At 72.1% G+C, this 194,851-nt stretch carries 178 protein-coding genes and 7 pseudogenes; 99 read left to right on the top strand and 86 right to left on the bottom strand.

Annotated features, from left to right (window positions below; all coding sequences use genetic code 11):
* Positions 1-567: 567 nt before the first annotated feature.
* Positions 568-1,633: pseudogene (locus ACFVVO_RS31995) on the top strand (helix-turn-helix domain-containing protein).
* Between the two features lie 16 nt (positions 1,634-1,649).
* Here the strand turns inward: ACFVVO_RS31995 and ACFVVO_RS31990 are convergent.
* Positions 1,650-2,021 carry a cupin domain-containing protein gene (locus tag ACFVVO_RS31990; protein WP_390059608.1) on the bottom strand — a complete coding sequence of 124 codons (372 nt, stop codon included), beginning with the start codon at positions 2,019-2,021 and terminating at the stop codon, positions 1,650-1,652.
* Positions 2,022-2,776: 755 nt separating this feature from the next.
* Here ACFVVO_RS31990 and ACFVVO_RS31985 point away from each other — a divergent pair.
* The 6 genes from ACFVVO_RS31985 to ACFVVO_RS31960 all read left to right on the top strand — a co-directional run bounded on the left by ACFVVO_RS31985 (position 2,777) and on the right by ACFVVO_RS31960 (position 11,955).
* The gene (locus ACFVVO_RS31985) at positions 2,777-3,793 is read left to right on the top strand and encodes a GlxA family transcriptional regulator (RefSeq protein WP_390059606.1); all 1,017 of its coding nucleotides are present in this window, start codon (positions 2,777-2,779) and stop codon (positions 3,791-3,793) included.
* Positions 3,790-5,568, top strand: a complete 1,779-nt coding sequence (locus ACFVVO_RS31980; RefSeq protein WP_390059604.1) for a thiamine pyrophosphate-binding protein — start codon at positions 3,790-3,792, stop codon at positions 5,566-5,568. Before ACFVVO_RS31985 ends, ACFVVO_RS31980 begins: the two co-directional genes overlap by 4 nt.
* On the top strand, positions 5,540-6,193 hold the full coding sequence (locus ACFVVO_RS31975) for an SRPBCC family protein (RefSeq protein WP_390059602.1): 654 nt from the start codon (positions 5,540-5,542) through the stop codon (positions 6,191-6,193). Before ACFVVO_RS31980 ends, ACFVVO_RS31975 begins: the two co-directional genes overlap by 29 nt.
* Positions 6,190-7,209 carry a 3-oxoacyl-ACP synthase III family protein gene (locus ACFVVO_RS31970; protein WP_390059600.1) on the top strand — a complete coding sequence of 340 codons (1,020 nt, stop codon included), beginning with the start codon at positions 6,190-6,192 and terminating at the stop codon, positions 7,207-7,209. Before ACFVVO_RS31975 ends, ACFVVO_RS31970 begins: the two co-directional genes overlap by 4 nt.
* Before the next feature lie 3 nt (positions 7,210-7,212).
* A complete protein-coding gene (locus ACFVVO_RS31965) occupies positions 7,213-8,232 on the top strand; it encodes a histidinol-phosphate transaminase (protein ID WP_390059598.1) in 1,020 nt (339 codons plus the stop codon).
* A gap of 654 nt (positions 8,233-8,886) precedes the next feature.
* Complete coding sequence (locus ACFVVO_RS31960; protein ID WP_390059597.1) at positions 8,887-11,955, top strand: NACHT domain-containing protein; 3,069 nt, start codon at positions 8,887-8,889, stop codon at positions 11,953-11,955.
* A 160-nt stretch (positions 11,956-12,115) separates the two neighbouring features.
* Here the strand turns inward: ACFVVO_RS31960 and ACFVVO_RS31955 are convergent, their stop codons facing one another.
* From ACFVVO_RS31955 to ACFVVO_RS31945, 3 genes are all read right to left on the bottom strand, one after another.
* Positions 12,116-12,190: a 50S ribosomal protein bL37 gene (locus tag ACFVVO_RS31955; protein ID WP_101896790.1), complete on the bottom strand. Its 75-nt coding sequence runs from the start codon at positions 12,188-12,190 to the stop codon at positions 12,116-12,118.
* Between the two features lie 689 nt (positions 12,191-12,879).
* Positions 12,880-13,329 (bottom strand): ATP-binding protein, encoded by a 450-nt coding sequence (locus tag ACFVVO_RS31950; protein WP_390059595.1) that lies wholly within the window; start codon positions 13,327-13,329, stop codon positions 12,880-12,882.
* Positions 13,330-13,509: 180 nt separating this feature from the next.
* On the bottom strand, positions 13,510-13,683 hold the full coding sequence (locus tag ACFVVO_RS31945; protein WP_390059593.1) for a CsbD family protein: 174 nt from the start codon (positions 13,681-13,683) through the stop codon (positions 13,510-13,512).
* 239 nt (positions 13,684-13,922) lie between these two features.
* On the opposite strand from ACFVVO_RS31945, the gene ACFVVO_RS31940 reads away from it, so the two are divergent.
* Positions 13,923-15,110 carry an ANTAR domain-containing protein gene (locus ACFVVO_RS31940; RefSeq protein ID WP_390059591.1) on the top strand — a complete coding sequence of 396 codons (1,188 nt, stop codon included), beginning with the start codon at positions 13,923-13,925 and terminating at the stop codon, positions 15,108-15,110.
* A 34-nt stretch (positions 15,111-15,144) separates the two neighbouring features.
* Here the strand turns inward: ACFVVO_RS31940 and ACFVVO_RS31935 are convergent, their stop codons facing one another.
* The 4 genes from ACFVVO_RS31935 to mgrA form a co-directional block, all read right to left on the bottom strand.
* Positions 15,145-16,407, bottom strand: a complete 1,263-nt coding sequence (locus ACFVVO_RS31935) for a cation:proton antiporter (protein ID WP_390059589.1) — start codon at positions 16,405-16,407, stop codon at positions 15,145-15,147.
* Between the two features lie 5 nt (positions 16,408-16,412).
* A complete protein-coding gene (locus ACFVVO_RS31930) occupies positions 16,413-16,898 on the bottom strand; it encodes a cation:proton antiporter regulatory subunit (RefSeq protein ID WP_390059588.1) in 486 nt (161 codons plus the stop codon).
* A 112-nt stretch (positions 16,899-17,010) separates the two neighbouring features.
* Positions 17,011-17,193 (bottom strand): hypothetical protein, encoded by a 183-nt coding sequence (locus tag ACFVVO_RS31925; RefSeq protein WP_390059586.1) that lies wholly within the window; start codon positions 17,191-17,193, stop codon positions 17,011-17,013.
* 102 nt (positions 17,194-17,295) lie between these two features.
* On the bottom strand, positions 17,296-18,339 hold the full coding sequence (gene mgrA, locus ACFVVO_RS31920; RefSeq protein ID WP_390059585.1) for an L-glyceraldehyde 3-phosphate reductase: 1,044 nt from the start codon (positions 18,337-18,339) through the stop codon (positions 17,296-17,298).
* A gap of 278 nt (positions 18,340-18,617) precedes the next feature.
* Between mgrA and ACFVVO_RS31915 the strand changes: the two genes are divergently transcribed.
* Complete coding sequence (locus ACFVVO_RS31915) at positions 18,618-20,162, top strand: MFS transporter (RefSeq protein ID WP_390059584.1); 1,545 nt, start codon at positions 18,618-18,620, stop codon at positions 20,160-20,162.
* A gap of 149 nt (positions 20,163-20,311) precedes the next feature.
* Complete coding sequence (locus ACFVVO_RS31910) at positions 20,312-21,154, top strand: chitosanase (RefSeq protein ID WP_390059582.1); 843 nt, start codon at positions 20,312-20,314, stop codon at positions 21,152-21,154.
* An 18-nt stretch (positions 21,155-21,172) separates the two neighbouring features.
* Here ACFVVO_RS31910 and ACFVVO_RS31905 read toward each other — a convergent pair whose 3' ends face one another.
* Positions 21,173-21,790 (bottom strand): DUF4328 domain-containing protein, encoded by a 618-nt coding sequence (locus ACFVVO_RS31905; protein WP_390059580.1) that lies wholly within the window; start codon positions 21,788-21,790, stop codon positions 21,173-21,175.
* A gap of 188 nt (positions 21,791-21,978) precedes the next feature.
* On the opposite strand from ACFVVO_RS31905, the gene pgm reads away from it, so the two are divergent.
* Positions 21,979-23,619 (top strand): phosphoglucomutase (alpha-D-glucose-1,6-bisphosphate-dependent), encoded by a 1,641-nt coding sequence (pgm, locus tag ACFVVO_RS31900; RefSeq protein ID WP_390059579.1) that lies wholly within the window; start codon positions 21,979-21,981, stop codon positions 23,617-23,619.
* A gap of 60 nt (positions 23,620-23,679) precedes the next feature.
* Here the strand turns inward: pgm and ACFVVO_RS31895 are convergent, their stop codons facing one another.
* Together ACFVVO_RS31895 and ACFVVO_RS31890 are read right to left on the bottom strand one after the other, a co-directional pair.
* Positions 23,680-24,597: an SGNH/GDSL hydrolase family protein gene (locus ACFVVO_RS31895; RefSeq protein WP_390059577.1), complete on the bottom strand. Its 918-nt coding sequence runs from the start codon at positions 24,595-24,597 to the stop codon at positions 23,680-23,682.
* A gap of 170 nt (positions 24,598-24,767) precedes the next feature.
* Positions 24,768-25,115: a DUF5133 domain-containing protein gene (locus ACFVVO_RS31890; RefSeq protein ID WP_390059576.1), complete on the bottom strand. Its 348-nt coding sequence runs from the start codon at positions 25,113-25,115 to the stop codon at positions 24,768-24,770.
* A gap of 194 nt (positions 25,116-25,309) precedes the next feature.
* Between ACFVVO_RS31890 and ACFVVO_RS31885 the strand changes: the two genes are divergently transcribed.
* Together ACFVVO_RS31885 and ACFVVO_RS31880 are read left to right on the top strand one after the other, a co-directional pair.
* Positions 25,310-25,963, top strand: a complete 654-nt coding sequence (locus ACFVVO_RS31885; protein ID WP_390059574.1) for a 1,4-alpha-glucan branching protein — start codon at positions 25,310-25,312, stop codon at positions 25,961-25,963.
* Between the two features lie 86 nt (positions 25,964-26,049).
* A complete protein-coding gene (locus ACFVVO_RS31880; protein WP_390059572.1) occupies positions 26,050-26,901 on the top strand; it encodes a lysozyme in 852 nt (283 codons plus the stop codon).
* A gap of 44 nt (positions 26,902-26,945) precedes the next feature.
* Here ACFVVO_RS31880 and ACFVVO_RS31875 read toward each other — a convergent pair whose 3' ends face one another.
* Both ACFVVO_RS31875 and ACFVVO_RS31870 read right to left on the bottom strand, forming a co-directional pair.
* Positions 26,946-28,070 carry an aromatic acid exporter family protein gene (locus ACFVVO_RS31875; RefSeq protein ID WP_390059570.1) on the bottom strand — a complete coding sequence of 375 codons (1,125 nt, stop codon included), beginning with the start codon at positions 28,068-28,070 and terminating at the stop codon, positions 26,946-26,948.
* 71 nt (positions 28,071-28,141) lie between these two features.
* On the bottom strand, positions 28,142-29,173 hold the full coding sequence (locus tag ACFVVO_RS31870) for an AI-2E family transporter (RefSeq protein ID WP_390059568.1): 1,032 nt from the start codon (positions 29,171-29,173) through the stop codon (positions 28,142-28,144).
* Positions 29,174-29,529: 356 nt separating this feature from the next.
* On the opposite strand from ACFVVO_RS31870, the gene ACFVVO_RS31865 reads away from it, so the two are divergent.
* Positions 29,530-29,691 (top strand): hypothetical protein, encoded by a 162-nt coding sequence (locus ACFVVO_RS31865; protein WP_390059566.1) that lies wholly within the window; start codon positions 29,530-29,532, stop codon positions 29,689-29,691.
* 32 nt (positions 29,692-29,723) lie between these two features.
* On the opposite strand, the gene ACFVVO_RS31860 is transcribed toward ACFVVO_RS31865, so the two are convergent.
* Positions 29,724-30,149, bottom strand: coding sequence for a DUF2267 domain-containing protein (locus tag ACFVVO_RS31860; RefSeq protein ID WP_390059564.1), 426 nt, complete (start codon positions 30,147-30,149; stop codon positions 29,724-29,726).
* A gap of 55 nt (positions 30,150-30,204) precedes the next feature.
* Positions 30,205-30,696, bottom strand: a complete 492-nt coding sequence (locus ACFVVO_RS31855) for a DUF1360 domain-containing protein (protein ID WP_390059562.1) — start codon at positions 30,694-30,696, stop codon at positions 30,205-30,207.
* A gap of 197 nt (positions 30,697-30,893) precedes the next feature.
* Between ACFVVO_RS31855 and ACFVVO_RS31850 the strand changes: the two genes are divergently transcribed.
* The 8 genes from ACFVVO_RS31850 to hypE all read left to right on the top strand — a co-directional run bounded on the left by ACFVVO_RS31850 (position 30,894) and on the right by hypE (position 39,659).
* Complete coding sequence (locus tag ACFVVO_RS31850; RefSeq protein WP_390059560.1) at positions 30,894-31,421, top strand: hypothetical protein; 528 nt, start codon at positions 30,894-30,896, stop codon at positions 31,419-31,421.
* Positions 31,422-31,675: 254 nt separating this feature from the next.
* Positions 31,676-33,394: an enoyl-CoA hydratase-related protein gene (locus tag ACFVVO_RS31845; protein ID WP_390059558.1), complete on the top strand. Its 1,719-nt coding sequence runs from the start codon at positions 31,676-31,678 to the stop codon at positions 33,392-33,394.
* The gene (locus ACFVVO_RS31840) at positions 33,391-33,981 is read left to right on the top strand and encodes a hydrogenase maturation protease (protein WP_390059556.1); all 591 of its coding nucleotides are present in this window, start codon (positions 33,391-33,393) and stop codon (positions 33,979-33,981) included. Before ACFVVO_RS31845 ends, ACFVVO_RS31840 begins: the two co-directional genes overlap by 4 nt.
* 63 nt (positions 33,982-34,044) lie before the next feature.
* Positions 34,045-34,770, top strand: a complete 726-nt coding sequence (gene hypB / locus ACFVVO_RS31835) for a hydrogenase nickel incorporation protein HypB (RefSeq protein ID WP_390059555.1) — start codon at positions 34,045-34,047, stop codon at positions 34,768-34,770.
* On the top strand, positions 34,767-37,115 hold the full coding sequence (gene hypF / locus ACFVVO_RS31830; RefSeq protein ID WP_390059554.1) for a carbamoyltransferase HypF: 2,349 nt from the start codon (positions 34,767-34,769) through the stop codon (positions 37,113-37,115). Before hypB ends, hypF begins: the two co-directional genes overlap by 4 nt.
* A 3-nt stretch (positions 37,116-37,118) precedes the next feature.
* Positions 37,119-37,409, top strand: coding sequence for a HypC/HybG/HupF family hydrogenase formation chaperone (locus ACFVVO_RS31825; RefSeq protein WP_359555742.1), 291 nt, complete (start codon positions 37,119-37,121; stop codon positions 37,407-37,409).
* Positions 37,406-38,551, top strand: coding sequence for a hydrogenase formation protein HypD (gene hypD / locus ACFVVO_RS31820; RefSeq protein WP_390059553.1), 1,146 nt, complete (start codon positions 37,406-37,408; stop codon positions 38,549-38,551). The genes ACFVVO_RS31825 and hypD overlap by 4 nt, the downstream gene beginning before the upstream one ends.
* Positions 38,552-38,669: 118 nt before the next feature.
* Positions 38,670-39,659 (top strand): hydrogenase expression/formation protein HypE, encoded by a 990-nt coding sequence (gene hypE / locus ACFVVO_RS31815; protein WP_390059620.1) that lies wholly within the window; start codon positions 38,670-38,672, stop codon positions 39,657-39,659.
* 30 nt (positions 39,660-39,689) lie between these two features.
* Here hypE and hypA read toward each other — a convergent pair whose 3' ends face one another.
* From hypA to ACFVVO_RS31775, 8 genes are all read right to left on the bottom strand, one after another.
* Positions 39,690-40,046 (bottom strand): hydrogenase maturation nickel metallochaperone HypA, encoded by a 357-nt coding sequence (gene hypA / locus ACFVVO_RS31810; protein WP_390059552.1) that lies wholly within the window; start codon positions 40,044-40,046, stop codon positions 39,690-39,692.
* A 9-nt stretch (positions 40,047-40,055) separates the two neighbouring features.
* On the bottom strand, positions 40,056-40,250 hold the full coding sequence (locus ACFVVO_RS31805) for a hypothetical protein (RefSeq protein WP_390059551.1): 195 nt from the start codon (positions 40,248-40,250) through the stop codon (positions 40,056-40,058).
* A gap of 11 nt (positions 40,251-40,261) precedes the next feature.
* The gene (locus ACFVVO_RS31800) at positions 40,262-40,468 is read right to left on the bottom strand and encodes a hypothetical protein (protein ID WP_390059550.1); all 207 of its coding nucleotides are present in this window, start codon (positions 40,466-40,468) and stop codon (positions 40,262-40,264) included.
* A 20-nt stretch (positions 40,469-40,488) separates the two neighbouring features.
* A complete protein-coding gene (locus tag ACFVVO_RS31795) occupies positions 40,489-41,085 on the bottom strand; it encodes a DUF5947 family protein (RefSeq protein WP_390059549.1) in 597 nt (198 codons plus the stop codon).
* The gene (locus tag ACFVVO_RS31790) at positions 41,082-41,648 is read right to left on the bottom strand and encodes a NifU family protein (protein ID WP_390059548.1); all 567 of its coding nucleotides are present in this window, start codon (positions 41,646-41,648) and stop codon (positions 41,082-41,084) included. Before ACFVVO_RS31790 ends, ACFVVO_RS31795 begins: the two co-directional genes overlap by 4 nt.
* Positions 41,641-43,434, bottom strand: a complete 1,794-nt coding sequence (locus ACFVVO_RS31785) for a nickel-dependent hydrogenase large subunit (protein WP_390059547.1) — start codon at positions 43,432-43,434, stop codon at positions 41,641-41,643. The genes ACFVVO_RS31790 and ACFVVO_RS31785 overlap by 8 nt, the downstream gene beginning before the upstream one ends.
* A 63-nt stretch (positions 43,435-43,497) precedes the next feature.
* Positions 43,498-44,586 (bottom strand): hydrogenase expression protein HypE, encoded by a 1,089-nt coding sequence (locus ACFVVO_RS31780; RefSeq protein ID WP_390059546.1) that lies wholly within the window; start codon positions 44,584-44,586, stop codon positions 43,498-43,500.
* On the bottom strand, positions 44,583-46,217 hold the full coding sequence (locus ACFVVO_RS31775) for a hypothetical protein (protein WP_390059545.1): 1,635 nt from the start codon (positions 46,215-46,217) through the stop codon (positions 44,583-44,585). Before ACFVVO_RS31775 ends, ACFVVO_RS31780 begins: the two co-directional genes overlap by 4 nt.
* Positions 46,218-46,568: 351 nt before the next feature.
* On the opposite strand from ACFVVO_RS31775, the gene ACFVVO_RS31770 reads away from it, so the two are divergent.
* Together ACFVVO_RS31770 and ACFVVO_RS31765 are read left to right on the top strand one after the other, a co-directional pair.
* Positions 46,569-47,564, top strand: coding sequence for a glycoside hydrolase family 11 protein (locus ACFVVO_RS31770; protein ID WP_390059544.1), 996 nt, complete (start codon positions 46,569-46,571; stop codon positions 47,562-47,564).
* A gap of 43 nt (positions 47,565-47,607) precedes the next feature.
* Positions 47,608-48,321 carry a polysaccharide deacetylase family protein gene (locus ACFVVO_RS31765; protein WP_390059543.1) on the top strand — a complete coding sequence of 238 codons (714 nt, stop codon included), beginning with the start codon at positions 47,608-47,610 and terminating at the stop codon, positions 48,319-48,321.
* 250 nt (positions 48,322-48,571) lie between these two features.
* On the opposite strand, the gene ACFVVO_RS31760 is transcribed toward ACFVVO_RS31765, so the two are convergent.
* Entirely contained in the window at positions 48,572-49,222 is a 651-nt protein-coding gene (locus tag ACFVVO_RS31760) for a DedA family protein (protein ID WP_390059618.1), read from the bottom strand.
* A 249-nt stretch (positions 49,223-49,471) separates the two neighbouring features.
* Here ACFVVO_RS31760 and ACFVVO_RS31755 point away from each other — a divergent pair, with 249 nt between their 5' ends.
* The 17 genes from ACFVVO_RS31755 (at position 49,472) to ACFVVO_RS31675 (ending at position 71,040) form a co-directional block, all read left to right on the top strand.
* A complete protein-coding gene (locus ACFVVO_RS31755) occupies positions 49,472-50,653 on the top strand; it encodes an ROK family protein (protein WP_390059542.1) in 1,182 nt (393 codons plus the stop codon).
* A 331-nt stretch (positions 50,654-50,984) separates the two neighbouring features.
* A complete protein-coding gene (locus tag ACFVVO_RS31750) occupies positions 50,985-52,502 on the top strand; it encodes a sugar ABC transporter ATP-binding protein (protein WP_390059541.1) in 1,518 nt (505 codons plus the stop codon).
* Positions 52,499-53,518 (top strand): ABC transporter permease, encoded by a 1,020-nt coding sequence (locus ACFVVO_RS31745; RefSeq protein ID WP_390059540.1) that lies wholly within the window; start codon positions 52,499-52,501, stop codon positions 53,516-53,518. The genes ACFVVO_RS31750 and ACFVVO_RS31745 overlap by 4 nt, the downstream gene beginning before the upstream one ends.
* Positions 53,519-53,534: 16 nt before the next feature.
* Positions 53,535-54,599 (top strand): substrate-binding domain-containing protein, encoded by a 1,065-nt coding sequence (locus tag ACFVVO_RS31740; protein ID WP_390059539.1) that lies wholly within the window; start codon positions 53,535-53,537, stop codon positions 54,597-54,599.
* 65 nt (positions 54,600-54,664) lie between these two features.
* Positions 54,665-55,894 (top strand): Gfo/Idh/MocA family protein, encoded by a 1,230-nt coding sequence (locus ACFVVO_RS31735; RefSeq protein ID WP_390059538.1) that lies wholly within the window; start codon positions 54,665-54,667, stop codon positions 55,892-55,894.
* A 12-nt stretch (positions 55,895-55,906) separates the two neighbouring features.
* Complete coding sequence (locus ACFVVO_RS31730; protein WP_390059536.1) at positions 55,907-56,905, top strand: sugar phosphate isomerase/epimerase family protein; 999 nt, start codon at positions 55,907-55,909, stop codon at positions 56,903-56,905.
* Positions 56,906-56,998: 93 nt separating this feature from the next.
* Positions 56,999-59,485: a PQQ-dependent sugar dehydrogenase gene (locus tag ACFVVO_RS31725; protein WP_390059534.1), complete on the top strand. Its 2,487-nt coding sequence runs from the start codon at positions 56,999-57,001 to the stop codon at positions 59,483-59,485.
* A gap of 14 nt (positions 59,486-59,499) precedes the next feature.
* Positions 59,500-60,834, top strand: a complete 1,335-nt coding sequence (locus tag ACFVVO_RS31720; RefSeq protein WP_390059532.1) for a ThuA domain-containing protein — start codon at positions 59,500-59,502, stop codon at positions 60,832-60,834.
* A 95-nt stretch (positions 60,835-60,929) separates the two neighbouring features.
* A complete protein-coding gene (locus tag ACFVVO_RS31715) occupies positions 60,930-62,054 on the top strand; it encodes an inositol-3-phosphate synthase (protein WP_390059531.1) in 1,125 nt (374 codons plus the stop codon).
* 182 nt (positions 62,055-62,236) lie between these two features.
* Positions 62,237-63,142 (top strand): SCO3242 family prenyltransferase, encoded by a 906-nt coding sequence (locus tag ACFVVO_RS31710; protein WP_390059529.1) that lies wholly within the window; start codon positions 62,237-62,239, stop codon positions 63,140-63,142.
* 67 nt (positions 63,143-63,209) lie between these two features.
* Positions 63,210-64,106, top strand: coding sequence for a sugar phosphate isomerase/epimerase family protein (locus ACFVVO_RS31705; RefSeq protein ID WP_390059528.1), 897 nt, complete (start codon positions 63,210-63,212; stop codon positions 64,104-64,106).
* On the top strand, positions 64,103-64,738 hold the full coding sequence (locus ACFVVO_RS31700; RefSeq protein WP_390059527.1) for an EboA domain-containing protein: 636 nt from the start codon (positions 64,103-64,105) through the stop codon (positions 64,736-64,738). The genes ACFVVO_RS31705 and ACFVVO_RS31700 overlap by 4 nt, the downstream gene beginning before the upstream one ends.
* Complete coding sequence (locus ACFVVO_RS31695; protein ID WP_390059525.1) at positions 64,738-65,586, top strand: TatD family hydrolase; 849 nt, start codon at positions 64,738-64,740, stop codon at positions 65,584-65,586. Before ACFVVO_RS31700 ends, ACFVVO_RS31695 begins: the two co-directional genes overlap by 1 nt.
* Before the next feature lie 5 nt (positions 65,587-65,591).
* Positions 65,592-66,761, top strand: a complete 1,170-nt coding sequence (gene eboE / locus ACFVVO_RS31690) for a metabolite traffic protein EboE (protein ID WP_390059523.1) — start codon at positions 65,592-65,594, stop codon at positions 66,759-66,761.
* The gene (locus ACFVVO_RS31685) at positions 66,758-68,161 is read left to right on the top strand and encodes an alkaline phosphatase family protein (protein ID WP_390059521.1); all 1,404 of its coding nucleotides are present in this window, start codon (positions 66,758-66,760) and stop codon (positions 68,159-68,161) included. Before eboE ends, ACFVVO_RS31685 begins: the two co-directional genes overlap by 4 nt.
* An 11-nt stretch (positions 68,162-68,172) precedes the next feature.
* Complete coding sequence (locus ACFVVO_RS31680) at positions 68,173-69,312, top strand: sugar phosphate isomerase/epimerase family protein (protein ID WP_390059520.1); 1,140 nt, start codon at positions 68,173-68,175, stop codon at positions 69,310-69,312.
* A gap of 153 nt (positions 69,313-69,465) precedes the next feature.
* On the top strand, positions 69,466-71,040 hold the full coding sequence (locus tag ACFVVO_RS31675; protein ID WP_390059519.1) for a hypothetical protein: 1,575 nt from the start codon (positions 69,466-69,468) through the stop codon (positions 71,038-71,040).
* Between the two features lie 41 nt (positions 71,041-71,081).
* On the opposite strand, the gene ACFVVO_RS31670 is transcribed toward ACFVVO_RS31675, so the two are convergent.
* The 3 genes from ACFVVO_RS31670 to ACFVVO_RS31660 form a co-directional block, all read right to left on the bottom strand.
* Positions 71,082-72,350 carry a hypothetical protein gene (locus ACFVVO_RS31670; RefSeq protein WP_390059517.1) on the bottom strand — a complete coding sequence of 423 codons (1,269 nt, stop codon included), beginning with the start codon at positions 72,348-72,350 and terminating at the stop codon, positions 71,082-71,084.
* 132 nt (positions 72,351-72,482) lie between these two features.
* Positions 72,483-73,331: an alpha/beta fold hydrolase gene (locus ACFVVO_RS31665; protein ID WP_390059516.1), complete on the bottom strand. Its 849-nt coding sequence runs from the start codon at positions 73,329-73,331 to the stop codon at positions 72,483-72,485.
* 80 nt (positions 73,332-73,411) lie between these two features.
* Positions 73,412-74,383, bottom strand: a complete 972-nt coding sequence (locus ACFVVO_RS31660) for a LysR family transcriptional regulator (protein ID WP_390059515.1) — start codon at positions 74,381-74,383, stop codon at positions 73,412-73,414.
* 185 nt (positions 74,384-74,568) lie between these two features.
* Between ACFVVO_RS31660 and snpA the strand changes: the two genes are divergently transcribed.
* Entirely contained in the window at positions 74,569-75,252 is a 684-nt protein-coding gene (snpA, locus tag ACFVVO_RS31655; protein ID WP_390059514.1) for a snapalysin, read from the top strand.
* 105 nt (positions 75,253-75,357) lie between these two features.
* On the opposite strand, the gene ACFVVO_RS31650 is transcribed toward snpA, so the two are convergent.
* The 13 genes from ACFVVO_RS31650 to ACFVVO_RS31590 form a co-directional block, all read right to left on the bottom strand.
* The gene (locus ACFVVO_RS31650) at positions 75,358-76,161 is read right to left on the bottom strand and encodes an enoyl-CoA hydratase/isomerase family protein (RefSeq protein ID WP_390059513.1); all 804 of its coding nucleotides are present in this window, start codon (positions 76,159-76,161) and stop codon (positions 75,358-75,360) included.
* Positions 76,158-77,447: a cytochrome P450 gene (locus ACFVVO_RS31645; protein ID WP_390059511.1), complete on the bottom strand. Its 1,290-nt coding sequence runs from the start codon at positions 77,445-77,447 to the stop codon at positions 76,158-76,160. The genes ACFVVO_RS31650 and ACFVVO_RS31645 overlap by 4 nt, the downstream gene beginning before the upstream one ends.
* A 56-nt stretch (positions 77,448-77,503) precedes the next feature.
* On the bottom strand, positions 77,504-78,862 hold the full coding sequence (locus ACFVVO_RS31640; protein WP_390059509.1) for a cytochrome P450: 1,359 nt from the start codon (positions 78,860-78,862) through the stop codon (positions 77,504-77,506).
* A gap of 13 nt (positions 78,863-78,875) precedes the next feature.
* Positions 78,876-79,436: an ATP/GTP-binding protein gene (locus ACFVVO_RS31635; RefSeq protein WP_143634278.1), complete on the bottom strand. Its 561-nt coding sequence runs from the start codon at positions 79,434-79,436 to the stop codon at positions 78,876-78,878.
* Positions 79,437-79,439: 3 nt separating this feature from the next.
* Positions 79,440-79,823, bottom strand: a complete 384-nt coding sequence (locus ACFVVO_RS31630; RefSeq protein WP_390059508.1) for a DUF742 domain-containing protein — start codon at positions 79,821-79,823, stop codon at positions 79,440-79,442.
* The gene (locus ACFVVO_RS31625) at positions 79,820-80,659 is read right to left on the bottom strand and encodes a roadblock/LC7 domain-containing protein (protein WP_390059506.1); all 840 of its coding nucleotides are present in this window, start codon (positions 80,657-80,659) and stop codon (positions 79,820-79,822) included. The genes ACFVVO_RS31630 and ACFVVO_RS31625 overlap by 4 nt, the downstream gene beginning before the upstream one ends.
* Complete coding sequence (locus ACFVVO_RS31620; RefSeq protein ID WP_390059505.1) at positions 80,656-81,837, bottom strand: ATP-binding protein; 1,182 nt, start codon at positions 81,835-81,837, stop codon at positions 80,656-80,658. Before ACFVVO_RS31620 ends, ACFVVO_RS31625 begins: the two co-directional genes overlap by 4 nt.
* Before the next feature lie 802 nt (positions 81,838-82,639).
* On the bottom strand, positions 82,640-83,185 hold the full coding sequence (locus ACFVVO_RS31615) for a hypothetical protein (protein ID WP_390059504.1): 546 nt from the start codon (positions 83,183-83,185) through the stop codon (positions 82,640-82,642).
* Positions 83,186-83,200: 15 nt separating this feature from the next.
* Positions 83,201-83,458 carry a hypothetical protein gene (locus tag ACFVVO_RS31610; protein WP_390059503.1) on the bottom strand — a complete coding sequence of 86 codons (258 nt, stop codon included), beginning with the start codon at positions 83,456-83,458 and terminating at the stop codon, positions 83,201-83,203.
* 135 nt (positions 83,459-83,593) lie between these two features.
* Positions 83,594-84,409, bottom strand: a complete 816-nt coding sequence (locus ACFVVO_RS31605; RefSeq protein ID WP_390059501.1) for an ABC transporter permease — start codon at positions 84,407-84,409, stop codon at positions 83,594-83,596.
* Between the two features lie 12 nt (positions 84,410-84,421).
* Positions 84,422-85,315, bottom strand: a complete 894-nt coding sequence (locus ACFVVO_RS31600; protein WP_390059500.1) for an ABC transporter permease — start codon at positions 85,313-85,315, stop codon at positions 84,422-84,424.
* Between the two features lie 3 nt (positions 85,316-85,318).
* The gene (locus tag ACFVVO_RS31595) at positions 85,319-86,515 is read right to left on the bottom strand and encodes an ABC transporter substrate-binding protein (protein ID WP_390059499.1); all 1,197 of its coding nucleotides are present in this window, start codon (positions 86,513-86,515) and stop codon (positions 85,319-85,321) included.
* Positions 86,516-86,604: 89 nt separating this feature from the next.
* Positions 86,605-87,636, bottom strand: a complete 1,032-nt coding sequence (locus ACFVVO_RS31590) for an ABC transporter ATP-binding protein (protein ID WP_390059497.1) — start codon at positions 87,634-87,636, stop codon at positions 86,605-86,607.
* 92 nt (positions 87,637-87,728) lie between these two features.
* Between ACFVVO_RS31590 and ACFVVO_RS31585 the strand changes: the two genes are divergently transcribed.
* From ACFVVO_RS31585 to ACFVVO_RS31575, 3 genes are all read left to right on the top strand, one after another.
* Positions 87,729-88,487: a FadR/GntR family transcriptional regulator gene (locus tag ACFVVO_RS31585; protein WP_390059496.1), complete on the top strand. Its 759-nt coding sequence runs from the start codon at positions 87,729-87,731 to the stop codon at positions 88,485-88,487.
* Between the two features lie 37 nt (positions 88,488-88,524).
* On the top strand, positions 88,525-89,307 hold the full coding sequence (locus ACFVVO_RS31580; RefSeq protein WP_390059495.1) for a cache domain-containing protein: 783 nt from the start codon (positions 88,525-88,527) through the stop codon (positions 89,305-89,307).
* 106 nt (positions 89,308-89,413) lie between these two features.
* Positions 89,414-90,175, top strand: a complete 762-nt coding sequence (locus ACFVVO_RS31575) for a beta-glucanase (RefSeq protein WP_390059494.1) — start codon at positions 89,414-89,416, stop codon at positions 90,173-90,175.
* A gap of 90 nt (positions 90,176-90,265) precedes the next feature.
* Here ACFVVO_RS31575 and ACFVVO_RS31570 read toward each other — a convergent pair whose 3' ends face one another.
* The 3 genes from ACFVVO_RS31570 to ACFVVO_RS31560 all read right to left on the bottom strand — a co-directional run bounded on the left by ACFVVO_RS31570 (position 90,266) and on the right by ACFVVO_RS31560 (position 96,723).
* On the bottom strand, positions 90,266-91,744 hold the full coding sequence (locus ACFVVO_RS31570) for a glutamate-cysteine ligase family protein (protein ID WP_390059492.1): 1,479 nt from the start codon (positions 91,742-91,744) through the stop codon (positions 90,266-90,268).
* A 109-nt stretch (positions 91,745-91,853) separates the two neighbouring features.
* Positions 91,854-93,917, bottom strand: a complete 2,064-nt coding sequence (locus ACFVVO_RS31565) for a SpoIIE family protein phosphatase (protein WP_390059490.1) — start codon at positions 93,915-93,917, stop codon at positions 91,854-91,856.
* 928 nt (positions 93,918-94,845) lie between these two features.
* On the bottom strand, positions 94,846-96,723 hold the full coding sequence (locus tag ACFVVO_RS31560; RefSeq protein WP_390059488.1) for an acyl-CoA dehydrogenase: 1,878 nt from the start codon (positions 96,721-96,723) through the stop codon (positions 94,846-94,848).
* Between the two features lie 387 nt (positions 96,724-97,110).
* On the opposite strand from ACFVVO_RS31560, the gene ACFVVO_RS31555 reads away from it, so the two are divergent.
* The 7 genes from ACFVVO_RS31555 (at position 97,111) to ACFVVO_RS31525 (ending at position 103,634) form a co-directional block, all read left to right on the top strand.
* Positions 97,111-97,794, top strand: a complete 684-nt coding sequence (locus tag ACFVVO_RS31555; protein WP_359551275.1) for a ScbR family autoregulator-binding transcription factor — start codon at positions 97,111-97,113, stop codon at positions 97,792-97,794.
* A gap of 121 nt (positions 97,795-97,915) precedes the next feature.
* Complete coding sequence (locus ACFVVO_RS31550; protein ID WP_390059486.1) at positions 97,916-99,154, top strand: cytochrome P450; 1,239 nt, start codon at positions 97,916-97,918, stop codon at positions 99,152-99,154.
* A gap of 267 nt (positions 99,155-99,421) precedes the next feature.
* Positions 99,422-100,078: a ScbR family autoregulator-binding transcription factor gene (locus tag ACFVVO_RS31545; protein ID WP_390059485.1), complete on the top strand. Its 657-nt coding sequence runs from the start codon at positions 99,422-99,424 to the stop codon at positions 100,076-100,078.
* 89 nt (positions 100,079-100,167) lie between these two features.
* A complete protein-coding gene (locus tag ACFVVO_RS31540; protein ID WP_390059484.1) occupies positions 100,168-100,902 on the top strand; it encodes a hypothetical protein in 735 nt (244 codons plus the stop codon).
* Between the two features lie 166 nt (positions 100,903-101,068).
* Positions 101,069-101,656 carry a sigma-70 family RNA polymerase sigma factor gene (locus tag ACFVVO_RS31535; RefSeq protein WP_390059483.1) on the top strand — a complete coding sequence of 196 codons (588 nt, stop codon included), beginning with the start codon at positions 101,069-101,071 and terminating at the stop codon, positions 101,654-101,656.
* A 63-nt stretch (positions 101,657-101,719) separates the two neighbouring features.
* A complete protein-coding gene (locus ACFVVO_RS31530) occupies positions 101,720-102,784 on the top strand; it encodes a YihY/virulence factor BrkB family protein (protein ID WP_390059482.1) in 1,065 nt (354 codons plus the stop codon).
* Positions 102,785-102,839: 55 nt separating this feature from the next.
* Positions 102,840-103,634: an SDR family NAD(P)-dependent oxidoreductase gene (locus tag ACFVVO_RS31525; RefSeq protein ID WP_390059481.1), complete on the top strand. Its 795-nt coding sequence runs from the start codon at positions 102,840-102,842 to the stop codon at positions 103,632-103,634.
* Between the two features lie 12 nt (positions 103,635-103,646).
* On the opposite strand, the gene ACFVVO_RS31520 is transcribed toward ACFVVO_RS31525, so the two are convergent.
* A complete protein-coding gene (locus ACFVVO_RS31520; RefSeq protein ID WP_390059479.1) occupies positions 103,647-104,873 on the bottom strand; it encodes a cytochrome P450 in 1,227 nt (408 codons plus the stop codon).
* Between the two features lie 532 nt (positions 104,874-105,405).
* On the opposite strand from ACFVVO_RS31520, the gene ACFVVO_RS31515 reads away from it, so the two are divergent.
* A complete protein-coding gene (locus ACFVVO_RS31515; RefSeq protein ID WP_390059478.1) occupies positions 105,406-106,779 on the top strand; it encodes a tannase/feruloyl esterase family alpha/beta hydrolase in 1,374 nt (457 codons plus the stop codon).
* 279 nt (positions 106,780-107,058) lie between these two features.
* On the opposite strand, the gene ACFVVO_RS31510 is transcribed toward ACFVVO_RS31515, so the two are convergent.
* On the bottom strand, positions 107,059-108,642 hold the full coding sequence (locus tag ACFVVO_RS31510; RefSeq protein ID WP_390059477.1) for a glycerol-3-phosphate dehydrogenase/oxidase: 1,584 nt from the start codon (positions 108,640-108,642) through the stop codon (positions 107,059-107,061).
* Positions 108,639-109,238, bottom strand: a complete 600-nt coding sequence (locus ACFVVO_RS31505) for a TetR/AcrR family transcriptional regulator (protein WP_390059476.1) — start codon at positions 109,236-109,238, stop codon at positions 108,639-108,641. Before ACFVVO_RS31505 ends, ACFVVO_RS31510 begins: the two co-directional genes overlap by 4 nt.
* Positions 109,239-109,321: 83 nt before the next feature.
* Here ACFVVO_RS31505 and ACFVVO_RS31500 point away from each other — a divergent pair, with 83 nt between their 5' ends.
* Entirely contained in the window at positions 109,322-110,914 is a 1,593-nt protein-coding gene (locus ACFVVO_RS31500; protein ID WP_390059475.1) for an FAD-binding oxidoreductase, read from the top strand.
* A gap of 53 nt (positions 110,915-110,967) precedes the next feature.
* The gene (locus ACFVVO_RS31495; protein WP_390059474.1) at positions 110,968-111,870 is read left to right on the top strand and encodes a YegS/Rv2252/BmrU family lipid kinase; all 903 of its coding nucleotides are present in this window, start codon (positions 110,968-110,970) and stop codon (positions 111,868-111,870) included.
* A 41-nt stretch (positions 111,871-111,911) separates the two neighbouring features.
* Here ACFVVO_RS31495 and ACFVVO_RS31490 read toward each other — a convergent pair whose 3' ends face one another.
* The gene (locus tag ACFVVO_RS31490; RefSeq protein WP_390059473.1) at positions 111,912-112,322 is read right to left on the bottom strand and encodes an ATP-binding protein; all 411 of its coding nucleotides are present in this window, start codon (positions 112,320-112,322) and stop codon (positions 111,912-111,914) included.
* A 140-nt stretch (positions 112,323-112,462) separates the two neighbouring features.
* A complete protein-coding gene (locus ACFVVO_RS31485) occupies positions 112,463-112,687 on the bottom strand; it encodes a hypothetical protein (RefSeq protein ID WP_390059471.1) in 225 nt (74 codons plus the stop codon).
* A gap of 120 nt (positions 112,688-112,807) precedes the next feature.
* On the opposite strand from ACFVVO_RS31485, the gene ACFVVO_RS31480 reads away from it, so the two are divergent.
* The 12 genes from ACFVVO_RS31480 to ACFVVO_RS31425 all read left to right on the top strand — a co-directional run bounded on the left by ACFVVO_RS31480 (position 112,808) and on the right by ACFVVO_RS31425 (position 122,218).
* Positions 112,808-113,317, top strand: a complete 510-nt coding sequence (locus ACFVVO_RS31480; protein WP_390059469.1) for an SRPBCC family protein — start codon at positions 112,808-112,810, stop codon at positions 113,315-113,317.
* Positions 113,310-114,929, top strand: coding sequence for a phytoene desaturase family protein (locus ACFVVO_RS31475; protein ID WP_390059467.1), 1,620 nt, complete (start codon positions 113,310-113,312; stop codon positions 114,927-114,929). Before ACFVVO_RS31480 ends, ACFVVO_RS31475 begins: the two co-directional genes overlap by 8 nt.
* Positions 114,930-114,964: 35 nt before the next feature.
* Entirely contained in the window at positions 114,965-115,417 is a 453-nt protein-coding gene (locus tag ACFVVO_RS31470) for a hypothetical protein (protein WP_390059465.1), read from the top strand.
* Entirely contained in the window at positions 115,414-116,316 is a 903-nt protein-coding gene (locus ACFVVO_RS31465; RefSeq protein ID WP_390059464.1) for an SDR family oxidoreductase, read from the top strand. Before ACFVVO_RS31470 ends, ACFVVO_RS31465 begins: the two co-directional genes overlap by 4 nt.
* Before the next feature lie 37 nt (positions 116,317-116,353).
* The gene (locus ACFVVO_RS31460; protein ID WP_390059462.1) at positions 116,354-116,587 is read left to right on the top strand and encodes a DUF2945 domain-containing protein; all 234 of its coding nucleotides are present in this window, start codon (positions 116,354-116,356) and stop codon (positions 116,585-116,587) included.
* A gap of 34 nt (positions 116,588-116,621) precedes the next feature.
* On the top strand, positions 116,622-117,110 hold the full coding sequence (locus ACFVVO_RS31455) for an MSMEG_6728 family protein (RefSeq protein ID WP_390059460.1): 489 nt from the start codon (positions 116,622-116,624) through the stop codon (positions 117,108-117,110).
* A 64-nt stretch (positions 117,111-117,174) separates the two neighbouring features.
* Complete coding sequence (locus ACFVVO_RS31450) at positions 117,175-117,996, top strand: oxygenase MpaB family protein (protein ID WP_390059616.1); 822 nt, start codon at positions 117,175-117,177, stop codon at positions 117,994-117,996.
* A gap of 107 nt (positions 117,997-118,103) precedes the next feature.
* On the top strand, positions 118,104-119,786 hold the full coding sequence (locus tag ACFVVO_RS31445; protein WP_390059459.1) for a PP2C family protein-serine/threonine phosphatase: 1,683 nt from the start codon (positions 118,104-118,106) through the stop codon (positions 119,784-119,786).
* Positions 119,783-120,877 carry a B12-binding domain-containing protein gene (locus ACFVVO_RS31440; protein ID WP_390059457.1) on the top strand — a complete coding sequence of 365 codons (1,095 nt, stop codon included), beginning with the start codon at positions 119,783-119,785 and terminating at the stop codon, positions 120,875-120,877. The genes ACFVVO_RS31445 and ACFVVO_RS31440 overlap by 4 nt, the downstream gene beginning before the upstream one ends.
* The gene (locus ACFVVO_RS31435; RefSeq protein ID WP_390059455.1) at positions 120,874-121,266 is read left to right on the top strand and encodes an STAS domain-containing protein; all 393 of its coding nucleotides are present in this window, start codon (positions 120,874-120,876) and stop codon (positions 121,264-121,266) included. Before ACFVVO_RS31440 ends, ACFVVO_RS31435 begins: the two co-directional genes overlap by 4 nt.
* Before the next feature lie 44 nt (positions 121,267-121,310).
* Positions 121,311-121,670 carry an STAS domain-containing protein gene (locus tag ACFVVO_RS31430; protein ID WP_390059454.1) on the top strand — a complete coding sequence of 120 codons (360 nt, stop codon included), beginning with the start codon at positions 121,311-121,313 and terminating at the stop codon, positions 121,668-121,670.
* 59 nt (positions 121,671-121,729) lie between these two features.
* Positions 121,730-122,218: an ATP-binding protein gene (locus ACFVVO_RS31425; RefSeq protein ID WP_390059452.1), complete on the top strand. Its 489-nt coding sequence runs from the start codon at positions 121,730-121,732 to the stop codon at positions 122,216-122,218.
* A gap of 27 nt (positions 122,219-122,245) precedes the next feature.
* On the opposite strand, the gene ACFVVO_RS31420 is transcribed toward ACFVVO_RS31425, so the two are convergent.
* From ACFVVO_RS31420 to ACFVVO_RS31410, 3 genes are all read right to left on the bottom strand, one after another.
* Complete coding sequence (locus ACFVVO_RS31420; protein WP_390059451.1) at positions 122,246-123,085, bottom strand: DUF1206 domain-containing protein; 840 nt, start codon at positions 123,083-123,085, stop codon at positions 122,246-122,248.
* Between the two features lie 107 nt (positions 123,086-123,192).
* On the bottom strand, positions 123,193-124,413 hold the full coding sequence (locus ACFVVO_RS31415; RefSeq protein ID WP_390059449.1) for a phosphatidylserine/phosphatidylglycerophosphate/cardiolipin synthase family protein: 1,221 nt from the start codon (positions 124,411-124,413) through the stop codon (positions 123,193-123,195).
* A 284-nt stretch (positions 124,414-124,697) separates the two neighbouring features.
* Complete coding sequence (locus tag ACFVVO_RS31410; RefSeq protein WP_390059447.1) at positions 124,698-125,111, bottom strand: SRPBCC family protein; 414 nt, start codon at positions 125,109-125,111, stop codon at positions 124,698-124,700.
* Between the two features lie 259 nt (positions 125,112-125,370).
* Here ACFVVO_RS31410 and ACFVVO_RS31405 point away from each other — a divergent pair, with 259 nt between their 5' ends.
* The gene (locus ACFVVO_RS31405) at positions 125,371-127,101 is read left to right on the top strand and encodes an LCP family protein (protein ID WP_390059446.1); all 1,731 of its coding nucleotides are present in this window, start codon (positions 125,371-125,373) and stop codon (positions 127,099-127,101) included.
* Positions 127,102-127,219: 118 nt separating this feature from the next.
* Entirely contained in the window at positions 127,220-127,912 is a 693-nt protein-coding gene (locus tag ACFVVO_RS31400; protein WP_390059444.1) for a GAF and ANTAR domain-containing protein, read from the top strand.
* Here ACFVVO_RS31400 and ACFVVO_RS31395 read toward each other — a convergent pair.
* The 4 genes from ACFVVO_RS31395 to ACFVVO_RS31380 all read right to left on the bottom strand — a co-directional run bounded on the left by ACFVVO_RS31395 (position 127,857) and on the right by ACFVVO_RS31380 (position 131,656).
* Positions 127,857-128,516, bottom strand: coding sequence for an ATP-binding protein (locus ACFVVO_RS31395; RefSeq protein WP_390059443.1), 660 nt, complete (start codon positions 128,514-128,516; stop codon positions 127,857-127,859). The genes ACFVVO_RS31400 and ACFVVO_RS31395 overlap by 56 nt on opposite strands.
* A 125-nt stretch (positions 128,517-128,641) precedes the next feature.
* On the bottom strand, positions 128,642-129,523 hold the full coding sequence (locus tag ACFVVO_RS31390; RefSeq protein WP_390059442.1) for a CAP domain-containing protein: 882 nt from the start codon (positions 129,521-129,523) through the stop codon (positions 128,642-128,644).
* 452 nt (positions 129,524-129,975) lie between these two features.
* The gene (locus tag ACFVVO_RS31385; protein WP_390059440.1) at positions 129,976-130,263 is read right to left on the bottom strand and encodes a DUF1905 domain-containing protein; all 288 of its coding nucleotides are present in this window, start codon (positions 130,261-130,263) and stop codon (positions 129,976-129,978) included.
* A gap of 88 nt (positions 130,264-130,351) precedes the next feature.
* A complete protein-coding gene (locus ACFVVO_RS31380; protein ID WP_390059439.1) occupies positions 130,352-131,656 on the bottom strand; it encodes an MFS transporter in 1,305 nt (434 codons plus the stop codon).
* A 57-nt stretch (positions 131,657-131,713) separates the two neighbouring features.
* On the opposite strand from ACFVVO_RS31380, the gene ACFVVO_RS31375 reads away from it, so the two are divergent.
* Complete coding sequence (locus tag ACFVVO_RS31375) at positions 131,714-132,697, top strand: ArsR family transcriptional regulator (RefSeq protein WP_390059438.1); 984 nt, start codon at positions 131,714-131,716, stop codon at positions 132,695-132,697.
* Positions 132,698-132,725: 28 nt separating this feature from the next.
* Here the strand turns inward: ACFVVO_RS31375 and gap are convergent, their stop codons facing one another.
* From gap to ACFVVO_RS31360, 3 genes are all read right to left on the bottom strand, one after another.
* Entirely contained in the window at positions 132,726-133,724 is a 999-nt protein-coding gene (gene gap / locus ACFVVO_RS31370) for a type I glyceraldehyde-3-phosphate dehydrogenase (protein WP_390059437.1), read from the bottom strand.
* Between the two features lie 102 nt (positions 133,725-133,826).
* The gene (locus ACFVVO_RS31365; RefSeq protein ID WP_390059435.1) at positions 133,827-134,789 is read right to left on the bottom strand and encodes a GlxA family transcriptional regulator; all 963 of its coding nucleotides are present in this window, start codon (positions 134,787-134,789) and stop codon (positions 133,827-133,829) included.
* 103 nt (positions 134,790-134,892) lie between these two features.
* On the bottom strand, positions 134,893-135,048 hold the full coding sequence (locus ACFVVO_RS31360; protein WP_199209266.1) for a DUF6131 family protein: 156 nt from the start codon (positions 135,046-135,048) through the stop codon (positions 134,893-134,895).
* A gap of 355 nt (positions 135,049-135,403) precedes the next feature.
* Here ACFVVO_RS31360 and ACFVVO_RS31355 point away from each other — a divergent pair, with 355 nt between their 5' ends.
* The 4 genes from ACFVVO_RS31355 (at position 135,404) to ACFVVO_RS31340 (ending at position 141,035) form a co-directional block, all read left to right on the top strand.
* Positions 135,404-137,218, top strand: coding sequence for an arabinofuranosidase catalytic domain-containing protein (locus tag ACFVVO_RS31355; protein WP_390059432.1), 1,815 nt, complete (start codon positions 135,404-135,406; stop codon positions 137,216-137,218).
* Between the two features lie 341 nt (positions 137,219-137,559).
* On the top strand, positions 137,560-138,690 hold the full coding sequence (locus tag ACFVVO_RS31350; protein ID WP_390059614.1) for a S8 family peptidase: 1,131 nt from the start codon (positions 137,560-137,562) through the stop codon (positions 138,688-138,690).
* 295 nt (positions 138,691-138,985) lie between these two features.
* Positions 138,986-139,702: a lamin tail domain-containing protein gene (locus ACFVVO_RS31345; protein WP_390059430.1), complete on the top strand. Its 717-nt coding sequence runs from the start codon at positions 138,986-138,988 to the stop codon at positions 139,700-139,702.
* A 148-nt stretch (positions 139,703-139,850) separates the two neighbouring features.
* The gene (locus ACFVVO_RS31340; RefSeq protein WP_390059429.1) at positions 139,851-141,035 is read left to right on the top strand and encodes a hypothetical protein; all 1,185 of its coding nucleotides are present in this window, start codon (positions 139,851-139,853) and stop codon (positions 141,033-141,035) included.
* Positions 141,036-141,088: 53 nt separating this feature from the next.
* Here the strand turns inward: ACFVVO_RS31340 and ACFVVO_RS31335 are convergent, their stop codons facing one another.
* Entirely contained in the window at positions 141,089-142,243 is a 1,155-nt protein-coding gene (locus tag ACFVVO_RS31335) for a glutathione-independent formaldehyde dehydrogenase (RefSeq protein WP_390059428.1), read from the bottom strand.
* Between the two features lie 325 nt (positions 142,244-142,568).
* On the opposite strand from ACFVVO_RS31335, the gene ACFVVO_RS31330 reads away from it, so the two are divergent.
* Together ACFVVO_RS31330 and ACFVVO_RS31325 are read left to right on the top strand one after the other, a co-directional pair.
* On the top strand, positions 142,569-143,258 hold the full coding sequence (locus ACFVVO_RS31330; RefSeq protein WP_390059427.1) for a DUF4352 domain-containing protein: 690 nt from the start codon (positions 142,569-142,571) through the stop codon (positions 143,256-143,258).
* A 173-nt stretch (positions 143,259-143,431) separates the two neighbouring features.
* Complete coding sequence (locus ACFVVO_RS31325) at positions 143,432-144,358, top strand: restriction endonuclease (protein ID WP_390059426.1); 927 nt, start codon at positions 143,432-143,434, stop codon at positions 144,356-144,358.
* A 42-nt stretch (positions 144,359-144,400) separates the two neighbouring features.
* Here ACFVVO_RS31325 and ACFVVO_RS31320 read toward each other — a convergent pair whose 3' ends face one another.
* Together ACFVVO_RS31320 and helR are read right to left on the bottom strand one after the other, a co-directional pair.
* The gene (locus ACFVVO_RS31320) at positions 144,401-144,616 is read right to left on the bottom strand and encodes a hypothetical protein (RefSeq protein ID WP_390059425.1); all 216 of its coding nucleotides are present in this window, start codon (positions 144,614-144,616) and stop codon (positions 144,401-144,403) included.
* A gap of 165 nt (positions 144,617-144,781) precedes the next feature.
* Entirely contained in the window at positions 144,782-146,929 is a 2,148-nt protein-coding gene (helR, locus tag ACFVVO_RS31315; RefSeq protein WP_390059612.1) for an RNA polymerase recycling motor ATPase HelR, read from the bottom strand.
* 334 nt (positions 146,930-147,263) lie between these two features.
* On the opposite strand from helR, the gene ACFVVO_RS31310 reads away from it, so the two are divergent.
* Both ACFVVO_RS31310 and lpdA read left to right on the top strand, forming a co-directional pair.
* On the top strand, positions 147,264-149,474 hold the full coding sequence (locus ACFVVO_RS31310; RefSeq protein WP_390059424.1) for an FUSC family protein: 2,211 nt from the start codon (positions 147,264-147,266) through the stop codon (positions 149,472-149,474).
* 308 nt (positions 149,475-149,782) lie between these two features.
* Positions 149,783-151,195, top strand: coding sequence for a dihydrolipoyl dehydrogenase (gene lpdA / locus ACFVVO_RS31305; protein WP_390059422.1), 1,413 nt, complete (start codon positions 149,783-149,785; stop codon positions 151,193-151,195).
* A 53-nt stretch (positions 151,196-151,248) separates the two neighbouring features.
* On the opposite strand, the gene ACFVVO_RS31300 is transcribed toward lpdA, so the two are convergent.
* Positions 151,249-153,597, bottom strand: coding sequence for a GH92 family glycosyl hydrolase (locus ACFVVO_RS31300; protein ID WP_390059420.1), 2,349 nt, complete (start codon positions 153,595-153,597; stop codon positions 151,249-151,251).
* A gap of 291 nt (positions 153,598-153,888) precedes the next feature.
* Here ACFVVO_RS31300 and rox point away from each other — a divergent pair, with 291 nt between their 5' ends.
* A complete protein-coding gene (gene rox / locus ACFVVO_RS31295) occupies positions 153,889-155,316 on the top strand; it encodes a rifampin monooxygenase (protein ID WP_390059611.1) in 1,428 nt (475 codons plus the stop codon).
* A 191-nt stretch (positions 155,317-155,507) separates the two neighbouring features.
* On the opposite strand, the gene ACFVVO_RS31290 is transcribed toward rox, so the two are convergent.
* Complete coding sequence (locus ACFVVO_RS31290; RefSeq protein ID WP_390059419.1) at positions 155,508-156,431, bottom strand: YihY/virulence factor BrkB family protein; 924 nt, start codon at positions 156,429-156,431, stop codon at positions 155,508-155,510.
* Positions 156,432-156,766: 335 nt separating this feature from the next.
* Here ACFVVO_RS31290 and ctaD point away from each other — a divergent pair, with 335 nt between their 5' ends.
* From ctaD to ACFVVO_RS31275, 3 genes are all read left to right on the top strand, one after another.
* The gene (gene ctaD / locus ACFVVO_RS31285; protein WP_390059417.1) at positions 156,767-158,497 is read left to right on the top strand and encodes a cytochrome c oxidase subunit I; all 1,731 of its coding nucleotides are present in this window, start codon (positions 156,767-156,769) and stop codon (positions 158,495-158,497) included.
* Positions 158,494-158,871, top strand: a complete 378-nt coding sequence (locus ACFVVO_RS31280; protein WP_390059415.1) for a hypothetical protein — start codon at positions 158,494-158,496, stop codon at positions 158,869-158,871. The genes ctaD and ACFVVO_RS31280 overlap by 4 nt, the downstream gene beginning before the upstream one ends.
* Positions 158,872-159,230: 359 nt before the next feature.
* On the top strand, positions 159,231-160,061 hold the full coding sequence (locus ACFVVO_RS31275; protein WP_390059413.1) for an MBL fold metallo-hydrolase: 831 nt from the start codon (positions 159,231-159,233) through the stop codon (positions 160,059-160,061).
* Between the two features lie 46 nt (positions 160,062-160,107).
* On the opposite strand, the gene ACFVVO_RS31270 is transcribed toward ACFVVO_RS31275, so the two are convergent.
* The 4 genes from ACFVVO_RS31270 to ACFVVO_RS31255 all read right to left on the bottom strand — a co-directional run bounded on the left by ACFVVO_RS31270 (position 160,108) and on the right by ACFVVO_RS31255 (position 164,558).
* Positions 160,108-161,562, bottom strand: coding sequence for an FAD-dependent oxidoreductase (locus ACFVVO_RS31270; RefSeq protein ID WP_390059411.1), 1,455 nt, complete (start codon positions 161,560-161,562; stop codon positions 160,108-160,110).
* A gap of 32 nt (positions 161,563-161,594) precedes the next feature.
* Entirely contained in the window at positions 161,595-162,749 is a 1,155-nt protein-coding gene (locus ACFVVO_RS31265) for an MAB_1171c family putative transporter (protein ID WP_390059409.1), read from the bottom strand.
* Between the two features lie 76 nt (positions 162,750-162,825).
* Entirely contained in the window at positions 162,826-164,001 is a 1,176-nt protein-coding gene (locus ACFVVO_RS31260) for a hypothetical protein (protein WP_390059408.1), read from the bottom strand.
* Positions 163,998-164,558, bottom strand: coding sequence for a toxin (locus tag ACFVVO_RS31255; RefSeq protein WP_390059407.1), 561 nt, complete (start codon positions 164,556-164,558; stop codon positions 163,998-164,000). The genes ACFVVO_RS31260 and ACFVVO_RS31255 overlap by 4 nt, the downstream gene beginning before the upstream one ends.
* Positions 164,559-165,258: 700 nt before the next feature.
* On the opposite strand from ACFVVO_RS31255, the gene ACFVVO_RS31250 reads away from it, so the two are divergent.
* Positions 165,259-166,527 (top strand): phosphatase PAP2 family protein, encoded by a 1,269-nt coding sequence (locus ACFVVO_RS31250; protein ID WP_390059406.1) that lies wholly within the window; start codon positions 165,259-165,261, stop codon positions 166,525-166,527.
* Positions 166,528-166,673: 146 nt separating this feature from the next.
* Positions 166,674-166,844: a hydrophobic protein gene (locus ACFVVO_RS31245; protein ID WP_199209256.1), complete on the top strand. Its 171-nt coding sequence runs from the start codon at positions 166,674-166,676 to the stop codon at positions 166,842-166,844.
* 168 nt (positions 166,845-167,012) lie between these two features.
* Here the strand turns inward: ACFVVO_RS31245 and ACFVVO_RS31240 are convergent, their stop codons facing one another.
* Positions 167,013-167,645: a glyoxalase gene (locus ACFVVO_RS31240; RefSeq protein WP_390059405.1), complete on the bottom strand. Its 633-nt coding sequence runs from the start codon at positions 167,643-167,645 to the stop codon at positions 167,013-167,015.
* A gap of 68 nt (positions 167,646-167,713) precedes the next feature.
* Between ACFVVO_RS31240 and ACFVVO_RS31235 the strand changes: the two are divergent.
* Positions 167,714-168,034, top strand: a pseudogene (locus ACFVVO_RS31235) (FAD-dependent oxidoreductase); the annotation flags it as partial.
* 14 nt (positions 168,035-168,048) lie between these two features.
* On the opposite strand, the gene ACFVVO_RS31230 reads toward ACFVVO_RS31235, so the two are convergent.
* A complete protein-coding gene (locus ACFVVO_RS31230) occupies positions 168,049-169,545 on the bottom strand; it encodes a cryptochrome/photolyase family protein (protein WP_390059403.1) in 1,497 nt (498 codons plus the stop codon).
* 221 nt (positions 169,546-169,766) lie between these two features.
* On the opposite strand from ACFVVO_RS31230, the gene ACFVVO_RS31225 reads away from it, so the two are divergent.
* Entirely contained in the window at positions 169,767-169,913 is a 147-nt protein-coding gene (locus tag ACFVVO_RS31225; protein WP_390059402.1) for a hypothetical protein, read from the top strand.
* 333 nt (positions 169,914-170,246) lie between these two features.
* Here the strand turns inward: ACFVVO_RS31225 and ACFVVO_RS31220 are convergent, their stop codons facing one another.
* On the bottom strand, positions 170,247-170,663 hold the full coding sequence (locus tag ACFVVO_RS31220) for a hypothetical protein (RefSeq protein ID WP_390059401.1): 417 nt from the start codon (positions 170,661-170,663) through the stop codon (positions 170,247-170,249).
* A 281-nt stretch (positions 170,664-170,944) separates the two neighbouring features.
* Here ACFVVO_RS31220 and ACFVVO_RS31215 point away from each other — a divergent pair, with 281 nt between their 5' ends.
* Positions 170,945-171,790 (top strand): RNA polymerase sigma factor SigF, encoded by an 846-nt coding sequence (locus tag ACFVVO_RS31215; protein ID WP_390059400.1) that lies wholly within the window; start codon positions 170,945-170,947, stop codon positions 171,788-171,790.
* An 84-nt stretch (positions 171,791-171,874) separates the two neighbouring features.
* On the opposite strand, the pseudogene ACFVVO_RS31210 reads toward ACFVVO_RS31215, so the two are convergent.
* The 3 genes and pseudogenes from ACFVVO_RS31210 to ACFVVO_RS31200 all read right to left on the bottom strand — a co-directional run bounded on the left by ACFVVO_RS31210 (position 171,875) and on the right by ACFVVO_RS31200 (position 173,368).
* Positions 171,875-171,971: pseudogene (locus tag ACFVVO_RS31210) on the bottom strand.
* A 139-nt stretch (positions 171,972-172,110) separates the two neighbouring features.
* Positions 172,111-172,524, bottom strand: coding sequence for a cytidine deaminase (locus ACFVVO_RS31205; protein ID WP_390059399.1), 414 nt, complete (start codon positions 172,522-172,524; stop codon positions 172,111-172,113).
* A 112-nt stretch (positions 172,525-172,636) separates the two neighbouring features.
* Positions 172,637-173,368 (bottom strand): dienelactone hydrolase family protein, encoded by a 732-nt coding sequence (locus ACFVVO_RS31200; RefSeq protein ID WP_390059398.1) that lies wholly within the window; start codon positions 173,366-173,368, stop codon positions 172,637-172,639.
* Between the two features lie 586 nt (positions 173,369-173,954).
* On the opposite strand from ACFVVO_RS31200, the gene ACFVVO_RS31195 reads away from it, so the two are divergent.
* Together ACFVVO_RS31195 and ACFVVO_RS31190 are read left to right on the top strand one after the other, a co-directional pair.
* Positions 173,955-174,362 (top strand): YciI family protein, encoded by a 408-nt coding sequence (locus ACFVVO_RS31195; RefSeq protein WP_390059397.1) that lies wholly within the window; start codon positions 173,955-173,957, stop codon positions 174,360-174,362.
* Positions 174,363-174,370: 8 nt separating this feature from the next.
* A complete protein-coding gene (locus tag ACFVVO_RS31190) occupies positions 174,371-175,516 on the top strand; it encodes an RNA polymerase sigma factor (protein ID WP_390059396.1) in 1,146 nt (381 codons plus the stop codon).
* A gap of 76 nt (positions 175,517-175,592) precedes the next feature.
* Here ACFVVO_RS31190 and ACFVVO_RS31185 read toward each other — a convergent pair whose 3' ends face one another.
* Entirely contained in the window at positions 175,593-175,979 is a 387-nt protein-coding gene (locus ACFVVO_RS31185; protein ID WP_390059395.1) for a VOC family protein, read from the bottom strand.
* Between the two features lie 71 nt (positions 175,980-176,050).
* Between ACFVVO_RS31185 and ACFVVO_RS31180 the strand changes: the two genes are divergently transcribed.
* Positions 176,051-177,001 carry a helix-turn-helix transcriptional regulator gene (locus tag ACFVVO_RS31180; protein ID WP_390059394.1) on the top strand — a complete coding sequence of 317 codons (951 nt, stop codon included), beginning with the start codon at positions 176,051-176,053 and terminating at the stop codon, positions 176,999-177,001.
* A gap of 66 nt (positions 177,002-177,067) precedes the next feature.
* On the opposite strand, the pseudogene ACFVVO_RS31175 reads toward ACFVVO_RS31180, so the two are convergent.
* From ACFVVO_RS31175 to ACFVVO_RS31145, 7 genes and pseudogenes are all read right to left on the bottom strand, one after another.
* Positions 177,068-177,684 (bottom strand): annotated as a pseudogene (locus tag ACFVVO_RS31175) (B3/4 domain-containing protein); the annotation flags it as partial.
* Positions 177,684-177,905 (bottom strand): annotated as a pseudogene (locus ACFVVO_RS31170) (EamA family transporter); the annotation flags it as partial. The pseudogenes ACFVVO_RS31175 and ACFVVO_RS31170, both read right to left, overlap by 1 nt.
* Positions 177,906-177,965: 60 nt before the next feature.
* Complete coding sequence (locus ACFVVO_RS31165; RefSeq protein ID WP_390059393.1) at positions 177,966-179,177, bottom strand: PP2C family protein-serine/threonine phosphatase; 1,212 nt, start codon at positions 179,175-179,177, stop codon at positions 177,966-177,968.
* Positions 179,178-179,281: 104 nt separating this feature from the next.
* Entirely contained in the window at positions 179,282-180,403 is a 1,122-nt protein-coding gene (locus tag ACFVVO_RS31160; protein ID WP_390059392.1) for an aminotransferase class V-fold PLP-dependent enzyme, read from the bottom strand.
* Positions 180,404-180,613: 210 nt separating this feature from the next.
* Positions 180,614-182,350 (bottom strand): SpoIIE family protein phosphatase, encoded by a 1,737-nt coding sequence (locus ACFVVO_RS31155; RefSeq protein WP_390059390.1) that lies wholly within the window; start codon positions 182,348-182,350, stop codon positions 180,614-180,616.
* A 192-nt stretch (positions 182,351-182,542) separates the two neighbouring features.
* Positions 182,543-183,379 (bottom strand): hypothetical protein, encoded by an 837-nt coding sequence (locus tag ACFVVO_RS31150; protein WP_390059388.1) that lies wholly within the window; start codon positions 183,377-183,379, stop codon positions 182,543-182,545.
* A gap of 248 nt (positions 183,380-183,627) precedes the next feature.
* Positions 183,628-184,665 carry a GlxA family transcriptional regulator gene (locus ACFVVO_RS31145; RefSeq protein ID WP_390059609.1) on the bottom strand — a complete coding sequence of 346 codons (1,038 nt, stop codon included), beginning with the start codon at positions 184,663-184,665 and terminating at the stop codon, positions 183,628-183,630.
* 139 nt (positions 184,666-184,804) lie between these two features.
* Here ACFVVO_RS31145 and ACFVVO_RS31140 point away from each other — a divergent pair.
* A pseudogene (locus ACFVVO_RS31140) lies at positions 184,805-185,722 on the top strand (NADP-dependent oxidoreductase); the annotation flags it as partial.
* 52 nt (positions 185,723-185,774) lie between these two features.
* Here ACFVVO_RS31140 and ACFVVO_RS31135 read toward each other — a convergent pair.
* Positions 185,775-185,873 (bottom strand): annotated as a pseudogene (locus ACFVVO_RS31135).
* 233 nt (positions 185,874-186,106) lie between these two features.
* Here ACFVVO_RS31135 and denD point away from each other — a divergent pair.
* The 6 genes from denD (at position 186,107) to ACFVVO_RS31105 (ending at position 190,238) form a co-directional block, all read left to right on the top strand.
* On the top strand, positions 186,107-187,111 hold the full coding sequence (denD, locus tag ACFVVO_RS31130; RefSeq protein WP_390059386.1) for a D-erythronate dehydrogenase: 1,005 nt from the start codon (positions 186,107-186,109) through the stop codon (positions 187,109-187,111).
* Positions 187,112-187,201: 90 nt separating this feature from the next.
* On the top strand, positions 187,202-187,759 hold the full coding sequence (locus ACFVVO_RS31125; protein ID WP_390059385.1) for a DinB family protein: 558 nt from the start codon (positions 187,202-187,204) through the stop codon (positions 187,757-187,759).
* A 94-nt stretch (positions 187,760-187,853) separates the two neighbouring features.
* Positions 187,854-188,357: a DUF1877 family protein gene (locus ACFVVO_RS31120; protein WP_390059383.1), complete on the top strand. Its 504-nt coding sequence runs from the start codon at positions 187,854-187,856 to the stop codon at positions 188,355-188,357.
* Positions 188,358-188,772: 415 nt separating this feature from the next.
* Positions 188,773-189,294 (top strand): transglycosylase SLT domain-containing protein, encoded by a 522-nt coding sequence (locus ACFVVO_RS31115; protein WP_390059381.1) that lies wholly within the window; start codon positions 188,773-188,775, stop codon positions 189,292-189,294.
* 151 nt (positions 189,295-189,445) lie between these two features.
* On the top strand, positions 189,446-189,829 hold the full coding sequence (locus tag ACFVVO_RS31110; RefSeq protein ID WP_390059379.1) for a VOC family protein: 384 nt from the start codon (positions 189,446-189,448) through the stop codon (positions 189,827-189,829).
* Between the two features lie 4 nt (positions 189,830-189,833).
* Positions 189,834-190,238: a ricin-type beta-trefoil lectin domain protein gene (locus ACFVVO_RS31105; RefSeq protein WP_390059377.1), complete on the top strand. Its 405-nt coding sequence runs from the start codon at positions 189,834-189,836 to the stop codon at positions 190,236-190,238.
* On the opposite strand, the gene ACFVVO_RS31100 is transcribed toward ACFVVO_RS31105, so the two are convergent.
* The gene (locus ACFVVO_RS31100) at positions 190,225-191,073 is read right to left on the bottom strand and encodes a maleylpyruvate isomerase family mycothiol-dependent enzyme (RefSeq protein WP_390059376.1); all 849 of its coding nucleotides are present in this window, start codon (positions 191,071-191,073) and stop codon (positions 190,225-190,227) included. The two genes, ACFVVO_RS31105 and ACFVVO_RS31100, sit on opposite strands and share 14 nt — an antisense overlap.
* A gap of 172 nt (positions 191,074-191,245) precedes the next feature.
* Here ACFVVO_RS31100 and ACFVVO_RS31095 point away from each other — a divergent pair, with 172 nt between their 5' ends.
* Positions 191,246-191,800, top strand: coding sequence for a GNAT family N-acetyltransferase (locus ACFVVO_RS31095; RefSeq protein WP_390059374.1), 555 nt, complete (start codon positions 191,246-191,248; stop codon positions 191,798-191,800).
* A 315-nt stretch (positions 191,801-192,115) separates the two neighbouring features.
* Here ACFVVO_RS31095 and ACFVVO_RS31090 read toward each other — a convergent pair whose 3' ends face one another.
* The 3 genes from ACFVVO_RS31090 to ACFVVO_RS31080 form a co-directional block, all read right to left on the bottom strand.
* Positions 192,116-192,661: a GNAT family N-acetyltransferase gene (locus ACFVVO_RS31090; RefSeq protein ID WP_390059372.1), complete on the bottom strand. Its 546-nt coding sequence runs from the start codon at positions 192,659-192,661 to the stop codon at positions 192,116-192,118.
* 86 nt (positions 192,662-192,747) lie between these two features.
* Positions 192,748-193,788: a vWA domain-containing protein gene (locus ACFVVO_RS31085; RefSeq protein WP_390059370.1), complete on the bottom strand. Its 1,041-nt coding sequence runs from the start codon at positions 193,786-193,788 to the stop codon at positions 192,748-192,750.
* A 424-nt stretch (positions 193,789-194,212) separates the two neighbouring features.
* On the bottom strand, positions 194,213-194,572 hold the full coding sequence (locus tag ACFVVO_RS31080) for a thiol-disulfide oxidoreductase DCC family protein (RefSeq protein WP_390059368.1): 360 nt from the start codon (positions 194,570-194,572) through the stop codon (positions 194,213-194,215).
* Between ACFVVO_RS31080 and ACFVVO_RS31075 the strand changes: the two genes are divergently transcribed.
* Positions 194,571-194,851: helix-turn-helix domain-containing protein (locus ACFVVO_RS31075; RefSeq protein ID WP_390059366.1), on the top strand; the 281-nt coding region annotated here is incomplete at its 3' end. The genes ACFVVO_RS31080 and ACFVVO_RS31075 overlap by 2 nt on opposite strands.

Below are 194,851 nucleotides of genomic sequence, written 5' to 3'. Positions count from 1 at the left end.
CAAGCCGCTTGACGCGTTACCTGCGTGGGATGTCTCAGTAGCTGTTCGCGGCACCAGCTCGTCCCACGGGCCTCGGTCCCTGCGGGAGCTCGGGCGGCTCGGGCTTCACAAGAGGTCACCATGGAGCGGGCTCGCACCACCAACACCAACGAGTGATCAAGCGGGGGGTGTTGACGCCCGGCGGCGCTGGACGGCGCCGATCTTTCGGTAGGCCTCGCGTGCCAGGAGGGACGTCAAACGTCCGTCCAGCATCAGCGGGCGCCAACACCAGCTGGACGGTGACGGGTGCACGGGCGCCGGCGCCGCCGATCTATCCTTGGGCATCGAGGCCGGGGAACCAATAGGCGTTCGTCCGACGCCCACGCAACTGCCACCATGAGTATGAGGACCGCGCGCCGCTCTATGCGGAGGTCTCAGCAGACCCGGTTCGCCGCAGGCATCGCAGCCCTCTACTCGAGCATTCCCACACTCCATTGGGACGCCCTTATCTACGGATTAGGTTCGCCGGGCTGGAGGTTGGGGCGGTTGGATGGGCGGTGACGTCCGTTCCGACCGCTGGGAGGTCGGGTGGCCGAGCCTGTGCGGGTACGCAGACTGACTGACCAGGAGGGTCAGCGGCTGCAGCAAATCGTGCGCCGCGGCAGCACGAGTTCGGTGCGCTACCGGCGCGCGATGATGCTGCTAGCCTCGGCCGGCGGAAACCGCGTGCCGGTGATCGCCCAGCTGGTGCAGGCCGACGAGGACACTGTCCGGGATGTGATCCACCGGTTCAACGAGATCGGCCTGGCCTGCCTGGACCCTCGGTGGGCGGGAGGCCGTCCCCGCCTGCTCAGCCCTGACGATGAGGACTTCGTCATCGAGACGGCCATCACCCGCCCGACCAAACTCGGACAGCCCTTCACCCGCTGGTCGCTGCGCAAACTGGTCACCTACCTTCGGAAAGTGCACGGCAGGGTCATTCGTATCGGCCGCGAGGCGTTACGTTGCCTGCTCGCGCGCCGCGGCGTCACCTTCCAGCGCACCAAGACCTGGAAGGACTCCCCGGATCCGGAGCGCGAGACGAAGCTGGACCGGATCGAGGAAGTCCTGCACCGTTTCCCGGACCGGGTCTTCGCGTTCGACGAGTTCGGCCCGCTCGGGATCAGCCCACCGCGGGCTCAGGTGCTGGGCCAGGCAGGGGCACCCCGACCGGCTGCCCGCCACCTATCACCGCACCCACGGGGTCCGGTACTTCCACGGCTGCTATTCGGTCGGCGACGAGACCCAGATCCGCGCCGCCCGGCCCGACGGCGCACCGATCTACGTGATCATGGACAACCTGTCCGCCCACAAAGGCGCCGAAATCCGCCGCTGGGCGAACAAGCACCGGGTCGAGCTGTGCTTCACCCCGACCTACGCGTCCTGGGCCAACCCGATCGAGGCCCACTTCGGGCCACTGCGGCAGTTCACCATCGCCAACTCCCACCACCCCGACCACATCGGGCAGACCCGGGCACTGCATGCCTACCTGCGCTGGCGCAACGCCAACGCCCGCCACCGAGACGTCCTGGCCGCCGAACGCCGCGAACGCGCCCGGATCCGCAGTGAGAAGGGCATCCGCTGGGGCCGGCGCCCCCTCAGGGCTGCAGCCTGACACCACGCCCTGCACGTCACCCGAGAATCTCGGCCGCCTTGGTCATCGGTCCTCCTGCGTCACCGGTGTTGAGCGTTTCCGCCGGTTCGAACAACAGGATGGCGGTCTCCTCGTCTGCCATGGGGCAGTGCTCGACTCCACGGGGAACCACGAACAACTCGCCAGGTTCCAGCACCACATCGGCATCCCTGAGCTGGATGGTGAGCCGCCCGCTGATGACCAGGAACAGTTCATCGGTGTCCTCATGGGTGTGCCAGACGAATTCCCCCTTCAATTTGGCCAGCTTGACCTCGTAGTCGTTGAGCACGGCCACTTTCTTCTGCGACCACAGCTCGCTGAACTGCGACAGCTTGTCGGCGAGGTTGACAGGAACAACAGATTCGGACATACGGCATCCTTATTCAGGGCCGGGCAACCAGGAGCGACCTCTCAGGCCCTCCAGACCGGCGTCACGAGCCTGCCGCGCACGGACTCCGCCGGTCTTGTACGTTCCTGGCATGGCCTCAGACCGACCCCGTACGTCCATCAGCGCCTGGAGGCCCTCAGTCCCAATGTGCCGAGTTGTTTGTCAGTGGCTGGTGCTGGCGTGGGTGTGGAGGTGTTCCAAGGCGTCGAGGACGACGGTGCGCCGGTACCAGGAGCGCCAGGCGGCGAGGTCGGCGGTGAGGCTTTCCAGTGCTGTGTACTGGGCGTTGGATGACGAATGCCCGAATGATGTGGACCGAGGAGATCATCCTTATCCGTCGCTTCTCCCGGGTCGCAGTCGGCTTCCCGACATCTTCTGATCCGGCAGGTCAGCGAGCGGCGGCGCGTACGCGAATCTGACCCTCGTGAACAGGCCAGGGTGAGGCCGCGCGTCCCCCACTCCTAACCGCCCGCCCACTCGAAGCGCGGACCGCCGCCCCTGGCATGGGGCCGTCGACCCGAAGTTGTACGAGACGGGCGCTGGCGGCATCCACCTCCTGACCGGGCCGACAGGCCACCGCACCGCCGCACCTTGTGAGCTGCCTCACCCGACGCACCCCACTCTGCGCGCGAAGTGCCTCGCCAGCGCGTTGGCCGCGTGTGCGGCGGAGCTTGGTGGCCGGATACGTCAGTAATCTGTCATTGCAGCCAGTGCGGCGACCGATACAGGCTGTGACCGTGTTGGAGCGACGTGTTGTTGTGGTGGTGTACGCGGGTGCGATGGCCCTGGACGTCACCGGACCGATCGAAGTGTTCGATACGGCGAACCGGCTTATGGGCCCCACGGGCACCCCCTACCGGACCGACTTCGTCTCCGCCGACGCACCACTGGTGCGCATGAGTTCAGGGGTGGTGGTGCATGCCTCGCCGCTGGCGGCGGGTGAGGGCCCGGTCGACACGCTTCTGGTGCCGGGGGGCTGGAGTCTCGACAACGCGCTCCGCGACCGGGAACTCGTCTCCTGGATCGGCCGTGCCGCGGCCCGGTCGCGCAGAGTCGCCTCCGTGTGCGGCGGATCATTTCTGCTGGCCGAGGCGGGCCTTCTCGACGGCAGACGCGCCACCACGCACTGGGCATACAGCGAGGCGATGGCGTGCCGCTATCCGCAGGTGACGGTGGACGCGGAGCCGATCTTCGTCTGGGACGGCCCCTTCGTGACGTCCGCGGGCGTGTCGACGGGGATCGACATGGCGCTTGCCCTGGTGGAGGCCGACCACGGGTCGGCGCTGGCACTGGAGACGGCGCGGTTCCTGGTGCTGTTCCTCAAGCGGCACGGAGGACAGTCCCAGTACAGCGCCGTCCTCGACGCCCAGTTGGCCGACCATCCGCCGATCCGGGCGGCACAGGAGTGGATCCAGCACAACCTGGACGGCCCGCTGCCCGTGGCCGAGATCGCGCGGCGGGCCAACATGAGCCAGCGCAACTTCGCGCGGGTCTTCCGGCGCGAAGTCGGCATGACACCCGGCCAGTACGTCGAGCGCACGCGTATCGCCCGGGCCCGTGAACTGCTGGAGAGCACGGACCTGACGATCGGCCAGATAGCCGGCCGCTGCGGATTCCCCGCCACCGAGACGTTCTTCCGCTCCTTCGGACGAACCCTGGGGCTCACCCCCAAGGAGTACCGGCTGCGCTTCCAGGTCATCTCGCCGTCCGGCCTCATCGACCGGCACCACGAAACGGAGGGAAGCCCCGTATGACCACCACGGCTCCAGGACCGCGCGAAGGAGCGGAATCGGTACGCCTAGTCGACTTTCTCGCCAGGGAACTCGCCAGGGCCGGCGTCACCCACATGTTCGGCGTCGGCGGCGCGAACATCGAGGACCTGTACGACGCGGTGCACCGCGTCGGCACCGTCCGCGGCGTCGTCGCCAAACACGAGTTCTCCGCCGTCACCATGGCCGACGGGTACGCGCGCACCACCGGGCGCCTCGGCGTGGTCGCCGCTACCTCGGGCGGTGGGGCGATGAACCTGGTACCGGGGCTGGCGGAGGCCCATGCCTCCCGGGTGCCCGTGCTGGCCCTGGTGGGGCAGCCGCCGACCGGCCAGGAAGGGCAGGGGGCGTTCCAGGATTCCAGCGGCAAGGCGGGCTCCTTCGACGCGCGGGACGTCTTCGCCCCTGTGTCGCGGTTCTGCGCCCGCGTCGACGACCCGGATTCGTTCGCGGAGTTACTGCCCAGGGCACTCGCTGCGGCACAGTCCACTCCCCGCGGTCCGGCCGTGCTGCTGCTGCCCAAGGACGTGCAGCAGGCCCGAATCCCGGTGCCGGCCCACGGTGAGGCGCAGATGCCGGACGACCTCGCGGCGGCATCCGCGGCACCGCCCGGCGCGGCCGCCGTCGCCGCCGTGTCGGACGCCCTCCGCAAGGCCAGCCGCGTCCTCGTCGTCGCCGGTGAGGAGGTGGCCGCCACCGGCGCGCGTGAGGATCTCGCCGCACTGGCCCGGCGCCTGGGGGCCTGGGTGGCGGTCACCCCGGACGCCAAGGACGTCTTCGACAACCGTGATCCGCGATTCGCGGGCGTGGCCGGGGTGATGGGCCACGCCAACGTCGAGGACTGCTTACGGCGGGCAGACCTGTGCCTGCTCGTCGGTACCAGGTTGCCGCTCCTGGCACGTGGCGGCCTTGACCGGGCCCTGACCGCCACCGACATCGTCTGCCTCGGCTCCGAGCCACCGTTCGTGGCAGGCAGCACGCTCGGCGGGAACCTGCGGGACGCGCTGCGCGCGGTGGCCGCCCGGCTGCCGTCCGACCCACGCCCCTGCCCACCGCACGCCGGCCCGGTGCCCGCACCGATGCCCTCTCGCCGGGCACGGGAGGGAACCGTCCCCCTCGCCCGGGCGGTCGCCGCGGTGGAGGCGGCCCTTCCCCAGGACGCGCACGTCTTCGTGGACGCCGGCAACGCGGGTGCGTGCGCGATCCATCTCCTCCCGGCACCGCGCCACGGCCGCTTCGTGGTGGCGGTCGGCATGGGCGGCATGGGCTACACCTTCGGCGCCGGCATCGGCGCCGCGCTCGCCACCGGCCGGCGCACCTACGTCCTCGCCGGCGACGGGTCCTTCTTCATGCACGGCATGGAGGTGCACACCGCCGTGGAGTACGGCGCACCCGTGACGTTCGTGATCCTCAACAACAACGCGCACGCCATGTGCGCGCTGCGGGAGCGGTTCCTCCAGGGCCGGGCCCGCGACGACGACCTGTTCGCACCCACCGACCTCGCCGCCGGAGCGGCCGCCGCCTTCCCGTCGCTGCCGGCCACGGAGGCCACCGACGCGGCGCAGCTGCGCGGGGCACTGCTGCGCGGCAACGCGGGCGACGGCCCGGCGCTGGTCTCGGTGGCCTGCGACCCGCTGGAGATCCCCCCGTTCCTTCCCTTCCGGTCCTTCGCCGCCGAAGGCACCCGAACCACCGAAACCGCCGAAGCCACCAAGAGCAAGGAGGGTTCACATGAGCGAAAAGCCGTCCACGTTGGCTGACATCCCCGGTCTGGTCCGCATCGAGAACGCCGGAAAGGAGGAACTGACCGCCCACTGCATGGAGCTGACCCACGCGGTGTACCCGCACCACCAGGTCCACGGGCAGTACTGCACCATCCACGAGTACGTCGACTGCCCGCCGGAGCAGGCGTACGACTACCTGCGCCAGGGACACCACCTGGAGGAGTGGACCTGCAGCCTGCGGGACTTCGCTCCCACCGGCACGCCGGGGCTGTGGGCCGGCAGGGACCGGCTGGAGGACGACACCACGATCTACTGCAGCGTGCTCGCCAACCGTGAGGCCATGACCGTGGACTACCACTGCTCCTGGGACCAGGGCGACAAGCTGTGGATGATCTACCTGATGCGTGTCGTACCGGCCCGGCTGGTACTCGACAGGCCCGGCTCGGTGATCACGTGGACCAACTGCCGGCACCCCTACTACGACGACAACCCGCACCCCGAGCTGGCACCCCGCCCGGAGCGGCCCTGGGTGGGCGACTACTGGGACCTCTTCTACGCGGGGCACACCCTGGAGATGCGCAACCTCAAGGCCATCCTGGAGCACCGCCACCGCAACGGTCTGCCGATCGGTTCGGCGCCGGCGAGGGCGGTGGCGCGGTGACCACGGTCAGCCTCACCGACGTCGCGAGCTATCTACCCGGCGAGCCAGTCCCCGCGGAGTTCTACACGGAGTACCCCGGAGCGGAGGACAAGCTCCGCCACCATCCCATGTTCCGGGTCCCGCCGGCACGGCACCACGTGGCCCGGGACGAGACCAACGCGGAGATGGTGGAGCGGGCCGTACAGCCGCTGATCGAACGGCACGGCCGCGCCGAGATTCGGAACGTCGACGTGCTGCTGGTGCACAGCCAGTTGCCCGATCTGCCGTTCGTGGGTGCCGGAACCGAGGTGGCGCGCCGACTCGGCCTGAACCCCGAGTGGCTCGTCGACGTGGCCAACGCAGGCTGCGCGTCCTTCGTGTACATGCTGAAGCTGTCGCGGCAGATCCTCGGCACCACCGACGCGAAGACGGCGCTGATCTGCAACGCGCAGAGCGCCGCCGGGCAGTGGTTCACCCAGTCCGAGGTGCGCAGGCTCGCCCAGGCGGCGATCCCAGGCGACGGGTGCGGTGTGGGGTACGTAACGACGTCGGCCGGGTCACCGGTCCTCGACGTGGAGACGCGGCACATCGGCGAGTACGCCGGTGACATGACGGTGGCGGTCGACGACGGCCGCAAGTACTGGGAGCCGGGAGAGTCCCAGCTGCGGATCGGATTCTCCGACGCAAGCGTGGCCAAGGTCCTGGCGCGGGGCAACCGCCTCGTGCCCGAGGTGGTCACGGACCTGTGCCGACGGCTCGGCGTAGCCAGCACCGACATCGACGTGCTCATCACCAACCAGCCCAACCGCACCTTCCTGCGGAACTGGCGCGAGGCGCTGCTTCTGCCGGCCGAACGGCACCTGCACACCTTCGACGAGTGCGGGAACCTGTTCGGAGCGGCGATCCCGGTCACCCTGGACCGGGCGATCGGCTCCGGGCAGGTGGCAAACGGCGATCTGGTGGTGCTCGCGGGCTTCGCCCACGCGGGCGACTTCGCCGGTGCCGTCGCCGTTCGCTGGCACGGCGGAGGGAACTGAGCCGTGGACGTCCCCGTGCTGCACCGGCTCGCCCTGAACGAGAGTCCGTATCCTCCGCTGCCCTCGGTGCGCGAGGCGATGCGGCGGGCCGTGGCGCAGGCCCACCGCTATCCGCAGTTCCACCCCGACGACCTCACCGAGCGGATCGCCGCGTGGTGTCGGGTGCCTCCCGACCGGGTCGCCGTGGGCAGCGGATCGGTCGGCGTGGCGCTGCAGTTGTTCCGGGCGGTGGTGCAGCCCGGCGACACGGTGGCCCACGCCTGGCGCACGTTCGACGCGTATCCCCTGCTGGCCGCCATGGCCGGCGCTCGGTCCGTCCCCGTACCGCTGTCGCCGGACGGACACCAGGATCTGGGCGCCCTGCTCGCGGCGCTCGACCACCGCACGCGGGTCGTGGTGCTGTGCAATCCCCACAACCCCACCGGCAGCCTCATCGGCGCCGAGGCCCTGTCGGCATTCCTGCGCCGGGTTCCCCGGCACGTCACCGTGCTCCTCGACGAGGCGTACGTGGAGTTCGCCCGCGGCGCCGACCTACCAGACTCGCCGGCACTCGTGGGCGCGTACACCAACCTGCTGGTCCTGCGCACCTTCTCCAAGGCGTACGGTCTCGCGGCGCTGCGGGTCGGCTACGGGCTGGGCGCCCCCTGCCTGGTAGAGCGGATCCGCGGGCAGCAGCTGCCCTTTGGGGTTAACGCGGTGGCAGCGGCCGCGGTGAAGGCCTCGCTGCCGGCCGAGAGCGAGCTGCGCCAGCGCGTGGACACCGTCGTCGCCGAACGCGAGCGGCTCCGCGGCGAGCTCGTGTCTCTCGGCTGGCGGGTCCGGGCCGGCCACGCCAACTCCGTCTGGCTCGCGGCGCCCGATCCGGTCGGAGAGGGCGCCGCGGCGCTCGCCGGCGCCGGTGTCCAGGTGCGCCACTACCCCGGCGAGGGCCTGCGGCTCACCGTAGGCGACCGGAAGGCCAGCGACGCCGTGCTGACCGCGCTGGCCGGACTGCGCGGACAGCGGGGGGCGTCGCACGCGTGAAGCACCCGGACCGGTTCATGCCGTCGGCAGGAGGGGCCGGAGCCCCCTGGCTTGACGGGGCCGGCGTCTTCCTCCGAACCGAGTCGCATCGAGGCCGGACCAAGGTCTTCCCGGAGCCGGTCGGGAGTTCCAGGGCGACGTCCGACTTGTTCAAGAGTGAGGGCGAGGCGTAGGAGCGCAGCATGGCGGCCTGATGCGACCACAGAGCGCCGTGGCTGGTGGTCGTTCGCGGGAGGACCCCGAACAGTGCCTCCGGCGTCGGCGGCGCGGTCACCTGCTTCGCGCGCTGCCGGAACCGGACCGGCTGCTTGCTGTCGTCCACGCTGACCCCCTCAACGCCGGATGGCCGACGCACATGTACTGCTCGACACAGTGATCGTAGTCCCGTATCCCTCGGCTACCGGTCATACGTCGCATCGGACAGTCAGTTGACGGCGCATCGAGACGTGGCGTCCATGCTTGTCTTCGACACCGCAGCCGTGGTGCTTGTCTGCGGCGGGGGCTGAGAGCAAAGCCGGACGCTCAACCCGCCCGGAGCCGCCTTCGCGCCGAATCCCTCGCTCGGCAGGGAAGTTGGTGATCCGCTGACCCCGCCGGGGTCGCCGTGACACGATGCCGACCTTGGGTGCGCGGGCGATCACGGGGGGTGCGGCGGTGTCGCGCAGGCTGCTTTCGTTCGGGGACGCGCTGGTGCTCCTCGGGCAGGATCCCCCCGCGACGGCCACCGTGGACCGGGCGGTCGGTGGCGCGCTGAACCTGGCCACGGGCGGCCTGAGCGGCGAGGTGCTCGGCATGCTGGGCGAACGCGGACGCATCCTGGGGCTGGGCCGTGCGGCGGCCCGGAGCCTGGGGGACCGCCTGCGCGGCGCCGACGGTCGCGCGGCGCGCACCCGGCTGCTGGAGGCGGCCCACACGGTCATCGTCGTGCTGGCGTTCTTCGAAGTGCTCCAGGAGGCGGAACTCCCCTTCTCCTGGGACGATGTACGCCTCACTCCCCGGGAACAGATGCGGCTCGTGGCCGGCCGGCCGCCCGCACCGGAGGGGCTGGCGCAGACTCTGGCCCAGGTCGACGCACCCTGTCCGGCCCCGCACCTCCCCTACGAGGACAGCCTCGTCGCGCTCGGGCAGTGGTACGAGTCCCTGGGCGGCCGCATCACGCGCTTCCTGGAGGGACTCGACCTGTGGGCCCGGCTGCCGAGCCGTGAAAGGCAGGCGGCCACGGACACCGTGCACCGGACCCTGCCGCGCCGTGCGGTGGAGCGGTACGAGGAGCTGTACCGCCGACTTGTCCAGGAGGCCCCGGAGTTCCTCTACTGGACCGGTCAGCTGGAGCACCAGGCGACGAGGGCCGAGCTGCGCCGGGCGCTCGCGCAACTGGAACGGGCCCTGGCGTCCTCCGCTGCTCTGAGCCACCCCCCGGCGCATGCGGCACGGGCACTGGCACGCGCCCACGAGGCGGCGCTCGGCCGCCGCATCCTCGCCGCCGACTCGCCTCCCGAAGGTATGCGCATGCCCACCCTGGACGAGGTCTACCTGGACCCCGACTTCAAGGTGCGCGCCGTCGGCGACCACGACAACCCCGCCGACGAGGAGTGGTGGGCCGGGGTACCGGTGCGCAGCGACCTGACGGACTACCTGGCCGGCGCCCTCACCTCACCGGGTCTCTGGGACGTTCCGCTGCTGGTGCTCGGGCAGCCGGGCGCGGGCAAGTCCGTCCTCACCATGATCCTCGCGGCCCGGCTGCCCGCCACGGGGTTCCTGCCCGTCCGGGTGGCGCTGCGCGACGTGCGGGCCGACCACGACCTCCAGGACCAACTGGAGCAGGCCGTGCGCGACGCGACGGGGGAGCGGGTCGGCTGGCCGGAACTGGTCCGTTCGGCCGGTACGGCGGTCCCCGTCCTGCTGCTGGACGGCTTCGACGAACTCCTGCAGACCACCGGAGTGCGGCAGAGCGACTTCCTCACACGCGTCGCCCGCTTCCAGGAGAGGGAGCGCGAACAGGGCAGGCCCGTACTGGCGTTGGTGACCAGCAGGACCGCGGTCGCGGACCGGGCCCAGCATCCGCCCGGCACGGTCGCCCTCCGGCTCGAACCCTTCCAGCCGGACCAGATCAGGGTGTGGATCCAGCAGTGGAACAACCGCAACGCCCGCAGCCTCGTCGCCCGTGGACTGTCCACCCTGAGCTGGGAGTTGCTGGCACCGCACCGCAGACTGGCCGAACAGCCCCTGCTGCTGACCATGCTCGCCCTCTTCCACGGCGCCGGAAACGACTTCCAAGGCGAGGACGGCCGCCCCCTGGACGAGGCCGAACTCTACGAGGCACTGCTGATCTCGTTCGCGCGGCGAGAGGTGCGCAAGAGCGCTGGGGACGCCCTGTGGGACAGCCAGGTCGACGAGCGCGTCGAGAGCGAGTTGCAGCGGCTGTCGATCGTGGCCTTCTCTATGCTCAACCGCAGGCGCCAATGGGTGGCCAGCAAGGAACTGGAGGACGACCTCGGAGCCATCTACGGACAGTCCGAGGAGCAGTCGCACAGCTTCCGCAAGCCGCTGGACCAGGCCGAGGCCGCGCTCGGCCGGTTCTTCTTCGTCCAGCGGGCCCAGTCCATCCGGGACGGGGAGCGGCTGTCCAGCTACGAGTTCCTGCACGCCACGTTCGGCGAGTACCTCGCCGTGCGCCTGGCGGTCCAGCAACTGGTACGGCTACTCGGCCACCGGCCCGCCCTGCTGCGGAGCGCGGAGCCCCTGGACGACGACCTCCTCTATGCCCTGGTGTCGTTCGCGCCCCTGTTCTCACGGCAGATGTTGAGATTCGCGCGGGCGTGCGTCGCCCGGCTCTCGGCGGAGGAGCGGGAGCGGATCGCCGACCTGGTGGTGCGGGTGCACTGGGAGCGGAGCCGGGAGGAGCGCGGGGACAAGCGGTCGTACCCGACATACAGCCCGCGCCGCATGCGTGTCTCATCGCGGCACGGCATCTACAGCGCGAACCTCGTCATGCTGGTCGTCCTGTTGACCGGCGAAACGACGGCGGCAACCCTGTTCCCCGCCGAGGACGACCCCGGTGAGGCCTGGCACGCCCACACACTGCTGTGGCGCGCCTCGCTCCCGGAAGCGGAGTGGGCGGACTTCGCCCTGGCCCTGAACGTCAGTCACGTCAGGGACGCCGCGGGCCGGGACCTGCACATTCGCCTGCGGCAGGAGGACGACGCCGCACGCCCCGAAGTCGTCGACGCCCACTGGATGTACCAGGTGACGCCGCGCGAGGCAGGGCACGTGACCTGGCATGTTGCCTACTGGGACGACATGTGGCACAAGGCCCGTCTCGCCGCCGGGACGACCGAGGGCGTGCTGCTCCAGGTCGCCCAGCCGCTGCTGGAGTCGCTGGGGCCGCTGGTGACCACCTTCAACGGTGGCGGGGGCCGCCCCGCGACCTCCGTCGTGCATGACCTGCTGCGGCTGTGGCTGGACGCCGGGTCGGCACTACCGCACGAGGAAGTCAGGCAGTTGTACGCGCGCGTCGCCGCCGGACTCGACACCGCCGGGCCGGACGTCACGGTGGGTCGGCGCCTGCTGCCCCTGCTGTGCGACCTGGTCGACCGGGACCGCGACCGGCTAGGGTCGCACGCCCGCCCGATCGTGGAGGCCCTGGTCTCCTGCCTTCCCGCGGAATTGAGGGAGCACATGAACAGGCACCACGCCGACCTGTTCGGCCTTCCCTCCGGATGAGCCGTGACCACGGCGGGGCCGGCCGCACGGACCGCGCCCCGGACTCCCGCGCACCCGTAAGAACGGCCGCACCTGGGCGTGGCCGGGGACATGGATGCCGCGGCAGCCGACCGGGCATAGGCTGCGCAGGAGCGGACCCCAGCCGCCCGATCAGGTTGGCTCAGGCGTTGGGGCGCTTGCCGTGATTCGCCTTCTTCTTCTTACGGCTGCGTCGCTTATTCCCTCGCTTAGCCATGGTGCATATCTCCCTGATTGGGGACTTTTGACGCCTTCGTCAGTCTAGATTCAACCCTGGATGCCTGCATCAGCGATTAGCAGGCGATCGCAAGAGAGATCCACTCCTGACCAAACTCGCTGGTCAGGGGCGGATGGGCCCTAGTGCGGTGGCACTGCGGCTCGGACCTGAGAAGGCTGGGCCGGCAGATTTACAGACCGCGCATCAGCCAGAACATGACCAGGGTCAGCAACCCGTCACTCCCCACGGGTACCCCACCGGCTTTCTCAGGGATCAGGTACGGACCGCCGGTTGGCGAGCCGGGCCGAGCGGCGGCGCGCCGCGAACAGCACGCCTGCGGGTCACCGCCGTGATCGCGATGGGAACGCTGACCCTCGCCGCGATTAAGACGGGGGAGCACGGTTGCACCACTCCCGTGGTGTGGACCGCGGCCGGGCTCACCCTGGTCGCCGCGCTGGTGTTCGTGCGGGCGCAGGCCCGCGGACGGTCAGGTCGGCGTCACCCTGGAGGCGGGCATCGACCCGGCCTCGCGCCAGGCCGGCAGTTGCGGCTCACTATGCCCACATCCTCGGCCGCCCCGACGACGCTGAGCTGAGCAGGAGGGTATCGCCGTCGGGGAAGGCGGTGGCGGCTTCCGGCCGGGGGCTGGGTTCGAAGGCGGCGTCCAGCGGCGGATCGGCCGCCGTGTGTCACCAGCCGGTGCCGGCGTGCAGCGCGACGGTGGCGGTGACGCGCTTGCCGCGCGGCAGCGGGGTGACCTCCAGGCCGCCGCTGAGCATGTTCACCAGGAGCAGCCCGTGGCCGCCCACCCGACCCGGGTCGGGCGGGGGCTGCCGGGGCCGGTCCGGCGACGTGTCGACGACCGTGATGCTCAGCGTGGTGGCGTCGGGCGCCAGCTCCAGCCGGAGCGTGCACGGGCCGGGAGCGTGTTTGACGGCATTGGTGACGAGCTCGCTGGCGACCAGCTGGGCATCCTGGACCGCGCGCCGGCCCGGTGCGGGCCGCGCCCGTGCCAGGAGGGCGCCGACCGCGTCCCTCGCCTCGGCGATGCAGGGAGCGCCGGAATCCCAGGTGCGGCTGTGCCGCAGGGGCCCGGGGCGGGCCCGTGTGGCCGTGTGAGTCGACAGGTGGATGTCCATGCCTCGTTGCCCTCTTCCTCCGGGGTCGGGGTCCCTTCCTGATCGAGGAGGCTCGTGCCGTCCTTGTGGCGGATACCCACTGGGGGGTCGATCAAGTACACGCGAACCGGGGCAGGCCGTGGAAATCGGGTCGTTCGATCTCCCGGCCTGCCCCGGCAGGCTGTTCCGGTTCAGTGCCGGTCAGTGCTTGAAGGCGTCCTTGCCCTTCTCCTTGGCCTCCCGGGCGTCCCCACGCGCGCCCTCCATGCGGCCCTCCGCCTCCATGCGCTCGTTGCCGACGGCGCGGCCCATGGTCTCCTTGGCCTTGCCCTTGGCCTGCTCCGCCTTGGCCTTTGCCTTCTGGTTGCCAGCCATGGGTGGTCACATCCCAACGTCGTTCCGGTGTGCGGTCGACATCCGGTTTGCCGTTCTGTCCCGGTCCAAACCCGCCCCTTTCCGCCGCGCGGTCCGACGGCCCCGCCGTCCCCGTCTCCGCTTGCCTTTTCACGACGGCCGGGAACAAGGTGGAGAAGGAGCCGGTGGGGAGCGGACGGAGGTCCGCACCGACCGGGTCGTGACATGTACGTGCACGTGAATCCCGCGGGTGGCGCGCCGTGACGGCGGGCGCCTCGCTGGCTGTGCTGCCGGTGGCCGACCGGGTGGTGGTACTGACCCTGTCGGGGACCCTGGACCGGTACGGCGCCGGCGCGCTCGGCCGCGAACTGGACCTGCGGCTGGCGCGCGCCGACCGGCGCGGGCTGCGCCTGGTCCTGGACGTCTCGGGGGTCAGCCGGATGAGCACCGAGGTCCGGGACGCCCTGGACGCCCGCACCCGGCACCTCGCGACCGGGCCGGTTCTGGTCAGCGGCGCCTGTCCCGAGGTGCGCGCCGTGCTCACGGCCGCCGAACTGCCGGGCGTCCTGCTGTGTCCCACCCTGGAGGAGGCCCTGGCGGCCGTGTGCCGCGCGGCAGCCGCCGGGCCGCGGCCCGGAGCGCCGGAAGCACCGCCGGAGGATGTGCGCAGCGAGGTGTTCGGGCTGCGGGCGAAGGCGCGCACCAGCGGGCTCATCGGGATCGCCCAGGGCATCCTGCTGGCCCGCTACCGCCTGCCCGGCCCCGAGGAGGCGTTCGCCCTGCTCCGGGACGGCTCCCAGCACCACAACGTGCCGCTGCGGGTGCTGGCCGCGGCGGTGGTGAGCGCGCCGGCGCCGCACGCGCCGGGGGAGTGGTTCCCCGGACGCCGGCACCTGCTGCCGCCCGTCCTCGCGCTGCCCGACCCGGTGGACGTACGCGACCGCCGACAGGTACTCAAGGCGGCTGTTTTCGCGGCGGTGACCCTGACGGACGCGGACGCGGCGGAGATCCACCTGCCCGACCACACCCGCGAGGAGACCCTCGTCCTGGAGGCCCACCACGCGCTGGACGCCGCCTACCGAGACTGTCTCGCCCTGGTCTGCGGTCCGCCCGCGGTGTGCGCCCGGGCCCGGGCGGCCGGCAGGCCGGTGACCGTGGCCGACGTGGCCGCGGATCCCGAGCTGGCCGGGCACCCCGTCGGCCGGGCCACGCTGGCCGCGGGCAGCCGTGCCGTGCACAGCACTCCGATGATGACCGCCGAGGGGGACTGCAAGGGGGTGCTCTCCGTGCACCGGGCGGACCCGGGCGCCTGGCTGGACCGGGGGCAGGAGGCCGCCCTCGACGAGCTGGCCGCCGACCTGGCCGCCTGGCGCTCGTGGTACCGCCGCACCGTGGTGCTGGACGCCCTGGAGTACCTGCACGCACGGGGCGGTGAGTGGGGCGGCTGAGGGGTACGGGCCCTCGTGCCTCCCGGTGCTCGGGTCAGGAGCGGCCGACCGTGTCCTGGTCGCGCCGTACGGGCTCGGCGTCCTCGGCGAGTGACGCGTCGCCCGCGGCCGGCCCGGCGGCCGGTGCCGTACGGCGGCTGCCCAGGGCGGCCAGCCGGCGGGCGACCGGTTCCGTGTAGCGGGCGGTGAGGGGTCCGAGGACCACCAGGATGAGGACGTACGCCGTGGCCAGCGGGCCGAGGTCGGAGCCGATGCCCGCGGTCACCGCGAGACCGGCGATGACGATGGAGAACTCACCGCGGGCCACCAGGGTGCCGCCGGCCCGCCATCTGCCCTTCGCCGAGATGCCCGCCCGGCGCGCCGCCCAGTAGCCCGTCGCGATCTTCGTGAGCGTCGTGACGACCGCCAGGGCGAGGGCGGGCAGCAGTACCGGCGGGATGCTGGCCGGGTCGGTGTGCAGGCCGAAGAAGACGAAGAACACCGCAGCGAAGAGGTCCCGCAACGGCGCGAGCAGGTTGTGCGCGCCCTCGGCGACCTCGCCGGAGAGCGCGATGCCGACCAGGAACGCGCCGACCGCCGCCGAGACCTGCAGTTGCTGGGCGACGCCGGCCACCAGCAGGGTCAGTCCCAGCACGACGAGCAGCAGCTTCTCCGGATCGTCGCTGGAGACGAAGCGGGAGATGTGCCGCCCGAACCGCACCGCCACCAGCAGGACCAGCCCGGCGACGCCGAGGGCCACGGCCAGTGTGACGCTGCCCGCCGCGAGACCGGTCCCGGCCAGCAGCGCGGTGACGACCGGCAGGTAGACCGCCATCGACAGGTCCTCCAGCACCAGGATGCTGAGGATCACTGGCGTCTCCCGGTTGCCTATCCGGCCGAGGTCGCCGAGGACCTTGGCGATGACACCGGAGGAGGAGATCCAGGTGATGCCGGCGAGGACGACGGCGGCGATCGGACCCCAGCCGAGCAGCAGCGCCATGACGGCACCGGGCAGGGCGTTGAGGGTGGCGTCGACGATCCCGGCCGGGTACTGGGTTCTGAGGTTCGAGACCAGGTCACTGGCGGTGTACTCCAGGCCCAGCATGAGCAGCAGCAGGACGACACCGATCTCGGCGCCGATCGCCACGAACTCCTCGCTCGCGCCGAGCGGCAGCAGCCCGCCCTCGCCGAAGGCCAGCCCGGCCAGCAGGTACAGGGGGATGGGGGAGAAGCTCAGGCGCGCGGCGAGCCGGCCCAGCAGCCCGAGGCCGAGGATGATCGCGCCGAACTCGATGAGGAAGACCGCGGAGGAGTGCATCCGCGTCACTCCCGGCCGAGGATGACGGCGGCCGCGTCGACGCCCTCGCGGGTGCCGATCACGATCAGCGTGTCCCCGCCGGCCAGCCGGAATCCGGGGCCGGGCGAGGGGATCGCCTCGGCGCGCCGCAGCACGGCCACGATGGAGACCCCGGTCTCGGTGCGCATCCGGGTGTCGCCGAGCAGCCGGCCGTTCCAGTGGGAGGCCGCGGACAGCTCGATCCGCTCGGCCACCAGGCCCAGCTCCGTGGTGGAGAGCAGGTTCGGGCTGTGGTGCGTCGCCTGGAGGGCCTCGGCCAGCGCCTGTGCCTCTGCGCCGGTGAGCCGCGCGGACAGGGCGCAGGCGTCGGGATCGTCGCCCTGGTACGCGCTGAGTGTTCTCGCGCCGTCACGGTGGGCCACCACCGACAGGCGCTGCCGCTCCCGCGTCGCCAGGTCGTACCGCACACCGATTCCCGGCAACGGCGTACTGCTGGTGCGCGCTGCGGCCATGACCGCCCCCCTGCTCGATTTGAAGGTTTCTTGGGGAAACCATTGCCGGGATCTTAACCCTTCGCGGCGCACGGCCGTGCGGGGCCCCGGTCGAGCGGGGGGAGGGTGGCAGCTAGAAGGCGGAGCCGAGGCCGCTCTCGCCGCCGTACGGGTCGGGCTGACAGGTGCGGCACAGTTCGTGCTCGCCGTCGCGGGTGACGACGGTTCCCCAGCCGAGGCAGTGCTCGCAGTGACGGGCGAGGCCGAGGTCGGGGTGGGGCGGCGGGAAGGGGCTTTGGTGGGCTCCGTAAGCCATACGGGGAGCGGCTCCTCGAGTCGCGGTCGCGGGTCCGGATGACTTCCATTATGTCCGACTTTTTCCTTATGTCTACGGGTCTGTGTCACTCAGTGCCAGACATCACCCGAGGGTTCCCTGGCGCGCCTCCCGCCACAGGTCCACGCCGCCGTCGGTGGCGTACTTGTCGATCTCGGCCAGTTCCTCGGCGCTGAACTCGAGGTTCTCCAGCGCGGCGACGTTCTGCTCCAGCTGCTCGGTGCGCGAGGCGCCGATGACCAGCGAGGTGACCCGCTCGTCGCGCAGCGCCCAGGCCAGCGCCAGCTGCGCGAGGCTCTGCCCGCGGCGCGCGGCGATGTCGTTCAGGGCGCGCAGCCGGTTCCGCATGTCCTCGGTCAGCCAGGCCGGGTCGAAGGACTTGCCGGCCGCGGCCCGCGAGTCCTGGGGCACGCCGTCCAGGTAGCGGCCGGTGAGCAGCCCCTGGGCGAGCGCCGTGAAGCCGATGACGCCGAACCCCTCCTCCTCGGCCGTGTCCAGCAGGCCGTCGGTCTCGATCCAGCGGTTCAGCATGCTGTAGGACGGCTGGTGGATCAGCAGCGGCGTGCCCAGCTCGCGCAGGATCGCGGCGGCCTGCCGGGTGCGCTCGGCGTCGTAGGAGGAAATGCCGACGTACAGGGCCTTGCCCTGGCGGACGGCGGTGTCCAGCGCGCCCATCGTCTCCTCGAGCGGCGTGGTCGCGTCCAGCCGGTGCGAGTAGAAGACGTCCACGTAGTCCACGCCCATGCGCTTGAGCGACTGGTCCAGCGAGGCCAGCACGTACTTGCGGGAGCCGCCGCCCTGACCGTAGGGGCCGGGCCACATGTCCCAGCCCGCCTTCGTGGAGATCACCAGCTCGTCCCGGTACGGCGCGAGGTCCCGCCGCAGCAACCGGCCGAAGTTGATCTCGGCGGCGCCGTACGGCGGGCCGTAGTTGTTGGCCAGGTCGTGGTGGGTGATCCCGAGATCGAAGGCGCGCAGCGCGATCTCGCGCTGGGCCTCGAAGGGGCGGTCGTCGCCGAAGTTGTGCCAGTAGCCCAGGGACAGGAGCGGGAGGTCCAGTCCCGAGCGGCCGGTGCGCCGGTAGCGCATGGTGCCGTCGTAGCGAGCGGGGTCCGCGACGTGGTTCATCGGGTCGTCTCCGGGTGGTGCCGTAGGGGGGTGCCCGTCGTGTGCGAGGGGGCATGTCCACCCTGCGCCTCCATGATTCGTAAGTCCAACCGCCGCCCGCCATGGCATTGAGCGGTCCGGTTTCTGAATCGGGGCACGGTGCGGCACCCGGTGACCGGTGGGGGCGCGATCACTTTGCTGTGTGGCGGGTGCGAAGCGGGGCAGACGAACGAGGCCCGCGGTGAGAAGGGCCGGCCGATCGGGGGCCGGGCCGGCGGGCAGTGGGAAGGGAGGCGCCCATGAGCGAGGTGACGCCTGAGGGCGAACGCCGGGCCGGGGCGAGGCCGAGGACTCCGGAGGCCGTCGCGGAACTGCCGCGCCAGGTCCGCGAAGAGCTGGCCCGCAGGCTCCGCCGCAACCGGCGGGCCTTCCGCAAGGACGACGTCCAGGTCGTCGAACCGCCGCTGCTCAGGCGCGCGGTCGGCGCCTCCGCGCTCGGCAACTGCATGGAGTGGTTCGACTTCGGCGTCTACAGCTACCTCGCCGCCACCATCGGCAAGGTGTTCTTCCCCGGCGCCTCCCCGGCGGCCCAGGTGATCTCCTCCTTCGCGACCTTCGCCGCCGCGTTCGTCGTACGGCCCCTCGGCGGCCTGGTCTTCGGGCCGCTCGGCGACCGCATAGGCCGGCAGAAGGTGCTCGCCACCACCATGATCATGATGGCGGTGGGAACCTTCGCCATCGGAATCATCCCCGGCTACGCCACCATCGGCATCGCCGCTCCGGTGCTGCTCCTGCTGGCCCGTATGGTGCAGGGGTTCTCCACCGGCGGCGAGTACGGCGGCGCCACCACGTTCGTCGCCGAGTACTCGCCGGACCGCAGGCGCGGATTCCTCTCCAGCTGGCTCGACTTCGGCACCTTCGTCGGCTACGCCCTCGGCTCGGCCCTGGTGACCGCGCTGAACCTGATGCTGACCGACGCCCAGATGCTCTCCTGGGGCTGGCGGGTCCCCTTCCTGATCGCCGGGCCGCTCGGCGTCATCGGCCTCTACATGCGACTCAAGCTGGAGGAGTCCCCGGCCTTCCAGCAGCAACTGGACGAGCACGAGAAGAGCCTGGCGCAGGAGTCGGCGGGCGGCGAGCTCAAGGACATCGTGAAGAACCACCGGCCCGCCCTGCTCATCTGCATGGGCCTGGTGCTGCTCTACAACGTCACCAACTACATGGTCACCGGCTATCTGCCGACCTATCAGACCGAGACGCTGCACCGCTCCAGCGCTTCCGCCGACGTCCTGGTGCTGATCGGCATGGTCTGGATCGTCCTGCTGATCACCTTCCTCGGCCGGCTCAGCGACCGCTTCGGCCGGCGTCCGCTGTACGCGGTCGCCGCGGCAGCCATGATCCTGCTGGCCGTTCCCGCGTTCCTGCTGATCAAGGCGGAGGGGACCTGGCCGCCGATCCTCGGCGTGCTGCTGCTGTCCACCCTGCTGGCCTGCTTCGCCGCGCCCAGTGCGGCCACACTGCCCGCGCTCTTCCCGACCGCCGTCCGCTACGCGGCCATGGGTATCGGCTTCAACATCGCCGTCGCCGCGTTCGGCGGCACCACGCCGCTGGTCACCGCCGCGCTGGTCGGCGCCACCGGCGACGACCTGATGCCGGCCTACTACCTGATGCTGGCCGGCGCGATCGGCCTGCTGACGGTGAAGTTCCTGCCGGAGAGCGCCCAGGTGCCGCTCAGCGGATCGCAGCCGATGGTGGGTTCGCAGGAGGAGCGGCGGGAGCTGATCACCACCTCGAACGAGCTGTACGCCGTCGCGCGGGAGCGGGCCGGGACGCCGCACGGGTGAGCCCGCCCGGCGGCGGCCCCGGGGAGCGCACTGTTCGATCCTACGAACTTCGCGCGGGACGGGTTACGGGTCCCCGCACACGATAGGAAACTTTCCTATCAGTTCGGCACGGACCAACTCGCAGCCCCCCACCTCCCCTTGGAGCCCCTGTGGCACATACAGACCGCAAGCCGACAGCCCACGCCCGTCTCTCCCGTCGCACCGCCGTCGTCCTGCTGGGCGCCGCCGCCACCGGCACCCTGCTCGCCGGCGGCCCGGGGGCCGCACGGGCCTCGGCCGCCGCGCCCGGCCTCGACGACCCGGCGAAGAAGGAGATCGCCATGCGGCTCGTCTCCAGCGCGGAGAACTCCTCGCTCGACTGGAAGGCCCAGTACAAGTACATCGAGGACATCGGCGACGGACGCGGCTACACCGCCGGCATCATCGGCTTCTGCTCCGGCACCGGCGACATGCTCGACCTCGTCCAGCTCTACACCGACCGCGGGCCCGGCAACGCCCTGGCCCGGTACCTGCCCGCCCTGCGCCGGGTCGACGGCACCGACTCGCACGACGGCCTGGACCCCGACTACCCCCGGGACTGGCGCAGGGCCGCCCAGGACCCGGCCTTCCAGCAGGCGCAGAACGACGAACGCGACCGGGTCTACTTCGACCCCGCCGTCGCCCAGGGCAAGGCGGACGGGCTGCGCGCCCTCGGCCAGTTCGCCTATTACGACGCCATCGTCATGCACGGCGACGGCGACGATCCCACCAGCTTCCGCAACATCCGCCGCCGTGCCCTGCGCAGCGCCAGGCCGCCGGCGCAGGGCGGCGGCGAGACGGCGTACCTGAACGCCTTCCTCGACGCGCGGGTGTGGGCCATGAAGCAGGAGGAGGCCCACAGTGACACCAGCAGGGTCGACACCGCGCAGCGGGTCTTCCTGCGCAAGGGCAACCTCGACCTGAACACGCCGCTGGACTGGAAGGTGTACGGCGACAGCTACCACATCGGCTGAAGGCCCACGGGCGAAACGCTACGACAGACGCGGCAGGCGCGCGGCGCCCGGGACCGGGAGCGCCGATCCCAGCGCGGCGGCCTGCCGCGCCGTGACCCGCTGGATCACGGCGATCGCCAGGGCGCCCGCGGCCAGTTCCAGACCTTCGGCCACCAGGAGCAGGGCGAGCGACGTCCCCTGCCCCCGGACGCCGCTCACGGCGGCGACCAGCGCGTGCCCGATCCACGTCGCCCACCAGACGTTCACCAGCACCCGGTCGCGCCGCCCGGCCGCGCCGGGACCGTGCGCGCGGAGGACGTCGAGGACAAGCCCCCGCGGCACCCACATGTTGATCACCGGGATCAGCCAGGAGAGCACGGCCCACGGGGCCGAGCCCGGGAGGGGGCTGGGGCACAGCGACTGCGCGATGCGCCGGCAGCGGGTGAACCAGACCAGGAACAGCACGGTCGCGACCATCATCAGGTTCACGTACACCTGGGACGCGTGCCCCGTCACGCTCACGGGCGTGTCCCGCGGATGGAGGTCGTGCGCGCGCACGGTCACGGCCCGGAAGACGTCCGCCACGGCCGCCGCGGCCACGGCGGCCTGAGCGAAACGGGCGAGCAGCCAGGGAGCCTTGACGGTGGGTCCGGGCACGGGCGGTTACCTGCCTGACGTAGGGGCACACGGGAGCGTGGCTGAAGATGATCGTCGGAGAAGCGGATCATAGGGCAGTCCGGAGTGCGGTGCGGCCCGATCGGCGCGGGCGCACTCGCACGCCGGGGCCCCGACGGGGAAAGATGGGCCCCGAGCGATCGATCACACCGATGCGGAGGAGCGGACTCATGCCGCACGAGCGAGCGGGACGGCCGGCCGGTCCCGAGGACCTCATCGACGTGGCCCGACTGGTCACGGCGTACTACGCGCTGCGTCCCGACCCGGCCGACCCCGGCCAGCGGGTGGCGTTCGGCACGTCGGGACATCGGGGTTCGTCCCTGGCGAGTGCCTTCAACGAGGACCACATCGCCGCCACCAGCCAGGCCATCTGCGAGTACCGCACGGCACAGGGCGTGGACGGCCCGCTGTTCCTCGGCGCCGACACGCACGCCCTGTCGGAGCCCGCCAGGGTCACCGCGTTGGAGGTGTTCGCGGCCAACGACGTGACCGTGCTCATCGACAGCGCGGACGGCTACACCCCGACCCCGGCCGTCTCGCACGCCATCCTCACCCACAACCGGGGCCGAGACAGCGGTCTCGCCGACGGCGTCGTCGTGACCCCGTCGCACAACCCGCCCGCCGACGGCGGCTTCAAGTACAACCCGCCCAGCGGCGGTCCGGCGGCCTCGGACGCGACGTCCTGGATCCAGGACCGCGCCAACCAGATCATCACGGGCGGCCTGAAGGAGGTACGGCGGCTGCCGTACTCCCGCGCGCTCGCCGCCGGCACCACTCAGCGCTACGACTTCCTCGGCGCCTACGTCGGCGACCTGCCGAGCGTCCTGGACCTCGACGCGATCCGCGCGGCCGGGGTGCGCATCGGCGCCGACCCGCTCGGCGGTGCCTCCGTCGCCTACTGGGGCCGGATCGCGGAGCAGCACCGCCTCGACCTGACCGTGGTCAATCCGAACACCGACCCCACCTGGCGGTTCATGACGCTGGACTGGGACGGCAAGATCCGCATGGACTGCTCGTCGCCGTACGCCATGGCCTCGCTGATCGAGCAGCGCGACCGGTTCCGTATCGCCACCGGCAACGACGCCGACGCCGACCGGCACGGCATCGTCACCCCGGACGCGGGCCTGATGAACCCCAACCACTACCTCGCCGTCGCCATCTCCTACCTCTTCCGGCACCGCGAGCGGTGGCCCGCCGGCACCGGCATCGGCAAGACCCTGGTCTCCTCCACGATGATCGACCGGGTCGCCGCCGACCTGGACCGGCAACTGGTCGAGGTGCCGGTCGGGTTCAAGTGGTTCGTGGACGGGCTCGCCGGCGGCACCATCGGCTTCGGCGGCGAGGAGTCGGCCGGGGCGTCCTTCCTGCGCCGGGACGGCTCGGTGTGGACCACCGACAAGGACGGCATCCTGCTGGCCCTGCTCGCCTCCGAGATCACGGCGGTCACCGACCGGACCCCGTCGGAGCACTACGCCGGCCTGACCGCCCGCTTCGGCGAACCCGCCTACGCCCGCATCGACGCCCCGGCGACCCGTGAGCAGAAGGCGCTGCTCGCCAAGCTGTCCCCGGCCCAGGTCACCGCCGACACCCTGGCGGGTGAGGCGGTCACCGGCGTCCTCACCGAGGCGCCCGGCAACGGCGCCGCCATCGGCGGGATCAAGGTCACCACCGCCAACGCCTGGTTCGCGGCCCGCCCTTCGGGCACCGAGGACGTCTACAAGGTCTACGCCGAGTCCTTCCTCGGTCCCGACCACCTCGCCCGGGTGCAGGAGGAGGCCAAGGGCGTGGTCCAGGCCGCGCTCGGCGGCTGAGCCCCGCGGACCGTACGACGGCCTCGGCGCGCCCGCGCCGGGGCCGTCGCCGCGCGGTGCTCAGCCGCGCCCGTGTCCGTGGTCCAGCCGGTCCAGCACGGTCCGCGCCATGGCGTCCTCGCCCCGCGCGTTGGGATGTGCGGGGGCCGCGGGCGCGGCCGGCCGCAGCGGCTCGATCCAGCGGTCGGCGGGCGCCTTGCACATGTCGTGGTCCACCGTGGGCCCGTAGGTGTCGACGTACTCGACCCGGTTCCACGCGGCGACCGTGCGCAGCATCAGGTTCAGCCGCTTCTCGGTGTCCCGGAGGTAGGGGAAGTCCTTCGCCGCGAACGGCACCGCCGGGAAGCAGCCGACGCCGTCGTCGGGGAGCAGGTCCGGGTAGCCGACGAGGAGGACCCGCGCGTGCGGTGCGCGCCGGTGCACGGCCCGCAGCACCTGGTCGATCTTCGGCGCGGTCCGCAGGACGGCGAGCGCCAACTGGTCGTACCCGGCGGCCTTGTACGAGCGTTCGCAGGGATTGCCGGCCGGTTCCTGGGCGCCGAGACGGGCGCAGGTGCCGATGATCGAGCCGAACCCGACGTCGTTGCCGCCGATCTGGACCGTCACCAGGTCGGTGTTCCGGTCCAGCGCGTCGAGCTGTGCCGCGTTGCTCCCCTGCGCCTGCCACATCTCGTTCGTCGTGGCCCCGGCGCAGCTCACGTCCTCGAACGTGCTCGCCCCACGCCACGAGGCCAGCAGCGAGGGGTAGTTGTGGTCGGAGCGGGCGCAGTCGGCGTTCACCTGCCGCGGGATGAGCGGGCCCGAGGTGTAGGAGTCCCCGAGGGAGACATACGTGAGCTCGTGGCCGTGTCCGACGGGGTGGGCGGCGGCGGGCACCGTGGCGGCGACGACGAGGGCGCAGCCCCCGAGTGCCGTCCCCAGTACGGTGGTCCGCCGCCGGCCTCTCGCCCCGTCGGCCGCGCGCGTGTCGTTCGCCATGGTTCCTCCCCCAGAGGCCGGGCACACGGCCCGCCCCAGCGGCGGTCCGCGTTTCAACTGGGCCTGTATACCGCCCAGTAGGTCGCGCGGGCCATAAGCGGGAAGGAACATTCGCGGCCGCCGGGGGAGGGGCGGGCGCGACTGCGCGCGCCGCGCCGGCAGCCGTACCGTCAGACCCCGGACGCCGGTTCCGCCACGGCGGCGGGGTCCGTCATGGCGGCGGGGTCCGTCATGGCGGCGGGGTCCGTCATGGCGGCCCGGTCCATCAGGGGAGCCGTGTCCAGCACGGCGGTGGGCCCCAGCAGCGAGTCGTCCTCGGGGCGCGCTCCGGACAGGCGGTGACGGGCGGCTATCAGCGCCATGTCGACGTCCTTGGTCCCCGTGGCCACGCACAGCGAGTAGGCGATGTCCGCCAGCCGCTGCCGGGCCTGCGGAGTACTTTCCTCGGCTCCGAGCAGCGTGAGGGTCTCGTACTGGGCGATCAGGTCCTTCAGTACCGCGGGGTGTGCCATCAGCATGAGATCCGCCTTCCTGGTGCGAAGCCGACGTCGATCAGGTCGGGAGCCGACTACCCGCGCCCCGGCCCGGCATGTCCCCCGATCCGCCGCGAACCCGATCCGCCCGTCGGCCCCCGGCGAAGCCGATCATGCCGTCGCACGGATGTGAAAAGCTGGGGGCGCCCATGTCCCCACGACCCAGGAGGAGTTGGCGCATGGCCGTCATCCACCGCACCACCCTCACGCCGACCAAGCTGGAACTCCTCGCCGAATGGCTGCCCACCCGCCCCTGGTACCGCGGGGGACCAGCCCCGGAACTGGAGAAGTCCGGCGGCTTCCGGCTGGACGATCCGGCGGGCGAGGTCGGGATCGAGTTCATGGTGACCACCGACACCTCCGGCCCCGAGCCGGTCGCCTACCTGGTCCCGCTCACCTACCGCGGCGCCCCGCGGGCCGGCGGCGAGCACGCGCTGATCGGCACCTCGGAGCACGGTGTGCTGGGCAGGCGCTGGGTCTACGACGGCTGCCACGACCCGGTGCTGGTCACCGAGCTGCTCTCGCTGATCGAGGGCCGGGCCCGGGCCATGGCGCAGAGCATCACCGACGCACCCGACCGTGAGGTGACCCGCGCCTACACCGGAGTGCCGTTCCCCCGGGGGGAACTCACCCCGCGCCCCGCCGACGACGAACACGGCACCCACCTGCCCGTGCCGCACGGCACGACCCTTCATGTCCACCGCGTCCCCGTCTCCGTCGCCGGGAACCCGCCGCGGCCCGACGGCGACCCGCTCGGTCATGTCGCGGGCGGCTGGCCGGGACCGGACGGCACCCGCCTCGGCGCCGTGCTCATGACCCTGGGCACCCGCTGAGCACCGCACCCGCATGGCCGAATGTCCGGTCGGAGTGACACCGCACGGCCGTATCCGGAGTGCGGTGCGGTCCGACCCCGGGTCAGATGGATCCCGTGCGAAGCCATATAACCCTTCATCGCCGCCGCTCACGCTGGTCCGTCACCGGCGCTCTGACCGGCCTCCTACTGTCCCTGACGACACCCGCGGCCGTGCCCTCGCCGGCCGGCGGGTCCACGCCCGAGCGCGGTAGCGCCTACATGGGCATCGGAGTACTGACCCACGACGGCACCGGTCCCACGGACGAGGCCACGCCGACGGTTCCCCGGGCCACCCAGACCGAAGGCGTGGACGTCGCCAGCTACCAGGGCAACGTCGCCTGGCCGACGCTGTGGAGCAGCGGCGTCCGCTGGGCCTACACCAAGGCCTCGGAGGGGACGTACTACACCAACCCCTACTTCAAGCAGCAGTACACCGGGTCCCATGACGCCGGCATGATCCGCGGCGCCTACCACTTCGCTACCCCCGACACCACCAACGGCGCCACCCAGGCCGACTACTTCGTCGACCACGGCGGCGGCTGGTCCAAGGACGGCAAGACCCTGCCCGGTGTGCTCGACATCGAGTGGAACCCGTACGGCGACGACTGCTACGGGAAGTCGCAGAGCGGGATGGTCACCTGGGTCCGCGACTTCCTGAACCGCTACAAGACCCGCACCGGCCGCCACGCCGTCATCTACACGGCCACGAGCTGGTGGAGCCAGTGCACCGGCAACTACGGCGGCTTCGGCGCGAACAACCCGCTCTGGATCGCCCGTTACGCCTCGTCGGCGGGCACGCTGCCCTCGGGCTGGTCGGCGTACACCATGTGGCAGTACACCTCCACCGGTCCGACGGTCGGCGACCACGACAGGTTCGACGGGTCGGTGGACAAGATCGTCGCGCTCGCCAAGGGCTGACGTGCCGTCGAGGGCGGGCGGCACCCCGCCCGCCGCCGACGGGTTCAGGACGGCACGACCAGGCGGTCGGCCAGCCGGTGGGCCTGGGCGAGCAACGCCCCGTAGGTGGCGATGTCGTCCGGGTCGTCCGTCGTCGAACGGACCAGGTCCCGGCGCAGTTCCTGGAGCGTGCCGCGTAGTTCCGCCACCGCCTCGCGCAGTCCGTCCTCGCTCGAATGACCGAACCGGCTGTGGCTGTAGAGCCGCAGGGCGTGTGCGGTCTGGTACAGGAACGCCGCGTAGCGGCGGGCGAGTTCCGGGTGCGGCCGGGGCGACGGGCGGTCCTGCGCCGCGGCCTCGAGCACCGTACGGGTCACGCCCGCGGTGTGCACGGCCGCGTGGTCCAGCACCAGGACGGCGTCGTCGTATCCCTTCCCGGGCAGCGCCGCGGCTCCGTTCCGGCGGCGCGGGTTGACCCGCAGGCTCTCCCGGCCGAGGTCCACCGCGGCATGGGCCTGCTCCACCCGGGAGCGCAGACGAAGGGCGCGCTCGTGCCAGGCACCGGCATCCTCGGCGTCCCAGCGGGCCTCGGCCAGCCCGTCGGCCACGTCGCGCAGGATGTCGTGGGCCTCGTCGGTCGCGTCCCGCAGTACCGCACTGGTGTCGCGCAGGTACACCGGCGGCCGGATCAGCGCGTTGACGGCGATGCCGACCAGCGCGCCGAAGAGGGCCTCGCCGAGCCGGGCCGCCGAGGTGCCGACCGACACGGACCCGCCGGTCAGGACGAACAGGGCACCGGTGGCCGCGTAGATCCCCTGGCTGCCCAGGCGCCGCCAGTACCCCAGCAGCAGCGCCGCGGGCAGGACGATCGCCATCGCGGTCATCGTGTCGCTCAGCAGCAGCCCGACGGCGGTGGCGACGACCGTGCCGGCCGCGATCGCGGCGAGCTGCTGCAACCCGCGCGCGATGGACCGGTACACGGTCGACTCCACCAGGACCACCGCCACCCAGGGCGCGACGAACGCCACCGGCGCCTCGAGCCACCAGCCCGCCACCGCCCAGGCCACCCAGGCGGCCAGCGCGGCCTTCAGCGCCTGCACGACCAGATCCCGCTCCCGGCCGGGCCCCGCGGCGGCCCGGCGCACCGCCGCCACCGCCTCCGACAGATCCCGCCGTACCCCTTGCCACATCAATCGCATTCCACGCACAACGCACCGAGTGCCACCTGAAGCGGGTCTCCATGCCGCCGCGGCCGTCACACTCAGGGCGGAGCCGGGCGCAGCACGCGCAGCACCGCCCAGACCACCGAGACGAACGGGACGGCCACCACCGCCCCGATCACTCCCCCCACGATGCTGCCCGCGATGACGGACACGGCGACGACGAGCGGATGCAGCCGGACCGCCCAGCTCAGCACCAGCGGGTGCAGCACATGCCCCTCGAACTGGCCGATGACGACGATGAGCGCCAGCACGGCAATGGCCGTCAGCGGCCCCCGCCCGGCCAGGGCCACCACGGTGGCCACTCCGAGCGCCACCGGCGAGCCGACCAGGGGCACGAACGTGGCGAAGAACTCCAGCAGCGTCAGGGGCAGCGCCAGCGGTACCCGCAGCACGAGCAGGGCGATGCCGACGAGTACGGCGTTGGTGGCCGCGACGATGATGATGCCCCGGGTGTACCCGGCGAACGTCCGCCAGGCCGTGCTCCCCGCCCGGTCCCAGGCGACGCGCGCCCCGCTCGGCAGCAGCTGGTCGCGTGCCCACGCCCACAGGCGCTCACCGGAGTGGATGAAGAACACCGAGGCGAAGAGCGCGAGCGCGCCGCCCGTGACCAGCTCCACCACCTTGCCCAGCTGCGTCACCGCGCTGCTGAGCAGTCTGGACCGATGGGCGTCGATGTAGTTCGTCACCTGGTTCTCCAGGGCGGAGAGCCGGCCCGCGCTGAGCCGGAGCGGTGGGCGCTGGAGCCACAGCTCGATCCGGCGCACCCCGCCGCGGAACTCACCCGCCAGCGTGGCCGACTCGCTCGCCACCGCGTTGCCCACGAGCGCGAGCAGGGAGAGCAGCAGCAACAGGCTGCCGACCAGCGCGACGGCGACGCTCAGCGGTCGGGGCAGGACGCGGCCGAGCAGATCGGCGAGCGGGCGCAGGACCGAGGTGATGATGAGAGCGAGGAACAGCGCCACGGCGATGAGCTGGAAGCGGCCGAGCACGGTGAAGACGCCGTACACCGCGACGCCGACCAGGATGAGCCGCCAGGCGTAGGCCGCGGTGATCCGAAGCCACGGCACCATCCGCCCCGCCACCGAAGTGTCGGGACCGGGACGGGCGCCCGCCGGGAGCCGTACGGAGTGCGCGGACCGGCTGCCCAGCACCGTCCGACGCGTCCGGCGTCCCCGGCCCGTCCGCCCTCCCGGACCGCCCACCCGGCCTCCCGTGCGCTCGCCGTGTCCATTGTGTGACTATTGGTCGCTGTCGAGAACGTTACGGGCAGGCGGGCGCCGTACCGGCACAACGCGCCCGTGCCCGCCCGGCGCCGTCCGTTTCCACCGACGCGCTGGGGCGTCACAGGACCTTCACACCTCGTGGACGTTGGGACCGCGGCGGGACGGGCACTCGCCTGCCGTACTCGCAGGGAGGAGTTCCTCCGGTGGTCTTCGTCGCACTTCTGCTGCTTCCCGCGCTCAGCGTGCTGCTCTTCGGCCTCGACCAGGTCGAGGACCGCTGGGTCACCCGGCCGACCGGGGCGCGGCACGCCCGGCGGCGGCCCTTCTTCCGGCGCCTCTGGGGACGGGTGCCGCACCGGCGGTGACGGACGGCCGCTCCCGGCCGTCCCCGTCGCCTCTACTCCCCGCCCTCTCCCGCGGCGCGCTCGACCGGGAGCAGTTCCCGGATGTCCGAGGGGAGCGCGCCGGCCATCCGTTCGGTCAGCTCCGGGGCGAGGGCCGCGTCGAGCACCTCCAGGACGGCCGCCGCCTCCCTGAGGGCCGTGTCCTCGTCCGTACCCGCCCGGTCGGCGATCCGTCCCGCGAACACCGCGAGACCGAAACGCTCACCCGCGTGACCCGCGTCCGCGCCGGCCTCGTCGGCCGCTCGGCGCATGGAGGCCGCCAGGTCCGGTGGCAGCTGAGCGGCCACATGGCGGGCCAGCCCGGACGGCAGCCGTTCCGACAGCGTGCTCACCACCGCCCGCGTCGCCCGCTCCGCCGTGCCGCGGTCGGGCAGCCGGGCCAGCGTCCGCACCTTTCCGATCATCTCGTCGTGATGCATCAGGCCGGTTCCTTCCTCGTGGGCGGCGGCACGGCTGCCCGGCCCGGCGGCCGGCTCAGCCGTCGGCCGTCCGCTGGGTCCACGTCCACGCGTACTGCAGCCAGTCCGCCACCGTCAGCGCGCCGAAGCCCCCGCCGACCAGCCGGGTCAGCCGCGGCGACGCGGCGTAGGAGCACATCAGTGCCGTCGCCACCCAGGCCGAGGTGCAGAACGGGCACGCCATCAGGTCGCCCACCGCCCTGCGCATGCCGGTGCCCCGCGGCTCGTCCATGACCTCGCCGGCCTCGCCCTCGTCGGCGCGGCGCGTGAACGGCGCGCGCAGAAAACTGGTGATCTTGTCCCGGGTGAGCAGCCGGGACACCTTGTACGTAGCCGTGCCCAGCAGGGCGACGTCCCACGGCGGAAGCTCCCGCGGCAGCCGCACGCCCCGGCGCCGGGCCACCACCGCGTACGTGCCCACGCTCGTGGCGAACACGGAGGCGAGAGCGGCGTAACCCGCCAGGGGCACCTCGCCCCGCTCGTCGTACTGTGCGTCGTCCGTCGTCATGGGGCCTCCCGGTGCGCGCCCTGCCCGGCGGCGGGCACGCCCCGAGTTCCCTGGGCGCCCGGGGGCCACACGTCACCGCCGCCGTGAGGTGGTTGAAGCCACATATGACGAAGTTCCCAGCCGCCCCACGGGCGCCGGGCTGGGCGCTACCGTGGCGTGGACCCCCGGTTCCCATACCCATCTCGGACGGTCCGGCAGTGCTCACAGACCTCTCTCCCCTCATCGCCGCGACGGCCCGCTGGCTGACCGGCGCCTACCCCGCGTGCGGCGGCGCGCTGGCCACGGCCCGCTGCGAGGCGCAGGCCCGGCAGGCCGTGACGGTCGCCGCGTGGCTGCGGTATCCGACCGAGATCGACGCGGCCCTGGTCACCATGGCCGGGCCCGGTGGCGCGGTGCGCCTGGACTGGGTCACCGGCGCGGACTCGGGCGGCGACGGCACGGCCGAGGAGTGGGCCTGGCGCACCTGGGTCGACGAGGTCGTGGCCAGCTGGGCCGCGGGTCTGCTGACCGATCCCGCGCTGGCCGGACCGGCCGTCGGCGCACTCGCCGGCTCGGAGCACACCTCCGGCCGGCCGGAGGAGTTCCGGCGGCTCCTCGCCCCCGACGACGGCGACCGGAGCGCCGCCGCGCTGCTGCGCCACCCCGACCTGCTCGCCCCCGTGGCCGCGCTCCACCACCACGAGCTCCTGGACCGCCTCGCGGCCGGACCGGCGCTCGCCGCCTGACGGCCGTCCGCCGCCCGCCGCTCGCCGTCTGAGGGCCGACCGTCGCCTCACGGCCGTCCGCCGCCCGCCGCTCGCGGCCGGAGCACGCCAAGCCGACCCGGCGAACGCCCGGCGAGCCCGGCGAACGCCAAGCGACGCCGAACGTTCAGAAAGCGCGCCGTGCGAGCCGGTTGGCGGAAGGTATCCGACCGAGCCTGACGAAACGCCGCACCGGTTCTTCACGGCACCCCGTGGAAGGACGAACATGCCGCGTCATGGACATTTTGCTCGTCGCAAGCGCGTTCAACAGCCTCTCCCAACGGGTGTACGCCGAGCTGTCGGACCTGGGTCACCGGGTGGACGTCGTGCTCGCCACGCAGGGCACCGACCCGGTCCGGGTCGCCGTCCGCGAGCGGCGCCCCGACCTGGTCGTCGCGCCGATGCTGAAGTCGGCCCTGCCCGAGGACGTCTGGCGCGACCACACCTGCCTGATCGTGCACCCGGGACCGCCCGGCGACCGCGGCCCGTCCGCCCTGGACTGGGCGATCGCCGAACAGGCCCCGCACTGGGGCGTGACCGTCCTCCAGGCCGAGGCGGCCATGGACGCGGGCGACATCTGGGCGTCGGAACCCTTCCCCGTACCGCCCGTCGGCAAGAGCGACCTGTACCGCAACGAGGCCTCCGACGCCGCCGCGGCCGCCGTCCTGCTCGCCGTGCGCCGGTACGCCGGCGCCTCGTACAAACCCCGCCCGCAGACCGGCGACCCGGGCACCGCCCCGCCCATCGTGTGGCGCGACTTCTTCCGGCAGGAGCGGCGCCGGATCGACTGGGAGAACGACGGCACCGAGGCCGTGCTGCGCAAGCTGCGCGGCGCCGACTCCCAGCCGGGCGTCCTCGACGAACTCCTCGGCCGGGAGGTGTTCCTGCACGGCGGGCACCCCGAGGACCTGCTCCGCGGCCGCCCCGGCGAACTGCTCGCCACCCGGTCCGGCGCGGTCTGCCGCGCCACCCGCGACGGTGCCGTGTGGATCCCGGAACTGCGCCCGCGCAGGAACTCCGGCGACCCCGCGCCCTTCCGGCGCCCGGCCGCCTCCGTACTCGCCTCGTTCCCGGACGCCCCCCGCCTGCCCGAGGACACCGTCCCCCTGGAACCGCCCCCGGACCGGCGCACCTGGAGCGACATCCGCTACCGCCGGCGCGGCGACGCGGGCTTCCTGACCTTCGCCTTCCCCGGCGGCGCGATGAGCACCGAGCAGTGCCGCCGGCTGCTCACCGCCTACCGGTACGCGCTCGCCCGCCCCACCTCCGTACTGGTGCTCGGCTCGGACCGGGACTTCTTCTCCAACGGCATCCACCTGAACGTCATCGAGGCGGCCGCCGACCCGGCCGAGGAGTCCTGGATCAACCTCAACGCCATGGACGACCTGGTGGAGGCGGTGCTGCGTACCACCGACCGGCTGGTGGTGGCCGCGCTCCCCGGCAACGCGGCCGCCGGCGGCGCCATGCTCGCCCTCGCCGCCGACGAGGTGTGGTGCCGCACCGGCACCGTCCTCAACCCGCACTACCGGCGCATGGGCCTGTACGGCTCCGAGTTCTGGACCTACACCCTGCCGCGCCGGGTGGGAGACGGCCTCGCCCACCGGCTGACCACCGAGGCGCTGCCGCTCAGCGCCGCCGCGGCCGGCCGGATCGGACTGGTGGACCGGCTGGTGCCCGCCGCGCCGGGGGAGTTCGGCGCCCAGGTCGAGCGGCTGGCCGCGGACCTCGCCGCCGCCCCGGACCTCGCCCGGCGGATCGCCGCCAAGGACGGGGCCCGCCGCCTCGACGAGGCGCGGCGGCCCCTCGCGGAGTACCGGCGCAATGAACTCGCCCGTATGCACGCCGTCTTCTTCGACCCCGCAGCCCCGTACCACGCCCTGCGCTCCGCCTTCGTGCGCAAGAAGCCGACCGGTTCCGTCCGGCCACTGGCCCCGGTCGCGGGAGACCTCGGATGAGCGCCCCGCCCGGCCGGCTGCTCGTGGCGGGCGTCGGCAACATCTTCCTCGGCGACGACGCCTTCGGCCCCGAGGTGATCAGCGCCCTCGGCCGGCGCCCGCTGCCGCCCGGGGCCACGGTGCGGGACTTCGGCATCCGCGGCATGGACCTCGCCTACGCGCTGCTCGGCGGCTGTGCCACCGCCGTCCTGGTCGACGCGGCCCCGCGCGGACACCGGCCCGGCACCCTCACCCTGGTCGAGGCCGAACCACCCGACGGGGCCGTCGCGCCCGAGGCCCACGGCCTCGACCCGGAGAAGGTGCTGGCCCTCGCCACCCACCTGGGCGAGGAGCCGCTGCCCCGCGTCCTCGTGCTCGCCTGCGAGCCCGCCGTCCTGCCCTCAGGCGACGAGGACATCCTGCCGGGACTCAGCGCACCGGTGCGAAAGGCCGTCGGCCGGGCCGTCGACGCGCTGCACACGCTCGTCCCCGTCCTGCTGGCCGATCCCGCCGCACCCGCGCCGCCGTTGGGCCGCCCGATGGAATCCGGGCCCCCGCACACGGCTGCGCTGCCCCGCCTCACGGCCGACGCGGCCGAAGATCGGTGAGACCCCGGGCCGCGCAGGGCGCGGCCGGGGCCTTCCGTCCCACGACCGCGAGGAGCTGCCCCCATGTGCCGGTCCGACGTCAAGCAGGCCGTCCTGGCGAAGAACGACGACCTGGCCGCGAGTCTGCGCGAGGACCTGGCGCTGAAGGGCGTGACGGTGGTCAACCTGCTGTCCAGCCCCGGCAGCGGCAAGACGGAACTCCTCGGCCGGGTCCTGGCGCGGGCGGTGGAGCGGGACGTGCCCGTCGCCGCGCTCACCGCCGACCTCGCCACCGAGAACGACGCCGTCCGGCTGGCCCGCTCGGGCGCGCCGGTCCGGCAGCTGCTCACCGACGGACTGTGCCATCTGGAGGCCCGGCAGGTACGCGGGCACCTCGAGGGCTGGCTGCCGGAGGACACCGCGGTGCTCTTCGTGGAGAACGTCGGCAATCTCGTCTGCCCGGCCTCCTACGACCTCGGCGAGACCCTGCGGATCGTGCTGATGGCGGTCACCGAGGGCGAGGACAAACCGCTGAAGTACCCGACCGCGTTCGGTTCCGCCCACCTGGTCGTCATCACCAAGACCGACCTGGCCGAGGCGGCCGGCTTCGACGAGGCCGCCTTCCGGGCCAACGTCCAGCGCGTCAACCCGGGCGTGGAGATCGTACGGTCCTGCGCCCGCACCGGCGACGGGTCCGACACCCTCCTGGAACACGCCCTCGCCGCCCGCCACACGGCCCCGCCGCACCGGCCGCCGCTCGCCCCGCACCCCCACGGACACCACCACCCCGCCTCAGCCCCCGCCTCGTGACCGCGCCCGTCACCGGCCGGGTGCGCCGCCGGATCACCGTGCGCGGCACGGTGCAGGGCGTCGGCTTCCGGCCGTACGTGCACCGCCTGGCCGCCGAGCTGGCCCTGGCCGGATTCGTCGGCAACACCGCGAGCGGCGTGCTCATCGAGGTCGAGGGCCCGGCGGCGGATGTGGCCCTCTTCCATGACCGGCTGGTGAAGGAGCCGCCCCCGCTGGCCGTCGTGACCGGCGTCGGCTGCGAGGACGTCCCCGCCACCGGTGCCGCCGAACCCTTCGCCATCCGCCCCACCGGTGAGTCCACGGGCCGCACCCAGCTCCCGCCGGACACCGCGACCTGCCCGGACTGTCTGCGCGAGCTGGCCGATCCGGCCGACCGCAGGCACCGCCACCCGTTCATCACCTGCACCCACTGCGGCCCCCGCTTCACCATCGCCACCGCGATGCCCTACGACCGCGCGGCCACGACCATGGCCGGCTTCCCGCTGTGTCCCCCCTGCGCCCGCGAGTACGGCGCCCCCGCCGACCGGCGCTTCCACGCCCAGCCCGTCGCCTGCCCCGACTGCGGCCCGCGGCTCACCCTGATCCCGGCCGCCGGCACCGGCGTCCGCCCGGCCCGGGACGCCGACGCCCTGGCCACGGCGCGGGCGCTGCTGGCCGCCGGGCGGATCGTCGCCGTCAAGGGCGTCGGCGGCTACCACCTGGCCTGCGACGCCACCGACGCACGGGCGGTCGCCACCCTGCGGGACCGCAAGGAGCGCGGCGGCAAGGCCTTCGCCGTCATGTGCGCCGACCTCGGCACGGTGCGGGACCTCGCGGACCTCACCACCGCCGAACGCGCCGCCCTCACCAGTGCCCGCCGCCCCATCGTCCTGCTGCGCCGCCGCCGGACCACGGCAGGACCCCGGCTCGCCGACCAGGTCTGCCCGGGCAGCCCGCACGTGGGCGTCATGCTGCCCTACACACCCCTGCACACCCTGCTCCTCGGACTGCCCGGCGATCCCCCCGGACCGCGCGTCCTCGTCATGACCAGCGGCAACCGCTCCGGCGAACCCATCGTCACCGACGACACCGAGGCGCTGGACCGCCTCACCGGCCTCGCCGACGCCTGGCTCGCCCACGACCGGCCCATCGCCTCCCCGTGCGACGACTCCCTGCTGCGGGTGCGCCCCGACGGCACCGAACAGGTGCTGCGCCGCTCCCGCGGATACGTCCCCCGCCCGCTGCGCCTGCCGGTCCCGGTCCGCCCCGTGCTCGCCGTCGGCGGAGACCTGAAGAACGCCCTGTGCCTCGGTGACGGCGACCAGGCCTGGTTCGGGCCGCACATCGGCGACATGGGCGACCTCGCCACCCTCGACGCCGCCGCGCGGGCCGAACGCCATGTCACCGGCCTCACCGGCGTCACCGCTGGGCTGATCGCCGCCGACCGGCACCCCCGCTACCACTCGACAGGCTGGGCCCGGCGCCTGTCCGGGGAACGCGGCCTGCCACCGCCCGCGCTGGTCCAGCACCACCACGCCCACATCGCCGCCGCGATGGCCGAACACGGCCTCGACGGAACCACACCGGTGATCGGCGTCGCCTTCGACGGCACGGGGTACGGCGACGACGGCACCGTGTGGGGCGGCGAGGTACTGCTGGCCGACTACTCCGGCTTCCGCCGCTACGCCCACCTGGCCACGGCCCCGCTGCCCGGCGGTGACGCCGGCGTGGCCAACCCGTGCCGGCTGGCGTTGGCCCGGCTGTGGGCCGCCGGGCTCCCGTGGGAGCCGGACCTGCCGAGCCTTCTCGCCTGCACCGACGCCGAACTCTTCGTACTGCGCCAGCAGTTGGAACGTGATGTCGCCTGCGTGCCCACCTCCAGCATGGGCCGCCTCTTCGACGCCGTGTCCTCGCTTGCCGGCGTCTGCCACCGCACGGCGTACGAGGCGCAGGCCGCGCTGGAACTGGAGGCCGCGGCGGCCGAGGCCTGGGGCACGGACACCGGCGCCTACCCCTTCCGCTTCGGGGCCGGCCACCGGATGGAGGCCGCACCCCTGCTGGAGGCGCTCCTCGCCGACCACCGGCGCGGCACCCCCGCGCCGGTGCTCGCGGCCCGCTTCCACCGCGGGGTCGCGCGGGCCGTCGCGGAGGTCTGCCGGCGGGCCCGCCGGTCCGCCGGCCCGACCACCGTGGCCCTCACCGGCGGTGTCTTCGCCAACGGACTGCTGGAGGAGGAGTGCGCCGCACTGCTGGGCGCGGACGGCTTCACCGTCCTGCGGCACCACGAGGTGCCGCCCAACGACGGCGGGCTGGCGCTCGGCCAGCTCATGGTCGCGGGAACAGCAAACCACCACGAGACGGAGTGACCCATGTGTCTGGCAGTGCCCGGCAAGGTCGTGTCCATCGACCATCGCGCCGACCCGCTCACCGGGCTGATCGACTTCGGCGGAGTGCAGAAACAGGCGTGCCTGGAGTACCTGCCCGATGTGCGGGTGGGGGAGTACGTCATTGTCCACGTCGGCTTCGCCCTGCAGCGCCTGGACGAGGAGTCCGCCCGGGCCTCCCTGGAGCTCTTCGAGCAACTGGGACTGCTGGAGGAGGAGTTCGGCGACGCCTGGGAACAGGCGGCCCGGCAGGAGAGCGGGAGTGAGGTTCAGTGAAGTACATCGACGAGTTCAACGACCCCGACCTGGCGCGCCGGTTGCTGGACGAGATCCGCGCCACGGCCACCCGCCCGTGGGCGCTGATGGAGGTCTGCGGAGGCCAGACGCACTCCATCATCCGGCACGGCATCGACCAGCTCCTGCCGGAGCAGGTGGAGTTGATCCACGGGCCCGGCTGCCCCGTGTGTGTCACGCCGCTCGACGTGATCGACAAGGCGCTGGAGATCGCCGCCCGCCCCGACGTCATCTTCTGTTCCTTCGGCGACATGCTGCGGGTGCCCGGCACCGACCGCGACCTGTTCCGGGTCAAGAGCGAGGGCGGTGACGTACGGGTGGTGTACTCGCCGCTCGACGCCCTGGAACTCGCCCGCAAGAACCCCGGCCGGCAGGTCGTGTTCTTCGCGATCGGGTTCGAGACCACCGCCCCCGCCAACGCCATGGCCGTCCACCAGGCCCGCCGGCTGGGCCTGACCAACTTCAGCCTGCTGGTCTCCCACGTCCGGGTCCCCCCGGCGATCGAGGCCATCATGACCGCCCCCGCCTGCCGCGTGCAGGGCTTCCTCGCCGCCGGACACGTGTGCAGCGTGATGGGCACCGCCGAGTACCCGGAACTGGCCGAGAAGCACCGGGTGCCGATCGTCGTCACCGGGTTCGAACCGCTGGACATCCTCGAGGGCATCCGCCGCGCCGTCCACCAGCTCGAACGCGGCGAGCACCGCGTCGACAACGCCTACGCCCGGGCCGTGCGCGACCAGGGCAACCCGGCGGCCCGGCGGATGATCGAGGAGGTGTTCGAGGTCACCGACCGCAACTGGCGCGGCATCGGCCGCATCCCGGCCAGCGGCTGGCGGCTCAGTGAGGCCTTCCGCGACCACGACGCCGAGCACCGCTTCGACGTCACGGACATCCGCACCGAGGAACCCGCGGTCTGCCGCGCCGGCGAGGTCCTGCAGGGCCTGATCAAGCCGACCGAGTGCGAGGCGTTCGGCAAGGCCTGCACCCCGCGTACCCCGCTCGGCGCCACCATGGTCTCCAGCGAGGGCGCCTGCGCGGCCTACTACCTGTACCGCCGGATGAGCGGCGGCCCGGCTCCCCGGGGATCCCGCATTCCGCAGGAGGAGATGAACCCCGTTGGCTGACCTCGCCACCGAAGCGGCCCTCGGCGCCACGAACGCGCCCGCGGACGCCGCCGAAGCGCCCGTCGACCCCGCGAGCTGGACCTGCCCCGCCCCCCTGCGCGACCAGCCGGTCGTCGTCATGGGCCACGGCGGGGGCGGCGCGCTGTCCGCCGAGCTGATCGAACAGGTCTTCGCCCCCGCCTACGGCAACCCCACGCTCGCCACGATGGCCGACTCCGCCGTGTTCGAGCTGGGCGGCGCCCGCCTCGCCTTCTCCACCGACTCCTACGTCGTACGGCCGCTGTTCTTCCCCGGCGGCTGCCTCGGCGACCTCGCCGTCAACGGCACCGTCAACGACCTGGCGATGAGCGGCGCCCGGCCGGCCTACCTCTCCACGGCCTTCGTCCTGGAGGAGGGCGTGCAAATGGCCGTCGTCGGACGGATCGCCCGCGCCATCGGCTCGGCGGCCGAGGCGGCCGGGGTCACCGTCGCCACCGGCGACACCAAGGTGGTGGAGTCCGGACACGGTGACGGCGTCTACGTCACCACCGCCGGCGTCGGCCTCGTCCCCGACGGGGTCGACATCCGCCCGCAGCGCGCCCGGCCCGGCGACGCCGTCATCGTCAGCGGGCCGATCGGACTGCACGGCGTGGCGATCATGAGCGTGCGGGAGGGCCTGGAGTTCGGCGTGGAGATCGCCTCCGACACCGCGCCGCTGGCCGGTCTGGTGGCGGCCATGCTGGCGGTCACCAAGGACGTCCACGTCCTGCGCGACCCCACCCGGGGCGGGCTCGGCGCCTCGCTCAACGAGATCGCCCGCGCCTCCGGCACCGGAGTGCGGCTGCGGGAACGCGCCCTCCCCGTACCCGACGAGGTCGCGAACGCCTGCGGGTTCCTCGGCCTCGACCCGCTGTACGTCGCCAACGAGGGACGGCTCGTCGCCTTCGTGCCCCGGGACCGGGCCGAGGCCGTGCTCGCGGCGATGCGTGCCCACCCGCACGGCACCGGGGCGACGGTCATCGGCAGTTGCGTCGAGGAGCACCCCGGCATGGTCGTCGTCGCCACCGGACTCGGCGGCACCCGGGTGCTCGACCTCCCGCTGGGCGAGCAACTGCCGCGCATCTGCTGAAGCGGACCCCGGACGGTGCCGGCCCCGCGCTCAGCGCGGGGCCGGCACCGCTTCCACATCCGTGATCTCCAGCTCCCGTCCGCTGAGCAGCTCCTGCGTGGGACGGTCACAGCGCGGGCACCAGAAGAACGGCGGCATGCCCACCGCGAACTCCTCGGCGCACCCGCCGCACCAGGCCTGTGCCGTCACCTGTTCGACGACGAGCCGGGCCCCGGCCAGTGCCGTACCGTCCCGGGCCACCTCGAAGGCGAACCGCAGCGCGTCCGGCACCACTCCCGCCAGCTCCCCGACCCGGACGGTCACCGCCGACACACCGTCGGCGCCGTCCGCCCGGGCGATCTCCTCCGCCTGCTCCACGATCGCGGTCGCGATCGACAACTCGTGCATGCGGCGGACTCAGGGGTACCGGCGGTGCGCGCGGAGGCCACCGGTCATCCGGTAGATCCGCACCTCCCGCAGCAGGCCGGGCAGCTCCTTCAGCAACAGGGTCACCACCACGCCGCCCACCAGGGCGGCCTGGGCGATCAGCACCTGCCGTCCGGTCGTAACCGACCTCGTCGTCGTCCTCGCCGTTCCACAGCGCTTCGTCACTTTCCGCCCTCTCATCCCGGTGAGATGTTCGGCATGGCGTCGATCAGGGCGTCATGCCGCTTCCAGTGGATCCCGGTGGAGCGGCGCGCGTCTGAGGTGCCGTCCTCGTGGAATCCGGTCTGTCGGTCGCGCGGGCCGCTGTTGCCCTGGTGCAGACCGGGCACATGGCTGGGTGTGTCGGGCTTCGCCTGGGCGCGGCCCACTCGGATGCTGCCCATCGTGTTCTCCTTCCAGGTCCTCAGCGCCGCTCGGTGAGCTCCGCGAAGAACCGTTCCACGGCCGGCCAGACCCGGCCGCCCCCGGACAGGCCCCGCCACTCGCGGCGGACCAGGGCGACCATCCGGAAGCAGTCGTCGACCGGCACGATCCAGTGTTGCTCGGAACCGCGTGCCGTGTTCACCAGCAGCGCCTCCACATCGGGTTCCATGCCCGCGAGCGGCGCACAGGTGGCGGCCAGCCGCTGCCAGGCCGCCGCGTCCACCTCCCACCGCATGGCCCCGGCCGGGCTCGGTCCCTGCGCGGTGACCGTGCCGTCGGAGCGCGGCACGAAGAACACCAGGCCCACCGGCACGCCCAGCACCGCCGTGTCGACCGGCGGCAGCCGCAGCCTGCGCCGCGGCACCAGCCGGTAGCGGCCCTCGCCCGCCCCGTCCCCGGCGAACAGCACCGAGCAGGGGCCGCACACGCACCGCACGTCCGCGTCCGCGGTGTCGTACAGATGCGGGTGGGCCTCGGCCACCGGGGCGGCGCACAGCTCGCACACCTCGGCCTCGGCGGCCGCCGCCCGGCCCCCGGCCGAGCGGATGACACGGGCCAGCGCTCCCTCGGCGGTCACCGGGCCTCCTGTGCCGCGGCCCGGCGCCTGATCGAGTCCAGCGGTACGAACGCGGGGGCGGCCCGCCGCTCCTCGGCGACCGGCTCCACCGCCGTCAGCTCCGGGGCGGCGGCCAGCACCGCCGCCCGGACCACCTCGGTGACGTCGGCGGACCCGCCGCCGCACCCGGAGCCGCATCCGCCGCCGCCGCTCACCCGCACCCGGGCCACCTGACCCTCGATGCCGGCCCACTCGAGGTCACCGCCGCGCTCGCGCACCGCCGGGCGCAGCTTCTCGACCGCACGGGCGGCCCGGCGCTCGGCCGGCTCGGGGTGGACGGAGTGCAGCACCAGCAGGTGTCCCAGCAACTCGTCCTCGGCCAGCAGTTCGCTCAGCCGCTCGTCCGCCACGTCCACGACCCGGGCCAGCGCCTCGCCGTACACCTCGGTCAGCAGCCGCACCGACTCCAGCGCCTCGCGGGCGGCCGGGCCCGGCGCGGACTCCAGCCCCGCCAGCACCTCGTCGAGCCGGGCGAGCCGGGCCTCCACCGCCGGGTCCGGGAGCCGGACGGCGGCCTCAGCCATGGTTGGCCCCGTACGTCGGCGAGTGCACGGTGGTCAGGGTCTTGCCCTTGCCCATGTACATGTGGACGCCGCACGGCAGACAGGGGTCAAAGCTGCGCACGGTGCGCATGATGTCGACGCCCTTGAAGTCGTCCGGCCCGTTCTCCTCGAAGATGGGCTGGCCCTGCACGGCGTCCTCGTACGGCCCGGGGGTGCCGTAGATGTCCCGGGGACTGGCGTTCCACGGGGTGGGCGGGTAGGGGTGGTAGTTGGCGATCTTCTTGTCGCGGATCACCAGGTGGTGCGAGAGGACACCGCGCACCGCCTCGTGGAAGCCGCAGCCGATCGCGTCGTCCGGCACCTCGAAGTTCTCGAAGACCTTGGTGTCGCCGCTGCGCAGCATGCCCATGGCCTCCTCCAGGAACTGCAGGGCCATGGCGGCGGCGTAGGCCACGAAGTACGGCCGGGCGCGGTCCCGTTCGATCGTGTTGCTCCACTTGGGGATGTGCCACTCCAGCGTGGTCTCCGGCAGCGACTCGCCCTTGGGCAGCGAGATCCGCACACTGCTGCCGGTGGCCTTGACGTAGGGCGTGTCGACCAGGCCGCTCAGCGCGGTCGACCACAGGCGCGCCAGGGGGCCGCCGCCGGTGTCCAGGGCGAGGTGCTCGCCGCTGTCCTGGTGGTACCAGCGCGGGCTCATCACCCAGCTGTAGTTGCCGTCGAAGTCGCGCTTCTGCGGCACGGGGACGGTGGTCTGGTTCCACGGGTGGCGCATGTCGACGGGGTTGCCGAGCGGGTCGTGGGTGACGAACGGCTGCTCGTTGACCCAGTCCTCGTAGAAGGAGCTGCCCAGCATGATGCGCAGGCCGAGGTTGATGTCGACCAGGTTGTTGGTGACGAGCTTGCCGTCCACGATGATGCCGGGGGTGACGTGCATCGCCTTGCCCCACCGGTTCATGTTCTCGTACCGGTAGTCGACGACGTCCGGGTTCTGCCAGGCGCCCCAGCAGCCGAGCATGATACGGCGCTTGCCGACCTCCTCGTAGCCGGGCAGCGCCTCGTAGAAGAAGTCGAACACGTCGTCGTTCATCGCCACGGCCTTCTTCACGAAGTCGATGACGTGCATCAGCCGGCTGAGGTAGTCGGTGAAGGTGTTCGGCTGCGGCATCGTGCCGACGCCGCCCGGGTACAGCGTGGAGGGGTGCACATGGCGCCCCTCCATCAGGCAGAACATCTCCCGGGTCACCCGGCTGACCTTCAGCGCCTCCTTGTAGACCTCGCCCTCGAAGGGATTGAAGGCCTTCATGATGTCGGCGATGGTCCGGTAGCCGTGGATGTCGCCGCGGGGCGCGTCGGTCCGCTCGGCGCGGGCCAGCACACCGGGGTTGGTGGCCTTGACCATCGCCTCGCAGAAGTCCACGAACACCAGGTTGTCCTGGAAGAGCGTGTGGTCGAACATGTACTCGGCGGCCTCGCCGAGGTTGGTGATGTGCTCGGCCAGCTTCGGCGGCTTGACGCCGTACGCCATCTGCTGGGCGTAGTTGGAGCACGTGGTGTGGTTGTCGCCGCAGATACCGCAGATGCGCGAGGTGATGAAGCCCGCGTCACGTGGGTCCTTGCCCTTCATGAACACCGAGTAGCCGCGGAACAGCGACGAGGTGCTGTGGCATTCGACGACTTCCTGGTTCGCGAAGTCGATCTTCGTGTAGATGCCCAGGTTGCCGATGATCCGGGTGATCGGATCCCAGGACATGTCCACGATCTGGGCGGGTTTGCGCTGTGTCTGCCGGGACTCGGTGGTGGTCATCTGCGGTACTGCCCCTCGCTGTTCGGGATCGGCGGTTCGTTGGGGGTTGCGGGACGGAAGCGGTCACGGGCGGTAGTGCGGGTCGTAACCGCTGGTCAGCTTCCGCTTGTTGTGGCGCCACCTGGGCTCGTGGTTCACCATGTCGTTGGTCAGGCCGCGCAGCCGGCGGATGACCGCCCCGTAGGGCTTGATGACCATGGACGACAGCGTGCCGCCGGGCGGCTCGTCCATGAACGGCATGAAGGCGTCGGGGAAGCCGGGCATCGTGCACCCGATGCAGATTCCGCCGATGTTGGGGCAGCCGCCGATCCCCGCCATCCAGCCGCGCTTGGGCACGTTGCAGTTGACCACCGGCCCCCAGCAGCCCGTCTTCACCAGGCACTTGGGGGAGTTGTAGTCGAGCCCGAAGTCGGCCTGCTCGTAGTACGAGCCCCGGTCGCAGCCCTCGTGCACGGTCTTGCCGAACAGCCACTGCGGACGCAGCATGTGGTCCAGCGGGGGCGGGGGAGCGGAACCGGCCGCGTGCTGGAGCACCCAGATCAGGGTCTCCATGAAGTTCTCCGGCTGGATCGGACAGCCGGGCACGTTGACCACCGGCAGCCCGGCCTGCGACTTGAACTCCCAGCCCAGGTAGTCCGCGAGGCCCATGCAGCCGGTCGGGTTGCCGGCCATGGCGTGGATGCCGCCGTAGGTCGCGCAGGTGCCGGCGGCCACCACCGCCCAGGCCTTGGGCGCCAGTTGGTCGATCCACCAGTTCAGGGTCTGCGGTTCCCCGGTCTCCGGGTCGTTGCCGAACGACGTCCAGTAGCCGTCGCCGTCGATGATGTTCTGGTTCGGGATCGAGCCCTCGATCACCAGGATGAACGGGGCCAGCTCGCCGCGGGCCGCCGCCCGGTAGGGCGCGAGGAAGTCCTCGCCGCCCAGGCTGGGTGAGAGCACCTTGTTGACCAGGTTGACCTTGGGCAGGCCCGGGATGAGGCCGAGGACGACGTCCTCGATCGAGGGCTGGTCGGCGGCCGTCAGGGAGACGGTGTCGCCGTCGCAGCTCATCCCCTCCGAGATCCAGAGGATGTGGATCTCGTCGATCCCCTCCCGCGCTCCGGCCCCGCCGGGCTCGCGGCTGACTTGGGTGGTACCGCTCTGGCTGCTCATGTCGTCGGCCTTTGCTGCAGTCGGTCGGGGAGTCGGCCGGCGGCCTGCGCCGGCGTCTCGGAGGCGTCCGTGGCGCCGTCCATCGAGCCGTCCCTCCTCCGGCCTGCCGGCCGGGCGTCGGGGCCGCGGGGACCGCGGCCGGGTGGGGCAACCGGGTCCACGGAGGCGAGTGGTTCGACCTCGTCGGGCCGGAAGTAGTGGAAACGGCCGTACCAGCCGTGGAGTTCGGCCGCGGGATCGTCGTCCACGGTCACCGCGAGGTGCGTGCTGCCGTCCACGTCGTGGAAGACCGCCGCCACCCGCGCGGTCCGGCCGGCCAGGAACATGTCCTGGGCGTCGGCGCCCCGGCCGCGCGGCCGCAGCCGCACCCGGCTGCCGCCGCCGACGTCGACGCCGTCGACCACGACCGTGTCGGTGGCCGGGGACAGCCCGTCGTCGGCGCCCTCCTGCCACCAGGCGGGCCGGCCGGCGGCGACGCCGGGCGGGGCGGCGCCGGGCGGGTCGGGCCGCGCCGGGGTGAGCGAGCGGATGGCGCCGTGCAGCCGGGCGAAGACCTCGGGGGGCATGCTGTCGACGCGGTCCAGGATTCGCGCGGCGCGCGGGTCGGTGGCCCGGGCCTCGGCCTTCTCCTCGTCGGTCAGCAGCATCGTGCGCAGCGTCAGGATCTCGTCGATCTCCGCCGCGTCGTGCAGATCGCCCGGACTCTCGGGCGCCACCTGCGGACGGTCCGGAAGGATGATCGGACAGGACAGCATGACCGGCCCGGTGGGACCCGTGTCCTCGGGCGCGCCGCCCAGCACCGGGTAGGTGAACGCGTTGACACAGCCACGCGCCTGCTCCACCAGACTCGCCGGCGGATCGACGAGCGACACGAACTCCAGGCCCTCGCCGCCGATCAGCGTATGCGCGGCGAGCAGCGCGTGCCGCAGCGCCGCGCCGCGCACCGCCCGGACATCCGGCGCCCGCCCGGAGTTCTCGGTGCGCACACACAGCCGGTACACGTCCTCGGTGAGCCGCTCGGCCACCACCGCGGTGCGTGCCCGGATCTCCTCGCGCCGTCGCACCACCCGCCCGGCACCGCCGGGCAGCGGCTCGGTCTCCTCACCGGCCGGCGCCCCGGCCGCGGCACCGCACTCGCCGCGCAGCAGATCCGCCAGCGGCCACGCGAGATCGACCTCGTGCGGCACCGCCTCGTCGAAGGTGAGATGGTCCCGCCCGTCGTCCGTCCGCAGCGACTCGACCGGAAGGTCCCGGCCGTCCACCCCCGCCGCACGCACCTGCTTGTGCTGCATCTGCAGATACCGCACGCGCACCCGTACGGCCGCGCCGGGGCGCCGCACGCGCACCAGGCACTCGGTGCGCTGGTACCAGGAGTCGGCGGAGCCGGAGATGCCCGGGACGACGGGGCCGTCCGCCTCCACCCAGTCGCGGGGCAGCAGTACCCCGAACTGCCACCGGACACGGTTCTTCGCCGAGGACCGGCGGTAGGGGTAGAGCAGATAGCCCTCGTAGAGGACGGCGTCGGCCACACCGCTCACTCGCGCGAAGGCGTCGCCGGAACCGCCGTTCGGTGTGTCGCCGCCCAACACGGCGACACCCGCCACGCCACCAACGCCGCCCGACTCCGGCATACCGCCTCCTTGTCACAGGTGCACCGGCCCATCTCTTCCACCACGGAAACACCCCTCACCGGACCTCGCCCCTCCGGCGGAGCCACGTTGGGCCGGTCAGGCGACGGCTGAATTCCGTAAGGCTTCGAAACTTTCGAGATCGGAGGACGACGAATCGATCATGTCGGACCGCAGGGTGAGGGTTTCCATTTGTCGACGTCTCGAATTGGCCGTCCGAGCTGGGATTAGTTGTTCAAATCGCCAGAGGAGTGAGCGCGAATGTTTCGAAACTTCTACCGAAACCGTTGACAGGACGTGCGGCCGAACCAACACTCTTCGACGTCGGCGGGAGACAGAGGAGGCTGCATTGACATGCACACGTCCTATCTGAACGGCCACAGAGGCGATCGCCTCATGCTGCTCGTCAGGAGCGCCTGCGCCTTGGCGCTGGTGGCCATGGCGGCGCTGCTCCTGCCCGGCACCGCGCGCGCGGACACCGTGATCACGTCCAGCCAGACCGGCACCAGCAACGGTTACTACTACTCCTTCTGGACCGACGGCGGCGGTTCGGTCTCCATGAACCTGGGCTCGGGCGGGGCCTACGGCACCTCGTGGAGCAACAGCGGGAACTTCGTCGCGGGCAAGGGCTGGAGCACCGGGGCCCGCCGGAACGTGACCTACTCGGGCAGCTTCAACCCGTCGGGCAACGCCTACCTCGCCCTGTACGGCTGGACCACCAACCCGCTCGTGGAGTACTACGTCGTCGACAACTGGGGCACGTACCGGCCCACGGGAACCTACAAGGGCACCGTCACGAGCGACGGCGGTACGTACGACATCTACGAGACCACGCGGGTCAACGCCCCCTCCATCGAGGGCACCCGGACCTTCAACCAGTACTGGAGCGTCCGGCAGTCCAAGCGGACCGGCGGGACCATCACCGCCGGCAACCACTTCGACGCCTGGGCGCGGAACGGCATGAACCTGGGCACCTTCAACTACCAGATCCTCGCCACCGAGGGCTACCAGAGCAGCGGGAGCTCCAGCATCACGGTGTCCGACTCCGGCTCCTCCGGCGGTGGCGGAACCGGTGGCGGCAGCGGCGGCTGCACGGCGACCCTGTCCGCGGGGCAGCAGTGGAGCGACCGCTACAACCTGAACGTGTCGGTGAGCGGGGCCGCCGACTGGACCGTCACGATGAAGGTCCCGTCCCCGGAGAAGGTCCTGTCCACCTGGAACGTCGGCACCAGCTATCCCGACGCGCAGACACTGGTCGCCAAACCCAACGGCAACGGCGCCAACTGGGGCGTGACCCTGCAGACCAACGGCACCTGGACCTGGCCCACGGTGACGTGCGGTACGGGCTGAAGTGACCACCGGGACAACGGAGTCGAGGAGGAGCGAACCCCCCATGCGAACCAGCCCGCGCCTACCCTTACGGGCCTTCGTCACGACACTGGCCGTCGCCGTGACGGCCGTGGCGAGCACCGTCACCGCCGGTGCCACCACCCCGCGCGCCGCCGGCTGCGCCGGACACGTCGGACTCACCTTCGACGACGGCCCGTCCGATGCCCACACCCCGGCCCTGCTCAACGCCCTGCGGCAGAGCGGGCTCAGGGCCACCATGTTCAACGAGGGACAGTACGTCGCCGCCTACCCGGCCCAGGTGCGGGCCGAGTCCGCCGCCGGCATGTGGATCGGCAACCACAGCTACAGCCATCCGCACCTGACCCGGCTCGGCCGGGCGCAGATGGACTCGGAGCTCTCCCGCACCCAGCAGGCGATAGCCGGCGCCGGTGGCGGCACTCCGCGGCTGTTCCGCCCGCCGTACGGTGAGACCAACGGCACGCTGCAGGCGGTCGAGGCCAAGTACGGCCTGCGGCAGGTCATCTGGGACGTCGACTCGCAGGACTGGAACGGCGCGAGCACCGACGCGATCGTCCAGACGGTCTCACGGCTGACCGGCGGCCAGGTCATCCTGATGCACGAGTGGCCGGCCAACACGCTCGCCGCCATCCCGCGCATCGCCCAGGTGCTGGCCTCCCGTGGTCTGTGCGCGGGGATGATCTCCCCGCAGACCGGCCGCGCGGTCGCACCCGGCAGCGCCGTCGACGGCGGGCACTGAGCACACCGGCCACGATCGCCGCACCACCGGGGGACGCCTTGATCTCCGGTGGGCGATCGTGGCCCACTCGCGGTAGTCGGACCATGGCGTCCGGCCCCATATCGCCGCCTGGTGAGGCTCCTGCCGTCCGGGCCTGCGGACCAGAGCCGCACGACTGACAGCCGGCCTGGTGGCCCTTGTGGCCGCCCTGGCCGCGGGGCCCCGCACTCCCCGCCACCGGCTCGGCCGGGCCTGGGGTCTCGGCTGACGGTCAGCCGCCCCGCGGACGATCCTGGTTCCGCCGGTCGCGACGCGTCCGGCGGGCCTCCGCCAGCAGCGGCAGCAGCGAGAGCGCGACGATGACGGCGACCAGCGGCAGCAGGTAGTCGTCGACGTGGGAGACCGACGAGCCCAGGAGGTACCCGGCGAGCACCAGGCTCTGGGACCAGAGCAGCCCGCCCACCGTCTGCCAGAACGTGAACGCCCGCACCGGCACCCCCAGAGCGCCGGCCGCCGGATGCAGCACGGTGCGCAGCATCGGGACGAAGCGGCCGATCACCAGCGCCTTTCCGTACCCGTACCGGGCCAGGAGCTGCTCCGCCCGTGCCGTGCCCTCCTTCACCCGCCGGCTCGACGAGCGCTCCAGCAGGGGCCGCCCGCCGTGCCGCCCGAGCAGATAGCCCACCTGGCCGCCTACCACGGAACCGACGGCCGCGCACAGCATCACCTGCCACAACTCCAGCCGTGGCGCTTGCCCGTCGCCCGCCGCGCACAGCACCCCGGCGGGGAACAGCAGCGTGTCACCGGGCAGGAAGAACCCCACGACGAGCAGGCCCGACTCGGCGAAGATCACCGCCAGGACGCCCAGCGCCCCGAAGGCAGCGAGCAGTGAGGCGCTGTCCGTCGGATTGACGGCGATCACCACACTCGCCTCCCTGCACCCGCTCGCCGGCCGCTTTCCCCCAGTGTCCCGTGCCCGGGGTCGCATACCGGTCCGACAGCCCGACCAGGCACTCCGGCACCCGGATCCGAACGTCTTTGTCCTGAGAGAGGGAAAAGTCTGCGGGAATCCGTGCACAGCTTCTTCCCAGGTTCGGCGGCCGCTGCTACGTTCCCTGTGAAAGCCCGGCACTGGCGGGCGAGTACTGGCGGGGAGGGGCACGTGAGACGCATGACGGCACGACCGGCGAACACGCACCAGGCCCGCCTGCTGAAGCTGCTGCGTGACGGCGGCCCCAACTCCCGCGCCCAGCTCGGCGACCAGGTCGACCTGTCCCGGTCCAAGCTGGCGGTGGAGGTGGACCGGCTGCTGGAGACCGGCCTGGTGGTGGCCGACGGACTCGCCGCCTCGCGCGGTGGCCGCCGCTCCCACAACGTCCGGCTCAACCCGGGCCTCAGGTTCCTCGGCGTCGACATCGGCGCGACCTCGGTCGACGTCGCAGTCACCAACGCCGAACTGGAGATCCTCGGGCATCTCAACCAGCCGATGGACGTCCGTGAGGGCCCTGTCGCCGTCTTCGAGCAAGTCCTGGACCTGGCTGGGAAGTTGAAGGCCACCGGGCTCGCCGAGGGCTTCGACGGCGCCGGGATCGGCGTCCCCGGACCGGTCCGGTTCCCCGAGGGCGTCCCGGTCGCCCCGCCGATCATGCCGGGCTGGGACGGCTTCCCGGTGCGGGAGGCGCTCAGCCAGGAACTCGGCTGCCCGGTCATGGTCGACAACGACGTGAACCTCATGGCCATGGGCGAGCAGCATGCCGGAGTCGCCCGCACCGTCGCGGACTTCCTCTGCGTCAAGATCGGCACCGGCATCGGCTGCGGCATCGTCGTCGGCGGTCATGTGCACCGTGGCACCACCGGCAGCGCGGGCGACATCGGCCACATCCAGGCCGTGCCCGACGGCCGTCCCTGCGCCTGCGGCAACCGGGGCTGCCTGGAGGCCCACTTCAGCGGCGCCGCGCTGGCCCGGGACGCGCTGCAGGCGGCCGGGCAGGGCCGGTCCGCCGAGCTCGCGGCCCGGCTGGCGGCGAACGGAACCCTCTCCGCCGTCGACGTGGCCGCCGCGGCCGCGGCGGGCGACGCCACCGCGCTCGACCTGATCCGCGAGGGCGGCACCCATGTCGGCCAGGTCATCGCCGGCCTCGTCTCCTTCTTCAACCCAGGCCTGGTGGTGATCGGCGGCGGGGTGACCGGCCTCGGCCACACCCTGCTCGCCGCGATCCGCACCCAGGTCTACCGCCAGTCGCTGCCCCTGGCGACCGGCAACCTGCCCATCGTCCTGGGGGAACTGGGACCCACCGCCGGTGTGACCGGCGCGGCCCGGCTGATCAGCGACCACCTGTTCTCACCCGCGTAACCAGCGACCGCCCCACCCGTCCGAGCAGCCCACACAGCCCGCCACTGACTCGTGTAGACAGCGCCACCGCCCGCACCCCCGAGCCCACCTCGTCCGCTCCAGCCGAGCACACCCCACCCCGTCCGCTCCACCCCGAGCACACCCCACCCGCGCCACCGTCCGGCAAGTACGGCGGTCGGCCCTGCCCTGGGCCCGCTCCGCCCTGCCGTCTCCACCCACACCCACACCGACAGCGCTCAGCCCTGCCCGAACGACGTCTGCCCGGCACCGTGCGCGGCAGCAGGCGCGGCACGCCCTGACACCGGCCCGCACGTCCGCCGAGGGGAATCCGATGGCACCAGAAGCACCGCTGCTCAGCATGACCGGCATCACCAAGTCGTTCCCCGGCGTCCGCGCCCTGGACGGCGTCGACCTCGACGTCCAGGCGGGAGAAGTGCACTGCCTCCTCGGCCAGAACGGCGCCGGGAAGTCCACCCTCATCAAGGTCCTGGCCGGCGCCCATCAGCCGGACGGCGGCACCATCCACTGGCGCGGCGAGCCCGTCACCCTGCGCTCGCCGATCGCCGCCATGCGCCTCGGCGTCGCCACCATCTACCAGGAACTCGACATGGTGGAGCACATGTCGGTGGCCGAGAACGTCCACCTCGGCCACGAGCCCACGGCCGCCGGCTTCGTCGTACGCGGGAGGGCGGCCCGTACCTCGACGGGCCTGCTGCTGAAGAGGCTCGGGCATCCCGAGATCGATCCGGGCCGCCTGGTCGGGGACCTGTCGGCGGCCCAGCAGCAGATCGTCTCCATGGCCCGGGCGCTCTCCCACGACGTGCGCCTCATCGTGATGGACGAGCCGTCCGCCGCGCTCGATCCCGACGAGGTCGACAACCTCTTCCGGATCGTCGGGAACCTCACCGCCGAAGGCGTCGCGGTCGTCTACATCTCGCACCGGCTGGAGGAGATCCGGCGCATCGGCGACCGGGTGACCGTCCTCAAGGACGGCCGGGCCGTCGCCCGGGGACTGCCCGCCAGGACCACCCCGACCAGGGACGTCGTCGCCCTGATGACCGGGCGCGACGTCGAGTACGTGTTCCCTGCCCGGCCCACGGCGCCACCCGCCGGCGAACCCGTGCTGCGGATCCGCCGGCTGGCCCGGGACGGCGAGTTCGCGCCGTTCGACCTCGACGTACGGCCGGGGGAGATCGTCGGCCTGGCCGGGCTCGTGGGATCCGGGCGCTCCGAGATCCTGGAAACGGTCTACGGGGCGCGCAGACCCAGCGCGGGCCAAGTCCTGGTCGACGGCGAGCCGTTGCGGACCGGCAGTGTGCGCGCCGCCGTGCGGGCCGGACTCGGGCTCGCCCCCGAGGAACGCAAGGCGCAGGCCCTGCTGATGCTGGAGTCCGTCACCCGCAACGTGTCCGTCTCCACCCTCTCCCGCTTCTCCCGGGGCGGCTGGGTCGACCGGGGAGCCGAGCGGGGCGCCGCACAGGCCGCCACCCGCGAGCTGTCCCTGCGGCCCGACAACCCGGACGTGCCGGTGCGCACCCTGTCCGGCGGCAACCAGCAGAAGGCGGTCCTCGCCCGCTGGCTGCTGCGCGGCTGCCGGGTGCTGCTGCTGGACGAACCCACCCGCGGCGTCGACGTGGGCGCCCGCGCCGAACTGTACGCCGTCGTCCGCCGACTGGCCGACGAAGGCCTCGCCGTGCTCCTCGTCTCCAGCGAGGTGCCCGAGGTCCTAGGCCTCGCCGACCGCGTCCTGGTGCTCCGCGAGGGCCGGGTCGTGCACACCGCACCCGCCCAGGAACTCGACGAACACCGAGTCCTCGACCTCGTCATGGAAGGAAGCCCGGCGTCATGACGCAGCCCGTCTCCCCGCCCCGGGACAGCACCGGCAAGCCGCCTTCGGCCGGCCGACTCCCCGCCTGGCGCGGCCTGCCGGCCCGCGCCGACGTCCGCACCCTGTCCCTGCTCGGCGTGCTCGCCGCCCTCGTCGTCATCGGAGGCGTCACCAGACCCGACGAGTTCCTGGACACCCGCAACCTCCAACTCGTCCTCACCCAGGCCTCGGTGATCGGCGTGGTCACCGTCGGCATGACCTTCGTCATCACCGCCGGCGGCATCGACCTCTCCGTCGGCGCGATCGTCGCCCTCGCCTCCGTGTGGGCCACCACCGTCGCCACCCAGGAGTACGGCTTCACCGGCATCCTCTTCACCGCGCTGGTCGTCGGCCTGGGCTGCGGCCTGGTCAACGGGCTGCTGATCGCCTACGGCGGCATGGTCCCGTTCATCGCCACCCTCGCCATGCTCGCCTCGGCGCGCGGCCTCGCCCTGCAGATCACCGACGGCCGTACCCAGATCGTCAGCGTCGACGGCGTCCTCAGGCTCGGCGAGCGCGACTCCTACGTCCTGGGCGTCCCGCCGCTCGTGCTGGTCTTCGCGCTGGTGACGGTCGCCGGATGGCTGCTGCTGAACCGCACCACCTTCGGCCGCCGCACCGTCGCCGTCGGAGGCAACGCCGAGGCCGCCCGGCTCGCCGGCATCGACGTCCGCCGGCAGCGCCTCTACCTGTACCTGCTGTCCGGGCTGTGCTGCGGCATCGCCGCCTTCCTGCTGATCGTGCTCTCCGGCTCCGGCCAGAACACCAACGGCAACCTCTACGAACTCGACGCCATCGCCGCCGCGATCATCGGCGGCACCCTGCTCAGCGGCGGCCGCGGCACCATCACCGGCTCCGTGCTCGGCGTCCTGATCTTCACCACGATCACCAACATCTTCGCCCTGAACAACCTCCAGAGCGACGTCCAGCAGATCGCCAAGGGCGCGATCATCGTCGCCGCCGTCCTGGTCCAGCGCCGCACCGCGAGAACGAACTGAGGAAGGGCCCACCGCCATGCCAGAGCACACCAGCCGTACCACCGACGGCCTCGCCAGCCGCAGAGGAATCCTCTTCGGGACCGCGGCGGTCTCCGCCGGTGCCTTCCTCACGGCCTGCACCAGCAACGACACCAAGGACGAGAGCGCCGCCGCCGACACCCGCCCGGCCGCCGACGACAAGCCCGGCAAGCACGTCACCATCGGCTTCGCCGGCCCCCAGGCCGACCACGGCTGGCTCAACGCCATCAACGACAACGCCAAGAGCCGGGCGAAGAAGTACTCCGACGTCACCCTGGAGATCACCGAGGGCTCCAACGACACCGCCCAGCAGATCGGCCAGATCGAGACCCTCATCAACAAGAAGGTCGACGTCCTGGTCGTGCTGCCGGCCGACGGCAAGGCCCTCACCCAGGTCGGTCTGAAGGCGATGCGCGCCGGCATCCCCGTCGTCAACCTCGACCGCATCTTCAACTCCGCCCAGGCTTACCGCTGCTGGATCGGCGGCGACAACTACGGCATGGGCCTGAGCGCCGGGCACTACATCGGCGAGAAACTCAAGGACAAGCCGAACGCCCGGGTGATCGAGCTGGCCGGCCTGGACAACCTGGAGCTGACCAAACAGCGCACCCAGGGGTTCGACGACGCACTGAAGAACTACCCCCACATCAAGAAGGTGGCCCGGCAGGCGGCCGACTTCACCGTCGAGTCCGGACAGGCCAAGATGGCCCAGCTGCTGCAGGCCCAGCCGAAGTTCGACGCCCTGTGGAACCACGACGACGACCAGGGCGTGGGGGCGCTGCGCGCCATCGCGCAGGCCGGCCGGGACGACTTCCTGATGGTCGGCGGGGCCGGCGCGCTCTCCGCCTTCCAGGCCATCAAGCAGGACAACGGCGTACTGAAGGCCACCGTCCTCTACCCGCCGACCATGGCCGCCTCCGCCATCGACCTCGCCCGCGCCCTCGGCCAGGGCAAGGGCGTCGGTGGCCTCGCCGAGTACGAGATCCCCGCGTCGATCACGCTCTACTCGGCCGTCGTGGACAAGGACAACGTCGACCAGTACATGCCCACCGGCTTCCGGTGAGCCCGGGGCCTTCCGGCCCTCGCCCGCACCCCCCACCGCGCCACGACGAAGAGGAGGACGAGCGCATGGAACAGCCGCAGCAGTCGACGGAGCCGGCGGCACCGGCCGGGGACCCGCCGGACGGGAAACCCCCGCTGCGCGTCGGCATGGTCGGCTACGCCTTCATGGGCGCCGCCCACTCGCAGGGCTGGCGCACCGCGGGCCGGGTCTTCGACCTGCCCCTGCGGCCCGTCCAGGCCGCGATCTGCGGCCGCGACGAGGCCGCGGCCCGCGCGGCGGCCGGCCGGCACGGCTGGGCGGCGGTGGAGACCGACTGGCGTGCCCTGATCGCCCGGGACGACATCGACCTGGTCGACATCTGCACCCCCGGCGACAGCCACGCCGAGATCGCGCTGGCCGCGCTCGCGGCCGGCAAGCACGTGCTGTGCGAGAAGCCCCTCGCCAACACCGTGGCGGAGGCCGAGACCATGACGGCCGCGGCCGAGGAGGCCCAGGCCCGAGGCCGGGTGGCGATGGTCGGCTTCAACTACCGCCGGCTGCCGGCCACCGCGCTCGCCCGGCGCATGGTCGCCGGCGGCAGGCTCGGCACCCTGCGCCACGCGCGGGTGACCTACCTCCAGGACTGGCTGGTGGACCCCCGGTTCCCGCTGACCTGGCGGCTGCGCAGGGAGCTGGCCGGCTCCGGCTCGCTCGGCGACCTCGGCGCGCACATCGTGGACCTCGCCCAGTACCTGGCCGGGGAGCGGCTCGCCGGGGTGTCCGCCCTGACCGAGACCTTCGTACGGGAGCGGCCGCTGCCCGGCGGCGCGGGCAGCGGCCCGACGGCGATGCCGGCGGCCGGCACCGGCACGGTCACCGTCGACGACGCCGCCCTGTTCACCGGCCGTTTCACCTCCGGCGCCCTCGCCTCCTTCGAGGCCACCCGCTACGCCACCGGCCGGAAGAACGCCCTGCGCATCGAACTCAACGGTGAGCGAGGCTCGTTGTCCTTCGACCTGGAGCGCCTCAACGAGCTGTGGTTCCACGACGCCACCGAACCGGGCGCCGAGGCCGGCTTCCGCCGCATCCTCGTCACCGAACCCGAACACCCCTACCTGGAGGCCTGGTGGCCGCCGGGCCACGGACTCGGCTACGAGCACACCTTCGTCCACCAGGTCCGCGACCTCGTCCACGCCATCGCCGAGGGCCGCCGGCCCGAGCCCTCCTTCGCCGACGGACTGCAGGTGCAGCGCGTACTGGCCGCGGTCGAGGAGAGCGCCGAGAAGAACTCCGTCTACACGTCCGTCGCGGACTGAGGAGGCCCGCCCATGCCGCGCCCGTTCACCCTGTTCACCGGCCAGTGGGCCGATCTGCCCCTGGAGGAGGTCTGCAGGCTCGCCCGCGACTTCGGCTACGACGGCCTCGAACTCGCCTGCTGGGGCGACCACTTCGAGGTGGACAAGGCCCTGTCCGACCCCGCCTACCTCGCCTCCCGCCACCAACTCCTCGACAAGTACGGACTGAAGTGCTGGGCCGTCTCCAACCACCTCGTCGGCCAGGCCGTGTGCGACGCCATCATCGACGAACGCCACCGGGCCATCCTGCCCGCCGGGGTGTGGGGCGACGGCGACCCCGAGGGGGTGCGGCGGCGGGCGGCCGACCGGATGAGGGACACCGCCCGCGCGGCGGCCGCCTTCGGCGTCGACACCGTCATCGGCTTCACCGGCTCCGCGATATGGCACCTCGTCGCGATGTTCCCGCCCGCCCCCGAATCGATGATCGAACGGGGCTACGAGGACTTCGCGGAGCGCTGGAACCCGATCCTCGACGTCTTCGACGCCGAGGGCGTGCGGTTCGCCCACGAGGTCCACCCGAGCGAGATCGCCTACGACTACTGGACCACCCGTCGCGCCCTCGACGCGATCGGCCACCGCCCGGCCTTCGGGCTGAACTTCGACCCCTCCCACTTCGTCTGGCAGGACCTCGACCCGGTCGGCTTCCTGTGGGACTTCCGCGACCGCATCTACCACGTGGACTGCAAGGAGGCCCGCAAGCGCCTCGACGGCCGCAACGGCCGGCTCGGCTCCCACCTGCCCTGGGGCGACCCGCGCCGCGGCTGGGACTTCGTGTCCGCCGGGCACGGGGACGTGCCCTGGGAGGACGTCTTCCGCATGCTGCGCTCCATCGACTACCGGGGCCCAGTCTCCGTCGAATGGGAGGACGCCGGCATGGACCGGCTGCAGGGCGCCCCCGAGGCCCTGGCCCGTCTCCGGGCCCATGACTTCGAGCCGCCGTCGGCCTCCTTCGACGCGGCCTTCTCCAACTGACCAGCACCCAGAGGTCAGTTCGCAACTCCGGGATGACGGCGCATCCCGGCGCTCGCACCCGCCCGTACAACCAGCCCCTTCTGGAGGCATTTCGTGCACGGGAACGATCGCACCAACCGCACCGGAACCCACAGAACACGTCTGCGCAAGGCGGTCGCGCTGCTGAGCGGCGCCCTGCTCGCCGCCGCCACCCTGACCCTGACCACCCCCCAGGCCGGCGCAGCCGTCACCGGCCAGGACACGACCGCGGCGGCCGAGGACTTCCAGCAGGTCACCCTCGCCAAGGGTGAGGCCGAGGTCGGCGAACCGATGTCGCTCGCCGTCCTCCCCGACCGCTCGGTCCTGCACACCTCCCGCGACGGCGAACTCCGCCTCACCGACGCGGCCGGCAACACCAGACTCGCCGGCAAGCTGGACGTGTACTCCCACGACGAGGAAGGCCTCCAAGGCGTCGGCGTCGACCCGGACTTCGCCGACAACCGCTTCGTCTACCTCTACTACGCACCCCCGCTGGACACCCCGGCCGGCGACGCCCCCGAGACCGGAACGGCGGCCGACTTCGCGCCCTTCGACGGCGTCAACCGCCTCTCGCGCTTCGTGCTGAAGAGCGACGGCACCCTCGACACGGCCAGCGAGAAGGAGATCCTCGACGTCAAGACCACCCGTGGCCTGTGCTGCCACGTCGGTGGTGACATCGACTTCGACGCGGCCGGCAACCTGTACCTGTCGACCGGCGACGACTCCAACCCCTTCCAGTCCGACGGCTACACCCCGATCGACGAGCGGGCGGACCGCAACCCCGGCTTCGACGCCCAGCGCACCGCAGGCAACACCAACGACCTGCGCGGCAAGATCCTGCGCATCAAGGTCGACGCCGACGGCTCCTACTCCATCCCGGACGGCAACCTCTTCGCGCCCGGCACGGACAAGACACGGCCCGAGATCTACGCGATGGGCTTCCGCAACCCGTTCCGGTTCAGCGTCGACAAGAAGACCGGCATCCTCTACGTCGGCGACTACGGCCCCGACGCCGGTGCCGCCGACCCCGCCCGCGGCCCCGCCGGACAGGTGGAGTTCGCCCGGGTGACCGGCCCCGGCAACTTCGGCTGGCCGTACTGCACCGGCGCCAACGACGCCTACGTCGACTACGACTTCGCGACGAAGACCTCCGGCGCCTCCTTCGACTGCACGGCGCCGAAGAACACCTCGCCGCACAACACCGGCCTCACCGACCTGCCCCCGGCCCAGCCCGCCTGGATCCCGTACAACGGCCCGTCCGTACCGGAGTTCGGCGACGGCTCCGAGTCCCCGATGGGCGGCCCCGTCTACCACTACGACCCCGCGCTCGACTCGCCCGTGAAGTTCCCCGAGGCCTACGACGGCGACTTCTTCGCCGGTGAGTTCGGCCGCCGCTGGATCAAGCGCGTCACCAGCGACAGCGACGGCACGGTGCGGTCCATCGGAGACATCCCCTGGAGCGGCACCCAGGTGATGGACATGGCCTTCGGCCCGGACGGCGCCCTGTACGTCCTGGACTACGGCACCGCCTGGTTCGGCGGCGACGACCACTCGGCGCTGTACCGCATCGAGAACGCCACCGACGGCCACTCCCCGGCCCCCCAGGCCGCCGCGGACCGCACCTCGGGCCAGGCCCCGCTGAAGGTCCAGTTCTCCTCGGCCGGCACCACCGACCAGGACGGCGACACCCTCACCTACCGCTGGGACTTCGGTGACGGCGGCACCTCCACGGCCGCCAACCCAGGCCACAAGTACAAGAAGAACGGCACCTACACCGCCACCGTCACCGCCGAGGACCCCTCCGGCCGCACCGGCGGCGCCAGCGTCCAGGTCGTCGTCGGCAACACCGCGCCCCAGGTCGTCCTGGAAACGCCCAAGGACGGGCAGCTCTTCAGCTTCGGCGACGCCATACCGTTCAAGGTGACCGTCACCGACCGCGAGGACGGCCGGTCGATCGACTGCGCCAAGGTCAAGGTCTCCTTCATCCTCGGCCACGACACCCACGGTCACCCGCTGACCTCGGCCAACGGCTGCTCCGGCACCATCCGGACCAGCGCCGACGGCGGACATGACGAGGACGCCAACATCTTCGGCGTGCTCGACGCCGAGTACACCGACGGCGGAGGCGGCGGCCAGGCCCCGCTCACCTCGCACGACCAGAACGTCCTGCAGCCCCGCCACCGCCAGGCCGAGCACTTCGGCGACAGCTCCGGCGTGTCGGTCGTCGCGCACGACACCGCCCACGGCGGCAAGACCGTCGGCGACATCGACAACGGCGACTGGATCGCCTTCACACCGTACGTCCTGAGCGACGCCACGAAGATCACCGCGCGCATCGCCTCCGCCGGTGCCGGCGGCACCCTCGAGGTCCGCGCCGGATCGGCCACCGGCACCCTGCTCGGCAAGGCCACCGTCCCCGTGACCGGCGGCTGGGACACCTACCAGGACGTCACCGCCGCGCTGTCCCGCGCACCCCGCGGCAGCACCACGCTCTACCTCGTATTCAAGGGCGGCAGCGGCTCCCTGTTCGACGTCGACGACTTCACCTTCACCACCGGCTGAGAGGAGGACACACCGTGCGACCCACAGGCAGAATCACCACCGCGGTGCTCGGCGCCGCCCTGCTCGTCGGCTGCGTGACCGCACCCGCCGTGTCGGACCCGGCCCACACCAAGCGTGTCCTGGTCTTCTCCAAGACCGCCGGCTTCCGGCACGACTCGATCCCCGAGGGCATCACGGCCGTCGAGGAGCTCGGCGAGGCGAACGGCTTCACCGTCGACGCCACCGAGGACGCCGGCGCCTTCACCGACAAGAACCTGAGCCGCTACGACGCCGTGGTGTTCATGTCGACCACCGGCGACGTCCTCGACACCGCCCAGCAGGAAGCGTTCGAGGGGTACATCCGGCACGGCGGAGGCTACGTCGGCGTGCACGCCGCCGCCGACACCGAGTACGACTGGGCCTTCTACGGCGGCCTCGCGGGCGCCTGGTTCCAGAACCACCCGGCGATCCAGCCCGCCACCGTGGACGTCGAGGACCGCGCCAACCCGGCCACGGCGCACCTCGGGCGGACCTGGGAGCGCACCGACGAGTGGTACAACTACCGCTCCAACCCCCGCGAGCGGGCGCACGTCCTCGCCTCGCTCGACGAGACGTCGTACTCCGGCGGCACCATGGCGGGGGACCACCCCATCGCCTGGTGCCAGGAGTACCAGGGCGGCCGCGCCTTCTACACCGGGGGCGGCCACACGAAGGAGTCGTACACCGAACCCGCGTTCCGCGCCCACCTGCTGGGCGGTCTGCGGTACGCGATCGGCGACGTGCGGGCGGACTGCCGCCCGGAGAACGGATACAGCCGGCTGTTCGACGGCACCTCCGCCTCCCTGGACGGCTGGAAGCAGGCCGGCCCCGGCTCCTTCACCCTCTCCGCCGACGGCACGCTCACCTCGTCCGGCGGGATGGGCCTGCTCTGGTACGCGGGCAGGAGCTTCGGTTCGTACTCGCTGAAGCTCGACTGGAAGGTGGCCGGCGACGACAACTCCGGTGTGTTCGTCGGCTTCCCGCCCTCGGACGACCCGTGGTCGGCCGTGAACAACGGTTACGAGATCCAGATCGACGCCACCGACGTGCCGGAGAAGACCACCGGCTCCGTCTACGGCTTCCGGTCCGCCGACCTGAAGAAGCGCGACCGCGCGCTGAACCCGCCGGGGGAGTGGAACACGTACGAGATCCGGATCCAGGGCGAACGCCTGCGGATCTGGCTCAACGGCGTGAAGATCAACGACTTCACCAACACCGACCCGGCCCGGAGCCTCACCGACGGACACGTCGGCCTGCAGAACCACGGGGCCGGCGACCAGGTGTCCTTCCGTGACGTCCGGATCAAGGAACTGCCCGGCAAGGGCCACTGAACGGCGGCGGGCGGGAGACGCCGGACTCCCGCCCGCCGTCACCACCCCCACCTCTGGGCCCTGTCGAGCTCACGCCCTGGACAAGGAGGCTGCTCATGCCCGCGTCCCTCTCCCGTCCCCCTCGCACCGGCGTCTGGCTCGTCGGGGCCCGCGGCTCGGTCGCCACCACCGTCGTCGCCGGATGCGCCGCCGTGACGGCCGGCCTGCGCCCGCCCACCGGCCTGGTCACCGAGACGTCCGCCTTCGCCCGCAGCGGCCTGCCCGCCCTGGCGTCCCTGGTCTTCGGCGGCCACGACACCACGGACTGCCCGCTGCCCAAGCGTGCCGAGGAACTGGCCGCGGGCGGCGTCCTGCCGCCCGGACTGCCCGCCGCCGTCGAGGCCGAACTCACCGAGGCCGAAAGGGAGATCAGGCCCGGCGGCCCGCAGCCCGGCGACGCCCGGGACGAGGACGGGCTGATCACCGCGTTCGCCGCCGACATCCAGGACTTCGTACGACGGCACGGGCTGGCCCGCGCCGTCGTCGTGAACGTCGCCTCCACGGAACCGGTCCCGACCGGACCGCACCTGCCGCCCAGCTCCCTGTACGCGGCGGCCGCCCTGCGCGCCGGCTGCCCCTACGTCAACTTCACCCCGTCGACCGGCCTGCACCACCCTGCCCTCACCCCGCTCGCCGCGTCGGGCGCGGTGCCGTACGCGGGCCGTGACGGCAAGACCGGCCAGACCCTGCTGCGCTCCGTCCTCGGCCCCATGTTCGCCCAGCGGGCCCTGGACGTCCGGGCCTGGTCCGGCACCAACCTGCTCGGCGGCGGCGACGGCGCCTCGCTGGCCGACCCGGCCGCCGCCGCGGCCAAGAACGCGGGCAAGGAACGCGTCCTCACCGACACCCTGGGCGGCACGCCCGAGGGTGAGGTCCACATCGACGACGTGCCGGCGCTCGGCGACTGGAAGACCGCCTGGGACCACATCGCCTTCGACGGCTTCCTCGGCACCCGCATGATCCTGCAGACGATCTGGCAGGGCTGCGACTCGGCCCTCGCCGCCCCCCTCGTCCTCGACCTGGCCCGCCTCACGGCCCGCGCCCACGAACGCGGCCTGACCGGCCCCCTCACCGAACTGGCCTTCTTCTTCAAGGACCCGGTCGGCGGCGCCCCGGCGGCACTGGCGGAGCAGTACGCGGGACTGGTGCGGTTCGCCTCGCGGCTGGGGGAGGGGGAGTGATCCGGTCGCGGAGGTCGGCCGCGGCACCGGGCCTGCCGGTGCCGTCCGCCACACGGGCCGGCGCGGCTGCGGGCCCGGGCCCTGTCACGGCCGCCCGGCGCCGGCGGGCCGGAGACGTATCGGAGTACCGGCGCACCCGAACGGACGCGTCCGGTGGAACCGGCGCGGCCGGCCCGGTCGCGGTGCCGGCGGATTCCGCCGGCACCCGTCCTCCCTCCGCCACCACACCCCCCTCCGTCCGGCTGAACGCCTGGGCCGAACTGCTGCGGCTGCCCGCGCTGTTCACCGTTCCGGGGGACGCGCTCGCCGGAGTCGCCGCCGCCGGTGCCGGGCGGCCGGGTCGGCGCGCGTTGCTCGCCGTCGGCTGCTCGCTGTGTCTGTACGAGGCCGGGATGGCGCTCAACGACTGGGCGGACCGCGCGGAGGACGCCGTCGAACGCCCGCACCGGCCCCTTCCATCGGGCCGGGTCCGCCCCGCCGCCGCCCTCACCGCGGCCTGCGTGTTCACGGCCGCCGGTCTCGCGCTGGCCGCCCGCGCGGGACGCCCCGCGCTGACGGTCGCCGTACCGCTCGCGGCCACCGTCTGGTCGTACGACCTCGGCCTGAAGCGCACGCCCGCCGGCCCGGGCGCGATGGCCGCCGCCCGCGGCCTCGACCTGCTGCTCGGGGCCGCGGCCACCACCGGCCGCGTCCGCCCGGCACTGGCCCCGGCCGCACTGCTCGGCACCCACACCCTCGCCGTCACCGCCGTCTCCCGTCAGGAGACCCGCACCGGCTCCCCGCTCACCCCGCTCGCGGCCCTGACCGCGACCGCTCTGCTGGCCCGGGCACTGCCACCGCGCCCGCCCACCCTCCTCGGCACCGCTCTCGCCGCCGGCTACGCCGCGACCGTCGCCCGCCCCTACCTGCACGCCGCGCTCAACCCGTCGCCGCCGCTCACCCAGCGCGCCGTGGGCGCCGGCATCCGCGCCACCATCCCGCTGCAGGCCGCCCTCGCCGCCCGCACCGGAGCCACCGCGACCGCCCTCGTCACGGCGGCCCTCGGCCCGCTGGCCCGCCGGTTCGCGAGGCGGGTGAGCCTCACATGACGCCCGGGCGACCGCGCCCTCGCCCCGCGCATCCCGGTGGCTCGGCCGACAGGAAGGTGAGCCCCGCATGACCCCTCAGCCATCGGCCCTCCGCTTCGGCTACGGCACCAACGGCCTCACCGACCTCCGGCTCGGCGACGCCCTCGCACTCCTCGCCGATCTCGGCTACGACGGCGTCGGACTGACCCTCGACCACATGCATCTCGACCCGCTCGCCCCCGGCCTCGCCGACCGCACCAGGCACCTAGCCCGCCGCCTCGCCGAGCTGGGGCTCACGGTCACCGTGGAGACCGGTGCCCGCTACGTCCTCGACCCGCGCCGCAAGCACGGCCCCTCGCTCCTGGACCCGGACCCGCGGGCCCGTGTCCGGCGCGTGGACCTGCTGCTGCGCGCGGTGCGGGTGGCGGCCGACCTCGGCGCGCACGCGGTGCACTCCTTCAGCGGAATCGTTCCACCGGGCGGCGACCGCGCCACGGCCTGGTCCCGGCTCGCCGCCGCACTCGCTCCCGTCGTGGAGGCCGCCACCGCCGCCGGTGTCCCGCTGGCCGTCGAACCCGAGCCCGGCCACCTGCTGGCCACCCTCGCCGACTTCCACCACCTGCGCGGCCTGCTCGGCGACCCGCCCGCCCTCGGCCTCACCCTCGACATCGGCCACTGCCAGTGCCTGGAACCCCTGCCGCCCGCGGACTGCGTGCGCGCCGCCGCACCCTGGCTGCGGCACGTCCAGATCGAGGACATGCGGCGATCGGTCCACGAGCACCTCCCGTTCGGCGAGGGAGAGATCGACTTCCCGCCCGTCCTCGCCGCCCTCGAATCGACCGGCTACCGCGGACTGACGGTCGTGGAACTGCCCCGCCACTCCCACGCCGGCCCCCGGTACGCGGAGGCGTCCCTGCGGTTCCTGCGCGCCGCGGCCACCGGTGGCCCGGGCAGGGCGGCCGTGCCAGAAGGGAGCACCGCATGAACGCCTCACCCGTCCCGGACACCGGCCCCGAGGCTCTCCGCGACCACCTCGACACCCACCTCGACCCGGACGCCCGCGCCTGGTTCCACCAGGCCATGGAGGAGGCCGCCGCCCACCCCGGCGGGCGCGGGCCGATCTCCGTGTGGGAGCTCCGCCTCGCGGAAGCGGGCCGCCGCTGCGGCACCCGGCACGCCGACGCCGTCCGCGTCCTCATCCTGCACGCCGCCCGCGCCGACGCGGCCGTGCTCAGCCGCGTCTACCACCAGGGCACCGCCGCCGAACGGCGTGCCGTCCTGCACGCCCTGCCCCATCTCGTCCCCGGCCCCGACGCCGTCGCACTGGTCGAGGACGCCCTGCGTACCAACGACACCCGGCTGGTCGCAGCCGCCCTCGGCCCCTACGGGGCCCGCCACCTCGAACCCCACGCCTGGCGGCACGCCGTACTGAAGTGCCTGTTCACCGGAGTCCCCGTCGACCTGGTCGCCGGCCTCGCCGAACGGGCCCGCGGCGACGCCGAACTCGCCCGCATGCTGGCCGACTTCGCGGCCGAGCGCACCGCCGCGGGCCGGCCCGTGCCCAGCGGCCTCCATCACGTCCTGACCCTGGCCGCGCAGCCCCGCGAGGAGTCCTGATGCGCCTGTTCGACCCCCACATCCACATGACCTCCCGCACCACCGACGACTACGAGGCCATGCGCGCCGCGGGCGTCCGCGCCGTCGTGGAGCCCTCGTTCTGGCTGGGCCAGCCCCGCACCTCGCCCGCCTCCTTCCTCGACTACTTCGACTCGCTGCTCGGCTGGGAGCCGTTCCGCGCCGCCCAGTACGGCATCGCCCACCACTGCACGCTCGCCCTCAACCCCAAGGAGGCGGGCGACCCCCGCTGTCTGCCCGTCCTGGACGAACTGCCCCGCTACCTCGTCAAGGACCACGTCGTCGCCGTCGGCGAGATCGGCTACGACTCCATGACCCCGGCCGAGGACAAGGCCCTGGCCGCACAGCTCCAACTGGCCGCCGACCACGGCCTGCCCGCACTGGTGCACACCCCGCACCGCGACAAACTCGCCGGGCTGCGCCGCACCCTCGACGCGGTCCGCGAGTCCGCCCTCCCCCTGGACCGGGTCCTGGTCGACCACCTCAACGAGACGACTGTCAAGGACGCCAAGGACAGCGGATGCTGGCTGGGTTTCTCGGTCTACCCCGACACCAAGATGGACGAGCACCGGATGGTGGCGATCCTGCGGACCTACGGCCCCGAGCGGGTCCTGGTGAACTCCGCCGCCGACTGGGGCAGGAGCGACCCGCTGAAGATCCGCCGGGTCGCCGACCTGATGCTCGCCGAGGGCTTCACCGAGGACGACGTCGACCGGGTGCTGTGGCGCAACCCCGTCGCCTTCTACGGCCTCAGCGGTCGGCTGGACCTCGAGACCGGCCCGCCGGAGGCCACCCACGAGGGCAACTCCCTGCTGCGCGGCGGGGAGTGACCGCAATGCGGCTGCGTCACCCCGACGGCACCACCGTCCACCTCGCCTACTGCACCAACGTCCACCCCGCCGAGACCCTGGACGGCGTCCTCGCCCAGCTCCGCGACCACTGCGAGCCCGTGCGCCGCCGCCTCGGCCGCGACCGCCTCGGCATCGGCCTCTGGCTCGCCCGCGACGCCGCCCGCACCCTGGACGGCGACCCCTCCGCCCTGCGCGCTCTGCGCCGCGAACTGCGGCGGCGCGGCCTGGAGGTCGTCACCCTCAACGGCTTCCCGTACGAGGGGTTCGGCGCCGCCGAGGTCAAGTACCGCGTGTACCAGCCCGACTGGGCCGACCCGGAGCGCCTCGCCCACACCACCGCCCTGGCGCGGATCCTCGCCGCGCTGCTGCCCGACGACGTCACCGAGGGCAGCATCTCCACCCTGCCGCTCGGCTGGCGCACCGCCTGGACCGCCGACCGGGCCCGGGGCGGGCACCGGGCCCTGCTGACCCTCGCCGAGCGCCTGGACGCCCTGGCGGAGCTGACCGGCCGTTCCATCCGGGTCGGCCTGGAGCCCGAGCCCGGCTGCACCGTGGAGACCACCGGCGACGCCCTCGCCCCGCTCACCGCCGTGGGGCACCCCCGCATCGGCGTCTGCGTGGACACCTGCCACCTCGCCACCTCCTTCGAGGAGCCGCGCGCCGCGCTGGACGCCCTCGCCGCCGCCGGCGTACCCGTCGTCAAGTCCCAGCTCTCCGCCGCGCTGCATGCCGAACACCCCGCCCGGCCGGCCGTCCGCACCGCCCTCGCCGCCTTCGCCGAACCCCGCTTCCTGCACCAGACCCGCACCGTCACCGAGACCGGACTGCACGGCACCGACGACCTCGACCAGGCCCTCGGCGGCGACGCCCTGCCCTCCGGCGCACCCTGGCGGGCCCACTTCCACGTCCCGCTGCACGCGGCCCCGGCGGCACCCCTCACCGCCACCCTCCCCGTGCTCAAGGCCGCGCTCGCCCGGCTCGTGGGCGGCCCCCGCCCGCTCACCCGGCACCTGGAGGTGGAGACCTACACCTGGCAGGCGCTCCCGCCCGAGCTGCGCCCCCGCGCACGCGACCGGCTCACCGACGGCATCGCCGCGGAACTCGCCCTCGCCCGCGACCTGCTGACCGACCTCGGCCTGAAGGAGCTGCCATGACCGCGACCGGCCGGCCCACCCCGCTGCTCGTCCTCGACGTCGTCGGTCTCACCCCGAAACTGCTCCGCCACATGCCGCACCTCGAGGCCCTCGCCGCGGCCGGCTCCCGGGCCCACCTGGGCACCGTGCTGCCGGCCGTCACCTGCGCCGCCCAGTCCACCTTCCTCACCGGCGCCCCGCCGGCCGAGCACGGCATCGTCGGCAACGGCTGGTACTTCCGCGAACTCGGCGACGTCCTGCTGTGGCGCCAGCACAACGGGCTGGTCGCCGGGGACAAGCTGTGGGACGCCGCCCGCCGCGCCCACCCCGGCTACACCGTCGCCAACATCTGCTGGTGGTACGCGATGGGCGCCGACACCGACATCACCGTCACCCCACGCCCGGTCTACTACGCCGACGGCCGCAAGGAACCCGACTGCTACACCCGGCCGCCCGCCCTCCACGACGAACTCACCGAGAGGCTCGGCACCTTCCCGCTCTTCCACTTCTGGGGGCCCGGCGCCGACCTGGTCTCCAGCCGGTGGATCATCGACGCCACCCGGCACGTCATCCGCACCCGCCGACCGGACCTGACGCTCTGTTACCTCCCGCACCTCGACTACGACCTGCAGCGCTACGGCCCCGACGACCCCCGTGCCCTGCGGGCGGCCGCCGACCTCGACGCGGCCATGGCCCCACTGCTGGACGACGCCCGGGCGGAGGGCCGTACGGTCGTCGCCCTGTCCGAGTACGGCATCACCCCGGTGAGCCGGCCCGTGGACATCAACCGGGCCCTGCGCCGCGCCGGCCTGCTGGAGGTGCACACCCAGGACGGTATGGAGTACCTCGACCCGATGGCGTCACGCGCCTTCGCCGTCGCCGACCACCAGATCGCCCACGTCTACGTCCGCCGCCCCGAGGACCTCGCCGCCACCCGGGCCGCGCTCGACGGACTCCCCGGCATCGGCGAACTCCTCGACGACGAGGGCAAGAAGGCCCACCAACTGGACCATCCACGCGCCGGCGAACTCGTCGCCGTCGCGGAACCGGACTCCTGGTTCACGTACTACTACTGGCTGGACGACGACCGCGCGCCCGACTTCGCGCGGCTCGTCGAGATCCACCGCAAACCCGGCTACGACCCGGTCGAGCTGTTCATGGACCCGCTCGACCCCTACGTGAAGCTCAGGGCTGCCTCCGCCCTCGCCCGCAAGAAGCTCGGGCTGCGCTACCGCATGGCGGTCGTCCCCCTGGACCCCTCACCCATCCGCGGCAGCCACGGCCGGCTGCCCATGAGCGACGACGACGGTCCGCTCCTCCTGTGCTCCACCCCCCGCGCCGTCGGCGACCGCATCGCGGCCACCGACGTGAAGTCACTCCTGCTCCGTCTCGCCGGTCCCGGCGCCGACGCCCCGTCCTGAGGAAGGCACCCGTGAACAACACGCATGACATCGACGACCAGTTGCGCCGCAGCCTCGGCATCGGCCGCCGCGGCTTCCTGAGCACCTGCACCGCCGTCGCGGCGGGCGCGATCGCCGCGCCCGTCCTCGGCGCCGCTCCGGTGCACGCCGCGCCCAAGACGGCCTCCTCCGGCCGAGGTCACACCCTGGTGCCCGCGGACAAGCGCGGCATCATCCTCTACACCGTGCGCGACGCGATCGGCCGTGACCCGCTGACCAGCTCCCTCCCGTCCGGCTTCCGCGCCGTGTTCGAGCAACTGGCCCGGTTCGGCTACCGCCAGGTCGAGTTCGCCGGCTACGGCCAGCACGCCAACGCGCCCGGCGGCGCGAACCTGGAGTCCGTCGAGGGCGCCAGGATGCTGCGCCGCTGGCTGGACGACAACGGGCTGCGCGCCCAGGGCAACCACGGCTTCATCCCCGGCTCCTGGCCGCTCGGCAGCGCCGACCTGGACACCTTCAAGAAGCACCTGGAGATCGCCAACATCCTGGGCATGGCCCACGTCGGCACCGGTGGAGACCCCACCAGCAGCTCCTACAGGGCCGACTGGGACGTGGCCGCCGACAAGTGGCACGCCCTCGGCGCGCTCGCCCGCCGCGAGGGACTCAAGCTGTACACCCACAACCACGACGCGGCCTACGGCTTCCTGCTCGACGGCGGCCCGCTCGACGACCAGGGCCGCCCCACCCGCAGCTCCGGCATCCGCAAGCTGGAGTACTTCCTGTCCATCACCGACCCGAAGCTGATCTGGCTGGAGATGGACATCTTCTGGGCGCACGTGGCCCAGTACAAGTTCCGCACCTACACCGCCCACGACGGCTCCACCCGGACCGACGTCTTCGACCCGGCCGGCCTGGTCGAACGCCACGACAAGCGCTACCCCCTGTTCCACGCCAAGGACGGCGTCGTCAACAACACCAACGGGATGGGCTACGACATGGTCCCGTTCGGTACCGGCGTCATCGACTACACGACGTTCTTCTCCCGTGTCGGCCACCGCAATTACCACAATCCGATGGTCGAGCAGGACAACGCCCCGAGCGGCACCAACCCGGGCCAGTCCCTGGAACACGCCGCGATCGGCTACCGCAACCTGGCCGCCCTGCGCCGCTAGCGGCGGTCCGCAGTGGAGGGCCGTGCCGTGCCCCGGCGCGGCCCTCCGCCGCCCCCGCGGACACCGTCCCGGACACCCCCTGTCGGGGCCGCCCCACCGGCCTTACACTGCCCATCCGCAGACATGTGGGGACAGTTGACGGGGGGAGCCGCCATGTCCGGAAATCCGTACGGCCCGGGACCGGGATTCGCCGTACCGCCCATGCCCCAGGCACCGCCGCCCGCGCCGCCGGACGGCCTGCGGGCGGCCGCCGTCGCGGTGCTCAACCTGAGCGGTCTCGGCCTCGGCTACGCACTGGTCCGAAAATGGCTGCCGATGGCCGCCTGCTGGGCGGGGACCGCGGTCCTGCTGCTCGTCGCCCTGCCCGCCGACCCGGACGGCGTCCCGGGACTCGCCCTCGTCCTCTACGGCGTACTGCTGCTGCTCGCGGCCGTGCACGGCGCGGTCGTCGGACTGCGCACCCGGCTCACCGGACCGGCCGGCGCGCCCCTCGCCCTGCTGCTCGCCGTACTGCTGCTCGCCGTTCCCGCGGGCGGCGCCGTCCGGTACCGGGACGCGCGGGAGGAGGCCGTGCAACAGGCGCTCCTGGACCGTCTCGAACGGGCCGACCACCTGGTGACGGCGGCCGGCCGGCACTCCTTCGCCACCGCCCGGTCCGACTACCTGACCGCCCTGGACGTCTACCGCGACCTCGCGGTGGAGCACCCCGGCTCCCGCGCGGCAGGCCAGGTCCCCGACCGCATGCGGACCTACTACACGACGGTCGGCGCGGCCTACGGCCACCAGGACTACTGCGCGGCCGTCGAACCGCTCACCTACCTGCGCACGGTGCCCCGCACCATGCCGAAGCGGCAGCTCGGCTCACTGGCCCGGTGGCCGGACGACCGCCTCGCCACCTCGCTGTACGAGTGCGGATCGGCAGGCCTGACGGGCGGTGAGGCGGACTGGGTCGCGCGCTTCGGCGACCTGCTGACCGCCTTCCCGCGGTCCGCCCCGGCGGCCAGGGTGGCGCCCGCGGTGGACGCGGCGGTACGCAAGGCCGAGAAGGGCGTCGGCGGCGGTGAACCCTGCGCGGCCGTCGAGCGGTTGAACAGCCTGAACAGCCGGATCACCGACCTGGCGCGCAGCGCGGCCGGCGCTGCGGACACGGCGGACGACCTCACCAGAACAGCCGGCCGGGCGGGCCGCAGCGGGAACGCGGGGCAGTACTCCTGCGGCGTAGACCAGTTCAAGGACGGCGACTTCGACGCTGCGCGGAAGACGATGGAGGATTACGCCGACGGCAACAAGCACGGCGGGAACCTGGAGCGCGCCAAGAAGATAGCCATCGGCGCCGAGGTGGCCCGGACGCTGCCGGCCGCGGGGAAGAAGCTGCCCACCACCGCCTCCGGCGGCAGCATCTCCGTCACGGTCAAGAACGACAGCCCCGACGACGTCACCGTCCTGTACACGGGACCGGTCACCGGCAGCTTCACCCTCAAGGGATGCGGCAGTTGCAAGGCCTACTCACTCTCCAGCACGCTCATGACCGGCTTCAAACCCTGCGACGACAGCGGCCGGCACTACCCGCAGCGCACGCTCAGCCTGCCGGTCGGCACCACGTACTTCGTGCACAAGCCGCACGGCGACAGCACCGCCACGCCGGCCTCCGACACCGCCACGCTGCGGTCCGGGTACGTCTACACGGAATGCGCCTACACGACCCGGACCCTGGGGTCCACCTACTGACCGCGCGGGGCGGGCCGGGCCCGCCCCGCATCCGGTCACCGTCAGCGCTGCCGGGCGGCGCGGCGGCGGACCGCCAGAACGGTGCCCGCGCCGAGGACCACGGCCCCGGCCGCCGCGCCCGCCAGCGGCAGGGCGGGTCCGGCGCCGGTGTTCGCCAGCCCACCGCCGGTGGCGGCCGAGCCAGTGGTGCCGGTCGTGGCCGTGCCGCCGGTGGCACTCGACCCGGAACCGGAGGCCGACCCGGACGCCGAGCCGCCGGTGGTTCCGGTGCCGGAGCCCCCGGTGGTGGACGTCGAGCCGCCGCCCGTCGTGGAGCCGGCGCCGGTGACGTCGAGCACGATGTCCGCGGTGTCGTTCGCCTTGTGGGTGTCGAACGGCCTCGGCTGCCCGGCGAGCGCCACCGAGCCCCTGGCCCCTGGCACCGCCTTGTCGATCCTCAGCTTGAACCGGTAGGTCCCGCCTTCGCCCTCGTTGATCCAGGCCTGGGCGGTGCCGCACTCGTAGGTGCCGGATCCCAGACTCTTGCAGAATCCGTCGGTCTTGGTGACGGACGTACCGGCGGGCATCTTCACACGGACCCGGGTCGCCCCGGCGCCGATCTCCCGCAGCACCCAGCCGGGCCCGGCGTTGGTGAACTTCACCACCAGCGGCACCGTGTCCCCGGCCCGGCCCTTCATCCGGGCCTCGCCCACCTGGAAGTCGGCCGTGTTCTTCGCGGTCACCTTCACGGTCGACGCGTCCCAGCCGGGGTGCTGGGCGCTGCCGGGGGCGGCCGGGGTCTCGTCGGGCCGCTCCACCAGCCTCAGCGCGGGCCCGGTGCCCCGCACCGGCTCGGAGGCGCCGTCGCCCTGACCGGTCTCGGTGCTGTCGACCGTCACCCGCAGCTCGTCGTAGAGGGCGTGGTCGAGCGCCTTCAGGGTCAGCGGCCGCTCGGGGGCGTAGACGACGCCCGGCTTGACCGTCTGGTCGAACTCGCAGACCACCACCGAGTGGCTCGGCTCCTCGTCGAAGTCGGTGATCTCGTAGCGGGAGCAGTTGGAGGGCACCTCGGTGTGGGCGAGCCCGCGGGTGACGGAGTACGACATCCAGACCTTGCCGAGCGCCGCGGTACCCGTGTTGGTGAATGAGGTCGGGACCGTGAACTCGCTGCCGGGTCGCAGCCCGTCGATCGGGGCGATCTTCCCCAGGACAAGGGCGGGTTCCGGGTCCGCGGCACCGGCGGGGGCGGCACCGAGGGCGATCAGGGCGACGGCGCCGACGGCACCGGCGGTTCGGCGCGTTGCGCGGGAGCCGGAGAGCGTGGGGGGCATGGAATCCTCGTGGGTGGAGCGGCTGTTGCGGACAGGTGAACCTGGAGGGAACGCGCGTTCCCCGAAGGAAGACCCCCAAGACCGCCCGAGGGTTGCACACGGACCCGGATCGGCCGCGGCCGCCGGGTGCCGTCACCCCCTGGCGTGCCGGACCAGCCACTCCAGGGCGCCGGCGGCTCCGGCCAGCACCGAGATGTGCCCGTCGGCGGGCCGCGGCCGGAGTTCGGCGGACGGGCAGCGGCTCGCCAGCCACCGTCCGTGGGCGAGGGGGACGACCCGGTCCAGCCCGCCGTGCAGGATCAGCACCGGAGCGGTGACCGACGCCGGATCGCATCCCCACGGACGGACGTAGGCCAGATCGTCGTCGATGAGCCCGCCGGGACCGGCGGCGACGGCCGGCCGGACGACCTTGTCGAACCAGGACCAGTCCCCGGCGAGCGCCGCGTGGTCGGCCGGGGTGAACATCTCCGGGTCGTACTCCGCCTCCGCCTCGTGCCGTTCCTTGGCCTCGCGGCCCGCCGCTGCCGCCGTGAGCGAGGCACGGCAGGACGGGGCCATGCCCGCGAACCAGTCGAGCCCCCCGGCGCCGAACGGGGCCAACCCGGACACTGCGACCACGCCGAGCACACGCTCGCGCAGCACCGCGGCACAGGCCAGGGCGTGCGAGGCGCCGCCGGAGTGGCCCATGACCGCAAACCGGCCGAGGCCGAGCGCGTCGGCGACCCGGCGGGCGTCGTCGGCGGCCGACGCGACGGTACGCCCGGGGACCGGAGCAGATCCGCCGTACCCGGGCCGGTCGTACGACACCCAGCGGATCCCGAGCCGGGCGGAGGCGGCGAAGAGCGGCTCGGGCGGCAGGCCCACGTTGGGCGTGCCGTGCTGCCACAGGACGGGAAGACCGCCGGTTCCGGTGTCGTAGACGCGCAGCCTGCGGCCGTCGGGCGAATCCACGGTGGACTCGCCGACCTGAACGTTCTCCATGATGCGGTTCCTCCCGGAGGGGCGCGGACGGGGATACGGCCGGCGTACTGACCCGGCAGCCGCCCGGAAGTCATCGTTCCTCAGGCGCCCACCGCACGCAGAGCCTGTGCGGGCCGCCCGGCGGCCCCGCGCGCCAGCCACTCCTGGTATGCCGGCGCCTGACGGGCCGCCTCCCAGTAGGCCTCCTCCAACTCGCGGCAACCGGCGCCGAGTTCGTCCGCCGTCCGGGCCGCGAGCAGCAGCCGTACTCCTATCGGGTCACCCTGGAGGGGCCGGATGACCAGGTCGGAGCGGGGCGGGAGCGCGGTCGGCTGGCTGACCGTGACCACCTCGCCGATGGCGGCCAGGAAGTAGGCGGTGAGGTAGTCGCCGTGCAGCAGATCGGGCTCGATCCCGGCGGCGCGCAGCACCCGGCACACCCCGTCCCACTCGCCGTCGACCGTGGCGTCCACCATCCAGCGGTCGTGCGCCAGATCCGCGAGACGCACCTCGCGGCGGGCCGCCGCGGGGTGGTCGGCGGCCATGGTGACGAACTGGGGCTCGCGCTCCACCAGGACCCGCAGACACAGCCCGTCCGGGACGCGCAGCGGGCTGCCCTCGACCTCGTGCACGAACGCCAGGTCGAGCCTGCCCTCGGCGACCTGCCGCAGCAGGGCGTTCGCGGACACGTCCATCTGCAGGCTGGGCTCGACGGATGGAATGCGGGCGCGCAGCCGGCTGAGCCAGCCCGGAATCGCCCGGCTGGCCGTGGCGCCGATGCGCAGCCGGGGACCGCCCGCCGCGCGGGCGGCCGCGGCCCGTGTCTCGGTCACGATCGCGGTGAGTTCGGCGACCAGCGGCCGGGCACGGCTCACCACGATGTGTCCCAGCGGCGTGGGGCGGCTGCCCATACGGTCGCGGGTGAAGAGACGGCCGCCCAGCAGCTGCTCGATACGGCGCAGCTGAGTGCTCAACGAAGGCTGGGCCATGCCCAGTTCACGAGCCGCCTTGTGCAGGCTGCCGGCGTCCGCGATGGCGCACAGCACGCGTAAGTGCCTCACCTCGAGCTCCATGCGCGGAGCGTAAGGGCTGCGTCTGATGAGGCGCCAGATGTTCAAACGCCAACGGAACAGCACGAGTCGCCCTGATAGCCGTGCGCTATCCCCAGTTGCCATCATCCGCTCGGCCACCGGGCTGACCCAGACTCTTGGGCGACCGATCGTTCACCACCCCACACGAACGAGTAGGAGCCCCCCACATGACGTCCACCCGTACGTCCTCCACGTCCGCGAAGGCCTCCAGGAGACTGCTGGCGCTCGGCCTGGGCGTGACGTTCGCGGCCCTGGGCAGCGCGATCCCGGCGAGCGCCCAGACCACCGGCTCCACCGCCATCGTCCGGGCCGGCTACACCGGCTCGGCCCACGAGGCGGCCAACAACAAGGCGTTCTTCGAGGCCGTGCTCAACTCGGTCGCCAAGAAGCAGGCGGCGCACCCGAACCTGCAGTCGGTGACCGTGTACTACAACGCCTCCCAGGCGCCGACGTTCCGCTCCCAGATATCGAGCGCCGCCTCGATCTGGAACAGCTCCGTGAGCAACGTCAAGCTGCAGTCCACCTCGGGCAGTGCCGACTTCTCGTACTACGAGGGCAACGACTCACGGGGCTCGTACGCCTCCACCAACGGCCACGGCAGCGGCTACATCTTCCTCGACTACGCGCAGAACCGGCAGTACGACTCGATCCGCGTCGCCGCGCACGAGACCGGTCACGTGCTGGGGCTGCCGGACCACTACAGCGGCCCGTGCAGCGAGCTGATGTCGGGCGGCGGACCCGGCACGTCCTGCACCAACCGCTACCCCAACGCGACCGAGCGGTCGCGCGTCAACCAGCTGTGGGCCAACGGTCTCGCCAAAGCCCTCGACAAGCTGAACAAGGTGGGCTGACACCCCGGGGGCATCCTCCGCCCCCTGCTGGAAGCGGGCCGTGCCACCGGCGGCACGACCCGCTTCGCCATGCCGCCCCGCCCACTCCCGGTCGCGGTGACGGTGTCAGTCGTGTTCCCCGGCCCGCCGCGGGCGCGGCCGGTTGAGCTCCGCGGTCAGCAGGTGTGCGTCGAGCAGCGCGACGTCGGCGGTGCGGGCGGCCCGTGCGTGGCCCGCGAGCATGCGCTTGGTGAGGGTGACGGCCTCCGGCGAGCGCCGGACGAGCGGCCTCACCCACGCCTGGACGGCTGCGTCCAGTTCGCCGGGCGGTGTGACCTTGTGCAGCAGACCGAGCCGGTGGGCGGTGGCCGCGTCGAAGAGGTCGCAGGTGAGCATGAGTTCACGGATCCGCGCGGCACCGCCCTCCACGATGAGGCGGCCCATCGCGCCTCCCCAGGCCGGCGGCAGCCCCACGCCGATCTCGGGCATGCGGAACCGGCAGGTGTCGGCGCCCGCGCGCAGATCGCAGAACGAGGCGAGCGCGAGGCCGGCGCCGATGACCCTGCCGTGCAGCCGGGCGATGGTGACGGCGTGGGTGTTCTCCAGGGCGTCGCACACCCGGTGGGCCTTGTCCGCGATCCGGCGCATCACGGCCCCGGTCGGGTCCTCCGCCAGCGCGGCCTGGTACTCGTTCCGGTCGGCGCCCAGACAGAAGTCGTCGCCGGCGGCCGACAGCACCAGCACCCGGACGTCCGAGCGGTCGTGCAGGCCGTGCAGCAGGTCGGCGAGGTCGTCGAGGGCGGCCACGGTCAGCGTGCTGTCCCGCCCCGAGGGGTTGAGCCGGACCCGCAGGACGGGTCCGTCCTGCTCGGCGTCCAGCGCCTTGCCGTGGAACGTGGTGGCGGGGGAGGGGGTGATGATCTCGGTCATGAGAGGGCGACGTCCAGGTTCAGCAGGCGCCGGAAGGCCACACGCGGTGCCCAGGACGGCCGGCGTACGAGGGTCAGGCCGGGGAAGCGCCGGACCAGTTGGTGGAGCAGGGTCTGGGCCTCGAGGCGGGCCAGCGGCGCGCCGAGGCAGTAGTGGATGCCTCCGCTGAAGGACAGGTGGCCCGGTTTGCGGTGCAGGTTGAACAGCTCCGGGTCCGCGTGCCGGGCCGGGTCGCGGTTGGCCGCGCCCACCATGAGGTGGACCATGTCGTCCTCGCGCACCTCGGTGCCCCCGAGCACGCAGTCCCGGGAGGCGACGCGGCTGATGACGTGCGTGGGCGGGTCGTAGCGCAGCGACTCCTCGACGGCGGCGGGGACGAGGTCGGGACTGACGGCGAGCCGGTCCCACTGCCGGGGGTGCTCCAGCAGCAGCAGGGCCGTCGTCGACAGCAGCGTGGACGTGGTCTCCAGCGCCGCCAGCAGGAAGAACAGCGCCAGGTGGTAGACCGCTTCGTCGGCCTTGTCGCGGTCGCTCTCCATGCCGTCCCACACCGCGATCCAGCGGGACACGGGGTCGTCACCGGGATGCGCCCGCCGGTCGCGGACCAGCGCGGTGAAGTAACTCCGCAGTTCGGCCGTGGCCGCGTCGGACAGGGCCAACTGGCTGGCCGAGGGGAGCAGTTCCTGGGTGAAGACCTGGTCGTGGGTCAGGTCCCGCAGCCGGGGGAAGTCGGCGGCCGGCAGCCCCAGCCAGTGGCCGATGGTGGCCACCGGCAGCTCCTCGCTCACCAGGGCGTTGAAGTCCGCCTCGCCGTCGCGCAGCCGGTCGGCGAGGGTGTCGAGGAGGCCGCCGGTGAGCTGCTCCACCGTCCCGCGCAGTTCCTCCAGGGAGGTGCGGTCGAACATGCCGGCGGACCGGCGCACCCAGGTGTGGTCCGGGGGGTTGAGCGCCGGCAGCGTCCTGCTCATCTCCCGTGAGGAGGACGCCGTCCAGCGTGTTCCGTCCCCCTGCTGCTCCCGCCAGCGCGTGTCGGGTTCCAGCCACTCGCGGCCGCGCAGGACCTGGTCGCACAGATCGAAGCCGGTGACGAGATGACCTCCCCACGGTGCCGCGACCACTCCGCCCCTCGACCGAAGCTCCGCATAGATCGGAAAGGGGTTCGCCTGACCCTTCGCCGTCCGCAGCCGGGAGAAGAGCGAGACGGCGAAGCGTCTGTCGGCGGGCGGAGTTGTCGCGATCTCCACGACGGTCCCTTCTTGATCGTCAGCATCGGGCGCGCCATGCATACCCCACCGATGGCTGATACATACAAGATGACTATGCGCGGCGCGAGTTGCCTACGTCACTCTCCTCTGGTCCATGCCAGGAACCGGCTGAACAGACCGGGCCTCCCCTTGGGCGCGGCCGACGCCATCGGCTGCGGCGACGGGCCGGGGGCCCGGTGCGCGGTGCTCGCGGCCGGCTGGGGTTCCGGCGCCTGCGCAGGCATGACGCTGCGGGGCGTGAACCGGACCGGCAGGTTCACCAGGGAACGGCTCCAGGGGGCCGGCACCCAGTTCAGGTCCTTGAAGGGAACCCGGACCTCGACGTCGGGCAGCCGGTTGAGCAGCGACTCGACGGCGGTGACCGCGATCACGAACGCCGGGTCCTTGGCCGGGCAGGCGTGCGGCCCCGCCCCGAAGGCCAGATGGGCCTTGGCACTGAGCTGTTCGCGGTGCTCGGCCAGCCGGGGGTCGGTGTTGGCCGCGGCGAAGGAGATGAGCACCGGGTCGTTGGCCCGGACCGTCCTGGCGCCCAACTCCACGTCGTGGGTCGGGTAGTGGGCGGCGTAGTTGGCGATCGGCGCGTAGTTCCAGAGCACCTGGGTGACGGCGTCCTCGACCGGCAGCCCGGTCTGCCAGTCCTCGCCGAGGATCAGGGCGCCGGCGCTGCCTATGGTCGCCGACAGGGGAGCCGTGCCACCGGAGAGCAGGGTCACCAGCTGGTGCAGCACCTCCTCGTCGGTGAGCTGCGCGGAGTGCTCCATCAGACGGGTCGTCAGGTCGCTGCCGGGCCGGCGCCGCTTCAGCGCGATCAGCTCGCCGAGCGCCTCGCCGAGCACCTGGTCCGCGCCCGCCGTTCCGTCGAAGATGCCGCTGATGCCGACGATGACGCGGTCACCGATCTCGGGCGGGCACCCGAACAGGTCGCTGAAGACCAGCAGCGGCAGCGGCTGGGCGTACTCGGCCATCAGCTCGGCCTGCCCGAGCCGGTCGGAACTGAAACGGCTGATCAGGTAGTCGGCCGACTGCTGGGTCTGCCGCACCAGCTGGAGTTCGTTGACACCGGCCAGACTGTCGGTGACCGCCTGGCGCAGCCGGGCGTGCGCCGCCCCGTCGCTGAACAGCGCGTTGGGCCGGTACCCCATCATGGGCAGGGCCGGGCTGTCCGTGGGCACGCGTCCCTCGTTCAGCGCCCGCCAGCGCCGTGAGTCCCGGACGAACGAGGCCGGGTTCTGCAGGATGTACAGGGCGGCGTCGTAGCTGGTGACCAGCTCGACCTCCACTCCCGGGGCGATGTCCACCGGTGCGCTCGGGCCGAGGCGGCGCAGCTGTTCGTAGTGGGCGTCCGGATCGGAGCCGAACTCGGGCCCGTAGAGCGGGACGTTGCCGTGCGCGGGGCAGCCGGGCGGTGGCCCCTGGATGCCGGGAGGCTGCTGCATGTGGGGGTGGCTCCTAGTCGAGAAGGGACAGAAGGTGGTGGACGAGGGTGATCAGAGCCTGTGCCGACGACTGCTGGTCGCGTACGTCGCAGGCGACGACGGGGGTCCGCTCGGACAGGTTCAGCGCTTCGCGGATCTCCGCGAGCGGGTAGTCGGTCGTGCCCTCGAAGTGGTTGACGCCGATGGCGTACGTGAGGCCGAACCGCTCGACCAGGTCGAGGACGGGGAAGGAGTCGGACAGCCGCTCGGGGTCGACGAGGACCAGTGCGCCGAGTGCGCCCCGGGACAGCTCCTCCCACATCTCCTTGAAGCGCTCCTGACCGGGCGTGCCGAAGAGGTAGAGCACCACCTCGTCGCTGATGGTCAGGCGGCCGAAGTCCATGGCGACCGTCGTGGTGGTCTTGTCCGGGGTTCCCGACAGGTCGTCAAATCCCACGCTGGCCTCGGTGATCTCCTCCTCGGTCCGCAAGGGCTCGATCTCGGAGATGCTCCCGATGCACGTGGTCTTCCCGACCCCGAAGTGCCCCACCACGAGGATCTTGACCGCGGTGAGAACACCTGAATCCAGGTACACGAATCACGCTCCGAATCGGGCTTTGAGGCCGTCGAGTACGGCGTTGAGCACTTCCCGGTCGACACGTTCGGCGGGGGGAACCGGCTTACGCGCGATGATGTGGCCGCTCTCCTCCATCTGCGCCAGGAGAATCCGCACGATCCCCAGTGGCAGATGCGTGTGGGCGGCCACTTCGGCCACGGAGAGAAAGCCCTCCGCCACCAGTTCCAGAACCCGGCGCGCCTCCGGCGAAAGGGCGCGCACCGAAGCGGCGGCATCCTGCTGCGCGGACACCAGCGTCGTGCGCTCGTAGGCATTGTCCGGTGGCAGGGCCCGCCCGTTCGTGATCACGAAGAGCGGGACTAATGCCGAGGTCAGCTCGAGTTCCTCGTGCGGCTCGTCATTCACGTACGGCTCGCCTCCCCGCGTGGTGCCAGATATCCGTTCAGCCGGGGTACCGCCTGATGCAGACGGGTGGTGAACTCCTCGATATCGGCCTCGTGTTCGGCGGCGGCGGCCAGGAAGGCGCCGTGCCCGGCCGAGATCAGGAAGATCCAGCCGTGCTGGAACTCGATGACCGTCTGCCGCCACTGCGCCGCCGGATCCGGCCCGGCGAACTGCGAGGTGGCCCTGCTGTAGGCGTGAATGCCCGTCATCGCCGCCGAGATGGTGTCCGCCAGGTCCTGGCTCATGCCCGTGGTGGCGCCGCGGGGCAGGCCGTCGTGACCCAACAGGACGGCGTGACGGGCGCCTTGCACCTCACCGATCGCCGCGTCGAGGTCCGCGATCGGGATCCCCGTGCCGCCCACCGCCACCTGCTGGGCTCCGCCGGAAGGTCCGTCGGGGCTCTCCGTGTGTACGCGCGGGGGCGAGGTGAGGTTGTTGCCGAGCCGGGCGACGAGCCGGTGCATGCGGAAGGAGATCTGCTGCATGTCGACGTCGGGCGCCGCTGCCGCGGCGAGATAGGCGCCCTGGCCGGCGCCGATCAGGAAGATCCAGCCGTGCGAGAACTCGATGATCGTCTGGTTCCACTGCCTGTCCGCCCCGGGCCCGGCGAAGTGGGAGGTCGCCCGGCTGAGCGACTGCATGCCCGCCATGGCGGCGGAGATCGTCCGCACGTCCTTCTGGTCCATGCCGTCGGTGGCGCCGCGGGGCAGGCCGTCCGCGGACAGCAGGACGGCGTGGCGCGCCTTCGGCACGTTGTGCACGATGTCCTCGAGCATCCACGACAGGTCTGTGGTCATGCCTCATCGGACCCTTCGGACGGCGCCGAGGCGAGATTGCGGCCCGAGAGCGTGCCGCGCTGGAAGGCTCCCAGGCTCCGGCCGACGGCCCGGCCGGCCTCCTCCGGCGCGGGGGCGGGCGAGGTGGTGGCGTCCTGGTCGGGAACGCTGGCGATGGGCACCTGACGGGCACCCCGCCGGGGCAGGCCGTGCGCGGTGCGGGCCACCGGCTCGGGCCGGCCCACGCTGCCACGGATGCCGCTGACCTGGGGCTCCTCGGGCACCGCCGGCTCCTCCTCGGTCCACAGTTCCTCCGGCAGCAGGACGACCGCCCGCACACCGCCGTAGCGGGAGACGCCGGTCACGTCCACCCGGAATCCGTACTGACGCGCGAGCAGGCCGATCACCGGGAAACCGAACTTCGGCTGGTTCCCGAGGTGCGAGAGCCGGGGGCTGAAGTCACCGGAGAGCAGCGCGGAGGCCTTCTGCCGGTCCTCGTCGTTCATACCGACACCGGCGTCGTCGATGACGATGCACAGGTTCTTCTGCACCCGCTGGAAATTGACCTCGATCGGCGAACCCTGCTGGGAAAAGCTGGCAGCGTTGTCAAGAAGTTCGGCGACCGCGAGGGCGACCGGGGAAACGGCGGCCGCCTTCAATGCGAGACCGGTCTGCTGCATGATTTCGACGCGCCGGAAGTTTCGAATCTGACCCTGCGCGCTGCGCACCACGTCATAAACACTCGCGGGCCTGTTGCGGCGGCCCAGCGGTGCACCGCACATCACCGCAATTCCCTGTGCCTTGCGCGCCATCTGCGCATTGGCGTGACTGACTTCCAGCAAATCGCCCAGTACGGAATGGCCACCATATTTGAGCTGGATTTCCTCGAGCAGCGCGAGCTGTTCCGCGGCAAGGCTCTGCAGAAAGCGCGCCGATCCCTTGAGGACGGCCTTGGTGCTTTCCTCGGCCGCCTCTTCGGCTTCCGCGATGGTCTTGTCGTGCTCGGCTCTGTGCTGCTGCAACTCTGCGCTTAAAGCAGCCAGTTGGCTGTCGGCCGCGCTCAGCTGCCGGGTGAGTTCGGCCTCGGCCAGGCGCTTCTTCGCCGCGATGGCCTTGTTGCGACGACTGAGCGCGAGTGCCGCGGCGACGGCGACGACCGCCACTGCGACCAGGCACCAAACGAGTGCGTCTCGAAACATGGATACCTTTCCTATGTGTAGCCTGCAGCCATCGGTGGACGGATGTCGGGGGAATCCGTGGCACAACCGCTCGGAACGACTCGGCCGACTTCGGGTCGAGAAGCCGGTCCCAGTGCAACGCCCGAGCCGAGTGGACCAAGGTCGCAGACGCGGGGATGCTATCACTGACTTGGAGAAACGTTTGCAACGCGGAGTGGCCGTATCGGACCGGCCCTGAGCGTTGGTTCCGCCTGTTTTGTGGGCGTACCGGTTGCCGTGTGCGGCCCAAGTAACCGCCGGTTGTTCGCCGGGGTGTCTATTGAATGCGCGGCGGCCGTCACTTGCCCGTCATCGCGCCGGACTCATTGCCCTTTGTCGGACTTGAGATCGCGCGCGCCCGTATACAGTCGAACCGCGCACCACCGGACCCGGCGCGGCTGCCGCCGGCCGCGACCCGGGCGTACGGCTCCTGCGCGGCGCCGTCTACGCCGTGCCCGACGACAGCCGCCGCTGGAACTGGGTGACCCCGTGCGGCGCGGCCGCCGCGAGCAGTACGGCCGGGCCTGCCACCATCCCGCCGACACCCCACCAGCCCGGCGGGGCAGCCGCCGGTGCATCGGCGGCCCGGCGACGAGCAGCGCGAACGGCGGCAGCGGGCGCGGACGGATGCCGTCAGCCGAACAGCGGGAACCGGTGCGCCGCGGCGCCCAGCGCGCCGCGTCCGGTGTCCCGAGAAGAAGGGCCGGCAGGATCCGCACCCACAGGCGCCGCCGAGGCGGCCTCGCGGGCCGCGCACGGCGTCAGTGCCGCGTCCGTGGCCCGGTCACCGGTCATGCGGCTCGTCGTCGGTGGCGCCGGACCCGTGCCGGTGATCGGCCAGCGCCGCTCGCATCCGGCACAGCCTCTTGTGCTGGAGGTTGCCGTAGGGGATGGACCAGCCGAGGAAGACCACGGTGAGCAGCGCGAGGCCCAGGGTCTGGCGCGGCCCGGCGGTCAGCGCCGTCACCGAGCAGAAGAGCAGGGCGAGTCCGACCTGCGCCGCGACGCGGTGCCGGGTGCGGTGCAGTCGCTGCTCCACCAGGGCGCGCATGGCTTCGCGCTCCGTGGGATCGGCGGGGACCTCGCCCCTGCGCAGCCTGCCGTCCAGGCCGACGAGCCGGTCCGTGGAACCGCCGGCCGCACGCTTCTCCCCGCGACGCGCCGCCACCACCACGGCGATGGCTCCCAGCGAGCACAGCGCGGTCCGCGTCAGGACCGAGGCGGCCGAACGCGACGGGTACAGAAGCAGGATCAGTGCGCTCCCGAGCAGTACGGACACGACGATCTGCAGCCACAGGTGCCGCCCTATGAAGTCGGTCAGGCGTTCCACGACCGTCTCCGGCCCTCAGCGGCGCAACCGGCGGCGGCCGGCCACCCGGGCGGCCGGCGCCACGGCGAGCAGGACCCAGGCCACCGCGCTGTACGCCCAGGCCGTCGTCCCGCGTACCGCTCCGACGACGCTCCACACCGCCCAGAGGGCGAGGACGGCGCACCCCGCCGTCCACGCGATGTCGGCGATCCGGGCGCGCAGCTGCGCGCGCTGCGTGGTGCCCGGTTCGAGGTCACCGAGCCCCCGGTCCAGCGGTGTCCCGCGCGATGTCACGACCGGTCTCCTCCCGTTTCGGCGTCCGAGGCCTGTCGCGTACCCGGCCGCGGAAGGAGCATGTCGTCAAATGCCGTACCCAATACGGATGTTGGAGGTCCGCTTCGAAGTCCCGCCGCCCGGTCGCGCGGTCCGTCACACCCGGCTCGACGTGGCCGTGTCCGCGGACAGCCGCTGGGCGGCGTAGATCGGGACGACCGAGAGCAGGACGAGGACCGCGGCCACCACGTTCACCACGGGCGCCTGTTGCGGCCGGGTCATGTTGTCGAAGATCCAGATGGGCAGGGTCTCGATGCCGGGGCCCGCGGTGAAGGTCGTGACGACGATCTCGTCGAAGGACAGGGCGAAGGCGAGCAGGCCCCCGGCCAGCAGGGCGGAACGGACCAGCGGGAAGGTGACGTCCGCGAAGGCACGGAAGGAGCTCGCGCCGAGGTCCATCGCCGCCTCCTCGTACGACGCCGCCGTACGCCGCAGCCGGGCCACGACGTTGTTGAAGACCACGACGATGCAGAAGGTGGCGTGACCGACGATCACGGTGAACAGGCCGAGGCCCACGCCGAGCGGCTTCAGGACGGTGCCGAACGCGGAGTTGAGGGCGATGCCCGTGACGATGCCGGGCAGCGCGATCGGCAGCACCACGACGAAGGACACCGTGCCGCGGCCGAAGAAACGGTGCCGGGCCACCGCGAACGCGATCAGCGTGCCGAGGACCAGCGCGATGGCCGTGGCCCCGAGACCCGCCTTCACCGACACCCACACCGCGGCCCGCGCACCGGAGTTGCCCGCGGCCACGGACCACCAGTGCAGGGTGAGCCCCGGCGGCGGCCAGCTCGCACTGCGGTCCGGGCTGAGGGAGTTGACGAGGACGAGCAGCAGCGGGACGTAGATCACCGCGAAGCCGAGTGCGGCGCCCAGGCGCAGGGCGATCCGCGCGGTGTGGCCGAGATGCATGGTGCTCCTCCTCTACAGGTTGTTCAGGGCGCCCGTACGGCGGATCGCCAGCAGGTACAGGACGATCACGACCACGGGGACGGTGCCGAGCGCGGCGGCCATGGGCAGGTTGAGTTCGATGTTGGAGTACACGAGGTTGCCGATCAGCTGGGTCTTGCCGCCGACGATCTGCACGGTGATGTAGTCGCCGAGGCTGAGCGAGAAGGTGAAGACCGATCCGGCGGCGACCGAGGGCAGCACCATGGGCAGGACCACCGAGCGAAAGGTGCGGCCGGCCCGCGCGCCGAGGTCGGCCGAGGCGTCGAGCAGGTTGTCCGGGAGCTGCTCCAGGGCCGTGTGGACCGGCAGGATCATGTACGGCAGCCACAGGTAGGTCAGGGTGAGCACGGTGGCGGGCAGGCCGAAGCCAGGACCGCTCAGCCCGAACGGCCGGAGCATCCAGTCGGCCAGACCGCCCTCGGCGAGTATGAGCCGCCAGGCGTACACCTTGACCAGGTAACTCGCCCAGAGCGGGGTGAGGATGGCGACCACCAGCAGCGGGCGCCACCTCGGCCGGGCCACCCGCGCGGTGTAGAAGGCGACCGGGAAGGCGATCACGGCGCACAGCACGGTCACCGCCAGGGCCACGCCGACACTGCGCAGGACCACCTGGCGGAACACCGGTGTGGTGAACAGCGCGTGGAAGTTGTCCGTCGACCAGACCTTCACCACCTGGGAGGTGAAGGAGTTCGTCGTCCAGAACGCCGAGACGAACAGAACCGTCAGCGAGCCGAGGTAGAGGACGGCGAGCCACAGCAGGGGCGCGGTGAGCAGCAGCGTCAGGCGCAGCCGGGGCCGGCGGTGCAGTGTCCCGGCGAGCCGCCGGACGGTGCCCCGTCCGGCGGCCGGCGTCGCATCGGTCGTCACCGCTCAGCCCTTGATCTCGGTCCAGGCCTGCACCCACTTGGCGTACGGCACGCAGCGGACGTCGGTACGGCCGTCGAGGCACTGCTCGATGGGCGTGTTCCAGAAGGCGATGTTCTTCCAGTACCCCTCGTCGGAGGCGTGGTAGGTCGCGCAGAAGGTCTTGTCACTGGTCTCGGAGCAGGCCTTGGCGTTGGCCGGGGCCTCCCCGAAGTACTCGGCGACCTGGGCGTTGACCTTGGGCGAGACGATCCAGTCGAGCCACTTGTAGGCGCAGTTGGGGTGCTTGGCCTTCGCCGAGACCATCCAGGTGTCGGACCAGCCGGTCGAACCCTCCTTGGGGACGAACGCCTTGACCTTGGCGCCCTCGTCGGCGGCGAGGCCGGCGATGACCTGCCAGGTGGTGCCGACCACGGAGTCCCCGCTCTTGAAGGCCGAGACCTCCTTGAGGTAGTCGCTCCAGTACTCGCCGATGTCGCCGTTCTGCTTCTTCAGCAGCGCCACGGCGGCGTCGAACTGCTTCTGGTCGAGCGCGTAGGGGTCCTTGATCTTCAACTCGGGCTTGGTGGCCTTGAGATAGAGGGCCGCGTCGGCGATGTAGATCGGCGAGTCGTACGCGGTGACGTGCCCCTTGTGCCGCGCGGCGTCGTCGAAGACGGCCGACCAGGAGGTGGGCGCCGGGCTCACCTTCTCGGTGTTGTACATCAGCAGGTTGGCGCCCCGGCCGTGCGGGATGCCGTACATCTTCCCCTTCACGGAGTTCCAGGAGCCGTGCTTCAACCCGCTGAAGACGTCCTTGTAGTTGGGGACGAGCGCGGTGTTGACCGGAGCGGCGTCACCGGAGGCGATCAGACGCAGGGAGGCGTCACCGGAGGCGGAGACGGCGTCGTACTCCCCGGTCTTCATCAGCTTGACCATCTCGTCGGAGCCGGTGGCGACCTTGGAGTGGACCTGGCAGCCGGTCCGCTTCTCGAAGTCGCCGACCCAGTCGACCCTGGGGTCGTTGGAGCCGTCCTCGACATATCCGGCCCAGGCGATCAGGTTGACCTGGCCCTCGGTCCGGCCCAGTTTCGTGGGCGCCTTGAGGTCGGGAGGGTTGAGGCCGGTGGCGGCGGAGCCGCCGGAGCCGGAGGAGTCGCAGGCGGCGGCGAGCAGCAGTGCGGCGGCGCCGGCCGCGGTCTTCAGGGTACGGGTGAGACGCACGACGTTCTCCAGGGGTGAGGGAGCCTTGCGCGGAGCGGGAGAGCGGGAGAGCGGGAGAGCGGGAGAGCGGAGGGGACGGGGCGGGTGGGTCAGGTGGGGAGCTGGACGGCGTGACCGCGGTGCCAGCGCAGTCTGACCCGGGTGCCGCGGTAGGCGGCGACGTCCTCGGAGGAGGTCTCCAGGTTCTGCTGCAGGGCGGTGAGCCGGCCGCCGCCGTCGAGGTCGACGAGGAACCGGGTGGCGTCACCGAGGTAGACGACCTCGGCCACGGTGCCGGTCGCGGTGGCGTGCCCGGGCTCGTCCGCCTCGGCGGACTCCTTCAGCACGCGGATCTTCTCCGGGCGGATGTTGTACGTGCCGGGCGCGCCGACGATCCGCCGGGCCGCCTCGCCCTCCAGCAGGTTCGAGGTGCCGACGAAGGAGGCGACGAACGGGGTGGCGGGCCGTTCGTATATCTCCGCCGGAGTGCCGACCTGGGCGATGCGGCCCTGGTCGAAGACGGCGATGCGGTCGCTCATCGTCAGGGCCTCCTCCTGGTCGTGGGTGACGAAGACGAAGGTGATGCCCACCTCCCGCTGCAGCGCCTTGAGTTCGACCTGCATCTGCTCGCGCAGCTTCAGGTCGAGGGCGCCGAGCGGTTCGTCGAGCAGCAGGACCCGGGGGCGGCCGACGAGGGCGCGGGCGAGGGCGACACGCTGGCGCTGGCCGCCGGACAACTGGGCGGGGCGGCGCCGGCCGTAGCCCTCGAGACGGACCTCGGCCAGTGCCTTGCGGGCGCGCACCAGGCGTTCGGCCTTGGGGACCTTGCGGATCCGCAGCCCGTAGGCGACGTTCTGCTCGACGGTCATGTGCGGGAACAGGGCGTAGTCCTGGAAGACGGTGTGCACGTCCCGTTCGAAGGGGGCGAGGCGGGTGACGTCCTGCCCGGCGAGTTCGATGCCGCCCCCGGTGGGGGTCTCGAACCCGGCGATGAGCCGGAGGACCGTCGTCTTCCCGGATCCGGACGGGCCGAGCATCGAGAAGAACTCCCCGTCCCGGACCTCCAGGTCCACTCCGGCCACGGCGGGCGTCTCCCCGAACGACTTCCGCAGATCCTGCAGCCGGATCGCAATTCCCTCCATGCGGGAACCTTTCTGGCGCGCTCAACGTTGACCGCAAACATATGAAGTCATAGTTCTAATCTCAAGGGCCCCTTAAGGTAAAGCTTGAGTCAATGCATGAGGTGGTGGCCGTGAGGCAGCACGAGAGGGAGGGCGGCGCCCGCCTGGCCGTCTTCACCCCGGTGGACAGCCGGGCGCGCGTGGACACCGTCGTCCGCCGCATAGGCGACGCGATCGAGCTCGGCCTGCTCGCCGACGGCGAGCAACTGCCCGGCGAGAGCGACCTGGCCGGGCAGCTAGGCGTCTCCACCGTGACCCTGCGCGAGGCCCTCATGGCCCTGCGGCAACAGGGCCTGGTCACCACCCGCCGGGGCCGCGGCGGCGGCAGCTTCGTCTCCCTGCCCGAGGTGCCCGCCGCCGACCGGCTCGAGGCACGGCTGCGCGGCTGGAGCACCGACGAACTCCGCGACCTCGGCGACCACTGGGCCGCTCTGTCCGGCGCCGCCGCCCGCCTCGCCGCCCAGCGCACCGAACCCGGCGACCTGGACCCGCTGCGCCGCACCGCCGATGAACTGGCGCGGGCCCGGGAGACGGCCGCGCGCAGCCGTCTGTACGGCCGCTTCCACGTCGAACTCGCGGCCGCCGCCCAGTCCGCCCGGCTCACCCGCGAACAGGTGGCCCTGCAGAGCGAGGTGGGCGCTCTGCTGTGCCTGGTCCTCGGCAGCGACGAATATCGTGAAGAAGTGGCGGAGCGTCACCGCTCCGTAATCTCCGCCGTGCAGGATGGGGCCGACCAAACGGCCGGCACGCTGGCCGAGCGGTGCGTCAGGGACGCCACGGCACGGCTCGTCGCCGTACGCCTCACCCTCTGAACGCGCCGCGTCCGGTTCCCGTCCGCTGGAGGACACCATGGGCTGGAGCCCCGGGCAGGCCGCCTCGGCGGCCGCCACGCTGGACACGGACGTCGAGGCCTGGGTGGCCTCGCAGGTGGGCGGCGCGCTGGAGACGGTCTTCGAGGCCGTCGCCGCCACCCGGGCCGACACCACGGCCCTGCTCGCCAGGGTGTCGACACGCGGCGGGCGCCCCGCGAGCGTCGACCTCGCCGCCCTGCGCCCCGGACTGCACCACCGGCTGACCAGCCAGGAACTGGTCTCCGGCGCCGGCTTCGTGGCGGCCCCCGGCCTGCTGGCCGACGTACCGGCGTGGCTGGAGTGGTGGCAGAAGGGCACCGACGGAGACCTGCGGCCCCTGCTGCTCGACCTCGACCCCGACCACTCGGCCTACTCCGACTACACGCACTGGGACTGGTTCACCCTGCCCCGCGACACCGGCCGCCGTGCCGTGGCGGGCCCCTACGTGGACTACCTCTGCTCCGACGAGTACAGCCTCACCCTGTCCGCCCCCGTCGAGACGGGAGGGCGCTTCGCCGGGGTCGCCGCCGCCGACGTGTACCTGCGGCACTTCGAGGCCGCCGTACTGCCCCTGCTGCGCCGGCTGCCCCGCCCCGCCCATCTGGTGAACGCCCGCGGCCGGGTCGCCGCCTCGGCGGACCCCGCGCACCTTGCCGGCTCGCTCACCAAGGGTCCCGGCTTCGGCGACCTGCTCGCCGGGTCCGCGCCCGCCGAGCACGCCGGCCTGCGACTGGTGCCGTGCCACGGCGTCCCGCTGGTCCTCGTCCTGCGCGAGGGCTGAGCACGCTCCGGCGCGTGCGCGGGCGCCCTTCACCCGGACGGGTCATTCCCGCGACGTTCCGGCCGTCCCGGCGCATGGGCGGCCCCCAGCCGGTGAGACATCGGTCATGGAACAACCGACACCGAGCGGCCCGGTTCCGGCTCCGCGCACTCCGTCCGGGCCCGACGTGGTGTTCACGGCGGACTTCACCTCCGAACGCCAGTGGGTCGCGGGCCGTTCGTGGGCGTATCCCGACGGCGGCCCGGTCAACCCCGGCGACGACAAGCTCGACCACCTGGTGTCCGACGCCGCCTACAGCCGGTCGGGTGTCTTCCGGGCCAGGCGAAGGCCGGACGGCCGGTGGAACACCGGACTGCTGACCACGGAGGGCAGCGAGGAGGCCTTCCTGGTCCGGACGGGAGACGTCCTCACGGCCCGGGTACGGCTGCCCCGGGAGACCGGCGCCTGGCCCGCCATCTGGACCTGGCGGGACGGTGACCAGGAGATCGACGTCTTCGAGTACCACCCCGACAACCCGGATCTGCTGGAGTTCTCCAACCATGTGCGCGGCAGCGGCAGTTACTTCCGTGACGATGCCGTCCGCCCCGGCGCCTGGGTCGACCTGCGGACCGACTTCGGCGCCCGGTCCGTCGTCTGGTGGGTGAACGGCGCCCGGGCCTTCGCGGACCGGCGAGGGGTGGGTTCCGGCTGGCACGCCCACCTCATCGTCAACCTGTCCGTGTGCGCCGGGCGTTACCACCCCGCCCCCGACCGGTCGGCGACCGCGATGTCGTTCGAGGTGAGAGACCTGGCCGTGCGGCGGCCGCGGAGCGCCTCGGCAGGGGAGGGGGAGGCGGTGGTGGAGGGCGGCGAGGAGCAGCCCGCCTGACGCCCGCCCCGGCCGCCGGCCCGGCCGGGCGCCGCCGGGGCCCGACCCGTGATCGTCGCCACCGGCGGCCGCCTTCCGCGAGCCGCCCGGTCAGTCCACCGGCCAGGTGTGGACCGGGGCGTTGAGGTGCATGTAGTCCATGTACAGCTCGGTCATCCGGCGCAGCGCCTCATGGCGGCCGGCCTGGGTGCCGGACTCGATGCGGTGGAACATCTCCTTCTGCCACACCGCCCCGTTGCGGGCGGTGACGCAGCGCTGCTCGATGATGCCGAGCAGCGGCTCCCGCCAGGCCGAGTCCATGCCGGAGTGCTCGAGACCGCGGTGCGCCAGCGGCAGCAGCCGGCGCAGTACCAGTTCGGGTACCGGGACCTCGCCCATGCCGGGCCAGTACAGCGGGGCGTCGATCCCCTGCCGGGCGGCCGTGTGGAGGTTGTCCTCGGCCGCGGCGAAGGACATCCGCGACCACACCGGCCGGTCCTCCTCCACCAGGGCGCGCGTCAGCCCGTAGTAGAAGGCGCCGTTGGCGAGGGTGTCGGCGACGGTCGGCCCCGCGGGCAGCACCCGGTTCTCGATCCGCACATGCGGCTTGTCGTGGGCGATCGCGTACACCGGTCGGTTCCAGCGGTAGATGGTGCCGTTGTGCAGGGACAGTTCGGACAGCTCGGGGATGTCCCCGCGGTCCAGTGTCTCGCCGGGTTTCTGCTCGTCGCACAGGGGCAGCAGGGCCGGGAAGTAGAGCAGATTCTCCTCGAACAGGTCGAAGACGCTGTTGATCCACCGCTCGCCGAACCACACCCGGGGACGTACCCCCTGGATCTTGATCTCCTCGGGACGGGTGTCGGTCGCCTGCTCGAACAGCGGCACCCGGGTCTCGTGCCACAGCTCCTTGCCGAACAGGAACGGCGAGTTGGCCGCCAGCGCCACCTGCACCCCGGCGATGGCCTGCGCCGCGTTCCAGTAGCCGGCGAAGCTCTCCGGGGACACCTGCAGATGGAACTGGGTGCTGGTGCACGCGGCCTCCGGGGTGATCGTGTCGGCGTACGTCCGCAGCCGGTCGACGCCGTCCACCTCGATCCGCAGGTCCTCGCCGCGCGCCGCGAAGACCTGGTCGTTCAGCAGCCGGTAGCGCGGGTTCTCCGACAGGGTCCCCTCGCCGATGTCGTCCTGCCGCAGCGTGGGCAGGATGCCGATCACGACCAGGCGCGCGCCCACCGACCTGGCCCGCTCGTCCGCGTGGTTCAGCGCCGCGCGGATCTCGGACTCCCAGGCGTCGGGTCCGCCCTCCGTCAGTGCGCGGGGCGGCACGTTGATCTCCAGGTTGAACCGGCCCAGCTCGGTGGACCAGGCGGGGTCCGCGATCGCCTCCAGCACGGCGGTGTTGCGCATCGCGGGCTCGGCCGCGTCGTCGACCAGGTTCAGCTCGATCTCCAGCCCCACTTGGGGCCGCTCCGCCTCGAAGAGCTGCTCACGCAGCATCTGGGCGAAGACGTCGAGACACTCCTGCATCTTGATCCGGTACCGGCGCCGGTCCTCACGGGTGAAGACGAGCGCCGGGACGTCCCGTCCCATCGGCCCTCCTGGATCGCGCTCCTCGAAAGACCTCCCGTCCCAGGGTGGCACCACCGGGCGAACCGCACCATGCGGGGCGGGCATTGCCCGGCACCGGGCGGTGCGGGCCTCACAGCGCCCGGGCGACGAGCAGCGCCACGTCGTCGTGGTCCTCGGGATGCCGCAGGCCGTACAGCAGCAGGTCGCAGGTCTCCTCGAGCGGCCGCCCCGGCTGGTCGAGGAAACCGAGGAGTACGTTGAGGCGGTCGTCGATCGGGTGCTGCCGCGTCTCCACGAGGCCGTCGGTGTACAGCACCAGCAGAGCGCCGGCACCCAGCTCCACCGTGGCCGTCTCGAACTCGACGCCCCCGACGCCGAGCGGTGCCCCGGAGGGCAGGTCGAGCAGTTCGGGCGCCCGGCCGGGCCGGGCGAGGGCGGGCGGCATGTGTCCCGCGTTGGCGATGGTGCACCGCCGGGTGCGGGGGTCGAACACGGCGTACAGGCAGGTGACGATGTAGTGCTCCAGGTCGCAGGTGATCCGGTCCAGATGCTGGAGCACCGCGTCGGGGGCCAGGTCCAGGTCCGCGTAGGCGCAGGTCGCGGTGCGCAGCCGGCCCATGGTGGCGGCCGCGTCGATGCCGTTGCCCATGACGTCGCCCACCACCAGCGCGGTCTTGTCGTCGGCCAGCGGGATGACGTCGTACCAGTCGCCCCCCACCTCGCTGGTGGCCTGCGCGGGCTGGTACCGGGAGGCCAGCTCCAGGCCGGTGTGGTGCGCCGAGTGGTCGGGCAGCAGGCTGCGCTGGAGGGTGAGCGCGGTGTTGCGCACGCTCTGGAACCAGCGGGCGTTGTCCATGGCGATCGCGGCGCGGCCGGCCAGCTCGCCGGCCAGCACGACGTCGTCGTCGTCGAAGGGCAGCGGGTTGCGGGTGCGTTTGAGGTCGAGCGCGCCCAGCACCTCCCCGTGCGCGATCAGCGGCACGGCGAGATACGAGTGCACGCCCGCCCGGGCCAGATAGGACCCGGCCTCCTCGTTGCGCGCGATGCGCGACAGGTCCCGCTCGCCGACGTGCCGGACCAGGACCGGACGGCCGGTGTGGACGCACAGGGTCACCAGCCGGTCACCCTCGTAGGAGGCGAGGTCACCTGGCGGGTCTGCGGCCCGCAGCGCCACCGTGGGGTGGGCCGCCCTGAGAGCGAGGGCACGGAACAGCTCAGGGCCGTTGTCCGGGCGGCGGACGCGCCGGCAGGCCAAGGCCGAGTCGAGGACGTCGACGGCGACCACGTCGGCGAGCACCGGAGTGGCGATCTCGGCCAGCTCACGCGCCGTCTGCTCCACCTCGAGCGAGGTGCCGACCCGGGTCGAGGCGTCCGCGATGAGGGCAAGCCGCCGCCTGGCCCGGTCCGCCTCGGCGGCCGCGTGGTGCCGCTCGGTGACGTCGACGACCGAGGCGGCCGCGCCCAGCACCCGCCCGCCGGGGTCCTCGAGGCGGTAGAAGGACAGCGACCAGGCGTGCTCGTGCTCCGTGTCTGAGGGCGGCAGGCCGACGTGGTACTGGTCGAGCAGGGGCAGGCCGGTGGCGAGCACCTGACGCAGACAGGACTCGATGGTGCCCACGTCGAGGAATGGCAGCATCTCCCGCAGCCGGCGACCGATGTGGTCCTCGGCGGGCACACCGTCGATCCGCTCCAGCGCCGGGTTGACCAGCAGGTAGCGCAGGTTCGGGTCCAGCAGGGCCAGGCCGATCGGGGACTGGTTGATCAGCCGCTCGCACAGGGCGAGATCGGTCTCCACCCGCTGCAGCAGCGTGTGGTCGGCCGCGATGCCCAGGGCGTACACCTCTCCCACGTCGTTCAGCAGCCGCATGGTGCGGAACTCCGTCAGGCGGCTGCTGCCGTCCTTGTGCCGGATGGGGAAGGCGCCGGCCCACCCCCGGCCGGTCTGCAGGACCTCGGAGAACAGGCTCACCACGGCCTGCAGATGCTCGGGACGGACCAGCAGCTGCGCCGCGTACTGCCCGAGGACGTCCTCAGCGCTGTAACCGAACAGATCCTCGGCCTGCGGGGTCCAGAAGACGATGCGCCCGCTGGTGTCGAGCGCCACGGCGGCCACGCTGAGCACGTCCAGCAGGCCGGTCGGGCGGGGCCGCTCGGGGCTGTGCTCGTCGTCGGCGCGGAAGGAGTCCACTGCCATACCGGATCCACCTCCACCGGTCGGTCGTCGGGGGGCGTACTCCGAGCGCTGAGGACCGGTATCTCCATGCTGCCCCCGGCGCCGGGCCCGCCCCAACCGCAGAAGGGCCCGTGCACCTCGGGCGGACCGGCAGCACCATGGGGAGTACGGAGGACGGAACCGCCGGAAAGGGCCGGGACGTGACGCGTCCATGCCCGCCAAGTCGCGTGACCTTCTCGACGCCGCCACCGACGCGGCGGCCGTGCTGTCGGCCGACGGCGTCGTGGCCGGCTGGACCCGGGGCGCCGAAGCGCTGCTCGGACATCGCGCCGGACGCCGTCGGCCTCCCCGCGGGCCCGCCCGCCTGCCGGCCGGCCCCGGGGAGCCGGTGCGGGCCGGCCGCCGTCGCGCGGCACCGCCGCGGCGGAATGGTATGGAACGGCCGGATCCCGCCGCGGCACCGGGACGGCCGCGGCCTCGATCTCGACGTCCGGGTCGCGGCGGCCTTCCGCATCCGCGGCGAGGAGTGCTTCCCGGTCTCGGCGCGTGAGCAGCGGACGCGGTGGACGAGGGGCCAGTCCGTCCTCGACGGATTCCTCACCCGCTCGCCGGCCGGCATGGCCGTGATGGATCTGGACCTGCTCCATGTGTGGCTGAACGACACGCTGCAACGGTCCGGCGGCGCCCCCCCGGGAACGGTGGAGCGAGTTGCTGCCCGGCCTGCGGGCGGACCTCCTGGAGCGGCGGATGCGCACGGTGCCGGCGACGGGGGAGCAGGTGAGCGACCACCGACGCCGGCGCCGCCGCTCCCCGGCTGCGGCATGCCCGCAGCGCGGACGAGGAAGGACGAGGGCTGTTCCTGGTGGCCGGGCTCGTCCATCACCGGGGAGCCCGCCACGCGGCCGACGGAAAGATCATCTGGGCCGAGCGGGAGATTCCGCGCGGCCGGTCAGCCGTCGGACTCGTCGGGGGCGTGGTCGGTGCAGTGTCCGGGGATCGAGACGGGGCCGGGGCCGGTCATCGGGATGCCGTCCAGGTACTCCCTGGGCAGGTCGAACGCCTCGACCAGGTCGGTCATGTGCGGCGCGAGGTCACGCAGGACGTCGTCGAGGAGCTGGGGGAGGGCGCGTACCTGATCACCGGACAGGTGGCCGTCGGCCAGCAGGTCACCGGTGAACTCGCCGAGCTGCTGCAGCAGGAACAACCGGCACAGTTTCTCCAGGAGTTCGCCCGCCTCGGGGTGCCGCGCCCGGGCCACCGCGGCCAGGAAGGCGTCGGCCGCCTGCAGCCGGGCATGCACTGAGACCATCTCCAGGGCGGCGGAGGAGGCGCCGTTCCACCGCTCCACCGGATCACCGGAGGGCCCCCGGCGCAGCGCCGCCCGTGCCCGGTCCTGCCAGACGGCCTCGGCCCGGGCCAGCAGCCCGCGCAGATGCCGGACGTCCGTCAACCGCTCCACGCCACCCGGGGGTTCGGGGTCCCGGCGGGGCGGCTGATGCTCGAACAGCATCTCGGCGGCCGCCTTCACCCAGATCACCAGGTTGTCGCCCTCGGCGGTGATGGTGCCCTCGATGTACTGCGGGAACTCCGACAGGCCATTGGCGGCGAACAGGCCCTGGGCGCCGCAGCGTTCCCGGCACTCGACCGTGATGTCCCGGGCCTGCCAGGTGATCCAGCTCTTGGCCACGGCGATCAGCCGCTCCGCGTCCGCCCGCTCCCCGGCGTCCGCCGCGGTGTGCCCGAACGCCCAGCGGGCGAGCGCCGCGCGGTGCAGGAAGGTCATGGCGTAGGCAGTGGCGATGCCCTTCAGCAGCCGCCCGTGGTGGGAGCGATGGGCGTTGACCGGGATGCGCTCACCCGCCCGCGGCCCGCTGACCAGCCGGTGGCCGCCGTAGCGCACGGCTATCGCGAGCGCGGCCCGGGTCGCGCCGACGGCGGCGCCGCTCATGCACAGCTTGCCCATGGTGACGCGGCCGATCGAGTGCAGGAACCGCTTGCGCCGGTTGCCGAGACCGCTGTGCAGCCGGCCCTCGGCGTCCAGCCGGCCGTGCTCGGACTCCAGCAGGGCCTCGCGTGGCAGCGCGACCCGGTCGAACGCGGTCAGGCAGTGGTCCACCGGGGCCCCGGTGCGCAGGGGCAGCCGGCGGACCCGGACCCCCGGCAGCAGACCCCGCTCGTCGCTCAGCGGGGTCAGGAACAAGAAGACACCCTCGTCCCGGCCCTCGACGAGGAGGCGGGCGGCGACCACGGCGCTCTTCGGGCCGCCCGTCATGCTGGTGTTGGGCATGAACTTCTGCGCGCCCGCGTGCGGGGTGTCGAGCACGAACCCGCCGGTCACCGGGTCCAGTTCCGCGGTGGTCTCCAGCGCCGAGGCGTCGTTGCCGTGGTCCAGCTCAGTGCACAGGAACGTTCCGGTGCGCCGCAGGGCCGTGAAGTCGGACAGGTCCCGGCGCCCGGCGCCCCCGTGGTCGAGCAGGCTGCCGAGGAAGAGGTTGTAGTGGATGCTCGCCACCGTGCACAGGCCCCCGCCGCCGTCCACGATCGCCGCCCACTCGTGCAGTGCCGCCAGCAACTGAGGGTCGTTCGCGAGCCGTTCGGCCGCTCCGGCCGTGTCGTTCACCAGGCGCAGCCACTCGTAGGAGAGCGCGGCGCGCTCGGCGGCGCCGAGTCCGGGGCGGTGGCGGAACGTGTCCTTGGCGATGAGGTCGCGCCACATCCCGTGGACGCGCTCGCGGTCGTCGCCGTCGAAGAGGAGCCGGGTCAACTCGCCGTGGTCCTCGATCTCCGGCGAAGGGGGGAGATGTACCTGGGGCGTCAATAGGGTCATGACCCTCTCCCGTTGTCGCAGATCCGGCAGGGTGGGTTGCGCAGAGTCAGAAGATACGGACCTCCCGGTTTGCTTATCAAGCCAAGTTTCTGCCAACGGTGGCTGAACAGGGGCGTCTTGTGAACCCCGGTGGACTCGGTCGGGGGCGGAATGCCCAACTCCCGTCGGGTGCGACGTTCTTCCCTGTGCGGACAGGCCCGGCAGGGCATTGAGATACCGGGCGACAGGTTTTATCGTGGCGTCGGCGACGGCCCGGGGAGCCCGTGCACCTGGTGAAGGGGAGGCATCCACATGGTTGAAAGGGCATCTTCCGAGGTGGCACGATACGTACCTGTCGGTTTCTTTTCGTGGCCGACCGGTCCGTGAAGCCAGTGCGGAGGATGTGTCGTGGCCCTGCAGGAACGAGCGATCAGGACGAGGCGCAACATCCTGGTGGCAGCCGCCGACGTGTTCGCCGACGTCGGCTACGAGGCCGCGACCATCTCGGAGATCCTCCAGCGGGCGAACGTCACCAAGGGCGCCCTCTACTTCCACTTCGCCTCCAAGGAGCAGCTCGCCCAGGCGGTGCTGACCGACCAGCTGAAGTCGGTGCCGGAATCACCGCCACGGGAACTGGTGCTCCAGGAGGGGCTGGACGCGGGCTTCCTCCTCGCCCATCTGCTCGGCTCGGGAGATCCCATGGTGCGCGGCAGCATCCGCCTCACCGTGGACCAGGGCTCACCGCACGACGGACTGGACCGGCGGGTGCCCATGGCCTCCTGGGTCGACTACAACGCCATGCTGCTGGAACGGGCGAAGGCGAACGGGGAACTGCTGCCCCAGGTCGACGTCCGGGCCGCGGCGAAGGCGTTCGTGGCCGCGTTCACCGGGGCTCAGGTGCTCTCCAAGATCATGAACGATCACTCCGACCTGATGGAGCGGGTGGTCGACCTCTACCGGCACCTGATGACCAGCATCGCGGTCCCCGCGGTCCTGGTGCGCCTGGACATGTCGCTCGACCGGGGCAGACGCGTCCACGAAGAGGCCATGGAGCTGCGCGGGGAACCGCAGGAGGCCCCGGCCGCCGGCTGAACGGGAGCCTTCCGCGGAGTACGGCCGTCGGCCCTCTCCCGGAGCGGGGGAGCCGACATCGCTGCCATGGGCACGTCGCCACGCCACAACGTGATGCAGGACCGACCCAGGGAGCACACCGATGGAACAGACCGCCTGCCCTTACGCCTTGGACCTCATGGGCCGGGACCACATGGGCGAGGCCGCGACGCTGCGCGACCAGGGCCCCGCGGCACAGGTCGAGTTGCCCGGCGGGGTCCTCGCCTGGGCCGTCGTGGGACAGACGTACGTGGAGCGGCTGCTGACCGACCCGCGCGTCTCGCGCAGCGCGCGCCTGCACTGGCCGCCGTTCATAGACGGGAAGATCACCGAGGAGTGGCCGCTCTACCCGTGGGTGGCGAACGAGAACATGCTGTTCGCCTACGGGGAGCACCACACCAGGCTGCGCCGCCTGGTGGCCGGCGCGTTCACCGCGCGGCGCTCCGAGACGCTGCGGCCCCGTGTCCAGGAACTGTCGGCCGAACTGCTCGGCGAACTCGCCGCCCTGCCGCCCGGCACCCCGGTCGACCTGCGCACCGCCTACGCGGAGGTGCTGCCGCTGCGGGTCATCTGCGAACTGTTCGGTGTGCCGAGGGGTGCCGAGACGGACGCCCTGTCCGCCGCGCTGAGCACCGTGTTCAGCTCCACCGTCCCGGGCGCGGAGATGCAGGCCGCCCGGCTGGAGGCCTTCGGGCGGCTGGCCGCACTGGTCAAGGCCAAGCGGGAACGGCCGGGCGACGACCTCACCAGCTCACTGATCGCGGCCCGGGACCACGGCGACCGGCTCACCGAGGACGAACTGCTGGGCTCCCTCTTCATGTTCATCGCCGCCGGCCAGGACACCACCGCCACCCTCATCACCAACGCGGCCGGCGCCCTGCTCACTCACCCCGAACAGCTTGCGCACGTCCGCGAGGGCCGCGCCACCTGGGCGGACGTGGTCGCCGAGACCATGCGCGTGCACACGCCCGGGGCGTACGCGCCGATGCGGTTCGCCGTGGAGGACATCGACCTGGACGGGGTGCTGATCCGCAAGGGCGACTGCATCCTCGTCAACTTCGCGGCCGGCGGTCACGAGACCGAGCGGCACGGGCCCGACGCGGACCGCTTCGACCTGCTGCGCGACCGCGACCGCGACATCCTCGGCTTCGGCCACGGACCGCACCGCTGCCTGGGCGCCCCGCTCGGGGAGATCGAGGCGGCCTCCGCGCTCTCCCGGCTCTTCGAGATGTTCCCGGACGTGGAACTCGCCTGCGCGCCAGCGGAGTTGGCACCGCTGCCGACGTTCATGCTGAACGGCTACCGGTCGCTGCCCGTCCTGCTGCGCCCGCCGGCCTCCTGAGCGCGCGAGCGGCCACCCGGCCCGAGTCCGCCGTCCACCCCGGGCGGCGGACTCCGCCTGCCTCCCCCCGCCGACCAGACGCGTGGTTTTCCCGGTGAGCGACACGGCGGACTCCCCGCGCGACAAGGGTATTTGAGAGCCCTTACGGGTTTTCGCACCCGGCGTGCCGTCAGGCCTTGCCGTGCCCGTCGCGCATAAACATACTGAACATGCGGTTTACGGGGCTGAGGATGGCCTGCCTCCGCGCCGGCCCAGGAGGAGGGCGTCATGGTCAAGCAGGTACGGGCGGCTCGCACCCGGCAGGCCCTCATCCGCGCGGCGGCGGAGGCCTTCGCCCACGACGGCTACGCCCGCGCCTCCCTGCCCGCGATCAGCGGACGGGCCGGAGTCAGCGCCGGCGCGCTGCACTTCCACTTTCCCAGCAAGGACGCCCTCGCCCGCGAGATCGAGGGAGCCGCCGCCTACTCGGTACGGGAGTTGGCCGAGTGCGCACGGTCCACGGAGACCGGGGCGGCGGGGACGCTGGTCGCCGCGATCCGCCGGCTGGTGGTGGCCCTGGCCGCCGATCCTGTGGTGCGCGCCGGGTTCGTGCTGAGCGCCGACCCCGCGCGGCACAACGGGACCGCGGTGCTGGACACCTGGCACGACTGGGTGCGCGACACGGCCCGGCAGGCTCACGAGGCTGGGGAGTTGAGGGACGGCGTCTCGCCCGAGGGCGTGACTACGGTCGTGGTGGCGGCGACGGTCGGCTTCGAGCGGCTCGGGGGCCCGGACCGCGACCCGGAGTCGGAGGATCGCATGGTGGAGTTCTGGACCTGCCTGCTGCCCCGGCTGGCCACCGCGCCCGCCCCCGGCCCCGGCCGGCTGCCGGCCGGTGAGCCGGTCGTCGGCCGGGGCGCCGAGAACAGCATGGCCGGTCTGTAGGCCGCCGTCCCGCGCCGGTTGAGTCTCGAGCGGGTCGCGGCACGTACCGGGGCATGACGAGGAACGCCCGGATGCGAGGATGAGGCGCGATGACGGCAGGGTGGGGGTCGCGCGCGGCGCGGGCCGCGGTGTTCGCGGCCGTCTGCGTGCTGCTCGCGGCCCTGGGCCACGTCCTGATGTCCGGCCGGCACGTCCCCGGCTGGGCGCTCGCGGCGGGGCTGGCCGTGACCGGCGCCGCCGGCTGGTCGCTGACGGGACGTGAGCGCGGCCTGCCGCTGGTCGTGACGGTCGTGGTCGCCGCACAGACGGTGCTGCACGAGGCCTTCTCGCTGGCGGAACCGGCCGCCACCGCCACCACGTCCATGGATCCCACCTCGATGCGGACGGGCTCGACGGGCTCCCCGCACATGGGCTCCGCCGACATGGGTGCCATGAACATGGACGCCATGGACATGGGCTCCATGGGCGCGGACGGCACCGGTACGGGCCTCATGAGCCACATGCCACACATGGCCGGCACGGGGCACATGTGGCACTCCCCGGACGGCAGCGGCTCCTCGTCCGGCATGCTCGCCGCCCACCTGCTCGCCGCGCTGCTGTGCGGGCTGTGGCTGGCGTACGGCGAGAAGGCCGCGTTCCGTATCCTGCGGGCCGCGACGGCCCGGCTGGCGGCGCCGCTGCGGCTGCTGCTCGCCCTGCCCGTCACCCCGGCGCGTCCGCGCCCGCGGATCCGCCGCCGTCGTTCGGCGCGGGCACCGCGGCTGCTGCTCCTCGTCCACTCGATCGTCCTGCGGGGTCCGCCCGCCGGGGCCGCTGCCGCCTGACGGCAGCAGGAACCCCGGGGCCGCCCCGCGCGCCCCGGGCCCCGGCCGTACCCGCGCGCACACCACACCTCCGCGCGTGTGCCGCGGCGGCCGGCCCCTCTCACCGGACCGCCGGCGCTGGACCGTGCCCGCGGCCCGGATCCGGACGATCCGAGAAGGACCCCAGGTGATCACTCCTGCCCTCCTGCCCACCGCCCCGGAAGATCCCGCGCCGGCCGACGAGCCGGTCACGGAGTGGGCCCTCGCGGCCCGGGCCGGCGACCCCCGCGCGCTGGAGCACTTCGTCCGCGCGCTGCACCGCGACGTGAGGCGCTATGTCGCCCACCTGTGCGCCGACCCCCAGGCCGTCGACGACCTGGCGCAGGACACGTTCCTGCGGGCGCTCGGCAGCCTGCACCGTTTCGAGGGCCGTTCCTCGGCGCGCACCTGGCTGCTGTCCATCGCGCGCCGGGCGGTGATCGACAGCTACCGGCACGCCGCCGCCCGGCCCCGGCTCTCCGACACCCCCGACTGGCAGACCGCCGTGGAACGCGCCCAGCCGCGCGGCCTGCCCGGATTCGACGAGGGCGTCGCCCTGCTGGACCTGCTGGCCGCGCTCCCGGACGAGCGCCGCGAGGCCTTCGTGCTGACCCAGCTGGCCGGGCTGCCGTACGCGGAGGCGGCGCGGGCCGGCGGCTGCCCGGTCGGCACGGTCCGCTCCCGCGTGGCGCGGGCCCGGGCGACGCTGACCGGCCTGCTGGACGAGGCCGCCTGACGCGAAACCGCCCTTGTCCTGCCCCCGGCTGCGTATCCGCGCCTCCGGGGGTACCCGTGCGACATGGCACGACTGCATCTTCCAGGGCACAAGGACCATCACGACGGCGACGAGGCAAGGGCGCCCGAGCCGCCGTCACCTGAGGACGCCGGGCCCGGCCCGGAGGTCGAGAGGCGCGCTCCGGACGCGCCGACGAAGCTGCCGAAGGCGGCGTGGGGGCGGGTCCTCAAGGGCTCGCTGCGTGAGTTCAAGGACGACGAGCTGACCGACCGGGCCGCGGCGCTGACCTACTACGGCGTGCTGTCCCTCTTCCCGGCGCTGCTGGTGCTGATCTCCCTGCTGGGCATCACGGGCAAGTCCGCCACGGACAAGGTGCTGAGCAACCTCAAGCACCTCGCCCCCGGCCCGGCCCGCGACATCCTCACCCGCGCGGTGGAGCAGTTGCAGGGCAGCGCGGGCACCGGCTCCGTCCTCGCCATCATCGGCGTGGTGCTGGCCGTCTGGTCGGCCTCCGGCTACGTCGCCGCCTTCATCCGCACGGCCAACGCCGTCTACGACGTCCCCGAGGGCCGGCCGATCTGGAAGATCCTCCCGGTCCGCCTCGGTGTGACGGTGGTCCTGATGGTGCTCGCCGTCATCAGCGCCCTCATCGTGGTGTTCACCGGCGGCCTCGCCCGGCGCGCCGGGGAGGCCCTCGGCATGGGGGACGCGGCCCTGACGGCCTGGGCGATCGCCAAATGGCCGGTCCTGGTCGTCCTGGTCACCGTGATGATCGCGATCCTGTTCTGGGCGACCCCGAACGCCAAGGTCAAGGGGTTCCGGTGGATCACCCCCGGCAGCTTCCTCGCCCTGCTCCTGTGGCTGATCGCGTCGGCCGGGTTCGCGCTGTACGTCGCCGGGTTCGCCTCGTACAACAAGACCTACGGGGCCATGGCCGGCGTCATCGTCTTCCTCGTCTGGCTGTGGATCAGCAATCTGGCGATCCTGCTGGGCCTGGAGTTCGACGCGGAGACCGCACGCCAGCGGGCGATCGCCGGCGGGAACCCGCCGGAGGCGGAGCCGTACGTCGAACCGCGCGACACGCGCGCGTGGGACGAGGAGGACGTACGCCGGCTGGACGAGGCGTGAGCGTGCCGGGCCGGAACCCGGTAGGGCGGCCCGCGCGCGGGGAACCTGTCGTCGCATGCACATCGATCTGACTGGACGCACCGCCCTCGTCACCGGTTCGACACAGGGCATCGGTGCCGCCATCGCCGCCGGTCTCGCCCGTGCCGGCGCCCGGGTGGCGGTGAACGGACGCAGCGAGGAGAGCGTGTCGGCCGCGGTCGCCACGCTGGCCCGGGAGGTCCCCGGCGCCGAACTGGTGCCGGTGGCCGCGGACGTGGCGGGCGAGGAGGGCGCCGGCCGGGTGGCCCAGCTGCTGCCGCGGGTCGACATCCTCGTCAACAACCTCGGCATCTTCGGCTCCGCCGACCCGCTGGAGATCACCGACGCCGAGTGGCGGCGGTACTTCGAGGTCAACGTCCTGGCCGCCGTACGGCTGACCCGGACGTACCTGCCCGGCATGACCGAGCGCGGCTGGGGGCGGATCCAGTACGTCGCCAGCGACTCCGCCGTGGTCATCCCCGCCGAGATGATCCACTACGGGATGTCCAAGACCGCGTTGCTCGCGGTGAGCCGCGGCTTCGCCAAGAAGGCGGCGGGCACCGGCGTGACGGTGAACTCCGTCATCGCCGGGCCCACCCACACCGGCGGGGTCGAGGACTTCGTGTACGAACTCGTCGACCGGTCCCTGCCCTGGGACGAGGCCCAGCGGGCCTTCATGCGCGAGCACCGCCCGCAGTCCCTGCTGCGACGCCTGATCGAGCCGGAGGAGATCGCCAACATGGTCGTCTACCTCAGCTCCGAGCAGGCCTCGGCCACCACCGGGGGAGCGCTGCGCGTCGACGGCGGGTACGTCGACGCGATCCTGCCCTGACCGTCTTCCGCGCTACCAGGTCACCGGCAGGACGCGCGGCCCGCGGATCAGCCCCTCGCGCTGGAACTCGACGTCCTCGGCCGCCACGGCGAGCCGGATCCGCGGGAAGCGGCCGAGCACGGCCCTGATCATGACCTCCGCCTCCATTCGGGCCATCTGGGCCGCCAGGCAGAAGTGCGGGCCGTGCCCGAAGGCGAGGTGCCCGGCACCGTCTCGGGTGAAGTCGAGGACGTCCGGGTCGGGGAAGACAGCGGGGTCGCGGTTGGCGGCGACATAGGCGTTGTAGACGACATCGCCCTTGCGGATGAGCCGGCCGCCGACCTCCACGTCCTCGATTGCGATCCGGGGGATCCCGACTCCGTTGCGGTGGGGCACGAACCGGTACAGCTCCTCCACCGCCTTCGGCACCAGCGCCGGATCGCGCCGCAGCCGGTCGCGGTGGGCCGGATGGGTCAGCAGCGCGTACATCATGGAGCCGCTGTTGTTGCGGACCGCGTGGCCGCCGCTGACGTAGACGGCCATGGCGAGCGAGACCGCCTCGTCGTCGCTGATCTCGCCCGCCGCGGCGGCCTGGGCCAGCACATTGGCGAGATCCTCCCGGGGCTCCTCACGACGGCGCGCGAGCAGATCGACGACCCGGCCGCGGGTCGCCTCGCGTGCCGCGCGGTTGCGGTCGCCGCCGTCCGGGTCCTTGGACAGCAGCGCCTCGGAGTTCCCGGCCCAGTCGTGCCAGTCGTCCTCGTCCGCGCCGAGGAAGAAGCACACGACGGCGATCGGGAACGGGGTGTGCAGGTGTTCCATCAGGTCGGCCGGCGGTCCGGCCTGCTCCATGCCGTCGAGCATCCGGTCCGCGGTGCGCTCCGCCAGCGGGCGCAGCCGGTCCATGCCCCTGGCGGTGAACGCCCGGGCCACGACCCGGCGCAGCCGCGTGTGCCGCGGTGGGTCGATGTACTGCAGCCCCGCCGTCTGCGACGCCACGGCCTGCGGCGCCATGCTGGTCACCGCGCGCCCGACGAGCTCCGCACGGGAGAAGCGCGGGTCGGAGGTCACGAAGCGGACGTCCTCGTAGCGGGTGACCAGCCAGGCGTCCCCGGATCCGTACGGCAGCGTGATCCGGGTGACCGGTTCGTCGCGGAGCACGTCGTCCAGGAACGGGTCGGGCTCCAGGGCGGGCAGGTCGTCGACGGGCCAGTGCCGCACCTGCGGGGCAGGTGCCGCGGGCTCGGTGTCGAAGCTCATGTCGCATCACTCCTGACTGTCCCGATGACGAAGTGCCGGTCCGCCGGTGAGCGGCCGCGCGTCAGCAGGTCCCGTGCTCCACGCCGGTGTACCCGGGGGAGGGGCCGTCGCGGTGCGGACGCGGTGTCCGCCGTACGACCACCCGGGCCGGCCGTGGCGTACGGGACTCTCCGCCCGGTCGCGGGGCCGGCTCGTGTGCTCGCCCGGCACCGTCCGCGCTGCCTCGCCCGGACGGCCGGGGCGGTCTGCCACCGTCGGCCACGCTGCGTCCCTTCGCCGAACCTTTCTGTAGCGTGCCGCAGCCGCCGACGGCCCGCACGCCGGGAGCGTCGTGAGCGCCGGGAGCGCCCTTCGGCGGCCGTGCGCGCGGGACCCCGCGGGCATGTGCGCCATCATGTGCGCCCATCCCATCACTGAAGCTTTCGATGTGTGGCTGTCGACCATGGCCGGACGGGCGTGGGTGGCCCAACCATGTGCACGGCACGCTCCAGCTCCCTCCGTACCCGCACCACCGGACCCGGAAGGCCGCACCATGCACCCCAGCCGTCGAAGCACCCTCCTGTCCGCCGCCCTGCTCGCGGCGGCGTCCGTCACCCCCGCGGCCTCGGCCCGGGCCGACGACGGCTCGCCAGGCCGGGGCGGCGGCCGGGGCCGGATCACGGTTCCGGGCGCCGAACTGCAGCAGATCTCCCGCCACGACGACCTGACGACCAGCGCCCTCGCCGGCACGGCCTACACCGACATCGCAGACTGGGCCGGACTGGCCGCCAAGGGCACCCGCAACCCCACCGGCGTCCCCGGCCTGCAGATCGACGGCTACTTCCCGGGCTCCTCGCGGCTGAACACGCTGCACGGCTGGAACCACGACGCCCAGTTCGTGATCCGGCTGCCCGAGGACTGGAACGGCAAGCTGGTCGTCACCGGCGCCCCCGGCGTCCGCAAGCAGTACGCGATGGACACCCTCGTCTCCGACTGGGTGCTGGCCCAGGGGTACGCGTTCGCCGCCACCGACAAGGGCAACAGCGGGCCCGACTTCTACACCGACGGCAAGCGTCCCGGCGACGCCGTCGCCGAGTGGAACCGGCGCACCACCCAGCTGACCCGTGCGGCCAAGGAGGTCGTCGCCCAGCACTACGGACACGCCCCGCGCCGCACCTACATGACCGGGATCTCCAACAGCGGCTACCTCACCCGGTGGCAGCTGGAGAACCACCCCGAGCTGTACGACGGCGGGGTGGACTGGGAGGGGCCGCTGTGGCGCCCGGAGGGCCCGAACCTCTTCACGTTCCTGCCCACCGCCGTCGCCCACCAGCTCGGCCGGGCCGGCGACGAGGACATGTACGCGGCCGGGTTCGCCCGCGGCTCGGAGTTCCTGTGGCCGTACCACGAGAAGGTCTACTGGGGACTGACCCAGAAGACCTACCGCGCCGAGTTCGACCCCGGCTACGACCCCGACTGCCCCGGCGCCTCGGCCGGTTCGACGGTCGAGGAGATCCTCGCCCCCTGCCCCTCCGACGCCGACTACGACTACGCGGCCCGGCCCCGCGCCGTCCACGACGCGGTCGCCCGGGTCTCGCTCACCGGCCGGATCGGCAAGCCCATGATCACCGTGCACGGCACCCTCGACGCGCTGATACCCATCCGGGTCCAGTCCGACCTGTACGCCCGGATGATCGCCGAGCAGGGCCGCTCCCGGCTGCACCGCTACTACCGCATCGAGGGCGGCACCCACGTCGACAGCCTCTACGACACCTACCCGGACCGGCTCCGCCCGATCCTGCCCTGCTACCGGGCCGCCTTCACCGCCCTGACGGACTGGGTGGAGCACCACGAGGAACCCCCGGCGAGCGGCACGGTGGCCCGGCCGGCCTCCGGTGACCTGGTCAACACGGGGTCGCTGACCTGACGTTCGGCGGCCTTCCGGGGTCGGCGACGCGGCCGGACGAGATCGCGTTCCGAGCGGCGCCGTAGTCCGGCCCTTCGCCGACGAACCGGTCAGCACGGGGTCGCCGACGTGACCGTGCGGCGGCCCTCCTGGGTTCGGCGAGCCCGCCGGGCGTCCACGACGGAGTCTCCCGAGTGACACCCCGCCCGGCTCGCCACGCGCGCCCTCGTCAGCACAGGGTCCCCGACCCGACCCGACCCGACCCGACCCGACCCGAGCCGTCCGGGCCCGCCCCCGGGCTCAGCGCTGCCCCGCGGTAGCCCGTTCCAGTGCGTCCCGGGCGGTGGTGAACGCCTCCGCGCGGTCCTCGGGGACCAGGCCGATCCGGGTGCAGCGGTCCAGCAGGTCCGACGCCTCCAGGGCGCCCTCGTGCAGGGCGGCCCAGACGAGTTCGGCCCGGGTGACCGGGTGCCCCGGCAGGACCGGTTCGGCCAGCGCCGGATCGCGTTCGGCCAGGGCCTGGACGGCCGGCGCCTCGGTGCCGTGCCGGCGGACCAGGCGGCGCGGCGCGGGCAGGGCCCGCAGCAGTCCGGGCGGGGCGGCGCCGACCAGCGGGAGATCCATGGTGGGGGAGGGCCGGGCGGGCAGGCCGCGGGCCTCGAGGGCGGCGTCCACCGCGTCCTGTGCCATCCGCCGGTAGGTGGTCAGCTTGCCGCCGACGACGGTGGTCACCCCGTCCGCCGAGGTCAGTACCGCGTGCCGGCGGGAGATGTCGGAGGTCCGGGCCGGTGCGTCACCCGCGCCCCCGGCCCCGCCCGTGTCCAGCAGCGGGCGCAGCCCGGCGAAGGCCCCGACCACCTCGTCCCGGCGCACCGGAACGTCCAGGACGGACCCGAGCACGTCCAGCAGGAAGCCGATGTCGGTCTCGGGGACCTCCGGCACGTCCGGCAGGGGCCCGTCGACCGGCTCGTCGGTGAGGCCGACGTAGACCCGGCCGTCGCCCTGCGGCAGGACCAGCACGAAGCGGTTGGTCTCGCCGGGGATCGGGATGTGCAGCCCGGCCGGCAGCGTGCCGAGCCGCTCCGAGCGCAGGACCAGATGGGTGCCGCGGGAGGGGCGGATCCGGATGCCGCCGACCAGCTCGCCCGCCCACACGCCGGTGGCGTTGATCACCGCGCGGGCGCGGATCTCGCCCTCCTCGCCGGTCAGTTCGTCGCGGACGCGGGCACCCGTCCCGGTCAGCTCCAGCACCCGCACCCGGGTCAGCACCCGGGCGCCGCGCGCGGCGGCGGTGCGGGCCAGGGCGGTCACCAGCCGGGCGTCGTCGGTCACCCGGCCGTCCCAGGACAGCAGCCCGCCGCGCAGCCCGCCGGCGCGCACCGCGGGCGCCAGGTGCCGGGCCTCCGTCGCCGACAGCCGGCGCGGCGCGGGCAGCACCTGCCGGGGCGTCCGCGCGGCGAGCCGCAGCATGTCACCGGCCCGGAACCCGGCCCAGGCCAGCGAGGCCTGGGCCCGCGACACCAGCGGGGTCAGCGGCAGCACGAACGGCTGGGCGGACACGAGGTGAGGTGCCGTGCGGGTCATCAGCACCCCGCGCTCGACGGCGCTCTCGTGCGCGACGTCGAACTGCGCGGAGGCGAGATAGCGCAGCCCGCCGTGGATCAGCTTCGAGCTCCAGCGCGAGGTGCCGAACGCCAGGTCGTGGGCGTCGACCGCGACGACGTCCAGGCCGCGGGCGGCCGCGTCCAGGGCCGCTCCGGCCCCGGTGGCGCCGAGTCCGACGACCAGGACGTCGCAGACCCGGCCGTCCGCCGCCTCGGCGAGTTCACGGGTGCGCTGGCCCGCGCTGAGGGACGAGCCGGGTACGGCCTCGGGGTGACTCATGGCGTCAGGGTCCTCTCCAGAAGGGTGCGCAGCTCACCGAGCAGGGCGGCGGAGTCGAGGTCGGGGTCGTCCTCGTCGGTCATCGTGCGCAGGGACAGGGCGAAGGACTGCACCAACAGCAGCAGGGCGCGGGCCTGCCGCTCGGTGTGGGCGGTGCGCACCGAACCGTCCGCGTGGCCCTCGCGCAGCGCGTCGGCCAGCAGTGCCAGCAGCGCCTCCTGACTGGTGCCGCGCCGGTCCAGGACGTAGGGGAGCAGCAGTTCGGGATCGACGTCGACGATCTTCCGGAAGAGCGGGTGCGCGCGGAACGCCTCCACCCCCGCGACCAGCCCGTCCACGATCCGGGCGCGGGTGTCGGTGTCCGGCGTGGGCTCCGGTATCGCGCGGGTGGCCACGTCGATCCACTCACGGGTCATCAGGTCGCCGACCAGGGTGCGCAGATCGGGCCAGCGCCGGTACAGCGTCATCCGTGAGACGCCGGCGCGGCGGGCCACGTCGGCCAGGGTCGTGCGGCGCACCCCGACGGCCAGCACACAGTCGCGCACCGCGTCGAGCACGGGATCGCTGTCCGAACCGTTGTGACGAATAGGCGTCATGTGTCACAGTGTAACGCCCCGGGGGCCGGGCGGAGCCGCCGCCGCGTGAACCGAGCACACCGACCTGTGAGGACGACCCTTCGATGGACATGCTGTGGAACGGCTGGGGCGACCCGGCGAAGGCCGCACCGCTGCCCGGCACGGTGACCGGACTGCTGCGCGACCTGCTCGGTGTCACACCGCGCACCGCGCCGGCGCTCGCGCTCGAGGACATCCGGCTGCCCGGGCCCACGGCCGGCGCGGCCGCGCTCGAGGCGCTCGCCCGGGCGGCCGGCGGCGACGAGCACGTCCTCACGGACGCGGAGAGCCGTATCCGGCACACCCGCGGCAAGTCCACTCCCGACCTGCTGCGACTGCGCGCCGGTGACGTCTGCGACGTCCCGCGGGCGGTGGTCCTGCCCGCCTCCCACGACGAGGTCCTCGCCGTGCTGCGGGCCTGCGCCGAGCACGGTCTGGCCGTCGTCCCGTTCGGTGGCGGCACCTCGGTCGTGGGCGGGCTCGCCCCCGAAGGACGCGCCTTCGTCGCCCTGGACCTGCGCCGCATGAACGGCCTGCTCGACCTCGACCCGGTCTCCCGCACCGCCGTGCTCCAGCCCGGCCTGCGCGCCCCCGAGGCCGAGGCACTGCTCGCCGAACAGGGCTTCACCCTCGGTCACTTCCCGCAGTCCTACGAGTGGGCCACCATCGGAGGCTTCGCCGCCGCCCGCTCCAGCGGACAGGCCTCCGCCGGCTACGGCCGCTTCGACGACATGGTGCTCGGCCTGACCCTCGCCACCCCCGAGGGCACCATCGAGACCGGCCGCGCCCCGCGCTCCGCCGCCGGCCCCGACCTGCGCCAGCTCATCCTCGGCTCGGAGGGCGCCTTCGGCGTCATCACCTCCGTTCTCGTACGGATCCGCCCGCTGCCGCAGGCGCGCGTCTACGAGGGCTGGCGGTTCGCCTCCTTCGAGGAGGGCGCCGCGGCCCTGCGCCGGCTCGCCCAGGACGGACCGCGGCCCACCGTGCTGCGCCTGTCCGACGAGACCGAGACGCTCATCGGCCTCGCCCAGCCGGACGCCATCGGCTCCCGACTGGAACGGGGCGACGCCGGATGCATGGCGATCACCGGCTACGAGGGCACCGCCGAGGACACCGGCCGGCGCCGTGAGCGGGCGGCGGCGGTCCTGCGGGCCTGCGGCGGCACCCCGGTCGGCACCGAGCCGGGCGAACGCTGGGCCCACGGCCGCTACTCCGCGCCCTACCTGCGCGACGCCCTGCTCGACGCGGGAGCCTTCGCCGAGACCCTGGAGACCGCCGCCTTCTGGTCCCGCGTCCCCGACCTGTACAACGCGGTGCGCGCGGCCCTGACCGACACTCTCACCCGGGCCGGCACCCCGCCGCTGGTGATGTGCCACATTTCCCACGTGTACGAGAACGGCGCCTCCCTGTACTTCACCGTCGTCAGCGCCCAGGGCGAGGACCCGGTCGCGCACTGGGCACCCGCCAAGCACGCGGCCAACGACGCCGTGCTCGCCGCCGGCGGCACCATCAGCCACCACCACGGCGTGGGCACCGACCACCGCGACTGGTACGTCAGGGAGGCGGGTGCCCTCGGCGTGGCCGCGCTGCGCGCCGTCAAGCACCGCCTGGACCCGGACGGGCTCCTCAACCCGGGCGTCCTGCTGCCCACCGACTGATCCACCCCCGCCGGCCCCTTCCGTTCCCACCGTCACCGCCCGGAGGCACACCGATGCGACAGTTCACCGCCGTCGTCAACCCGACCGCGGGTGACTCGACCGGAGCGGCGTCACTGCTCCAGGTGGCCCGCCTGCTCCGCGAGGCGGGGGCCGAGCTGGAGACGGAGTACAGCCACAGCCTCGCCCACGCCCAGGACGTCGCCCGGCAGGCAGGAGCACGCGGCCGGGTGGTCCTGGCGGTCGGCGGCGACGGCATGGCCGGCGGCATCGGCGGCGCGCTCAGCGGCACCGGTACCGTCCTGGGCCTCGTACCCGCCGGGCGGGGCAACGACTTCGCGCGCGCCCTCGGCCTGCCCCGCGACCCCGCCGCACTCGCCGACATCCTGCTGCACGCGGAGCCCGGACGGGTCGACACGATCGAGGTCGAATCGGCCGTCCACCGACGCACCGTGGTCCTCGGCAGCGTCTACGCCGGCGTCGACGCGCTCGCCAACCGGCACGCGAACCACACCCGGCTGCTGCGCGGCGCCGCCTCGTACTACGCGGGCGGCCTACGCGCCGTCGCCACCTGGCGGCCGGCCGACTACCGCGTCACCGTCGACGGCGAGGAGCACCACCACCGCGGCTACACCGTCGTGGCCGCCAACTCCCCCTACTACGGCTTCGGCCGCCTCATCGCCCCCGGCGCGCGGGTCGACGACGGACTGCTCGACGTCGTACTGATCCGCGAGGCACCGCGCCTGCTGTTCTTCACGCTGATGAACGAACTGAAGACCGGGGCCCATGTGAAGCGCCCCGAGGTACGGATCCTGCGCGGACGCGAACTGCGCATCGAGGCCTCCCGGCCCGTTCCCTACGGCGCCGACGGCGAGGTGGAGGCCACCCTGCCGGTGACGCTCCGGGTGCGCCCCGCCGACCTGCCCGTGCTGTACCGGCCGGGCACCGCCGGCGACTGACGGGCCTCCCGGCCACCGGGCGGCCGGGAGGAGCCCGGACGTCAGCCGGCGTCCGGTGGCCGGAAACAGGCGTACACGACCTTGCCGTCCGGGCAGGGGCGGGCCTGCCAGGTGTCGGCCAGCGCGTCGACGAGCAGCATGCCCCGCCCGCCGGCACGCTCGGTGTCGGCCGGGCGCGGGACCGGCAGCCGCCGGGAACGGTCGTGGACGGACACGTGCAGACAGGTGCTGTCCCAGGTCAGCACCAGGTCGGCCGCGCTACGCGCGTGCACGTGAGCGTTGGTGACCAGTTCCGAGATGGTCAGCAGCACGTCGTCCAGGGTCTCCGGCGCGGACTCTTCCCAGCCCAGTGACCGAAGATGCTCGCGCGCCCAGTCGCGCGCGGTCTTGACGCTCGAGTTCAGCGGCAGTGAGCGTGCCCAGCCCACCGCCCGCAGTGATGATTCGCCCAAGGTGTGCCCTCCCTGCTGTGCCCGTGACGACGCGGATACCCGCTCGGCGGGTATCGACGCAACCAGTACCCCGCTGGGCACACCGGACATCGGGCGGAACGCACCCGTGGCCTCGGGGGGACTGTGCGGCCGCCCCGCGCTCAGGTCCGGGTCTCGGCCTCCCACCGGTCGGGGCCCATGCCGCGCCAGTCGATCAGCGGCGAGTCCGCCACTTCCTCCGGCTCGATCTCCAGGCCCGCCCGGCGCAGGAACTCGACCAGGTCGCGCACGCTGTGCGCGAGGCCGAGGATCTCGCCGTCGACCCGCACCCGGCGTCCGCCGGTCGGGGACGGCAGGTGCACGATCACTGGGCGCTTCCCGGGCATGGCTCCAGCATCGGCCGATCCGGCCGCCCCCGCACCCGGGACACGGACACGTGTCGAGCAGGGGCAGCCAGGGCACTCGGCGAGGACAGCGAAACGGACATAACGCACCAGGAGGCGCACGTGGCGGTTCGGCATCGTCTGATCAAGGCCAGTCCGGACAGGGTGTGGGCGGTCCTCGCCGACGGCAGCCGGTACGCGCAGTGGGTGGTGGGAACCGCCGCGTCCCAGCCGAAGGACGGCGAGTGGCCGCAGGAGTCGGCGTCGATCAGCTACCAGATCCGGCTGGGCCCCTTCGAGGTCGGCAACGAGACGGTCGTACGGCGCTGCGTGGAGGGATCCGTTCTGGAACTCGAGGCGAACGCGGGCCCGCTCGGCACCGCCCGCATCTGTATCGAGCTGCGCAAATGGGGGGAGTACTGCCTGGTCATCGTCGACGAGCACCCGCTCCAGGGCGCGGGCGGGGCCCTGCACAACCTCGGTTTCGAGGCACTGATCCAGCTTCGCCACCGGGCCATGCTCGCGCGCCTGGCGAAGACCTGCGAGGACGACGTCACCGCCGAGGAGCGGAGACGAGACCCGCGGCCGGGCGGACGATACGCCACGGGCGGGAGCGGAGCCGGTCATGCCTGACGCCGTGGTGATCGGGGCCGGCCCCAACGGCCTGGTGGCCGCCAATGTGCTGCTGGACGCAGGGTGGAGCGTGACCGTACTGGAGGAGCAGCCGGAGCCGGGCGGCGCCGTACGGCACGACCGGGGCGTGGACCCCGACTTCGTCAGCGACATGTTCAGCTCGTTCTACCCGCTGGCGGCCGCGTCGCCCGTGCTCTCCGCGCTGCGCCTGGAGGAGCACGGACTGCGCTGGAGCCACGCGCCGAGCGTGCTGGCCCATCCGCTCAGCGACGGCAGATGCGCGGTGCTGCACCGGCGGACCGACGACACGGCGGCATCCCTGGAGGCCTTCGCGCAGGGCGACGGAGCCGCCTGGCACCGACTGGTCGAGCTGTGGCGGACGCTGCGCCCTGGTGTGCTGGGCGCCCTGTTCACCCCCTTCCCGCCAGTCAGGTCCATGGCGAAGCTGGCCTTCGACCTGCGCGCCTCGGGCGGCCTGCGGGTGGCGCGCTCCCTGATCCTGCCGGTGCGCCGCATGGGCGAGGAGGAGTTCCGCGGCGAAGGCGGCCGGCTGCTGCTGGCCGGCAACGCGCTGCACGCCGACCTCGCACCCGAGTCCGCGGGCAGCGGGGGCTTCGGCTGGCTGATGTCCATGCTGGGACAGACCTACGGCTTCCCCGTGCCGGTGGGCGGATCCGGGGAGCTCACCGGCGCGCTCGTGCGACGTCTGCTCAGCCGTGGGGGAGAGCTGCGCTGCGGGCGGCGCGTCGAGCGCGTCGTCGTACGCGGCGGCCGGGCCGTGGGGGTCCGCACGGCCGACGGACAGGCGCTGTCCGCCCGGCGCGCCGTACTCGCCGACGTCGCGGTGCCCGCCCTGTACCAGGACCTGGTCGGATCCGAACATCTGCCCCGGCAGGTGCTGGAGGACCTGCGGCGCTTCCAGTGGGACTTCGCCACTTTCAAGGTCGACTGGGCGCTGGACGGCCCGGTGCCGTGGCAGGACGAGCGGGCCGCCGGCGCCGGGACCGTCCACCTGGCCGACGGCATGGACGAGCTGACCCGCTTCGCCTCGCAGATCGCCATGCGCCAGGTGCCCGACCGCCCCTTCTCCCTGTTCGGCCAGATGACGACGGCCGACGCCTCCCGGTCCCCCGAGGGCACCGAGGCGGCCTGGGCGTACACGCACATCCCGCACGACATCCGCGCAGACGCCGGCGACGAGGGAATCACCGGGAAGTGGGGTCCCGACGACCAGGAGCGGATGGCGGACCGGGTCGAGCGCCAGGTCGAACGCTTCGCGCCCGGCTTCCGGTCCCGCATCCGTGCCCGGCGCATCCTGGCCCCGCCCGCCCTGGGGTCACTCGACGCCAACCTCGTGGGCGGTGCCATCAACGGCGGCACGACCGCCCTGCACCAGCAACTCGTCTTCCGTCCGCTGCCCGGCACCGGACGGCCGGAGACCCCCGTGCCGGGTCTCTACCTGGCCTCCGCCGGCGCCCACCCCGGTGGCGGCGTGCACGGGGCGTGCGGGGCGAACGCGGCCCGGGCCGTGCTCCGCGGCCACCGGACCAGGGGCCTGGCCGGCGCCCAGCGGATGCTCGCCCGGCGCGACCGGACCGGCCGCCGCCACTGACGGCCGGTCGGCAACAGCGAACAGCAGGGAGCGGCATGAGCGAACACCAGGACGGCCCCGACCGCCGGCACCGGCGCCCGGAGGGTGTCGACGACAAGACGGTCGAGGCCCTCGGATCACTGTCGAAGGCCCTGGAGGCGACGGAACGGGCCCGGGGACGCCTCTACGACTTCCACCAGCTCACCGGCGGCGCCGACCTCGAACTGGACCGAGCGGTGAGTCTGTTGCGGGAGGCCGGGCACCCGGAGTGGGCCGACAAGGTCGAGACGGAGATCCTGGGCCGCAACGTCATCCCCGGCCACTGGACGTTTCAGATCGTCGAGGCCTACGACGACACCTACTACCGGCCGTTCCGCGAGCTCGAACGCAGCGCGGTCGACGAACTCGCCCAGGGACGCGACCACTTGTACGAGGCGGAGATGAAGGAGGCCCGCCGTACCGCCGGGCACCCGGACCACACGGCCCGCCCCGGAACGGAGCGGACATGACCCGCGCGGGCGGCAGCCCCCTGCGGGACCGGGTGGTCGTGGTGACCGGCGCGGCACGCGGCCTGGGCGCCGCCCTCGCGTACGCGGTCGCCCGCCGCGGTGGTGTGCCGGCGCTGCTGGGCCACGAGCCGGCCCTGCTGGCGGAGGTCGCCGCCCGGCTGCCGGGGCCGGCCCTGGCCCACGAGGTCGACATCACCGACGCCCCGGCGCTGCGGGCCGCCGCCGAGGAGGTGCGCCGCCGCCTCGGGCGCCCGTCCGCCGTGATCGCGAACGCCGGTGTCGCCGAGGGCGGCCCCTTCGTCTCCTCGGACCCCGCCGAGTGGCGCCGGGTGATCGACGTGAACCTCGTCGGCAGCGCCCAGACGGCCCGGGTCTTCCTGCCGGACCTCGTGGCCGCGGCCGGCTACTACCTGCAGATCGCCTCCCTGGCATCGATGGGTGCCGCGCCCATGATGAGCGCCTACTGCGCCTCCAAGGCAGGGGTGGAGGCCTTCACGCACTCGCTGCGGGCCGAGGTGGCCCACCGCGGGGTCGGCGTGGGCATCGCCTACCTCAACTGGATGGACACGGAGATGATCCGCGACGCCGACCAGCACGCCGTGCTGCAAGAACTGCGCGGCCACATGCCGCCGCCCGCCCGCCGGACGTACCGCGCCGACGAGGTCGCCGAACGAGTCGTCCGCGGCCTGGAACGCCGCCGAACGGCGATGTACGCACCGGCCTGGCTGCGGCTCGTCCAGCCGGTGCGGGCCGCCCTGCCCCCGGTGGTCCTGCGGCTGTCCCGCCGCGAACTGCCCCGTCTGGAGGCGCGCGAACCCCTCTCGCACACCGGGCTGCTCGGCGCAGGCGGTGACGCCGACCGCGCCGCGGCCGGGACCGGGGGACGAGAGGACCGCTGACCACGACAGGGGGGACGCGACGAAAGGACCGATGACCATGGCCAGGAACAAGCGCGAGGGTTCCGGCGAGGATCTCTCCAAGGGCGACACGGTGGCCTGGAAGAGCCACGGAAGCACCACGGAGGGCGAGGTCGAGCGGAAGCTCACCAAGCGCACCGAAGCCGCCGGACGCACGGTGGACGCCTCGTCCGACGACCCGCAGTACGAGGTGCGCAGCGCCAAGTCCGGCAAGCGGGCGGTGCACAAGCCGTCCGCCCTGCGCAAGAAGTGACCGCGGCCCACCGCGGGAGGCGAGGGCGGCCCTCATGCAGACATTCCTGCCCGACCCCGACTTCCACCGCTCCGCCCTGCTCCTGGACCGCCGGCGCCTCGGCAAACAGCGGGTCGAGGCGCTCCAGGTCCTGCGCGGCCTGACCGTCCCGGGATACGGATGGCGCCGGCACCCCGCCGTGCGCATGTGGACCGGATACGAGGAGGCCCTGGTGCGCTACGGCCTGGAGATCTGCCGGGTCTGGCGGGACCGGGGCCACCAGGACAGCTGCGCCGCCTCGCTGGTCGCCGGCCTCGCCGCCGAGCGCCCCGGCGCCCCCGTGCGCGACCAGTCGGCTCTCGCGGCCGCCGGCGAACTGCCGCCCTGGCTCGGTGACGAGGACTTCCACCGAAGCCACCGCTCCGCGCTCGTCCGCAAGGACCCCGACGCCTACGGCCACACGTTCCCCGGCGTACCCGACGACCTGCCGTATGTGTGGCCGCGGTCCGACCGGGAACGAGACGGGGTGTCCGCCGGCGAGTGACGCGGGCGGCCGACGGGAGACGGGAGACGCCGTGCTGCCGGACCTGCGCGCCCAACTCGGCGCGATGCTCTTGCGCCGGGTGGCGGGCCCCGACGGACGGGAGATCCGCGCCCGCATCCACGACACCCCCGGCCCCCGCTGGTTCGGGCCCGACCGGCCCATCCGGACCGTCCACGGCGACGCCTCGATGTTCATCGGCGGGGTGAGCGCCCTCCTGCTGCAGTCCCTGCACCCCCTCGCCATGGCGGCCGTCGACGCCCACTCCGGCTACCGCGGCGACCCCTGGGGGCGGCTGCAGCGCACCAGCGCCTTCCTGGCCGTCACCACCTACGGCACGGCGGCGGACGCGCGGGCGGCCGTAGGCCAGGTCCGCGGCATCCACGAGAACGTACGAGGGCACACCCGGCAGGGTGAGAAGTACCACGCCGCCGACCCCCACCTGCTCGGCTGGGTGCACACCGCCGAGACGGAGTGCTTCCTGCGCGCTCACGAGCGCTACGGCGCCCACCGGCTCGACCCGGCCGGCTACGACGGCTACGCCGCCGACACCGCGACCGTCGCCGAGGCCCTGGGGGTGACGGACCCGCCGCGCGACCGCGGCGCCCTGTCCGACCGGCTCGAGCGCTACCGGCCCGAACTCCGGGCCACCCCCGAGGCCCGTGCCGTGGCACGCTTCCTGCTCCTCGAACCGCCCGTGCCGCTCGCGGCGCGCCCCCTGTACGGCGCCCTGGCGGCGAACGCCGTGAACCTCCTGCCGGACTGGGCCCGCGGTCTGCTGCGGCTGCCCCGGGTCCCGTTGGTCGAGGACCTCACGGTGCGCCCGGCCGGTCACCTGCTGACCCGCGCCATCCGCTGGGCCATGGCGCCGCCTCCGCCGTCGCCCTGACGGTGCGCGAATGCCTGGGGGCGGCTTGCTTCCCGGCGGTGGATGCGGGACGGTTGTCAAAGGACAACATCCCCTGACGCAGGAAGGTGGTGGGGCGCGCGGTGTGCGTGCCCCCGCGTGTGTGCGCTTCCCCGAGTTCTTTTGCCGACCCGCGGGACGCCGGCGTCAACGTCGGCGCGACCTGGGGTGATGCCCCCTACCCGGTCCTCGTCATCGATCGGAACGGCGATCTCGTGGGCCTGAACGCCGCCGCCCGCCGGCTCCTGCCGCACCGGAACGGCGACGGCACGCGGCAGCACCTCGTGCCGTCCTGGCTGTCCGCGGCCCACCGGCGCCTCAGCGAGAGACCGGCCGGCATCCTCGCCGGCCCCCTGACCGGAGAGATCGACGACCGCCGTTACGAGGCACATGCCACCCCGTCGGAGGACGGATCCGTGGTGTGGTGGCTCATCGACGACACCGACCGGCGCGTGGCCGAGACCGCCCTGCACAGCTCGCAGGAACGGGTGGCCATCCTGTCGGCCGTGTCCAGCAGACTGCTGTCCACCCTCAACGTGCCGCGCTGCGCGGATGCGACCGTGGGCATGGCCGCGGAACATCTCGCCGAGGCCGCCGTGCTCGTGCTGCCCCCGCAGGGGCGCCGGCACACCCTGACCTACGCCCAGCGGGGGCAGCCCGTCCAGCGGGCCATGCGGCAGATCGACCCGCGCGCCGTGCACGGCCTGGCGGAGGCCCTGCAGGGGTTCCCGCCGGTCCCGGCCCGGTGGATCGACCCCGACGGCCTCCCCGGCTGGGTGGTCCCGGAGGGGTTCGCCGGGCCCGTCGGCTCGGTGATCGTCACCCCGCTGCCCGGCCACGGCGTCCCCGCCGGGGCCCTCATCCTGCTCCGCTCCGGAACCGAGCGGGTCTTCACCGAGGGCGAGGAGGTCTTCGCCCGGCTGTTCGCCGCCCGGGCCGGAGCCGCCCTGTCCGCGGCCCGCCTGTACACCGAACAGACCGCCATCACGGCCACGCTGATGCGCGAACTGCTCCCGCCCGCCCTGCACACGGTGGACGGGGTCGAGTACGCCGGGCAGTACCGCCCCGCCGGGGACGAGGAGCGGGTGGGCGGTGACTTCTACGACTTCCATCCCGGCGCCGAGACCTCGCAGGAGACCCTCGTCGTGCTCGGTGACGTCGCGGGCAAGGGCCTGGACGCGGCCGTGCTGACCGGCAAGATCCGCAACACCCTGCACGCCCTGCTGCCCCTGGCCGGGAACCACGACGAGGTGCTGAAACTGCTGAACGGCGCCCTGCTGACCACCCAGCACACCCGGTTCGCCACCCTGGTGCTGGCCTCCGTGCGCCGCCGGGACGACCGGGTGCACGTACGGCTGACCAGCGCCGGACACCTGCCGCCGCTGATCGTCCGCCGCAACGGCAGCGTGGAGGAGGTGCCCACCCGGGGCACCCTGGTCGGCGCGCTGCCGGAGATCAGCTCGGTCGGCGCCGAGGCGGTGCTCGGCCCCGGAGAGACCTGTCTGCTGTACACGGACGGCATCACCGAGGCACGCGGCGGGCCGCTCGGAGACGAGATGTTCGGCGAGCGGCGGCTGAGGCGGACCCTGGCCGAGTGCGCGGGGCTGCCGGCCGAGGCGGTCGTGGAGCGAGTGCAGATGCTCGCCGCCCAGTGGATCGGCGCGGGGCGCCACGACGACATGGCAACCGTCGCCGTCAGTGCCCCGGCGCAGGTCTCGCCGGGCACTCCGGACCCCGACGGCGCGGGCGAGCGCGAGGGGAGGCGCAGGTGAGCCTTCCCACCCAGGTGAGCCGGATCGAGGACCGGCTCTGGCAGGCCGTCGTGAACGGCGACGAGCACAGCGCGGTCGGCATCGTGTACGGCGCGCTCGCCGAGGGCGTCGACGAGGAGACCCTGCTGCTGGACGTCATCGCCCGGGTCCAGGAGAAGATCGGCACCGAATGGGCCGCCAACCGCATCAGCGTGGCCCAGGAACACGCCGCCACCGCCATCAACGAGCGGGTGGTCGCCGCCCTGGCCCACCGTCAGGACGGCGGTCCGCACCGGCGCGGGCACCGCGGACGTGTGACGGTCGGCTGCGTGGACGGGGAGTGGCACGCCTTCCCCGCCCGGCTGGTGGCGGAGATACTGCGCCTGCGCGGCTGGCAGGTCGACTACCTCGGCGCGCAGACCCCCACCCCCCACCTGGTCGCCCACCTGCACCACACCAACCCGCGGGCGGTGCTGCTGTCCGGGTCCATCCCCACCCACCTGCCCACCGCGCACGCGGCCATCACGGCCTGTCAGGCCGTCGGCGTCCCGGTGCTGGCCGGAGGCCGCGCGTTCGGCCCGCAGGGCCGCTACGCGTTCGCGCTCGGAGCGGACCGGTGGGCGGCCGACGCCCGCGGCGCGGCGGTGGCACTGGAGGCCGGCCTGCCGCACCCGGACCCGGCCGCCGCCCGGCAGATCGTGGACGACCTGCCGCACCTGGCCGACCAGGAGTACACGATGGTCGTCCGGTCGCGCGGCACGCTCGTCAAACAGACGCTGCGGGACCTGGAGAACCGTTTCCCCGCTCTGCGTGCGTACAGTGACGAGCAGCGGGAGCGGACCGCCGAGGACATCGCGCACATCGTCGACTTCCTGGGCACGGCGCTCTACGTCGACGACGCCGAGGTGTTCACCGGCTTCCTCCTGTGGACCGCCGAGATCCTCGAGGCGCGAAACGTCCCGGCGCTCTCCCTGGTCAGCGGCCTGGACGCGCTGTCCGACCGGCTGCGTGACTTCCCGCGTACCCTGAAACTGCTCAGTGCGGGCGCCACCGCCCTGCTCGAGCGTGCCCACTCGTCCGCTCACGGACCCGGACCCGATCTCCACGTATGACCCAGCACTCTGCCACCGACTTCAGCCTCACCACGGTCAGCGCGCCGTCCACCCTGACCGTGCGCGTCGCCGGGGAACTCGACTACGACACCAGCGACGAGATGGTGGACACCGTCGTCGCCCGCCTCGCCGGCCCGCCGGCCCCCCGCCATGTGCGCCTGGACTTCACCGGACTCACGTGGATCGACTCCATGGGACTGTCCGCGCTGCTGATGATCCACCGGCACACCCGGGCGGTCGGCGCCGCGCTGCATCTGGACAACCGGCCCGACGTCCTGGAGCGCATGCTGCGTCACACCAACGTGCTCGGTCATCTCACGGGACCCGTCGCGGCCGGCGAACCGGGCCCGCCGAAAGAGGGCGGCGTCACCGGGACGGTGGTCTCGTGACACCGGCCTCGCCTTCCCCCGACCGCAGATGGCAGGATGACGGCATGCGGTGGGGATCCGAGACAACAGTGCAGGTCGCGCGGCACGCGCGCGTCCTGGAGATCAGGGTGCGCGGAGAGATCGACTTCGACGAGTGCGACCTGCTGCGCGCCGCCTGGGCCGAGGCCGACGAGTCCGATCTGCCCAGCACCGTGGTGGACCTCTCCGGGGTCACCTTCGGCGACAGCCAGTTGCTCAGTGCCCTCCTCGACGCCCAGCGGCGCCACCGCGCGCGGGGCCGCGAGTTCGTCATCCTCGGCCCGCTGCAGGAGGCTCTGGTCCGGTTGCTGACCATCAGCGGCACCCTGGAATACTTCACGATCACCGACTCCCGGGACAGCGCGCTGCGCAGCGACACCTCCTGACCCGCGGTGCGCCATCTGGGAAGACGGGAAGGATGCCGGGAACACCGAGGGGGGACGGAATGTCCGTGACGCATGAGAGCGAGGGCGGCCCCGGGCCGCACACCTCAGCGGGCCCACAGAAGGGCCTGACCAGTGCCGGGCCACCCGAGTCGGCGGACGCGCTCCGTTTCAGCGCGAACTGGGCCGAAGGCGCCCTGCGCATCGCCGACGCGCGCGGCGCCGTCCGCACCCTCCTCGCCCGGGCCGGGCACCCTCCCGTCCTGCGTGCCAGCCAGGACGCACAACTGGTGGTCAGCGAACTGATCACCAACGCGCTGCGCCACGCTCCCGGCCCCTGCGGAATGGTCCTGGAGGTCGCTTCCGGCCGGCACGAACTGCGTGTCACCGTCTCCGACACCTCCCAGCGCTCGCCCGTCGTCCGGCCCGTGGACGCCGAGCGCATGGGCGGGCGCGGCCTGCACCTCGTGCTCCGGATCTGCGGCCGCCTGCGCGTCACCCGGCACGCCCAGGGCAAACAGGTGACGACCACGGTGCCGCTGCCCGGCTAGGCCGGGCAGCGGCCGGGGGCCATCGGTTCAGACCTCGCGCCAGCGGGCGTTGCACCAGGAGAAGACGCCGAACGCGGCCAGGCCGAGGGCGACGAGGGCGAGCAGCCACGGTCCGGCCGGCAGATCCCGGAACGAACGCAGCGTGTCGTCCATGCCCTTGGCCTTGCCGGGCTGGTGCTGCACCGCCGCGACCAGCGCGAAGACCCCGGCGACGGCGAAGACGAGGCCCCGGGCCGTGCCGCCGACGACCCCGAAGAAGTCGGTGAACCGCTTGGCCCTCCGGGACATCTCCGCGGTCCGCAGGTGCTTGCGGAACTTCTTCATCACGGCCCGGACGGCGATCCACAGACCGGCGACCACCACGGCGGCCCCGGCGAGACCGACGATCCACTGTCCGCCCGGCCACTTCAGCACGGTGGCGGTGACGTCGTCGGTGTTCCGGTCGGAGGAGCCGCTTCCGCTGCCCTGGTCCCCGGCCGCGTACGACAGGACCGAGAAGGACAGGAAGGCGTAGAAGACCGCCCGGGCGGCGGCCATGGCCCGCTTGGACGCCTTGCTCCCGTCCGCGCCGGCCCCGCCGAACACCGCCTCCGACAGCCGCCACAGCGCCATGCCGGCGAGCGCGACTCCGACGATCCACAGCATCGCCGAGCCGAACGGCTTGGACGCGAGTTCACCGAGCGCACCACCGCGGTCGGCCTGCTTGCCGCCGCCGCCGAACGCTATCTGCAGGGCGATCACGCCCACCAGCACGTAGATCAGTCCTCGGGCGGCGAACCCCGAGCGGGCCGCCGCGGCCATCGCCGTACTGTTGGCCGCGCGGCGGGCGCGGCCCCGGCCACCCAGGGCCCATGACTGTGCATCCATACTGCGCCGATGCCCCCGGACTCGGCTTCGACACCTGCCCTGCGCGGGTGCCTGTCCGCCGCACCCGGCGGCCCAGGCCGAACCCCTACAGGGCAGGACGAACGCCCCTACAGGAACCTGCGGATCGGTGCGACCGAGAGCTCGCGGGCCCGCTGGAGCACCGGCCGGCGCCGCCAGCGCACGGGGTCGACCGGCTCGCTGCGCTCCAGGTCCTCGTCGAAGTCACGGTCCAGGCCGGCGGTGAACTCCTCGTCGAGCACGGCGAGCATGACCTCCTCGTCGTGCTCCAGAGAGCGCCGGTTGAAGTTGGTGGAGCCGATCAGCGAGGCGACCGAGTCGACCGTGATGATCTTGGTGTGCAGCATGGTCGGCTGGTACTCGCGGATCTCGACCCCCTCGTCCAGCAGTCGCTGGTAGTGGTGCTGCCCGGCCAGGCGGCAGGCCCGCTGGTCGGTGTGCGGCCCGGGCAGCAGGATCTGCACCTGCACGCCGCGCCGGGCGGTGGCGGCCAGCAGGTCGACGAAGTAGTCGTCGGGCGCGAAGTACGCCGTGGAGAGGCGGATGCGCTCCTGTGCGGACGTCAGGACGACCCGCACGAGCGTCTGCATGTCCTGCCAGCCGAAGCTGGCCGAGCCCCGGACCACCTGCACGACCGCGCGGCCCTGCTGCTCGTGCTCGATGAAACGGTCACGCTCGTCGTAGAGCGTGTCGTGGCACTCGGCCCAGTTCTGCGCGAAGGCGGCGGCTATGCCGTCCACGGCCGGTCCGCGCACCTCCACATGGGTGTCCCGCCACTCCCCGGGACCACGGGCGTCCCCGCACCACTCCTCCGCGATGCCGACGCCTCCGGTGAAGGCGAGGCTCTCGTCGACGACGAGGGCCTTGCGGTGACAGCGGTGGTTCTGCTTCAGCGGGGACAGCCGCACCGGCTTGCGGAACCAGGCGACCTGCACCCCGGCCTCGTCCATGGCCTCCAGGAGGCTCGGCTCGATCTCCTTGGCCCCGAACCCGTCTAGCAGCAGGCGAACCCGCACCCCCGCCCTGGCCCGGTCCGCCAGCGCGTTCGCGAACTCGTGCGCGATCTCACCGCGCCAGTAGACGAAGGTCATCATGTCGATGGTGTGCTGGGCCGAGCGGATCGCCTCGAGCATGGCGGGGAAGATCGCGTCGCCGTTGCGCAGCCGGGTGAGCCGGTTGCCCTCCGTCGCGGCGATGCCGAGCAGACGCTCCAGCCGTCTTCGCAGCCGCTGCTTGCGGGCCTCCGTGTCCTTCGTGGTCGTGGCGCCCGTGTCCGGGTGCCCGTCTTCCTCCGCCGTCCGTCGCAGCATGCCCTGCCTCCCCTGTCGTGGCCCGTCCCCTCACCATGGCTTCGGGGCGGGCGCCGGATCCGCCGGGCGTACGTATACCCGCAGGGCGCGCCACATGCCTTCCGGAACGATGGCGTCCGGTTGCCGGACCCGCGCCCGGCGCGGCACGCACCGCGCCGGACACGACCGAGGCAGCCATTGCGGCGCGCATGACAACGGCGCCTGCCGGTCCGTGCCACGCGGACCGGCAGGCGCCTTGTCATGCGTCACCGACCCCGCCGCTCGGCGGCCGGGGCCGCGACGGCTCACCCCGCCGTGTTGTCGACCCGCAGCCGTACCTGTTCCTCCAGGCGCCGCAGGCTGTGGTCGAGGGCGTCGCACACCTGCCGCTCGCCCGGGTCGTGGCTCTCGTCGAAGAAGGACAGGTGCACGGTCACCTCGCTGGCACCGCTGCCGATCCCCGCGACCTGGAGCCAGCCCGCGTAACCGCCCTGCTCACGGGTGCCCCACTCGATGCGCATCCGGTCGTTCTCGGCGTGCATGAGGGCCGCCGTGTCCTGGTCGGTGTCGTCCTCGTGGACCGTGACGGCCGGGGGATCCTCGACGCGCACGTGCAGCTCCCGCGGCAGCCAGGCGTCGAGCTGGCGGACGTTGGCCGCCTGGTCGAAGACATGCTCGGGCTGTGCGGGCATCGTGCGCGAACGCTCGTACTCGGACATCGGGACACCGCCCCTCCGGTCGGAACACCTACCCCGGACGCGTGCCCCTTTCACGTCGGCCGAAAAGCCCCGCTTCGTCCCGGCACCGGACACCCCGGCAGCCCGTCTTGCCGATCTCTCACCTGTGAATTGCCCCAGGATCTGTGCTGTTCGCGCCATGGGTTTGTTAGATTTCGCAGCCAAGGAAACCCAGGTGGAGCCCGCCCGTGCGCCCGAACCGGTCCGGCCTGCCGGGCCCGACCGTTCAGGGGAGTGGAAGATGAGCGACCCGTGGGACGGCCCGGGCGGGCAGGCCACGCGCCGACGCACCGCCCGGGTGCCCGTACAGCGCACAGACGGGTCCGGCGCGCCGCCCGCCTCCGGCGGCCGGAGTGCCGCCCGGCAGGCGGCACGGGAAGCCGCCCACCCCCGCAGCGGCGCACGGTCGCGGCGGGGCCGGCCGGTCCGGCGCGGCAGGCGCGCGCTGCGGATCGCCGGAGTGTGTCTGGCGCTCGCGGTACTGGTCACGGCCGGTGCCGGCTGGTGGTTCTACGAGCATCTGAACGGCAACATCAACAGCGTCTCGCTCGACGGCAAAGGTGGCACCGAGAAGGCCGACGCGTTCGGCCGTACCCCGATCAACATCCTGGTGATGGGCTCGGACGGCCGCACCAGCAAGGCGGACTGCAAACTCGGCGGCGGCTGTGCGCGTACCGGCGTCCAGGCCGGCAGCAACGCGGACGTGCAGATGGTGGTGCACATATCCGCCGACCGCTCCAACGCCACCGTGATGAGCATCCCCCGCGACACCATGACCAAGGTCCCGGCCTGCAAGGACAGCTCGACCGGCCGGTCCACGGCCGGCTACTACGGCCAGATCAACAGCGCGCTGCAGTACGGCCCCGCCTGCCAGGTGGCCACCGTGCACCAGCTCACCGGCATCCCCATCGACCACTTCGTCAAGCTCGACTTCTCCGGCGTGGTGAAGATGTCCGACGCGGTCGGCGGGGTCTCCGTCTGCGTCACCGACGACGTCTACGACACCTACTCGCATCTGAAGCTGTCCGAGGGCGACCACACCCTCAAGGGTGTCGCGGCTCTGGAGTTCGTCCGCTCCCGGCACGGCTTCGGCGACGGCAGTGACCTCGGGCGCACCATCTCCCAGCACATCTTCCTCGGCGCGATGATCCGCAAGTTCAAGAGCGCGGGCACGCTCACCGACCCGAGCGCGGTCTACGATCTCGCGGACGCCGCCACCAAGGCGCTGACCGTGGACGACGGCCTCGGCACCGTGAAGAGGCTGATCGGTCTCGCCACCGACGTGAACAAGGTCCCCACCAAGCGGATGACCTTCACCACCATGCAGACGGGCGCCGACCCCGGCGACAGCAACCGGGTCGTGGTGGGCTCCGGTGCCAAGGCGCTCTTCTCCGCCATCGCCGACGACCGGTCACTGACCACCGGCTCGGGAAAGAAGTCCGAAGCGGCCTCGGCGGCCGCCAAGGCCAAGGCCACCGCCTCGGCCGTGCCCGCCTCCGACATCGCCGTCACGGTGGAGAACGGCACCGGGATCACCGGCCGCGCCTCCGTAGTTGCCGCCGCCCTCAAGGGCAAGGGCTTCAGCACCGGTACGACCACGGCCAACGCCCCCAGCCCCGCGGCCACCACCACGCTCACCTACGGCACCGGCCGGAAGACCGAGGCGCGGATCGCCGCCAGGGCCCTGGGCCTGCCCGCCTCGCATCTGAAGCAGGGCACCGGCACCGGCCTCACCCTGGTCGTCGGCACCGACTGGCCGAGCGGCACCACCTGGCCCGGCGCCTCGTCATCGGCCTCGCCGGCACCGGCCGACACCAAGGCCGCCGTCTCCAACGCCCACGCCCAGACCGCCGACCAGGCCAAGACCTGCGCCAAGGTCAGCCCCTACAAGACGGTCAGTCTGGGCGGCGTCCCGATGACACCGGCCCAGGCGTACGCCGCCGCGCGCGGCAAACCGGACTCCGACGACTGAGCCCGGAGTCCGAGGACTGAGCAGTCGCCCCGGACCGCCGCGCCGGAGCTGGAGGCGCGGAGCCCACCGCGGCGGCGCTACTGTTGATCGAACCGGTGAGCGAGACGGGTGGTGACGAATGGAGTGGCGGGAGTACGCGGAGGCGATGGCCCGGCTCGCCAGGGACCTGCTGGAGCAGGACTCGGTACAGGCGACGCTGGACACGATTTCAGCCGCGGCGGTGGAACTCGTCGAGGGCTGTGAGTTCGCGGGCATCCTGGCGGTGCGCAAGGGCAAGGCGGTCACCCTGTCCGCCACCCACGACATGGTCCGTGAGTGCGACCGGCTCCAGGGCGAGCTGAGGGAGGGACCGTGCTTCGACCTGGCCCGGCGCAAGAACGGCGACCGCGTCTACCGCATCCCCGACATGGCCGCCCCCGAGCCCGACTGGGAGCGTTTCGCGGCGGCGGCCCGCGGCCTGGGCGTGTCCAGCATGACGGGAGTGCTGCTGTACACGGACCAGGAGGACTTCGGGGCGCTGAACCTGTACGGCTCCCGTCCCGGGGCCTTCGGCGAGGAGATCGAGACGGCCGGCTGGCTGCTGGCCTCGCACGCCGCCGTGGCGCTGGCCAGCGCGCGAACCATCGACCAGCTCGAGCACGGGCTGGAGAGCCGACACGCCATCGGGGAGGCCATGGGCATCCTGCGCGAGCGCCACAAGCTGAGCGAGGAGGACGCCTTCAACGTGATGCGGCGCATCTCGCAGGAGCACAACGTCAAGCTGCGTGACATCGCCCAGCGGGTACGCGACGGCCGGTCCGGGCCGGCCTGACCGGCTGCGCGCGGGGTGCCGTCCGTCCCGGTGGCGGTCCGGTCCGTCCCGGTGGCGGTCCGTTGGGCGGATCCGCACGGGTCCGTTCCCGCGGCGCCCGGCGCAGCGGATCCGGGGCCGCTGCGCCGGGCGCCGCGCGGTCGCGCGCGCCGGGCAGCAGGATCGACACGTCGACGTGCTTGCCCTCGTCCTGGGCCGTCACGGAGAGCGTGTGGCTGATCGCCTCGACGATCTCGAGCCCATGGCCGCCGATCCGCTGTCCGTCATGGGACCGGACCTCGGGCATCCGGTGGGAGGAGTCCCACACCGAGATCCGGAGGCGGTCGCCGTCGGGTGACACCTCCAGACCGAGCCCACAGGGTCCCGACGTGTGCATTACGACGTTCGTGATCAGTTCGCTGACCACCAGTTGCGTGTCCTGCACCACGCGGTCGGGGACGGGGATACGGCCGGTGGCACGGACACGGTCGAGAAAGCGCTCCGCCGCTGCGCGGGCCTGGGCGGCGCTGATGGCACCGCTGTCCCAGGTGGTGTTCCACCGCAGCGAGGTGTCCCCGTTCCGTTCCGGCTCATCCGATGCCTTCTGCCTAAGCTGGATGGCCATGAAAATGCCTCGGTTGTCACTGGGTACGTAGCTGATCTGAATCAGTCGGCTACCCAGAAGCCGGATCAGTAGCCATCTTCCGGCTCACCAGTGTCAGACGGAAGATCACACGCCTGGGCGGCCTCCTACCGGGCGGTTCCGAAGTCCTGGGTCCAGTAGCTGTTGGGCTGCGCGAGACCGACGCCGATCTCCTTGAACGCGCAGTTGAGGATGTTGGCCCGGTGACCGGGGCTGGACATCCAGCCCGCCATGACCTGCTCCGCCGTGGAGTAGCCGTACGCGACGTTCTCGCCGTAGGAGCTCCAGGTGTAGCCGGCGCTGGTGATCCGGTCGCCGGGGGAGGAGCCGTCGGATCCGGTGTGCGACATGTTCTGGTGGGCGGCCATGTCCTGGCTGTGCGCCTGCGCGGCCTTGGTGAGGGTCGCGTTCAGGGTCAGGGGGGAGCAACCTGCCTTGCCGCGCTCGGCGTTGACCAGCTCCACGATGCGGGCGGTGACGCCGGAGGCCGTGGCGGTGGCGGTGGGTTTCGGGGTGCTCGGCGCGGTGGTGGCCGCGGGCGCGGTGGCGGTGGGCCGGGGCGTGGTCCGGGGAGCCGTGGTGGCGGGCTTCGGGGTGCGCTGGGGCGTGCTGGCGGTGGGCCGGGGAGCACTGGCGGTGGGCCGGGGAGCGCTGGCGGACACCTTGACGGTGTGCTTGTGGACGTGCCTGTGCTTGTGCTTCGGCTTCCGCTTCTGCGGGGTGTCAGCGGGGGCGCTCGGTGCTGTCGTGCTCGGCATCTGCGACGGCAGCCAGCTGGGCGCGATGCCGCCGTCACCGTGCCAGTAGCGCTGCCCGTAGTCGTCGTACCGGCTCTGAGCGGCGGCGTCCTGCACGGCGACGGGCCGGTCCGCCCCGCCGTCCGGCCACTCGCCGCAGGCCATGGCTATGGACGGCACTCCGACGGCGCTCACGGCGACCGCCGCGATGACCACCCGCCGGTAATGCTGCTTCTTGCGATGCTCTCCCATTGCGTGACCTCACTCGCTGGTCGTTGCGCGCCCCGGTGTCGCCGGCGCGCCGCGGACTCCGCTCCCGACCTGCGGGAACGCCTTGCGGATCGTCATTCTTAGGAAGCCTTCACATGGCATGCAAAGAGGCCGTCGTACTACCGCGCCTAGTAGAGGGGGGCGGCCCTTGCCAAGGGCGATCGGGCGTGCAGGTCCGGCGGGAGCGGGGCGCACCCACCGCTGCCGCTCCGTCAGAAACCGTCCCACGCCGCGAGGACGGGAGGCGCGGCCGACCGGACGGAACGCCGTCCGGCCGGGCCTGATCCACTCCCGCACCAAGACGGACAAATCCCATATGTCGCCAGAGCGGTGTCTACTAACCGGCCCGCCCATGTCGCGGGAGTGCTGTGAGGGATGTCACGGAACCATGGATTCCGGTTGTTGCTCAGGGTTTGAGGCCCGGCGGCGACCGGTCAGAGGCGCACGGCCATCTTCACGGTCACGTCGTCACCCGCCGACAGACCCTGCGGCGCACGCACGGCCTTCTTCAGCGGCAGCAGATAGCCGCCGTCCTTCGGGAAGAGCGACGTGGAGAAGTCGCTGCCGCCGATCCGGGCGTCGACCGGGATGACTCCCCAGCCGTACGTGGCCGCCGAGGCGATCTGCCGGATGTCGGCGGACTCCTCCTCGGGCACGGCGACGAAGTAGAACGGGGACGGCCCACGCCACTCGATCACCCTGCCGTCGAAGACAAGTTCCATGCGGGATACTCCAGTTGACCGAGGAGGGTCGGACCGCGCTCAGCGTACCCGCCGGGAGAGCGTCTCGCCCTCGCCGCCGGCCGGGGTGTCAGGCCGGTTCGCCCCGCCAGGCGCCGTCCCGCCGGGCCCAGCGCACGGCCGGGGCCACGCAGAGCCCGGCGAGAGCGAACACCACGCCGAGCACCGCCCAGCCGAAGGTGCCGTGGGCGATCGCGGTGACCGTGACCAGGGCCGGTCCCGCCATCATTCCCGCCGACGCGCCCGTGCCGAACACCCCCTGGTAGACGCCGTGCGCACGGGCGTCGGCGAGTTCGTAGCCGAGGGTCCAGCCACCCGCCGCCGACAGCACCTCGGCGAACACCTGCACCACCGCCCCGGCCGTCAGCGACAGCACCGCCCACACGGGGGAGAGGCCCGCGGACAGGGCATACACCGCGCAGGCCGCCGCCAGCAGCAGCCCCGACCAGCGCATCGCCCGTACCGCCGTGGGCACTTGGGAGGCGCGCCGGGCGACCCGCACCTGAAGCAGGGCCACCAGCACACAGTTGACGATCATCAGCAGGGCCGCCGTCCAGCGCGGCGCCGTGGTGCGCTCCACGATCCACAGCGGCAGCCCCACCTCGGCCAGCGTGTACTGCACCACCAGCACCGCGTTGAGCACCGTCACCGACAGAAAGGGCAGGTCGCGCACCGCCCGCCAGCGGTCGCCCGCCGGAGCGCCGGCGGCCGGGACCGCACGTTCACGCGCGTGCGACGCCAGCGGCAGCCGGGGCAGCAGCAGCGCGGGGCCCGCGAAGGACAGCGCGTTCAGCGCGATCACCGTCAGGTACGCGCCCCGCGTGTCCACCTGCAGAGCGACCGCGCCCAGAGCGCCTCCCAGCCCCATCCCGACGTTCGTCACCATCCGCAGATACGCCCGCGCCTCCACCCGCGTCGCCGGCGGCAGCACCTCCGCGTACAGCGCGCCCTGCACCCCGCGGCTCGCCATCTGCAGTCCCGTCGCGCAGATCACCGCGACGACGAACGCGGCGTAGGAGCCCACGAGGACGTACGAGGCCGTGGCGATCCCCGTGCCGCCCCACAGCAGGGACCCGACCCGCCGGGCGCCCCACCGGTCCGCCGCCCGTCCGGCGGGCACCCCCGCGGCCACGCCCACCAGGCCCGCGACCGTCATCCCGAGCCCGACAGCGGTCGCCTCCAGACCGACGATACGAGTGAAATACAGGACGCCGAGGGGGAAGTACAGCCCGTTGCCCAGGGAGTTGACGGCGGTCAGCACGGTGGCGAGGCGCAGCACCGGGTCGGCCGGCAGCAGCCCGCCCGCCCGGGTCGCCCGCCCCGCCCGCGAACTGCCGTCCTCGTCAAGGGCCTTCGGAAGTGGTGTGGTGGTCATGCCCGACAGCCAACCCCGTCCTCGTCCCGGTCCGACAATGATTTAGCGTGACGCTCAATGATCGAGTTCCGCTTCGCCGTCGGCGACCTGGCCACCACCTCCTTCGCCTACTCCCCGCTGCAGGAGGCGGTGTTCTCGCTGCGCTGTCTGCACGACCCCGCCCGGTACCCGCACCACCGGCCGTGGCTGCGCCGCATTCGCCCGCGCCTGGAGCACCTCGACCGCGAACTGCTCACCGTCCTGGTCGCCCCCTGGCTGTGGGTGCCCGACTTCCTCACCCCGCGCCCGGCGCGGGCCCGGCCGGTCTTCGCGCACGAACTCGACGAGGTCCGCCGTACGCCACCGGACGTCGTCGCCGCCGACTTCCGGGCCACCTACCGCACCACGGACACCCTCCCCCCGCTCGTCGCGCGGGGCCTGGCCGACCCGGCGGCCTTCCTCGCGCGGCTCGCCGACGCCCTCGACGCGTACTGGCGCACCTGTCTCGCCGACGCGTGGTGGCCGCGTACGCAGAGCATCATGGAGGCCGATCTCGCCCACCGGTCGCGGGTGCTGGCGGAACGGGGCGCGGCCGCCCTGTTCGCCGGGCTCGACCCATGGCTCGTGTGGACCGGCGGCCACCTGCGCCTGAACCGTGAGGGGGACACCGCCCCGTGGCCGTCGGCCGACATCCGCATCGCGGGACGCGGCATGGTGCTGATGCCGACGCTCTTCGCGCGCGGTGCCCAGACGATGATCGACGCGTCACGCCCGCCGCTCCTCGTCTATCCGGCCCGCGGCCGCGCCACCCTCTCCGAGACACCGCCCCCGGTCACCGACCGAGCCCTGAGCCGGCTTCTCGGCCGCCCCCGCGCCCGGCTGCTGTGCCTGCTCGCCGAACCGGCCTCCACCACCGAACTCGCCCACCGTCTGGACGTCACCCCGAGCGCCGTCAGCCAGCACCTGGCCGTCCTCTACGACGCGGGCCTGCTCAGCCGCACCCGCAGCGGCCGCACCGTCCGCTACTCGCGCACACCCCTGGGGGACGCACTGTGCCGGTAGCGCCCGGCCGCGCCGCCGGGGCGTCCGGTCAGCCGGCGGCGAGCAGTTCGAGCGTGTCGATCACACGGTTCGAGAAGCCCCACTCGTTGTCGTACCAGGCGACCACCTTCACATGACGCCCGTCGACCCGGGTGAGGGCCGAGTCGAAGACCGACGAGGCCGGGTTGCCCGTGATGTCGGAGGACACCAGCGGGTCCTCGGAGTACTCCAGGACGCCGGACAGCGGTCCCTCGGCAGCCGCCCGGTACGCCGCCAGCACCTCGTCGCGCGTCACGTCACGCGCGACGGTCGTGTTCAGCTCGACGATCGAGCCCACCGGAACCGGCACCCGGATCGAGTCGCCCGACAGCCTGCCGTCGAGGTTCGGCAGCACCAGGCCGATCGCCTTGGCGGCGCCCGTCGTGGTCGGCACGATGTTGACGGCGGCGGCGCGGGCCCGGCGGGCGTCGCGGTGCGGACCGTCCTGCAGGTTCTGCTCCTGCGTGTAGGCGTGCACCGTCGTCATGAAGCCGTGCTCGATCCCCGCGAGTTCGTCGAGCACCGCCGCCAGCGGGGCGAGCGCGTTGGTCGTGCAGGAGGCGTTCGAGACGATCGTGTGCCGGGCCGGGTCGTAGGAACCGGTGTTCACCCCGAACGCGAGCGTGACGTCCGCGCCGTCCGACGGCGCGCTGACGAGCACCTTGCGCGCTCCCGCGGCCACATGGGCGTGGGCTGCCTTGGCCGACGTGAAACGGCCGGTCGCCTCCAGCACGATGTCGACGCCGAGTTCGCCCCACGGCAGCCGCTCCGGCTCACGCTCGGCCAGCACCCTGATGCGGCGGCCGTCGACGACGAGGGCGTCACCGTCGGCGGTCACCGGGCGGCCGAGCCGGCCGGCCGTCGTGTCGTAGGCGAGCAGCCGCGCCAGCGTGGCGGGCTCCGTGAGGTCGTTGACGGCCACGACCTCCAAGTCGCTGCCGCGCTCCAGCAGGGCCCGCAGCACATTGCGTCCGATGCGGCCGAAACCATTGATGGCGATACGAGTCATGAGTGGTGTCCCTTCGCTCGCCACCAGGTTCGCAGGCGGCGGCGGCCGCGGACAGCGACGGGATCGCCACGGTTCGCAAGGATCGCGCCAGCGGGCGGCGGGCTACTCGCCGCGCGTGAAGGTGCGCCGGTACTCGCTCGGTGTGGTCCCGAGCACCTGCTGGAAGTGCAGCCGCAGATTCGCCCCCGTGCCGAGACCGACGTCGGCGGCGATCTGCTCGACGCTCCGCTCCGAACGCTCCAGCAGCTCGCGCGCCACGTCGACGCGGGCCCGCATCACCCACTGCATCGGCGTGTACCCGGTCTCCTCCACGAAACGACGCGAGAACGTGCGCGGCGACACCGCCGCGTGGCGGGCGAGCACGTCCAGGGTGAGCGGCCGGCCGAGCCGGTGCAACGCCCACTCGCGGGTCGCCGCGAACCGCTCGCCGAGCGGCTCGGGCACGCTGCGCGGCACGTACTGCGCCTGGCCTCCGCTGCGATAGGGCGCCGCGACCAGGCGCCGGGCCGCGTGGTTCGCCGGGGCGACTCCGAGATCCCGGCGCAGGATGTGCAGGCACAGGTCGATTCCGGAGGCGGCACCGGCCGACGTCAGCACGCTGCCCTCGTCGACGAAGAGCACGTTCTCGTCGACCCGGACGAGCGGGTGCCGCGCCGCCAGCGCCCGGGCGTAGTGCCAGTGCGTCGTGGCGCGCCGGCCGTCCAGCAGGCCCGTCGCCGCGAGGGCGAAGGCCCCCGTCGAGATCGCGGCCAGCCGCGCGCCCCGGTCGTGGGCGGCGAGCAGCGCGTCGACGACGGCCCGCGGCGGGTCATCGCGGTCCGGTAACCGGTATCCGGGGATGAAGACGCTTTCGGCCCACGCCAGCGCTTCCAGGCCGTGCGCGACGTGGTACGACAGACCGTCGCCACCGGTCACCAGACCGGGCGCCGCCCCGCACACCCGCACCTCGTACGGCATGCTCGCCCGGGTCGTGAACACCTGCGCGGGAATGCCGACGTCCAGCGGCTTCGCACCCTCCAGGACGAGCACGGCGACACGGTGCGGATGCGGAGCTGAGGCGGCCACGAGCAGCAGGGTACGCGGCGCCCGGACACACCGCGGACCGGTGTGCCCGGCTCTGCGGCCGGGCTACCGGTCCGCGTCCCTGCCCCCACAACGGCCCCGGGTCCTACCAGTAGTGCTTGCGCCCCGCGACCGCGTGCCCCATGGAGCCGAGGATCCACAGGACCGCGCCGATCACCACGAGGATGATGCCGATGGTCCACAGGATGGAGATCCCTGTGAGGAAGCCGATGATGAGCAGGATGACTCCGAGGGCGATCATGACGTGCCTCCTGTCGAAGTAACGCTCCTTGTGTCCGTGTGCCCCGAAGTGAGACATCAAGCCCTCCGCGGAAGCAACAATTCAGGACAGATCCAAAACTTTAAATAAGGCTGAAGCAACAAATCTTGACGTCATCGACCGCGCTTCGTACGTTCCGCAACGGCCGCAACGAAAGACGAACTCGGCTGACACCCCACCTTGTTGGCAGCACGTCCCGTCCTTCGAGGAGCAGACGATGCGCGGAGAGAGATCTGCAGTCACCGGACCCGGGCCCGCACAGGGACATGGACCCGGAACCGGAACGGAAGTCACAGCCGGCACCGGGCCCAGGCCGCCGCGGCGCCCGTACGCACGCGTGCGATCCCTGCTGGCCGTCCTGGCGCTCGTGCTCGGCGCCCTGGCCGGCCTGAGCGGGCCGGCCGAGGCCGCCGGCTCGCAGCCCTGCGACATCTACGGCGGGGCCGGCACCCCGTGCGTCGCCGCCCACAGCACGGTGCGCGCGCTCTACGGCGCCTACAACGGCCCTCTGTACCGGGTCACCCGGGCCTCGGACGGCGCCGCCTCCGACATCGGGCTTCTGTCGGCGGGCGGCTACGCGGACGCCGGCCGGCAGGACACGTTCTGCGGCGGAACGACCTGCCGCATCACGAAGATCTACGACCAGACCGCACGCCACAACGACCTGACCCCGGGACCCGCCGGGACCGCCGGCATGGGCGCGGACCGCGGGGCGGACGCCAGTGAGATCGCGGTCACCGCGGGCGGCCACAAGGTCTACGGCGTGTGGATCTCACCCGGCGTCGGCTACCGCTACACCGGCGTGGCCTCGGGCGTCGCGGTAAACGGACAGCCCGAGGGTGCCTACATGGTGGCCAGCGGCACCCATGTCGGCTCGGCCTGCTGCTTCGACTACGGCAACGCCGAGAGCACACCCGCCGACACCGGAAACGGCCACATGGACGCGGTCAGCATCGCGACCACGTGCTACTTCGCGCCGTGCACCGGTTCGGGGCCCTGGGTCGAGGCGGACCTGGAGAACGGCATGTTCCAGGGCGACAACGGTTCCAACACCGCCAACCGCGGCAACAACAGCGCGTACGTCACGGCGGTGCTGAAGAACAACGGCCGGACGAGATACGCCCTGAAGGGCGGCAACGCCCAGTCCGGCCCGCTGACCACGTGGTGGGACGGCGCCCTGCCCACCCGAGGCGGCTACCAGCCGATGCACCAGGAGGGCGGCATCATCCTCGGCACGGGCGGCGACAACAGCAACTGGAACATGGGCACCTTCTTCGAGGGCGTGATGGTCGCCGGCTATCCGACCGACGCCGCCGAGAACGACGTGCAGGCCAACATCGTCTCGGTCGGTTACTCCGGCCGGACGGACGTGCCGGGCGGCCCCCAGGGCACGGTCACCGGTCCCGGCGGCAAGTGCGTCGACGTCGCGGCGGACGACACCGGCGTCAACGGCACCGCCGTACAGCTGTGGGACTGCCAGTCGTACGCCGAGGACCAGTTCTGGACCCACAACCCCGACGGCTCGCTCGGCACGCTCGGCCGGTGCCTGGACATCAACGGCAACGGAACGGCGAACGGCACGAAGGTCGAGCTGTGGGACTGCGACGGCGCCGGCGGTCAGAAGTGGGTGCAGCAGAGCGACGGTTCGCTGCTCAACCCGCAGTCGGGCCGCTGCCTCGACTCGCCCAGCGGCGCCACCGCGAACGGCACCCGGCTGCAGATCTGGGACTGCGACGGCGCCTCGGCCCAGAGGTTCTCCGTCAACGGCGGCGCGCCCGTCGCCGGCCCCGGCGGCAAGTGCGTCGACGTCGCGGCGGACGACACCGGCGTCAACGGCACCGCCGTACAGCTCTGGGACTGCCAGACCTGGGCGGTCGACCAGCACTGGCTCCACCATGCCGACAACTCCCTGAGTACGCTGGGTCGTTGTCTTGACATCGAAGGCAACGGAACGGCGAACGGCGCGAAGGTCGAGCTGTGGGACTGCGACGGCGTCGGCGGCCAGAAGTGGGTGCAGCAGACGGACGGGTCGCTCCTGAACCCGCAGTCGGGCCGCTGCCTCGACTCGCCCAGCGGCGCCACCGCCAACGGCACCCGGCTGCAGATCTGGGACTGCAACGGATCGGCGGCGCAGAGGTTCCGGCTCGGCTGAGTGCACATTGAGTGCAGGAAAAGTCACAAAGGCTCCTCCGGTGTTGTTTTTTGCTTTCAATCACTGCCGGGAGCTGCGGCTATACCCACGGGTTCCACCGAGGGCGAGGGGATCTGGTGGAGGTGTGTGCGGGAGCGGCTTCCCTCCCGCACGCACGGGGTTGATCTGTGCGTGACAACTGGGCACGCTCCGAGACGCACCGGCCTTCGTCGCCGGTGCGTCCCCCACTCAACCCCCCACGTACGACGAGGAGACCCCTCTTGACGACCCATCAGCACCGCATGGGGAAGGCAAGGATCGCCACCGCGATCGCCTCCGTGACGGCCGTCGTCGGCACCGCCATGGCCGTGTCGCCCACTGCTCACGCCGAACGCCCCGCCGAGGGCACGGTCTACGGGACGCACGCCCGGGGAGCGGTCGCCGGCAGCTACATCGTCCTGCTGGACCAGAAGGCGTCACAGGCGCGGAAGGCGGACCTGGCGGAACAGTACGGCGGCGAACTCGGCCGCACCTACGGATCGGCGGTCAACGGCTTCTCGGCCACGAGCCTCACCGAGACCGAGGCCAGGCGGCTGGCCGCCGATCCCGAGGTCTCGACCGTGGTCCAGAACAAGAAGTTCCACACAACCGCCACGCAGGACAACCCGCCGTCCTGGGGCCTGGACCGGGTCGACCAGGCCGACACGACCGGCGACCACAAGTACACCTACCCCGACAAGGCCGGGGAAGGGGCGACCGCGTACGTCATCGACACCGGCGTGCGCATCAGCCACAAGGACTTCGGAGGCCGCGCCTCCTACGGCTTCGACACTGTCGACAACGACGACAGCGCCGACGACGGCAACGGCCACGGCACCCATGTCGCCGGGACCATCGCCGGGACCGCCCACGGCGTCGCCAAGAAGGCCAAGATCGTCGCCGTCAGAGTCCTCGACAACAACGGTTCAGGCACCACCGAACAGGTCGTGGCCGGCATCGACTGGGTGACCAAGAACCACAAGGGCCCCTCCGTCGCCAACATGAGCCTCGGCGGCGGCGCCGACCCGGCCCTCGACGCGGCGGTCGGCAAGGCCATCGCCGCCGGTGTCACCTTCGCGGTCGCGGCCGGCAACGAGTCCGCCGATGCCAAGAACAGCTCGCCCGCCCGGGTGCCCGAGGCCATCACCGTCGCCTCCAGCACCAACGCCGACGCGCAGTCCGACTTCTCCAACTTCGGCTCCCTCGTCGACCTGTACGCGCCGGGATCGGACATCACCTCGGACTGGAACGACAGCGACGAGGGGACCAAGACGATCTCCGGCACCTCCATGGCGACCCCCCACGTCACCGGTGCCGCCGCCGTCTACCTCGCCGGCCACCCGGACGCCACACCGGCTCAGGTCGCCACGGCCCTGACCGGCGGGGCGACCGCCGACAAGATCACCAATGCCGGCGGCGGAACGCCCAACAAGCTGCTGAAGGTGACCGGGTAACGACACCACCCGCGGCCCGGCGACCCCTCTCGCCGGGCCGCTGACTGTTACTCACTTTCGGGTGAGGCCGGTACGACCAGCCCGGGCGGGATGTACCGGGCGACGTCCTCAGATGACTCATTCACCGCATTAATGGACATTGCATCCTAGAGTCACGGAAATATGCGTGAACCGTAACGGGCCTCGTGTGGGCGCCGGCGGCGCGGCCCGCGGCCTGCACGGTGTGGCTGTGCGGCCGCCCGGCCGCCACCCGCACAACCCTGAGAAGGGGGACACCTTGTCCGCTTCTGTCTTCGTGGCCGCACGTAGTGTCGCTGCCGCCACCGTCGCTGCGGCGGCCGTCGTGGGCGCGGCGGCACTGCCGGCCTCGGCTGCCGACCACGGCCGTTCGCAGCGCGCACAGGTCGTCATCAGCGCCGTGCAGCACGGCTCACACGTGCGCGACGCCCGCGCCCTGAACAGAGAGTGGGTCGAGATCAGCAACGAGGGCCGCCGCGACGTCAACCTGAACGGCTGGACGCTGTCCGACGAGGACGGTCACACCTACGTCTTCCGCTACTTCCGGCTCGAGGGCCGCGAGACGGTCCGCGTCCACACCGGCATCGGCCGGGACCGCGCCGGTGACGTCTACCAGGACCGCGGCCGTCAGGTGTGGGACAACAACGACACCGCGACCCTGCGCGACAACCGCGGTCGCTACATCGACTCCGCCTCCTGGGGCAACGACCGCCACGGCCGCTGGGGCGGCGGCTACCGCGACCACCGCGGCGACGACCGCCGCTACGACGACCGCGACCACTGGGGCGACCGCCGCTACGACGACCGCGACCACCGGGGCGACCGCCGCTACGACGACCGCGACCACCGCGGCGACGACCGCCGCTACGACGACCGCGACCACCGAGGTGACCGCCGCGGCGACGACCGCGACCACCGAGGTGACCGCCGCGGCGACGACCGCGACCACCGCGGTGACCGCCGCCACGGCGGCTGGCACGGTAACCACCGCTGATCCGGCCCTCGGCAGCCGTTGACCTGCGGCGCGGCACTCACCCGGAGTGGCGCGCCGCAGGCCGCTTTTCGTCACATGGCCGACGATAGGCCGTATTGCCCCACAGGACCGCTTCCCGCACACTGTGCGGTGACCAGGGGGAGGGGGCATGGCCATGTCCGCGGACGAACTACGCCGGCTTCTGGCGGAGTTCATCACTCAGCAGCGCAGGCTTGAACGAATCGCCGCTTGGGGTGAGCCGACACCGGCCCGGCTCGCCGACGCGACGCGGCTTTTGGAATCCGCAAGGTTCCTGCTCACAAGGGCCGAGAACGTGATCCGCGAGGGGCCGGAGCGGGACGGCGGCATCGATGCAGAGGACGCGTGTACGTGCCTGGCCATCCTCGTACCCAGCCTCCTGGCGTCCGTGGGCTACGAGGACCCCCCACCGCCCACCTTCACAGGAATCCTGGCCGACCTGGCCGAGGCCCGTGACACCCTGCGCAACCCGAGGACCGAGCAGGACAGGGCCGAAGCGCTGGGTTGTCTCGACGACATCATCGACCTCGTCGGGCAGGAAGCCGACAAAGCGCGGGCCGGCAAGGCGCCCGGATACTGGAGACTCCGCCTCAAGGGAGCTGTGAGAGTGTCGCGGGCACTCGTCCCGCACGTGGCCACCACGACTGCCGTCGCTCTGGTCTCCAGCGGTTCCGGCGGCGCCTTCACCGCCGCCCTTTCGACGGCCGGAACCTCGATCGCGGCCATTCTGCTGCCGTCCGCGAAAGATCTGAGGGATCTGTTCCACCCCCCTGAGCTTCGGCCGTCCGTCATCGCCCTGCACAGGACGGCGGCGGAGAAGGCGTTGCGAGAGGGACGTCGCCTGCTCGCGATCCTCGAGAACCCCGATGGTGAGGCCGGTGACTGGCTTTGGGCAGATCAGGCCCATGCCGCCGCGGAACTCCATCTGCGAGTGCTCTCGGATGTCCCCGAGGCGGGCATTGCACATCTCGAGCGTGACGCCGACGACCTCCTGCGGTCGCTCGAACGCTTGGAGGAGGTCGCCGACGGCCCTGGGGAGGACACGCCGGACATCGAGCCTCACGCCGTCAGTCTCCAGCAGGTGTTTGAAGGCATGGGCGAAGACGCCGGCGAACACGCGATACCCGGTCGGGTACGCCGCGGAAGGCGGACCATCACGCGTGCCGGGCAACCCTTGGGCCGCAACGGACGGTTTGAGGAATCGACGATCGACGCGAACGTACCCGAGACCCCGCCGCCCGGCACACCCGACGCCTCGCCCCCTCGCACCCCGCGCCTTCCTCCGCCAGGAGGAAACGGCATAGGCAGCCTGTGAGCCGGATCCGCAGGGCCCGGGCGCCGGAGCCGGCGCCCGGGCCCTGAGTCACGTCATGCCGCGAGCGCGTGGCCCGGGTGCAGCACGACCTTCGTGTAACCCTCGATCCGCTTGTCGAACTTCTCGTACGCCCCAGGCGCGTCCTCGAGCGGCAGCTCGTGCGAGACCACGAAACTGGGCTTGGCGCGCCCGGCGATGATCATGTCGCGCAACTGGCGGTTGTACCGCTTGACGTTGCACTGGCCGGTGCCCATCTGCTGGCCCTTCTCGAACATCCGGCCGATGGAGACCAGCAACTGGCCGTGCTTGGCGTGCTCGTCGGGTCCGCCCGGGTCGGACGGCACGTACAGGCCGGGCACGCCGAGCATGCCGGTGGGCCGTACCGTCTCGACAAGGGTGTTGAGGACGACGGCGGGCTCCTCGTGGCTGACGTCCTTGTGGGACGTGGCCTGGTAGCCGACGGCGTCCACGCCCTTGTCGGTGCCCTCGCCCGAGGTCTGCTCCTTGATCTGCTCGGCCGGGTCGCCCTTGGTGAAGTCGATGGGTATGGCCCCGATCTCCGCCGCCTTGGCGAGCCGCTCGGGCACCCGGTCCACCGAGAAGACCTTGGACGCACCGCGCAGCAGAGCCGAGTAGGCGGCCATCAGGCCGACCGGACCGGCACCGAACACGGCCACGGACTCACCGGGCGACACCTGCGCCAGCTCGCAGCCGTGGTACCCGGTCGGGAAGATGTCGGCGAGCAGCACGAAGTCCGTCTCGAACTCCTCGCCCGGCGGCAGCTTCAGGCAGTTGAAGTCGGCGAACGGCACCCGCAGCCGCTCCGCCTGGCCACCCACGTAGGGACCCATCGCGACGTAGCCGTACGCTCCGCCCGCGAAACCCGGATTCACCGTCAGGCAGAACCCGGTCTTCCCGGCGAGACAGTTCTTGCAGAACCCGCAGGCCACGTTGAACGGCATCACGACCCGGTCGCCCTTCGACAGCGAGGCCACGCCACTGCCGACCTCCTCGACGATGCCGAGGTTCTCGTGGCCGAAGACGATGCCGGCTTCCGCGGCCGTACGGCCCTCGTACATGTGCAGATCGGACCCGCAGATCGCGGTCGACGTGACTCGTACGATCACGTCGTTCGGGTGCTGTATCTGCGGATCGTCGACGTCCCTCACCGTCACGTTGAACGGCTTCTCATAGACGACGGCTTTCACCTTCGGTCACCTCCGCGTCGAACGCCGGACGGCGGCGGTGACGGGCCGCTCCTGAGAGCACCCGGGCAGGCGGACCTGCGGGCCCGAGCCCCGTGGTCCCGCGGAGTCCTCGTCGCGCCGCTGAACACTTCCAGCAAACGCCCGCGCGGCCCGATCCGCAAAGGCACGCGCTCTCCGGCGCCGCGGACCCGCGCGCGTCAACTCCATTGCCTCAGGGGCAACATTGATCACGAAAGGGCGACTTTCACCGATTTGAAGCAACCGTGCGCACTCCTCACCAGTCACACACGCGCAAGACACACAGCGCGAATCATCGGGACAGACCATGAGCCAGCAGCAGTACCCTCAGCCCGAGCAGCCCGGCTACGGAGGCCCGCAGAACCAGCCCGGCTACGGAGGCCCGCAGAACCAGCCCGGCTACGGAGGCCCGCAGCAGGGCTGGGGCACGCCCCCGCCCCAGACACCGAAGAAGCCCGGCGCGGGCAAGATCATCGGGTTCGGCTGCCTCGGCATCGTCGCCCTCTTCGTCGTGATCGGTATCATCGGCGCGATCATCGGCGGTGGCGACGGCAAGAGCGACGACAAGGCCGGCTCCGGCAAGGGCGGCGCCCCGGCTGCCGCGGCGTCCGAGAAGGCCGGCACCTCCAAGGGGGGCGCGTCGAAGGACGCCGAGCCGGCCGCGAAGGCGGCACCGGTGAAGATCACGGCCAAGAAGGCCGCCTTCTCCAAGAGCATCCTCGCCGACGGCAGCGACTACACCAGCGTGTCGATCACCATCACCAACAACGGCGACGAGAAGCTCAGCGTCAACCCGCTCTACTTCTCCGTCACCGACACCCACGGCACCAAGCACACCGCCGAACTCGGCATGGACGACAACCAGATCGACACGGTCGACCTGGCCCCGGGCGAGAACATCTCCGGCACCGTCACCGGCAAGGGTGCCTTCACGGCGAAGTACGTGACGTACACGGAGAACCTCATCGGTGACCCGATCCGCGCCGACGTCTCCTGACCCGGCGACCGCATCCACGGCGACGCGCGGCGCGGCTCGCCGTGGATGCGGCTCTGACGACACGAGGACATGGCGTTCCGGCCGGGTGGATCTCAACCACCGTTGAAGTTGACGATCTTGGGCACGCGTAGCCGGGTGATCTTCGTCGTCGCTCTCCCGGAGGGAAGCCCAGCATGACCGTCCCCGCGCGCCCGTTCCGCCCCGCCGACCGTGACCGGCGGCGCTTCGACCTGCGTACGACCGCCCTGTTCTTCGGGCTGCTCGCGATCATTCTGTGCGTCATGACCTTCGTCGCCCGCACCGCGGTCGACATCGTCGAACGCCGTCCGCTCTGGGCCTGTTCACTGGCCATGGTGAGTTTCGCGGCGGCGCTGATGTGCAGGTCCCGGTGGCGGCGTCTGTCCGTCGCGAGATGCGCGCGCCGTGCCGCGGAGACGCTGGAGGTGGCGGCCGAGACGGCCTCCGACACACTGCGCGCCCCGGCCCCGGCCCCGTCCCCGGCCCCGGCCCCGTCCCCGGCCCCGTCTCCGGCCCCGTCCCTGATCCCGGCTCCGGTCGAGTCGGTGGACGTGGCGGTGGCGCCGACCGCACCGGCCGGCGTACCGAGCGAGGCCGGCAGCCCTGGTCCGGAAGCCACGTACCCCGGCACTGGGCCGCTCGGGCTCGGTGGTGACGAGGCGACCGTCCCTCTCGACGACGTGGTCGATCACGCCGAGCTCGACCCCGACGCCTTCGAACAGGCCATAGCCGACCTGTGCGCACGTGACGACTGCCGGCAGGTGGAAGTGGTGGGCGGCGCGGGCGACTTGGGCGCGGACGTCACCGCGGTCACCCCGGACGGCCGGCGCGTGGTCATCCAGTGCAAGCGCTACTGCGACACCAACAAGGTCGGCTCGCAGGACATGCAGCGCTTCGGCGGTACCTGCTTCACCGTCCACGAGGCGGACATAGCGGTGGTCGTCACGACGAGCGACTTCACGGCACCGGCCCTCGAGTACGCCCAGCAGTGCGGGATCCTGTGCGTCAACGGCGCGGAGCTGAGTGCCTGGTCCGACGGCACCGGACCCTGCCCCTGGGATCTCGCGGAACCCGGCGTCTGAGGGGCGGCGGCGGAGCACACCGTGGTGCCGAGGGCACCTCCACTAGCCGGTTCCGGACTCCAGGACGCGACGGGCCGCCTCGGCCTCCGCGGCCGGCGGGGACAGCTCGTCGAGGGTGTCGAGTTCGGTGTCCGACTCCAGCTCCCGTTCCCAGGCCGCCGCGAGCCGCTCCTGTTCCTCGCGGGGCCTGGCGGCCACGGCCTCCCGGTGCTCCGGGTCCAGGGCCGCGAGGAAACGTCCCACCGGGTCCGTCGGCATACCGTGCTCCTTGTTCGCCGGGAAGGGGCAGCTCGCGCTCCAGCATGGCCAACGGGTTCGGCGCCGGCCGCCCGACACGGCCTGCGACCACCCTGATGGCCCCGCCGCCGGCCCGCCCCGCCATGGAGCCTTCCCGCCGCCGGCCCGTTTCGGCGGCGGCCCGGGTCAGGGACTCGTGAGGACTACAAGCTGTCCGGTCGCCCGGGTCATCGCGACATAGCGGTCCACGGCGCCTTCGACCCCGTCGCCGAACTCCGCCGGGTCGACCAGGACGACCAGGTCGAACTCGAGCCCCTTCGCCAGCTCCGGGGTCAGCGACCGCACCCGGGACGTCGCCCGGAAGGCCGGAACCCCGATGACACAGGCGATGCCGTCGGCGTGGGCGGCGAGCCAGGTGTCGAGGACCGCGTTCAGGTCCGCCCTCGGTCCGTGCACGACCGGGACCCCGGTGCTGCGGACGGAGACCGGCACATTGGCGTCCGGCAGCACGGCCCGGATGACCGGCTCGGCCACGGTCATGATCTCCTGCGGCGTGCGGTAGTTGATGCTCAACGAGGCCCGCTCGATCCGGTCGAGCCCGATCCGCTCGAGCCGTTCCCGCCACGACTCCGTGAACCCGTGCCGGGCCTGGGCGCGGTCCCCGACGATGGTGAAACTGCGGGACGGGCACCGCAGCAGCAGCATCTGCCACTGCGCGTCGGTCAGTTCCTGGGCCTCGTCCACCACGACGTGCGCGAACGGCCCCGCGAGCAGGTCGGGTTCGGTGACGGGCAGCTCGGACTCGTCGACCAGGTTCCGCCGCAGGTCCGCCCGGCGCAGCTGTGTCACCAGGCCCTCGCCGTCGTCATCGGCCTCGATCAGGCTGTCGACGACCTGCGCCATGCGTGCGCTCTGAACGGCGAGGGCGGCCTCCTGCCGGCGCCTGCGCCGCGAGGCCTCCGGGTCGCCGAGCCGCTGCCGTGCCGCGTCCAGGAGTGGCAGGTCGGACAGCGTCCAGGCCCGGGCGTCCGCGCGCCGCAGCTTGCGGACCTCCTCGCGGCTCAGCCAGGGCGCGCACAACCGCAGGTAGGCGGGGACCGACCACAGGTCCGCGACGAGGTCGGCCGCCTCGAGCAGCGGCCAGGCGCGGCCGAACGCGGTGAGCAGGTCCCTGTCCCGGGCCAGTGCGGTGCGCAGCGCCTCGGTAGGGGCGTCGCCGTCGTGCTTGTCCACCAGGATCGTGAGCAGTTCCGCCCAGACCTGATCACGGGCCTCGTTGTGCGGGGTGCCGGGATCCGCCGACTCGAACGCCACGGCCCAGTCGTCGGCGCCCAGCCGGACGTCGGACCAGGGGGTCGTGATCGTCATCTCCTCGGCCGGCGGTTCCTCGTAGAACCTGACGGCCGTCTCGATCGCCTTCACCATGTCCGTCGACGACTTCAGGCGGGCCACGTCCGGATCGGCCTCGGTGCCCGCCTCCGCTCCCTCGGCCACGAGGTCCCGCAGGGTGCAGGTCCGCACGCCCTCCTCGCCGAGGCTGGGCAGGACGTCGGAGACGTAGGCGAGATAGGGCCGGTGCGGGCCGACGAACAGCACGCCTCCCCGGCGGTGCCCGAGGCGGGGGTCGGAGTACAGCAGATAGGCGGACCGGTGCAGGGCGACGACGGTCTTCCCCGTACCCGGACCGCCGTCGACCACGAGAGCACCCCGCGATCCCGCCCTGATGACGGCGTCCTGGTCGGCCTGGATGGTGCCCAGCACATCCCGCATCCGTGCCGACCGGTTGCCGCCGAGGCTCGCCACGAAGGCGGACTGGTCGTCGAGCGCGGCGTGCCCGGCGAATCCGTCCGCGGCGAACACCTCGTCCCAGTAGTCGCCGATCCGGCCGCCGGACCAGCGGTACCTGCGGCGGCTCGCCAGCCCCATCGGGTTGGCGTGGGTGGCTCCGAAGAACGGCTCGGCCGCGGGGGAGCGCCAGTCGACCAGCAGCCGGCGCCCCGCGCTGTCCGTCAGGCCCAGCCGTCCGACGTACACCGGCTGGGAGCTGTCCGTCCCGACCAGGCGGCCCAGGCACAGGTCGAGACCGAAGCGCCGCAGCGCGCGCAGCCGAGCGGTCAGCCGATGGATCTCCGCGTCCCGGTCCATCGCCTGCCGGCCCGCGCCACCGGGCGCCATGCGCTCGGCGTCGAGGCGGTCGCGGACCTCGGCGATCGACCGCGCGAGCGCCTCGGCGACGGCCGCGAAATGCCTTTCGTCGTCGGCGATCAGCCGCGGGTCGGCCTTCGCGGAAAGGCGGTCGGGAAGGTCGAACGCACTGGTGGTCAGAGGGTTCAGGATGATCAGCTCCGCAATTCCGGACCGCGACCGCACCGCGAGCGCCGGCACCGGTTCGACGTGCTTGCACGCACCAATGCCGACAACACCGCAGGTACTTCGCGATTCCTGTATTTCCGCAGGTTCTGGCTTCGGCCGGCAATTGTGCGGTACGACGGGGGCCTTGCCGCAAGCCCCCTGGTGCGCTATAAGTTGAGAGTGGAAAGGAGTGGAAAACCTCCTTTCCCTTTCTTTTTGCCCGCGTTCTTTTTCCCGGTCGGCGCGCTGCTCGCTTCCCCGCGGGCACCTGGCCGCTGCGCGTGCCGGGTACCGGACGATGCGGGATTCTGTAAGCGTGTGTGGTGTCCCAGCCGGCCGGATTCCCGCGGCCTACGCCGCCTCGGGCCGCCGAGCGGTACGCGTGACGCTGGTCGCCGCGGCGGGGTTCTTCCTCTTCCGCTACGGCCTTGGCCTCCCCGTCGCGGCGACGTACGCCCTGTTCTCCGCCGTGGCGCTGGGCGGACTGTCCAAGATCCCCGGCACCGGACGTCAGCGGGCCGCGACGGGACTGCGCGCGCTGCCGGTGTGCTGGCTGCTGGTGATCGTCGGCACCTGTCTGTCGGTGCGGACCTGGAGCGCCGTCGCCGGCATGCTGATCGTGGGCTTCGCCCTGGCCTTCACGGCCGTGGGCGGTCCCCGCCCGGCCGGCGCGGCTCCCGGTCTGCAACTGCTCTACATCCTGCCCTCCTTCCCGCCGTACGACCCCGGCTCGCTCGGCGAACGCCTGATCGGTACGACGACGGGACTGGCCCTGCTCATCGCCGCCGAGGCGCTGCTCCTCCCCGAGCCCCCGCCACCGTCGTACCGGGAGCGGGCCGCCCACGCCGCACGGACCGCGGCCCACTGCGCGACCCTCCTGACCGCACCCCCGCACGCCCTGACCGGCACGGACAGCGGGGCAGCCCGGGAGGCCGGCGCGGCACTGCGGCCCCTGACCGTGCCGGAGGCGGAGCGTCCCGCCGGGCCGGGGCTGCGCGACCGGGCCCTCGCCCACACCGGCCTTGCCACCCGCACCCTGCTCAGCCGGCTGGCACAACTGACCACCCCGCCCGGCGACGATCAGGGCCCCCGGGTGACCGCGGTCCTGCACGCGGTCGCGGGCCTCTCCACCGGGACCGCGAACAGCCTCGGATCGGGGCCGGCGCCCGTGGCCGCCTACGAGGAACTTGCCGCGGCCCGCGCACACCTGTCGGCCACGTCCGGCGGCCCCGCGTCCGCCGGGGCCGCCGCCACCGGCGGCACACACCGGCCGGTTTTCCCGCCCGCCGTACTGCGCCGGCACGCCGCCGTACTGGAGATCGCCGACGCCGCGCTGGCCATGGCCACGGCGGCCGACCTCGCGGTACGGGGCCGCCGGGCATCGGTGCCGGTGCCGCCGGGCCGCTTCTGGTACGCCACGATCCGGGCCCCGAGGCTGTGGTGGCACCGGGTGCGCGGCCATGCCGGGCGCCGGTCGGTGTTCTTCCAGAACGCGGTGCGCATCGCCCTGGCCCTGACCGCGGCCCGGCTCATCGCGGGCGTGGACACGCTGCCCCACGGATTCTGGGCGATGCTGGCCACGCTCACCCTCACCCGGACCACCATGGACGAGACCTGGAGCACCATCCGCCGGGCGCTCGGGGGGACGCTGGCCGGGGCGTTGCTGACCGCCGGACTGCTGACCCTGGTGGGCGCCCACACCGAGATCTACGCCGCCGTACTCCCGCTGTGGATGCTCCTCGCCTTCACCCTGGGCCCGGTCAAGGGCGTCGGCTGGGCGCAGGGCCTGTTCACGGTACTCGTGGCCCTGGTCTTCGCCCAGCTCGCGCCGCCGACCTGGCGGCTGGCCGAGGTCCGCCTGCTGGACGTGCTGGTCGGCAGCGCGATCGGCGCGGTGTTCGGGCTGCTCGCCTGGCCCCGCGGCGCCCACGACGAGCTGCGCCACGCGGCGGCGGAACTCCTGCGCAGGGCGGCCGAGATCGTGGTGGCCACCAGCGCCGACGTGGCGGCCGGTGGCCCGGTGGCAGCCGTACCGCTCGCGGTCTCCGGCCACCGCTCGCTGCACCAGGCGGTCATCCTCGCCGAGTCCGCGTACGCCCAGTTCCAGAGCGAGCCGACGCTCTTCGGAGGCCGGGGGAGAGGGGCGGCGCTGCCCACGGTGGACTGGCAGGCCACGCTCATCGCCGGGCACCACACCCTGTGGGGATCCGAACGGCTGCTGGAACCGCCGCCCGACCCGCTGAGCCCGGCCGCCGCCGGGTCGGCCGCCGGACTCGGGGACCGGGTGGCCGGGCGGATGCTGCTCGTCTCGGCTGCGCTCGACCCCGGGAGCGACACCCCGGCCGCGCCGGTGCCCCGCCTCGACCCCGCCCTCGCGGGACTCACCGCGGAGCCGCCCGGCGCACCCCGGCTGTACTACGCGACCGTCTCGTGGCTGAGCGCGCTGATGACCGACCTGGCCCGCATCCCGCGCGCCGGCCCCGTACCCGAGCCCACGACGATGACCGCGGCACGGGCCCGCGAATAGTGCTGTGGCCGGAAAGGATTGCCGGGAAGCCCGCGGCGTCCGGTGCGGTGCGTCGCAAGGCGGAGCTTCCGCCCGCGTACTGGATGTACTCGGGTGATGCGACAACGCGGCGAGGTGCCGTGCCGGGTGTCGCGAGCCGGTGAACCTTTCCGATGGCAGTACTGGCGAAATCCGCCCGCGTTCCGATACGGCGGCGGCCGGTCAGGAAAGAAGCGGTTGCGGGAGCCGGTCCGGCGCGTGGATGATCCATTCGAGGCCGGGCACCCACATCCGGTCGCCAAAACCGTTCCACAGGAAGGGAAACCCCCATGCCCGAGCTGGACGAACGCTTCGACGTAGTGGTCCTCGGAGCGGGACCCGGCGGCTACGTCGCCGCTGTCCGCGCCGCGCAGCTGGGCAAGCGCGTCGCCGTCGTCGAGGAGAAGTACTGGGGCGGTGTCTGCCTGAACGTGGGATGCATCCCGAGCAAGGCGCTGCTGCGCAACGCCGAGCTGGCGCACATCTTCACGCGCGAGGCGAAGACCTTCGGCATCAAGGTCGACGGGCAGGTGTCCTTCGACTTCGGCGAGGCCTTCCGCCGCAGCCGCAAGGTCGCCGACGGCCGCGTCAAGGGCGTCCACTACCTGATGAAGAAGAACGGGATCACGGAGTTCGACGGCCGCGGCACCTTCCTCGACCCGCACACGCTCGAGGTGGCGGGTTACGACGGTTCGACGCGCACGATCGGCTTCGACCACTGCGTCATCGCCACCGGCGCCACCCCCAAGCTGCTCCCCGGCACCCGCCGCACCTCCCGGGTGGTGACCTACGAGGAGCAGATCCTCGCCGAAGAACTGCCCCAGTCGATCGTGATCGCCGGCGCCGGGGCGATCGGCGTGGAGTTCGCGTACGTCCTGCACAACTACGGCGTGAAGGTCACCATCGTCGAGTTCCTGGACCGCATGACCCCGCTCGAGGACGCCGAGGTGTCCGCGGAGCTCGCCCGCCAGTACCGCAAGCTGGGCATCGACGTGCTGACCTCCACCAGGGTCGACGCCATCGACGAGTCGGGCCCGCGGGTGCGGGTCACCGTCACCGCCAAGGACGGATCACAGCAGGTCCTGGAGGCCGACAAGGTCCTGCAGGCGATCGGTTTCGCCCCGAACATCGAGGGCTACGGCCTGGACAAGGCCGGCGTACGGGTCACCGAGCGCGGCGCGATCGACGTCGACGGCCGCTGCCGCACCTCCGTTCCGCACATCTTCGCCATCGGCGACGTCACCGCAAAGCTGATGCTCGCGCACGCCGCCGAGGCGATGGGCATCGTCGCCGCCGAGACCCTGGCCGACGCGGAGACCATGGAGCTCGACTACGCGATGATTCCGCGCGCGACCTACTGCCAGCCCCAGGTCGCCAGCTTCGGTTACACCGAGGCCCAGGCCCGCGAGCTGGGTCACGAGGTCAAGGTCGCCAAGTTCCCTTTCAGCGCGAACGGCAAGTCGCACGGTCTCGGCGACGCCACGGGCTTCGTGAAGCTGATCAGCGACGCCAAGTACGGCGAGCTGCTCGGCGGTCACCTGATCGGCCCGGACGTCACCGAGCTGCTGCCCGAGCTGACCCTGGCTCAGCAGTGGGATCTGACGGTCCATGAGGTGGCGCGCAATGTGCACGCCCATCCGACTCTGGGCGAGGCCGTCAAGGAGGCCGTGCACGGCCTGGCCGGCCACATGATCAACATGTGAGAGAGGCCGCGGCCACGATCCGGCGATCGTGGCCGCGGCCCGTCCCTCATGGGTCAGTCGAGCGCCGGCGGCCCGTCATGGGCGTCCGTCCCCCACCCGGACGGCTCGGCACCGACCGTGAACGCCAGCGACCGCATGCCGCGCAGCTCACGCGTCGTCACATAGGTGCGGCCGTAGGGGGCGCCGTCGACGCGCGCCGACTGGATGTAGCGGCTGCCGTCGGAGGTACCGGGTGCCGTCACGGTGAGCGAACCGCGTGGGTAGTAGCGGCGGTCCAGCGTGAGGTCGACACGCTCGAAGACGGGCGTGGACAGGCCCCAGCTGTCATAGCCGGGCTGTACCGGGAAGACACCGATCGACGACAGCACGTTCCACGCGGACATGGTGCCGAGGTCGTCGTTGCCGGTCATGCCGGTCGGGGTGTCGGTGAAGAGGGTCAGCGCGGCATGCACCACATCGGTGGTCTTCCACGGCTGACCGGTCGAGAGATAGGTGTACGGGGCGATGAGGTCGGGCTCGTTCTGCGGGTTGTACTTGTCCGCGTTGTAGTAGTCGTACGGGCCGTTCACCCACACCTCGCGTGCGGTCTTCGCGGGGGCCTGCACCAACTTGTCATAGGCGAAGAAGGAGTCCAGCCGCTCGTTGGCAGCCTGCTTGCCGCCGATCAGGCCGACCATGCCCGGCAGGTCCTGCGGCACGAGCCACTGGTACTGCCAGGACGTGCCCTCGTGGAACCCGTCGCTCCGCGCCGGATCGGCCGGCCCGGTGAAGGCGCCGGAGGCGTCGCGCGCACGGAAGAAGCCGGTCGAGGAGTCGAAGATCCGGCGGTAGTTCTGGGCCCGGGCCGCGTAGCGCGCGGCGTCCGCGTCATGTCCGAGGTCGCGTGCCATCTCGGCGAGCATCGCGTCCGACAGGGCGTACTCCAGCGTCGCCGAGGCACCGTGGTCGTAGTCCGAGTCGCCCGGCTTCACGTGCGGGCGGCCCTTGACGTAGGGCGCGAAACCGTCCGCGATATACTCCTTGTTGGCCTCGCGGCCCACCGCCGGCGAGTCGGCCGGCGGCACCCCGTCGGCGTTCTTCTTGAGGGCGCGGTAGGCCCGGTCCTCGTACCCCTTGAGCAGGCCCTGCTGGTAGGCGTTGGTGAGGAACGGGGTGACCGGGTCGCCGGTCATGATGTTCGTCTCGACCGTGCCGTAGCCCCACTTGGGCAGCCAGCCGCTTTCCTCGTCGATCCGGATCACCGATATCGCCATGTCCCTCGCCTCACGCGGCGCGAGCAGGGAAAGCAGCTGCGACTGGGTGCGGTAGGTGTCCCACAGGGACCAGTTCTGGTAGTACGTGAAGTCCCGGGCGCGGTGGATCCGCTGGTCCCAGCCGGTGTACCGGCCGTCGGTGTCGCTGCCGATGTTGGGGGCCAGGAAGGACCGGTACAGCGACGAGTAGAACGTGCGCCGCAGGGTCTCGCTCCCGCCCCGCACGCGTACGTCGTCGAGCCGGTCCTCCCAGGCACGCCGGGCGGCGGCGCGGACCTGCTGGAACGAACGCCCGCCCTCCGCACGGAGGTTGAGCGCGGCTCCGTGGGCGTCCACGTACGACAGGGCGGTCGTGGCCTCGACGGTCCGGTCCTTGCTCGTGTCGAAGCGGACGTACGCGCCGTCCCGGCCGCTCTTCGAACCGTCGCTGACCGTGGAGCCGTCCCAGGTGCCGAACGCGGTGAACGGGCGGTCGAACCGGGTGATGGTGTACACCGTGTACGGCTTGGTGTCCTGGCAGAACCCGCTGCCGGTGATCGCGGTGCGCACGGTGTGGTCGTCGAGGACCTCGACCTTGGTGGACACGGTCCGGTGCAGCGACTGACCGGCGTTGAGCAGGACGTTGGCCTTGTCGGTGGCGGGGAAGGTGTAGCGCTGCACACCGGTGCGCGCGGTCGCCGTCAGCTCGGCGTCGATGCCGGTCTTCAGCCCGACCTTGTAGTAGCCGGGGCTGGCCTGCTCCGCGTCGTGGCTGAACTCGGCCTGGTACTCGGCGTAGTCGGTCGATGTGACGTCGCCGGTGGTCGGCAGGACGGGCAGGTCACCCCCCAGGCCGCAGCCGACGCCCGAGAGATGGACGAGCGAGAAGCCCCGGATGTGGTTCTGGGCGTAGTCGTAACCGGTGTTGTGCCCGGTGTCCGGTGACAGCTGCACCATGCCGAAGGGCACGGCCGCGCCCGGATAGGTGTTGCCCTCGTTCTGGGTGCCGATGAACGGATTCACGAGGTCGGTCAGTTGGCCGTCCGGTACGGCGGCCGCCTGGGCCGTGGGCGCGGCGAGGGCGGCGCCGATCAGCGCGGCCGCCGCGACCACCGTGCCCGCGTCGCGTAGGCGTCGGCTCCAACTCGTGCGCGGATGGGTCCCACTCATGGGCGCGTACGCCTCCCCGGTCTGGACAACGTTGTCAGATCGCACAGCGCGCCCATTCTTTGTGCTGTACGTGTACGCGTCAAGGGTGTCGACGAAGGCCGGATTCCGGTCCGCACCCCGCGGCAGGGAAGGTCGCCGGTCCACAGCGGGACGGCAAAAGGAAAGGCAAGGAGGTCATACCGCTCCTTGCCACTCTCAACGTATAGCGAACCTGGGCCCTTGCGGCAAGGCCCCCGTCCTGCTGCAGAATTCCCGGCCGAAGGCAGGAGCTGCGGAAACATGGGGAACTTGATGACCGACGTGATCGTCGCGGGTGGCGGCCCGACCGGCCTGATGCTGGCCGCCGAACTACGGCTGCACGGTGTGCGGGTGCTCGTGCTGGAGAAGGAGCCGGAGCCGGCCACCTTCGTCCGAGCGCTCGGTCTGCACGTGCGCAGCATCGAGGTGATGGACCAGCGCGGCCTGCTGGAGCGGTTCCTGGCGCTCGGCCAGAAGTTCGAGACCGGCGGCTTCTTCGCCGGCCTGGGCACCTCCTGGCCCGACCGGCTGGACACCGCCCACTCCTACGTCCTCGGCATCCCGCAGACCGTCACCGAGCGCCTGCTGAACGCGCGCGCCGTCGAGGCGGGGACCGAGATCCGGCGCGGCCGCGAACTGGTCGGGCTGACCCAGGACGACGACGGGGTGACCGCCGAACTGGCCGACGGCACAAGGCTCCGCGCGCGCTATCTCGTCGGCTGCGACGGCGGCCGCAGCACGGTGCGCAAGCTGCTCCGCGTCGGCTTCCCCGGCGAGCCCTCCAGGGTCGAGACCCTGCTGGGCGAGATGGAGGTGGCGGTACCTCCAGAGACGCTGGCCGCCGTGGTGGCCGAGGTTCGCAGGACACAGACGCGGTTCGGTGCGATGCCCCTCGGGGACGGGGCGTACCGCGTCGTCGTACCCGCCGACGGGGTGGCCGAGAACCGCTCGGTCCCGCCGACCATCGAGGACTTCAGACGGCAACTGCGCGTGTTCGCCGGCACCGACTTCGGCGTGCACTCACCGCGCCGGCTCTCCCGCTTCGGCGACGCCACCCGGCTGGCCGAGCGCTACCGCACCGGCCGGGTGCTGCTTGCGGGCGACGCCGCGCACATCCACCCGCCGACCGGCGGACAGGGCCTCAACCTCGGCATCCAGGACGCCTTCAACCTCGGCTGGAAGCTCGCCGCCGAGGTGAACGGCTGGGCACCGGAAGGGCTTCTGGACAGCTACCACATCGAACGGCACCCGGTGGCCGCCGAAGTACTGGACAACACCCGCGCGCAGATGGAGCTGATGTCCACCGAGCCGGGTGCCCGGGCGGTGCGCCGGCTGATGTCGGAACTGATGGACTTCGAGGAGGTGAACCGGCACCTGATCGAGAAGATCACCGCGATCGGGATCCGCTACGACTTCGGTGACGGACATCGGCTGCTCGGCCGGCGGCTGCGGGACGTGCAACTGAGGCGAGGCCGCCTGTACGCGCTGATGCACGCGGGGCGCGGGCTGCTGCTCGACCAGACCGGCCGGCTGTCGGTCGCCGGGTGGGCGGACCGGGTCGACCATGTCGTCGACGTCAGCGAGGAACTGGACGTCCCCGCGGTACTGCTGCGGCCCGACGGTCACGTGGCCTGGGTCGGCGAGGACCAGCGGGATCTGGTCGGCCGCCTGCCCGAGTGGTTCGGCGCCGCCGGCGACTGACGCCCTGCCCGGGGTGGTGGAGCGGCTCCGCCAGAGGTCGCGGAGCAGCGCCATCTCCGCCATGTGGTGGATGAACTCGAGCCGGTCGGCCCACCTCGGCCCCGCGTAATCCGAGACCGCACGCTCCGCGCATCGGTCGCGTGTCCGGCCGCCGGGTGCCCCGCACCGGTGCGCTTCATCGGGCGCGGCGTTCAGACGCGGGAGGCGTCGCCGCCCGGGAGCGGGCCCGTGGCCTGCGCCTTGTGGAGTTCGGCGGTGAACTGCGCGCCGGCGAGCAGCGCGAGGTTGGACAGCCAGAGCCAGACGAGGAAGACGACGATGCCGGCGAGGGACCCGTACAGCCGGCTGTAGGTGCCCAGCACATCGGCGTACAGGGCGAAGCCGGCCGAGGCGGTCAGCCACAGCGCGGCGGCCAGGGCCCCGCCGGGCAGGGCGTGGCGGCTTCGGCGTGCCGGTGCGGGCCCGGTGTGGAAGACCACGACGACCAGCACCGCCACCAGGCACAGCAGCAGCGGCCAGCGGGCGATGCCCCAGATGAGCTGCGCGGTGCCGCCCAGGCGCAGCAGGCGGCCGAGGAGCTCTGCCACGGGCCCGGACAGCATGAGCACCAGGGCACTGACGACGAGCAGAGCCAGCAGCACCAGGGCGGTCGCCACGATGCGGTGCGCCTTGCGCCAGGGTGAGCGGCGGTCGGGGATGCGGTACATGCCGTGCAGGGCACGGCGGAAGACGGCCAGATAACTGCAGGCCGACCACAGTGCGCTGACGGCGCCCGCCGTCATCAGCGTCCAGGTCGTGGAGTGCCGCCTGAGCACACCGGCGAGCACGCCGTGGAGTTCGGCGCCCGACTGGCCGGGAGCGTAGTGCGTGACGTGGGCGATGAACTCCGCGGCCGTGCTGGGGCTGACCAGGCCGAAGGCGAGGACGGTGACCAGCAGGGACGGGAGGACCGCCAGGATCGCGTAGTAGGTCAGCGCGGCGGCGTAGTCGGTGAGGTCGTCGTTCCACATCGTCACCGGTGTCCGGCGCAGGGCCGGCCACCAGTCGCGGGCCGGCCTGCTCAGGCCGCCGCGGAGGCGGCCTGGTCGCCGGGCCGGGCGCAGGTCAGCGGACATGCGGCATCCGGAGGAAACGGCGGCCGAAGCGCAGGATGACTGCTGTGCGCGAGGTCAACTTCTCTTCCAGGGTCCGGGTGCGCTGACCTGTCCTGCTTGGTCACGGTCGCCGAAGGCTATCAGCAGGCCCTCGGTGACCTGGTCCGATGCCCGGGAATCCGGGCGGCCACCGCGTTTTCACGGCAACGCGCGTACGGCGGACATACTCCCTTAGAGGGCGAATGTCATTCCATTGGCCGCGTATTCGGCCGGTCAAGGCGATATCCCACGTTTGTCGCGGCGAGGATGGTGGCCGACTGGCAACGCGAACCGCGACATCGGGAGACATCCAACCTGTGAGCATCCTCAACGAACCTCCCGGCGCAGCGGCAGCCGAGGACTCGTACGAGAACGAGTTGCCGGTCAGGCGCAAGCAGCCCGGCAATGTGGTGGTCAGGTGGCTGACGACCACCGACCACAAGACGATCGGCACGCTGTATCTGTCGACGTCGTTCCTGTTCTTCCTGTTCGGCGGGGTGATGGCGCTGATCATCCGGGCCGAGCTGGCCCGGCCCGGCCTGCAGATCGTCTCCAAAGAGCAGTACAACCAGCTCTTCACGATGCACGGCACCGTGATGCTGCTGATGTTCGCCACTCCGCTGTTCGCCGGGTTCACCAACTGGATCATGCCGCTGCAGATCGGCGCCCCGGACGTGGCGTTCCCACGGCTGAACATGTTCGCCTACTGGCTCTACCTGTTCGGCTCGCTCATCGCGGTGGGCGGTTTCCTCACCCCGCAGGGGGCGGCCGACTTCGGCTGGTTCGCGTACACCCCCTTGTCGGACGCGATCCGGTCGCCGGGCCTGGGTCCGAACCTGTGGATCCTGGGTCTGGCCTTCTCCGGTTTCGGCACCATCCTCGGCGCGGTCAACTTCATCACCACGATCATCTGCATGCGCGCCCCGGGCATGACCATGTTCCGGTTGCCGATCTTCACGTGGAACGTGCTGCTGACCGCGGTCCTGGTCCTGTTCGCCTTCCCGGTGCTCGCCGCCGCGCTGTTCGCGCTGGCCGCTGACCGCATCTTCGGTGCGCACGTGTACGACCCGGCCAACGGCGGCCCGATCCTGTGGCAACACCTCTTCTGGTTCTTCGGCCATCCAGAGGTGTACATCATCGCTCTGCCGTTCTTCGGCATCGTCACCGAGATCCTCCCGGTGTTCTCCCGCAAGCCGGTCTTCGGTTACATGGGCCTCGTGGCCGCCACCATCTCGATCGCCGGTCTCTCGGTGACGGTGTGGGCGCACCACATGTTCGTCACCGGTGCGGTACTCCTGCCCTTCTTCTCCTTCATGACGTTCCTGATCGCCGTGCCGACCGGTGTGAAGTTCTTCAACTGGATCGGCACCATCTGGCAGGGCTCCTTGTCCTTCGAGACGCCGATGCTGTGGGCGACGGGCTTTCTCGTCACCTTCCTCTTCGGCGGTCTGACCGGCGTCATCCTGGCGTCACCGCCCATGGACTTCCACGTGTCCGACTCCTATTTCGTGGTGGCCCACTTCCACTACGTGGTCTTCGGAACGGTCGTCTTCGCGATGTTCGCCGGCTTCCATTTCTGGTGGCCGAAGTTCACGGGCAAGATGCTGGACGAACGTCTGGGCAAGATCACCTTCTGGACGCTGTTCGTCGGCTTCCACGGCACCTTCCTGGTCCAGCACTGGCTGGGCGCCGAGGGCATGCCGCGTCGTTACGCCGACTACCTGGCGGCCGACGGCTTCACCGCCCTGAACACGATCTCGAGCATCAGCTCGTTCCTGCTGGGCCTGTCGATGCTGCCGTTCCTCTACAACGTGTGGAAGACGGCCAGGTATGGCAAGCCGGTCGGCGTGGACGACCCGTGGGGCTACGGCCGTTCGCTGGAGTGGGCGACGTCCTGCCCGCCGCCGCGGCACAACTTCTACACCCTGCCGCGGATCCGCAGCGAATCCCCGGCGTTCGATCTGCATCACCCCGAGGTGGCCCAGCTCGAACACGAGGCCAACGTCGGCCGGCGTGACGTGGCCGAGCCAGAGGGCGGCCAGCGGTGACATCGCCGAACCGTCCTGGCGCCCCCCGGGGCGGCCAGGACGGCTCGCTCGCCAACGAGGTCGAGGGCTACCTGCTCCTGCACGCGGAACTCGAGCAGGCCCAGCGTGAGGCCGAGGCGCTCTGCGCCCGCCTGCCCTGGCTCACCACCGGCCAGGCCGAGGACCTCACCCAGCACTACACCGAGCAACGCCTCGACCTGACACGCAAGGCACTCCAGGCCACGGCCGACCGTGCCAAACGCCTGCGCGGCGAATACGAGGCCCGCTACCGCGAACTGCGCCGAATCCTGATCCGACGCCACACCGTGACCGCCTGCTTCATCCTCACCTGCACCGGCACGGCGAACACCCTGGCCTGGTACGCCACCCGCTGACCTGTCCGCACCGGGGGCCACGGATCGTCGCAGGCATGCCTCCCCGGCCGCCGCGCCGCAGGGCGATCAGTCCCGCTGCCGTCTCCCCGAAGCCGCGACCGAAGCCGTCGGCGTGCAGTGCGTCGAGGCAATCGTTGTCCAGGCCGCCCCGCCACTCGTACGTGATCGTGATGGGTCGATCGTACGGCCGGGCGGAATACCGAGGCGTCGTCGCGAAGCGTTCGTCCCCCGCTGCCGTGGACGGAAGGCACCGATCCGGCGTGTGCTCCAGGGAGGCGATGGGAACCCGGGGCCAGTGGACCAGGGTGTGGACGGGACAGGCGGGCTCGGCTCGTCGGGTGAGGACTGTCATGGGTGACATGGACGATGCGGTTGATCTTCATTTCATCGGCAACGCGACGGTCGTGCTGCGATACCGCGGCCTGACGCTGCTGACGGACCCGAACTTCCTGCACCGCGGCGAGCGGGCACATCTGGGCTACGGGCTGGTCAGCCGACGGCTCACCGAGCCGGCCCTGGATGCGGCGGACCTGCCCCGCCTCGACGGCGTCGTCCTCTCCCACCTGCACGGGGATCACTGGGACCGCCGGGCCAGGAGCCATCTGGACCGGTCGGTGCCCATCGTCACCACACCGCACGCCGCACGCCGGCTGCGTACCTTTCAGGGGTTCGGCAGGGCGGGCGGCCTTCGCACCTGGGAAAGCTGCGTCCTGGAGCGGGGTGACGCACAGGTCCGTGTGACATCCCTGCCCGGTCGCCACGCCCTGCGGCCAGTGCTGCGCGGTCTGCTGCCGCCCGTCATGGGCAGCATGCTGGAATTCGGCCCCGCCGACGGCCCGGTACAGGTGCGGCTGTACCTCTCGGGCGACACCCTGCTGTACGCCGGTCTGGAAGACATCGCCCGGCGTTTCCCCACCGCCGACCTGGCCGTACTCCACCTGGGCGGCACCCAGCTCCCCGGGGGCTTCGTGGTCACCATGGACGGCGCCCAGGGGGCCGAGCTCGCCCGGCGCCTGGACTACCGGCACGTCCTGCCCGTGCACTACGACGACTACACGGTCTTCCGCTCCCCGCTGCACGACTTCCTGGCCGAGGCGCGCAGGCTGGGACTCGACGAGCGGCTCGTGCACTGCCCCCGCGGCCGGCATGCACGATTGGCACCCCGCGGCGACCGGCACACCGTCCGTTGAGATCCCCACGACCGTGGGGCGGCGGCCCCGGCGCGGGTGGGGCCGGTCATGAGGTGTGACTGGACCGGTGTGCGGGCGGCCGGTGTGCGGCGCTGGTGAGCTGGTCGAGTATCCGCTGCTCCGACGGCTGGAGCGGGGGCTCGAGCGTCTGGGGGAGGGCCGGCCCGGTCAGGGCCGCGAGCAGGGCCCTGGGCCGCAGCGCGCGGGTGGCGGGCGCGGTGAGGCTGGTGACGTCCCACAGTGCCGAGGCCGCTTCGTAGGTCCCGGTCGCGGCTCGGGTCAGCCGGTTCGTGTACCAGGCGGCTACCCGGTCGGCGACTCCCGGCTGTGCGCCGACGACGCCCGGGTAGAGGACGTCCACTCCGACGGCGGTCGACCAGGCCGTGTCGACATGGCGGCCCGCACCGCGCAGGACGCGCCGGGACAGGCCGGTACCGGTGAGGCCGTGCCGCTGGAGCTCCTGGGCCAGGACCTGGGCGCCGAGCGCCGCCACCGACATGCCCTGCCCGTAGGCGGGGTTGAAGGTCGCCAGCGCGTCGCCGAGGACGATCAGCCGCTCGGGCCACTGGTCGGCCTTCTCGAAGTATCGGCGGTTGTTGTCGGTGCTGTGACCCCGGCTGACCGCCACGTCGGTGAGGGGCTCGGCGCCGGAGATGAGGTGGCCGATGATGGGGTGCGGCAGGGCGAGGGCGTAGCGCAGGAAGCCCTCGGGGTCGCGGGGCGGTTCACCGCCTCGGGTGCCGGCCGCGCTGACCATCCACCGGTTGCCTTCGATGGGCAGGACCATGGCGCTGCGGCCGGGCCGGCCGTTGTAGGGGTTGGCCTGCACCAGGGTCAGCGGGAACGATTCGGCACCCGCCGGGGTCCGGTAGATCCGGGTGGCGTTGGTGAGACCGGAGTCGATCTTCTTCTCCTCGACGCCGGTGATGCCGATGCCGGCCAGCCAGGCGAGGCTGCCCGAGCCGCGGCCGCTCGCGTCGACGACGATGTCCGCTTCCAGCTCGTCGCCCAGCCCGTGGTCCGTCTCCTGGCCGAGCCGGACGCCGCGGACCCGCCGGGCGTCGCCGAGGAACCCCTCGACGGTCGCCTGATGGACGGTCACGTTGGCCCGGGTCTCGAGGAGGATCTGCCGCAGGACCCAGTCGGTCAGCGCGCGGGTACAGGTGATCATGTGCGGGCCGCTGCGTTTCCACCGGTGGAACCAGCCGCCGTCCGGAGTGAGGGCCACCATCCCGTTGCCGAGCGCGATCTCGTGCGCCCCCGCCTGCAGAAGGCGGTCGCGCACGCTGACGGGGAACAGCGACTCCATCGCGGACAGGCCGCCGGCCATGAGCAGATGGGCGTGCCGTCCCTGGGGCACACCACGCCGGTTCTCGGGCCCTTGGGGCAGCTCGTCCCGGTCGAGCACATGGACCTGCAGCGTGGGTTCCGCCAGGACCAGCGCTGCTGCGGCCACCAGTCCGGCCGTGCCGGCTCCGATCACGACAGCTTTGTGCGGCAACGGGCTCTCCTCGTAATGGTCGTGAAACGGCGTCACTGGGTGCCTATTCGCTCCGGCGCCGCCTTGTGGAGGCGGTGCACGGTGTTCGCCAGCTCAACCAGATCGATGGTGATGCGGAACTTCTCCGGTGGATCGGCGGGGCCGGCGCCCTTGCCCGACGCGCGGCGTAACCCGTCCATGATCATCGCTTCCTCCGATGCGGCACGTGCCCTGTCCTGCCGCTCGCCGCGCTGGACGGCCGCCGCGTACGCGGTGTGGCCGACCCGCTGGTCGAAGTGCGCCGTGAGCTGCAGCAGGGCGTCGCGGATGTTCGCCTCGAGCAGGTAGAGGCGGTTGCTGGGCAGTTGCCACCACAACTGCCACCAGGTCGGTTCCGCCCTCGGCGCGGTGGCCACGTCCTTCACCGCCGGCCACAGGGGCTTCAGCGCGCGGTAGGTGGCCAGGCTCTGCCGCTCCGCCGCGGCGGCGGACGCGAGGCGCGGCAGGACGAAGCCGGCGGAGTAGATCAGGGCACCGAGAGCGGCGGCGGGGGGCGCCACGGTGGTCGACAGGACGTCCAGGTCGTACCCGAGCCAGCGCGCGGCGACCGCGGTGACCTTGGTGAGGGTGAACCCCAGGGTGTCGACCAGCAGGCCCGCGAGGATCAGCCTCAGACCGACCCGGAGCAGGCCGGTGACCTCGTCACGCGCCCACTTCAGGCACACGGCACTCAGCACGATGGTGCTCGTCAGGTGCCCCACGAGGTAGAGAGCGATCATCTCCCTCATGTACGGGGTGTTCGCGTAGTAGGTGTCCAGGTCGGTGAGCCGCTCCGTGCGCGCGTCCGCGAGGGCGAACAGCACGACGATGGCGACGACGAGCGTCCCGTAGACCGCGACCGTCATCCGGACCATGCGCCGTATCCGCTCCTGCGGCCCGCCTCTCCAGTGGATCAGCAGGATGATCAGGGAGCAGCTGAAGGCGGAGATCGAGCCGTAGGTGAGCGGGGCGCCGACATTGGGGATTCCGGTGGCGTGGTTGACCGCCGCGAGGGTCACCGGCGCCGACCAGACGAAGCAGACGGCGGCGAGGAACGTGGTGGCCCGGGTGGCGACGGTCAGGGGTGAGCGGGGAGTCGTGCGTGGTCGGCGCAGCAGCATGGCGGCCAGGGCCAGAAGGAAAGCCGCCGTATACACGACAAGACTCATAGGGTGGGGGACTCCGTTCAGGTCCTCTTGCTGTGTGGGGGGATGGGTGAGAGCGGGGGGATGGTCGAGGTCGTCGTCACACGCGTGGCCGGGCCGGTCCGGCCCCGCCGGCGACGTGGGCGGTCGCCCGCGTCACACGCGCGGATCTCTTCAGTGCGTCGGCGATCAGGACCAGGGCCTCGGAGTCGCGGGGGTGCGACAGCCGGGTGGGCGCGCCGACGGGTTCGAGTACGGGTTGGGTACTTCGCTGCGCGGCCGCCGCGATGGTGGCGGCCCACGCCGTGGAGACGGCTCTCTCCCGGTCGCCCGTCCTCGTGAGCTCCGCGTCGTGGACCTCGTCGAAGAGCCGTGTGTCGAAGAGCGTTTCGAGCGCGTGGAGGCCGTTGAGGATGGTGCTCCGGCGCCAGGTGCCCCACAGGAAGGGGGAGCACGGCCGCTCCACTCGCAGGGCGCGGTCGCGGAGGACCGGATCCAGCGCGGCGTCCAGCGACGCCAGCCGGAAGAAGTCGCGCCACGCCGACAGGTGGTAGCCGGCCATCGGCAGCAGGACCCCGGCCACCGTCAGCAGCGCCCCCAGACCGGCGCAGACGGGCGGTACGGACGTCGCGAGCACCGACCAGTCCCGGCCCGACCACCGCGCGACGACGGCGATCAGCTTCGAGACGCTGTACCCGGCGGTGATCACCGTGCCGGTGCCGATCGTCAGCAGACTGGCCCGCAGCCAGGGCCGCTTGCGCACCTCCGCTTCGAAGCCCCAGCGCAGCGACCACAGGGCACTGACCGTCACGGCGGTCAGGTGCGCGACCAGGTACAGGACGACCATCTCGGCGATCCAGGGCGTCGTCGCGTAGTACGTGTCGAAGTCGGTGCGCCTCTCCTGCGGTGCCTTCCCCAGCGCGAACAGCGCGGCGATACCGGCGAGAACGGCCGCGTAGCCGCACATCCAGCGCCGCGTCGTCCGCCGCACCGTCGGGCCCCCACGCCAGCATGCGATCAGGATCAGCAGCGACGCACTGTACGCGGTGATCGAGACGTAGGTGAGCGGGGCGGCCAGGTTGGGCACGCCGCTGACCCGGTTGATCACCCCGACCGAAGGAGGCGCCCCGAAGAGGAAGCACAGCGACGCGAACGCCAGCACCCCGTTGATGGCACGCTGGGAGAGTTCGCTGCGATGCCGGATCAGATCCGGCAGCTTGGCCAGCAGTCCGATCCACAGCAGACCGCAGCTGATGTAATTTATCGCCCCGCTCATTTCCGGTTTCCCCGATAGTTGAGAGCGTCGGCGATACGGCGGGCCGTCTCACCGGTGATCACGTCCCGCTGCATCAGCGCCCGCATCTGCTGGCCGACCCGGATCCCGAACAACTCGGCCTCTATCTCGGGATCGTCGTCGAAACGAGAACGCGCGGCAGCCGGCTGGGCGCCGTGCTCATGCCCTGATTCCAGGGGGCCGCAGCCCTCGGCGGCCGGCTGCTCCGCGGCGAAGTCCTCCCGCTGCCGCATGTGCCACAACTCGTGACCGAGTATCTGCGCCTGGTGCCAGACCTCGGCGCCCTGTTCGATGATGACGTCGTCCCTGTCGGCACGCTCCAGCCACATCCCCGTCGCCTTGAACTCGCGGGGGATGGGCACACGGTGCACCTCGAGGCCGCGGTCGCCGCGCCACTGCCTGGCGGACTCGACCAGGGCCTCGAACAGGTCCTCAGGATTCAGGATCGCCCCTTCACCCGGCGTGCCTTCGCCCGCGCCGGTGCTGGCCCTCAACCTCTCCCGGATGGGGTCGATGAGTGTCGCGGCGAGCTGGCGCATCTCCCTGTCGCGCCTGCGCAGCCTGTGCCACCGGCGAAGCCGGGCCGAAGAACTCATCGGCCGTCCACGGTGATCGGCGACGATGCCGGGCCCCGGGCCGCGGCAGGGCCGTACGGGGCGGCGGGAATCAGGGGTGCGACGCGTATGTCGCGCAACTCGCGACGCTCGCAGGCATGCTGGAGGAGCTCCGGGGCTCCGGCCGGTCGGGCGCCGGCATCGTCTGCTGCCACCGAGTCTTCTCCCGGGCGCGTAGCTTTGGATCAGGGAACGTGCCTGACGTGAGGGTATCCATAAGGTCCCCCCGCTGCTCGCCAGTGTCGGCATCTGCTGCGTCATCCACTGGTTCGACTGCTCGTTTCCGCAGGGACAGTTGACACTCCGTGACGTCGGTCGACGAGATCACCACGCGGAGTGACCCGTCCGGCTGCGTCGGAGTCCGGCCCCAGCTCGGCCGTTTATCGCTCAAACCCACCCGCACCGCTCCGATAGCATGATCCGGCCCAAGACGAGCGCCCTCAACGCCCGTTCCGCACCGGCGGAACATGTCATCCGGCACGAATAGCGACGCACTCACCTGAAAACCAACAAATCGGCCAAAAAGTTGATACCTATATCATCGCGGGTGTTTTCGCGAATAAACAGCAGAGTCAAGTCCGTCCCGTGGCGTGAACCGCGGACCGTCCTGTGGGGCACAGCCGGTGTGGTGACCCTCGGATTCCTTGTCGCGCTCGAGATCGCGGCGCGCCACTACGGACTGGCGGGACCGATCACCAATCAGGTGCGTGAGGTGATACTCCCGCCCAAATCAGGCTTCCTGTTGTACGCCAGCATGGCGCTGATGATGGTCGTGCTCACGTGGCGGCAACGGGTCATCGCGATGTGCACCGCGATCGGTATCGACGCCGTCATCCTGCTGGTGCGGTGGGCGGCGGGCGCAGACCTGACCGAAGGGCACCCCTTCGGCAACGGTGCGTTGTGGGTACTCCTCGGCTGTGCGGTCATCGCCGTCACGCGCCGCACCGGCCCGGATCGTGTCCTGCTGCTGAAGGGCGTCGGGCTGGGTCTGCTGCTCGTGGCCGGCCGCAAGACGGGCGACACCTGGCTGGTCATCACGTCGAAGGCCCGCCCGGTGGTGCTCGACCAGTACGTGGCCACCGCCGACCACGCGCTGGGCGACCCGTCCTGGCTGGTGGGCCGGCTCGTCCGGGCCACGGGACCGATCGGCGCCCACGCGCTCGACTACGTCTACGCCCAGCTCGCGGTCGCCGTCGTCGTCGTCACGATGTACCAGCTCCGCAACGTGGCGGCCGAGCGCCGCTTCCCCCGCCACCATCTGGTGCGCACCTTCCTGGTCATCGGCCTCCTCGGCCCCGCCATCTACATGATCTTCCCGGTGGTCGGACCGGTCTTCGCCTACGGCGCCGACGGCGGGCACTGGGCGGTGGCCAATCTCTGGCCGGACACCCCGACGCCGATCACCGGCCCGCACCACATGACGTTCGACGGGATCACCCCCCGCAACTGCATGCCCAGCCTGCACACGGCCTGGGCCACCGCGATTTTCCTGCACTCCCGCAAGGGCCCGCGCGTGCTGCGCTTCGCGGGCACCTTCTGGCTGGTCGCCACGCTGACCGCGACCCTGGGATTCGGCTACCACTACGGCGCGGATCTCGTCGCCGGCGTAGTGTTCACGCTCACCATCGAGGCGGCGCTGCGCTCCCTCGAACGCGGCTGGGACCGCGCGGGGACCCAGCTCGTCGTCCACGGCACAGCGGTCTTCGCCGCGCTTCTCGTTTCCTATCGCTATCTGCCGGTCGAAATGGCCAGGCATCCGTGGGTGTTCGGACCGCTTCTCATTCTGGCGATGGCCTCGGTGATCCACGGTTACGTACGCACCACCAAACTCTGGGACCCGGTACCGGTACCTGTCCCGAAACCGGAACCCGAACCGCAACCCGAACCAGCGTGAGCCCGCCGGGGGCGGCCCGGTCGCGGACCGCCCCCGGAAACCTCGCAACCCGCGCAGATGCCCTTCATTCCGAGGAAAAAACCAGCCATATTCGTGTGCTTGTAAGGGTGAACCGAGGGCATTCGGTGGCCAGGAGGTTGATAACTATGGTTCCCCTGCTTCTGGTTCTTCTGCTGGCCCTGATTCTCTTCGGCGCGGGTTTCGCCCTGAAGGCGCTGTGGTGGATCGCGGTGATCGTTCTGGTCGTGTGGCTGCTGGGCTTCGTGGTCCGGCCCGCGGGCAGCGGCGGCCGCAAGGGACGCTGGTACCGCTGGTAGACGAGCATCCCGACGCATAGAACACGCCACACCTGATCCGTGGACGGGGCCCGGCCGCAACGGCCGGGCCCCACGTGCGTGTGCGAGCGGGTAACCGCCTCCACCGTCAACGCGTGACACCGGCGGTGGAGGCGGTTACCCGCTCGCACGTCGCGGAGCGGAGCCGCCTCACGTGGTGGCCGCCAGCGGGGCCGTGGCCTCCCAGACGAAACCGTCGGGGTCGCTGAACGGGCCGGCGGCGCCGGAGAGCACGAGCCGGTGTGATCCGGTGCCGTCGGCGGGCAGCCCCGCGTCCTTGGCGAGCGCGCGGCGCTTGTACACAGCCGGCTTGACGGATCCCGGGGCGGCGGCGAACTCGACGTACGTGCCGCCGAAGCTCTTGCCCACCGTGAGGCCCCGCTCGACATAGAACCGCCTGCTGGCCTTCACGTCCTCGACGCCCAGCAGGAGCACGAGCTGGTCGAAGTCACGGGCGGCCGGGCCGGTGTCCTTCTTCGCCGACGTGGCGATCTTCCAGACCGTGCCGTCCGGGGCCTGGACGACGCCGCCGTAGCCCCACAGCGACTTCGAGGCGGGCTTGAGGGTGGTGGCGCCTGCGCCGAGGGCCGCGCCGATGAGGGCGTCGACGTTGCCCGGCTGGGACACCACGAGGGACAGCGTGAAGCCGCGGAAGCCGCTCGTCGGCTCCTCGCAGGCGCGCAGGCGTACCTGCGAGGAGTCAAGCCCGAAGGCGGTGGAGTAGAAGCGGGCGGCGGCCGCGGCGTCGGCCACCTCAAGAGTGACGGAGTCGATGGAGGTCATGACGTCGACGGTAGGGAAAACCCGGGCGCCGGGGCTTCTCGAAAACTGACCGATGTGCCTCATCGACGCCCACGTACGCGCCGCCCGGCACCGCGCTGATCTCCACCTCCGTGCTGGGCCCCGACCGCCCGGAGCTGGGCCAAGCCGTCCTCCGGCGCCTGGCCGAGCTCTACGGCACCGACACCGGCGAGTGGCGGCAGGTCGGCGCGTACACCGTGGAGGGAGCCCTGCCCGCGATGCGGCCGCCGTGGCCGCTGAGCCGCACGACGCGCTTCGCGCCGGGCAGATACGTCTGCGGGGACCACCGGGCGACCGGTTCCGTGCAGGGCGCGCTGCCGTCGGGCACCCGGGCCGCCCGGGAGGTGCTGAGCGACCTCACGCGCGCGTGATCGACGCGCCGCGCTCAGGGAGGCGTGTCGCCCCGCGCGCGTTCCTGCCGGCGTACCTCGGCGAGGTCGGCGAGCCGCTCCAACTGCCGCACGGGTTGTGAGATCCGCTGGTTGTGGCTGAGCCGTTCCCGGTGCCGGTCCAGGAAGGCCCAGTAGCCGGCGGTGTAGGGGCAGGCGTGCTCACCGGTCCGCTCGCCGGGCCGGTAGCGGCACGGTCCGCACAGGTCGCTCATGCGGTTCACGTACGAGCCGCCCGACGTGTACGGCTTGGTCGTCATCCGGCCGCCGTCGGCGTACTGGGACATGCCGACGACGTTGGGCACCATGACCCAGTCGTAGCCGTCCACGAAGCAGCGGTGGAACCAGTCCGTGACCGCGGCGGGGTCCCAGCCCCGCTGCAGGGCATGGCTGCCGAGGATCATCAGCCGGGGGATGTGGTGGGTCCACCCCGTGTCGCGTACCTGGGCCAGGACCGTGTGCAGACAGCGTGCCTCGACCGCGTCCGCGTCCAGCTCGTCCCACCACTCCGGCAGCGGAGCGGTGTGGCGCAGGACGTTGGAATGCCGGTAGTCCTCGCCGAAGTACCAGTAGAGCTGCCACACGTACTCGCGCCAGCCGGCGACCTGCCGGACGAACCCCTCCACGCTGTTGAGCGGCGCCCGCCCGGCGCGCCACTCCGCCTCGGCCCGTTCGACACATTCGGCCGGGTCGAGCAGGCCCAGGTTGAGCGAGGAGGACAGCAGGCTGTGGCTCATCACCGGGTCGGCGGCGAGCACGGCGTCCTCGTAGGGCCCGAAGGTGCCGAGCCGGTGGGAGAGAAAGCGTTTCAGGGCGGCTCGCGCCTCGGCACGGGTCGCGGGGAACAAGCGGGGTCCGTCACGTCCGACGAAGGACACGTCACCGTCCTTCTCCCAGCGGTCGAGGTCGTGGCGGACCTCGTCGTCGATCTCGTCCTCCCGGGGCCGGTAGGGGGCCGGAACCGGAAGGGACGATGCGTCGCGGGGAGGCGGCTGACGGTTGTCGTGATCGTAGTTCCACTGGCCGCCGACGGGGGCGTCGCCGTCCATCAGCAGGTCGTGTCCGCGGCGCACCCACCGGTAGAAGTCCTCCTGGCGCAGGCGTTTTCCGCCGTGCCCGTCCGCCCACGCCGCGAAGTCGTCCATCGGTACCAGAAAGCCCCTCGCGGGGCCCACGGTGACCCGGGCAAGTGAGCGCACCAGCCGTGCGGCGGCGTAGGACGTCGGGTGGTGGACGGTGACCGGGCCGTTTCCCGCCGCGTGCTCCAGTCCCTTCCGATAGGTGTCGGCCCGTACGTACGTCATCCGGTCGCCGAGCTCGGCCACCCGGTGGCGCATGGCGGAGAGCACCAAATGTGCCTTGGCCCGGTGGAAGCGCCGGCGCCGGAACACCGACCGGGCCTCGATCATCAGCAGCGGTGTGTCCCGCCCGGGGCCGTCGTCGCCGGGGTTGAGGAAGTGCGGCCCGAGCTGGTCGCCGAAGAGCCAGTGCACGGTGCGTCCCCGTTCAGCCGCGGCCGTGGGCATGCCGTACGTACCAGCCGTCGTCGTGCATGAGCGTCTCCCGTCGAAGGCATCGACCACGGCCGACCGTCCACCAAACACTTTCCGGGGCAGTCGACCGGCGGATGCACGGCATGGCGACACGCCCCTCGATCGGGGGACACCAGCCGGCCGAAGAGAGAGTCTCTCCACCCAGGGGTGCAGTGCGGCCGGTGGAGATCGCGTCCCGTGCCTCCAGCCTGCTCGCCCTGGCCGCCGCGGTCACCGCCGTATACGCCCGCCGGTTCCGTACCCGCCACGGCCTTTCGCTGTTCGGCGACCCCGAGCGGGTGACGCGAGAGGTCAGCCGGTCGCGGTGAGGGCGAGTGCGGTGAGGATGAGGGCGTATGCGGCCACGGTGAACGCGGTCCGGGCCAGACGCACCCCGCTCACCACACGCCGCTGCGGGGGCGGCGTGAAGCTGCAACAGGGCTTCTCGGGGCGCCAGTTGGGGGCCTCGAGCCAGTAGGAGCCCAGGAGTCGGGATGTGCCGGCGGTGAAAGGGTGTTCGTCATACACGTGCGGGCAAACGGCCGTGAGGTAAGGCGAGTTGCGGCGGTGGACGCGGTCGGCATCAGACCGTGATCTCGCATAGCTCAGGGGCATCTGCCAACGCGCCACATCACCACATCGAACTTGCTCTTTTTCGTGCCCTATTGGGCGAATCCGGCCTCCCGGTCGGCGGCGGCTATCTGGTCGTGGAAGCGCGTGTGGACCCAATGACGCCGACCGAGGATGTTCACCTGCCCCCAGCGGCCGGTGACCGGGCCGAGCCGGGTGTCGCGCGGCATGGTGCCGGCCAGTCGCTGCGGGCTCGCGCCGCCGGACAGCTTGCTGCCGTCCAGTACGTAGATGGCGTCCTTGGTGATGGCCACGCACCGGTAGGTGTTGGTCAGCATGGTCAGGCCGGTGAGGTAGGTGATGACGAAGAAGAAGAAGTTGGGCGCGCTCTGGCAGATGAACGCCTGCCGGATCTCACTGCCGGCGGGCAGGAACGGCGCCGAGCGCCGCACGAGATCCTGCCGCGGCTCGGGGCCGTGTTGGCCGGTCTCGTCAAGTCTGTCGGTCATGGGCGGTCCCTTCCCAGTGGCTCGGATCAGCATTCCACGCGCTGCTGACCTGCCGCGAGTCTGGGAAGGTCCGCACCTGTCCGCCCCCCTCCGCACCCGACCGGCACAGTCGAGGCCCGCTCGTCTCGCGCTCCGACGCACGCTGCCGTCCCACGGATTGGTGCGAGCGGTAGGCGTAGGTGCAGGATGAGGGGGTACGCGCTGCCTCATCGGCCGTTGGCCACTGAGCAGCAGCGGTGGCAAAGACAGCAGCGGTGGTCTGGAAACTTGGGAGGGGAAGCATGACGTCCACGAGCACGGTGGCAAGAGGAACGCGGACGGCGGAACTGCCGGAGGTCGCCGACCCCTCCCGGGTGGCCCCCAAGGACGCCCGCGAGCTGTCGAGGTTGTTCTTCCATCAGTTGGCGGTGCTGGAAGAGGGCACGCCCGAGTACCAGTACGCCCGTAACACGTTGATCGAGATGAACATGTCCTTGGTCCGCTTCGCGGCCGGCCGGTTCCGCAGCCGGGGCGCGGACGAGATGGAGGACATCGTCCAGGTCGGCATGATCGGCCTGATCAAGGCGATCGACCGCTTCGAGCTCTCCCGGGAGGCGGAGTTCACCTCCTTCGCCATCCCCTACATCGTGGGCGAGATCAAACGATTCTTCCGCGACACCACCTGGGCCGTGCACGTGCCCCGGCGCCTGCAGGAGGCCCGGGTGCAGCTGGCCCGCGCGACAGAGGAACTGCAGAGCCGCCTGGGCCGGATGCCGTCGGCCAAGGAGCTGTCCGAGCTGATGAGCCTGTCCGAGGATGAGGTGCGCGAGGCCCGGCTCGCCGCGAACGGCTACAACTCCTCCTCCCTCGACGCCACGATCAACGGCAGCGCGGACGGTGAGGCCGCGCTGGAGGACTTCATCGGTACCGAGGACGCGGCACTGGGGCTGGTGGAGGACTTCCATGCTCTGGCCCCGCTGATCGCCGGGCTCGGCGAGCGGGACCGGCAGATCATCCACATGCGGTTCGTGGAGGAACTCACGCAGGCCCAGATCGGCGAACGCCTGGGAGTCTCGCAGATGCACGTCTCGCGCCTGCTCTCACGCACCCTCACCCGGCTCCGCGAGGGCATGCTCACCAACCACTGACATCTCGCCCCGCGCGGATCGGATGCCCGTCACTGCCGTGACGGGCATCCGCCGTGTCCGTTCCTGCCGGACGTCTGCGTGTTGCGGAGAGGGCAGGATTCGAACCTGCGTGGGCCTCCGAAGAGGCCCGACCGTGAGGCGAGCTCGCTGGTCCCCGATCAACCACTCCGGGCACCTCTCCCTTGACCGGCTCCGGTGTCGTTCCCGTGCCGTTCGCAAGTACAAGACTGCCGGAGACCGCTGACGGGAAGCTGATGCGGCCCTGACATCCACCGTCAACGGTGCGCGGGCCGTGCCGTTTCACACGGCGCCGCACCGGTTCACTCGGCGTCGAGCTGGTGGTCGGCCCAGACATAGCTCGCCGGCAGCAGACCGGAGACGGGAACCGACCGGATGCCGTCACCGCTGCCGACAATGACCCGGAGCGTGGGGAAGTAGTCGAGCAGAACCTGACGGCAGCGGCCGCACGGAGGGACAACCCCTCGGTCCCGGTCGCCCACGGCCACGATCGTCTCCAGCTCATATGCGCCTTGGGCGGCCGCCGCGCCGATGACGACCAGCTCGGCGCAGGGTCCCCCGGTGAAGTGGTAGGCGTTCACCGCGGTGACGATCCGGCCGTCGCGGGCACGGGCCGCGGCTGCCATGGTGTGGTTGTCGCCCCGGCAGCGCGTGCCGGCGACATGCGCTGCGGCCTGGACGAGTTCGTGGTCCACGGGGTGGTCCTGCGTGGTCATCTGCTCCGCCTTCTTCGAGTGTCAAGCGACACTGACGCCCACGACGCAACCGCGCAAGCCGATATCGACGGCATGCTCGATCCGCCACGCACGCCTCGTCGACCCGGTGGCGTCAGTTCAGGTGCCGGGCGAAGAACCGCAGGGAACTGTCCAGTTCGAACGCCGGGAGATCTCCGTGCTTGCCGGGGTTGGCGTGCAGCGTCTTCTCCGCCGACGCCAGGGCGTCGAACAACGCCAGACTCGCCGCCCGGGGTACCCGCTCGTCGTCCCACTGCAGCAGGAACTCCACCGGAACGGTGATCCGCGAGGCGACCTCCGCCGATGCCGACACTCCGCCCAGGCCCAGCACCGCCGCACGGACCCGGGGCTCGGCGGCAACGAAGGGAACCCCGAGCCCGCAGCCCAGCGACACACCCCAATATCCCACCGGCCCACAACCGACGTACGCGAGAGCCTGGACCGCGTCCACTACCGCCCGCCATTCCGGCACGGTCTGACGGGCCACGAGCGTATGGAAGACGCCGATCAGCGGGCCCAGTTCCTCGCCGGCTTCGACACGCGCCTGATTCTCGGTCGCGAGCCGGTCGTACTCCGCGTGCTTGGGCCGGTCGCCATGGCCGGGCGCGTCCACTGCCACCACGGCGTAACCACACTCGGTCACGAAGCGGCGTGCGAGGGCCATGGGGCCCGGGGCCTTCTTGTGCCGGCCGCCGCCGTGTCCGATCAGGACGAGGGGACGAGTTCCTGTGGCACCCTCCGGAGTCCACAGCACGCCGGGGATTTCACCGAGGTGGAAAATTCGTTCGGTAACGCCGTCGGACGACGTCTCGGAAGTGAAGCGCATGGCCTTGGCCTTTCGGAATGCCTTACGCGGGCACTCCCCGGACCGTGCGAGAGAGGGAGTCCCGACCTGTGGAAGCGTTGATCGGTCTCACCTCCTCGGTTCGCAGTGGCGCACGACGGCGCCGAACGTATCACGACGTCGTTACCACGTAGCGCAAGGACATGGCCGACGCGAAGTGTCGAAGTCGGCACAGCCTGGGCCGAGAAAGCCGCCTCGCTCTCACATCGAAGCGGCGTTCGAGATATGCATCGGTCGTCCGACAAGAGAGCCGAGGATGTCCCGAGCGGCGACCAGATCGGCGATCGCGGCGTTGACATGACCGGCATCCGGTGTGTCCGGGACACGAGCGGGACACGCCGGCTGCTCCGGGTACGACCCGGGGCCCGCGGCTCCGCGTTCCCCAGTCGCGGGCCGCCGCCCTCGGCGCTCGACCGACCGCGGGTGAACCAGGGCTCAGCGCGGCCGGTAGCAGGCGACGGACGGCGTGAGAAAAACTTCGCGCGACGATGTCGAGAACCCGTGACCGGCTCCGTCCCCGTGGTGAAGGCGACCACAATGGGTCGCACCAGTACGGAGGAGTCACACGATGGCGAAGTACTTGCTGCTCAAGCACTACCGAGGCGCTCCGGCAGCAGTCAATGACGTGCCGATGGATCAGTGGACGCCGCAGGAGATCTCCGCGCACATGCAGTACATGCGCGACTTCGCGGCCCGGCTCGAAGGGACCGGGGAGTTCGTCGACGGCCAGGCGCTCGCTCCCGAGGGGATGTGGGTCCGGTACGACGGCGAGGGGCGGCCGCCGGTCACCGACGGGCCGTTCGCCGAGACCAAGGACCTCATCGCCGGCTGGATGGTGATCGACGTCGACAGCCACGAACGCGCCGTCGAGCTGGCCGGGGAACTGTCGGCCGCCCCGGGCGCGGGTGGGAAGCCGATCCACGAGTGGCTCGAGGTGCGCCCCTTCCTCGCCGCGCCGCCCACCATCACGGAGTGACCTGACCGATGGACGAGGCGCTGCTGAGAAGCCTCACCCCGAGCGTCATCGCCGTCCTCGTCCGCCGCGGAGCCGACTTCGCGGCGGCCGAGGACGCCGTCCAGGACGCATTGGTCGAGGCGGTGCGGGCGTGGCCGGCCGACCCGCCGAGGGATGCGAAGGGCTGGCTGGTCACCGTGGCCTGGCGCCGGTTCCTCGACGCGACGCGGGCGGACGCCGCCCGCCGTCGGCGTGAGGACCGGATCGACGAGGAGCCGCCGCCCGGGCCGGCGCCCGCGGCGGACGACACGCTCCAGCTCTACTTCCTGTGCGCCCACCCCTCGCTGTCACCGGCGTCGGCGGTCGCGCTCACGCTGCGCGCCGTCGGCGGCCTGACCACCCGCCAGATCGCCGAGGCCTACCTGGTGCCCGAGGCGACCATGGCGCAGCGCATCAGCCGGGCCAAACGCACCGTGCGCGGCATACGGTTCGACCGGCCCGGCGACGTCACCACCGTGCTGCGAGTCCTCTACCTGGTCTTCAACGAGGGCTACTCGGGCGACATCGACCTCGCCGCCGAGGCCATCCGCCTCACCCGGCAGCTCGCGGCCCGGATCGACCACCCCGAGGTGGCGGGGCTGCTCGCGCTCATGCTGCTCCACCACGCCCGGCGCGCCGCCCGGACCGCGCCCGACGGCAGCCTGGTCACGCTCGCCGAGCAGGACCGCGGCCGGTGGGACACCGCCTCGATCGCCGAGGGCGTCGGTGTCCTGCAGGCCGCCCTCGCCCGTGACGGGTTGGGCGAGTTCCAGGCCCAGGCCGCCATCGCGGCGCTGCACGCCGACGCGCCCACCGCCCAGGAGACCGACTGGGTGCAGATCGTCGAGTGGTACGACGAACTGGCGCGCCTGACCGACAGCGCCGTCGTCCGGCTCAACCGTGCCGTCGCCGTCGGTGAGGCCGACGGACCGCGCGCGGGGCTTGCGGCGCTCGCGGCGCTGGACGACTCACTGCCCCGGCACACCGCGGTGGCGGCGTACCTGCACGAGCGCGACGGCGACCTGGCGACGGCGGCACGGCTGTACGCCGAGGCTGCCCGGAAGGCCCCCGACCTCGCCGAGCGCGACCACCTCACACGCCAGGCCGCCCGGCTCAACACCGGACGCACTCACTGACAGGCGGTACCCGGACCCACCGGCACGCGACACGGCGAGGGCGCCGGCCGCGATGTCGGTGAGTCACAAGGGCGTGTCAGACCAGGGTCGTGATGCAGAACGGGTGACCGGCCGGGTCCAGCAGCACGCGCCAGCGTTCGGGCTGCGGCTGGAAGCCGGGCTTGGTGGCGCCCAGGTCGAGCAGTCGTTTCTCGGCGATGTCCAGGTCGTCCACGCCCAGCTCGATGTGGGCCTGCTTCTCCTGGGCGGGGTCCGGCCAGGTGGGCGGGCGGTAGTGGGCCAGACGGTTGAAGCCGAGGCCGGTCGCGCCCTCCCTGCCGAGCAGGATGAAGTCGTCGCTGGAGTAGTGGACCGACATGCCGAGCAACTCGCCGTAGAAGCGGGCCATTTCGGCGGGGTCGGCGCAGTCGAAGGTGACGGCGGCGTACCGGAACGCGGGTGCGGAAGTGGTGTCCGTGTGCATGAGGGGAACGCTAGGCCGTGACCCGGACAGTTTCGGTCCTGGTTGTGGCGTGGTGTGGAAAACTTCCCCGGGTGATCAGCTCCTCCGCCCGCCTGCTGCGGCTGCTGTCCCTGCTGTCCTCGCGGCCGTCATGGACCTGCGGGGAACTGGCCGAGCGCATGGAGGTCACGGACCGCACGGTCCGCCGGGACGTCGCCCGGCTGCGCGAGCTCGGCTACACCGTCGACTCCGAGGCCGGCCCCTGGGGCGGCTACCGCCTCCGCGCCGGTTCCCAGGTGCCGCCGCTGATCCTCGACGACGAGGAGGCACTGGCCGTGGCGGCCGGCCTGCGGGTGGCGGCCCAGAGCGACGCCCTGGGCGGTGACCAGGCCGCGCTCTCCGCTCTGCTGAAGCTGCGTCAGGTGCTGCCCCGGCGGATCGCGGAGCGGCTCGGTGACCTGGACGACGCGTTCGTCAGCCTTCCCACGGCCGACGGACCACGGATCGGAACGGGCCTGTTGCTGGAGTTGGCGGTCGCCTGTCGGCGGGGTGAGCGTGCCCGGCTGTCCTACGTCGACGCGGAGGGGCGGGCGACGTTCCGCGAAGTCGACCCGTACCGTCTCGTGTGCGCCGGACGCCGCTGGTACTTCGTCGCCCGGGACGTGGCGCGCGGCGAGTGGCGGACGTTCCGGGCCGACCGGGTCGGCCGGGTGCAGCCCACCGGCCATCCGGCGGACCTCACCGACCCGCCCGACCCGGCGCGTCTGGTCTCCCGCAACATCGCGAACGGCCCCTACCCGCTCTCGGCGACCATTCGGCTCCCCATCCCGATGGACGCGGCGCTACGGCTCGTCCCGGCGACGATCGGCACCCACCGCCCCGACGGCCCCGACGCGACCCTGGTCGACATAGGCGGCCCCGACGCGGACGGCCTCGCCCGCTACCTCCTCGGCCTCGGCACACCGCTCCGGGTCCTCGCACCGGACGCCGTACGCCAGGCCCTGCTGGAGCGCACCCGCCGACTCCTCGAGGCGCAGGAATGACGCGCCGTCGCTGTTGCCGGGCGAAGGCGGCGGCGGGGCCTGACCCCGGTTGATGCCCGCAGGGCCTCAGACGTCGACGCGCGGTTGAGCGTGGCTGAGGTAGTGGACCGCGGTTCGGTCGGCGCGCGGGATGAGGAGGCCCTGCAGTTCGTCGGCCGCGACCTTGACGAGGTGGCCGTAGCGGGTGGCGTGCGGGGTTTCCAGGACGAAGGCGACCCGGGTGGAGTCCTCGTTGACCCGGGTCCGGTGGGCGTCGCGGTGGTTCCCGTGGCGGGTCAGGACGCCGGTGGCGTCGGCGTAGATGATCTCGCCGGGCTTGGGATTCTCGATGGTGCCCGGTTCGCCGAGGGGGGTGAACTCCTCGCCGTCGTCCGCGTGACGGATGTCGACCTCGCCGGTGACGTGGTCGAGGTCGAAGGCGCCGACGGGCAGGCCGTGGCGTAGGGAGACGGCGTTGTAGGAGTCGACGGCCGGGTTGATACGCGGCAGGCTGCCCTTCTTGGCGAGCCGGCGGCCGAGGGCGTCGACGCTGGGGCGGATGCGGCGGGGGTTGGTGCCGAAGAGCGGTAGGCGGTGTGCCATGCGTCGATGCGGGGGTCCTGCTCGTCGGCGGGCTGCCAGGTGCCGTCGGCGAGTTGCCGCTCCAGGGCCTCCAGGGCCTCCAGGGCGGCGGCGGTGTCGGGCCGATGAGCCGGCCGCGGTGGATGCGCTCCGCGAGCACGCCACGGGCGAGCAGGACCGTGCCGGCCGGATACAGCGCGGTCGTCACGGCGACGACGGTGAGGTCTCCGCTGCGGACGGCGAGCAGGAAGAGCGGGTTCGCCGGCGAGTCCAGCACACCGACGGCCGCTGACATCGCGTACGCGGGCCTCTCCGCACCGAGTCCGCGGCGCAGCACCCCGGCTTCCGCCCGGCCCCGGCTCCCCGGCCTGGCCCGTGCCGCCGCGCGGCCCGGGCCGCGCGGTCACCGGGTACCGGCGTTGGAGCCACCGCTGGTGGTGCGCAGTCCCGAGAGACTGCCGTGCCAGTCCAGCACCAGGGTGGTGGCATCGTCCGCCAGCGTCCCCCCGCACGCGTCGATGACCGCTGTGGTCAGCGCCCGGACCACCTCGCGGGGGTGTTCGTCGCCGGTGTCCCTGATGAGGGCGGGCAGGTCGATCGCGGCGGCTTCGCGTTCCTGCATGCCGTCGGTGATCAGCACCAGGCGATCACCCGGCTCGAGACGGAACCGCTGCACCTCGTAGGCGACCGGAGCGGGCACCCCGAACGGCAGGTTGACCTTGAGGCGCAATTCCTCGACCTGGCCACCGCGCAGCCGCAGCGGCCAGGGGTGGCCGGCGTTCACCAGCTCACAGGCACCCGATTCCAGCTCGACACGCAGCAACTGGCCGGTGGTCATGCCGCGGGTATTGGCGGTGATCGCATGGTGCGCGGCATACGCCTGGTCGAGGAGGGCGAGGCCGGCGCGGCGAGCCCCGCGCAGGGCGTTGACGGTCAGCGTGGCCAGCAGCGCAGAGGCCGTGTCGTGGCCCATCGCGTCCGTGATCGACACATGGAGAACGTCCTGGTCCAGGGCGAAATCGTAGGTGTCGCCACCGATGTCGTCGGCCGGTGCCAGACCGCCCGCCAGGGTGAATTGCGCCGCCTCGCAGCAGGGCGCCGACGGCAGCAGCTGGTGCTGGATCTCCGCCGCCAGACTCATGGCGGTGGTGCGCTGCCCTGATTGGTAGAGGTCGGTGAAACGCCGGTCGGTGACCACGATGTACGCGAGCGCGTGCGCCGCCCGCGTCACCGCGTCGCGGACCGTGTCGTCCGCGTGCGGCACCACCATCTCCAGCACGCCGATGCAGTCGCCGCGGTTCGTCACCGGCGCCACCAACCGGCAGCCGGCCCCGCTGTCGACCTCCTGGTGCAGGCGCTGGGAGCGCAGCACCCGTTCGTAGACGCTGCCCGCCAGCTCGATTCGCTCCGCCGCGTCGCGCGCCTGCCCCGCCGTACCGGCTCTGGGCAGCCGGACGGCTTCCCGACCGAGCGTGTCGACAAGCAGGAACGACACCTGCGCCGCCGAGAACCGCTTCTCCAGGTTCCGGGCCACGACGTCCACCGACTCCACCGGGGCGGCGTCCTCCGCCGCTCTCAACACCTCGTCCAGGCCCAAACCGTCATCGCCCACCACACGTACCTCCCCGTTCTCTCACTTCGGGTGCCCCGCGACCCGGCCTGGGATGCCTGGCCCCGGGGCACGCCGACCTGCGTCCCCGGCACCCGGGCCGGCCGGTGTCACGATCGCTGGTCCGGCAGTGCGGAAAGCGCGGCGGCGAGCCGCTCGGACACCTCCGGCGGGGTGGAGGCGTGCGGGGAGAGCCGGAGCGAGTCCTCGCGCACGGTCAGCGCCATGCCCTCGGCGTGCAGCGCCTTCGCGACGTGCGACGGATCGTGGCCCGGCATGGTGAAGGAGAGGATGCCCGCGCGCCTGGCGGGGTCGGTGGGGGACAGCACCCGGCCGCGGTGCCGGTGGATCACCTCGGTGAGTTCGGCGATCCGCGCGGTGACGGCCGCCTCGATGGCCGTCACGGTGTGCCGCTCGACGAGGTCCAGTGCGGCGGCGAACGCGGCGGCCGTCACGGGACTGAGGTTCGTGATGGACCACCGCTGCGCGCTGGGGGAGGGCGGGTGCTCCGCGCCGTCGAACACGCCTGCGTCCCGCACGCCCGTCCAGCCGGTCAGGACCGGCTCCAGCATGTGCAGGGCCCGGTCGGACAGGGTCGCGAAGCCCGTGGCCCAGCCGGCGCGCAGCCACTTCTGGCCGCCCGCGACCACCACGTCGGCCGCCTCCCAGGCCATCTCGGTGACGCCGAAAGCCTGGATCGCGTCCACGATGAGCAGCCGGCCGGGCCCGATCGCCTCGCGCAGCGACGCCAGATCGGTGCGGAAACCGGTGCGGAAGTCGACGGCGCTGACGGACACCGCGACCACGTCGTCGGTGAGGGCGGCGCGGACCAGGTCGGCGGTGACCCCTTCGCCGGGCCCCGGATCCAGCCAGCGAGCCGTGGCCCGGCCCAGCTCGGCGGTGCGCCGCCACGGATAGTGGTTCGCCGGGAAGTCGGTGCGCGGCACGAGGACCACGCCCTCCCGGACGCCGAGAGCGGCGTGGAACAGACCGGTGGACGCGTTGGGCAGCAGCACGGTGTGCTCGGCGTCGCTCCCCGCCAGACGGGCGGCGGCCGCGCGTGCCGTCTCCTCCGCGCGCATCAGATCGTCCACCGTGGTGTGGCCCGCGTGCGCGGCCTCGTGCATGGCGCGCGCGGTGGCGGCCACGGCATCGCGCGAGGGCGGGCCGAACCGTGCGAAGTCGAGGTACCCGGCAGGGGTGTCGAAGTGGGCGGCGTAGGAGGTGAGCACGAGATCCTTTCACGGCGGGGCCGGTGGGAACGGCGTGGCGGGCGACGGGTGCCCAGGGCGGGACGGTGTCACGAACCTGCTGGTGACGTGGCGTCCTTCCAACGCCCGCGTGCCCGTCCCCGCCCGCTCGCACGGTACGCGTCGGGTGCCGCGCCGACGGTCCCGGGGTGCAGCTCCGCGGTGGCGCCGCACGGGTCGCGCCACCCCCGTCTACGGGTTGTTCGCACGGGGGACCGGCGGTGTGCGCAGAGCGAGGAGGGCGACGTCGTCGAGGCCCGGTGGGCGCACGCGCTGCAGGAGCTGATCGGTGAAGGAGGTCAGCGGCCGGTGGGCCAGGGCCGCGGCGTGCTGGCGCAGCTCGTTCAGGCCCTCGTCAAGGGTGCGGCCGGGCGCTTCGATGAGGCCGTCGGTGTAGAGCAGCAGGGTGCTGTCCGGCGGCAGCGTGATCGTGGCGTCGGGCCGCCGGTTGGCGCCGGTTCCGGTGCCGAGCAGAATGCCGTGCCCGTCGGTGAGGTACTGGGTGAGGCCGTCGTGGGTGATGAGCAGGGGCGGGGGATGACCGGCGTTCGTCCAGGACAGCTCCCAGTGGCCGTCGCCGGTACGGGTCAGCCGGGCGAAGATGAGGGTGGCCATCGCGACGTCGGTGATGGGCATGATGGCTTCGTCGAGCCGGTCGACGATCCTGCTGGGCGGCTTCTGCTGGGACCAGGCGTAGGCGCGGAGCATGTTGCGCAGCTGGGCCATGCCGGCGGCGGCCTCCAGGTCGTGGCCCACGACGTCGCCGATGGCCAGTGCGGTGGCGCCGTCGGAGAGGGCGAACGCGTCGTACCAGTCGCCGCCGACCTGCGAGGCGTCGGGGGCGGGCAGGTAGCGCACCGTCATCTGCAGGCCGGGCACGCGCGGCATCTGGGGCAGCAGATGGTTCTGCATGGTTTCGGCGACCGCGCGCTGCCGCTGGTAGAGGCGCGCGTTGTCCAGGGCCAGACCGGCACGGCGGGCGATGTCCTCCAGCAGGGTGAGGTCGGCGACGGTGAAGTCGTCCGGCTGCCCGGCGCGGCCCAGTGTCAGTGCGCCCAGCACGTCCCGGGTACTGCGGATCGGTGCGATGGCGGCGGAGCGGATGCCGGTGGCGTCGAACAGACGGCGCTGCTCGACCGCGATGCCGGAATCCGGGTCGCCGCGGTAGGTCTCCGGGCCGGCGAGCGTGGAGGCGACCCCCCGCAGGGCCCGGGACAGGGGCATGGGGGACGTCTCCGGTACCGGCGGCATCGGTCCTTGGAGGTCCACGTGGTCGACCAGGGTGCCGCCGTCGGCCTGGACCACGGCGGTGCGCCACACCTCGTCGCGCTCGGTTATCAGGTCGATGACGGCCCAGTCCGCCAGCCGGGGCAGGACCAGGTCCACCAGCCGGCGCAGCGCCTCGTCGACGTCGAGGGTCGAGGTCAGCCGGGTGGTGGTCTCGGCGAGCAGAGCCAGTCGCTCCAGGTCGGTGAGTGTTTCGGCTGCCTCTTCGGGGCGCGCGCCGGTCCGCTGCGGTTGCTCGAGGGGATGGAAGACCACGAGCGTGCCGCGCGCGTCGGCTCCGATGTCGTAGGGGGTGATCATCCAGGAGATGGGCAGCACGGAGCCGTCGGCGTGCGCGAAGTAGTCGACGAGGCCGTGTGCCGGGTGTCCGGAGTGGAACGCCTGCCGCATGCTGCACTGCGCGGCGGGCAGCCGCTGTCCCTGGGACCCGCGGTGCAGCAGGTCATGGGCGTCCTGACCGATCAGCTCCCGGGTACTGCGGCCCAGCAGGCGCCCGCCGCGGGCGTTGACGGCGACGATACGGCCCTGCTCGTCGACGGCGTACGCGCCGGCACCGATGGCCTCCAGCGCGCGGGTCAGCCGGGAGGACGACGCCGTCCGGAACCGCTCATGGCGGGTTTCCGTGCTCTCCGGCTGCCCCATGTCCTCGCCTCCTGCTTGTCGGGTTGTGAACCTGCGTGCCGCTGGACGCGCCGTGCGAGGCCCTTGCATGTCTCTTGTACCCCGTGTGCCCCGCTGATGATGAGCAACCAGCCGTGTATCGCGGTCCCTGCCCCGAGCGCTCGGTAGCCGCGCGCGGCGGACCACGACACAGAGTGGTTCGGACCGGGCCGGTCAGGGGCGTTCGCAGAGCTGGAGGAAGCCGGCGACGGAGAAGCACAGGGCACCGGTGAGCGTGCCCCAGTTGGCGATGTCCGCGTTGACCAGGCTGCCGGTGGCGGGGCGGGTGAAGGCGGCGAGGGCGGAGACCATGAACAGGACCGAGCCGAGCTGGTTCACGGCGACGATCCACCAGCCGAGACTGCGTGGATGGGCGCAGGGGCGGCCGCGGTGGCAGATCTCGGTGAAGCCCAGGTGCCCGGAGACCAGGAAGAACACGCAGCCGATCACGTCGGGCACCCAGATCAACCGGTTGGTCTGCTGAACGCTCAGCCCCCGCAGGAAGGAGTTGAGCAGGTTGACCGCGAACACGAGCGTGCCGGCGAAGAGGACGAACGCGCTCAGCCAGTCCACCCGCATCGGCTCATAGCTCCACCACCGCCAGCGGCGCGTGATCAGCCGGCCCTCGGCGTGGAGCGGAGCGTTGATCACCTGGAGCAGCGACACGTAGCCGCCGGTGTTGAAGAACAGACCACCGGCGAAGTAGATCGAGGCGCACTCGACGGCGTCACCGGAGCCGAACTGGGCGACGCCCGCGCCCACCGAGAAGAGGGCTCCGCCGATGATGAAGGCGGTCGCCGCGATGGCGTTGAGTCTGCGCAGCCGGCCGACGGACACGGCGTCCGCGGGGGCTCGACGGCTCCGCTCGGCACCGGGTGGCCGGACGACGACGGTTCCGCGCCGCCGTGCGGTCCGCGACTCCCACACCACGATCTCGCCGCCGGGACGGTGCCACGTCTGCCTGGTGACGAACGGTCCCGCGCCCTCGGCATGCTGCTCCGGCTGCCCCACGCGCCGAGGTTAGACGGCAGGCGGCCCTGGCCGGAGTGCGAAACGCCGTCCCGCCGAGCCGGCGGGTGCGAGAGTCCGTAAGGCGATGGGCCATCAGGTCGAGGGGCGGCCCCAAGCAGCTTCACATCCCTGCCGTGCGCCCGCCCGACACCGCTTCGACGCTCAGCGGACTGGGTGCCCATCGGCTGCGACAAGGTGGCCAGGGCGACCTCGTCGTGTCCGTGGTCCGCGCGGAGGCCGGCTGGGCCTCACAGAACCCCGGCGAGGTCGTTGTCGGGGCTGAAGGCGCGACGGTAGGCGGCGGGGGAGACCCCGAACGTGGTGCGCATGTGCGCGCGCAGGGAGTTCGCGGAGCCGAAGCCGGCCCGGTGCGCGACCAGGTCGATGGAGATGTCGGTGGTCTCCAGCAACTGCTTGGCCAGTTCCAGACGTTGTGCGGTGAGCCATTGCACCGGGGTCATGCCGACCTCGTCGCGGAACCGCCGCGTGAAGGTGCGCAGGCTCATCCGGGCGTGTCCGGCGAGTTGGAGGAGGGACAGCGGCTCGCCGAGGTGCTCCAACGCCCAGGCGCGGGTGGCGGTGGTGCTGGCGACGGTGGGTTCGGGGACCGGACGGTCGATGTACTGGGCCTGTCCGCCGTCCCGCCAGGGCGGCACGACGCACATGCGGGCGGCCCGGTTGGCCGAGGCCGCGCCGTGATCGCGGCGGATCATGTGCAGGCACAGGTCGACACCGGCGGCCACGCCCGCCGAGGTCAGCACGTCGCCGTCGTCGACGAACAGCACACCCTCGTCCACCTTGACCTTCGGGTAGGCGCGGCGGAACTCCGGCGCCAGGTTCCAGTGGGTGGTGGCCGGCCGCCCGTCGAGCAGCCCGGCCGCGGCCAGCACGTAGGAGCCGGTGCAGATCGACACCAGGCGGGTGCCGGGCCGGATGCCGGCGATGGCCGCCATCACTTCGGGGGGCAGCGGGCCGCCGCGGCCCAGCTCGGGCATGGCGTGCGTGGGCGGGACGATCACGGTGTCCGCGGCGGCCAGGGCCTCGGGCCCGGCCGCGGGCTGCACGGTGAAGCCGGCGTCGCTGAGCACCGGCGCACCGTCGGCGGTGCAGACGGTGACGTCGTAGAGCGGGCGGCCCTCGGAGTCCGCCACGCTGCCGAACACACGGGAGGGGATGCCCAGTTCGAAGGGCGGGACGCCCGGCAGGGCGAGCACGGCGATCCGGTGCCGGCGGGGCGGCGCGTCCACCACCCGGTCCGGTGTGCCCGTCGTCCCCGATGCTCGCATTTCACCCATGGCCAGATCCTGTCACATAGTGGCCGGACGGCCAACACTGTGGCGGGCCCACCTCCCGGATCGTGGACCGCGTCGAGCCGGGGAGGTCCCGGTGACGTGCGGATCCGAGACGGAAGACGAGGCAGACAGCATGCGTGCGGTGGTCGTGGAGCAGTGGGGTGGGCCCGAGAACCTGGTCCAGCGTGAGGTCGAGCGCCCCGAGCCGGGACTGAACGAGGTCCTGGTGCGGGTGCACGCGGCCGGAGTGAACCCGGTGGACTGGAAGACCCGCTCCGGCGGAGCCCTCATCGACTGGGGCACCGTTCCCGCCGTCGGCTGGGACGTGTCCGGCACCGTCGAGGCCGTCGGACCGGGTGTGGGGATGTGGCGCCCCGGGGACGAGGTCTTCGGAATGCCGCTGTTCCCGCGCCAGGCGGGGGCTTATGCCGATTACGTGGTGGCACCGGCCCGGCACTTCGCCCCCAAGCCGGCGAACCTCACGCACGTGGAGGCGGCCGCCCTGCCGCTGGCCGCGCTGACCGCCTGGCAGGCCCTGGTGGACACGGCGAACGTGCGCCCGGGCGAGCGGGTACTGGTGCACGCGGCGGGCGGTGGCGTCGGCCACTTCGCGGTGCAGATCGCCAAGGCCCGCGGTGCGTACGTCATCGGCACCGCCGGCGCCGGCAAGCACGACCTGGTCCGGGCGCTGGGCGCGGACGAGGTGATCGACTACCGCACGGTGCGGTTCGAGGACGTCGTGAGCGACGTCGACGTAGTGCTCGACGGACTGGGCGGGGAGAGCGCCGAGCGCTCGGTGAAGGTGCTCCGGCCCGGCGGCCGGCTGATCACCCTGCCCGGCCCCGACGACGTACCCGCGACCCCGGACGAGGTCCGGGCGGTGTGGATGCTGGTGGAGCCCGACCATCTGGGCCTGCGTGAGATCGCCGCCCTGGTGGAGCGGGGCGTGCTGAGGCCTGTGGTGGAGACGGTCCTGCCGCTGACGGATGCCGCGAAGGCGCACGAGATCGGCGAGCGCGGCCGGACCACGGGCAAGATCGTCCTGACGGTCGTCCGACCCCCGGCCACCCCCCTTACCGGGTCGGCCGGGGTGGTGTCCCCTGTGGCGGAGAGGGCAGGATTCGAACCTGCGTGGACCCCCGCGGGGGCCCGACCATGAGCATGCTCGCTGGTCCCCGATCAACCACTCCGGGCACCTCTCCTCGTTCCCGGCCCGGTGTTCTCCCGGCCCGTTCACGTGAACAAGACTGGCAGGGCCCCCTGACGGGCCGCTGATCCGCCCCTGACGCGGACGTGGCCCGTCGGCCCGCCTCACCCGACCGTGTCCCGATGTCACCCCGGCCCCAGCCCGCACCATTCCCGACGTGAGGTTTGGCCCGGCGAGTCCCTGTGAAGAGTCTCGACCGGCCGGGCTCACCGCCAAGGGAGGGATCACATGAGGATCGTCGTCACGGGCGCGTTCGGTTTCCTGGGACGTCGGCTCGCCGGCACGCTGCTTCGGACCCGGACGTTCGGGGGCGCCCCGATCACACGGCTGGTCCTCGCCGACCGCATCGTGCCGCCGCCCGACTCCGCCATGGCGGCCGACCCGCTCGTGGACGTCGTGCACGGCGAAGTGTTCGACCGGCTCGGTGAGGTGTTCGCCGAGCCGGTCGACGTGCTGTTCCACCTCGCCGCCGCGGTGTCGGCCGAGTGCGAGGCCGACGTCGATCTCGGCATGCGCGCCAACGTGGACACCACCCGCGCCCTGCTCGATGCCGCCCGGGCCCAGTCGGCCGGCGGTGGACCGAGCGTGCGCCTGGTGTTCGCCAGCAGTCTCGCCGTCTACGGCTCCCACCCGGCGATGCCCCTGCCCGCGGTGGTCAGCGAGTCGACCCTGCCCACGCCGCAGTCGAGTTACGGGACGCAGAAACTCGTGTGCGAGCACCTGATCGCGGACTGCACCCGCCACGGCTTCCTCGACGGCCGCGTCGCCCGTCTGATGACCGTCGCGGTCAGGCCGGGCAAGCCCAACGCGGCCGCTTCCGGATTCCTGTCCGGCATCATCCGTGAGCCCCTCGCCGGACGCCCGACGACCTGCCCGGTGAGCCCCGAACTGCGGGCGGCCCTGTCCTCACCACGCCGCGCCGTCGCGGGGCTCCTCCGCGTCGCCCAGGCCGAACGCGGTGCCGGGCCCGGTCGGCTCGACGGCCCGCTGCCGGTCAACCTCCCCGCGCTCACGGTGTCGGTGGCCCAGATGCTCGCCACACTCCGGCAGTTGGCCGGTGACGCTGTCGCCGACCTGGTGACGATCGAGCCCGATCCGGTGGTCGAAGCCATCGTGGGCTCCTGGCCCGCCGTGTTCGACAACCGGCGCGCGGCGGCACTGGGTCTCGAACCCGACCCCGACTTCGCCTCCATCGTGCGGGACCACCTCACCGATCACACCGGCACCTCCTGACCGGCACACCCGTATGCGGCAGCGACTGCCCTCGGCGCGAATCCGAAACTCAATGGCGGACACGGGCCGTCGGTCATCACCATGCAACGCATGAGCGATCAACCCGCGCGATGGACCCAGGCAACCGTCTACCCCGACATGTGGGCCGACCCGAACGACGACCCCCGCGACAACGGGAACAGCCCGGACGGCGAACTCGCGACACTGCAGGACTTCTTGACCAACTACCGCATGACCCTGCGGATGAAGTGCGAGGGCCTGAACGCGGAACAACTGGCCCGCAGGTCGGTCCCGCCGTCGACGATGTCGCTGCTCGGCCTGCTCCGCCACCTCGCCGAGGTGGAAAGGGACTGGCGCAACTGGCTCGGCGACGACGAACCGCTGCCGAAGCTGTACGGCTCGAGGGACGCGGACTTCCTCGGAGCCGTCGCCGAGCAGGCCGTGGTCGACGCGGCCCATGCCGATCTGGAGCGCGAGCAGAACGCGACCGACGCCGCGCTGGCCGAGCACGCGGACCTGGGCGAGCGCGTCGGAAAGGACGGGATCGCCATCCGGGAACTGATGGTGCACAGGATCGACGAGTACGCCCGCCACTGCGGACACGCCGACCTGCTGCGCGAGTGCGTCGACGGACGAGTCGGCCAGTGAGCCGGTGACGACGAACAGTGCGTTGTCAGAGCCCCGGGATACGCTCCGCCGCTGACGGCCCGCGCACGCAGGGCCGCACGGAGGAGGGGGTGCTGTGAGCTTCCACATGCATCTGCGCGCCGTCCCGGACTCGGAGGTCCGGCTCGAGTACGCCTGGCTGCACGCGTTCATGGGCGCCGCCTGGGACTGGGACGTCCATCAGGCCGAGTACGAGGCCGGAGTCGCGGAGTCCATCGAGAAGGACTTCAGTGCGGTGAACGACCTCTGCGAGGCCGGCAGCAAGCTGAGCGAGGGGCGGGGCGGGGTATGGGAGCTGCCCGTCTTCGGCGGTGACCTCATCTGCCATTCCGCCGACGAGCAACCGCCCTTCCTCCACCTGCCCCCGGACGCGGTGCGGCAGGCGGCAGCCTTCCTCCGGGACGTCTCGTTCGACGTCCTCTGGGGAACGGCGGGCCCCAAGCTGCACGCCTCGTTCGGTCCCGGCTGGGCCGAAGCGGACGTCAGGGAGATCCACGCTCGGCACCACGCGGACCTGAGCGCCTTCTACCAGCGCGCCGCGACAGCCGGCGAGGCAGTGGTCAAGGCGTTCTGGTACTGAGCCTCCCCCCTGTCGGACCCACGACCTCCTCCGACGCGAGGGCGGCCTCGGCGCGGGCCCTCACAGGGCCGGGTATTAAGCGCCGATCTGCACGAAAAGGGGTGATGCGGCCCATAGGAGCCATGTCACGTCCTACGCGGCATCGTAGAAGTGGTCGGCGGCGAACGGGGGCTTTGAGCGGCGGGAAGTCCGATATAGGACATCTCTACGCTCTTGGGTAGTAGGTCACACTCTTGCATGGTTTCGGCGGGCCGCTAAACATGTTGGTCGTTGCCCCGCAACCGGCGGGGCCGACCGGGCGATCATCACCGGGCATGCCCGCTGCTTCGTGCAGTACGGCCCTGGTTCCGAAGCCCCGCACCGTGACCGGCACCCGGCCGGCGCCTCGTAGACGTCCCCCAGGAGTTCCTTTCACATGACCGCGATCACCGCCAACCGCCGCCTTGCCCGCCTGCGCACTCTCGCTCTGACCGGCATCGCCACGACCGGCGCCGCGACCGTGGCCCTCACGCTGATGCCCGCTTCCGCGCAGGCCGCCGAGGCACCGCAGACCGCCCACAGCGCCTCGGCTCCCTCGCGCGACAGCCACACCGACTCCAAGGGCTCCACCGGCAGCGCCGGGAACCTCGACGGCTGGATCAAGCAGTCGCTGTCCATCATGAAGGAGAAGGGCATCCCGGGCAGCTACGAGGGCCTGCACCGCAACATCATGCGGGAGTCCAGCGGCAACCCCAACGCCCAGAACAACTGGGACGTCAACGCGCAGAACGGCATCCCGTCCAAGGGCCTGCTCCAGGTGATCGAGCCCACCTTCAAGGCCTACCACGTCGACGGCACCGCCAACAGCGTCACCGACCCGGTCGCGAACATCACCGCGGCCGCCAACTACGCCGCGGACCGCTACGGTTCCATCGACAACGTCGACTCCGCGTACTGAGCATCGCCGATGGACGCAGCCGTCCAGTAACCGGTGTGAAGACGTTGATCGCCCGGCGGTGCCGCCGAGTCCCCCGACCGGGCGCGACCCCGGCCGGACGCCGGGCTGAATACCGGCGCCGCAGCCAGGTGGTCCACCTACACTGACGGGCATGGCATGCCGCATCAGTGAACTGGTCCTCGACGCCGCGGATCCCGAGCGGCTCGCCGCGTTCTGGAGCGAGGTCCTCGGCTACGTCGAACTCGGCCGGGAGGACGACGGAAGCATCGCGATCGGGCCGCCCGACGCCGGTCTCGGTGGCCCGCAGCCCATCCTCGTCCTCAGCCCCAGCAGCGACCCGCGGACCGGGAAGCTGCCACTGCACATCGACGTCAACGCCACCGACCGTGACCAGGACGCCGAGCTGGAGCGGTTGCTCGCTCTCGGCGCCAAGCCCGCCGACGTCGGTCAGACCGGCACCGAGAGCTGGCACGTCCTGGCCGACCCGGAGGGCAACGAATTCTGCCTTCTGCGCACCCGGATCCAGCCCCTCTGACTCCGTGAGTCCCGACGCCGCGTCGCGTGCCCGCGCCGCCGTCCGAGGTCCAGGTCATGGCTCCGGCAACGTCCGGCATTGGCCTGAACTCGATGCTGGATGTCGAGGTGGGATCTGGAGCAGAACCCCCGACGTCACCGCGCTCCGGCAGGTGGCGACCCGTCTGTGCCTCACACTGCGCAACAAGCAGGTGACCATGAAGCCCTGCGCGGCCGCCGACAAGGCGGCACTGTGGTCCGCGATCGAGACACCGAACGGCACCCAGCTCGTGAACAGCGTGAGTGGCACGTGCCTCGCACGGCTGGCGAACGACAACGCCTACGTCACCAGGTGCACCTTCGGCGACGCCCAGCGCTGGCTGGTACTGCCCTGGATCGTCGGGGGAGGGGGGCGGTTCAGGGTGCGGTGAACAACGTGGGGAAGCGGGGGGCGAGCCAGGGCCGGCGGCCCCAGGCGAGGACCTGTCCCCGGGCGATGGCGCGCCACGGATTGAGCCGGCCGAGTGCGATGAGCAGGAAGGCGACGGGGTCGAGCAGAATGGTGCAATCCACGTCCTGCGGCGCTGACCCGGGCGTCACCCGCACGGCACCATCGGCCAGCGACACGCCGAACGTCTCACCCCCACGCAACTTGATCCGGTAACGGGCCTCGAGCCCGGCCGTGGCTTCGGGGTCAGCGACACGCGGCATGACCGAGAGCATGAACGGCATGCACAGGCTCACCCGTGCCGGGTCGACCATGTGCGGGCTCTTCAGGGCGCGAGCCAGGTCGTACCCATGGCCGAGCATGTGCGTGAGCAGGTACGACGCGAGAACGGACCGGCTCATCACGCCCAAGGGCGTGGTCGGTGCCTGGCCATCGGCCGCAGAGCGTGACAGAGCGTCCAGGAACGCCTCGACCTGCTCCGTGATCATCGTCGCGAGCGGCTCCGCCCGGCGCTCCGCGAAGACGGCGAGGGACTCCGCGTTGGCGTCGGCGAGGCTCTGCGGGGTTCCGTCACCGTAGGAGCGCTCCCGCCCGGCTGCCAGGTCGGCCATCAGCTCGTTCGCCATGGCCAGGTGCGCGGCGACCTCACCGACGGTCCACTCCGACCCCGGCACGGCAAGCGCCGTATCGCCCGCCCTCCGCACCAGCGCGGCTATCTCCTCGGCAGTGCCCCGGATCGCCTGCCCCAGCCCCTCGGGCAAGGTCCACGATCCGTCCTGCCGTTCCGTCCTGTGCACGTAGCTCGCTCCACTCCACATCCGCCGCGCCCGCCCAACATGCCGACGGAGCTGGTACCCAACCAGACCCGACGACGCGCGACAAGTCCCCGCACGCCCCCGCCTCGGTCCTGCTGCTCGACGGCCCGGCCGCCAACTGACAAGATCGCTTATCGGGTTGCCGCAGACCAGCCCGGGCGGATAAGAAGCCTGCATGCTCAGGGGTAACAAGGTCGGGCTCAGGGCCCGGCACGAGGACGACATCCCGGTCCTGCGGGCCGAGCTCTACGACGACGTGGTGAACGCCTCGCGGGCCGAAGGCGGGCCGTGGCGGCCGATCACGCCCGGTTCGAATGACCCGCGGCTCGTGGTGGACGACACCCAACAGGCGAGCGTGCAGTTCTCCGTGGTGGAGCTGGAGGGCGGCACGCTGGTCGGCACCGCGACGCTGTGGGGCATCGACAACCACAACCGGTCCGCGCACATCGGGCTGGGGCTGCTGCCGTCCTGCCGCGGCAAGGGCTACGGCACCGACGTGGTCGCGGTGCTGTCCCACTACGGCATCATCGTGCGCGGCCTGCAGCGGCTGCAGATCGAGACGCTGTCGGACAACACCGCGATGCTGCGCTCCGCCGAGCGCAACGGCTTCGTCCGCGAGGGCGTGCTGCGCTCCTCGGCCTGGGTGATGGGCGAGTTCCTGGACCAGGTGCTGCTCGGACTCCTCGCCCAGGACTGGAAGCCGGACGCCAAGGACCGGGCCACGGTCTGACGATCAAGGGTGCGGGACCGGCCTCTGCGGACCGACCTGCACCGTGCAGGTGACCCGGACTGGTCGCGGGCGGTGATCGAGGCTCGCACCGCCAGGCTCGTAGGGGTGCCCCAGAACGGGACCGAGCCGGGTCGACCGCGCGCCCGACCCTGCTCCGAACACCGCGTGATCACCGAAGGCCACGAACCTCCGCCGGCCATGGCGTCAACCCCTGGATCCGCGGCTTCAGCCGGCTGCGGATCCAGGGGACGCGTGAGGCGGACACCCGCAGCCGAGAGCGAGGCGAACACCGCGTAGGCCCTGTGCTGGGACCGGTCAGCTGTCATCCCGAAGGAGCGCGTACATGAACATGTCTCGGCGTTCGCTCCCCACCAGCTGCCAACTCCTCAGAAGCCCCTCCCGCTTGAACCCGGCCCGCTCAGCCGTCTTCAAGGACGCCACGTTCCAGGGCTCGACGTAGAGTTCAAGACGTGGGATCTCCAGATCCGTGATGGCCCATCGGACGACTGCGGACAGCCCAGCCTCGGCAGCCCCGCTCCCGCGGGCCGACTTGACCACCCAGTAGCCCAGTGACGCCCGCCCCTCGCCGATGTTCCTCAGCCACAGACCGACAGTGCCGACCGGTATGCCGTCTTCGGTCGCGATCACGAACGGATAGCCGGCTCCCGCGGCAGCGCGTCCCCATTGACGCTCGACGAAGGCCACCCCCTCCGCTTCGGAGTACTGCGTCGGCACCGTCGTGATCAATGGGATGTAGCCGTCCTGGGACGCTTCGCGAACGAGGTCCAGATCGGCGAGACACCATGGCCTGAGGGTGAGACCTTCATCCGTGGCAAGCTCGGGCACGTCCAGCGATTCCATGACCGTATCCTGCCGATCCTCCTGGTCGGGCGCACACGGGTATCCGACCACCCCTGGGGCTGCCGTCACCGCTGACCCGGTAGGTGTCAGAGCATCAGCAGAAGCCGTGTGTTCGGTACGAGCTTGCGGTTCACGCTGGTGCTCTGCACGAAGATCGTGTAGTCGTCGTTGTGGTCCGGCTTGACGCGGATCTCCACGTCCGGCAGGCCGAGCAGGGCTCGGGCCTCGGGCCCGGTGTACACCCGGTCCGTCTTCTTCTCCAGCACCGCGATCTGCTTCTGCGCCTGGATCTTCTCCGACTTGCTCAGCTGGTAGAACGCGCCACCGGTGCGGTAGTTGTGCCCGCACTCGATGACCCATTCCCGGATCCCCGCGTGGCGAGCCACCGGGATCAGCTGGTACTCCGACGGCTTCGCCGGGGTCAGGCCGGCCGCCTTGATCGTCTTCTTGTTGACCGTCTGGGCGCCCGTTGAGAACACCGCCCGCGAGCCTCTGATGCCCTGGGAGCGGCCCACCATGAAGTTCTCGGTGGCCTGCCTGATGACCTGCCCGGCCTCCTCAAGGCCCTGTGTGCTCGTGGCGTCCCAGATGGCTATGTTGTCCTTCGGGAAACCGCACTGCATGGCCTCACGCTTGCCCATCTGGTCCGGCACGAGGACGGCCAGGGTCCAGTTGTCCTGCTGTGTCCGCATCATCTCGGCCACGGCTTGCACCAGTTCACGCGGATCCCTGGAAGAGGCATCCGGGCAGCGATGACTTGCGTTCTCCTGTCCGTCGGTGAGAACGAAGGTCAGGAAGCTGTGGTCGCCGTACAGTTGCGCGGTCTGCGCCAGCTCCCGCTGCGACTTCAGTGCGGCCGCCAGCAGAGCCGTCATCCCACCGACGCGGTAGAGCTGCTTGAGTGACGGCATCCGCAGCACGTCCTTGTCGTAGATGACGCACTCCACCTTGTCCGCGAAGACGTACACCGTGACGCGCGTTTCCTGGTCCAGCTCCCTCGACCGGCGGGCGAGGTACGCGATCTGCTGGTCGGCGACTTCGACGACCTTGCGGCTCAGGTGCGACATGGACGAACTGGCATCCAGCACAAGGGCAACGTGGTTGATGTAGTTCTGGTTTCCGGACATGACAGCTCCCCCTCGTTCCGACTCGATGCTCCTACCGTCTCACCCGCCACTGACAATCGGACTTGGCTCCCAGACCGGACGAATCCACCCACCCGACCAGGCGGAGCGGGCAGCACGAACACGGGCCGGTCGGCAGGGGCGGGACGGCGGGTGCCGCAGTCGTCGAAGCCGGCCTCGACGAAGGTGACGCCGTCAGGGCTGGGCGGGTGCGCGACCAGGCGCCGTCGGCACCGACCACCACTCATGGTTCTCAGGGCGGACCAGGGCGCGGAACCGGTCGAGACTCCGCCGCGCGCAGCGCCACTTGCCCGGTACTGGCATGTACGTCGAGGCTGCCGCCCTGGGGGCGGGCATCGGTGGAAGCCTCAGCCTCGAAGACAACGACGGGCCGTCACCGGGGCCCGCGCTGCCGATTCGTTCCCTCTCAGCTCTTCCCTGGCCTTCGGTCGGTGGGGGAGGAGCAGGCCGATGTGCTGCCGGGCAGCCGGTGACGGTTGTGGGCGATGGCGCGGTAGATGCCGTGGGCGAGCCAGCGTGCCGGCGCCAGCTGCAGTACCGCCCCCGCGACGGCCCAGCCGCCGCGTGCGCTCGACAGCAATTTGGCGACCGCTTGTGCGCCGCCGTACACCGTTCCGTCAGCGGTGACCGGAGTTCTTGAGCGCAGGCCCCTGTCTTCAGGGAGGGGTTGGCTCGTCCTCGGCGCGAGCCGCGCAGCGGTGGAGTTCGCTGCGTTGTCAGTGGCCGCCGGTACAGTGATCACATCAACTGGAGGGGGTGTATTCATGCTGTCGGGCCGCAGATACCGGCTTGATTTGACGGCCGAACAGGCGCAGATGTGTGAGGAGTTCGGAAGCGTCTGCCGGGCGGTGTGGAACATTGGCCTTCACCAGCGCCGCGAGTACCGGCGGCGCGGTGCGTGGATGAACTACGCGCCGCAGTGCGCCGAGCTGGCCGCCGCCAAACCCGATCATCCGTGGTTGAAGGCCGCCCCGTCGCACGCGCTTCAGCAGACCCTGAAGGATCTGGACCGGGCGTGCCGGGAGCATGGAACGTTCAGGGTGCG

It is taken from the genome of Streptomyces sp. NPDC058145, assembly GCF_042884245.1.
In the GTDB taxonomy this organism is placed as follows: Bacteria; Actinomycetota; Actinomycetes; order Streptomycetales; family Streptomycetaceae; genus Streptomyces.
This window is presented reverse-complemented; position numbering and strand designations above follow the sequence as displayed.

Excerpts from the sequence above, each read along its gene's own strand:
- lpdA (WP_390059422.1), top strand. The coding sequence starts at position 149,783 with ATGCCCGAGCTGGACGAACGCTTCGACGTAGTGGTCCTCGGAGCGGGA.
- ACFVVO_RS31590 (WP_390059497.1), bottom strand. The coding sequence starts at position 87,636 with ATGGAGGGAATTGCGATCCGGCTGCAGGATCTGCGGAAGTCGTTCGGG.
- ACFVVO_RS31895 (WP_390059577.1), bottom strand. The coding sequence starts at position 24,597 with ATGGCGAACGACACGCGCGCGGCCGACGGGGCGAGAGGCCGGCGGCGG.
- ACFVVO_RS31220 (WP_390059401.1), bottom strand. The coding sequence starts at position 170,663 with ATGACCGACAGACTTGACGAGACCGGCCAACACGGCCCCGAGCCGCGG.
- ACFVVO_RS31500 (WP_390059475.1), top strand. The coding sequence starts at position 109,322 with ATGGACATGCTGTGGAACGGCTGGGGCGACCCGGCGAAGGCCGCACCG.
- ACFVVO_RS31570 (WP_390059492.1), bottom strand. The coding sequence starts at position 91,744 with ATGGGACGGGACGTCCCGGCGCTCGTCTTCACCCGTGAGGACCGGCGC.
- ACFVVO_RS31505 (WP_390059476.1), bottom strand. The coding sequence starts at position 109,238 with ATGACGCCTATTCGTCACAACGGTTCGGACAGCGATCCCGTGCTCGAC.
- ACFVVO_RS31780 (WP_390059546.1), bottom strand. The coding sequence starts at position 44,586 with ATGAGCAGCCAGAGCGGTACCACCCAAGTCAGCCGCGAGCCCGGCGGG.
- ACFVVO_RS31465 (WP_390059464.1), top strand. The coding sequence starts at position 115,414 with ATGACCCGCGCGGGCGGCAGCCCCCTGCGGGACCGGGTGGTCGTGGTG.
- ACFVVO_RS31755 (WP_390059542.1), top strand. The coding sequence starts at position 49,472 with ATGACGGCACGACCGGCGAACACGCACCAGGCCCGCCTGCTGAAGCTG.
- ACFVVO_RS31645 (WP_390059511.1), bottom strand. The coding sequence starts at position 77,447 with ATGCATGGCGCGCCCGATGCTGACGATCAAGAAGGGACCGTCGTGGAG.
- ACFVVO_RS31185 (WP_390059395.1), bottom strand. The coding sequence starts at position 175,979 with ATGCACACGGACACCACTTCCGCACCCGCGTTCCGGTACGCCGCCGTC.
- ACFVVO_RS31495 (WP_390059474.1), top strand. The coding sequence starts at position 110,968 with ATGCGACAGTTCACCGCCGTCGTCAACCCGACCGCGGGTGACTCGACC.
- ACFVVO_RS31260 (WP_390059408.1), bottom strand. The coding sequence starts at position 164,001 with ATGAGCGGGGCGATAAATTACATCAGCTGCGGTCTGCTGTGGATCGGA.
- ACFVVO_RS31770 (WP_390059544.1), top strand. The coding sequence starts at position 46,569 with ATGCACACGTCCTATCTGAACGGCCACAGAGGCGATCGCCTCATGCTG.
- ACFVVO_RS31380 (WP_390059439.1), bottom strand. The coding sequence starts at position 131,656 with ATGACCACCACACCACTTCCGAAGGCCCTTGACGAGGACGGCAGTTCG.
- snpA (WP_390059514.1), top strand. The coding sequence starts at position 74,569 with ATGACGTCCACCCGTACGTCCTCCACGTCCGCGAAGGCCTCCAGGAGA.
- denD (WP_390059386.1), top strand. The coding sequence starts at position 186,107 with ATGAGGATCGTCGTCACGGGCGCGTTCGGTTTCCTGGGACGTCGGCTC.
- ACFVVO_RS31410 (WP_390059447.1), bottom strand. The coding sequence starts at position 125,111 with ATGTCCGAGTACGAGCGTTCGCGCACGATGCCCGCACAGCCCGAGCAT.
- ACFVVO_RS31375 (WP_390059438.1), top strand. The coding sequence starts at position 131,714 with ATGATCGAGTTCCGCTTCGCCGTCGGCGACCTGGCCACCACCTCCTTC.
- ACFVVO_RS31730 (WP_390059536.1), top strand. The coding sequence starts at position 55,907 with ATGCCGCGCCCGTTCACCCTGTTCACCGGCCAGTGGGCCGATCTGCCC.
- ACFVVO_RS31290 (WP_390059419.1), bottom strand. The coding sequence starts at position 156,431 with ATGTCCGCTGACCTGCGCCCGGCCCGGCGACCAGGCCGCCTCCGCGGC.
- ACFVVO_RS31510 (WP_390059477.1), bottom strand. The coding sequence starts at position 108,642 with ATGAGTCACCCCGAGGCCGTACCCGGCTCGTCCCTCAGCGCGGGCCAG.
- ACFVVO_RS31675 (WP_390059519.1), top strand. The coding sequence starts at position 69,466 with ATGTCCGGAAATCCGTACGGCCCGGGACCGGGATTCGCCGTACCGCCC.
- hypE (WP_390059620.1), top strand. The coding sequence starts at position 38,670 with ATGGGCCACGGCGGGGGCGGCGCGCTGTCCGCCGAGCTGATCGAACAG.
- ACFVVO_RS31240 (WP_390059405.1), bottom strand. The coding sequence starts at position 167,645 with ATGACCTCCATCGACTCCGTCACTCTTGAGGTGGCCGACGCCGCGGCC.
- ACFVVO_RS31975 (WP_390059602.1), top strand. The coding sequence starts at position 5,540 with ATGAGCGAAAAGCCGTCCACGTTGGCTGACATCCCCGGTCTGGTCCGC.
- ACFVVO_RS31545 (WP_390059485.1), top strand. The coding sequence starts at position 99,422 with ATGGTCAAGCAGGTACGGGCGGCTCGCACCCGGCAGGCCCTCATCCGC.
- ACFVVO_RS31085 (WP_390059370.1), bottom strand. The coding sequence starts at position 193,788 with ATGTCCGGAAACCAGAACTACATCAACCACGTTGCCCTTGTGCTGGAT.
- ACFVVO_RS31660 (WP_390059515.1), bottom strand. The coding sequence starts at position 74,383 with ATGGAGCTCGAGGTGAGGCACTTACGCGTGCTGTGCGCCATCGCGGAC.
- ACFVVO_RS31775 (WP_390059545.1), bottom strand. The coding sequence starts at position 46,217 with ATGCCGGAGTCGGGCGGCGTTGGTGGCGTGGCGGGTGTCGCCGTGTTG.
- ACFVVO_RS31195 (WP_390059397.1), top strand. The coding sequence starts at position 173,955 with ATGGCGAAGTACTTGCTGCTCAAGCACTACCGAGGCGCTCCGGCAGCA.
- ACFVVO_RS31300 (WP_390059420.1), bottom strand. The coding sequence starts at position 153,597 with ATGAGTGGGACCCATCCGCGCACGAGTTGGAGCCGACGCCTACGCGAC.
- ACFVVO_RS31340 (WP_390059429.1), top strand. The coding sequence starts at position 139,851 with ATGGCCATGTCCGCGGACGAACTACGCCGGCTTCTGGCGGAGTTCATC.
- ACFVVO_RS31740 (WP_390059539.1), top strand. The coding sequence starts at position 53,535 with ATGCCAGAGCACACCAGCCGTACCACCGACGGCCTCGCCAGCCGCAGA.
- ACFVVO_RS31745 (WP_390059540.1), top strand. The coding sequence starts at position 52,499 with ATGACGCAGCCCGTCTCCCCGCCCCGGGACAGCACCGGCAAGCCGCCT.
- ACFVVO_RS31470 (WP_390059465.1), top strand. The coding sequence starts at position 114,965 with ATGAGCGAACACCAGGACGGCCCCGACCGCCGGCACCGGCGCCCGGAG.
- ACFVVO_RS31520 (WP_390059479.1), bottom strand. The coding sequence starts at position 104,873 with ATGAGCTTCGACACCGAGCCCGCGGCACCTGCCCCGCAGGTGCGGCAC.
- ACFVVO_RS31565 (WP_390059490.1), bottom strand. The coding sequence starts at position 93,917 with ATGGCAGTGGACTCCTTCCGCGCCGACGACGAGCACAGCCCCGAGCGG.
- ACFVVO_RS31485 (WP_390059471.1), bottom strand. The coding sequence starts at position 112,687 with ATGCCCGGGAAGCGCCCAGTGATCGTGCACCTGCCGTCCCCGACCGGC.
- ACFVVO_RS31245 (WP_199209256.1), top strand. The coding sequence starts at position 166,674 with ATGGTTCCCCTGCTTCTGGTTCTTCTGCTGGCCCTGATTCTCTTCGGC.
- hypB (WP_390059555.1), top strand. The coding sequence starts at position 34,045 with ATGTGCCGGTCCGACGTCAAGCAGGCCGTCCTGGCGAAGAACGACGAC.
- ACFVVO_RS31515 (WP_390059478.1), top strand. The coding sequence starts at position 105,406 with ATGCACCCCAGCCGTCGAAGCACCCTCCTGTCCGCCGCCCTGCTCGCG.
- ACFVVO_RS31700 (WP_390059527.1), top strand. The coding sequence starts at position 64,103 with ATGAACGCCTCACCCGTCCCGGACACCGGCCCCGAGGCTCTCCGCGAC.
- ACFVVO_RS31080 (WP_390059368.1), bottom strand. The coding sequence starts at position 194,572 with ATGAATACACCCCCTCCAGTTGATGTGATCACTGTACCGGCGGCCACT.
- hypA (WP_390059552.1), bottom strand. The coding sequence starts at position 40,046 with ATGCACGAGTTGTCGATCGCGACCGCGATCGTGGAGCAGGCGGAGGAG.
- ACFVVO_RS31890 (WP_390059576.1), bottom strand. The coding sequence starts at position 25,115 with ATGCTGATGGCACACCCCGCGGTACTGAAGGACCTGATCGCCCAGTAC.
- ACFVVO_RS31785 (WP_390059547.1), bottom strand. The coding sequence starts at position 43,434 with ATGACCACCACCGAGTCCCGGCAGACACAGCGCAAACCCGCCCAGATC.
- ACFVVO_RS31190 (WP_390059396.1), top strand. The coding sequence starts at position 174,371 with ATGGACGAGGCGCTGCTGAGAAGCCTCACCCCGAGCGTCATCGCCGTC.
- ACFVVO_RS31205 (WP_390059399.1), bottom strand. The coding sequence starts at position 172,524 with ATGACCACGCAGGACCACCCCGTGGACCACGAACTCGTCCAGGCCGCA.
- ACFVVO_RS31950 (WP_390059595.1), bottom strand. The coding sequence starts at position 13,329 with ATGGACATCCACCTGTCGACTCACACGGCCACACGGGCCCGCCCCGGG.
- ACFVVO_RS31705 (WP_390059528.1), top strand. The coding sequence starts at position 63,210 with ATGACCCCTCAGCCATCGGCCCTCCGCTTCGGCTACGGCACCAACGGC.
- ACFVVO_RS31110 (WP_390059379.1), top strand. The coding sequence starts at position 189,446 with ATGGCATGCCGCATCAGTGAACTGGTCCTCGACGCCGCGGATCCCGAG.
- ACFVVO_RS31255 (WP_390059407.1), bottom strand. The coding sequence starts at position 164,558 with ATGCGCCAGCTCGCCGCGACACTCATCGACCCCATCCGGGAGAGGTTG.
- ACFVVO_RS31405 (WP_390059446.1), top strand. The coding sequence starts at position 125,371 with ATGAGCGACCCGTGGGACGGCCCGGGCGGGCAGGCCACGCGCCGACGC.
- ACFVVO_RS31915 (WP_390059584.1), top strand. The coding sequence starts at position 18,618 with ATGAGCGAGGTGACGCCTGAGGGCGAACGCCGGGCCGGGGCGAGGCCG.
- ACFVVO_RS31430 (WP_390059454.1), top strand. The coding sequence starts at position 121,311 with ATGCGGTGGGGATCCGAGACAACAGTGCAGGTCGCGCGGCACGCGCGC.
- ACFVVO_RS31200 (WP_390059398.1), bottom strand. The coding sequence starts at position 173,368 with ATGCGCTTCACTTCCGAGACGTCGTCCGACGGCGTTACCGAACGAATT.
- ACFVVO_RS31695 (WP_390059525.1), top strand. The coding sequence starts at position 64,738 with ATGCGCCTGTTCGACCCCCACATCCACATGACCTCCCGCACCACCGAC.
- ACFVVO_RS31580 (WP_390059495.1), top strand. The coding sequence starts at position 88,525 with ATGGGCTGGAGCCCCGGGCAGGCCGCCTCGGCGGCCGCCACGCTGGAC.
- ACFVVO_RS31585 (WP_390059496.1), top strand. The coding sequence starts at position 87,729 with ATGCATGAGGTGGTGGCCGTGAGGCAGCACGAGAGGGAGGGCGGCGCC.
- ACFVVO_RS31330 (WP_390059427.1), top strand. The coding sequence starts at position 142,569 with ATGAGCCAGCAGCAGTACCCTCAGCCCGAGCAGCCCGGCTACGGAGGC.
- ACFVVO_RS31155 (WP_390059390.1), bottom strand. The coding sequence starts at position 182,350 with ATGGGGCAGCCGGAGAGCACGGAAACCCGCCATGAGCGGTTCCGGACG.
- ACFVVO_RS31425 (WP_390059452.1), top strand. The coding sequence starts at position 121,730 with ATGTCCGTGACGCATGAGAGCGAGGGCGGCCCCGGGCCGCACACCTCA.
- ACFVVO_RS31385 (WP_390059440.1), bottom strand. The coding sequence starts at position 130,263 with ATGGAACTTGTCTTCGACGGCAGGGTGATCGAGTGGCGTGGGCCGTCC.
- ACFVVO_RS31925 (WP_390059586.1), bottom strand. The coding sequence starts at position 17,193 with ATGGCTTACGGAGCCCACCAAAGCCCCTTCCCGCCGCCCCACCCCGAC.
- ACFVVO_RS31765 (WP_390059543.1), top strand. The coding sequence starts at position 47,608 with ATGCGAACCAGCCCGCGCCTACCCTTACGGGCCTTCGTCACGACACTG.
- ACFVVO_RS31350 (WP_390059614.1), top strand. The coding sequence starts at position 137,560 with ATGGCCGTGTCGCCCACTGCTCACGCCGAACGCCCCGCCGAGGGCACG.
- ACFVVO_RS31275 (WP_390059413.1), top strand. The coding sequence starts at position 159,231 with ATGGACGATGCGGTTGATCTTCATTTCATCGGCAACGCGACGGTCGTG.
- ACFVVO_RS31395 (WP_390059443.1), bottom strand. The coding sequence starts at position 128,516 with ATGGCCATCCAGCTTAGGCAGAAGGCATCGGATGAGCCGGAACGGAAC.
- gap (WP_390059437.1), bottom strand. The coding sequence starts at position 133,724 with ATGACTCGTATCGCCATCAATGGTTTCGGCCGCATCGGACGCAATGTG.
- ACFVVO_RS31845 (WP_390059558.1), top strand. The coding sequence starts at position 31,676 with ATGGACATTTTGCTCGTCGCAAGCGCGTTCAACAGCCTCTCCCAACGG.
- ACFVVO_RS31215 (WP_390059400.1), top strand. The coding sequence starts at position 170,945 with ATGACGTCCACGAGCACGGTGGCAAGAGGAACGCGGACGGCGGAACTG.
- pgm (WP_390059579.1), top strand. The coding sequence starts at position 21,979 with ATGCCGCACGAGCGAGCGGGACGGCCGGCCGGTCCCGAGGACCTCATC.
- ACFVVO_RS31860 (WP_390059564.1), bottom strand. The coding sequence starts at position 30,149 with ATGCATCACGACGAGATGATCGGAAAGGTGCGGACGCTGGCCCGGCTG.
- ACFVVO_RS31605 (WP_390059501.1), bottom strand. The coding sequence starts at position 84,409 with ATGCATCTCGGCCACACCGCGCGGATCGCCCTGCGCCTGGGCGCCGCA.
- ACFVVO_RS31685 (WP_390059521.1), top strand. The coding sequence starts at position 66,758 with ATGACCGCGACCGGCCGGCCCACCCCGCTGCTCGTCCTCGACGTCGTC.
- ACFVVO_RS31715 (WP_390059531.1), top strand. The coding sequence starts at position 60,930 with ATGCCCGCGTCCCTCTCCCGTCCCCCTCGCACCGGCGTCTGGCTCGTC.
- ACFVVO_RS31980 (WP_390059604.1), top strand. The coding sequence starts at position 3,790 with ATGACCACCACGGCTCCAGGACCGCGCGAAGGAGCGGAATCGGTACGC.
- ACFVVO_RS31090 (WP_390059372.1), bottom strand. The coding sequence starts at position 192,661 with ATGGAATCGCTGGACGTGCCCGAGCTTGCCACGGATGAAGGTCTCACC.
- ACFVVO_RS31100 (WP_390059376.1), bottom strand. The coding sequence starts at position 191,073 with ATGTGGAGTGGAGCGAGCTACGTGCACAGGACGGAACGGCAGGACGGA.
- ACFVVO_RS31450 (WP_390059616.1), top strand. The coding sequence starts at position 117,175 with ATGCTCTTGCGCCGGGTGGCGGGCCCCGACGGACGGGAGATCCGCGCC.
- ACFVVO_RS31325 (WP_390059426.1), top strand. The coding sequence starts at position 143,432 with ATGACCGTCCCCGCGCGCCCGTTCCGCCCCGCCGACCGTGACCGGCGG.
- rox (WP_390059611.1), top strand. The coding sequence starts at position 153,889 with ATGACCGACGTGATCGTCGCGGGTGGCGGCCCGACCGGCCTGATGCTG.
- ACFVVO_RS31575 (WP_390059494.1), top strand. The coding sequence starts at position 89,414 with ATGGAACAACCGACACCGAGCGGCCCGGTTCCGGCTCCGCGCACTCCG.
- ACFVVO_RS31930 (WP_390059588.1), bottom strand. The coding sequence starts at position 16,898 with ATGGCCGCAGCGCGCACCAGCAGTACGCCGTTGCCGGGAATCGGTGTG.
- ACFVVO_RS31475 (WP_390059467.1), top strand. The coding sequence starts at position 113,310 with ATGCCTGACGCCGTGGTGATCGGGGCCGGCCCCAACGGCCTGGTGGCC.
- ACFVVO_RS31390 (WP_390059442.1), bottom strand. The coding sequence starts at position 129,523 with ATGGGAGAGCATCGCAAGAAGCAGCATTACCGGCGGGTGGTCATCGCG.
- ACFVVO_RS31265 (WP_390059409.1), bottom strand. The coding sequence starts at position 162,749 with ATGAGTCTTGTCGTGTATACGGCGGCTTTCCTTCTGGCCCTGGCCGCC.
- ACFVVO_RS31625 (WP_390059506.1), bottom strand. The coding sequence starts at position 80,659 with ATGACCACAGACCTGTCGTGGATGCTCGAGGACATCGTGCACAACGTG.
- ACFVVO_RS31095 (WP_390059374.1), top strand. The coding sequence starts at position 191,246 with ATGCTCAGGGGTAACAAGGTCGGGCTCAGGGCCCGGCACGAGGACGAC.
- ACFVVO_RS31560 (WP_390059488.1), bottom strand. The coding sequence starts at position 96,723 with ATGACCCTATTGACGCCCCAGGTACATCTCCCCCCTTCGCCGGAGATC.
- ACFVVO_RS31875 (WP_390059570.1), bottom strand. The coding sequence starts at position 28,070 with ATGTGGCAAGGGGTACGGCGGGATCTGTCGGAGGCGGTGGCGGCGGTG.
- ACFVVO_RS31530 (WP_390059482.1), top strand. The coding sequence starts at position 101,720 with ATGGCACGACTGCATCTTCCAGGGCACAAGGACCATCACGACGGCGAC.
- ACFVVO_RS31855 (WP_390059562.1), bottom strand. The coding sequence starts at position 30,696 with ATGACGACGGACGACGCACAGTACGACGAGCGGGGCGAGGTGCCCCTG.
- ACFVVO_RS31935 (WP_390059589.1), bottom strand. The coding sequence starts at position 16,407 with ATGCACTCCTCCGCGGTCTTCCTCATCGAGTTCGGCGCGATCATCCTC.
- eboE (WP_390059523.1), top strand. The coding sequence starts at position 65,592 with ATGCGGCTGCGTCACCCCGACGGCACCACCGTCCACCTCGCCTACTGC.
- ACFVVO_RS31870 (WP_390059568.1), bottom strand. The coding sequence starts at position 29,173 with ATGGTGCCGTGGCTTCGGATCACCGCGGCCTACGCCTGGCGGCTCATC.
- ACFVVO_RS31460 (WP_390059462.1), top strand. The coding sequence starts at position 116,354 with ATGGCCAGGAACAAGCGCGAGGGTTCCGGCGAGGATCTCTCCAAGGGC.
- ACFVVO_RS31115 (WP_390059381.1), top strand. The coding sequence starts at position 188,773 with ATGACCGCGATCACCGCCAACCGCCGCCTTGCCCGCCTGCGCACTCTC.
- ACFVVO_RS31670 (WP_390059517.1), bottom strand. The coding sequence starts at position 72,350 with ATGCCCCCCACGCTCTCCGGCTCCCGCGCAACGCGCCGAACCGCCGGT.
- ACFVVO_RS31825 (WP_359555742.1), top strand. The coding sequence starts at position 37,119 with ATGTGTCTGGCAGTGCCCGGCAAGGTCGTGTCCATCGACCATCGCGCC.
- ACFVVO_RS31735 (WP_390059538.1), top strand. The coding sequence starts at position 54,665 with ATGGAACAGCCGCAGCAGTCGACGGAGCCGGCGGCACCGGCCGGGGAC.
- ACFVVO_RS31360 (WP_199209266.1), bottom strand. The coding sequence starts at position 135,048 with ATGATCGCCCTCGGAGTCATCCTGCTCATCATCGGCTTCCTCACAGGG.
- ACFVVO_RS31990 (WP_390059608.1), bottom strand. The coding sequence starts at position 2,021 with ATGTCCGAATCTGTTGTTCCTGTCAACCTCGCCGACAAGCTGTCGCAG.
- ACFVVO_RS31885 (WP_390059574.1), top strand. The coding sequence starts at position 25,310 with ATGGCCGTCATCCACCGCACCACCCTCACGCCGACCAAGCTGGAACTC.
- ACFVVO_RS31435 (WP_390059455.1), top strand. The coding sequence starts at position 120,874 with ATGACCCAGCACTCTGCCACCGACTTCAGCCTCACCACGGTCAGCGCG.
- ACFVVO_RS31415 (WP_390059449.1), bottom strand. The coding sequence starts at position 124,413 with ATGCTGCGACGGACGGCGGAGGAAGACGGGCACCCGGACACGGGCGCC.
- ACFVVO_RS31880 (WP_390059572.1), top strand. The coding sequence starts at position 26,050 with ATGGATCCCGTGCGAAGCCATATAACCCTTCATCGCCGCCGCTCACGC.
- ACFVVO_RS31665 (WP_390059516.1), bottom strand. The coding sequence starts at position 73,331 with ATGGAGAACGTTCAGGTCGGCGAGTCCACCGTGGATTCGCCCGACGGC.
- ACFVVO_RS31750 (WP_390059541.1), top strand. The coding sequence starts at position 50,985 with ATGGCACCAGAAGCACCGCTGCTCAGCATGACCGGCATCACCAAGTCG.
- ACFVVO_RS31790 (WP_390059548.1), bottom strand. The coding sequence starts at position 41,648 with ATGGCTGAGGCCGCCGTCCGGCTCCCGGACCCGGCGGTGGAGGCCCGG.
- ACFVVO_RS31145 (WP_390059609.1), bottom strand. The coding sequence starts at position 184,665 with ATGCGAGCATCGGGGACGACGGGCACACCGGACCGGGTGGTGGACGCG.
- ACFVVO_RS31125 (WP_390059385.1), top strand. The coding sequence starts at position 187,202 with ATGAGCGATCAACCCGCGCGATGGACCCAGGCAACCGTCTACCCCGAC.
- ACFVVO_RS31455 (WP_390059460.1), top strand. The coding sequence starts at position 116,622 with ATGCAGACATTCCTGCCCGACCCCGACTTCCACCGCTCCGCCCTGCTC.
- ACFVVO_RS31550 (WP_390059486.1), top strand. The coding sequence starts at position 97,916 with ATGGAACAGACCGCCTGCCCTTACGCCTTGGACCTCATGGGCCGGGAC.
- ACFVVO_RS31420 (WP_390059451.1), bottom strand. The coding sequence starts at position 123,085 with ATGGATGCACAGTCATGGGCCCTGGGTGGCCGGGGCCGCGCCCGCCGC.
- ACFVVO_RS31840 (WP_390059556.1), top strand. The coding sequence starts at position 33,391 with ATGAGCGCCCCGCCCGGCCGGCTGCTCGTGGCGGGCGTCGGCAACATC.
- ACFVVO_RS31400 (WP_390059444.1), top strand. The coding sequence starts at position 127,220 with ATGGAGTGGCGGGAGTACGCGGAGGCGATGGCCCGGCTCGCCAGGGAC.
- ACFVVO_RS31945 (WP_390059593.1), bottom strand. The coding sequence starts at position 13,683 with ATGGCTGGCAACCAGAAGGCAAAGGCCAAGGCGGAGCAGGCCAAGGGC.
- ACFVVO_RS31650 (WP_390059513.1), bottom strand. The coding sequence starts at position 76,161 with ATGACCGAGATCATCACCCCCTCCCCCGCCACCACGTTCCACGGCAAG.
- ACFVVO_RS31540 (WP_390059484.1), top strand. The coding sequence starts at position 100,168 with ATGACGGCAGGGTGGGGGTCGCGCGCGGCGCGGGCCGCGGTGTTCGCG.
- mgrA (WP_390059585.1), bottom strand. The coding sequence starts at position 18,339 with ATGAACCACGTCGCGGACCCCGCTCGCTACGACGGCACCATGCGCTAC.
- ACFVVO_RS31320 (WP_390059425.1), bottom strand. The coding sequence starts at position 144,616 with ATGCCGACGGACCCGGTGGGACGTTTCCTCGCGGCCCTGGACCCGGAG.
- ACFVVO_RS31800 (WP_390059550.1), bottom strand. The coding sequence starts at position 40,468 with ATGGGCAGCATCCGAGTGGGCCGCGCCCAGGCGAAGCCCGACACACCC.
- ACFVVO_RS31525 (WP_390059481.1), top strand. The coding sequence starts at position 102,840 with ATGCACATCGATCTGACTGGACGCACCGCCCTCGTCACCGGTTCGACA.
- ACFVVO_RS31640 (WP_390059509.1), bottom strand. The coding sequence starts at position 78,862 with ATGCAGCAGCCTCCCGGCATCCAGGGGCCACCGCCCGGCTGCCCCGCG.
- ACFVVO_RS31620 (WP_390059505.1), bottom strand. The coding sequence starts at position 81,837 with ATGTTTCGAGACGCACTCGTTTGGTGCCTGGTCGCAGTGGCGGTCGTC.